Consider the following 195,099-nt stretch of genomic DNA (forward strand, 5'->3'; position numbering starts at 1 on the left):
CCGACGTCGCCAGGCCCGTCTGGGGCGCTTGACGCCCATCGAGTTCGAGACCATCATGAACACGACCGTCGCACTGGCGGCGTGACTAGGAACTGTCACCTATCCGTGCAGCAGTCCCAATCGGGAAGTGTCGGGGCTGTAAGCGGGAAGTGTTGGCTGTGACCCGTGTTCGCGTTTTAGCGTGCCGGACATGAACACGACACGAGACCCCAAAAGCGCGCTGCTGGAACATGCAGCCCCGCCGCGAACACTGTTTGACGATGTCCACGACTTGTCGCCGACTTTCATACTGGCGCCCTGGGAAGTGCCGAGCTGGTCGTGGCGTGCCGAACACCTGACCCGGTCTAAGCAACCCGTCACTGGTGGCATCGCGGAAGTTCGCATGCTGGTGCGTGCAATCGATGGAGCGGGTTGGCCGTGGACGGTCGTGATGAATGGTGACAACTCTGCATGGTTTCAGGTACTTGGCACCGCAGAAGCCTGCCTTCTCGAGGTTGCCACGCAGACATCGATTGGGATGCTCGCCCGCACCCATGACCAGAACGTCACCACACATGTGATGTCGCCCGAGTGTCGGTTCTGGGTGCCGACGTGCCTGACGGACGAGCTCTTCACTGCGGAAGAGGCGGCCGAGATTGGGATCGGGTTCCTCACCGGTGCACCCTTGCCGGATGCTCACACAGTCCGCCGAGTCCATCTCGGCGACCCCGAATCCCGGAACTAGGAAAGGAAGAACCACCATGTCAATTGAGATTGCTTGCACCATGACGACCCGACTCGAAGTGCTCGACGAGGGATCCCTGTACGCGACTGTGTTGGAGCAGATGATGTGCCGGGTTCCGCACCGCGCACCATCAGAAGTGCTCGTGAGCCGAGTTCTCGCGTCACCGGAGGCGGCGGTCCGGTACCTCTTGCTGCAGACCGTGAGGCCCAAGTTCTCGACCGGGCTGGACCCGGTCGTGGACCTAGTCGTCGAGACCAAAGCGGTGACCAGCACACCAACAGGGTCGACCTCATGAGCTACCCGACCCTCATTCGCATGGCACTCGGACTCGAGAACTCGCGTGAGGCGCTCAGGATTCCAGGACCACTCCGCACACCTGCGCTCGTCTCTCGCGCCGGCTCGTCCGTGCTGCATATAAGTAAGGAGACTCGTCATGTCGCATGAAATTGTGTGCACGATCCATCTGCGGTTCGAAGTCGTCGATGAAGACATGCTGCAAGACGCGACAATCAACCAGCTCCTCGCACCAACCCTGAAACGACAACCCTCGGGTGAGTTGGTGCACGAGGTGTTGTCGTCTCCTGAAGCGGCCGTGCGGTTCCTCCTGCACCAGAACGTGAGGGTCCCGTTCACGAGCGGACTCCGGCAGGTTGACGGGATGGTCGTGCGAACGAGTAACGCGACCGGGACACCGGCGCAAATGCGGGACGAAGAGCTATGAAACCGTTGGTCTGCTCCTGTCCCGATCATCGGTCACACCGTCCAGCTGTCCTTTTGGAACTCTGGCAGCCGGTCGCCCGGGGTGACTGTTCGATCGGGTCCGAAGTACCATTCAACCCCAGCTCTGACCTCGGGTACGAGGCGGGCGAATGCGAGCATATCGGTGACGGGGAGGAGCGTCTCGCCGCGTTTCAATCGGTACAGTTTGTCTCCACTCATCCCAACCGAACGCGCAAGCGCTGCCGTCGATACGGACTCTTCAACAGAGTACTCATCCAGGAGTACCATCACCAGATGCTGCAACTGGGCTCCATCGACATGACGCGGATCCGCCCCCTCTGCCGGAGACAACCACTTCGCAAGATTCCCAAACCGAAGCCGGTCCGCGAAGACGTTTCTGGGCACGAAAGACGCACCCGTCCCACTGGGTCGGCGCACCACAACTAACCTCCAAAAAGTTCTCTGTCCGCTTACTACCCTGTCACAGAATGCACCGCATTCACGGTGTCGACACACGTCTCGGTGATTTGCGCGGCAGATGCTATTCGCGCCGCACTCATATGGGTATGAGCGAAAAATCGAATGCAGCCCGCACACCCTTTAATCACCGGAACCGTTCGGGAGATACCCCCGAGTGCGAGCACCTGATCTTCACTCCGCACCCGAAGACCACGGAATACGCCGCGCACCTTCTTGACAACCTCGGCTCGTTCCGCCGGGCAACCTCGAAGACCGCAAAAGCGTTGCGCGAGATCGGCTACTACGACTTCCCCGAGGAGGTGATGACGTACATGCGCACCCGGAAACCAGACGTGAGCCCCGAAATGTGGGGCCGGATCCAGCAATTCGTAGAAGACGCCGTCGTCCTTACCGCACCCCAACTTCCCTACGCCGCCGGCCTCGTCCAGTCCACAACAGCGAAGTATGTGGAGTGGGTCATCACCGTAAAGCACCTCCCACTCGACGGCCGCATCATCTGGTCCCGTCAAATGATCGACCTGTACGTCACCGACGCGAACTCCCACCTCGCTGAAGGCATCCGCCGGAACTACCGCGCCCACCTCAACCGTGTCAGCAAACTCCTCTGCCCGGACGAGCACCCCTACGAGTACACCCCGCAAAACCGCAAAAGCACCGTCGCGCCGTACACCGCGACCGAGATGACACAGTTCCGGTCGTGGGCTGCGAACCAGAGCATTCCCAAGAAACGCCGCCGAGGCATCGCGATGCTCGCATTCTGTGCTGGTGCCGGTCTCACCTCCCGCGAGGTTGCCCTGATCACTCCCACACACATCGAAGTCACCCCGGCCGGGATCATCGTGAACGTTCCCGGAACAAACCCGCGACGAGTGCCCGTCACCCCGGAATGGGATTCCTGGATCCTCTCCCTCCTCGAAAACTGCCCTAAAGATCAGGTCCTCTGGGGCGAGATCATGCGGAAAGACCACTCGAACCTCCTCTCCACGTTCGTCGAGAACGCTGAAGGGAAAGGTCCTCGAAGTGACCGCCTCCGGAACACCTGGCTCGTGTGGCACCTCAACAACCGCACCCCCATGAAAGACCTCTTCTACGCCGCCGGGTTCCGGAAGATGGAACACCTCGCACGCCTCCTCGCACACTGCGAACTCCTGTCGGACTCCGACTACGTGTCCGTACTTCGCGGAGAGGCAAACTAATGCGCGACACCACTGCAGCTGACGCCGCTCTCGAGGAAGTCTTTGGCGTTGGAGTCAACGATCTCCGTCGGGCCCGCTCGCGCAAGAGTGACATGCCCAACGTTCTCTTCTCGAAGTTCCTGCATGTCATTGACGCGTCGGGCATCATCCCGCGTCTCGAGGCTTGGCACACCGAGGACTCCATCAACAATGCCGGACGAAAGTCGACCCTCCCCATGCGCGCCGGCCTCATGGCTCTGCTTCTCAATTCTTACTGGGGTAACGGGTACAGCTATAAGGAGGTCGCTGCCTCCCTGTTTGATCGCATTACCAAGGAGCAAGCCTCACGTCTCGGGTACAACCCCGACGAATGCAGCTACGACGAGTGGTACCACCGCGCTTGGCGCACCATGCAGCGCATCCTCGAAACCATCGACCCCTGGCACCACACCAAGGGACTCGGAAAACGTCTCACTGGAGACCAGTACGCCATCGCACGAGACCTGTACGACCCCACACGAGAGGACCGGGCCCACGAAATGGCACGACTATTCGTTCGAGCAAGCATCGAACTCCTACCCAAGAAATACTTGGCCGGCTACAAAGGAGACGTCGCACTCGACTCCACCTTTATGCGCGTCCAAGGATTCATCAACCCGAACGACTACTCCAAACGATCCCTACGTATCCGCAAGGGCATGAAGAAGCGCGACATGCTCAACGGCGACTACCAGTGCGAGTGGTACACCCGCGAGGGAGACCATGACGGCAGCGACAAGAAGCACTCGCTCCCCGGCTACGAGCTCGACACCACCGTCATGATCGACGCCAAGAATGGTGCCTTCCCGTTCCCCCTCATCACGGGAATCTCGTTCCACCGCCCAGCTGAAATCGCTTACGGTGCCCGATCAACCATCGAACAGCACTCCGCATTCACTGCTGAACGCGGCCTTGTCGTCGTCGACCGCGCCTTCAACGGACTCGCATCCGAACAGTTCCAGGAACCAGTCCGGAAGCTCCGCTACGAAACCGTCTACGACTACAAGCGCAACGACCTTGGCGCACAAGGCTCCGTGCCCGGAAAGCCCATCATCATCATCGATGGAGTGCCCTATGTGAACCGTATGCCCGAGAGCTACATCATGATCTCCCGCTGGCATGCCGAGGGTGAGATCGATCCCGCTACCGGGGAACCCTACACAACCGAAACTCGTGACGAGATCTTCGAAGCCCGCGCCGCATACCGGATGAAGGCAAAAGGCAAGGTCGATTCCGACGGGCACCAGCGATTCGAATACCCAAACCCCCGCAGTTACCTCGCATTCGACCCCGCCACCGGGAAGTCAACCACCGACAACCCCACCGGGAGTGTGACGATCGGACTCGAAGCGAAGGTCATCAAGCACCTCCAAAAGTTCCCCTGGATGTCGACCGAATGGTTGCGCGCCTACGGGCAACGCAACCAGGTCGAAATGAGTAACCGACTCATCAAAGACCACCGCTCCGAGAACATCGGAAACGCCGCCTCCCGACCCGCACGAGGATTCGCCTACAACTACCTCGTCGCCATGATCGCAACCGTCTCCACCAACATCCGCCGCATCATCGTCGGCATCACAAACCTCAACACCCTCGACGACAACGGTCAGCCCAAGCAGCGAGTGCGCAAGCGCCGCGACAGTAACGGCTACCGACTCGCCCGCAACAACCAGCCCACCATCCACGAAACCGGTGAGCAGATACTGCCACCCGACCTGGCCCGGGAGTAACAACTCCCGGCCCCTAACTCAATATCTGAACGACCAGTAGCCCGAAAGGGTTACTGGTCGTTTCTGCATTCAGCCAAGAACACAAAGACGGCTCCACTCAAACCGAATCTGCCGAAATCCTGCGCCAGCCAAACAAAAAAGAGCCCGGATCAGCAACCTGATCCGGGCTCAATTCGTATTACACAATCAATGACGGCTCTAAATCACAAAGCCGCCCTCGTGCGCGAGGGGGGACTTGAACCCCCACGCCCTTGCGGGCACTGGCACCTGAAGCCAGCGCGTCTGCCATTCCGCCACTCGCGCGAGACGTTTCCTGAGCGCTTCCACTCAGACAACTCCCCTAGCTTAGCAGCCGAAGCCCGACTCACCAAAGCGGGCTAAACTAAACCAAACCGCCGCGGGCGTCGCCCGGGCAGACGAAGGGACGAGACGGCACGTGGGCATTCTGGATAGCGTCGAGCGCGGACTCGAGCGAGCCGTCAACGGCGCGTTCGCCCGCACGTTCCGCTCCGGAGTGCAGCCCGTCGAGATCGCGTCCGCTCTGAAGCGCGAACTCGACATCGGCGCGGTGGTCGTCGACCGCGATCGCGTGCTCGCACCCAACCGCTTCGTCGTGCGCGTCTCCGAGAAAGATGCCGATCGCTTGTACCAGCTGGGCAGCACGCTCGGGCAGGAGCTGCGCGGCGTCATACTGAAGCACGCGAAGCGGCAGAGCTACCAGTTGCTGGGCGAGCCCGACGTCGAGATTCGCAGCGACGCTTCGATCACCGTCGGTGTGCTGCAGGTCGACGCCTCTCGCGTGGAAGGCGCAGTCGACTGGGTCGCCGCCGTCGACGTCGACGGCACGCGCCACGAATTGAGCCGCGGCACCACCACGGTCGGTCGCGGCAGCGATTGCGGCATCCGCATCACCGACAACGCCGCCTCGCGCAAGCACCTCGAGCTCATCTGGGACGGCTCCGCCGGCATCGCCCGCGACCTCGGCTCGACGAACGGTTCCAAGATTAACGGCGAGCGCTTCCGCGAAGCCGCGCTCTCTCCCGGCACCGTCATCACCATCGGCCAGACGGGCTTGCAATTCCAGCTCGTACCCGGCCGTGAAGCGAAGGCCGCGCAGCGCCCGGCACCCCCGGCCCCGACACGCGCGAATCCGGCGCCGCGTCAAGACTCGAGCCAGCACCCCCAGGCGCCCGCCGCCGACTTTCCGAGCGCGGCGCCGAGCGCCGGACCGGCTCCCCGAATTTCAGACTCACCCGACCGAGGCGCGCCACGCAGCGCCCCACGCACCTCGAGCCCGAAGCCCGCGCAAGAAGCGGCGGACCCGGGCATCGATGAAGACTTCTGGAGAGGCCTGTGAGCGAACTCACCCTCCTGATCCTCCGCATCGGCTTCTTGCTGGTGCTGTGGATCTTCATATTCGCGATTGTCTACGCCCTGCGCAGTGACCTCTTCGGGGCGCCGGTGCGACGCATGAAGAGCGATGGTTCGGCCCCTTCCCCGTCGGTGCAGGCGATGACGCCCGTGTCACCTCCGACGCACTCCCCCGCGCCAGCCGCCGCACAGTCGTCGCAGGCACCGGCGATCACGCCGGGCGGAGGCGCGCTGCCGTCAGCGGGTGGCGTCGGTGCGCCCAAGCACCTCGTCATCACGTCGGGCGTGGCGTCGGGCACCTCGATCGTGCTCGATGACGACCTCGTGACCATCGGTCGCAGCAGTGATTCCACCCTCGTCATCGTCGACGAATACACCTCCACGTACCACGCGCGTCTCGCCCGCACGGGCGATGAATGGATCCTCACGGATCTCGATTCCACCAATGGCACGCGCCTCGATGGCGCGCGTGTCACGAAGTCGCTCCCCGTTCCCCCGTTCACGCCCGTCACCATCGGCACGACCACGTTCGAGCTGAGGCCCTGAGCGTGACGGTCGCGTATACGAGCGCCATCGGCTCCCACGTGGGCATGGTGCGGTCGAACAACCAGGATTCCGCCTTCGCCGGCGACTACATCTACCTGGTCGCCGACGGCATGGGCGGCCACGCGGGCGGCGACGTGGCCTCCGCGATCGCAGCGAAAGCGATGGCCGAGCTCGACGTGCCCCCGACGGGCAGCCCAGAAGCGACCACCAATGTGCTGCGCACGGCGATCCTCGACACGAACACGAAGTTGCGCTCCACCGTGCGCGATCGCCCTGAGCTCGCCGGCATGGGAACGACCTTCACGGGATTCATCCCCGTCGAGGATCAGCTGGCCATCGGCCACATCGGCGACTCCCGCCTGTACCTGCTGCGCGACGACACACTGCGGCAGGTCACCAAGGATCATACCTTCGTGCAGCGCCTCGTCGACAGCGGAAAGATCACCGAGGAAGAGGCGAAGATCCACCCGCGCCGCTCGGTGCTGATGCGCGTGCTCGGCGACGTCGACTCCTCGCCGCAGGTCGACACGCAGGTGGTCGACACGCAGCCGGGCGATGTCTGGCTGCTGTGCTCCGACGGCCTGTGCGGGTACGTCGACGACGTCGACATCGAGAAGATCCTGCGCCGGCGCTCGACGCTGCAGGGCGGCGTCGACGCCCTCATCGACAAGAGCCTGTCGCACGGTGCGCCCGACAACGTCACGGTCGTGCTCGTCGAGACCGTCGCGGCTCCGGCAGTCGACCCCGGCGACACGCTCGAGCTCAAGCAGGAGGGACGGCGCTTCGCAGGCTCGGCCGCCACGACCGAGGCCGCGATGGACGGCACCACGTCGACGGCGCGCAATCGTCTGCTCAGCCGCAAGCGCGCGGTGCGCAAGGCTCCGGTCGTCGAGGAGAGCCACTTCGAGTCGCGCGTCGACGAGTACCTCGCCGAGCTCATGGCCGAGACGAAGCGTCGCAATCGCAGGCGGCGCCTGCTGTGGGCGCTCGGCGCGGTCGCCGTGCTCGTCGCGATCGGCGGCGCCCTGCTCGTCGGGTATCAATGGACACAGACGCGCTACTTCGTGGGCACCGACGACGAGACGGTCATCATCTACCAGGGCGTGCAGCAGAACATCGGCACTCTCTCGCTCTACTCCGTCGCTGAGAACACCGAGATACCTCTCGAAGATCTCGACGGTCTCGAGCAGCGCCAGGTGAAACGCACCCTGACAGCCGGGTCTCTCGAAGACGCCAGGGACATCGTGCTGCGATTGGGGGATACCGATGAGTAACCCTCAGCCGTCGGGCGGCGCGGAAGCCCGCACCTTCGAGAAGACGCGCACGAGCGAGACCGTACTGCAGCGCATCACAGCCCTGCGCGCGCCGCGTAAGCTGCAGGCGCTCGAGCTGTCGCTGCTCCTCTTCGCGATCGCCATCGGCGTCGGCGCCATCGTCATCATCGACCTCACCGTCAGCGGAGCCCCGTCCACGGAGCTGCTCCCGATGGGCATCGCGTTCGTCGTCGCCGTGATCGGGCTGCATCTCACGATCCGCCGCATCGCGCCCGATGCCGATCCGCTCATCATGCCGATCGCCGCGATGCTGAACATGGTGGGCGTCGCGATGATCTACCGCATCTCGTTCGACGAGGAGGGCGCGGACCCGGTGCGGCAGCTCTTGTGGTCCACCGTTGCGGTCGCCGCGGCGATCGTCGTGCTCTGGGTGATCCGCAACCACATGGTGCTCTTCAGGTACACCTACCTCACCGGTCTTGCGGCGGTCGTGCTGCTGCTGCTGCCTATGCTCCCGGGCATCGGGCAGACGATCAACGGCGCACGCGTGTGGATCAACATCGGCGGGTTCTCGTTCCAGCCGGGCGAAATCGCGAAGATCCTGCTCGCGATCTTCTTCGCCGGGTATCTCGTGCGCAGCCGCGACTCACTCGCGATGGCCGGAAAGAAGATCCTCGGCATCCGGTTCCCGCGGGCCCGTGACCTCGGCCCGCTGATCGTCTTCTGGCTCGCTGCGATGTCGGTGCTCGTCTTCCAGCGCGACCTCGGCACCTCGCTGCTCTACTTCGGCCTCTTCCTCTCGATGCTGTACCTGGCGACGGGCAGGATCGGCTGGATCATTCTCGGGCTCGGCCTCTTCCTCGCGGGCGGGCTCCTCGCGAGCCAGACTCTGAGCTACGTCGGCAACCGATTCGCCAACTGGCTCGACCCGTTCGCCGACCCGAACGGTGCCAGCTACCAGATGGTGCAGGGCCTCTTCGGAATGGCCAACGGCGGCATGACGGGCACTGGCCTGGGCCAGGGCTACCCGTGGGTGACTCCACTCTCATTCAGCGACTACATCATCCCGAGCCTCGGTGAAGAGCTGGGCCTGATCGGAATCTTCGTGATCCTCGCCGCGTACCTGCTGCTGGTCGGGCGCGGGCTTCGGATCGGCTTCGCCGGGCATGACGACTTCGGCAAGCTGCTGGCTGCCGGGCTCGCGTTCACCATCGCGTTCCAGGTCTTCATCGTGGTCGGCGGCGTCACGCGCGTGATCCCGTTGACGGGCCTCACGGCACCCTTCCTCGCGGCCGGCGGCTCGTCGCTCGTCTCCAACTGGATCATCATCGCTCTGCTGATCCTCCTCTCGAACTCGGTGCGCAACCGACCGAAGCTGGTGATCCGCGCATGAACAAGCCCCTCAAGATCATTACCCGTGCCGTCTTCGGCATGTTCATCGTGCTCTTCTTCTCGGTCACCATGATCCAGTTCGTGCAGGCCGACGACCTCCGCGCCAACTCCTTGAACTCGCGCGCGCTCATGAACAGCTACAAGGTCGAGCGCGGGGCGATCCTCGTCGATGGCGATCCCGTCGCCTTCTCCACTCCGACCGACGACGATTTCCGCTACGTGCGCGAATACTCCAACGGAGCGATGTACTCACCGCTCACCGGCTACTTCTCGCGCACCCAGGGCATGACGGGCCTGGAGTCCGCGATGAACCAGGACCTCTCGGGAAGCGGCAATGCGCAGTTCTTCACGCGCATCATGAACACCCTGAACGGCGTCGAGCCGCAGGGCAGCTCGATCGAGACCACGATCGACCCGGCGGCGCAAGAGGCGGCGTACGCCGCGATGACCGAGAGCGGCTTCGAGGGCGCCGTCGTCGCGCTGGAGCCGAAGACCGGCCGAATCCTCGCGCTCACCTCGACGCCCGGGTTCGATCCCAACGCCCTGTCGAGCAACAACGACGCCGACATCATCACGAACTACCGTCAGCTCAACGACGACCCGGCGCAGCCGCTCCAGAACCGCGCCATCGCCGGCGATCTGTACCACCCGGGATCGGTCTACAAGCTGATCTCGGCCGCCGCGGCGATCGAGGCGGGCGAGGCCACGCCGTCGACCGAGTTCGACAACCCGGCGCAGTGGACGCTGCCCCAGTCGAGTTCTGTGCTGCAGAACGCCTCGCGCAGCACGTGCGGCACGGGCGAGAAGGCGACACTCGAGCAGGCCATCGTACTCTCGTGCAATATTCCGATCGCCGAGATGACGACGAAGATGGACGACAACGCGGTGCCCGACATGGCGGTGAAGTTCGGATTCGAGCAGGATCTGACAATTCCGACGCCGGTCACGCCGAGCCAGTCGCCAGTGCCAGAGAGCAAGGCGCAGGTCGCCCTCTCCTCGATCGGTCAGCAGGATGTGCGTGCGACGCCGCTGCAGATCGCAATGGTCTCGGCGGGTATCGCCAACGACGGAACGGTCATGAAGCCGTCGCTCGTCGACAAGGTGATTACGCCCGATCTGAAGGTCGAGAAGGAGTACGCGCCCGAGCAGTTCAGTCAGCCGGTCTCGAAGAAGACGGCGGACGCGGTCGCGGGCATGATGGAGCGCGGCGTGGACTCGCCAGAGGGCCTCGCGCAGAATGCGGGCATCGATGGTGTGCGCGTCGCGGGCAAGACCGGTACCGCCGAGAACGGCACGGACGCAGATGGGAATGATCTTCCCTTTACGCTGTGGTTCACTGGTTTCGCACCGGTAGAAGACCCGGAGGTCGCGGTAGCCGTTGTGATCGCCGACGGCGGCGGCGCGAACTTCGGAAATGAGGGGGGCTCATTCGATCTCCCCACGGCTGTTGGAAAACGAGTAATGGAAGCGGTGTTGAGCGAATGAGGCCAGCGGCAGGGATCACATTCGGCGGACGCTACGAGCTCAGCTCGAGGATCGCCGTCGGTGGCATGGGTGAAGTGTGGAAGGCGACCGACAGCATTATCGGCCGCACCGTCGCCATCAAGATCCTCAAAGACGAGTACATGGGGGATCCGGGCTTCCTCGAGCGCTTCCGCGCCGAGGCCCGTCACGCCGCTCTCGTGAACCACGAAGGCATCGCCAACGTGTTCGATTACGGCGAGGAGCAGGGCTCCGCGTACATCGTGATGGAGCTCGTCCCGGGCGAACCGCTCTCTGCGATCATCGATCGCGAGGGGCGCCTCCCCGCCAATCGCGTGCTCGGCATCGTCGCGCAGACCGCGACGTCGCTGCAGGCCGCGCACGACGCCGGTCTGGTGCACCGCGACATCAAGCCCGGCAACCTGCTCATCACGCCAGAGGGGCGCGTGAAGATCACCGATTTCGGGATCGCGCGCATCGCTGACCAGGTGCCGCTCACCGCGACCGGTCAAGTCATGGGCACCGTGCAGTACCTCGCACCCGAGCAGGCCAGTGGGCACACGGCGACCGCGGCGACCGACATCTACTCGCTCGGCGTCGTCGCCTACGAGTGCCTCGCGGGGAAGCGCCCCTTCACGGGCGAGTCGCAGGTCGCGATCGCCATGGCGCAGATCAACGACACGCCGCCCGACCTGCCCAACGACATTCCCGAGCCCGTGCGCAACCTCGTGTACGCCTGCCTCGCGAAGGATGCGGCAGGTCGGCCGATGACGGCCGCGAAGCTCGCGCAGGCCGCCACCGCCCTGCACCGCGGAGACGTGCAGCTCGCAGCGAGCTACGTGCCCCAGGTGCTCGGCGACAGCCAGCCGGCGACGATGGCGCTGCCGCAGACCGCCTCGAACGATGCTGCGACGACGGCGCTGCCGCGCACATCGGCAATGCCGAGCACCACGAACGTGCCGGAGGTCGGCGACGACGAGAACCCGGCAGAAGCAGACCCGAAGAAGAAAAAGAAGAGCGCTTGGACCTGGCCGCTCATCACGCTGCTGGTGCTGCTTCTGCTGATCGGCGGCGGCACGGCGATTGCGTTGCTAAATGGCAATGGCGACGACGACAGCCCGCCGACCACAACCACGACGCGCACCACGACGCCGTCGGAGACGACGACCCCACCCGAGCCGACCACCGGCGCGGTGAACGGCGATGACGTCGTCGGGCTGAATGTCGAAGAGGCTGTCGGGTACCTGCAGGGACTCGGTTTCACCAACGTCACCACGGCCGCGGGAAACCAGGCACCCGATGACCAGGTGAATCTGGTGACGTCGGTCAACCCGACGGGCAGCAGCGTACCCCTCGACGAACCCATCACGCTGACCTACAACGTCGCCTACGGCGACGCCCCTGCGCCCGGTGCGCCGACGGGCACCAGTTCGGTCAAGTCGGGAGCATCGTTCACCGTGTCGCTGCCGACCTACATCTGCCCCACCGGCATGCAGGTCTCCAACTACAACATGAATGTCGCTCCCGAGGGCAGCCTTGCGGGCCTCTCGGGCACCACCGTGAACCTCGTCGCCGAGGAGCTCGAGCCGGGCGCGGAGAACGGCACCATCACCGTGAACTACACGGTTTCGTGCCAGGGGAACGGCACCGAGCGCGTCTCGCCGGCCTCTCCCGACCTGGCCATCACCGTCGAAGCGCCGGAGAAGGCGCCGAGCACTGGATCCAATGGCGGGTCGAACGGCGGCTCCAACGGGTCGAACGGCGGCTCGAACTCCGATTCAGATGGCGGCACCGACGGGTAACCGCTCGACCACAGCGAAATACAGGTTCGCATCGCGATAAACTGAGGACGGCAATCCATGACCACGGAAGAGGTGAACATGCCCGAAACGACCGACGTCGGCGAACAGCGAATTCTCGCCGGCCGGTACGCGATCGGGGAGTTCGTCGGCCAGGGTGGCATGGCGACGGTGTACCGCGGTACGGACACGAAGCTCGGCCGCCAGGTCGCCATCAAGGTGATGAAGGCGGATCTGGCTGGCGACGCGCAGTTCCGCTCGCGATTCCGCCAGGAGGCGCAGTCCGCATCGCGCATGGCCCATCCGACCGTCGTGCGCGTCTTCGACGCGGGCGACGACCTCATCCAGACCGCTGATGGGCCGAAGCGACTGCCGTTCATCGTCATGGAATACGTCGAGGGCACGAATCTGCGTCAGCTCGAGGCCAAGGGCCGTCTGTCTCAGTCGGAAGCCTGCCGCGTCGTGGATTCCGTGCTCACCGCACTCGAGTACTCACATCGAGCGGGCATCGTGCACCGCGACATCAAGCCGGCCAACATCATGATCACGAAGAGTGGTCAGGTAAAGGTCATGGACTTCGGCATCGCCCGAGCCGTGTCCGACACGTCTTCGACGCTGCAAGAGACGACCGCTATTCTCGGCACCGCAGCATATTTCTCGCCCGAACAGGCCAAAGGCGAGTCCATCGATGCCCGCACCGACCTGTATTCGACCGCGGTCATGCTGTACGAGCTCCTTACCGGCGATGTCCCGTTCCGGGGCGATACAGCAGTCGCGGTCGCATATCAGCATGTGAGCGAACGGCCGAAGCCCCCGAGCGAACGTGAGCCCGAAGTCACGCCCGAGCTCGACCGCGTCGTGCTCTACGGTCTCGCGAAGGATCGCGCCAAGCGATTCCAGTCGGCCTCCGAGTTTCGCGAGGCGCTCCGTGAAGCGGCGAATGGACGTATGCCCAAGCTCGCCGTCCAGCAACAGGACACGGTGCTGTTCTCCGGTGGTGAGGAAGTCTCGGAGTCGGATCTCGCACTCCGTCAGCTCTCCGATGGGGGCGGCGCGACGCGGACGCAGAGCCGGCCGCCGGTGATGTGGACGTGGGCCGCGATCCTCACGATCGGAGCGGTGATCATCGCCGTGGTCTTCTGGCTGGTCACGCTCGCTCCGCAAGAGTTTCTCCCGGACTCGTCGCGCGAGGTTCCCGAACTTGTCGATATGCAGCGGGGTGAGGCGCTCGACCGATTACGAGAGCTCGAGCTCACCACGATCAGCGTGGAACAGACCAGCGAGACGGTCGCCAACGACCACATCATCTCCACTGTTCCCGAAGCTGGTTCGGTGCTCACCGCAGGCGACAGCATCACCGTTTACGTCTCCACCGGTCCTGAGACAGCGAAGGTGCCCTCGATCGGTCGCATGACGGAAGAGGATTACCGCCAAGAGCTCGAGGACCTCGGTCTGACCGTGGGCATCGTCTCGAAGCAGGACGATCCCACTGAGGCCGCCGGTCGCGTGATCAGCGTCACGCCGGAGCCCGGTACCGAGGTGCAGTCGGGCACCGGCATCGAGATGATCGTGTCGAGCGGCAATGTGCAGGTTCCCGAAGTCATCGCGCAGCCGATGCAGGTGGCGAAATCAATGGTCGAGAGCCTGGGACTCAACGTGACGTACACCCCGGATCCCGCTTGCCCCACCGTGGAGGGGTATCCGATCATCGCGCAGTCGATCGTAGGATCCCAGGCTCAGCGCTCCGCGCTCGAGCTCAAGTACTGCGCCGGCTGACTTGCCGGTCGAACCCTCGGGGCTCTGCGTGATGCGGTCTCAGGTTCGGGCTCCGCAGGCCTCATAGGCACCTCGGCGTATGCGGCCCGGGGGCGGTGATCAGTCGACGAGTAGTGGTGACAGCGTCCGCGCAACCTCTGCCGCGTTCGGTACTCCGACAACGGTGAGCCAGTTGCCGAGCTGCTGATATCCGCCCTCGGTGAGCACCGACTCGGGGTGGTACTGAACGCCGTAGATCGGCAGTTCGCGGTGTCGTACGGCCATGACAATGCCGCTCGCCGTCTCGGCGGTGATCACGAGGCTTTCAGGTACGGTCTTTCGCACGACCGCGAGTGAGTGGTATCGAGTCGCGTCGAACTCCTGCGCCACGCCGGCGAAGAACGGGTCATCGGTGTGGAGCACACGCGACACCTTTCCGTGCATCAGCTCTTCCGCATGGGTCACCGTCGCACCGAGCGCTTCCGCAATGGCCTGATGACCGAGGCAGACACCGAGCAGCGGCACTCCGGTGCGCAACGCGAGATCCACCATCGCGATCGAGACGCCCGCGTCTGCGGGAGTGCCCGGACCCGGAGAGATGAGTACGCCGTCGTACTCGGCGACGAGGGCCTCCAAGCCGCCGGTCGTCACCTCGTCGTTGCGAATCACATGCGTTTCGGCGCCCAGCTGCTGCAGGTACCCGTTCAGCGTGTAGACAAAGCTGTCGTAGTTGTCGATGACCAAGATCTTGCTCACGTGTTGACCGTTACTTCCTCGCCAGGCATCTGCGTGGCAACCCAGGGGTAGACGTACGCGATCAGCGCGTACACGACGGCAGCTGCGACGAGCAGCAGCACGATGACCCGGAGCCAAGCCGGGCCCGGAAAGAAGCGCCAGAGCATTGAGAACACTATTCTTGGTCCCCTCTGAGCGCCTGTGTTGCGCCCATCGTCGGATTGAGATCGAGCAGCTCCTGCGGGGGCCCGTCGGCGCGGGGCTGGAAGCCCTCGTAGACAGAGTAAGCGATCGCGCGTTCGTCGCTGCCGGCCATCTTCGGATGACAGGTCGTCAGCGTGAGGATCTGATCGTCACCGGGGGTGCCCTCAAGCCGCGGGAACGGATTCAGTACGTCGGTCTCATCGGGCAGCACGTACTCGATCGACCGGAACCGGTAGGTGTACCAACCGTCGGCGGTCTCCACGAACAGCGGGTCACCCACCCTCAGGTTCATGACCTCGCGGAAGGAGTTGATGAGTGGCCCCGACCGATGCCCGGCGAGGGCGACGTTGCCGGGCTCTCCCGGCATCTGCGTCATCTTGTAGTGACCGATGCCCTTGTCGTCGAGGTTCAGCACCGTTTCCCAAGCCGTCGTCTCGGCGACGCGATTGGCGTACGTCGTGCCGAAGGAGGGCACCCGGAGCACCGCGAAGACTTCGGCTTCTGCAGGACGCGCCGTGACCGGAACCACGCCGTCGAACGGCTCCGACGAGGCCTCGCTGTCCCATCGAGCCGAATCCTCAGCCGACAGGTCGCTCTGCTTTGCCGTGACGCCGACCCCGGTGTGCCAGGGCTGCCACACGATGTAGCCCATGACGGCAAGGCCCCCGACCAGCAGCAGTTCACCGATCACGGTCAACGGGCTCAGCCGGGCGCGACGGCGCCGGCGGCTCCTCTCGACTGTCTCGTTCACCCCCACATTCTAAAGCCCGCTCACTGGGCGTGGGCCAGGTTCCAGGTAGACTGGGCTCATGGCAGCAGCTGGAAAGAATGTAAGTAAGCGGAATTCGGCCGAGGTTGCGCAAAACCGTGCGGATCTTGCGGCTGCACGAAAGGACGCTCCGAACCCCGTGTGGTTCAAGCCGGTGATGTTCGGCTTCATGCTGCTCGGTCTCGTCTGGATCGTGCTCTATTACATCACCAGCGCGGGTCTGCAGCTCCCCGTGCCGGCGTTCGGTCAGGCCAACATCTTCATCGGCTTCGGACTCGTGCTCGTCGGCTTCTTGATGACTCCTTGGTGGAAGTAGCGCGGTTTCCCCCCGAATGACACAGCTGTAATTCCTCCCCAGGTGGGGATGAAACTGTGGATAACTGACTGAGGCCCGGCAATCGCCGGGCCTCAGTCAGTTCTGTGGCGTTGTCAGCCGATGAAGTTGGCCGCCGGAGCGACGACGAAGTACGCTCCCGAAGCGAGCACCAGTAGGGCTCCCAGACCGACCAGGCCGGCAACGCGCTGCTTGCGCCGCCTCGGCCCCCGCGTCGCGAGAAGCACCCACATGGTCACGGCACCCACGACCATGCCTCCAAGGTGCGCCTGCCACGAGATGGCGGCGCCCGGGATGAAACCGATCGCGAAGTTGATCGCGATGAGCACCGCGAGGGAGGTGATGTTGACGCGCGCGGCGCGCATCGTCACCAGTGTGGCGGCGAGCACACCGAAGATGGCGCCCGATGCGCCGACGGTCGGGGCGACCAGCGACTGCGGGTCGGCGTACGCCCACATCATCACGCCGAGCGATCCTCCGATGCCCGCGAATACGTACAACACCGCGAATGCACCGCGACCGATGGTCTGTTCGAGATTTCGTCCGAACAACCACAATGCGTAGAGGTTGAAGAGGATGTGGAAGATGAAACTCGGCGAATGCGTGAACATCACGGTCAGCATGCGCCAGGGCTCGAACACGCCGGGCATTGAGTACAACGGCGCGTACCAGAGCGCTGCAGTGACCTCGTTTCCGCCGAACGTCGCACTCAGCCACTGCGCGGTGAAAATCACGCCGCACAGAATCATGACCCCGTAGGTCACCGGGGCGTCCATGGCGGCGATTCTCCGACCGGCCACCCGCGTCGACCGAGCTGCGCGCTGGGTCGCCGGCGCGCGCATTTCCTTCGTGCATTCGGGGCACAGCACTCCGACGGGCGAAACGACCTGGCAGTCGCCGCATATCGTGCGCCCGCACCGCTGGCACAGCGCGAAGCTGCGCACCCCGGGATGCCGGTAGCAGACGTCGTCGGGGCCGGGCTCGACGCGTTCGCCGTACGCCGGCCCCGACTCGTTGCTCACCTGCGAACGTCCTTACGCTGCGACGACGTCGACGCCGGAGATCACGACGTCTTCGACGGGACGGTCTTGCGCACCGGTCTGAACGCCGGAGATGGTATCGACGACGGCCTTCGAGGCATCATCGGCGACAACGCCGAAGATGGTGTGCTTGCCATTGAGCCAGTCAGGCGCGGTCGTGGTGATGAAGAACTGCGAGCCGTTCGTCCCCGCGAGACGTCCCGTCATATCGGGGCGCTTCCCGGCGTTCGCCATAGCCAGCTGGTAGGGCTCGGTGAAACCCAGCTCGGGGTGGATCTCGTCATCGAACGTGTAGCCGGGGCCGCCGGTGCCGGTACCCGTGGGGTCGCCGCCCTGGATCATGAAGTTCGGGATGATGCGGTGGAAGATCACGCCGTCGTAGAACCCCTTCTCTGCGAGATCGACGAAGTTCTTCACCGTCTTCGGGGCGTGATCGCCGAAGAGGTTGACGACGATGTCGCCGTGGTTCGTGTGGATGGTAGCTACTGAGGAGTGAATCGTCATGCGACCAGTGTAGGCCGGGAGGGGTGTGAAGAAAGTGTTGTCAAGGCCCTTCGGACCCTGGGAAACCCTGACAACGCGCCGTTTGCGGGCCTCCCTCGGCCGCCGAGCGGTCGGTTCGGTGTAGCGTGGAGGCTACGGGTGATATGGCTCAAAGGATTGCCTCGTCGAGCAAGGAGGATACGAATGAATCTCTCACGTAAGCGCCGCCGCGAACTCCGTAAGCTGCGGAAAAACGCCCAGGAGCTGCTCGATCAGCAGCGCGTCGTACTGGGACATGCCGGGGAGGTGCTCGGTCAGGCCGGTGGACAGGCGCGGCGTCTCAGCGATGAGCACCTCGCACCGCGCATTGATGGAGCTCTCGAGGCCGTGCGGCCGACGATCGACCGCGGTACAGCATCGGCTCGCCGGGCTGCGGACGCCGTGCGCCGTGCAACGACGCCGTTCGTAGCGAGCGCGCTGGCTCGAACGGTTCAGGCGCTCGATGAGATCGACAACCCGAAGGCGGCGAAGAAGGTTCGCGGCTTCGGTGAGCGCTCGGGCTACCTCAAGCCGAAGCGAAGCGCGGGCGGCGTGGTCGCTCTGGGCCTCGGCATCGCGGCCGCAGTGGGCGTGGGCTATGCACTGTGGCAGGCATTCCGCACGGATGACGAGCTCTGGGTCGCCCCCGAGAACTGATCTCGCTGCGACGAATGGCGTTCTGGCTTTCGAGCCGGAGCGCCATTCGTCGTTTCAGGCCGGCGCATCGCGACCCTGACGCGAGCTGCTTCGCGATCGGCCGCGGCTACTTGCGCGGTTTCGCAGTGCGGCTCTGACGGTTGGCGCCCTTTCCGGGCTTCGCCGCGGGGCGTCGGTTCAAGCCCGCCATACGCAGGCCGGTCTGCACGAGCGAGAGCGTGCGGAGTGACTTGAGGTCGCGCAGCGCCACCCAGCGGGCCTCATCGGAGGAGCCGTCGATCTCGTTGCGCAGCGGTCCATCGATCACGGTGGCGCGGTAGACGATGCGAATGGTGTGCAGTTCGGGGTTGTCGCCGGCCGGCACTTCCTCCCGCACCATGACGCGTGAATCGACCCCGAGCAATTTCCCGACGCGCGCCTCGAGCCCGGTCTCCTCGGCGACCTCACGCACGACGGTGTCGCGAGGATCCTCACCGTTCTCAATGCCGCCTCCGGGCAGCGTCCAGCCATGCAGATGACCGCGTCGCCAGTGCGTCAATAGGATCTTGCCGCGCCGCTCCACCACGGCATAGGCGGCTACTCGAAGATCCATGATCCGAGCCTAGTCGGTCGGGCCGTGCAGCGGCTCCACGCGCGCCGGGGTGGACCCTCACCTCAACCGCGGGCGCCCGGTGCAGTCGTGCTCGGAGCCGCGCTCCGCGGGGTGTTCCGTGCGGCCGCCCAGCCGACGACCCAGCGGTCGAGTCGAGCGTACGCCTCTGCTCGAACCGAATCGCGCGATAAGAAGACGTCGTGCAACGCACCGTCGAGTCGCTCGATGGTGAGCGATGCGCCCAGTCGCAGCGATGCCTTCGCGATTTCATCCACGTCGAGCACCGTATCGGCGCTCGTAAGACCCGGATCCCACCGCAGTGGAAGGGCCGATCGGGCAGACAGCAGCATGACCATCGGAATCTCAATCCCGAGACCCCGGCTGACGCGTGCGTGACCTGCGAGGATCGCACGGAGCCAGACCGTGAGTACCGCATGACTGCGCGTGGGCCGCCATCGCTCATCGATCAGGTCGAGCTCGTCGGCGGGGCCCACCTCGCGCTGCGCCCGGGAGTAGAGCCCGGCATCGAACTGCGGCGCCGAATCGCGCAGATTGAAGCGTGTTCCCAGGTCGAGCAGCGGCGCGAGCATCTGCCGGCCGGCTCCCGTGAGCTGAAACTCGAGCCACGGGCTGTTGAGCACGAGCCCGTCGGCGCGCCCAGGATGGGCTGCCGCCCACAGGCTCAGTATGAGTCCGCCGGTGGAGTGCCCGAAGAGCAGCAGCTTGCGCTCGCTGGCCGCCTCGTGTCCCATCGCGGAGAGCGCGAGGCCGATCTCGAGGTCGTAGTCTTCGAGGTTCTCGATGTATCCCGGCGTCTGGCCATCGCGCAAGCTCCGGCCGTACTTCCGCAAGTCGAGCGCGTAGAACCGAGCACCTCGGTCCGTCCAGAAGCGGGCCATGGTGCGCTGAAAGAAGTAGTCCGACCACCCGTGCACGTACAGCACGTCCACGTCGTCCAGCACGCGCGTGCGATGCAGCACGCGATCCAGTAGGGCCGCTCGCGCCGGGAGGCAGCGCACGAGCGTTGCGACGAGCGGTCCTTCGTCATCTGCACCGAGGTCGAGCTCCGCCGCCTCGAAGCCCGCGCCGAGCACGTCGGGCGCCCACGTCACCGACACGGGCGCAGTCGGCGGTGCCGTGGCGGACTGCTCCGCGGCCGCGGAGGTCGCAGAGCGCGTGTGGTGCGGCCCCGAAGGCTCCGGATCGCCTCTCGCCGAGAGAAACGGCCCCGGGCGGCCGTGTCGCGCCGAAACCCCGCCGTGGTCCATGCGCCCAGTGTACGGGTCGCAGGCCACGGCGAGGCGGAAGGCCGTCTGCGCGCACCCGGCGATGGGAGAGCACGCGAACTCAGGTCACTGCAGCGTCACCTTCGCGGCTTCCGCGCGAACCGTGACGACGTGCTGTGCGTCAGCGGCCTTCGAATCGTCACTCTTCGACAGGCGATCGTCGAGTTCACCGAGTTCGGTCTTCGCATCGACGAGGTAGTCCGCCTCCGGCAGATCGAGCGCCGCGCTGCCGGTGCTCGCGTCGACAGACACGCGATCCGGGGCCTCGCCCGTGAGCGACACGCGCGCCAAGCCGGCTTCAACGGCGACCTCTGCCGTGGCGACATCCGCGAGATCCAACTCGGCCTTGCCCGCCTCGACGTCGACCGCCAAGTGCTCGGCGCCCCCCTCGAGGCGGATCTCGCCCGCCTCGAGTCCGAGGTCGAGCGAACGGAAGGATCCGGAGCCGCGCACCGCACCGGCTTCGACGCTGATATCGGCGTCGAGCGTGCCGGTCTCGCTCATCGATTTGGGAAGGGTCAGCGTGGCCGTCGCATTTCCGAACCCGCTCGCCCCGCAGTTGAAGACGCAGCCCGCCGTCAAGGCTCGTGCGGGCGTCTCGACACTCAGTTCGCCCTCCTCGACGATCATCGTCCACTCGGCCGCGCGGTCTCCGCTCGCGACGAGTTCGGCTTCGGTGACGTCGCCGAACTCCAGCTCGAACCCCGCGGCCGCGATATCCAGGTCGAGCGACCGCACGTCATCGACGCTTGCGAAGTACGTCTGCGTTCCGGAGCCGTCGTCCACGACGGGACTCGCCCCATCGCCCGTGTCATGGTACCCCTCCTCCCCGGTCGCATTGCCGACGATCGCATCGATGCCGTCATAACGCTGAGGCGCGATCGAGGAGTAGGCCGCGGAGACGCCGACGGCGAGCAGCGCCACTCCGCCGACGGCCGCGGTGACCGTGACGATGGCGCGCGTCGTCGGGAGCCGCTTGCCCGGTGCACCGGACTGGCGCTGCGCGTCGGGCTGCTCGCGCTGCTGCGCGTACGGTGGCTCGGGCTGCTTGGGAGCCTGGTGGGAGTCTGAGGGGGGATTCATGCGGGTGCTCCGGTCTGTGTGTTGGGGAACGGTCGATCGGCGTCGGGGGCAGTTGCCGGCGACGATCCGATGCTCTCGAAGTGGGCGATGGCCGCTAGGACCCTGCGATTGCCTCCGCCGTCGGGCTCGAGCTGGAGCTTCTGGAAGATCGCCGTGATGTGCTTCTCGACACTCGCTTCGGACAGGAACAGAAGCGCGGCGATCGCCTGATTCGACCGGCCCTCCGCAAGTGCGGCGAGCACGGTGCGCTCACGCTCGGTGAGTGCGCGCATCCGGTCGTCTCGGGAGCGACGCGTCAGAAGCTGTGCCACGACTTCGGGGTCGAGAACGGTGGCCCCGCCCGCGATGCGGCGCACCGACTCGATGAACTCCCCCACGTCTGCGACACGATCTTTCAGGAGGTACCCGAAGGCGCCGCCCTGGGCTGCGATCAGCTCGCTCGCATAGCGCTCCTCCACGTACTGGGAGAGCACTAAGACTGGCAGACCCGGGCGCACCCGTCGCAGCTCGAGCGCCGCCAGGATGCCCTCATCGGTGAAGGTCGGCGGGAGGCGCACGTCCAGGATGCACAGCTCTGGCTCGTTGGCTTCCACCGCGCCGAGGAGACCACTCGCATCGGGCAACGCCGCGACGACGGTGTGCCCGCCGTGTTCGAGCAGACGGACCAGCCCTTCCCGCAGCAGTACGGAGTCTTCGCAGATCAGGATGCGCACGGGACGCTCACCTCCAGGGTCGTCGGGCCGCCGTTCGGGCTGTCGAGCCGGGTCGTACCGCCCGCGGCGAGCACCCGGTTCATGATCCCGTCGAGGCCGCCTCCGGGCGTGACCCGGGCTCCCCCGATGCCGTTGTCCTCCACTCGAGCCCACAGCTGGGGCGCCTGCGTCGGGCCGTCCTCGCGCATGCGCACCACCACGCGGGCTTCGCTGGCGCGGGAGTGCTTCGCCGCGTTCGTCAGCGACTCAGCGATGGCGAAGTATACGGCGGCTTCCGCGTCGCGGCTGCAGCGGTCGGTCAACCGCACGTCGAGGTGCACGGGGATGTGGGAGCGTGCAGCGAGCGCCGAGAGCGCCGCGTCCAGCCCGCGGTCGTCGAGCACCGAGGCGTAGATGCCCCGGGCGAGCTGCCGCAATTCCGTGATCGCTGCCTTCGTCGAGGTGTGCGCCTCGGCGACGAGCAGCTTCGCCGCCTGCGGATCGGTATCGATCTTCTCCTGAGCGAGTCCGAGGGTCATGCCCACCGAGACGAGCCGGGGCTGCACCCCGTCGTGCAGGTCGCGTTCGATACGGGTGCGCTCGACGTCCGCTGCGCGCACCGCGCCCTCGCGCTGACGCGCCGACAGGCGTGCGGTCTCCGTGAGCTCGGCTTCGGCCGCACTCGAACCGATGATCGCGACTGCGATGAGCCGGTGCAGCAGGGCGAGACCGACGATACCGGCCGCGCAGAGGAGCATACCGATGATGCCCGGTTGCCACCACACGTTGAACGTGCGGAAGACCGAGACGAACGCTTGCACGAAGCCCTGCACGAGACCCAGCACGGCGGCGCCGAGAGCGCTCGCGATCGCGAAGTTCGCGACCGCGCGCCACATCCGTCCGTCGACCGCCTGCCGCGCCATAGATGCGAACCAGCCGCTGAACCCCGGCGCGCGCCGTTGCTGCCACTGCGGTGTTGAGACGTGGAGTCCGTACAGGCCGCCGACGCGGTAGGTCTCGAACCACGCGATGCCGAAGAGCGCGTACACCAGCGCGAGGAGGAACACGAGACCCACACCGATGACGAGCATCCCGATACCGGTTCCCATGAGCGTCAGAAGCATGACGGTGATGGTGAACCCGACGACGCCGAGTGCTGCGAGATGCAGCAGGGTCAGCAGGAGGTTGAGGGGCGCTTTCGGCATCTGGGCCGTGGCCGACGGGGTCGGTGTCGACCGCTTCGACTTCTGCGGCCGGGAACCGCCGGGCGGCGGCGCAGGCGCGGCCGGGGCGGCTTGGGCGGTAGGCGGGGCGGTGTGCGCGCTGGACGCGGCGGCCGGCGCTCCTGCCGGCGCTGCGGATCCCGCGGGGTCAGCGTCCCCGGTTTTGGGGCTGGAGAGCGGCGGCAACGGTGTTGTAGCTGCCGCCGAATCTGAAGGAGTGGTCATGCCTCTACGGTAGGTGCTCCCGCGGGCGCACCGTGAGCGAGTGACCCCGAGTGCACCGTTCGGGGTTTCCCTACTTCACGAGGACAATGACGGTCTCGCGCTGCGGGGCCGGGTCGCGAGCCCCCGCGTCGACGTCGGAGTCGTGGTGCACATCACCGCGGACGCAGCCCCCGCGGGCGAGCGGACAGATTGCACAGGCGACGTTCCACGTGAAACGAAACAGCCCCCGTCGAACTCGACGGGGGCTTGCTGGTGGATCCTGGGAGAATCGAACTCCCGACATCCTGCTTGCAAAGCAGGCACTCTACCAACTGAGTTAAGGACCCGAGGGAAGTTCACGACCTCCGCTCGCTGCTCCTGTACATGACCGGAACAACTTGATCTACTTTACAGACATCTCTGCCGAAGTGCAAAATCGATGAAGGATCAGGGATTCGGGCATCGACGCGTGAGTTCGGCTCAGGGAGGTGCATTGCAGCACATGTAACCTTGCGAATCCGCACTTCCGCCGAAACGCGTTGGACTCACGCGCATTCATCTCAGTATGCACGGGCGCACCGCAACCGAAGCAAACGAGAGTGGGGACTGGGTCGATCGTTCCTCGCATTGGGTCGTCACACCGGTACCGCGAAGCACAGCGCCAGGGAGCCCATGACCATCGCGGCCGCCCAGTTCTTCTTGTTGGCGGGCCGCCGTCGTTTCCGCTTGCCCATCGTTCCCACTGTGGTTCGCGCGCACGTACGTGTGTGACGAGAGGTCGACGTGGAGGTACTCGTGTGCATCAGTCCACTATCCGGGGTCGACGGAACTCCCCTGAAAACCACGAAAGTCCCGCCGGAATCAGCGGGACTTTCGTGTGGTTGTGGTGGGGCTACCAGGACTTGAACCTGGGACCTCTTCATTATCAGTGAAGCGCTCTAACCACCTGAGCTATAGCCCCTCGACCAAGCAATGACTCTACCCGAACTCCAGACAAATCCGAAATCGTCCTCGAATACCGGGCGTGGCCCGGTCCGTTCTCGGACCGGGCCATTGCTCAGTTGCTGGTGAATCCGAGTTGGAATCCACCCAGAACCCGCACGAGCAGGTTGTACACGAGCGATCCGACGGCCCCGAGCGCGGTGCCGACGATCACGTTCAGAATGCCGACGACGACCGAGAATCCGAGCACCTGCGGGAAGCCGATGATCTTCATCAGACTGTTGTCTTCGCCCACGATATCCATGAAGAGCTGATCGACCTGCGCGAAGACGCCGGTTTGCAGCAGCACGGTGTAGATCAGAATCGTCGCGACCACACTCACGATCGCGAAGCAGATCGCCACGAGGAAGGAGAACTTCACCGCCGACCAGAAGTCGACATACACGAGCTTGAGACGAACCTGCTTCGCCGGCGCCTTCTTACGGGTCTTCTTGGCCAGCTTGTCGGCGACAGTGTTACTCATTCAGGTCTTCCTCGTTTTCCGCGTTCTCGGGCCCGGGGGCCTCGGACTCATCGTCGTCGAGCCCACGCTCCGGATTGCGCGCGATGCCAATAATACGGTCCTGCTCTGGGAATCGTGCGAAGACCACACCCATGGTGTTTCGACCCTTCGCCGGTACCTCGGCGACACCCGAGCGCACAACTTTGCCGCTTGCGAGTACTGCGAGCACCTCGTCGGTGGAGTCGACAATCAGCGAACCGACCAGTACGCCACGGTTCTCATCGAGTTTCGCGACCTTGATGCCGTACCCGCCACGTTGCTGCACGCGGTACTCATCGACCGCTGTACGCTTCGCATAGCCGCCTTCGGTGACGACGAAGACGAATCCGCCGCTCCCATCGATCCGCGATGCACCGAGCAGGGCGTCGCCCTCTCTGAAGTTCATTCCACGAACACCGCTCGTCGACCGGCCCATCGGCCGAAGGGCCTGATCAGATGCCGTGAAGCGCACTGACATGCCGTGCCGCGACACGAGGAGCACGTCATCGCTCGCCTCCGCGATGAGCGCAGATACGAGCTCGTCACCGTCGCGCAATTTGATGGCGATGATGCCGCCCGTCCGGTTCGTGTCGTACTCGGTGAGCGCAGTCTTCTTGACCAGTCCGTCGCGCGTCGCGAGCACCAGATATCCGGCCACAGCGAAGTCGCGTACGTCGAGAATCTGGGTGACCTGCTCCTCGGGGGCGAGCGCGAGCAGATTCGCGAGGTGCTGGCCCTTCGAGTCTCGCCCGGCCTCCGGGACCTCATACGTCTTCGCACGGTACACGCGCCCCGTGTTCGTGAAGAACAAGAGCCAATGGTGCGTCGTAGTCACGAAGAAGTGCTCGACGATGTCGTCTGCGCGCAGCTGAGCGCCCTTGACGCCCTTCCCGCCGCGATGCTGCGATCGGTAGTTGTCGATTCGCGTGCGCTTGACGTAGCCGCCACGGGTGACCGTGACCACCATCTCCTCTTCCGGAATCAGGTCCTCCATCGACATGTCGCCGTCGAACCCGTGCAAGATGTTCGTGCGGCGGTCGTCCCCGAATTTGGTGACGATCTCGCCGAGCTCGCGCACCACAATGCTGCGCTGCTCCAATGGTGACGCAAGGATAGCCTCATACTCAGCAATCTGAGCCTCGAGTTTGGCCGCGAGATCCAGAATCTTCTGGCGTTCGAGTGCCGCGAGTCGACGCAGCTGCAGACCGAGGATCGCGTCGGCTTGAATCTGGTCCACGTCGAGCAGCGCCATGAGCCCCTCGCGCGCCTCGTCCACCGTGGGTGAGCGACGGATCAGGGCGATGACCTCGTCCAACGCGTCGAGCGCCTTCAGGTAGCCGCGCTGAATGTGGGCTTCGGCCTCCGCCTTCTTGAGGCGATACGCCGTTCGGCGCACGATGACCTCGATCTGGTGCTTCGCCCAGGCCGAAATGAAACCGTCGAGTGCGAGCGTGCGAGGAATGCCGTCGACGATCGCGAGCATGTTCGCGCCAAAGTTCTCCTGCAGCTGCGTGTGCTTGTAGAGGTTGTTCAGCACCACCTTGGCGATCGCGTCGCGCTTCAGCACGACAACCAAGCGCTGACCGGTTCGGCCGCTCGATTCGTCGCGGATATCGGCGATCCCCTGGACCTTGTGCTCCTTCACAAGGTCAGCGATCTTCACCGCGAGATTATCGGGATTCACCTGGTAGGGCAGTTCGGTGACGACCAAACAGGTGCGCCCCTGGATCTCCTCGATATTGACGACGGCACGCATCGTGATCGATCCGCGGCCCGTTCGATACGCCTCGCGAATGCCCTTGGTTCCCAGAATCTGAGCTCCGGTTGGGAAGTCGGGGCCGTGCACGCGTTCCATGAGCGCTTCGAGGAGCTCCTCGCGAGTGGCCTCGGGATGCTCGAGATGCCAGATCGCAGCTTCTGAGACTTCGCGAAGGTTATGGGGGGGAATGTTCGTCGCCATGCCGACCGCGATGCCGACAGAACCATTGACGAGCAGGTTCGGGAACCGCGATGTCAGAACCGTGGGTTCTTGCGTGCGGCCGTCATAGTTGTCCTGGAAATCGACGGTGTCTTCGTCGATGTCACGCACCATCTCCATGGCGAGCGGCGACATCTTCGTCTCGGTGTAACGGTGGGCGGCCGCGCCATCGTTTCCGGGTGAGCCGAAGTTGCCCTGACCGAGCGCCAGCGGGTACCGCAGCGTCCACGGCTGCACGAGGCGAACCAGTGAGTCGTACACCGCGCTGTCACCGTGAGGATGGAACTGGCCCATCACATCGCCGATCACGCGCGTGCACTTCGAGAAGGCCTTGTCGGGTCGGTATCCCCCGTCGTACATCGTGTAGATCACACGACGGTGCACCGGCTTGAGGCCGTCACGTACGTCGGGAAGTGCGCGCCCGACGATCACGCTCATTGCGTAGTCGAGATACGACCGTTGCATCTCGAGCTGCAAGTCGACCTGATCGATGCGGCCGTGCATGGCGTGGTCCTCGGCCACCGTTGCGTCCGTTTCCGTCTCCGGGGTTTCGTTTTCAGATGTCAAGGAAGCGCACGTCCTTCGCGTTCTGCTGAATGAAGGTGCGGCGGGCCTCAACATCTTCGCCCATAAGGGTCGCGAAGATCTCGTCGGCGATAGCCGCGTCATCCATGGTGACCTGCAGCAGTGTGCGGGTCTCGGGGTTCATCGTGGTTTCCCACAGTTCTTCGTGGTTCATCTCGCCCAGGCCCTTGTAACGCTGGACACCGCTCTCCTTCATCAGGCGTCTCCCCCGTTCTGCACCGGCAGCGAGTCGTGAGTCGCGCTCTGCATCGCTGTAGACGTACTCATCTTCTGCGTTCGACCACTTGATGCGATACAGCGGCGGCTGAGCGAGGTACACGTACCCGAGATCGATGAGGGGTCGCATGTAACGGAAGAGCAGGGTGAGCAGCAGTGTGGTGATGTGCTGCCCGTCGACATCGGCATCCGCCATCAGCACGATCTTGTGATAGCGCGCTTTCTCGGGTGTGAAATCTTCTCCGATGCCAGCACCGAACGCCGTGATCATTGCCTGAACCTCGGCGTTATTGAGCGCGCGATCGAGTCGAGCTTTCTCGACGTTCAAGATCTTTCCGCGCAGCGGAAGGATCGCCTGGGTGTGCGGGTTGCGACCGGTTTTCGCGGATCCGCCTGCCGAGTCGCCCTCCACGATGAAGATCTCGGAGATCGTGGGATCCTTGCTCGAACAATCCGAGAGCTTGCCCGGCATTCCGCCGGATTCGAGGAGCCCCTTGCGACGCGCGGTCTCCCGGGCTTTGCGAGCCGCCAGTCGCGCCGTCGCCGCCTGAATCGACTTGCGAATGATGTCTTTTGCGGGGCCTGGGTTCCGTTCGAACCAATCGCCGAGCTGATCTCCGACCACCTTCTGAACGAAAGCCTTCGCTTCCGTGTTTCCGAGTTTCGTCTTCGTCTGGCCCTCGAACTGCGGCTCACCGAGTTTTACGGAGATGACAGCGGTGAGCCCTTCGCGCACATCGTCGCCAGAGAGGTTGTCGTCCTTCTCGCGAAGAATGTTCTTCTCACGCGCGTAACGATTCACAAGTGTCGTCAACGCGGCTCTGAAGCCCTCTTCGTGCGTGCCACCCTCATGTGTGTTGATCGTATTTGCGTAGGTGTGCACGCTCTCCGTGTAGGAGGTGGTCCACTGCATCGCGACTTCGGCTGCAATCTTTCGTTCCGTGTCCTCGGCTTCGAACGAGATGATCTCTTCGTTGACGAGGTCCGAACGCTTTGCGGCGTTGAGGTGCTGTACGTAGTCCTGAATGCCGTTCTCGTACATGAACTCATCGTGCAGTGCGGGTGGAGCGACCAGTTCGCCTTCCGCGTTCTCCACCGGATCCTGCTCACGGAGGTCCGTCAGCGCGATGCGCAAACCCTTGTTCAAAAAGGCCATCTGCTGGAAGCGGGTGCGGAGGGTTTGGTAGTCGAAATCGACCGTCTCGAAGATATCCGCGCTTGGCCAGAACGTGATGGTGGTACCCGTGACATCGCTCGGCTCCCCCTGCGCGAGAGGAGCGTCAGGAACGCTATTCGTGAACGACATGTTCCACGTGAAACCCTGGCGCTGCACGGTGACTTCGAAGCGGCTCGAGAGCGCGTTCACCACTGACGACCCGACGCCGTGCAGACCACCGGAGACCGCATAGCCTCCACCGCCGAATTTACCGCCCGCGTGCAGAACGGTCAGCACGACCTCGACCGTTGAGCGCCCTTCCGTGGGGTGCTCGTCAACGGGAATGCCGCGGCCATTATCGACCACGCGCACTCCGCCGTCAGCAAGGATCGTGACATCGATGAAATCGCAGTACCCGGCCAGTGCCTCGTCCACTGAATTGTCCACGATCTCATACACCAGGTGATGCAATCCCCGAGGACCGGTCGAGCCGATGTACATGCCAGGCCGTTTGCGTACCGCCTCAAGCCCCTCAAGCACCTGGATCGCTCCGGCACCGTAATCTTCACTGGCGGTGGCCTGCTCTGCACTCATACGTAGATTGATCCTTATCTGGGCGTCTCAGGGCGCGATTGAACCCCGCATACTTCCGCCTACCAGCTTATCAAGTTTCAGGCCTTCAGCGGGGCATTGCGGGCCTCACAAAGCGCTGATTCGAGCGGGATCGTCCCCTTGGCCGCGGGTCGTGCGCTCCGAGCTTCATTTCGGGCTGATTCACGTCCGATTCGGCAGCGCTGATGGCAAGAAACGAAACCACGGAAATGCGGTCCGCTCCCTCACCCGTACGTATCCCGAGGACCCCTTCCGGGAACCGACCGGATACCATGGCGCCAGCTCGGCGCACCAGGTGCCAGAAACCTCAGGTCTCGGATCTCAGAATCCGGATAGTCCCTGAGCAGTCGCGTAAGCAATTCGCCACGGAGCCGGCGCAGTTCAGTGGCCCACGTCGTTGAGTCACACTGGACTTGCAGCACTCCGTGGCTGATTCCGACTACTGTCGTATGCTCCGCCGTAGCTTCACCCGCGAACTCCGGCCACTCCCCGATCAGGCGCGCCTGCTCGAGTTCGACACTCCAACCCATTTCACTCGCCACGTTGACCAGCACATCTGCGAGCGCTCGAGGATCGCGACCGAAGCCGAATGGGCTTCCCCCCGGCGCATCCGCGTTGCTTCGCTGCGACCTCCGCCGTTGTGGTACCCCACGCCATACGGATTTAGCGCGAAGATACGCATCAGAGGTGAACGCGGCCTCCGAGTCGCGGTTCACTCGTCCTCCTCGAATGGCGACGAGCCCGGCCCTTGGGAAGGAGTGGCGCTTCCCCGAACCGTCGCTCCTTCTGTATTGTCGCGATCCTCGCTCACGCCGACATCAATCCCAGCGTCCGCATCGTGCTGCACCTTCCCGGCACTGATGCGCATGCGTCGCCAGGGCACGTCATTCGGCACGTCGGATTCCACCGCAGCGGTCACGATGACCTGCTCATAGTTCTCGACAGCGGACATCAGGCGGGCGCGTCGCATCGAGTCGAGCTCGGCAAAGACATCATCGAGAATGATGACCGGGTCCCCCGCGGTCGACTCTGCACGCAACAGTTCCGCGAGCGCGAGTTTGAGCGAAAGCGCGAACGACCATGACTCGCCGTGGCTCGCATACCCCTTTACTGGGAGCCCGTTCAGCGATAACGCAAGGTCATCTCGATGCGGACCGACTAAGGTTACGCCGCGATCAATCTCACGGGAGCGTAGGAGTGCGAGCGCCTCTCGAAACTGCGCTGCGAGGGTTTCACGTGAAACGTTCGCTGATGACTCAATCGATAGCGTTTCACGTGAAACGTCCGACTGGGGTATCGCCTCCACGACCGACTCCACAACCCGGAGCGTCGGCGCGTGATCAGAGCCCACCAGCTCCTGATAGTGATCATGCAACGGGCCGCCGAGATCGCGAACCAGTTCACGGCGCGCGAGCATAATCTGCACACCGAACTCGACGAGCTGGTCGTCCCACACCGGTAGGGTCGCCAGAGCAGATTGTCCCCGCGATCGAGCACTTTTCAGCAACGATGTGCGTTGCCTCACGACGCGGTCGTAGTCCGCGAGAGCGCCCGCGGCGACGGGATGCCGCGCGAGGAGTGCATCGTCGAGGAACCGCCGGCGTCCTGATGGCTCTCCTCGAACGATAATGAGGTCTTCTGGCGCGAAAGCGACCGCAGAGAACCACCGGGTTACTTCACGCGGACGCACCGAGTTCCCATTTACCTGAGCCCGATTTGCTCTGCCCTGATTCAGTTGCAGCTCGAGACGCACTTCCCGGTCGCCCGATCGTACACGCATACGGACGATGGCTGATTGCTGACCGGCACGAATCAGCGCCGTGTCCCCCGTCACGCGGTGGGATCGCAGCGTGGCGAAGTACGCTATCGCCTCAACGAGATTCGTCTTTCCCTGACCATTCCGACCGACAATCAGATTGGGCCCTGCAGAAAGCGGCAACTCCGCTGCGCCATAGTTGCGGAAGTCGCCGAGCGTCAGATGCGCCACCCGCATCTCGGACCTAACGCAGAAGCAGGTTCGGCTGCAGCAGGTAGCGGAAGCTCTTCTCGTCCGCGTCGTCCTTGCTGCGCTGACTCGTGATCAGCACCGGCCCGGGCTTGCCCGGATTGTCCGTACGCGTGAATCCGATCCGAGCGAACTCGGAATGAGTGGAGCGGAGACCATCGAGCAGGAACTGCGGCTTCAGCGACACAACCATCTCGTCGCCGACGAGGTGCGCGTCGACCGTTTCGACGGCCTGCGCAGATTCCGTGCCCGCCGCCTCCAGAGTCACCGTGCCTTCCGCGAACGAGAACCGCAAAGCGGCCTCACGCTCAAGCACAAGGCCCACGCGGCCGACGGCTTCGACCAGCTCCGAAGTGCTGATCACAGCATAGTTTTCGATGTTCTCCGGAAACAGACGACCCACTGGTGGATAGTTTCCCTTGATGAGCAAGGAGGTCACGGTCTTCGTGCCGCCGGTGAATGCGATCAGCTCACGATCCGCATCCTTCACGATGCTGACTTGCACCTCACCTACACCGGCGAAGGTCTTGCCCACTTCCGTCACGATCTTCGAGGGAACCAACGCCGTCAGCGCTTCACCCGAATCGCGGTGCTCCCAATCGATGCTGCGGGTAGCCACACGATAGCGGTCTGTCGCAGTCAACGTCACTGAGTTGCTATCGATCTCGAACTGCACTCCGGTGATCACCGGGGTCACGTCGTCCTTCGAAGCCGCCAATGAGACCTGCGAGACCGCTTCCGAAAACACATCAGCGGGCATCGATCCTGACACAGTGTCGATCCGGGGTACCTGCGGGTACTCCTCCACCGGCATTGCGGGAAGGCTGAAGGAAGCGGAACCGCAGCGAACTTCGACTCTGCTCTCAAGCAACGAGACTTCAACGTCAGAGTGCGGCAAACGCTGTGCAATTTCGCCCAAGAGCCGACCAGAAACCAATGCGCGACCGCCTTCGGCGACCACCGCGGTGATCGACGTCCGAGCTGAAACCTCGTAATCGAACGAGGAAACTGTGAGCTGATCACCATCAGCTTCGATGAGTGCACCACTCAAGAGCGGCTGAGTCGGCCGCGGCGGGAGCAACTTGACCGCAAAAGACACGGCGTCGCTGAATACGTCACGATTGACGGTAAATCGCATCGGGCTTCCCTTCGCACGCGTTCTGGGTCGCGTCGTTCTCCTCGGCCTCACAATCTTTGCATACTCGGGAGCGCGCAACATGCGGTCTGTTGCTTCGCATGTTCGCAGAGTGCTGGGTGGAGCGGTGACGGAGTGTGTGATCGAGTGCCCGTTGAAAGAATGAGAAGTGTTAACAGTGTTAACGGCTGTGGATTCTGTGGATAACTCCGCTGAGCCCAATTCTTGTAACGGAACTACACCTCTGTGAGTTGTGCAATCGCCGTGGATAGACCCGGATCCCCGGAATCACGCGGGCTCTTGAGCACGGATGCTCCCTCACAGGCGAAGGGGATTCATGCACAATAGGGGCCGAGTTCTCCCCAACTATCCACATGTGCATGGAGAACTGTGGATAACTGCGCTACCGCGAACCCTGCTTGATGCGGGTGGTGAGCTCCGTGACCTGGTTGTAGATGGATCGACGTTCCGCGATGAGCTGGGAAATCTTCTTATGGGCGTACATGACCGTCGTGTGATCCCGGCCGCCGAACAGCTGTCCGATTTTGGGAAGTGACAGGGGGGTAAGTTCGCGGCAGAGATACATGGCAATCTGTCGTGAGGTTGCGATCTGCTGTGCGCGTGTCGGGCCGTACAGGTCGTCGACGGAAAGATCGAAGTACTCGGCGGTCTTGCTGATGATGTCGGAGGGCTGCACCTCGTTGTCGGCGTCAAGAGTGATCAGATCTTTCAGCACCGTGTGAACGAGCTGCATATCGATGCGCTGCTGGTTCAGGCTGGCATACGCGGTGACTCGGATCAGAGTGCCTTCGAGCTCTCGAATATTCGATGAGAACTTGCTCGCGATGAACTCGAGGATGCTGTAGTCGACTTCGAGGTTTTCACGCTCGGCTTTCTTGCGCAGGATCGCAATCCTGGTTTCAAGATCGGGGACCTGAATATCGGTCAGCAGCCCCCATTCGAAGCGAGAGAGCATCCGTTCCTCGAACCCGCGGAGCTGCTTCGGTTGCACATCACTCGTGATGACCACCTGCTTGTTGTGGTCGTGCAGCGTGTTGAAGGTGTGGAAGAACGCTTCTTGGGTTTCGACCTTGTCCTCGAGGAACTGGATGTCGTCGACCAGCAGAATGTCGACGCTTCGATAGCGCGCGTGGAAGGCAGCGCCCTGGTTGTTCGCAATCGAATTGATGAAGTCGTTCGTGAAGTCTTCTGAGCTGACGTACCGAACGCGCACATCGGGAAAGAGTTCTCGAGCGTAGTGCCCGATCGCGTGGAGCAGGTGGGTCTTGCCGAGCCCAGAGTCGCCATAGATGAACAGCGGGTTGTACGCACGCGCCGGGGCTTCCGCGACGGCGACAGCCGCAGCGTGAGCGAACCGGTTCGACTGACCAATGACGAAGCTGTCGAAGCGGTACTTCTCATTGAGTCGGCTGTCGAGCGTCTCATCCGCACCGTGTCGACGACGCGGCTCCGCGACGGGGCGCTGAGCATCTTGACGCGGCGAATCGAATCGGGATCCAACAAATCCGCCGGTGTCGAAGTCTCGAGGGTGTTCAGACTGGTTCGCGGGCTCTGGCGCGGGCTCAGGGTCGATGTCAGGGTGTGCGTCTTCGTCGACGATGACGATGAAGTTATCGATCTCGTTCGCCTCTGGGATCCTGGCGATTGCCGCCATAATCGCGGGCCGAAGTCGGTTCTCGAGAAGTTTGAGCGTGAAGTCGAGCTGTACTGCGAGGTAGAGCGTGCCGGCAGCGATGCCACGGGGCAGTGCAAGTGCGAGCTGGGCGCCTACCGCAGGCCCCACCGCCGGATCGCTCATGACCGCCTGGGTGACGCGATCCCAGACTTCCTGCAGTTCGTCCTCAGTCACGTCGCTCCCGGCTCAATATTCATGAAGAATGCCTGTTATACCCAGGCTTATCCACAGAGGGACGGGCACAATCTCGCGGAAAGTCAGCGGAGTGCGGCCGTGTGGAAACGCTTGCGCCAACGTTAGTCACAGATTTGTCCACAGGCAAGTCGACATTCGAAAGTCGCTCAGGGGTGGGCGATACAGCTGCCTGGCTCGTGAACGTATGCGTCTGCTCGTGCAACAACTTTGACGGGATCGCCCGAAAGGCGTAGAGTGAAGACCTTGTATGGGTGGCTCGTGTGAGACGAGTGCGTCATCGTGCTCGAAATACTTCGACGCCCGAGCAGACGCACGCACACGGGTAAGCCAGCATCCGACTTCCTCGCCGTCCGAGAGGCGCGGGGATCTATTCCATAAGTCACGGAGTCTTCATTATGAGCAAGCGTACCTTCCAGCCCAATAACCGCCGCCGCGCCAAGGTGCACGGCTTCCGCGCACGCATGCGCACCCGTGCGGGTCGCGCCATCGTCGCAGCTCGACGCGGCAAGGGCCGCTCGAAGCTCACCGCGTAATCGTTGTAACTCCCCGGCGTCGATCATGCCTGCACGGCGCAATCGAGTCACCCGGGGCGAGGACTACCGGCAGACCGTTCGTGCCGGACGCCGCGTGGGTGGTGCATTGTGCATCACCCACGCGGTTTTGCGTTCTCCCGAGGCGGAAGCACGCTTCGGGTTCATCATCTCGAAGGCCGTTGGCAACGCGGTGACTCGCAATCTGGTGCGGCGTCGCATGAAGTCGATCGTTGATGAACGCATCCACGCAGGCATGACGGGAATCGATGTGGTCTTCCGCGCCCTTCCCGCGTGCGCCGAAGCGAGCTTCACGGAGCTCCGACGCGAGATCAATCGCGCGCTCGACCGCGTGCAGAACGAACAGACTCGGTCGGGTTCGCACGTATGATCCGGATCATGACAGAGTTGTGGCTCATTCCGCGCAATGCGGCGATCGCGTGTATGCATGCGTATCGCCGACTGGTCTCCCCCTTGTACGGCGAAGTGTGCAGGTATTATCCATCGTGTTCCAGATACGCTGTTGAGGCGTATCAAATCCGCGGCTTCATCGTCGGAACCGCGCTCACTGCGTGGCGGTTGCTGCGTTGCAATCCTTTCACCGCCGGCGGCGTCGATGACGTGCCGCCGCGTGCGCACTCCCACTTCGTGACCAACACCCGCGGCTTCGTCCGCCCCATCGAGCGAAAGGCTTAACCCGGTGGACTTCTTCGAAACAATCCTGTGGCCGCTGCGCTGGCTCGTCGAGCTGGTGCTCGCGGTCTGGCATCAAGCCTTCACCTGGATCGGCATGGATCCAGAATCGGGTCTGACGTGGGTACTCTCCATCATCGGCCTCGTGGTCGTGGTTCGATCGGCACTCATCCCTGTGACCGTGCGGCAGATCAAGTCGCAGCGCCGCATGATGGATCTCGCGCCCGAGATGAAGAAGATCCAGGACAAGTACAAGGGCAAGAAGGATCAGTACTCTCGCGAGGCCATGAGCCGCGAGACGATGGCGCTGTACAAGAAGCACGGGACGAACCCGTTCTCTTCGTGCCTGCCCATCCTCATCCAGATGCCCGTCTTCTTCTCGCTCTTCTACGTGCTGCGCCATGCTTCGGACAACACGACCGGCATCGGCTTCATGACGGCCGAACTCACGAAGAACTTCAACGCCGCCGAGCTCTTCGGCGCTCCGCTGAAGATGACCTTCACGCAGGGTTGGGAGTCAGGCAACTGGACGGTCGTGGTGCTCCTGGGCATCAATGTGATCCTGATGATCGGTTCGCAGTTCTTCACGCAGCTGCAGATCATGTCGAAGAACGTCTCGGACGAGACGAAGAACTCCCCGATGTACCGCCAGCAGCGCATTCTGCTCTACATCATCCCGTTCGCGTTCCTCTTCTCCGGCGTAGCGTTCCCGCTCGCGTTGAACGTCTACTGGTTCACCTCGAACCTGTGGACAATGGCGCAGCAGTTCATCGTGATCCGCAATATGCCGACGCCGGGCAGCGACGCTTGGCGAGCGCGCCAGGAGCGCCTCAAGGCGAAGGGCAAGCTGACCGACGACGAGAAGCGCGCGCAGGCTCGTGGCGAGGAGATCGCTCCCCCGAAAGCCGGCCAGCGCCAGCAGCCGGTCAGTGCGAAGCGTTCGAAGAAGAAGGGCAAGTGACTGTGACCGACGATCGCACCGCAACAGATTCTGCTTCGGAGGAGCTCAGTCTCGAGGAGCTCGAGGCTGACGGGGATCTCGCAGCCGACTACATCGAAGGTCTGCTCGATATCGCTGACCTCGACGGCGATATCGATATCGACGTCGCCAATGGGCGCGCCTACGTTTCAGTCACGGGCGGAGACGCGAATCTCGATCGCTTGACCGGCGCGGATACCGTGCAAGCGCTTCAGGATCTCACCCGGCTCGCCGTTCAGGCCAAGACCGGACGCTTCTCGCGTCTCATCGTGGATGTGGGCGGATCCCGCGATGCTCGCGCGATCGAGCTCAAGCGCATGGTCGACGCCGCCGTCGCGCAGATCGCGGCGGGACGCGACGAGGTCGAACTCGAGCCGATGTCGTCGTACGAGCGCAAACTCGTTCACGATGACGTGGCGGATCGCGGGTACTTCTCGGAGTCGCGCGGCGAAGGCCGCGACCGCCGACTCGTCATCAGTCGCGCGTAAGTACGCAGCTCTGTTTCACGTGAAACTCCGGAAGGACCGCCATGCCCGTTGAGCAGGTGATCGAGCAGGAACCTGCTGCTGCAGCGGTTCTCGCCGGTGAACGCGTCGAAGTGCTGCGAGCGTTCACCGCGGACCTCGGCGCCCGTGGTGAAGAGCTCGGCCTGATCGGCCCGCTCGAGGCACCGCGGCTCTGGACGCGGCACGTGCTCAACAGTGCTCTGCTTGCTCCCCTCATCGTGAGCGGGGCCCGTGTGGCCGATATCGGAACGGGTGGCGGCATGCCCGGTCTCGTTCTGGCGATCGTTCGTCCTGATGCCCATTTCCTGTTCATCGAACCCATGGAGCGCCGTTGCGTCTGGCTCCAAGAACAGATCCGGCTCCTCGGACTGACGAACGCAGAGGTGCGGCGCGGTCGTGCAGAAGAATTCCACGACGCCTTCGAAGTGGATCAGATCACCGCACGCGCCGTCACCGCACTGCGCAAGCTCGTACCGATCGCCGCGCCGCTATTGCGCGACGGCGGTGAAATGCTCTTCTTGAAGGGCGCCTCGGTCGCCGAAGAGGTCGAGACCGCGCACAAGGTGCTGCGCAAGCATCGAGTGCGAGATACCACCGTCGAGGAGCTGGGCACCGAGTTGTTCTCCCAAGGGCTCCTCGCTGAAACGACGCGTGTCTTTCGAGCTAAAATCGTGAGACATGGCTGAAGCGGAGAAGTCGCTCGTCGGCGACCACCTCGTCGACAAGATTCGGCGACGACGCAAACTCGCGGAGACGGTGTCGCCGCTCCCCAGTGAAACACGCATCATCACGGTCTCCAATCAGAAGGGGGGCGTGGGAAAGACAACGACCACGGTCAATCTCGCCGCGGCTTTGGCTCGCCGAGGGGCGACGGTGCTCGTTATCGACATGGACCCGCAGGGCAACGCTTCGACAGCGCTCGGCGTTCCCCACCGACCAGAGATCACCAGTATTTACGACGTGCTGCTCGGCGATGAAACGATTCCCGATGCACTGCAACCGACTTCAGACCACGAAAACCTGTGGTGCGTTCCCTCCACGATCAACCTCGCCGGTGCTGAGATTGAGCTCGTATCGTTGGTGGCGCGTGAACAGCGGTTGCGCACGGCGCTCCAGACCTTCCTCGCCGAATCCGAGCGCACGTATCACTACGTCTTCATCGATTGCCCACCGTCGCTCGGGTTGCTCACGGTGAATGCCTTCGTCGCCGCTGACGAGGTGCTCATACCGATTCAAACCGAGTATTACGCTCTCGAGGGGCTGAGCCAGCTGCTGGGGAACATCCAGCTCATCCAGAAGCATCTCAACCCGGGCCTTCGTATCTCGACCATTCTGCTGACGATGTACGACGCACGAACGAACCTCGCGCAGGAAGTCGCAGGTGAAGTGCGAGCCCACTTCCCCGAGCAGGTGCTCAGTGCGATCGTGCCCCGCTCCGTGCGGATCTCGGAAGCGCCGAGTTATGGACAGACCGTGCACGCGTACGACGGGGCCTCGATCGGCGCCCTCGCGTACCTCGAGGCAGCAGCCGAGATCGCGGAACGCGGGGATCGTGAGTCGGCGGAGTCCGACATTCAGCAAGATGGAAAGGCGTAACGCATGGCGACCAAGAAACGAGGCGGTCTCGGTCGCGGAATCGGCGCGCTGATTCCGCAGTCGTCATCAGGCGAAGAGCGGCCTGTGGACGTGTTCTTCCCCTCGAGCGTCGCGCCGAGCGTCGCTGATTCGACGCCAGGCGACCTGCCCGCGGAGAACGCCGCGGAGGCGCCTGAAGCGGCAGCGCTGCAGGAGGTTCCCGGAGCTCGCCTGACGCGCCTCGACGTCGACGACGTGGTGCCGAACCGCGCGCAGCCGCGTACGGAGTTCGATGAAGAGGCCCTCGACGAGCTGACGCATAGCGTGCGGGAGTTCGGCGTCTTCCAGCCGATTGTGGTGCGCGCGATTGAGCCCGTACCGGTCGAGGGCGCACGGTACGAGTTGATCATGGGCGAACGTCGTCTGCGCGCGTCGAAGCGGGCGGGGCTCGAAACCATTCCGGCGATCGTTCGCACGACGGCAGACGAGCACATGCTGCGCGATGCGTTGCTCGAGAACCTGCATCGCGCCCAGCTGAACCCGTTGGAGGAAGCGTCCGCGTACCAGCAGCTGCTCGCCGATTTCGGGATCACGCAGGAGCAGCTCGCCGAGCGCATCGGTCGTTCACGCCCCCAGGTCTCCAACACGATCCGCCTGCTGCGCCTCCCCGAACCGGTACAGGCTCGTGTCGCTGCGGGCGTGCTGACCGCGGGGCACGCCCGAGCGATCCTCTCGCTCGACGGCGACGTCGACGCGATGCAGCGCCTCGCCGACAAGGTGGTGAATGAAGGCCTCTCGGTGCGTGCAGCTGAGGCTGCCGCCTCGGAAGAGCCGAAGCGCAACAAGCCGAAGCCGCGGGCCGGTGGTGTGCAAGCTCAGCTCGGTGAGATCGCGGAGCGTCTGGGCGATCGCTTCGATACGCGGGTGGCCGTCAAGCTCGGTGCGAAGAAGGGCCAGATCGTCATCGACTTCGCGACCATCGCTGATCTCAAACGCATTCTTACCGATCTCGGGGATCCCGGCTTCGGCGCCTGAGTTGTTCGCGGCCCGGCTCTTCGCTGTGATTGACTGCTTTCATGAGCAATGACGAACGGGTGGTGTCGGTCGAGCGCGAGATCGCGGCGGATGCGGCGACCCTCTTCGAGTTGATCGCGGATCCCGCCCGTCAACCCGAGTGGGACGGGAACGACAACCTCAGCGAGGCAGCACCCGGGCAGCGCGTCTCGGCGGTCGGAGACGTCTTCGTGATGCAGAACGTCGGGGGGAAGTCGCGCGAGAACCACGTGGTCGAATTCGTTGAGGGGCGACGTATCGCCTGGAAGCCGAGCCCGGTCGGCGCGGCCCAGCCCGGTCACCTCTGGCGATGGGAGCTCGAACCTGGTCGTAGCGGTGCGACGCTCGTGCGTCACACGTACGACTGGAGCGGGCTCACCGATCCATCCCGCTACGACCGCGCGCGCTCGTTCACCGACGAGGCGCTGCTCGCGTCGGTCGACCGGCTCGCAGCAGTGGCGACGGACGCCGAGCGCGGGTAAGCACTCGTATAGCTCGGCAGACGCACGAACGGCCGGCGATCGTGTCAGGATCGCCGGCCGTTCGGATTGCGCCGGAGGCTCATCTCCGGTCGCTGGGCTCAGATAATGCCGTCGAGGTGCTTCTCGATCATCGGCTTCGGCATCGCGCCGATGATCTCGCGAACCTCGGCACCGCCCTTGAAGACCTTCATCGCGGGGATCGACGTGATGCGGTACTGGGCTGCGAGGTTCGGGTTCTCATCGACGTTCAACTTCGCGATGATGATCTTTCCCTCGTTCTCAGCTGCGATCTGGTCGAGCACCGGTGCAACGGCACGGCACGGGCCGCACCATTCGGCCCAGAAATCGACGAGTACGGGAACGTCGCTCTGGAGCACGGCCTGCTCGAAGCTCTGCTCGTCTACGGTGATTGCTTGTGACACGGTGACTCCTTCTGACGTTACTTGCGGTTAGACAGTCGCGAGAGCGATCTGCTCGGCTTGCTCGCGCGCCGCGAGATAGTGCTCGGCGTCGAGGGCTGCGACCGTTCCGGAGGCCGCTGCCGTGATGGCCTGGCGATATGACGGATCGACGACGTCGCCGGCGGCGAACACCCCGGGCGACGAGGTCCGCGAGCTGCGGCCTTCGACCGCAATGGTTCCGTCGACAGTGAGGTCGAGTTTGCCGTGCACGAGATGCGTGCGCGGGTCGTTGCCGATCGCGATGAACAGGCCATCGAGGGCGAGATCGCGTTCCGAGCCGTCGACGGTGTCGCGCAGCGTGATGCCGGTGAGTTCGGACTCGCCGTGAATCGCTGCGACCGCAGAGTTCCAGACGAATTCGATCTTCGGGTTGTCGAAGGCGCGCTGCTGCATGATCTTGGACGCCTTGAGCTCTTCGCGGCGGTGGATCACGTAGACCTTGTCGGCGAAGCGGGTGAGAAACGTCGCCTCCTCCATCGCCGAGTCGCCGCCGCCGACGACCGCGATCGTCTTCTCCCGGAAGAAGAATCCGTCGCAGGTCGCGCACCACGAGACGCCGTGACCCGAGAGGCGATCCTCGTCTGCGATGCCCAGCTTGCGGTACGCAGAACCCGTCGCGTAGATCACCGTGTGGGCTTCGTGCACCGAACCGTCTCCGGCCGTGACCCGCTTCATCTCACCCGAGAAATCGACCTCGGTGATGTCGTCGTAGACGACCTCCGTGCCAAACTTCTCGGCCTGCTCCTGCATCTTCTGCATGAGATCAGGGCCCTGCACTCCCTCCGGGAAGCCGGGGAAGTTCTCGACTTCGGTGGTATTCATCAGTTCGCCGCCGATACCCACGGAGCTCGCGAACAGCACCGGCTTGAGACCGGCACGCGCAGCGTAGATGGCCGCGGTGAAACCGGCGGGGCCGGATCCGATGATGATGATCTCGTGCATGACGCTCCTTGCACACCTGGGGATGGGGTCGCGGTAATGACCGCTCGGGTGATACAACCCATCCTAGGCGCGCAGTATTCCTGGGCGGCTGAGGGTGCGCTACATCGCAGCAGCGGGATCCTGCCGCTCGCCGCTCGATCCACCGTGCGGCGCTGCCCGCGCACGCCGGCGCCGCACACTGCGTACGGTGCCGAACACGAGCAGCAGCACTGCCAGCCCACCCAGAGCCCAGAAGATGATGGTCTCAATGCTGCTGCGAATGGTGATCGGCAAGGTGCCGGTGAACACGGTCGGGGTTCCGCTCGCCGCCGAGACGCTGACGACCAGTCCCGATTCGCCCGAAGATACGCGGCTGCGCACCGGCACGAGCACCCGCTCGGTGGTCTCTGCGGGAACGATGACGCCGCGGAACCGGCGCTCCTCCACGGAGAGGGCGGCCGAGGCCGGGTCGACGTCGACGGTGACCTCAGCATCGAACGGCAGCGCATTGCGCAGCTGCACCGGCACCCTGGACGAGCTGCCGACGAGTTGAATGTGCTCAGTACTGACTGCCTGCACCCCTCCGAGCAGCTCGGCATCGCGCTTGCGGAAGTCGGCCGCAACCTCGGAGAAGCCGTCGACGTCGCCCGCGTACTGCGTCGAGAAGAGTTCGAGCAGGCGGGTTCGCTGGTACCCGCTGAGATACTCGGGGTGAGTGAGCACCGCGCCGACCTCGTTCACCGAACCCTCTCGGTTCGACGCTGAGCGGAGCAGTTCGAGCCGATCCTGCGACGTGCCGGAATGCTGGAGTTCGAACGAGCCGGTGCGCTGATCGGCGACCGACGTCGGAGTGATCCACGCGAACGTCTCGAGCTGCTCGAGCAGCGCAGCGGGATCGGCGGCTCGACTGGTGGCGCCTCGATCGAGCGCGAGCACCACACCGTCAGAGCCGCCCTGCGCATCCACGACCAGTTCGGCCGCGAGTCGTGCCACTCCCCCCGAGCGTTCGGTCTCGGTCTCCGCCTCCAGTGCGATGCGTGCGGCGCCGTCGAGCCCCGACTCGCTGACCGTCACGCTGTCGTCACCGAGACTCCCCCGTGGCCCTCCCGTTCGTTGCACGCCGTCTGAACTCAGCACGAGTGCGTCGATGCCTTCGCTGTCGAGCAGCGAAAGCAGATCTGGATCGGCGCGGCCGCCGGCCGGCCAGGCATACGCCGTCTCCTCCTGCGGCCAGGCGAGGAGTTCCTTCAGTGTGGGAAGGGACGAGGCACCGAGCTCGCTGCCGGTATCGGGGTTCGTATCGGCCCCGTCTGCAGTGCCGGCGTCGTCGTTCGCTGCGGGTTCGTCGTTCTCCACAGGCGCGTCGGTCTGGTCAGAACCGGTGCCCGCTGGGCCGGATGCAGCCGAGTCGGCGCCCGACTCCGGAGGTACTGTCGGCTCCGTCGTTTCCGCGAAGCTGCCGAACCGACTCACGAAGTCCAGATTCGTGGGTTCGAGCAGTGTCGTGAACCCGAGCGCTGCCTGCGCCGATGGATCGGCGTCCGCGAACTGCAGAAGGAACGACGGCAGTGGCGTCGTCTCGAGCCGACTGAGGAGCAGCTGTGCGCTGCGCGGAGCTTCGTCGCCGTAGGCGCGAATTCCGGCGATGAGGCGCGGATCGATCGCGAGTGTCGCCTCGTGGACGCGCGCCGCAGTGAGCAGCCGGTCCCAGCCCGGCACGAGATCCTCGAGCTGGCCTCGGGTGGGCAGCGTGCGAATGTCTGGCGGAAGCACGAAGGGAACGATGATGCTCAACGGCACGGTCTGCGCAGCAGCGCCCTTCCAGACGATGGAGGTCATCGTCGACAGGGTGGTCGGAATGTTCGCGGGCTCCTCGGTGGGTTCGGCGCCGAGCACCGCGAAACCCGGCTCCGAGGCCTCGGCGAACTGCACTGTCGCGCCCACGCGATACGCGCCCGCCGCGGCGTCGGCGTCGATGGGCAGGTCTGCGCGAGGCACGGTGATGGTCGCCGTCTGATCTGCCCCGGGGGCCGTCGAATCCAATGTCGCCTCGGCGAAGCGGGTCGCCGTGCCCGGCAGCGCCGCGTCGAGATCGGCGGGGTCGCTGAGCTGACGCGTATCGAGTACGAGCGTCACCGTGCCCCCGGGCAACTCGGTGGTCGTCGAATTCCGGATCAGCAATCCGAACTGCACCTCATCGTCTGCAGCTGCGATGACCGGCTCGCGCGGCGCGACGACGAGCTCGATGTCCGCGATGGTGTCGTCTGCGCTGGTGGCGTCGTCGGCGGCGATGGACGAGCGGTCCGTGCCGCTCAGCGAGGAGTGGACAGCGGCGGGACGCGATCCCGAATCACCGGAGAGCGCGGCCGCTGACCCATCGCCCGACGCACCCACCACCGCACCGACCAGTACGGCGACCGCGAGCGACCACGAGCCGAAGGCGCGCGCGTGGAGGCGGAGAACGGGAGGCATGGCGTCAAGTCTATGGACCGCAACCACCACGCTGACCCGGGTACCCTAGATGGATGCCATCCCTCGCTGCATCTATGGACGCTCTGCGCGCCATCGCCGACTCAGCGCCGGTCGCGACCCTCGCCACGGCCTTCGCCGAACGCGGCCACGAATTCGCTCTCGTGGGAGGGCCGGTGCGCGACGCGCTCCTCGGCCGAGCGGTGACCGATCTCGATTTCACCACGTCGGCCCACCCCGACGAGACCCGCGCCGTGCTCGACACGGTCTCGACAAATGTGTGGGATGTCGGCCGTGATTTCGGCACGATCGCCGCGAAGGTGCAGGGCGAGACCGTTGAGATCACCACGTACCGCGCAGAGACCTATCGTGACGACTCGCGCAAGCCCGAGGTGCGTTTCGGCACGACCATCGAGGGCGATCTCGTGCGCCGCGATTTCACCATCAACGCACTCGCCCTGATGCTGCCCGATCTGCGCCTCGTCGATGTTTCTGACGGGCTCGAAGATCTGCTCGCCGCGAAGATTCGCACGCCGGGGGCTCCCGAGGATTCGTTCACGGATGATCCGCTGCGCATGATGCGGGCGGCGCGCTTCTCGGCGCAGCTCGGGTTCGAGGTCAGTGCGGAGACCCGGGCCTCGATGCTGGAGCTCGCGGAGCGGCTCGACATCATCTCGGCCGAGCGGATCCGCGACGAATTCGTGAAGCTGCTCTCGGCGAGCGATCCGATTCCCGGCATCCGGCTGCTCGTCGAAACGGGCCTCGCCGAACGGTTTCTGCCCGAGCTCACGGGGCTGATCGCGACACAGGATGATCACGGCCGCCACAAGGACGTCTACGAGCACAGCTTGACGGTGCTGCAGCAGGCGATCGGGCTCGAGCAGGCCCGGCGCAGCTTGGGGGCCGATGCCGCTCCCGCAGGCCCCGATATCGTGCTGCGCATCGCTGCGCTGCTGCATGACATCGGCAAGCCGGCCACGCGACGATTCGAGCGCGGCGGAGTGACCTTCCACCACCACGACGTGGTGGGCGCGAAACTCGCGAAGAAACGGTTGCGCGAACTGCGGTTCGACAACGACACCGTCAAGCGCGTCGCGCGACTCGTCGAGCTGCATCTGCGGTTCTTCGGCTACAGCGACCAGCCGTGGACCGACTCCGCGGTGCGACGATACGTGCGCGACGCCGGTGACGAGCTCGAACGGCTCCATATTCTGACCCGCGCCGACGTGACGACCCGCAACCGTCGCAAGGCTGAGCGACTCGATCACGCCTACGACGACATCGAGCGCCGCATCGCCGAACTCGCGGAAGCGGAGGAGCTGGCGGCAGTACGGCCCGAACTCGATGGGGAGCAGATCATGGCGATCCTCGGCATCCCGCCGGGGCCCATCGTCGGCCGTGCGTATCGCCACCTCCTCGAAGTACGGCTCGATGAAGGGCCGATCGGTGCAGAGATGGCAGAGGCCCGGTTGCGCGCCTGGCACGCGGAACAGGATGACGAGTAAATGGGAGAACGTGACGTGACCGAAGCCGCACCGACCACCTGGTTCGACGGGCGCGCACGCGTGCTGTTCGTGCACGCGCACCCCGACGACGAGACGATCACGACCGGAGGAACCCTGGCGGCGCTCGCCGAGGCGGGTCGTGAGCCGCTGCTCGTGACGCTCACCCGCGGCGAGCAGGGCGAGGTGGTTGCCGGTCCGCTCGAGGCGCTCGTGGCGGCACACGGCATCGCCGTCGCTCGGCAGAACGAGCTGAAGACCGCACTCGGCATGCTGGGGGTGGATCGCCATGCCTTCCTCGGGGTCGAGCCCGCCCGCGCCGCAGGGTATCCCCCGGTCATTTATGAGGATTCCGGTATGGAGTGGGGCTCCGACGGCCGCGCGATCGCCGCACGCGATGCGAGCTCCGACGCACTGACCTCGGCCCCCGCGGTCGAGGCGCTGAACGATCTGCTCGCCGCCGCTGCGCAGTCGAACGCGCAGGCGATCGTGAGCTATGACGACAACGGCGGTTACGGGCATCCCGATCACGTGCTGGCGCACCGGCTCGCCCGAGCTGTGGCGCACGCGCTCGATGTGCCCTTCTGGGGGATCGTGTTCGACGTCACCGCGAGCGATACCGGCCCCGTCGCCGCCAACGAGTTAGTCGAGGTGCACGACGTCACCCCCTGGCTCCCCCGCAAAGTCGCCGCGCTGCGCGCGTACCCGACGCAGCTCACGGTCGACGGCGATGAGATCGTGCATGTCGGCGGCCAGCGCGAGCCCATCGGTACGGTCGAAGCGTTCCGCAGACTGACGCCGGCGCCGAGCGACCGAGCGACCGCTTCATCGGGAGATTGAGTCTGGAGGCACGATGAGCCGATACCTCGACCCGGTGCAGCAGCTGCTGACGCTTCCCGGCATCAGGCAGAGCCGTGCGGGATTCCACCTCTCCTGGTCGATCGGCTTCGTCGTGCTCGGCACGCTCTTCGTCGCTGTCGCGCTCGGTTCGGCATCGGCGACGGGAGTGACGTGCGCTCCGGGACTGGACTGCTCAGCGGCGAATGCGGCGGGCCGTGCGCTGGCACTGGCGGTGATCCCCTTCGGTCTGCTCTTTCTGCTCGCGCTCTGCATCGGTGGTGCCTTCATCCTCCGACACCGCATCTGGTTCAACCGGGGTGCCGATGCACTTCGCCGCGTCGGCACGGGCACGCCGGTCAGTCGCGTCTTCGAGCGCACGTGGAACTCGAACGACGCCTGGAACGCATGGATCTACGAGCAGTTCCGCGCGGGAAACCTCGCTGCCCTCCAGCAACTGGGGGTGCCTCAGTGGCACAACCTCGGCGACCTGTATGTGCATGTGTACCAGGCGAGCGACGAACGCATCGCGTACGTCTGCATCGGGTCGTATGCCGCCCGCCGTCGTGGGATCGACACTGGGTGGCGACCCGTCGTCATGGTCGGCCCGTGGTACGACTACACGATGCAGTACTTCGGGGTAGGCTTCGCGACGCCGTCTCGGGGCCACTCCGTCGCAGGGTGACGCTGCGCGCCGAAGGTGCTAAGCTTTTGAAGTTGTCTGCGTTCAGTGCACTCTGCGCTGGGCGAAGGCACGATGTATCAACACCCTCCTGTCACAGAAATCCTGTGGCCGTGAAGTCCGAAGGAGGTGGGTCAATAATGCATCCGTACGAACTGATGGTGATCCTCGATCCGGGTATCGACGAGCGCACCGTGGCCCCCAGCATCGAGAAGTTCCTCGGCGTCATCCGCAATGCGGGCGGCGAGATCGAGAACACCGATATCTGGGGCAAGCGTCGTCTGGCCTACGAGATCAAGAAGCAGTCAGAAGGCATCTACGTTGTGGTGAACTTCACCGCTACGCACGAGGCCACCGCTGAGCTCGATCGTCAGCTGGGCCTTTCCGAGGCCGTGCTCCGCACCAAGGTGCTGCGCTCAGACGAGCTCATCGCCCAGCGCGCAGCTCAGACGAAGCGCGACCAGGCCAAGGCCGCTCGCGCAGCCGCGAAGGTCGGCGCGTAGCTCATGGCCGGTGAGCCGCTGATCACAGTCGTCGGTAACCTCGTTGCCGACCCGGAGCCGCGCGTCAGCCAGGCGGGAAAATCGTGGGTGACCTTCCGGATCGCCTCGACCCCTCGCGTGCGCGACCGCCAGTCGGGCGATTGGTCGGATGGCGAACCGTTGTGGCTCGGTTGCCGCGCATACGGCGAATACGCCGATAACATCGCGGCTTCGCTCACCAAGGGCATGCGCGTCATCGTGCAGGGCCGTCTCACTCAGCGCAGCTACACCGATAACCAGGGGCAGCAGCGCACCTCTCTCGACCTCGAGGTCGAAGAGGTCGGGCCCTCGCTTCGCTTCGCCACTGCTCAGGTCGCTCGCGGCCAGGCACGTGGCCAGGTCGGCGGCTTCGGTGGCGGCAATGCAGGTGGAAATCAGCCGGCAGGGCAGAGCAGCTGGGGTCAGTCCGCAGCTCCTCAGCAGCAGCAGGACAACCCCTGGACCAACTCGGGCCAGGGCGAGTCGGGCGGCGGCTTCGGCGGCGGTTTCGACGACGAGCAACCCTTCTAAACTTCTTGATCCGGCACAGCCGGAACGCATCACGAAAAGAGACCAATTATGGCAGGCAAGTCCAGCGGCACAGCCCGCAAGCCGGGTCGCGGTAAGAACGCCAAGACCCTCGCACCCGCGAAGAAGCAGACCGTCGGCGTCATCGATTACAAGGATGTCGCAACGCTTCGCAAGTTCATCTCCGAGCGTGGAAAGATCCGCGCCCGTCGTATCACCGGTGTGTCCGTTCAGGAGCAGCGACTCATCGCGAAGGCCGTGAAGAACGCCCGCGAGATGGCTCTCCTCCCCTACGCCGGTTCCGGCCGGTAAGGAGTAGAGCAAATGTCAAAGGTAATCCTCACGAACGAGGTCCAGGGCCTCGGTTCAGCCGGTGACGTCGTCGACGTCAAGACCGGGTTCGCTCGCAACTACCTCGTGCCCCAGGGCTACGCGGTGCACTGGACTCGCGGCGGCGAGGCTCAGGTTGCGCAGCTCCGTGCCGCACGCGAGGCTCGCGCACTCGCATCGGTGGAAGACGCTCAGGCACTCAAGGCCAAGCTGCAGGAGGGCAAGATCCGCCTCTTGACGAAGACCGGCAACGGTGGTCGTCTGTTCGGCTCGGTGAAGCCCGCTGCTGTGGCGGCTGCGGTTTCCGAGGCTGGCATCGGCGAGATCGACAAGCGCAAGATCACGCTCCCCGCGATCAAGACCACTGGCGAGTACCAGGCGATCGTGCACCTCCACGAGGGTGTCGACGCCAAGGTGACCCTGCAGGTCATCGCGCAGCGCTAAGCACTCCGCGTTCGCGACGGCGGGACGCTGATCCGGTTCTCCGGGTCGGCGTCCCGCCGTTCGTGTTTTTGCGCGGATTCTGCCATCGGTGGGTGTCTTCGCAGTTGATGAGCTCGGCTGAGTAGTCGAGAAACAGCTCGCTGAACGCGGTGTGAACGGTCGCGCCGCAGCAGGCGGACGCACGACTATCAATCGGCCTCCTCTTCGCGCAAGTTCTCCACATGTCGGGCGTTTTGCGAAGCCTCAAGGTGTACCTGAAACTTGAATAACTTTTCTGATGTGGAAACTGAAAACTCCCGGTCAGAGCACCTAAAAAAGCAGGGTTTCACAACTCGTCCACATGTTCTCCCCAGGCCTGTGGACAATATGTGGCTCGACGCGGTGACTTATTCACCGAGTTATCCACAGGCGGGGCGCAGTCTCGCTGTCCATCGTTTTGACCGGCGCCGCACCGGCCCTACCGTGAATGTCCGGGGTCTGGTGTCTGATCGATCAGTAACCGAGTCCATCGCTGTGAGAGGAAGTCTGTACGTGTCAATTGCACACCTGGGCATTTCGGACCCGTTCATCAATGACGACTCGCGTGGGCATGAGCGGACGCCACCGTACGACCTGCTCGCCGAGCAGAGCGCGCTCGGCGGCATGCTGCTCTCGAAGGACGCCGTCGCGGACGTCACGGGTCTGCTCAAAGGCCCCGATCTCTACGTTCCCAAGCACGAGGTCATCTACGAGGCGGTGCTCTCGCTCTACTCGCGCGGCGAGCCGACGGACGTGATCACGGTCACGGACGAGCTGACGAAGAGCGGCGAGTTGCAGCGCGCCGGCGGCACGGAGTACCTCCACACGCTCACGAGCATCGTCCCCACGGCCGCGAATGCCAGCTTCTACGCCGAGATCGTTGCGGAGAAGGCGCTACTGCGACGGCTCGTCGAGGCCGGCACGCGCATCGTGCAGATGGGATACGCCGGCGAGGGAGAGGCCATCGACCTCGTCAACGTCGCGCAGTCGGAGATCTACGGCGTCACCGGCGAGAGCCAGGGTGAAGACTACGTACCGCTCCACCTCGCGGTCGACGCGGCGCTCGAAGAGATCAACAAGGCGAACAGCGCGACGGGCGGCATGCTCGGTGTTCCCACCGGCTTCAGCGAGCTCGATGCTATGACGAACGGCTTCGCCGGCGGGCAGATGATCATCATCGCCGCACGACCCGCCATGGGTAAGTCGACGCTCGCAATGGATGTCGCCCGCAATGCGTCGGTGCACGCGAACGCGCCGACCGTGTTCTTCTCCTTGGAGATGGGTCGGGCTGAGATCGCGATGCGACTGCTCGCAGCGGAGGCGAGCATTCCCATGCAGACCCTCCGCAAGGGCGCGCTCGACAACCGCGACTTCCAGAAGCTCGCGGCCACACAGGCCCGTGTCGCCGAGGCGCCGCTGTACATCGACGACAGCCCGAACCTCACGCTGGTCGAGATCCGTGCGAAGTGCCGCCGGTTGAAGCAGCAGCACGGGCTGCGAATGGTCGTGATCGACTACCTGCAACTGCTCTCGAGTGGGAAGAAGTCGGAGAGCCGGCAGCAAGAGGTCTCCGAGTTCTCACGTGCACTCAAGCTCCTCTCGAAGGAGCTCGACGTTCCCGTGATCGCGCTGTCGCAGCTGAACCGTGCCTCCGAGCAGCGCGCCGACAAGATGCCGGCGATCAGCGACCTCCGCGAATCGGGTTCGCTGGAGCAGGACGCCGACATGGTGATCCTCCTCCACCGTGAGGCCGTCGGAGACCGCGACAGCCCACGCGCGGGCGAAGCCGACTTCATCTTGGCCAAGCAGCGCAACGGACCGACGGGCACCGTCACCGTCGCGTTCCAGGGCCACTACTCCCGCTTCCAGGACATGCCGCAGGTGTGACGCCCAAGAGCAACCCGAGGACGCGCGATGGACGCGTGACGCAACTCCGCGAGCGGGATACTCCTCAGGCAGCCCGGGGTAGACTGGGTCGAGACGGAGAAAGGGGTGTCATGCCTGCTGCAGTTTCGACAACTGCGGGATCGACGACTCCCGAAATTCCAGTCCCACGCTCCGTCAGGCTCGTTCGTGTCGCGGTGCTTCTGCTCTCCGGCTTCGCCATCGCCTTCTCGCCGACCTTCCATGAGCAGCTCCCGTTCGACCTTGGGCTGGCAGCGATCACCATTGGTGCCATCGGCATCGCGCACCTGATCGAGTGGTGGTCGCGACGCGCTACCGGAGGCAATCCGCTGCCGCTGCTCCTCGGCGTGGTGTCGCTCGGTGCGGCGATCGGCCTCGCCTTCACGAGCACGGTCCTCGCCTTCGCCTTCGTCGTCGCCGGCTGGTCGCTCGTGAGCGCCCTCTTCGAGTTCGTCGGAATGACGGTGCGACCGGGAAGCCGTCAAGACGCGATCTTCCTCGGCGCAATCGGAATGATCCTGGCGCTGCTCGTGATGCTCGTACGCGACGACCAAGTCGCAGTGCTCGGCTTCCTCGGTGCATACGCCGTGCTCGCCGGAGTATTTCTCGGTATCTCCGCCTTCGACACGCGTCGCACGCGGGCTCCGCACGATACCGCCGCCGGCGACCGATAATCACCCACGAACCCTTCCGGAAAGCATACGATGACCCAGTCTCCCGAGCCCGCCAAGCAGGAACCCGTGACGCCGTCGCGCCGTGATCGCCTGAAGCCGCTCGAGCTCATCGGTTTCTCCGTAGTGCTCGGAGTCTTCGCCGGTCTCGTGGTGCTGCTGACGACGCGTGATCTGATCCTCGCCGCCGTGTTCTTGGGTATCGGCTTCATCGTGTCGATCATGATGGTGGCACTCGTCGGGCTCGGTGGGAAGCCGAGCCAAGAAGATCTCGATGCGAGAAAAGACCTGCAGCAGCCGGACGACAAGCCCAACTGGCACTGAAGCGCCCGTCACCCCGACGCGCGCTCAGCCCTCCGCGACCGACGCAGCTCGCGACGAGCGTCGCGACGGCCCAGGGTCCAGGCGCGAGCGTCGCGGCTCGACAGCGCGAGCATGAGCAAGATGTCGAGTGACACTGTCAGCAGGGTCGTGCGCACGGTGATCTCGGCGCCGGCTGCGAAGTAGCTGATCGCAGACGAGGTAACGCTCACTGCTGCCCAGCTCATGATGAGCATGCGTGCCCGGTTGCTGCCGCGCCAGAGGAACCATGCGAAGAGTGCGAGCGAACCGATCCACACGGCTTGGAAAGCAGCGAGTAGCCCGAGTGCGACGGCGGGAGTGACGCCGTCGAGTTCGAGGTCTTGCTGGATCGACGGCCACTGGGCGAAGACGCTGACCACCCAGATGATGCCGCCGACGCAGCGCAGCAGCACCAGCAGCGCCCCGCCCGTGAGCGATGCGGGGCGTGGAGCGGTCACCGGCGCCGCGACGGGTGGGCTCACGAGAGCCCTCACGGCCTCAGAGGCGGCGCGCTTGCTCGGCTCCCGCGTCATGATGGGGCCGATGCCGGCTCGGGAGACCCGACTTCGAGAATCGGCAGGTCGCCGTCGGTGCGGATGCTGTCGCCGCCACCGTTTCTCGAGTGGTAGCCGGTGGCGAAATCGCGCAGAATCTCGAGCCCCACCGATGGGTTCGAGGCCCGTACGGAAGCGATGATGTGATCGCGCTCCACATCCGTATCGGCGTCGATCTTGTGTGTGACCTGCAGCGTGAACAGCGAGAGCCCGACGGCGCGATCGAAGGTTCCGGCGGCAAGCCAGTCCACGCGCGCGCCGCCCGGGAGCAACCACCCTTCCGGGGTGCGCCAGAAGCGCACGTGATGCCGCTTCGCGGGGTTGCCGGCGACCTCCTGCTGATAGGCGAAGTCCTGCACCCGGGAGAACAGCATGAGCGGGCTCACCGGCGCGCGGTCGTAGCTGCGCCGCGTCACGGTCGAGGTGATGATGCGCCACGAGGAGGAGAGCGTCACGGCATCGGCGGCGATCCAGCCGGCCTCTTCGAGTGCACGGCGCAGTTCTTTCTCGCCGCCGCGCACCGCAAGGTTGACGGGGTCGCCCAGCAGACCATCACTCGTTCTCGTGCGTCCGATGAAGTAGTCGGGCACGTAGATCGTCGTGAGGATGCGGTGGAGGCGGGGGAGAGCGAGATACGCCAGAGTCGCCCAGAAGATCGCCCCGAATAGGATGCCGAACCAGCCGATGTGGAAGCTCTCGGTGAAGATGAGCCAGGCGAGCCATACGGCAGCGACTCCCGCATAGACGAAGAAGAAGTGATCGAGCGCCGTCGTCATCGAGAATCGCCGACGAACCGGTGACGCACTGTCCGTCACCGTTGCGACGTTCTGCTCTGAACTCATAGTCACATCGTAATCAGCGAGCGCCGGGCTGGGCAGAGGGATCGCGGTGGGCGGCCGCATGCCGCGACGGCTGCCAGCAGATCCTTCGCCTCAGCGGGCCCGGCTCAGCGCTGCAAGAAGTCGACGAGCCGCACCGCGTCGCCGATGTAGGTCGCCGGAGTGAGCGCGAGCAGTCGCTGCTTGGCGGCATCGCCGATCTCGAGCCCTTCCACGAATTCGATGAGGTCGGCCTGCCCGATGCGGCGGCCGCGCGTAAGCTCCTTGAGCGCCGCGTAGGGGTCGCTGATCGTCGACCGACCGGCGGTCACCTCTGCGCGGATGACGGTCTGAATCGCTTCTCCGAGCACCTCCCAGTTGGCGTCGAGATCGGCGGCGAGCACCTCGGGCGCCGCGTCGATCTGACCGAGCCCCTTGACGATGTTGTCGAGGGCGAGCACCGAGTGGCCGAGTCCGACGCCGATGTTGCGCTGCGCCGAAGAGTCGGTGAGGTCACGCTGCCAGCGGCTCGTCACGAGCGTCGCGGCGAGCGAATCGAGGATCGCATTGGAGAGCTCGAGGTTCGCCTCGGCGTTCTCGAAGCGGATCGGGTTCACCTTGTGCGGCATGGTCGACGAGCCCGTCGCCCCGGCGACCGGAATCTGGCGGAAGTACCCGATGGAGATGTAGCTCCAGATATCCGTCGCGAGATTGTGGAGAATGCGATTGGCGTGGGCGATGCGCGTGTACAGCTCGGCCTGCCAGTCGTGCGACTCGATCTGCGTCGTGAGCGGGTTCCAATCGAGCCCGAGCCCTTCGACGAACTCCTGCGATACCTGCGCCCAGTCGGTTTCGGGATCCGCGGCGAGATGAGCGGCGAAGGTGCCGGTCGCGCCCGAGAACTTGCCGAGGTACTCGACGTCGTCGATCTGGTTGAGCTGACGCTCCAGACGGTGCACGAAGACCGCGAGCTCCTTGCCGAGCGTGGTCGGGGTCGCCGGCTGACCGTGGGTGCGGCTCATCATGGGGAGCTCGCGGTACTGCTCGGCCTGGCGCGCGATCTCCGCGATGACCGTCTCGAACCGCGGACGCCAGACATCGGCGATCGACTGCTTCACGGTCAACGCGTACGAGAGGTTGTTGATGTCCTCGCTCGTGCAGCACACGTGCGTCAGCTCGGCGAGGTGGCCCAGCCCCTGCGACTCGAGCCGGGCCCGTACGAGGTACTCGACGGCCTTCACATCGTGCTGCGTGACGCGCTCGGTCTCGGCGAGCTCGTCGATCTCGGCCTGGCCGAACTCGGCGGCCCAGGTGCGCAGGGCGGCGACCTGCTCGGGATCGATCGGGGTGCCGCCAAGCAGCGAATGCTCCGTGAGGTACACGAGCCACTCGACCTCCACGTGCACGCGTGCCTTGTTGAGGCCCGCCTCCGAGAGCGTGTTGCCGAGATCGGCGACCGCAGCGCGGTAGCGTCCGTCGAGGGGGCTGATGGGCTGCGTGGGGAGCGGGGTCATGTGAGCCTCTCGGAGTTCGGGATCGCGGTCCGTCGTCCATTCTCCCACGCCGGGCGCCGCGCCGGTCCGTTGCCGCTCGCGGGGCCGGGGCTCAGCGATCCTTCTTGCGGGAGGTCCCGAGCAGTCCGTTCAAGATTCCCGAGAGGATCGACAGCACCAGTGCAGCGAGCACGCCCCACCAGAACCCGTCGAGTCGCAGGCCGAACCCCGCGAGGTCGGAGAGCCAGGCGACGACCGCGAGGAGTATGCCGTTGACGATCAGGCCGAAGAGGCCGAGAGTCACGATGTAGAGCGGGATCGAGACGAAGCGCACCACCTTGCCGAGCGTGCCGTTGACGAGGCCGAACACGAGGGCGACCAGTACGAGCGTGAGGATGTACCCCGCGCTCTCGGTGTTGATCGGCACGATCCACACCCCGTGGTCACCGCTGCCGCCCACGATGAGTGTGGTGAGCCAGAGGGCGAAGGCATTCACGAGGACTCGGAGGAGCGTGCGCATGTCTCCATTCTCTCACCGTGCGCGTCGTTTCGGCTCGAGCACGTGGGTTCGTATCGAGCGTGAGGGCCTTCTCGACGCGACGCCCTCCCCCTCTCACGGCACCGCGCACCACCCGATCACTATACTCACTTGTCATGAGTGACAACGTCGTGCCCCCCGTCAAGTTCCGCGCGGACGTGCTCGCTGTTCCCGCCTACCGTCAGGGCGCTGCCCCGACGAAGCCGGGCTACAAGCTCTCGAGCAACGAGAATCCGTTCGAGCCGCTCCCCGGCGTGCTCGATGCGATCGCGCAGCGCTCCGACATCAACCGGTACGCCGCCGTGGCGATGCCCGAACTCCGGGAGACGATCGGCGCGGAGTTCGGCGTCGACGAAACGCACGTGCACCTGGCTGCGGGTTCTGTGGCGATCCTCTTTCAGCTCGTGCAGGCCGCCGCCGCCGCGGGTGACGAGTACCTGCACGCGTGGCCGAGCTTCGAGGCGTACCCGTCGCTCGGCCTCGCTTCGGGCGCCGTGGCGCGTCGCGTGCCGTTGACCCCGACCGCCGAGCACGATCTCGACGCGATGGCCGACGCGATCACGGAGCGCACCCGCGTCGTGCTGCTGTGCTCGCCCAACAATCCGACCGGCCCCGCGATCCGCTGCAGCGATTTCGACCGTTTCATGGCACGCGTGCCGAGCGACACCCTGGTCGTGCTCGATGAGGCCTACCGCGAGTTCGTCACCGACCCCGAGGCGGTGCGCGGCGAGGAGGTGCTGCGGCAGCACCCCAACCTCGTCGTCCTGCGCACCTTCTCGAAGGCCTACGGCCTCGCGGGGCTCCGCATCGGATACGGTGTCGGCGATCCTGCGATCTTCGCCGCCGCGGCCAGCGTCGCGATCCCTCTCTCCGTCACCGGGATCGCCGAGAGCGCCGCGCGCGCCTCGCTCACCCCCGAAGCCCGCGCCGTGCACACCGAACGCGTGGCCGAGATCGCTGCCCGCCGTGACGCGCTCGCCGCAGAGCTTCGCGAGCTGGGCCTCGCGATTCCAGAGGCGCAGGGCAATTTCGTTTGGATCCCGGAGACAGGTCAGGCGCCCGGGGGAGTCGCCGACGCGCTTGCACTCGCTGCGGACTTCTCGGAGGCGGGCACGCTCGTGCGTCCGTTCGGGGGAGTCGGCGTGCGCGTCTCGGTGGGAGAACCCGAGAGTGTTTCGGTGGTCATCGAGATCGTTCGCCAGCATCTCGTGCAGCGGTAGGTCCCGCGAACTGAGGTGCATCCTCCCGCGTGCACTGCCGACGGTATATCCCCCCGCATGCAGCACCACTCATTACACTGAATCGAGATGAGCGAACAGATCACAGAGCGCCTGCTGTGCGGCGACGATCCCGAGCCGATCCGCTTCCTGGATGCGGAGGGCGGGTACGCGCCGTCTGACTCCGCCGCCGATTACGCGGCCGAGCTCGAGGGCGTGGGCGTCGAAGACTTCAAGCAGTGGTACCGCGACATGGTGTCGACGCGTGCCTTCGACACGGAGTGCACCCACCTGCAACGCCAGGGGCAGCTCGCGCTGTGGGTCCCCAGCGTCGGGCAGGAGGGATGCCAGGTCGGGCTCGTGCGCGCCACCGAGCCGCAGGATCACGTGTTCCCCGCATATCGCGAGCACCTTGTGGCACATGTGCGGGGCGTCGACCTGCTCGACATCGCGGCGCAGTTCCGCGGCGTGACGCACGGCGGGTGGGATATCACCGACCCCGCCAACGGCAACGTGCACCTCTACACCCTGGTACTCGGTTCGCAGACCCAGCACGCCACCGGGCACGCGCTCGCTCAGGTGCTCGATGCGAAGCGCCGCACGGGCGACACCTCGCTCGATGCCGGAGAGGCGGGCACAGCAACCGGCGAGGCCACCATGGTCTTCTACGGCGATGGCACCTCCAGCCAGGGCGACCCCAATGAGGCGATGATCTTCGCGGCGAGCTACCAGACGCCAGAGGTCTTCGTGGTGCAGAACAACGGCTGGGCGATCTCGGTGCCGGTGGCCCGGCAATCGCGCACGCCGCTCTACCGTCGCGCGCTCGGTTTCGGCATCCGCGCGGTGCAGATCGATGGCAACGATCCACTCGCTGCCTTCGCCGTGGGGCGCCGCTTCCTGCGGCTCGCCCGCGAGGGACAGGGGCCCGGTTACATCGAGGCGCTCACGTACCGCATCGGCGCGCACACGACCGCCGATGACCCCACGCGCTACCGCCCCGAGGGCGAGCTTGAATCGTGGCAGCTGCGCGATCCGATCGCTCGCCTCGAGGCGTACCTGCGCGAGCTCGGCGTCGACGACGCGTACTTCGCCGAGGTCGCGCAGTTTGCCGATCGGCAGGCGAAGGTCGTGCGCGATCAGATCTTGACACTGCCCACGCCGCACCCCGAGTCGATGTTCGCCCACGTGTACGCCGAGCCGCACCCGCGCATCGACGAGCAGCGCGCGTGGTTCGCCGAGTATGAATCGTCGTTCGAGGGAGGCGCCGAGTGACCGAGGTACAGACGCTCGCAGAGCGCACCACGCTGCCCATCGCGAAGGCGATCAACGAGGGTCTGCGCACCGCGATGGTCGAGAACGACCGCGTGCTGCTGATGGGCGAAGACATCGGCCCGCTCGGCGGCGTGTTCCGGGTGACCGACAAGCTGCAGGCCGACTTCGGGTCAGCTCGCGTGCTCGACACTCCGCTCGCCGAAGCCGGCATCGTCGGCAGCGCGATCGGACTCGCGCTGCGCGGATACCGCCCCGTCATTGAGATCCAGTTCGACGGCTTCATCTTCCCCGCCTTCAACCAGATCACCACGCAGCTCGCGAAGATCCGCGCGCGGCACGACGGAACGGTCGACATGCCGATCGTGATCCGTGTTCCGTACGGCGGCCACATCAACTCGATCGAGCACCACGAGGAGAGCCCTGAGGCGTACTTCGCGCACACTGCTGGCCTGCGCGTCGTGGCCCCGTCGACCGCGAACGACGCGTACTGGATGATCCAGCAGGCGATCGCATCGAACGATCCCGTGCTCTTCTTCGAACCCAAGGCGAAGTACTGGCAGAAGGGCGAGGTCGATCCCGCCGCCGCCGCCTCAGCGCTGCATCAGAGCCGCATCGCCCGCACCGGCACCGACTGCACCGTCGTCGGTTTCGGGGCGATGGTGACGACGCTGCTGCAGGCTGCGGAGATCGCGCAATCAGAGGGGACGAGCCTCGAAGTGATCGATCTGCGCACGGTGTCTCCCATCGACTACGAGCCCGTGCTCGCCTCCGTGCGCAAGACGGGGCGCCTCGTCGTCGCGCAGGAGGCGTCGGGCAACGCGAGCGTGGGCAGTGAGATCGCAGCGACAGTCGCCGAGCGGGCGTTCTATTCGCTGCAGGCGCCGGTGCTGCGCGTCTCGGGGTACGACGTGCCGTTCCCCGCAGCAGCCATCGAGCCGCTCTTCCTGCCCGACGCCGACCGTGTGCTCGAGGCCGTCGACCGCACGATGCACTACTGACCCCGAACTGACAGCAGGAGAATCCATGAGCGAGATGACGTTCCCACTCCCCGACGTCGGCGAGGGGCTCACCGAAGCCGAAATCGTCACCTGGCATGTCGCGGCCGGCGATACGGTTGCGCTGAACCAGGTGATCTGCGAGATCGAGACCGCGAAGTCGCTGGTCGAGTTGCCATCGCCGTTTACGGGCATTGTCTCCGAGGTGCTCGTCGAGGTCGGCACGACCGTTCCCGTGGGGCAGGCGATCCTGCGCGTGTCCGTCGAGTCTGCGGGCGATGACGACGCTGCGGGCAATGGTGGCAACGCAGCTGTCGCGTCGGATCCCCGAGCGTCGACCGGCCCGCTCGATACCGAGGAGACGCGCGACGTGGTCGCCGACACCGCGGCCAGTGTGGCGCACGAGGACGGCGAGGCCGGAGCGGTGCTCGTCGGCTACGGCACCGGTGGCGCGGTGAAGTCACGCCGTCGGCGCGGAGGAGAGCCGCTGTTGCGGCCTGAAGCCGAGGGTGCTGGTGCTGGCAGCGCGCCCAGTGGTGCGGGAGCCGCGGCCCAGCATGGGTCGCATGCCGTGATTCCGGTCGCCGATTCTTCGCCGGTGATCGCGAAGCCGCCGATTCGGAAGCTCGCAAAGGACCTGGGTGTCGATCTGAGCCAGCTCGCCGGTTCCGGCATCGCCGGAGAGGTGCTTCGCGACGATGTGGTGCGCCAGGCATCGCAGGCCAGCCTCTTCCGCAACCTCTCGACGCCAGAGGTCGCGGAGGCCCGGGAGGAGCGGATCCCGCTCAAGGGCATCCGCAAGATGACGGCACAGGCCATGGTGACAAGCGCGTTCGAAGCCCCTCACGTGAGCGTCTTCACCGACGTCGATGCGACTCGCACGATGGAGTTCGTGAAGCGGCTGAAGGCCTCCACGGACTTCGCCGGCGTCAAGGTCTCTCCGCTGCTGATCTTCGCGAAGGCGATGCTCTGGGCGGTGCGGCGCAGCCCCGAGGTGAACGCGACCTTCACCGATACCGAGATCATTCGTCACAACTTCGTGAACCTCGGCATCGCGGCCGCAACGCCGCGCGGGCTCGTCGTGCCGAACATCAAGGACGCGCAGGATCTCAGCCTGCTCGACCTCGCTCGGGCGATCGAGCGACTGACCATCACCGCTCGAGACGGCCGGACGCAGCCGAGCGACATGGCGCGCGGCACGATCACCATCACCAACATCGGGGTCTTCGGCATGGACTTCGGTACGCCGATCTTGAACCCCGGTGAGTGCGGCATCATGGCGATGGGCACGATTCGCCAGAAGCCGTGGGTCGTCGACGGCGAGGTGCGGCCGCGCATGGTGACGACCGTCGGCGGATCGTTCGACCACCGCATCGTCGATGGCGATGTGATCTCCCGATTCGTGGCCGACGTCGCCTCGGTGCTCGAGGAGCCCGCGCTGCTGCTCGACTGAGTCGCCGGGCGGCGGGAGAGCGCCGCGCTGAGGCGTCGACCTTCGCGAGGTCGTGCTGATTGAACGCGCGGAACGCGAACGCGGCAAGCGCCCCGCCTACGAGCGGTGCCACGAAGTAGAGCCAGATGTGCGACCACGCGAAATCGCCGTGCGCGGCGAGACCAAGCGCAACCGCCGGGTTGAATCCGCCGCCCGAAATCGGGCCGACGACGAAGGCGCCGACGACGACGACCGAGCCGATGGCGAGGCCGTAGAACGAGTTGCCCTCGGTGTCCTTCGAGGTCGCGACGTTGAGCACTACGTAGACGAGGATGAAGGTGAAGAGCGCCTCGACGAGGAAGGCCGGCCCGGTTTCGATCTCTACGGCAGCGCCGGCGGTCGGGAAGATGGCCCCGGCGAGGAGCGCACCGAGCACCCCGCCGACGAGCTGCGCGACGACGTACGCGACGAAGTCTCCTGCGCTGAGCGCGCCGCGGATGAGCGCGCCGAGCGACACCGCGGGGTTCAGATGGGCGCCGGAGAGGTGGCCGGTTGCGTAGATGAGCACCATCAGGGTGAACCCGATGGCAAGGGGCGCGAAGTCGCCCGCGTTGTTGATCGCGGCGACGATGGAGAAGACAAACAGCAGAGTCGCCAGGGCCTCGGCGCCGGCGTTGCGGATAATGCCGGTCATGAACGGCTTCCCTTTCTCATGGGCTCTGCGTCTTTACACAGCTAACGCTCATTATGACAAAAGGAAGCGTTCGCGTCACGGGTTTCTAGCGTGCGACCGCTGCGGGGTCGCACGCCTCGCATCGGGGCGCCGGCTACGCGTGCACCCGTTCGCCGGAGGCCCCATGGCTGCGAGGCTCCAACTGGAGCGTGACGTGCTCAGTGTCGAAGTGCTCATGCAGGCATACGCGCACCTCATCGAGAATCGCGTGATACCCGCGCTCGCTCCACGCCGCGTCGGTAACGGTGACGTGAGCTGAGAAGGCCGGTACGCCCGACGTGATGGTCCACGCGTGCACGTCGTGCACCTCTTCGACACCGGGCACCGCCTGCATGTGAGCGCGCGCGGCATCGATGTCGACGTTCTTGGGGGAGGCCTCGAGCAGCACGTCGACGACGTCGCGCAGCAGGCTGACAGCCCTGGGGAAGATGAGCACGGCGATGAGGATCGAGGCGATCTGATCGACCGCATTCCAGCCCGTGAAGAGGATGATGAGGCCGGCGGTGATGACGGCGATCGATCCGAGCAGGTCGCCGAGCACTTCGAGATAGGCGCCCCGAACGTTCAGGCTCTCCCGCTGCCCGGATCGCAGAATGAGGAGGGAGATCAGGTTGGCGATGGCTCCGATGACAGCGGCGACCAGCATCGGAACGGAGTGCACCTCGACCTCGGTGCCGAAGCGAGCGATGGCCTGGACGAGGATGACGATCGCGATGACTCCGAGCACGATGCCGTTGATGAGCGCGGCGAGGATCTCGATCCGCAGATACCCGAAGGTGCGCTTCGATGTCGCGGCGACCCCCGCGATCACGCTGGCGATGAGTGCGATCGCGACTCCGGTGGCGTCGGTGAGCATGTGACCGGCATCGGCGAGCAGTGAGAGCGAGTTCGAAACGAACGCGCCGATGAGCTGCACGACGAAGACCGTCAGGGTGATCACGAGTACGGCGATCAGCTTGCGCCGATGCTTCGCCGTGCCGGAGGCGGCGCCCTGGAGACCGTGATCGTGCGTGTGCTGCCCACGAACGCCGGCGCGCCCACCGGGGCGAGCGGGGTGGCCGATGCTGAACTCGGGTTCGCAGGCGTCGCTGCTCTCGTGCGGGTCGGTCATCGGGTCTCCTTCGCGAGCGGTCGTATAGAGCATACCCACCAGGGGTATCATGCGTCGAGGGCCCTTCGGCGCGGTCGGCGCCCGATGCCTGCAGTGCTCGATCCTGGCACTACGCTCGACGTATGACTACCGCAGCACGTTCGATCGGCTTCGTCATGCTGCACACTTCACCGCTCGACGTGCCCGGCACAAAGGACGCCGGCGGCATGAACGTCGTTGTGCGCGCGCAAGCCGAGGCGCTCGCCCGATCCGGTCACCGAGTGCGCATCTTCACGAGGCGCAGCGACGCCGACACGCCCTCGCGCGTCGAGCTTCTGCACAATCTCACCGTGGTGCTGCTCGATGCCGGTGCACCTCGTCTGCTGGCGAAAGGCGAGCATGAACAGGTGATGGAGGACTTCGGCCGGTTGCTGGGCGCCGAGCTCGCCGCCGACCCCGTCGAGGTGCTGCACGCCGAGCACTGGTTCTCGGGAATCGCGGCGCTTCCGGTCGCGCGTGAGCACGGCATTCCACTGGTGCAGAGCTACCACTCGATCGCCGCGCCCGTGGAGTCGCCGATCGGCGAGGGGGAGCGCCCGGAGTCGCCGGGGCGTCTCGCAGGAGAAGCGCGCCTCGCGGCAGAAGCCGACCTGATCATTGCGGTGAGCGAGGCGGAACGGGCGACGGTGCTGGCGCGGCTCAAGGGGGATCCGGATCGCGTGCGCGTGGTGCCCCTCGGCGTCGACACCGAGCTGTTTCACCCCTGCGACACCGCTGAGTGCGACGAGCAGCGCGACTGGCTGCGTGGAGGCGGGCGGCCCGAGGTGATCCTCGTCGGCCGATTGCACCCGCTCAAGGGTTTCGATCTCGCGATCGACGCGATTGCCCGGCTGCCGCGCGACGAACGCCCGACGCTGCGCATCGTCGGTGCGCCACCGCCAGACGGTGATGCGTACGCCCGGGCACTGCACGAGTCGGTCGTCGCGCACGGCATGCTCAGCACGACCGCGTTCGAGGGGGCGCTGCGTCGGCGCGAACTGGCGGAGCGCATTCGCTCGGCCAGCCTGATGCTCGTGCCGTCACACACCGAGACATTCGGTCTCGTCGCGCTCGAGGCTGCGGCGTCGGGGGTGCCCGTGGTCGCGCGAGATGCGGGCGGGCTCCGCGAGGCCGTGGTCGCGGGAACGACGGGCGTGCTCGTCACGGGAGACGACCCCGAGGTCTGGGCCGCGACGATTCGCGACATGCTCGCCGACGCGGTTCGCCTGAAGCGCATGGGAGACGCGGCGCGGGCGCACGCGGTGCAGCGGAGTTGGCAGGCCTCGGCCGACCGGCTCGTCGAGGTGTACCGCGACGTCATCGCGCGCGGCCGGGGCCTCGGAGCGGGCTAGCGAGAGACCAGCGTGGTCTCGAACGAGTAGAGGTCTGGACGGTAGCAGTGGTGCCCGGCCTCGATCACGCTGCCGCCCTGGTCGAACGCGACGCGATCCATCGTGAGCACGGGGCTGCCCTTCGCGACGTCGAGCAGCTCGTGCTCGTCACTGTGAGTGCGGCGCGCGCCGATCGTCTGGTTCGCGATCTTGATGGCGATGCCGCGGGCGCGCAGCATCTCGTAGAGCCCGTGCGTCTCGAGGTCGGCGAAGGTGATATCGGCGTATTCGGGTGGGAGCAGGTTCTCGAGGATCGCCATCGGGGTGCCGTCGGCACTGCGCAGGCGGCGAATACGCGTGATCTCGGTGCCGACGTCGACGCGCAGTCGCACTGCTGCCTCCTCGTCTGCGGGAATCTTGTCGAGCGACAACACTCTCGTGCTGGGGTGGTGGCCGGCGCGGGCGAGGTCCTCCTGCAGGCTCGTGAGCTCGACGGGGCGGCTCACTCGCGCCTGCACCACTTGCGTGCCGATGCCACGGCGACGCACGAGCAGGCCCTTGTCGACGAGCTCCTGAATCGCGCGTCGCACGGTGGGGCGCGAGAGCCCGAGATGCTGCCCGATCGCGATTTCGTTCTCGAGACGTGATCCGGCCGGGATGATGCCGTCGCGAATGGCTCGTTCCAGGCGGGTCGAGATCTGGAAGTACAGCGGGATGGGGCCATTGCGGTCGAGATCGGCGAAGAGCTCGCTCGGCCAGACGGGTTCAATGCTCATGTGCGGTGCTCCTCGGCGCTGGGGTGGCACGCGGGTCGAAGGCGGCGGAGCCGTGAACGACCCCTTTGTGATGACAACATTACCCCCGCACGACTGAGATACGTGCTCCGGCACGCGTTCGTGCTATTGTTAGGACAAATGCAGCGGTGCACGGGGCCCGCCTGCGCCACCACGAGAAGGCGAGTTGCGAATGGCGGAACTGCGGCGTCGAGATGACGTACTGGCGATGGGTCGGCTCGGAGTCGACATCTACCCGTTGCAAGACGGAGTCGGCCTCGAAGATGTCACGAGCTTCGGCAAGTACCTCGGCGGAAGCGCGGCGAATGTCGCGGTGGCCGCAGCGAAGTACGGGAGGGCGAGCGCCCTCGTCTCGCGCGTCGGTGACGACCCGTTCGGCCGTTACCTGCTGCGGGAGCTCGAACGGCTCGGCGTCGACAATCGCGAGGTCAAGGTCGATACGCAGTACCCGACCCCGGTCACCTTCTGCGAGATCTTCCCACCAGACGATTTTCCGCTCTACTTCTACCGCAAGCCGAAGGCGCCCGACCTGCAGATCGCGACCGATGATCTCGACCTCGAGGCCGTGCGCGAAGCACGCATCCTGTGGTTCACACTCACGGGGCTGAGCGAGGAGCCGAGCCGGGCGACGCACCTGTCGGCGCTCGACGCGCGCGCCGGCGCCGCGCACACGATCTTCGACCTCGACTACCGCCCGATGTTCTGGGCGGACCCCGCGGAGGCGACGGAGCAGGTCGCCGCGGCGATCGGCAGCTCGACCGTCGCCGTCGGCAACCGCGAGGAATGCGAGGTCGCGGTGGGGGAGACCGAGCCCGACCGCGCGGCTGACGCGCTGCTCGAGCGAGGCATCGAGCTTGCGATCGTGAAGCAGGGCCCCAAGGGCGTACTCGCGAAGACGCGGGACGAGCGCGTCGAGGTGCCCCCGCACTTCGTCGAGGTGGTGAACGGCCTCGGCTCAGGGGACGCCTTCGGCGGTGCGCTCTGCCACGGGCTGCTCGAGGGCTGGGATCTCGAGCGCATCTTCCGCTTCGCCAACGTCGCCGGTGCGATTGTGGCCACGCGTCGCGAATGCTCCACCGCCATGCCAGATGCCGCAGAGGTCGAAGCACTTCTCGTGAAGGGAGCCTGAGAATGGCACTCGACTTCGACCGACTGCGCGAGCTGCGCGCCGCCGACCCTGCGGGCATCGGCCGCGCACTCGCCGAGCGCCGTCGACGCGATGTCATCGCCGGTGACGGCAGACTCTTCATCGTGGCGGCGGATCACCCGGCACGGGGCGCCATCGCCGTTGGCGGGCATGCCACCGCCATGGCCAACCGGTACGACCTGCTCGAGCGCATGGCTCTCGCGCTCGCGCGCCCCGGCGTCGACGGCGTGCTGGGCACCCCAGACATCATCGACGATCTCGCAGCGCTCGGTCTGCTCGACGACAAGATCGTCGTCGGATCGATGAACCGCGGGGGGCTGCGCGGCGCCTCGTTCGAACTCGACGATCGCTACACCGCCTACGACATCGATGCGATGGTGCGGCACGGCCTCGATTTCGCGAAGACGCTTATCCGCGTCGACCTGAGCGATTCGGGCACAGCCTCCACGCTGCAGGCGACAGCGCGCGCCGTCGACGCGGCTGCGGCTGCCGGGTTGCCGATCATGCTCGAACCCTTCATGAGCAGCCGCGCGGGCGACAAGGTCGTCAACGATCTCTCGGCCGACGCCGTGATCCTCTCGACCGCCATCGCCTCGGGGCTCGGCAATTCGAGCGCTTACACCTGGATGAAGCTCCCCGTAGTGGCCGAAATGGAGCGTGTCATGGAGGCCACGACCATGCCGACACTGCTGCTCGGCGGCGATAACGGCGGCGATCCAGACGAGACGTTCGCATCTTGGGAGAACGCACTCGCGCTCCCCGGCGTGCGAGGTCTCACGGTTGGCCGCAGACTGCTGTACCCGCACGACGGCGACGTGGAGGCGGCCGTCGATACCGCTGCACGGCTCGTGCACCGGGGCCTCGCCTAGACTCCTGGCGATCCCGTATCGATTTCGCATCTGATCCGCCTGCGATCTCCCATCCGAACGCTCTGACGAACGACACGAAGGACACCCGCAATGAGCACTGATTCCCTCCCCGTGATCCCGCACTGGATCGACGGCGCACGCCGCGCCTCGACCAGCGGCCGCACAGCCCCCGTCTTCAACCCGGCGACGGGTGAGGTGCAGGCGCACGTCGCGCTCGCCGACGAGGCGGAGATCGCAGACGCCATCGCCTCGGCGAACCGCGGGTTCGAGGCCTGGAGCGCCTTCTCCATGGCGAAGCGTCAGACGATCATCTTTCGGTTCCGCGAGCTCCTGAACGCCCGCAAGGGCGAGCTCGCTGAGATCATCACCCGCGAGCACGGCAAAGTCGTCTCGGACGCGATGGGCGAGATCTTGCGGGGCCAGGAGGTCGTCGAGCTCGCCACCGGGTTCCCGCACCTCATCAAGGGCGCGTTCTCCGAGAACGCGTCGACCGGCATCGATGTCTATTCGATCAAGCAGCCGATCGGTGTCGCGGGCATCATCGCTCCGTTCAACTTCCCAGCCATGGTGCCGATGTGGTTCTTCCCCGTCGCCATCGCTGCGGGCAACGCCGTCATCGTGAAGCCCTCCGAGAAGGATCCCTCGGCCGCACTCTGGCTCGCCGAGCTCTGGCAGGAAGCCGGTCTGCCCGACGGTGTATTCACGGTGCTCAACGGCGACAAGCTCGCCGTCGACGGCCTGCTCACGGACCCGGGCGTGAACTCGATTTCCTTCGTGGGGTCGACGCCGATCGCGCAGTACATCTACGAGACCGCCTCGAAGCACGGCAAGCGCGTGCAGGCCCTGGGCGGGGCGAAGAACCACATGCTCGTGCTGCCCGATGCCGACCTCGACCTCGTCGCCGACCAGGCGATCAACGCCGGGTACGGTGCTGCAGGCGAGCGCTGCATGGCCATCTCGGTCGTGCTCGCGGTCGAGCCCGTCGCCGACGCGCTCATCGAGAAGATCACGGAGCGCATCGCGAAGCTCAGCATCGGCAACGGCGCGTCCACCCCCGAGCCGGACATGGGGCCGCTGATCACCGACGCCCACCGCGACAAGGTCACCGGCTACATCGACATCGCAGAGCAAGACGGAGCGACCATCGTGGTCGACGGTCGCAACTTCGCGGTCGAGGGGCACGAGAACGGGTTCTTCGTCGGGCCGACGCTCATCGACCACCTGCCCACCACCTCCCGCGCCTACACCGAAGAGATCTTCGGGCCGGTGCTCGAGATCGTGCGCGTCGACACCTTCGAGCAGGGCGTCGAGCTCATCAACTCGGGCGCATTCGGCAACGGCACCGCCATCTTCACGAACGACGGCGGGGCGGCCCGTCGCTTCCAGCACGAGATCCAGGTCGGCATGATCGGCATCAACGTGCCGATTCCCGTGCCGGTCGCCTATCACTCGTTCGGTGGATGGAAGGCATCGCTCTTCGGTGACTCGAAGGCGTACGGTGTGCAGGGCTTCGAGTTCTTCACCCGTGAGAAGGCCATCACCAGCCGTTGGCTCGATCCCGCCACGCACGGCGGCATCAACCTCGGGTTCCCCCAGAACGACTGATCGAACGCACCGGAGGAGGGGCGACATGACGCACGACGCGCAGCAGACGGCACCGGCCGGCCGATGGTTCCATCGGCGCGGCGAGCTCGCCGAAGGAGGGTGGGAGTCCGTCGTCGACGAGCGCATCCCCGGCTGGGAGCACACGGGTGTGCGGGTGGCCCGGCTCGCCGAGGGTGCGTCCATCGCCCTCGACGGGAGCGGCGTCGAACGACTGATCGTTCCCCTCTCCGGCGCGTTCTCCGTGCGATACCGCGAAGACGGCCGCGCGCCGGCCGCGACTGCTGCCGGGGCCGATGCCGACACCGAGACGACGGTCGATCTCGCCGGACGCGCCTCCGTCTTCGACGGGCCGACCGACGTGCTCTACCTGTCGGCGGTCGCCGAGGCCGAGGTCACCGCGACCTCGGCACCATCGGGCGAAGCGCGCTTCCTCGTCGCCACCTCTCCGGTGCCGGCGGACGACCCGGCCCTCGTGCGCCCCTCCCGCTACATGGCGGTCGAGGACGTGCCGGTCGAGCTGCGCGGCGCCGGTGCTTCGAGCCGCCAGGTGCACAACTTCGGCCGCAAGGAGTCGCTCGACGCGGCACGGTTCATCGTCGTCGAAGTCATCACTCCGGCCGAGAACTGGTCGTCGTACCCGCCGCACAAGCACGACGAGCACATCCCGGGGCACGAGTCGGAGCTCGAGGAGATCTACTACTTCGAGGTCGCGCCGACGAAGGACGCCCCCGCCGGCGTCGATCCCGAGCGCGCGTTCGGCCTGTTCAGCACGTACGCCTCACCGGCCGGGCCCATCGAGATCGACTCGCAGGTGCGCACCGGCGACATCGCGCTCGTGCCGCACGGCTACCACGGGCCCGCCGTCGCCGCCCCCGGGTACGACATGTACTACCTCAACGTGATGGCCGGCCCCGATCCAGAGCGCACCTGGCTCATCAGCGACGACCCGGCGCACGGCTGGGTGCGCGACACCTGGGAGGGGCAGGAACTCGACGCGCGCCTTCCCTTCACCCCGCAGACCCCAGTGACCGAAACGGAGCAGGCACGATGACGACCCGACGGATGACCGTGAGTCAAGCACTGATCGAGTTCCTCGCGAACCAGTGGACCGTCGATCGCGCGGCCGACGGAACCGAGATCCGCGAGCGCACCATTCCCGGAACGTTCGGCATCTTCGGGCACGGCAATGTCGCCGGGATCGGCCAGGCCCTCAAGCAGGTCAACGTCGAGCAGCCCGACCTCATGCCCTATTACCAGGCTCGCAACGAGCAAGCGATGGTGCACCAGTCGGTCGGCTACGCCCGCATGCACCGTCGGCGCGGCACCTACGCCGCTGCTGCATCGGTCGGCCCCGGCGCCACGAACCTGCTCACGGGCGCGGCGCTCGCCACGACGAACCGCCTGCCAGCGCTGCTGCTGCCGAGCGACACGTTCGCGACGCGCGTCGCCGACCCCGTGCTGCAGCAGCTGGAGCAGCCGCACGACATCGGGCTGACGGTGAATGACGCGTTCCGCCCGGTCTCCAAGTTCTTCGACCGGGTGCAGCGCCCCGAGCAGCTGTTCTCGATCGCGCTCGCCGCCATGCGCGTGCTCACCGATCCTGCCGAGACCGGAGCCGTGACGATCGCGCTCCCCGAAGACGTGCAGGCGGAGGCCGTCGATGTTCCGGAGGAGTTCCTGCAACCGCGCGAGTGGCGCATTCGCCGTCCGCGCCCCGAGCGCGATGCGTTCGCCGTCGCGCTCGAAGCGATCCGCGAGGCGAAACGCCCGTTCATCGTCGCGGGCGGAGGCGTGCTGTACTCGGACGCCGAGCAGCAGCTGCGCGCGTTCGTCGAGGCGACCGGCATTCCCGTCGGCTCCTCGCAGGCCGGCGGCGGCGTGCTCGACTGGGATCATCCGCAGTACCTGGGCGGTGTCGGGGCGACCGGCACCCTCGCGGCCAATCGCCTCGCTGCGGATGCCGATGTCATCATCGGGATCGGCACGCGCTACAGCGATTTCACGACGTCGTCGCGCACCGCGTTCCAGCACCCCGGCGTGCGCTTCGTCAACATCAACGTGGCGTCATTCGACGCGTACAAGCACGGCACGCAGATCCCGGTGATCGCCGACGCCAGAGAGGCGCTCGTCGAGCTGCTCGCAGCGCTCGAGGGGGGCTCTGCCGCGGAGCTCGGCGTCGACGCCGCCTACGCCGAGCGCATCGCCGCGGAGAAAGCGGCGTGGGACGGCCTCGTGGACGAGGCGTTCGCGCCCTCGGGTCGGGAGCTGCCCGGCCAGCCGGAGATCATCGGAGCGGTGCAGCGCTCGAGTGCTCCGGAGGACGTGATCGTGCAAGCGGCAGGATCGCTGCCGGGCGACCTCCACAAGCTCTGGCGCGTGCGCGACGCGCTCGGGTACCACGTCGAGTACGCGTACTCGTGCATGGGCTACGAGATCGCGGGCGGAATCGGCGCGAAGCGCGGCCTGGTCGCCGCGGGCGACGACCGCGACGTGATCATCATGGTCGGCGACGGTTCGTACCTGATGCTGAACAGCGAGCTCGTGACAGCGGTGGCCGAGGGCATCAAGGTCATCGTGATCCTCATTCAGAATCACGGCTACGCCTCGATCGGCCATCTCTCCGAGACCGTCGGGTCGGAGCGCTTCGGCACCTGGTACCGCGAGTACGACGGCGCCGCCAAGAACTTCCAGGGCGAGCAGGTGCTGCCGGTCGACCTCGCAATGAATGCCCGGAGCTACGGCATGGACGTCATCGAGGTCGAGCCGACTTCCGATGCGATCTCGGAGCTCGAGGAGGCCATCGCGCAGGCGAAGGCGTCGGATCGCGCCACCTTCATCCACATCAACAGCGACCCGCTGCTCTACGCACCCGACGGCGCCGGGTGGTGGGACGTGCCGGTGCCGCAGGTGTCGACGCTCGAGGCGACGCAGCGCGCGCGTGCCGAATACGAAACGCAGGTCGCCGCGCAGAAGCCGCTGCTCGGTTAGCGGCGATCGCGCTTCCGCAAAATCCTTCGCTGTAGCGTTGAGCTATGGATAGATCGCCGTGGAGTGGGAAACAGTTGCGGCGTCTCGGTGAGCGGTTGCGTGATGGCGGGCCTCCGCCTTCTATCGGCCCAGACTATGACCAGGTACGACTCCATTATTCAGGGGTCGCTGCAGAGGTGCAGGAGCAGATCAATGCGTTGGACTGGCGCCATCTACTCGGCCACCGCGAGTTTGAGGTAACGTCACGCGCAAAAACCATTGACACCGTTCGCGAAAAACTGCAAAGGGACCGTGCCACCCCGCTTTCGCATATTCAAGATATTGCCGGGGTCCGGTTCGAGGCAGAAATGTCGTTGACTCAGCAGCAGGCCGTCGCCGAAACGATTGCTCGACGTTTCAGCGCTGAACCTGGAGAGGTGCTGCACGATTTGCGTTCGACTCCGCACTCGGGATACCGCGCTGTGCATGTCTGGTTGCGGTTACCGCAACGGGTGGAGGTGCAGGTGCGCACGCACCTTCAGGGAGCATGGGCGAATTTGTACGAGGAAGCCGCCGATCATTTCGGAAGGCACATCCGATACGGTCGAATGCCGGACGACCCCGATGCTGCCCGCCTCGTTCGCGAATTTCAACGACTCGCACTACAGAATATTCTTGAACTTGAAGTCCATCGCGATGAGCTCTTCCTTACGGAACTACAGAATGATGACGCGAGTAGACACAGGCCTATCTCTACTTTCACGGCCAACGCATCTCCTTCATCGCGCGGTCGTGAAGACGCACAGATCGAAGCGCGATTCCAGACGTTGCGATCGTCAGAGCAGTTGGTGATAGACCGGCTGGAGCGTTTTAGAGATGATTTGCGTAGAATAGCAAGACTGGAGGGAGGCTTATCATGACGGGATTTTTGGTGGAATACCATAGGCCCACTGGCGATTGGAGTCTTCAGGAATTTCCTGGCACAAGCGGACGAACCGACGCCCTTTCGGAGAGCTTCCGGATGGAGCGTGATCGGGTAAGTGCAGACTTCGAGATCGCCGTTTTGACGACCAATTCGTTCGACACCCTTCGGCGCACCCACTCTCGTTATTTTTCTGGTGATCGTCGAGACCCGGGTTTCTCCGCGTTCAGTGTGTAATTTGGCGACTTGAATCACCTATAGGTCCTCGTAAGGTTTGAAGATGGTTTGACGGGATGATCCCGCCGAGCCAAATACGCGGTCGGCGCCGATTGCAGGCATGCGGACAGGTGTCGTACGTGCGGGACCTGAATGCGTCGCGGTCATAAGTGCGGGCATGAGCGCCTACTTGGGTGGCCGTGCGATTGAAGCGTTCGACCTTGTCGAGGGTTTGCGACCGTTACGCGGGCAAGCGTCGGTACTCCACTTCTCAATCTGGTGCCGAGGCGAACGTGTAGGAGCGGTAGCAGGATCTGTTGTCGGTCATCGCCACACTCATGCTTTCCCCAATTGCGACGGAAACCTGTGTGCCTGCAGTCAGAATCCGGCCGCGGTCTCTTCATTCATCCCTGAGGTCAGCGGGCTAGGGCCCATTCCATGCCCTGCTGTGAAACAGGAACGCCGTGGGACGATGCGTTCGCAGGTGGATTTATGGCGCGATGGATTCTCGAATACGATATGGTCTATTGTCATATCAAAGCTGGGTGCGCGTAGCCGTGGCGCCCGTCCCGAACAATGGAGTTAGCGCGTGAACGCATCATCCGCCGGCAACCCCGGGCTGCGCATCGGCACCGCCCCCGACTCCTGGGGCGTGTGGTTTCCCGACGATCCCGGTCAGGTTCCCTGGGAGCGGTTCCTCGACGAGGTCGTCGCCTCTGGCTACGAGTGGATCGAACTCGGACCGTACGGCTACCTCCCCACCGACCCGCACCAGCTCGAGGACGAGCTCGGCACGCGCGGCCTGAAGCTCTCGGCCGGCACGGTGTTCACGGGGTTCCACAAGGGCGAAGACGAATGGAAGCGCGCCTGGGATCAGGCGCTGGACGTCGCGGGCCTCGCGTCGAAGCTCGGCGCGGAGCACCTCGTCGTGATCCCGGACCTCTGGCGCAGTGATGCCACCAGCGAAGTGCTCGAACCGCGCACTCTCTCCGACGAGCAGTGGGCGAAGCTCGGCGCCGGTCACGATCGACTCGGCAAGGCCCTGCTCGAAGAGTTCGGCGTCAAGCAGCAGTTCCACTCGCACGCCGACAGCCACATCGGCACGACTCGCGAGGTGCTCCGCTTTCTCGACGAGACCGACGAGCGGTACACCAACCTATGCCTCGACACCGGCCATTTCGCATACTACGGCGGTGACAACGTGAAGCTCATCGAGGAGCGGCCGGAGCGCATCGGCTACCTGCACCTCAAGCAGGTCGACCCCTCGCTGCTCTTCGATGTGCTGAAGAACGACGTGCCCTTCGCCGAAGCGGTGACCCAGGGCATCATGATCGAACCCCCGAACGGCATTCCCGACCTCGCACCGGTGATCGAAGCCGTGGCGACGATCGACTCCGACATCTTCGCGATCGTGGAGCAAGACATGTACGGCTGCGACGTCGACCGCCCGTTGCCCATCGCCACCCGCACGCGCGAGCACATCTTCTCCTGCACGCACCTCGCCAGGAGGTAGCCCTCGAGCGTCGCATCGCGGCGCGCGCTGCTGGTCCCGGGACCGCCCTCGGGCCCGGAGTCGAATTGAAAGGAACCCGAACCATGACTGAAGATCTCCGCGTCGCCGTCGTCGGCGCCGGCAAGATGGGCGCCGACCACATCGCCCGCATCACCGACCGCATCAGCGGCGCCCGCGTCTCAGCGGTCGTCGAACCCGACGCCGGCCGCGCCGCAGCGGCCGCCGAGCACGCGCCAGGCGCGCAGGTGTTCGCGAGCGTCGAGGAGGCGATCGCGGCCGACGCGCTCGACGCCGTGCTTGTCGCGGTCCCGGGCCAGTTCCACGCGCCCGTGCTCGCGCCGGCGCTGGCAGCGAAGCTGCCGATCCTCTGCGAGAAGCCGCTCACCCAGGATTCCGCGAGTTCCTGGGACGTGCTGCAGCTCGAACAGCAGCTCGATCGGCCGCACATCCAGGTCGGCTTCATGCGCCGCTTCGATGCGGAGTACCAGGCGCTGCGCGACCTGGTCGCGTCGGGCGAGAGCGGTGAACTGCTGATGGTGCGCGGCGTGCACCGCAACCCCTCGGTGCCCGACACCTACACGAACGACATGCTCATCACCGACTCGGTCGTGCACGAGTTCGACGTCGTGCCGTGGCTCGCGGGATCGCGCGTCGTGAGCGTCGAGGTGAAGCACCCGCGCCGCAACTCGCTCGCGCCGGAGCGCCTGCACGAGCCGATCCTCGTCATCATGGAGCTCGAGAACGGCGTGCTCGTCGACGTGGAGATGAGCGTCAGCGTGCAGTTCGGCTACCAGGTCGCCACCGAGGCCGTCTTCGAGCAGGGCGTCGCCCGCATCGGTCAGCCCGCAGGATTGCAGCGCTGGAGCGCCGGGCGCTTCGGCATGCAGGAGCACGAGTCGTTCACCACGCGCTTCGCCGCGGCATACGACGAGCAGATCCAGCGCTGGGTCGATGCGGTGCACCGCGGCGACCTCATCGACGGACCGAACGCGTGGGACGGCTACCTCGTCGCGCTCTCGTGCGAGGCGGGCGTCACCGCGATGCACGACGGCGGTGTGGTGCCGGTCGATGCGCCGGAGCGCCCCGCGTTCTACGCCTGAACCTCATCTCCCACCGACCACCGGCCGAAGCGCCGCTCATTCGATAGGACGTCCCATGGTGCGCATCGCACTCGACCCCACGCCGTACAACGATTCGGTGCACCTGCTCGATTTTCCCGACCTCGTCGCGCGGCTGGGATACGAGTACCTGCAGCTGACGCCCAGCCCCGATTTTGGGCGGCACTTCCATCACCCGAAGATGGACAGCGCCCTCGTCGCGCAGCTGAAGAAGCGGGCGCGTGATGCGGGGGTGACCATCACCTCCGTGCTGCCGGTCCAGCGCTTCGGCGGCCCGGAGCCTCACCAGGTCGAGGCGGCCGTATACAACACGACGCGCTACATCGAGCTCGCGGCCGAGCTCGAGGCGCCGATCGTCAACACCGAGTTCTCGGGTCGGCCGGAGCGCGAGGAGGAGTCGGAGTACGCGTTCTACCGTGCGATGGAGCGGCTCATACCGGTGCTCGAGCGCGAAGGCGTCACCATGAACTTCGATCCGCACCCCGACGACTTCGTGGAGGACGGGCTCGAAGCGTGGCGCATCATCCGCGGTCTGAACACCGACCGCGTCGGCTTCGTCTACGTCGCCGCGCACACATTCCATTACGGCGACCGGGCGGCGAGCCTGATCCCGCAGCTCGGCAACCGCCTCGGCGCCATGTACGCGGCAGACACCTTCGACCACACCCGGTCGAACGCCCTGCGCTACATCACCAACCCTCCGGGCAACGCGGTCCGCGTGCATCAGCACCTGGCGATCGGCGACGGCGACGTCGACTGGATCGAGCTCTTCACCGTGCTCCGCGAGTCGGGGTACCTCGAACGCGACGACGCGCTCATCGTGTCGAACGTGTTCGCCGAAGACGAGCGGGCAGACGAGATCTCGCGATTCCAACTCGCCAAACTGCGCGATTTGGCCGGTCTGGCGTAAGCCGGCTCGGCGCGCGCACGATCGACCCAGCGGCGGCGCCGCGCTTCGCTCAGAAGATCACGAGATACAGCGCGCCGAGAACTGTCATCACGAGTACGGCGCCCTCGAAGAATTGCTGCTTGATGCGCACCGCGATCCAGCGCCCGAGAATAGCGCCGACGATCACGCCGGGAACGAGCAGCAGGTCGAGCGCGAGGCTCGAGGTGTCGATCAGGCCGAGGCCGATGGAGAACGGCAGCTTCGCGACATTGATGATCGCAAAGAACCACGCGGCGGTGCCGAGAAATGCCTTGACCGGAAACTTCGCCGCGAGAAAGTACATCGACATGACCGGACCGCCGGCGTTCGCCACCATGGTCGTGAAGCCCGACAGCGACCCGTAGCCGATCGTCCCGACGAGTCTGCCGCGCGCAGTGGAGGGCCCGCCGAGGGAGGAGAATCGTCGCCAGACGGTGACGGCGACCACGAGCAGCAGGATCGCGCCGATCACGCGGCGCACCCAGCCGTCGTCGGCGACGGCGAGGAACGCGGCTCCCAGCACGAGTCCCGCGACGACTGCGGGTGCGAGGCGCACGATGGTCGCCCAGCTGGCGTGCTTGCGATAGACCCACACCGCACAGGCGTCGCCCACGATCAGCAGCACGAGCAGGGCGCCCGTTGATTCCCTCGCGGGCAGGATCGCGGCGAAGATCGCGATCGACACCGTGCTTGCGCCGGGCAGCGCCGTCTTCGAGAAGCCGACGATGCAGGCTGCAACGCCGAGCAGCGCCCAGGCGTGGACGGCGAGCTCGGGCAGCACTGACATCACCGGACCACTGTACCGCTCGGGCGAGTTTGTCCAAATGTAACGACATTGTTAGGCTCAGATGAACGGCCCATTACCCGGCCGGTCACGGCACGACGAAGGAGTCATCCGCATGTCACTCGGAACCGCGGGCGCGAGTCGCACGTCACTGCCGCCGCTCGGAACCGGGCCGCATCGCCGCCGCCTCGGCCTCGTGGCCCTCATCGCCACCTTCGGCGGCCTGCTCTTCGGCTACGACACCGGCGTCGTCAACGGCGCGCTCAGCCCGATGTCGGAGGAACTGGGTCTGACGCCGTTCCTCGAAGGCTGGTTCACCAGCTCCCTCGTGTTCGCGGCGGCGCTCGGCGCGATGGCGTGCGGCCGGCTCTCCGACGGCTGGGGCCGACGCAAGACGATCATCCTGCTCGCCGTGCTCTTCTTCGTCGGCACAGCGTTCGTGGTCTTCGCCCCGGGCGGCGAGACCTACGGAACGCACACGCCGCTGGGATTCGGCACCCTCATCCTCGGCCGGGTGCTGCTCGGTCTCGCGGTCGGCGGAGCATCGACCGTCGTGCCCGTCTTCCTCGCCGAGCTCGCTCCCTACGAGATCCGCGGCTCCATCGCGGGCCGCAACGAGCTGATGATCGTCGTGGGCCAGCTCGCCGCGTTCGTGGTCAACGCGATCATCGGCAACGTCTGGGGGCACATCGACAACATCTGGCGTGTCATGTTCGCCGTGTGCGCGCTGCCTGCGATCGCGCTCTTCTTCGGCATGCTGCGAATGCCCGAGTCGCCCCGCTGGCTCGTCAACCGCGGTGACTACGAGCACGCCGAGCGGGTACTCGCGTCCGTGCGCACCCCCGAGCGCGCGGCAGCCGAGATCGGCGAACTCCGCACGCTCATCGAGGAGGAGCGCGGGGAATCGCAGATCGGATGGCGCGCCATCTTCGCGAACCGCAACCTGACGAAGATCATCTTCGTCGGCATCGGGCTCGGTATCGCCCAGCAGCTCACCGGTATCAATTCCATCATGTACTTCGGCAGCCAGGTGCTCGAGCAGTCGGGCTTCTCGCAGAACGCGGCTCTCATCGCGAACGTCGCGCCCGGCATCATCGCCGTGATCGGCGCGATCATCGCCCTGCAGATGATGGACCGGCTGGATCGCCGCAAGACGTTCATCACCGGATTCTCGCTCACCACGGTGAGCCACCTGCTCATCGGCGTCGCATCGCTGACGCTGCCGGCCGAGAGCCCCGCCCGCCCCTGGGTGATTCTCGCGCTCGTCGTGATCTTCGTCGGCTCGATGCAGACGTTCTTGAACGTCGCCGTGTGGGTGTACCTCTCGGAGATCTTCCCGCTGCACATGCGCGGCATCGGCATGGGGATCTCGGTGTTCGCCCTGTGGATCATGAACGGCATCGTGGCGCTGTTCTTCCTGCCGCTCGTCGACGGCGTCGGGATCTCGAACACGTTCTTCGTGTTCGCCGCCGTGGGGGCGCTCGCGCTGCTCTTCGTCTGGAAGTGCATTCCCGAGACCCGCGGGCGTACGCTCGAAGCGCTCGAAGAAGAAGTCACCACCGGCGCGATCTACGTGCCGCGAAGCAAGTAGGGAGCGCGCGTGCGCATCGGGATCGTCGGATTCGGCGTCGGAGGCCGTCGCTTCCATCTGCCATACATTCAGGCAGCGACCGAATGGGAACTCGTGGGAGTCGTCGCGCGGGCGGAGACGACCCGGGCTTCGCTCGCCGAAGCGGCACCGGGCGTACCCGCGTTCGCGTCGCTCGATGCGCTCATCGATGCGGGTGTCGACGCGGTCGTCATCACGACGCCGCCCGCGACGCGACGCGAGCTCGTGCTGCAGGCGCTCGAGCGTGGGGTACACGTCGTCGCAGACAAGCCCTTCGCCCCCGATGCAGCAACCGCGCGCCAGCTCATCTCAGCTGCGACCGCGGCCCAGCGCACCCTCACCGTGTTCCACAACCGGCGATGGGACACGGATCTGGTGACCCTGCGATCCGTGCTCGAATCGGGAGCGCTCGGGTCTGTCTGGCGCGCCGACTTCGCGCTCGAGCAGGACGATCGCGCGGTGCTCGACCAGGGCCCAGACGAGGGCCTGCTCCGAGACCTCGGGGCGCACGTCGTCGACCAGCTGACGCTGCTCTTCGGGCCCGTCGCACGCGTCGATGCGCATCTCGACTGGGTGGGCGAGGGTGAGGCGCGCGTCGACGTCGGCTTCTTCCTCGGGCTCCACCACATCTCTGGCGTGTTCAGCTCGGTCTCATCGACCAAGGGCGCCCGCCGCGAGGATCGCCGCATGATCGTGATCGGGCACGAAGGCAACTACGAGTCGCACATGGCCGATGTGCAGGTCGACCAGCTGCTCGCCGGGCTCAGCCCCGCCGCGAATGCGGACGTGTGGGGCGTCGAAGCCGAGGAGCGCTGGGGCGTGCTGACGACCGGCGCTGGCGCGATCCGCGTCCCGTCGCTGCGCGGCGACTACACGGAGTTCTACCGCGACCTGCATCGTGCGCTCGCCGCCGGTTCCTCGCCGAGCGTGACCCTCGACGAGGCGCTGCACACGGTCGCGGTGCTCGACGCGGCCCGTGAGAGTGCCCGAACTGGGGAACGCGTCCGCGTCTGAGTGCGCATGCGAGCGCGAGGAGCCTCGGGGGCCGGCGGGCCCCGGCCAGGAGCTAGATCGAGGCCTGCAGCGCGGCGTTGGCGTCGAGGAGCACCTGCGACGCGACCTCGAGCCCCTCGATGCGGCCGAGCGACACATCCTCATGCTCGATGTTGACCCACATCTCGGGGTCGACTTCGTGAATCGCCCGCAAGAACTCCGTCCAGAATGCGGTATCGTGCCCGCGGCCGAGCGCGACGAAGTCCCATGACGACTGCTGCGGCCACTCGTTCGCCCACTCGTCGCCGCCGAGATTGGTGCGGGGCTCGTCGGGGCCGAGGCGGCGGAACGAGTTGTCGAGCACCCCGTTGAGCCGCGCCCACTCGGGGTTCACGCGCACATCCTTCGCCGCGGCATGCACGACGAGTTCGCCGAGATGCCGTACGACGGCCACGGGATCCATCTGCTGCCAAAAGAGGTGTGAGGCGTCGAGCTCGACGCCGATGTGCGTCGCATTCGTGAGCTCGATGAGCTTGTGCACGTCGGCCGAGTTGAACACGAGATTCTGCGGGTGCAGTTCGAGTGCTATCTTCACGCCGTGGTCTGCCGCGAACCGGTCGATCTCGCGCCAGAACCTCGCCGCGACATCCCACTGATAGTCGAGCACGTCGAGGGCGGCTGAGTTCCAGGCGTTGACCACCCAGTTGACCACGGACGCACCGGGCTCGCCTCCGGGGAGGCCCGACATTGTGACGACGCGATCCTGACCGAGTCGCTCGGCGAGCCGGATCGACCGCCGCACGTCGTTCGCGTGCGCGTCGCCGATGACCGCGTTCGGATGTAGCGGGTTCCCGTTGCAATTGAGGCCGGCGATGGATACGCCGGTGCCGGTGAACTGACCGAGGAATTCGTCGCGAGCGACGTCAGACTCCAGGATCTGGTCAAGGGTCGGAATATGCGTGGCGGGGAGAAATCCGCCGGAGTTCAGCTCGATGCCCGTGAGGCCGAGTGTGCGCACCACCTCGATGGCCTCGGGAAGGCTGCGGTCGTGGAGAATCGCGTTGTACACGCCCAGTTTCATATGAGTGCTCGTTTCAGAGAAGTGGATTCGGGGCAGGATCAGCGGACCGCGACCGTGGTGCCGCCGTGCGCTGCAGACTCGGCGACCGCTGCGAGAACGTCCATGTTGTGCACGCCGTCGTCGAAGCTCTTGCAGCGGGGGAGCGACGCTTCCGCGGGAACGCCCGCGACCTCTTCGAGGAAGGCGCGCGCCTGGTGCACGAACAGATCGTTCTGGCCGATGCCGACGCCTGGAGCGTCCATGGCCCATCCTCCCGCGTAACGGGGATGGGTCGGCCCGAGCGGAATGGTGCGGTACCCGGCGAGGTCGGCCTGCTCGTCGTGCAGCATGACTTCGACCTGGGCCGGGTTCGTCTGCGACCAGCGCGCTGCACCGCGCGAGCCGAAGACCTCGAGACTGAGATCGTTCGGGTGGCCGGCCGCGACGCGGGAGACCTCGACGGTGCCCACGCAGGTGGCAAAGTTTGCGTTGAAGGTGGCGTAGTCGTCGTTGGTGACCGGTGCCGTCTCGTCGCTGACGTTGCCCCGGCTGTGGCCGACCACTTGGCCGAGTGGCTTCGGGCGCTCGGTGATCGACGTGTGGAAGCGACCTCCTGAGACCTCGCGCACCGGCCCGCACAGATACTCGGCGACGTAGCTCAGATGGCTGCCGACGTCGCCGAGGGCGCCGGATCCGGCTGGCCCCTGGTAGCGCCAGCTGATGGGTGCGTCGGGGCGGCACCCGTAGTCGGTCCAGTAGCGGCCGGAGAAATGCAGCACGTCACCGAGGCGCCCATCGTCGATGAGCTGTCGCATGAACGCGATACCGGGAGCGCGCAGATAGCTGAACCCGATGCGCGCAACCGTGCCGTGCGACGCCGCAGACCTCGCGGCGTCAGCCATGGCTCTCGCGTCTTCGATCGTGTCGCTGAGGGGCTTCTCGCAGAGCACGTGCTTGCCGGCGGCGAGGAGGCCCTCGACGATCTCGCGGTGCAGCGAGTTCGCGACGACGACGCTGACGACATCGATGTCATCAGCTGCGGCGATGTCGCGCCAGTCTGCGACATGCCGCTCGAAACCGAAGCGCTTGGCGGTCTCGACGCCGAGGGACTCGAATGAGTCGCCGATTGCGACGAGTCGAATCTCGGGGAGGACGGGCGCGTACAGCGTTGAGGCCGCGCGGTACGCGGCGGCGTGCGCCTTGCCAGCCATACCGGCTCCGATGACGGCGACGCCGATGGGTGCGGACATGAGGTTCCTTTCGAGGGCTTCATTGCTGCAGGAGCGGTCGAGCTTCAGTGTTGGAGCGCTCCAATTCGCACTACGCTAGTCGCAGGGCCATGTCCTGTCAATCTCGCCCGACGCATTTCAGCGGACGCGGTAGAAGGTGTGTTCTGGCACCCGCGGCGGCGCTCTCGCGTAGCCTGATTGCCGCGGGAGAATCAGCCGGAGGCGCGAAAGGAAACGATGCGACGACCCACCATCTACGACGTTGCGGAACGCGCGGGAGTCTCGAAATCGCTCGTATCGCTTGTCTTGCGCGACTCGCCGAAGGTCAGCGCGGCGAAGCGCGCGGCGGTGCTCTCTGCCGTCGCGGAGCTCGACTACACGCCGAGCCGTCTGGCCGCCGGCCTTGCCGGAACGCGCACCCGGAGCATCGGCGTGGTCATCGACGACTTCTCCAACCTCTGGTTCGTCGAGGCGCTCTCGGGTCTGCGCGCATCGCTCGGAGCAGAAGGCTACGCGCTCAGCGTCGCCGATGCCCGGCTGAACGAGCATCTCGGCATCGACCCACTCGACGCCTTTCGTGCGCTGCGCGTAGACGGGGTGGTGCTCGCGGGTGAGGCGAGTGCGTCGGCTGTCGCGCGGTCGGGGGCGCCGGCCGTCGTGCTCGGCACGCGAGGAGTCACGGCGCCAGGAGTGCCGATCGTCGCGAGCGACGAGGTAGAGGGCGGCCGCATCGCGACCCGGCACCTCATCGAACTCGGGCACTGCGCGATCGCGTGCGTTTCGGCGCCGGGCGCGAGTGCGACCGAGCGTGAGCGCGGATACGTCGAGACGATGGCCGAGGCAGGGCTCAAGCCGGCGGTCGTGCGGGCGAAGGCGACCGATGAGCGTGCCGCTCGGGCAGCGATCGCGCCCACGTTCGAAGGCGCAGGCGCGGGTGCGGGTACTGACTCGCATGCCGATGCGAAATCGAACGAGTGGATGCCGGTGCCCACGGCGATCTTCGCGGTGAACGACCCGATGGCCGTCGGGGTGATCGGAGCGGCACAGTACGCCGGCTTCTCGGTGCCGGCGGATATTTCTGTCGTGGGCTATGACGACTCGCCACTCGCCGAATATGACATGATTTCGCTCACCTCGATCAGCGGTGACCCGCGAGAGCTCGGCGAGGCGGCGGGCGAGACGCTGATCGCGCTGATTGCGGGAACGAGTGCTGAGTCGCGCATCTTTCCGCCGCGCATCGCGCTGCGCGGGTCGACGGCGGTGATCCTGCGCCCCTGACTGCGGTCGCGCCAGTGCCTCTGCCAGTACCGAAAGCGCAGTTGAGGTCGTGAGCTCCCTCGCGATCGACCTCAAGTGCGCTCTGGTGGGAGCTTTCTCCCGGCACGCGGGGCACGCGCGGCATGCGGCGCGCTCAGGGGCGGTGCGGGCGCTTTCGCCCCTCGTCAGCCGCTCCGCACAAGCGTAGGGTGGCGGTATGGCTACGGTGCGGGAGGTTCAGGTCACATTCGACTGCCACGATCCGATGCGGGTGGCGACGTTCTGGTGCTCGGTGCTGGGTTACGAGTTTCCGCCGGTGCCCGAGGGGTTCGCCAGTTGGAGCGAGTTCGATGCGGCGAGCGACACGCCGGGGCACGCCGCGGCCTGCGTCGACCCTACTGGTCGGGGCCCGCGCTTGTACTTCCAAGCCGTGCCCGAGGGGAAGACCGTGAAGAATCGACTGCACCTCGACGTGCGCGTCGGCACCGGGCTCACGGGGAGCGAGCGACTCGCCGCGCTCCGGGCAGAATCGGCGCGCTTGGAGCTGCTCGGCGCGGTGCAAGAGCGTGTCATGCCCGCCAACGGTGCTGAGGAGTCGTGCATCGTCATGCGCGACATCGAAGGCAACGAGTTCTGCCTCGACTGACGCGCCTCGGGAGCAGCCTGTCGGTAAGCGACCCTGGCCGGCATGCAGAATGCTCGTGCGCACCGAGCGGCACGCGGCGGACGGCGAGTGCGAGTGGCGTGAAGTCACGGAGCCGCCTACACTCGTTTGTACTGACAATTTAGCTCGTGCTAGATCCGCGATGCCAAGCGGCCCGGCACCCACAGCAAGGGAATCGCAATGACGCAGCAGCCCATCCGCTTCGGACTCATCGGCACCGGTCGCATCGGCCAGGTGCACGCAGCCAGCATCGCGGCCTCTCCGGATGCGACACTGGCGTGGGTAGCCGACCCGTTCATCGACGGTGCCCGGGCCGTCGCAGATCGCTTCGGCGGCACGGCAACCGAATCCGCCGAGAAGCTGATCGCGTCGGGCGAGGTCGATGCGATCCTCATCGCTTCGCCAACCCCCACGCATGTCGACCTCATCGAAGCCTCAGTGCGCGCGGGCCTGCCCGTGCTGTGCGAGAAGCCGATTGACCTCGACATCGCGCGCGTCGACGCCCTCCGGCCGTTGGTTGCATCGAGCGGCGTTCCGGTCGCGCTCGGGTTCAACCGCCGCTTCGACCCGAACCATGCTGCGGCGCAGGCGCGGGTGCGGGCCGGAGAGATCGGGGAGCTCGAGCAGCTGATCATCATCAGCCGCGACCCTGCCGCGCCGCCCGCAGACTACATCGGTGTATCGGGCGGCATCTTCCGCGACATGACGATCCACGACTTCGACATGGCACGGTTCTTCATCGACGACATCGTCTCGGTGAGCGCCACCGGCACGCGCACCTTCGACGCCGGCGCTCGCCAGCACGGGGACTTCGACACCGCAGTGGTGACGTTGCGAGCGGCCTCGGGCGCGATCGTGACCATCGTGAACTCGCGGCACAGCGCCGTGGGCTACGACCAGCGCATGGAGGCGTTCGGCGCGAAGGGCATTCTGCAGGTCGGCAACCCGCAGCAGAACACGGTGGTGCTCTCGAATGGACAGGCCGTCGAAGCCCGCCCGCCCTACCCCGAGTTCTTCCTCGAGCGCTACGCGGCTGCGTACGCGGCCGAGCTCACGGAGTTCGTGAAGCTCGTGCGCGGCGAGGCATCGACCAGCCCCACGTTCGAAGACGGGCGTGCAGCCCTGATCCTGGCCGACGCGGCGCAGCGATCGGCCGAGACCGGTGCCGCCATCGAGGTCGAGCTGTGAAGCGGGGCGCAGAGGGCACGGAGGCTCGAGCATGACCTACCGCCTCGCCGCATGCGCGGAGATGCTGTTCTTGGAGTGGCCGATCGAGGAGCGCGTGCGCCGCATTCACGAGCGCGGCCTGCTCGTCGAGATCTGGGACTGGAGTGCGAAGGACCTCGCCGCGCTCGCCGCGACCGGGGCCGAGTTCTCGTCGATGACGGGGTACCTGCGGGGCGATCTCACGACCGCCGAGGGCCGCGCTGCGCTGCTCGCGACGGCTCGCGAGTCGCTGCGGGCCGCCGAGATCATCGACGTCCCTCGGCTCAACCTGCACGGCACGGGGCTCGGCGAGGGCGGGTTGCCCGTGGTTCCCCGAGCTCAGATATCGGGAGAAGACTGGGTGCACGCCGCCGATACGCTGCGCCGGATCGCCGACCTCGGAGCAGAAGCCGGCCGTACGTTCGTGCTCGAGAACCTGAATACCGCCGTCGATCACCCGGGCACACCGTTCGCGAAGGCCGCCGACACGCTGGCGCTCGTGCGCGGCATCGATCACCCGAACCTGCGACTGAATCTCGACCTCTACCACGCGCAGATCGGCGAGGGGAATCTCGTGGAGCTCGTGCGAGAGGCCCTGCCGTGGGTCGGCGAGATCCAGGTCGCCGACGTGCCCGGACGGTGCGAGCCGGGCACGGGCGAGATTCGATACGAGGCGGTGGCCGCGGCGCTGCGGCAGCTCGGCTACGGCGGCGTGATCGGCATGGAGGCGTGGGCGAGCGGCGACCCCGATGCCGCGCTCGATGCGTTCACCGCGGCGTTCTCCGCCTGAGGCAGCCGACCGCGAGCAGAGAGCCTGGCGGTCGGGCAGAATCGTCGCCGACCGGCCCTAAGATGAACGGGACGCGAGGAGGGCCGATGGCGCACGAGACGGGCACGACACCCGCCGCGCCGGTGCGCCCGCCGACGATTCGAGACGTGGCCCGCGTCGCGGGGGTCTCGAAGTCGCTGGTCTCCCTCGTCTTCAGCAACGGCGAGAATGTGAGCGAGGAGCGGCGGCTCCGGGTGCTGCACGCCGCCGCTCAGCTCGGCTACCGCCCGAACCTCGTCGCCCAATCGCTCTCGGCGGGGCGCCGCGACATCGTGGCGATCCTCGTGTCCAATCTGCACAACCCGCTGTTCGCCGAGATCGTGGGGGCGGCGAAGGCGCGCCTGGCCGAGGCCGGGCGTCGCACGATGATCGTGAGCGCGCAGGTCGATGACGGCTCGGGCGGCACGGTGCTGGATCGCGACAACATCGACGTGCTGCGCGATCTGCGCCCGTCAGGGCTGATCACGGTCGGCACGATCCCCGAGTTCGCTGAGCTCGCTGAGCTGACAGCGGCGATCCCGACCGTTGTGGCCAGCGCCATCGACGCAACGGTCGACGTAGTGGCGACCGTGCGCACCGACGACGTGGCGGGTCTGGATCTGGTGATCGCGCACCTCGCTGCGCAGGGCGTCGAGCGTATCGCCTTCGTGGGCGGCGACGGCGGCACGGTCTCGGCATCCCGCGAGGCTGCGTTCCGCACCGCGGTCGAGCGCCGAGCGTTCGGCGCGAATGCCTGGGTCGAACGCGCAGATTTCACCGAGGCTGGCGCTCGCAGGGCCGTCGAACGCCTGCTCGCCGAGGATCGCCTCCCGCAGGCGGTGGTCGCCGTCAACGACCTGACCGCCGTCGGGGTCATCAGCGCGCTCGAAGCCGCGGGCATCCCGGTGCCGGGTGGATGCCGCGTGTCCGGCTACGACGACACGACGCTCTCCGCGATACCCCGCATCTCGCTCACGAGCGTCGATCCCGACAACCGGCGCATCGGTCGCGAGGCGGCGGAAGCGCTTCTGGGAGCGCAAGCCGGCTCGACGGATCAGCCCGCCGGCGAGGTGCTGATTCCGCCAACCCTGGTCGTGCGCTCGTCGGCGTGAGCGCATCGCCTGGGGCGACGGCCGCGCGGTGCCGTTCCGGTCGTACAGCGCCGTTGCGCTCAGTGCCTAAACGGGCGCAGGGGCTGCGGTACTGCCGCGCACGGTGAGTGTCGGCGTGATGTGGCGGATCGCCGCAGCCATTCCCGGTTCGGCCAATCGGGCGCGCACGGTCTCGACCGCCAGTTGCGCCATGCTGTCGGGGTCTGGCCTCACCGAGGTGAGCGACACGTACGGCAGAGCTGCGGCGGAGCTGTCGTCGAAGCCGACGACCGAGATGTCCTCTGGCACCCGAACACCGGCGCGCACCAGGGTCTGCAGCGCGCCGATCGCGCAGTGATCGTTCATGCACACGAGCGCCGTCGGCGATTCCGCGGGCCTCGCGCGACCCCGCGTTCGGTCGCCTGGGGTCACGCCCCCATCAGCGAGCAGCGCCAGCGCCGCGCGGTGGCCTCCGAGCTCGGTGTCGTCACTCGCAACCACGTGCTCTGCGAGCCCGTGCGAGGCCATTGCACTCCGGTAGCCGGTGAGGCGCGCACTCGCGTTCGCCCCGGTCGCCGACCCGAGGTAGGCAATGCTGGTGTGCCCCAGAGCGGTGAGGTGGTCGACGGCGAGGGCGATCCCACGTTCGTTCTCGACGTCGACACGGTCGTGGGCTTCGGGTGAGGTGGGGCCGCCCAGCAACAGCGTGGGAATGCCCGCCGGAAGGCCCGTGAGCGTCTGACCGCCCGGTCCCGCATCGAGCGCGATCAGCGCCTCGATGCGCTGCCGCATGAGGCTCGCGAGTGCCGCATCGAGGTCGCGGTGCTCGCCCATCGTGCCCAACGCGAGCGTGAAACCCAGCTCGTCGGCGCGACGGTAGAGCGCGTCGACGAGGTCGACCTCGAAGGGTTGCCGCATGGTGAAGAGCACGCCGAGCTGACCGCTCCGCCGCCGCCGCAGCATGCGCGCGGAGTCGTCGGGGTGATATCCGATCTCACGGGCCGCTGCGAGAATGCGTTCGCGCGATGCCGCGCTCGCCCCCGGGGCGCCCCGCAGCACGATCGATACGAGCTGGCGCGACATGCCCACGCGCTCGGCGACATCGCGCATGGTCGGGCGGGGTGCCGGATCCGGGGTGCTCACGCACCCATCGTGCCACGGGCGTGGGGCAGCGGCGGTGTCACAGGTGTTCCGCGTGCAGCGAGCCTCTCCTCGTGCGTGCCGAGATCCTCGGCGTGAACCGAGGATCTCGGCGCAACTCACGGCTTCGGGGCGGCAGCGTCGTACCTCGCGCGCACAGATGTCGCGCCCGAAACGTGCGCTTGACCTCAATGAAACCTTGTGCGTACAATTTGGACCGGTCCAAATCAATGATGAAGGGACGACGCATGAGTGCACCGAGTTCGGGCGATCAGGTACGAGCGACGCAGAACGATCGCAGCCACGGGCTGCTGATGGATGGCGAATGGCGCGAGGCGCAGGGCGGTGCGCGAGCGGAGATCCGAAGTCCATTCGACGGCCGCGCCGTCGGCGAGGTTGCGGTCGCCACCGCAGCAGACGTTGACGCAGCTCTGGGCGGCGCCGAGCGCGGTGCGGCCGTCTGGCGCCGCACACCGGCGCACGAGCGGTTCGCGATCCTGAACCGCGCCGCTGAGCTCGCCGACGCCAGAGCCGAGCACCTCGCCGAGACCATCTCGCTCGAGAACGGCAAGCCGCTCGCAGAAGCGCTCGGAGAGGCACGGCGTTCGGGCGCGCTGATTCGGCTTGCGGCCCACGAGGGCACGCAGCTCTACGGCGATAGCCTGCCGCTCGATGCGAATCCGGGCACCGGGCAAGACAAAGTCGGCTTCACGCTGCGCCAACCCGTCGGCGTCGTCGTCGCGATCACACCGTTCAACTACCCTGCACTGCTGGTGCTGCACAAGGTGGGCCCCGCGCTCGCCGCCGGCAACGCGGTTGTGCTGAAGCCGGCGAGCGCGACCCCGCTCACAGCGCTCGCGCTCGCAAGCGTCTTCGTCGAGGCGGGGGTGCCCGCCGGCGCGATCACGGTACTGACGGGCCCGGGTGGCACGCTCGGCGATGCCCTCGTGGCCGACCATCGCGTGCGCAAGGTGTCGTTCACCGGCTCGACGAGCGTGGGGCGGCGCATCGCGTCGCTCGCAGGCGTGAAGAAGCTCTCGCTCGAGCTCGGGGCCTCATCGCCGACACTGGTGCTCCCGGGCGCCGACATCGAGCGGGCGGCGGCGGCAATCGCTGCAGGAGGCTATGTGAACGCGGGCCAGGTCTGCATCTCGGTGCAGCGGGTGATCGCGCACCGCGATGTCGAAGCCGACCTCCTCGATGCGCTTCGGCCGAAGGTCGAAGCGATCCGCATGGGAGACCCGTTCGCAGACGGAACCACGCTCGGCCCCCTCATCGCGGTACGGGAAGCAGAGCGTGTCGTCGGCAGCATCGCGCGCGCGGTCGATGACGGAGCGACGCTCGTGACCGGTGGCGCCCGCGATGGGGCGTTCGTCTCCCCCGCGATCGTCACCGGCGTCGACACGAGGCAGCCCTTCGCGCAAGAGGAGCTGTTCGGCCCGGCCATCGCGGTTACCACGGTCGATAGTTTCGACGCCGCGATCGAGGCCGCAAACGGCACCCCCTACGGGCTCGCAGCGGGGGTCTTCGGGGGATCTCTCTCCGAAGGCGTGCGAGCCATGCGCGAGATCGACGCCGGGAGCGTGCATCTCGGATGGACCCCGCTGTGGCGGGCCGACCTCATGCCGTACGGCGGCTTCAAGGCCAGCGGCTACGGCAAGGAGGGCGTGCGCTCGACGGTCGAGGAGATGACGGAGATCAAGACCGTCATCATGCACGGCTGAACCGCCGCACCCACTCATTCACCACCAGCGAAGGAGCTGACACCCATGGTTCACGGAGCCTCGGGCCGCACGGTCCGTCTCACGGCCGCTCAGGCCGTCATCCGCTACATCTCCGCCCAGTACTCGGTCGCCGACGGAGTGCGCGAGCGCTTCGTGCCCGCCGCCCTCGGCATCTTCGGTCACGGCAATGTGGCCGGCCTCGGGCAGGCGCTCGCCGAGCACGCGGATCGCCTGCCGTTCGTGCAGGGTCGCAACGAACAGGCGCTCGGCCACATGGCCACCGGCTTCGCGAAGGCGTCGAAGCGTCGTCGCACGCTCGCCGTGACCGCGTCCATCGGCCCCGGCGCGACGAACCTCGTCACCGCAGCCGCGCTCGCGACCGTCAACCGCATCCCGCTGCTGCTGCTGCCCGGCGACACCTACGCCACGCGGCGTCAGGGCCCCGTGCTGCAGCAGCTCGATCTGCCCGGCACTCCCGACGTCACGGTGAATGACGCGTTCCGCCCGGTCTCCCGCTTCTTCGACCGCATCACGCGCCCCGAGCAACTGCTCACCGCGCTCCCGCAGGCCTTCCGCGTGCTCGCGAGCCCCGAAGAGACGGGGGCGGCCGTTCTCGCTCTGCCGCAAGACGTGCAGTCGCACGCTTTCGACTTCCCGGTCGAGTTCTTCGAGGATCGCGAATGGGTGATCCGGCGCCGCGTGCCCGACGCGGGTGAGATCGATCGGGTGGCTGACCTGATCCGGGGGGCCGAGCGGCCACTCGTCATCGCCGGCGGCGGAGTGCACTACGCCGATGCGACCGTGGCGCTCACCGAACTCGCGCGCGCGACGCACCTTCCGATCAGCGAAACCTTCGCGGGCAAGGGCGCCATCGCCGAGGATGGGCCGTGGAGCGTGTTCGGCATCGGGCTCGAGGGATCCCCGACTACGAATCGTCTGGCCGAGCGCGCCGATCTCATTGTGCACGTGGGCACCCGTCTCACCGATTTCGCGACCGCGTCGCAGTCGCTGTTCGCCAATTCCGAGGTGCGTTTCGCATCGATCAACGTCGTGGAGCACGACGCCGTGAAGCAGGGGGCGGCCGCGGTGGTGGCAGACGCGAAACTCGCAATCGCAGCCCTGGCAGAAGCGCTCGGCGACTATCGCGTTCCCGCAGCGTGGGCGGCCGAGGTCGTCACCGCACGCGAGGCATGGCTGCCGCTGCGCGACGCGGCCACCGATGCCGACACGCGGTTTCCGCTCGAGCAGCACCCTGAGCTTCCCGATACCGGCGCAACCCTCACGCAGGGGCAGCTCATCGGCCTGCTGCAAGAGCACGCGCTGCCGGGCGACACCGTCGTCGCGGCGGCGGGAGGCCCGCCCGGCGATCTGCAGAAGGTGTGGGACGCGACGAATGGCCAGCACGCCCACCTCGAGTTCGGCTTCTCGTGCATGGGATACGAGCTGCCGGCCGCGATGGGCGTGCGGCTCGCCGACCCGGACCCGGCGCACCGCGTCACCGCGTTCATCGGCGACGGCACGTTCGTCATGATGCCGACCGAGATCGTCACGGCCGCGCAAGAAGGAATTCCGTTCACCGTGGTGATCTCCGAGAATCACGGGTACCAGGTGATCCGCCGCCTGCAGATGTGGCGTACAGGCGAGCACTTCGGCAATGAGTTCCGCTACCGCGAGGGGGGCGGCGCGCTGGCCGACGCCGATGCCGGGCGGCTCGAGGGCGACTACTTGCGCATCGACCTGGCGCAGATCGCGGCCGGGCTGGGGGCGCACGTGCGCACCGCCACGACGGCCGATGAGGTGCGCGCGGCGCTCGGAGAGACCCGTGCCGTGCGCGGGCCCGTCGTGATCGTGGTGCCGACCATCCCGCACGCTGATCTGCCCGCTTCGGAGGTGTGGTGGGACGTGTCGCCGGCTGAGACCTGGGAGCACGTGGATACCACTGAGAAACTCGCCGAGTACGGCGCGGGCCTGGCGCAGCAGCGGTGGCACGGATGAGCGCGGCAGGGCGCGGGCCCCTCGCTCCGGGATGGGCGTTGCGCGAGCGCCTGCTCGCGGGAGAGCCGACCGTCGGCACCTTCATCGGCCTGGGCTCGGTGACCGCTGCCGAGGTGTGCGCGTCGGTCGGGCTCGACTGGCTGCTGGTCGATCTCGAGCACGGTGGCGGCGATGAGGACCAGGTGGGGGCGATCGCCGCTGCCGCCGGTGCGTACGGCGCCGCGACGCTGGTGCGGGTGGAGACGCCGGATCGCCTGCGCATCGGGCGCGTGCTCGATGCCGGCAGTGCCGGTGTGATGCTGCCGAGAATCTCGAGTGCGGCGGAGGCCGAGGCGACGCTGCGGCACCGACTGTACCCGCCGCAGGGCGACCGCGGAGTCGCCAGCTACAACCGGGCGGCGCGCTGGGGGTCCGACCTTGCGGCGCTCGACGCGGCGAACGATCGCGCGATCGGGATCGTGCAGATCGAGACGGCTCGCGGGCTCGCAGACGTCGACGCCATCGCCGCGCTGCCGGGCGCCGATGTGCTCTTCGTCGGTCCGCAAGACCTCAGCTACGCTCTCGACGTGCCGCGCCAGTACGAGAGCCCGCGGTTTCAGCAGGCGCTCGATGAGGTGCTCGCCGCCTGTAGCGCGCACGGCAAGGTCGCCGGAATTCTGACGAACGACCGCGCTGGGGCCGATGCCTATCTCGCCCGCGGTTTCGGCTTCATCGCGATCGGATCCGATGCGACGCTCCTCGCCGCCGCGATGCGCGGCGCGATTCCCGAGCGCATCGAGGCTGCCCGGTGAGCGCGGCGACGTTCTCGGGCTCGGAGACCGGCGATGCCTCTGAGCGCCGTGTCGTGGTCGCCCTCGGCGCCGTCGATGCTGCGGAGGTGACGCCGTACCTGCCAGAGTGCGCGCACTTCGTGTCTCACCCGACGGATTCGGACTTTGCGGTCGCGGAGGCTGCCATCGTGCGTGCCGCGTTCGATCTCGACCGGGCAACGCTCGACCGCATGCCTCGGCTACGGGTCATCGCGCGCACGGGCGTCGGCGTCGAACGGGTCGACGTCGCCGCCGCCCAGGAGCGGGGGATCCCCGTCGCCATCACCCCGGGAAGCAACAGTCGTGCGGTCGCCGAGGGCGCCTTCGCCATGATCGCCGCGCTGGTGAAGAACGTCGGTGAATCTCATCGCTACGTCTCGGCCGGGGAATGGGGTCGCCGACCGGTGCCGCAGGCCGGGGATCTCTACGGTCGCACCCTCGCGGTGCTCGGGTACGGCCGGATCGGGAGGATCGTCGCCGGGTACGGCCGCGCCTTCGGGATGGAGGTCGTCGTACATGACCCGTACGTCACCGCCGACGACGCCGAGAATGTCACGCTGGAGGAGGCGGTGCGACGCGCGGATGCGCTCACGCTGCATCTGCCCGGAGGGGGAGGGGAGATGCTGCCTCTCGCGATCCTGCGCACCGCGAAGCCCGGTCTCGTGCTCGTCAATTGCGCGAGAGCCGACCTCGTCTCAACGGCTGCGCTGCAGGAGGCGCTCGATACCGGAATACTGGGCGGGGTGGGTCTCGACGTCTTCGAGAACGAGCCCGTGCAGCACCACCCGCTGGCCGGCCGCACCGATGTGCTGCTGAGCCCGCACACCAGTGGGTTCTCCCTCGCGGCTCGACGGGAGACCGTGCGCATGGCCGCAGAAGCGGTGAGCGAGACGCTGAGCGGTCGTTACCCAACCTTTACCGTAGGAGATGCTTGATTGCGGAAGTTACGGTACTGTAAACGCAGAGCGCAAGCTTTGTAACGACATTAGTTCAATTACACGATGGAGTGCAGCTATGTTGAAATCACGTTTCGGCCGTTGGTCGAAGATCGGCCTCGCAGGTCTCGCTGGTCTCGGAGCCCTGACCCTTGCTGCGTGCGGCTCACCCGCAGGCGCCGGTGGCGGCGCAGCGGGCGGTGGCGGCGGAGGCGTCGATGAGGAGGAGATCAAGGTCGCCCTCGTCACGCATGCTGCTCCGGGCGACACGTTCTGGGACACCATCCGGGCAGGTGCCGAGAACGCCGCCGAGCGCAATAACGTCGAGCTGCTGTACAGCTCCGACCCCGATGGGGCGCGCCAGGCGCAGCTCGTGCAGCAGGCCGTCGACCAGGGTGTCGACGGCATCGTCGTGACGCTCGCGAAGTCTGACGCGATGGCGGGTGAGGTGCAGAAGGCGGTCGACGCCGGCATTCCCGTATTCAGCATCAACGCTGGTGAAGAGGCGTACAAAGACATGGGAGTGCTCGCGCACTTCGGCCAGAACGAATTCATCGCCGGCCAGGCCGCCGGCGAGCAGTTCAACGAGGCCGGTCTGCAGAAGGCCGTCTGCGTCATTCAGGAACAGGGCCACGTCGGGCTCGAAGCCCGGTGCGAAGGGCTTGCGGACACTTTCGAGGGAACCTCCGAGGTGCTGTACGTGCAGGGCACCGACATGACGAACGTCGCGTCGACCATCACGTCGAAGCTGCAGACCAACTCCGACATCGACGCGGTGCTCACCCTCGGTGCGCCCTTCGCGATGACCGCGATGGATTCCATCACTGACGCCGGCAGCAGCGCGACGCTCGCCACGACCGACCTCAACTCCGACGTCTACACCGCGATCAAGGACGGCACGATCCTCTTCGGCATCGACCAGCAGCCGTTCGTGCAGGGATACTCCGCCGTTGAAGCGGTGCGCCTCTACACCGAGGGCGGCTACGTGCTCGGCGGCGGCCAGGCCGTGCTGACCGGTCCCGCGGTGGTCAACGCTGACAACGCCGAAAGCGTCGCTGCCCAGTTCGAGGGCGGCAGCGACGAAGAAGCAGCAGAGTAAGAGAGGGGTCGCACCGGAAGGTCGTATCCATGAGTACAGCAACAGCTCCCAAGCTCGATGAGCGCGTCGCCTCTGGCAATCTGTTCACCAGATTCTTCACCAAGCCCGAGGCGGGCGCCACCGCAGCCGCACTGGTTCTCGCGATCATGTTCGCCGTGGTCGCCCCCCAGTTCACCCAGCCGAGTTCCATCGCGACGATCCTCTACGGCGCGTCGACCGTGGGCATCATGGCGGTGGGCGTCTCGCTCCTGATGATCGGCGGCGAGGTCGACCTGTCGGCGGGCGTCGGCGTCATCTCGGCGGCGCTCTCATCGTCCCTGTTCATGTACTGGTTCGGAGGCAACGTCTGGGTCGGCGCCATCGTCGGTCTGGTGTTCTCGCTGCTGGTCGGGCTGCTCAACGGGTGGCTGCTGACGAAGACGAAGCTCTCGAGCTTCATCATCACGCTCGCGACCTTCTTCATGCTGACCGGTCTCAACCTCGGTGTGACGCGCGCCCTCACGGGCGGCGTCGCAGCGCCCTCGATCGCCGAGTGGCCCGGGTTCGCCTCTGCAGAAGCGGTGTTCGCCGCAGATATCCCCGTCTTCGGCGTCAACGTCAAGATCACGGTGTTCTACTGGATCATCCTCGTACTCATCGCGACGTGGATCCTGCAGCGCACCAAGGTCGGCAACTGGATCTTCTCGTCGGGCGGCGCTCCGGATGCGGCTCGCGCCGTGGGCGTGCCCGTCGTGAAGACGAAGATCGGCCTCTACATGGGCGTGAGCTTCTGCGCGTGGCTGCTCGGCATGCACCAGCTCTTCGCGTTCAAGACCGTGCAGTCGGGCGAGGGCATCGGCAACGAGTTCCTCTACATCATCGCCGCGGTCGTAGGCGGTTGCCTCATGACCGGAGGATACGGATCGGCGATCGGCGGCGCCATCGGCGCGCTGATCTACGGCATGGCGCTCAAGGGTGTCGTGTACGCCGAGTGGAACCCGGACTGGTTGAAGTTCTTCCTCGGTGCCATGCTCCTCGGAGCGACCGTGCTGAACTTCACGCTGCAGCGCCGGGCGGCGCGAGGAGGGAAAAAGTGAACGCCACATCCGCATCCACAGCCACGGCGGCAGCCGCCGGCACCTCGAAGGCGCCGCTCGTCGAGCTGCGCGATGCCGAGAAGCGATACGGCAACATCATCGCGCTTCGCGACGTCAGCCTGAAGGTGGCCAGCGGCGAGGTGATGTGCGTGCTCGGCGACAACGGCGCCGGCAAGTCGACGCTCATCAAGATCATCGCGGGTCTGCACCAGCACACCGCCGGCGAGTACCTCGTCGAGGGCGACTCGGTGAAGTTCAACTCGCCGCGCGAGGCGCTGAACCGGGGCATCGCCACCGTGTACCAGGATCTGGCCGTCGCACCGCTCATGCCGGTCTGGCGCAACTTCTTCCTCGGCTCCGAGAAGACGAAGGGCTGGGGGCCGTTCAGGCATCTCGACGTCGACTTCATGCGCAAGACGGCGAAGCAGGAACTGCTCGACATGGGCATCGATCTGCGCGACGTCGACCAGCCGATCGGTACGCTCTCTGGCGGCGAACGTCAGTGCGTCGCGATCGCGCGAGCGGTCTACTTCGGGGCGAAGGTGTTGATTCTCGACGAGCCGACGGCCGCGCTCGGCGTGAAGCAGTCAGGCGTCGTGCTGCGCTACATCATTCAGGCGCGGGATCGGGGCCTCGGCGTGATCTTCATCACGCACAACCCGCACCACGCCTACCCGGTGGGCGACCGCTTCTTGCTACTCAAGCGCGGTCAGAGCATCGGCTATCACGAGAAGTCCGATATCTCGCTCGAGGAGCTCACCGGCCTCATGGCGGGCGGTGCGGAGCTCGAGCAGCTGGTGCACGAGCTGCGCGATGTCGGTACGAGCACCGACGCCGTGCGCACCATCCGAGACGAGATCGAAGGCGATGCGGCGGCGGGCGTCGGCCGCGTGCAGGTGACCGAGGCAGTCAGCGTTATTCCCGGCGAGTACGGCGACGACGATGACGATGACGACGAGGACGATGCAGCGGTCCGCTCGCGTCGCTGAGCGCCAGTCGCCTCGGTGAGAACGGGCGTCGGATCCTGAAGAGGATCGGGCGCCCGTTCTGCGTACCCGCCCCGCTCGCCCACCCCTGCCGCTCGCCCACCCCTGCCGTCCCCGCGCCCCGCGGCAGCACGACGGATTGACACGGCCGCGAGCATGTCCGTACAATTTGGACCGGTCCATAAAGCACGCGCCGCACGGCCGCAGCCTCCGCGACTCCTGCGCACGGACCCGACGACGAACCACGGTGCTCTGCACCACGAGCAGCAAAGCGAGCGAAGATGCGAACTCTTGCAGACGGCACCACCGAAATCGGAGTGGGCCTCATCAGCGTGGGCTGGATGGGGCAGTTGCACAGCCGTGCGTACGCGAACCTCAAGTACGCCTACCCGGATCTCAAGCTCAAGCCCCGTCTCGTGCACGCTGCAGATCCGGCGCCGTCGCGTGCCGAGGAGGCCGTGCAGGTGCTCGGCTACGAGCGCGCGTCGGCCGACTACCGCGAGGTGCTGAACGACCCCGAGGTCGACGTCGTGTCGATCTGCGCCCCCAACTTCCTGCACGCCGAGATCGGCATCGCGGCGGCGCGCGCCGGCAAGCACTTCTGGATCGAGAAGCCGGTGGGGCGCGGCGAGCACGAAACCCGCGAGGTCGCGGAGGCCGCCACGGCAGCGCAGGTCGTCAGCTCGATCGGCTTCAACTATCGCCACGCTCCGGCGGTCGAGTACCTGCGCGAGCTCGTGATGGAGGGCAAGCTCGGGCGCATCACGAACGTGCGGGGCCAGATGTTCGCAGACTACTCGGCAGACCCGCGCGGCGCGCTCTCCTGGCGCTTCGTGCGGGGACTGGCGGGCAATGGGGTGCTGGGCGACCTCATGGGGCACCTCGTCGATCTCGTGCAGTACACGCTCGGGCCGATCACCGAGGTCAGCGCGGTCACCTCGACGGTGTACTCGGAGCGCCCCGAGATGCCGATGGGCACGGGCACCCATTTCGCGGTGATCGAGAACGGCGAGATGAAGCCGGTCGAGAACGAGGACTACGCCGGCATGCTCGTGCGCATCGCCGACGGGGCCCCGGCGGCGAACGCGGTCGGCACGCTCGAGGCCTCGCGCGTCTCGGTGGGGCCGCGGGCGAGCTACGGCATCGAGGTCTACGGCACGGAGGGCTCGGCGCACTGGGACTTCGAGCGCATGAACGAGCTCCACCTCTCAGGCGGCCTCGGCGCCGAGAACCAGGGCTACACGCGCGTCATGGCGCGCCCGGGCATGGGCGACTTCGGCCGCTTCCAGCCCGGTGCGGGCACTTCGATGGGCTACGACGACCTCAAGGTGATCGAGGCGAAGAAGTTCTTGCAGGCGGTACTCGGCCGCGAGGCGATCAACTCGAACATTCACGACGCGCTCTCCGCCGCCCAGGTGGTCTCAGCTGCCGAACGATCGGCCGAGACGCGCTCCTGGGAGTCGAGCGCCCCGGTCGACGGAACGACGGCGGCCGGCGCCTAGTTCTCGAAGCACCTCCCCAGGCACGACAACAACACCGACGAAGGAGTCGCACATGGCGCACCCTGCACGTATCGCATCCGCCCCCATCAGCTGGGGCGTCATCGAAGTTCCGAATTGGGGGCTGCAGCTCGAGCGCGAGCGCGTGCTCTCAGAGATGGTCTCGCTCGGGATCACGGCGACCGAGTTCGGTCCCGAGGGGTTTCTGCCCGACGCACCGACCGAGCGAGCCGCTGCGCTCGACGCTGCGGGGCTCAGCGCGGTCGGCGGGTTCTTCCCCGTGGTGCTGCACCGCGAGGCGGAGGATCCGCTGCCTGCGATCGAGCGTGAGCTCGAGGCGTACGTCGCGTCTGGCGCGACGACCCTCGTGCTGTCGGCCGTGACGGGCGCGGAGGGATACGACGGGGCCGCCGAGCTCACGGAAACCGAGTGGGCGACGCTGCTGGCCAACCTCGATCGCGCACTCGACGCCGCGGCAGCGGTCGGCGTGGTCGCCACGCTGCACCCCCACCTGGGCACCGTCGTCGAAAGGCCCGAAGCCGTCGAGCGAGTGGTCGCCGGCTCCCGCCTCGGGCTGTGCCTCGATACGGGGCACTACACGCTCGGCGGCGGCGATCCGGTCGCGTTCGTGCAGCAGCACGCGAGCCGTATGGTGCACGCGCACTTGAAAGACGTGAGCCTCGCCGTCGCCGCACGGGTGCGTGCGGGAGAGATCGATTACCGCGAGGGGGTGCGTCAGGGCATGTATCAGGCGCTCGGCTCGGGCGACGCGCGCATCGGCGAGATCATCGGGGCGCTGCGCGACGCGGGGTACGCGGGGTGGTACGTGCTGGAGCAGGACACCGTTGTCGAAAGTGAGGCAGACGCGACGCGTGCGTTCGACAATGCGCACCGCAGCGTCGCTTTCCTGCGCGAGGCGCTCGGCGAGACTGGCACGGTGGCCGCGTGAACGCCCCGCTGCGCATCGGCATGCTCGGGGCCTCCCGCATCGCCGACGTGTCGATCATCGCGGCGACTGAGGAGACGGATGATGTGCGTGCTGCGGTGGCGGCGCGGGATCCCGAGCGCGCGAAGCGCTACGCCGCCGAGCGGGGCTTCGAGTCGGCGGCCGAGAGCTACGAGTCGCTCATCGCAGACGATTCGCTCGACCTCGTCTACATCGGCTTGCCCAACGCGCTGCACGCCGAGTGGACGGCGCGAGCCCTCGCAGCCGGCCGCAATGTGCTCGTCGAGAAGCCGATGGCTGCGAATCTCGCCGAATTCGATCGGGTCGCCGCCCGACTCGAGCATTCGCGCGGATGGGCCTGGGAGGCATTCCACTACGCCGACCACCCCGGCATGCACCGACTCATCAGCCAGGTGCGAGACGGTGCGATCGGTGAGATCCGCAGCATCGACGTGCAAATGGACATGCCGGATCCGGGTGCCGAAGACCCGAGATGGAGTTTCGATCTGGCCGGTGGCGTCATGATGGATCTCGGCTGCTACGCGGTCAACGCGCTGCTCCTGCTCCGGGAGGCGCTCGCCGGGGCGGGACTCCCCGGCAACGCGGAACTCGAACTCGATTCCGCACGAGCCGAGCCGTACGAGGCAGACGCGCGGGTCGATGCGACCGTCGTTGCCGAGATGCACCTCGGAGGCGTCGCCGCATCGATCCACACCAGCATGGAGAGCCCCGAGTGGAACTTCGGGCTCCGGGTGAGCGGCAGCCTGGGGGAGGTCGTGCTGCCGAACTTCGTCAAGCCGCAAGAAGACGGGCGGCTCATCGTGCGCAGCACCAGCGGTGCCGGCGTCGAAGAGCGCATCGAACAGCTCGATACGACGTCTTCGTACGCGTATCAGCTGGGCCGGGTGCGAGCAGCGCTGCGCAACGGCGAGCGCTCGCGCATCGAGTTGGATCGATCCCGCCGCACCATGCAGATGATCGACGCGATCTACACCGGAGCGGGTCTGCCGCTCCGCCCGGCAAGGCTGGCCGACTGAAGCAGCGCCCGTTGCAGTAGCAGCAGCAGATCCCGAAGGAGCGCATCACATGCAGCAATTACTCACCGGCAAGATTCTCATCGTCACCGGGGGCACGCAGGGCCTGGGGCGCGCCGTCGCCGAAGCCGCGGCTCGCGAGGACGCCGCAGGCGTTGTCATCGTCGGCCGGAGCGGTGAGAAGGCTGAGGTCGCCCTCGCCGCGATCCGTGAGCACGGCTCGGCAAGGGACGGTTTCGAAGCACGCGCGATCATCGCCGATCTGGCCGTCGCGGGGGAGGCCGAGCGCGTCGTCGCCGAGACCATCGCGCACTTCGGTCGAGTCGACAGTCTGGTGAACGCAGCGGGAGCGACGACGCGGGGCACGCTGCTCGACACGTCGCGCGAACTGCTCCAGGAGCATCTGAACCTCAACATCACGGTGCCGTTCATGATGATGCAGGGGGTCGTTGCCGATATGCGTCGACGCGGCGTGCCAGGCACGATCGTCAATGTGATCAGCATGTCCATGCACGGCGGGCAGCCGTACCTCGCACCCTACGTGGCGTCGAAGGCGGGACTCGCGGGCTTGACCAAGAACGCGGCGTTCGCGCACCGATTCGACCGCATTCGCATCAACGGGCTCAACATCGGGTGGACCGCGACACCGGGTGAGGCCATCACTCAGCAGACGTTCCACGGTGCGGAAGACGATTGGCTCGAGCGGGCCGAAGCCAAGCAGCCCATGGGAAAACTCGGTCGGCCCGATGAGATCGCCGACGCGATCGTCTTCCTGTTGAGCGCTCGCAGCGGTGTCGTCACCGGCTCGATCATCGACTGGGATCAGAACGTGCCCGGCGCATACGATCAGTAACTACAGGGGATCAACATGAAAATCGGAATCATCGGCACCGGCGTCATGGGCGCCTTTCACGCGCAGCTGCTGCACAAGCAGGTTTCGGGCGCGACGGTCGTCGCCGTCGCCGATCCCGACGCAGAGCGAGCGGGCGCCGTCGTCGCGGCGATTCCGGGCGCGGTCGCCCACGCCGACCCCCTCGAACTCATCAACGCTCCCGATGTCGAGGCGGTGCTCATCGCGTCCCCAGACACGCTGCACGCAGCGCAGACGCTCGCGTGCATCGCTGCGGGCAAGCCCACGCTCTGCGAGAAGCCCCTCTCGTACTCGGTCGAGGAGGCGGATCGCGTGATCGCCGCGCATCGCACGGCCGTCGGCGCCGGTGTGCCCCTCGTGCATCAAGGGTTCATGCGCCGATTCGATCCCGGCTATGTTGCTCAGAAGCGCGAGGTCGACTCGGGGGCGCACGGACGCCCGGTCATGGTGCACTCGGTCGGGCGCGGCGTGACGACCGGACCCGGGGCGACCGATGAGACGGTGATCTTCAATTCGGCGATTCACGACATCGATGTGGTGCCGTGGTTGCTCGGGTCCGAGGTCACCGAGGTGAGCTGGCATGCGCCGGCGGTGCCGAGCGCCATGAGTGACGGCCTGAGCGAACCCTTCCTGCTGCTGCTGCGCACGGCCGACGGCGCCCTCTCGACGGTAGAGAACTCGCTCAACGCCCGATACGGCTACGACATGCGCTGCGAGGTGCTGTGCGAGACGGGTGCGGTGTCGATCGCGGAGCCGTACCCGGTGCAGACGCACGCCGAGCTCGCCTCGCGCAACGGCTTGGCGGCCGACTTCCGCCCCCGATTCGCCGAGGCGTACCGCCTCGAGTTGCAGGAGTGGGTGTCGGCGCTGAATGACGGGCGGGCGCCGACGCTGGCGACGGTCGAGGACGGGGCCAGAGCCACTCGCGTCGCAGCGGCCGCGGTGGCCTCGATGCGCTCGGGCGGCGTCTTCGTGTCGGTGGGGGCGGGGGCGTGAATGCGCGCGTGCTGCCCGCACCCGACGTGCCCGACCCGATGGCGGTGCCGGTGCAGCGCTGGGCGATTCTCGGTACCGGGTGGATTGCCGGCAAGTTCGTAGAGGCTCTGCACCGTTCGACCGCTCAGCAGGTTGTAGCCGTGGGCTCGCGCAGCCTCGCCCGCGCGCAGCAGTTCGCCGAGCAGCACGGCATTGCCAGCGCATACGGTTCGTACGAGGAGCTCGTGGCGAGCGACATCGACGTCGTGTACGTCGCCACCGGGCACCTCGACCACTTCGCCCACGCCAGCCTGGCGATCGAGGCGGGCAAGCCGGTGCTCGTGGAGAAGCCGATGACGCCTCGTGTATCGGACGCCCGGCGCCTGGCCGACCTCGCACGCGCCCGCGGAGTCTTCGCGATGGAAGCCGTGTGGTCGCTCGCGCTTCCGCGCTTCTCGGTGGTGCGGCAGGTGCTGCGGGCCGGCCTGCTCGGCGACATCGTCGAGGTGCACGCCAACCTCGGCGAGCGGCTCGTCGATCATCATCGGGCCATGGACCCCGATCAGGGCGGCGGGGTGATGAATGACATCGGCTCGTACACGCTGATGTTCGCGAACGAGGTCGTCCCGGGGCTGGGGGTGCGGTCCGCCCACGGTCGCCGCGAGACCGCGCCGGCGGGCGCCGCGCGGGGGGCGGTAGGCGAGTTCCACGCGCTGCTGAACGACGAGCACGATCGCCTCGCCACCGTCAGCGCATCGATGCTCGCCGATACGCCGACCACCGCGTACATCGCGGGCACCGAGGCGACGCTCGTGCTCGATGCGCCCTTCTACCAGCCGGGGCCGGTGACGGTGCGATTCCACGACGGCGAGGAGCTCCGCTGGCACGAGGAGCCGCTCGGGCACACGCAGCTCTTCTGGGAGGCGCTGGAGGTCGCGCGGTGCATCGACTCCGGTCTGCTCGAGTCTCCGCTGCGCCCGCTCGAGCGCACGCTCGAAACGGTGGCGCTGATCGAGCGCGCCCGTGAGTTGATGGGGGATCCTCTCGACGCGACCGAGTGACGAGGAGTGACGGACGGCGCGTGTTGCTCATCGGCCGCGTCAGGCCCTTGGTCGGGGCAGGAGCGCGAATCGCGCCGCTGCCCCGACCGATCGCGCACGCGCCCCGGCCGTGCGCTCGTCCGCTAGTGCGTGAGCGACTTCTGCGCGTCGGAAGCGCGGGCCTCCGTCTGGCCCTCCACTGCGATCTTGCGCGGTTTCGCCTGCTCGCTGACGGGGATGACGACGCTCAGCACGCCGTTGTCGTAGGACGCCGAGATGCCGGCGATGTCGACGCCCTGCCCGACGCTGAACTGGCGGAGGTACGTGCCGGAGGGGCGTTCGCGTGTGAGCCACTTCGAACCTTCCGCCGCGTCGGCGGTGCGCTGGGCGCGGATGGTCAGCAGCTGGCCGTCGACGTCGACGTCGATCGATCCGGGATCGACGCCTGGCAGATCGGCGTTCAGCACGTAGCGCTCGTGGTCGCGCTGCAGGTCGACGGGCATTTGGCGCGGACCGGAGCGCGCCTGCTGCAGCGCTCCTGCGGCCCAGCGATCCAGTTCGCTGAAGGGATCGAACGTCATTGCCATGATGATTATCTCCTTCCACTGAAACTTGAGTGCCTGTCACTCAATGTGCAGATAATTTAGCACTCGATACCTGAGAGTGCTAATGAAGTGCGCTGCAAGATTCCTGGAAGATCCGGAGCGGCCCTGCCGCCCCGCCGACAGCTTTGCCCTCGCGAGCAACACCTCCGCGAATCGCGGTTTCACCCTCCCAGAAGTTGCGCCGCGAGTTGCAGCAACCGCGCCTCCGACCCCGTCGTGCCGATGAGCTGCACTCCCATCGAATGCCCGGTCGGCAGCCGGAGTATCGGCACGGCGATCGCCGGCAGCCCCGACACATTGACCATCGAGGTGAAGGGCGCCCACTCGCACTGCAGGCGGTAGTCGTCGTCGGGGTCGAGGGACGTGAAGGCGCCGATGCGGGGCGGCAGCATCGTGAGCCCGGGCGTGAGCACCGCGTCGTAGCGGCCCCACTGCGCTCGGACATCGGCGGCGAACTCGCGCAGTCGTGCCCCCGCGCGCCCGTGCGCCTCGGCGCTCCGGGCGAGTGCGCGTTCGCGGAAGACGCGGGTGAGCGGCATCAGTCGTTCGACCGCATCGGCGGCGAGCGGCACCCGTGAGAGGCCCGCCGTCCACGCGGTGGTGAACGCTTCCGGGTACCCCGGGTCGTAGGAGATCGCCGCCTGCTCGATGCGGTGCTCACGCGCCTGGAGGCGCGCGCTCGCCACCTCCAGCGCGCTGAGCGCATCGCCGCTGAGCGCGGTCGGGTAGGCGGAGGCGAAGGGCGAAGCCTCCGTGACCCCGATGCGCAGCCCTGTGAGACCGTCGGCTGCGCGCACGGCCGCGAGGGCCGGCTCGCTCCGCGCTCCGCGCTGCGCATCGAAGAGCAGCGCCGCATCTGCCGCGTCCGCGCCCAGCGGGCCGCTCACAGTGAGCCGCGGGGCGCCGAATTCGTCGTGCAGGGCGTGCGCGGCCGAGCTGCCGACGTCGCCGGGCACCGCACCCAGGCCCGGCTTCAGGCCGATGATCCCGCACGCGAGCGCCGGAATGCGAATCGAGCCGCCGCCGTCGGTTCCGGGGCCGACGGGGATGAGGCGGGCCGCGACCGCCGCAGCGCTCCCGCCCGATGAACCGCCCGGGGTGCGCGAGAGATCGAGCGGGTTCCGGGCCGCCGGGGCGATCGCGTTCTCCGAATAGCCGGTGAGGCCGAGCTCTGGAACCTGCGTCTTCCCGAGCACGATCGCGCCGGCCTCGCGGAGCATCGCGACGCCGGGCGCATCGGACGCGGCGACCGGGTGCCGCAGTGCAGCGCTCCCGCGCGTGGTCGCGACCCCGGCGACCTCGACGAGGTCTTTGAATGCGGTGGGCAGTCCGTGAAGACGCGGCAGCAGCGCGCGCTCCGAGGGGCGGGCCGAAGCGAATCGCGCGTCGGCAGCGGCCGCACTCGCCAGCGCGTGATCGGCCGTCACTGAGAGGAATGCTCCGAGGTCTCGGCGATCCTCGATGCGCTGCAAGAAATACCCGGTCGCCTCGCGCGCCGAAATCTCACCGCTGCGGAGCGCGTCGCGCCACGCCACCGCACTCCCGGGCGCCTCCGCATCTTCCATTCCTTCAGCTTACGAGCGCGATGACCGGGAATGCGCGCAGTGCTCGCGTCGTTCTTCTCAGCGTGCCGCGCATCGATTCCTCACCACGCTCCCGCAGGCCCATCCTCGTCGCGGTCGCCATCGGGGCGCTCCTCTCCGCTGCGGGAGGGATCACCTGGTTCGCGATCTCCCAGTCCGCTTCCGCAGGAGGTGACGCGGCCCCCGCTGCTGCGCTGCCGGATGGAACGAGTATGGGCGCGGTCGAACTGCACGTGCACGAGCTCCCCGCGGTGCGCGACTACTACGCCGACGCCGTCGGTCTGCGGGTGCTCGAGGAGTCCGAAGCCGGAGCGGTGCTCGGGTTCGACGAGCCGCTGATCCGACTCACCGTCAACGAGGAGGGTGAGGACGGCTCGACGCTCGCCGAGCCCGGCCTGTACCACTCGGCCATCCTGTATCCCGACCGGCAGGCGCTCGCCGCCGCCATTCTGAATCTCGCGAACACGGCCCCCCACACGTTCCAGGGATCCGCAGACCACGCCGTCAGCGAGGCGTTCTACTTCTTGGACCCCGAGGGCAACGGGCTCGAGCTCTACGCCGACCGCCCGGCGAGCGAATGGGTGTGGGAGCGGGGCGAGGTGCAGTTGGGCTCGGCAGAACTCGATCCCAATGCCTTCATCGCCGAACACCTGGGCGACGGTGCCGCGGCAGACGGCGCGACCGTGGGTCACGTGCACCTCAAGGTCGGCGACCTCGAGCAGGCCGAGGAGTTCTACGCCGGTGCGCTCGGCTTCGCCGTCACCGCGCGAGCCGATGGCGCCCTGTTCTACGCCGCGGACGGCTACCACCACCACGTGGCCACGAACACCTGGCAGAGCGAAGGCGCCGAGTCCCGCACGAACGCGACGGGTCTCGCGGGGTTCACCGTAGCAGTGCCCGGGGCCGGCGCCATCGACGACATCGAGACGCGCTTGGCAGACGGGGGTTACACCTCGGAGCGATCCGAGTCGGGCATCACCGCCTGGGACCCGTGGGGCAACGCCGTGCGGCTGGTGGTGCCGGGGTAGCAGACCCGGCGCACCACCGTGCCGCGGTCAGCTGCGAAAGTGCGCGCGAAGCTGCGCGAGCTCGTCCATGGTGAGGCCGTGGGCGAGAAGATACGCCCACGTCGAGCCGTGCTCACGGCGTACTCTCTCGAGCACGTCCCGCAGATGCGCTGCGGGAGATGCGAACAGGAAGTCCTCCATCTCCGCGGGAATCATCACGCCCCCGAAATGCGAGCGAACCTCGTCAGCGAAGCCTTCGCCGAGCCTGGCAGCGGATTCGGTGTAGCTCTCGATGACGTCGTCATCGCAGACGCCGACCGCTGAGAGCAGCAGCGCAACAAGCACGCCGGTACGGTCTTTGCCCGCCGTGCAGTGCACGAGAACAGAACCGTCGGCCGCAGCGAGGATCTCGCGGGCGACCGCGACGATCGCTGCGCCCTTGGTGTCCGTGATCGTGCGATAGATCTCGGGGAGCGCCAGGAGCTGAGAGTCGCCCGGCGCGGGCTCGTAGAGCGGTACCGAGACGAGCTTCGGACCGAAGCGTGGATCTGGAGCCGCTGCGCGCTCGACGGCGCCCCGCAGGTCAACGACGGTGCGCACGCCGTACTCGGTGAGCGCGCGCTCGCCGTCGAGCGTGAGTGTGTGCAAACCGGCGCTGCGCAGGAGCGCGCCATCGCGCACCGTACCCGTATCCGTGAAGCGCAGTCCTCCGACTCCGCGAACGTTGCGGACGCCCGTGACATCGACGCCCAGATGGTCCCCGGCGGGAGGGCCGTCGATCCAGTTCGACGGGTCGGGTACCGCGCCCGAGCGCACGACCTCCTGGAACCAGCGGAATGAGTCCTTCGGAGTGCGCGCTAGCGTCTGCGGGTCCACGTGCACCAGCCCGAAGCGATGGGTGAAGCCCGCCATCCACTGAAGATTGTCGATGCTCGACCACACGTGATACCCACGGACTCGAGCACCGTCTTCGATCGCCGTTGCGAGCTCTTCGAGCGCCCAGGTCAGGTATTCGATGCGATCGGTGTCGTGCACCGCTCCGTCTGCTCCGGGCTCGTCTGCGCCGCCGACGCCGTTCTCCGTGATGAGTACGTCGGGATGGTCGGGATAGGTGCTGTCGAGCCAGTCGAGTGCGCGACGGAACCCGCCGGGTGTGATCTGACGGTGCGCGCCTCCCCACCGTGCGCCAGGCGTCGGAACGAGCGCGAAACCGAGCGGGGCCGTCGCCTGCGCGAGTTGCAGCACTGCGCTGCCCCGAGCGGGAACGCCGAGCGCGTGAGCCGCCGCGCGCTCGGGTGTGGTCGCTGCGTACTGGGAGTACCAGTTCAACCCGAACACGTCGAGCGGCTGCCCGATGGTCTCTTCGTCTCCCTCCTGCAGAGCGTCGCCGAGCACCTCGGCCACCTCCGGCAGGTGAGCGCCGCCGAGCATGGGATCGAGAAACAGCCGGCCCTCGAAGTACTCGGCCAGCTTCGCAGCGGCGACATCGTCGGGATGACTCGTGGCAGGCGCGACGCCGCCGATGCTGACGATGCTGCCGACGTCACCTCTGACCCCAGCGGCGCGGAGCGCCTGGATCGAGCGGCCGTGGGCGAGGAGGAGGTGGTGCGCTGCGATGAGGCCGCCGCGAATGCCCTCCGTGCGGTAAGGCGGCAGGGCTCCGGCGAAGTAGCCGCCGAGACTCGGGTTCACCGGCTCGTTGAGCGTGAACCACTGTGCGACGCGATCTCCGAGTCGATCGCCGAGATGACCGGCGTACTCGGCGAAGCGCTCGGCGAAGTCGCGGTGCATCATGCCGCCCTGATCCTCGAGCCACTGCGGCGTATCCCAGTGGAACAGGCAGAGCACCGGGTCGATCTCGCGGGCGAGGAGTGCGTCGACTACCCGATCGTAGTGATCCAGCCCGGCGGAGTTCACCGTGCCGGAACCGTCGATGACGATGCGCGGCCACGAGGTGGAGAAACGGTGGGCGTTCGCGCCCAGCTCGCGCAACAGATCGAAATCCTCCTGGTAGCGGTGATACTGATCGATTGCGGTGTCTCCGCTGGAACCGTCTGGGGTGGTGAACCCGGCACGCGTCGCGGTGTCCCAGATCGACGGTGCCTTCCCATCGGCATCCCACGCCCCCTCGACCTGATACGCGGAGGTCGCCGATCCCCAGGTGAAGCCCTTCGGGAATGTGCGGGTCATATTGGTGTCCTTTCGCAGACGGGTGTTCAGGCTCGGGGCAGACGCGGTGCTGCCGCGAGGAGCTCTCGGGTGTAGGGGTGGGACGGATGAGTGACGACTTGTTCAGTCGGCCCTCGTTCGACGATGCGGCCCTCGTTGAGCACGCATACGTCGTCGGAGATCATGCGTACGACCGCGAGGTCGTGCGTGACGAACAGCATGCTCAGGCCGGTCTCCTCGCGCAGCTCGGCGAAGAGGTTGAGCACGCGGGCCTGCACGGAGACGTCGAGCGACGAGACGGGCTCGTCGCACAGCAGCAGGCTGGGCTTCGCCATGAGCGCCCGAGCGATCGCGACGCGCTGCGCCTGGCCGCCGGAGAGCTTGCCGGGCTTCGCGTCGCCGTAACGGTGAGGATCGAGCCCGACGCGCGCGAGGAGCTCGCTGGCCGCTTCCCGGCGATCGCTGCGCGTGCCGACGCCGCGGATCGTGTCGGGCTCGGCGACGATGTCGAGCACCCGTCGGTGCGGATTGAGCGACGAGATCGGATCCTGGAACACCATCTGCACGGGGTTCGGGGGGCCGTCGTCGGCCACGGTCACGGTCCCCGAACGCTGGCGCTGCAACCCGATGACCGTGCGTACGAGAGTGGATTTACCCGAGCCCGACTCGCCGACCAAGCCGACGCATCCGCCGCGGGGCACGGCGAGGCTCACTCCGTGGAGCACGGTGCGCTCCCCGTAGCCGACGGTCAGGTCACGTACGTCGAGGGCGGGCGCAGTGGTCATGACAGGTTCCCTTCGGTCGGGGTGCACAACCGTCGCGTTCGAGGCCCGTCGAGGCGTGGAATCGCGTCGATGAGCGCGCGGGTGTACGGGTGTTCAGGCGCGGTGAGCAGCTGCAGGGTCGGCCCGGCTTCGACCACGCTGCCGGCGCGCATGACGATCAGGTCGTCGCACCGCTCCGCTGCGACGGCCAAGTCGTGCGTCACGAGCAGGAGGGCTGCGCCGGTGCGCTCCCGCATCTCATCGATCAGATCGAGCACGCGCTTCTGCACCGTCACGTCGAGGGCCGTGGTCGGCTCGTCGCCGATGAGCAGTGCAGGTTCATTGAGCGTCGCGGCGGCGATCCCGATGCGCTGTCGTTGGCCGCCGGAGAGCTCATGCGGAAGGAGGCGCGCTTCGCGAACGGGGTCTCGAAACCCGACCGCCGCCATCGCTTCAATCGCGCGGCGGTGAAGCGACCGGCGCGAGGGGCGCTGGTTCCCGAACGCGCGCGATTCGGTGAGCTGAGTTCCGACGCGGTAGGTGGGGTTCAGCGAGCGAAGCGGATCCTGATGGATCATGCCGATGCTCTCCCGCAGCACTCGGCGACGCTCGAATGCGTCGGCCGTCGCCATGTCGACGCCCATCACCCTGGCGGATCCCCTCACGCGCGCGTCGACGCCCGGGGCGTGGACCCCGAGCAGCGAGCGGATCAGCATCGATTTACCCGCTCCGGATTCGCCGACCACGGCCAGCGAGCGACCGCGTACGAGGTCGAAGGAGACATTCTCGACCACTGCTCGCGCGTCGCCGCGCGTATGGATGGTCGTCGTCAGCTCGCGCACGCTGAGAATGGGTGCCGAGAGGTCTGGCGCGGTGCTCTCGGTCGCTGGGAACGCGGTCATCGGCTCGCCTCTCGGAAGTGCTCGCCGAGTACGTTCACGGAGAGGATCGTGATGCAGATCATGAGCGCCGGAAATAGGGTGAGCCACGACGCAGTCGAGAGCTCGGCGCGGCCCTGGGCGATGAGCGCCCCCCACGAGGGCTCGGGCGGGCGGAGCCCGAAACCGAGGAAGCTCAGGGCGCCCTCCGCGACGATCGCCCCGGCGACGGTGGTCATGAGCACCGGCATCATCAGGGGAAGCACCGCGGGCAGCACCTCGCGGGTGAGGATCCGCCAACCGCTCGCGCCGAGGGTGCGCGCGACCAGGACGTGGTTCTCGGTCGCGATCGAAAGTGTCACGGCCCGGGCGAGACGGGCGAACAGGGGGATCGTGAATGCTGAGATGATCAGCCCGATCGTGAGAATGGACGGACCGGCGAGGGTGACCACGGCCGAGACGATGATGAGCGACGGCAGCGCGATCGTGACGTCGGTGACGAACCCCACGAAGGCTTCGACAGCTCCGCGCACCAGCCCGGCGAGCACTCCGATGAGGATGCCGACGCCCCCGCCGAGCACCACGGTCAACAGCGCGACGAGGCCGCTCGCCGCGGCACCGTGCATGGAGCGCGAGAAGATGTCGCGGCCGAGGCTGTCGGTGCCGAACAGGTGAGCGAGACTCGGCGGCTCGTTGATGGCCTCGTAGTCGTTCGCGAGCGGATCGGCGCCGGCGCCGGCGATTGCCGCGAGCGCGGAGATCGTCAGGAGTGCCAGCCATCCGGCTGCGAGCACGATGCCGGTGTGGGCGAAGCGCGCTCGAGGGCCGCGCGCCCCGCTCGGGCCAGGCGCGGCGAGAGTGAGTTCAGGAGCGACCACGGATGCTTCTCCGATCGATGAGGGCGAGTGCGATGTCGGTGATGATGCCGGCGACGACCACGACGATTGCGGCGAAGAACACGACCCCCTGGATGACGGGCAGATCTCGGGCGCCAAGCGCTCCGACCGTGAGCCGCCCGAGCCCTGGGAGCGCGAACAGCTGCTCGACCAGGAGCGACCCGCCGAGAGCGGTAGCGACCGTGATGCCGAGCATCGCCACGAGCGAGGGGGACGACGGGCGCAGGATCCGCCGCCAGAGGAGTGCGCGGTCGCTCGCCCCGCGCACCATCGTCGCGTAGGCGAATTGAGAGCGCACTGCTTCGATGGCCGCGCCGCGGAGGGCGCGAGTGTAGACGGCCGCCTCCGCGATGCCGAGGGTCAGCGCGGGAAGCACCATCCTCCGGAGATTCTCGAGCGGGTGCTCGGAGAAGGGCACATAGCCGGTCGCGGGGAGCCAGCCGAGGTGCACCGCGAAGACGAAGATGAGCAGCACGCCGACGACGAAGGAGGGGATCGCAAGCGCCACGAATGTGGCGGTCGAGACGACGCGGTCGAAGACGCCGTTGACGCGTCGAGCGCTTCCCAGCGCGAGCGGAATGATGAGGGCGAGAGCGAGCAGCTGACTGAGGAGCACGAGCTCGACCGTCACCGGTAGCCGCTCCAGGATCTCGCCGAGTACCGGGCGCCCGGAGGCGAAGGAGGTGCCCCAATCGCCGATGAGCACGCCTCCCATCCAGTCGAGGAATCTCGGGAAGAAGCCCCGATCGAGGCCGAGCGTGTGGCGCAGCTCGGCGCGTTGAGCGTCTGTCGACTCCGGACCGAGCAGGATCAGGGCCGGGTCGCCGGGCATGAGGAATGCGAGCTGGCAGGTAAGCGCTGCGATGACGAGCAGCACCCCGATGGCCCGGAGCAGCCGCGGCAACCCGGCGCGGATCACTGCTGCGCCTCGCGCCAGCCGATCTCGGCGGGCTGCACGGAGATCAGCGAGAAGCCGTCGAGGTTCGGCATGCCGGCGACCTCGGCCTGCGCGATGAAGCCGGCGTTGTTCGCCGTGAGCCAGAGCGTCGGCAGGTTGTCGGCGAGATTCTGCGCGACGCCCTGCAGCAGTACGGCGCGCTCCGCCGCATCGGTCTCACCGGCGGCTGCGTCGAGCATCTCGTCGGCGCTGGTGTCGGAGTAGCCGCCGAAGTTGTAGGGCGAGCCGGTGCGGCTCGTGAGGAGCCCGCCCGAGGCGTCGGAGTAGATGGAGGTCACGAAGTCGACGGCCTCGAAGTCGTTCGCACCGAGCACCGCACCGAATTCGGCGGGGTCGACGGGCTTCAGCGTGACGGTCACGCCGACTTCCGAGAGGATGTCTTTGAGCACGGTCCCGCGTTGAATGGTCTCGGTGCGGTTGTTCACCGTGAGGTCGAACGCGAGATTCTTTCCCTCGAGCACCTGCTTCGCCGCTGCCACGTCATGCTGCGGGTAGTCGACGTCGGGCGCGAGGTCGCCGAGCAGTGCGTAGGGGTTGTCGACGGGCGTGCCTTCGCCGAGGTTGACGACTGCGTTCACCGCATCCCGGTCGATCGCCTGCGCGAGCGCTTCGCGCACGTCGTGGTCAGCGAACTTCGGGCTCTGCAGGTTGAGCATGATCGAGCTCACGGCCGCCGGAGCCGCGTGGACGGTGAGCGAGGCATCGTCGCGGGCCTGCTGGAACTGGCTCGTCACCTCGGTCCACATCAGATCGAGGTCGCCGGCCTGGAGGCTCTGCAGACGCGACTCGGCGTCTGGCATCATCCGGTAGGCGATCTCGTCGAGATGACCGGTCTTGTCGCCGCCGTAGTTCTCGTTGCGCACGACTATGATGGAGTCCCCGCCGACGAACTTCTCGACCTGATACGGTCCTGCGCCGAGCGGGAATCCGTATTCATCGTTCGCGGTGGTCGAGGTGACCATTCCGAGTGCGCGAGCGAACTGAGCGTCGAAGTCGGCGTTGGGGGCTGTAAGCGTGAGCACGAGCGTCGTGTCGCTCTCGACCTGCATCTCGGTGATCTGCGCGGTCTGCGCGGCGGCGGCGGACTGCGTCGCAGGATCGTTGAGACGCTCGAGGTGCAGTTTCACCGAGTCGGCGGTCAGTGGGCTGCCATCGGAGAACGCGAGCCCCTCGGGGAGCTCGATCGTCCAAGTGAGACCGGTCGCGTCGGCCGTGACGGATTCCGCGAGGCCTGGCACCATCGTGCCTCCGGGCCCGGGCGCGAGGAGCGGCTCATAGATCGCGTTCGCGACGACGAACACTGGCTGCTGAACGATGGCCCCGTCGGCGGGGTCCAGGCTGGGAACCTCCCGGTCGAGGCCGATCGACATCGCACCGCCCTCCACGGGTGCGGCTGAGCTTGCGCCGGAAGGCGCCGATCCGGCGGCATCAGCGCTGCACGCGGTGAGCGTGAGGGCGCCGATGACGGAGACTGCGGCGAGACCGCGTGCGGCCCACTTTCGAGACATGGATCCTCCTGGTTCGTGGTGACCGAGTTCCGGCCACATCGAGAAAGCTACGGATCCGAGGTGAATCGTGGCACCAGTGCCACTTTCGGGAGGACGAATGCGACGTGAACAGTTCGTGACACCAGTGCCAGAAGTGGTGCCCGGGCATGAAAGGATGTCGCAAAGACCCGGGAGCGAGAAGACGATGACGACACCACAAGCCGATGCCGCCGCCGATGCCGCCGCCCCGGGGGCCCCGCTCACCCGGGAGCAGCGCAAGGCGCAGACGAGCGCAGCGATCCGCACCGCGGCGCTCGACCTCATCGAGGAGCTCGACTTCGAGCGGGCTTCGATCGATGGGATCGCCGCTCGAGCCGGTGTCGCGCGCCGCACCTTCTTCCGGTACTTCCCCTGCAAAGAGGCGGTGCTGTTCGGCGGCAGCTTCTTCCCCGGCGTCGCGGCCGAGCTGCATGCCCGACTCGGACGGGGCGAGTCGCCGATGCACGCCGCCTTCTCTGCGCTGCGCGACAACATCGATTATCCGGCGACGCCGAGTGATGAGGACGTTCGGCGGAGGCGCTTGCGCCAAGCGCTCCTCGCAGTGCCGTCGGTGAACGCGTACTACCGCACGTCCATCGCGAGTTTCGCGAGCGAAATCTCTGAGACCGTGCGGCGCCATCCACAGCACGCCGCCGTCCCGATGCTCCCCGAACTGGTGGGCGGCCTGATGCAGATCGTGCTGCTCGAGCACGTGAGAAGCGGGGGTACTGCGCACTTGCGGGTCGACGAGAAGACGTGGCGTGCAGCGCTGGTGGCCGCGCTCGGATAGATCGTCGCGTGTATAGTGATACTCGTTCTCATTAGAAAGTGTGTCATGAATCGCATCTCAAGTTCGTCGAAGCCCGCCATTCTCACCAGTGCGGCACTTGCCTCGCTCCTCGCGCTCACCGGGTGCAGCGGCGGTGCAGCAGCCGAAGAGGGCGGCAGCGGAGGCGGCCTCACAGTCGTCGCAACGACGACGCAGCTCACCGACTTCGCGCACGAAGTGGGCGGCGACGACATCGAACTCACGGGGCTGCTCGCGCCCAACGCCTCGGCGCACCACTTCGACCCGAGCCCGGCAGACCTGCTGGCGCTCGGCGAGGCCGACGTGCTGATCGTCAACGGGGCCGATCTCGAGACCTTCGTGGACGACGCGGTCGACGCTTCCGGCTTCGATGGCACCATCATCACGGCGGCAGACGGCATCGACCTCGACGAGGCCAAGCACATCACCTCCGAGGGTGGCGGAGCCGATGAGCACGATCACGATCACGATCACGATCACGCCGATGAGGCGGAGCACGATCACGATCACGGCGATGTGAACCCGCACATCTGGACGTCTCCTGCGAACGCGATCGGCATGGTTGCCGAAGTCGCTGACGGACTGGCGGCCGCGGATGCGGATCACGCGAGCGACTACGAGCAGCGCGCTGCCGACTACACCGAGCGTCTGCAGGAGCTCGACGACTGGGTGGCAACGCAGTTCGATCGCGTGCCGGCAGATGAGCGGGTGCTCGTGAGCGGCCACGATTCGCTGCGCTACTACCTGCACGACTACGGCATCGAGTTCGCCGGGTCGATCCTGCCCAGCTTCGAAGACAACGCGGAGCCGAGCGCCGCCGATATCGATGCGCTCGTGGCATCCATCGAGGAGCACGGCGTGCGGGCGGTGTTCGTCGAGTCCTCGATGAGCCCGAAACTCGCGAAGACCATCGCCGACGAAGCCGGAGTCGAGGTCGTCGACGCCGAGAGCCTGTACGCGGACTCCCTGGGGGCCCCGGAGAGCGATGGCGCGACCTACATCGGAGCGACCGTGCACAACACGACGGTCATTCTCGAGGCGTGGGGCGCGCAGGTCGATGCGGTGCCCGATAGTCTGCAGGGATGACCGCCGCACGCGACGCAGCACCCGACGCCGGCGACGCGCAGCACTGCGTCACTCCGCAGTCGATCCGCTCCGAGAGCATCAATGCGGGAGCGCCGGCAGGCGCGGAGATCGCGCTCTTCCTCGACGGCGCCGCCTTCGGCTACACCGGCACGGCACGAGTTGAACGACTGACGCTCGAGGTGCCCGCAGGAGCTGCGGTGGCGCTGATCGGCCCCAACGGTTCAGGCAAGTCGACGCTGCTGCGCGGCATCCTGGGCCTCGCCGATCTCACCGCCGGATCCGTCCGGGTGCTCGGCGAGACTCCGGATCGCGCCCGCAAGCGCATCGGGTCGCTCCCGCAGGCGGATACGCGTGATGCCACGCTTCCCATCACGCTCCGCCAGGTCGTCACCATGGGCCTCTATCGCTCACGCGGAGCCCTGCGACCGATCGGCCGCGCCGGCCGTGGCGCCGTGGCGGACGCACTCGAACGCGTGGGTCTCTCGGCCTGGGCCTCGCACCGATTCGGCGAGCTCTCGGGCGGGCAGCAGCAGCGCGGCATCCTCGCGCGCGCGCTCGTCTCCGACCCGCAGCTCCTGCTCCTCGACGAACCGTTCAACGGTCTCGACCGCGAGAACCGCGACGTGCTCCTGCGGCTCGTGCGCGAACTGCGAGCCGAGGGGCGCACGATCATCGTCTCGACGCACGATCTCGAGATCGCGCAGGAGGCCTGTTCCCATGCGCTGCTGCTGGCGAGCGGGCATCACCCGAACCAGCCGGGTCACCCGGCCGCATTCGGCTCGGTCGATGAGGCATTGACGCTCGATGCGGTGCAGCACGCCTTCCAAGACACGACCGTCGAACTCGATCACCACACCGTGACCACGACGCGGGAGACGGAGTGACGCCCTCGGTACTGGCGCCCGTGCTGCACTTCGTTCAGGCCGGTCCGCTTGAGATCTTCGCGCTGCCGTTCATGTGGCGGGCGCTGCTCACCGTTGCGATCCTTGCCATCGCCGCCGGAGTCGTCGGACTCTTCATCAGCTTCAGAGAACTCGAATTCGTGAGCGACGGGCTGGTGCACTCCGTCTTTCCCGGGCTCGTCGTGGGTTCGGTGATTGGCGGATCCGCCGGACTGCTTCCGGGGGCACTCGTCGCCGCGATCCTCGCCGCCGTGCTCTTCACCCTGATCGAGCATCGGGGCGGTGTGGGCGCCGATGCCGCAATCGCCGTGGTGCTCACCGGGCTTTTCAGCCTCGGCGTCGTGCTCGTGTCGAAGCAGGAGGGGTACGTCTCGGAGCTCTCGGAGCTGCTGTTCGGGCGCCTCCTGACCGTGACCGAGACGCAGCTCTGGCAGATTTTCGTCGTTGCGATCGTCGCCGTCGCGATCATCGGGTTCACCTGGCGAGCGCAGCTGTTCCGATCGTTCGACGCCGCGGGCGCACAAGCGGCCGGCTTCCGCGTGCTGCGTTCCGACCTCGCCCTCGCCATCGCGGTGGCTCTGCTCGTCGTCGCCGGGGTGCAGGCGCTCGGAGTGCTGATGGTGATCGCGCTGCTGACCGTTCCCATGGCCGCATCGAGATTGCTGACTCGCGGCTTCGCACTGCTCATCCCCGTCGCGATCCTGCTCCCGCTGGGGGCGGGGATCGCCGGGCTCTGGCTCTCGTTCGAGTGGTCGACGTCGCTGGGCGCGACGGTGTCACCCGGCGCGGTCGTCGTGCTGCTGCTCGTCACGGTCTACGTGCTCGCGGCGTTGATCCGAACAGCTCGTGCCGCCCTGCGAAAGCGACGTGCGGCATGAGCTATTTCGCACTCGCTTCACTCGAACTCGTGCTGCTCGGGCTGCTCTCCGGCGTCGCCGGCACGTTGATCGTGCTGCGCCGACGCTCGTTCTTCGCCGTCGCGCTGAGCCACGCCACGTTCCCCGGGGGAGTGGTGTTCGCCGTGGTCGGTTGGAATCTGCTGATCGGTCAAGCGCTCTTCGCCGCAGTGCTCGTGCTGGCCATGACCCTGCTGGCGCGTATCCCCGGACAGGGACGGCAGGTGACCAGCGGCGTCGTGCTCTCATTCGGCTTCGCCCTCGGCACGCTGCTGGCCGCGCTGAACCCCGGACTCGGCGTGCCCGTCGAGGCGCTGCTCGTCGGATCACCCCTCGGAGTGAGCGTCGCCGACGTCGCCGCCACCGCGGGGGTACTCTTCGGAGCCGTGATCATCGTCGCGGTCTTCGGGCGCCGGATCCTCTTCCACACGTTCGATCCGGTCGGGTTCGCGGCCGCCGGTTTTCGCAGCTGGCCGATCGAGCTCGCGGTGACGGGCGTCATTGCCGCGTCTGTGGTCGTCGCCATGCCTGCGGTCGGTGCGATTCTTGGCGTCGCCGTGCTCATCGCGCCCGCTGCGGCCGCTCGCGTGCTCACGCAGCGTCTCGAGTGGATCCCCGTGATCTCGGCAGGTCTCGGCGTGGCAGGCGGCCTCATCGGTCTGTGGATCTCGCGGGAGTTCTCGATCGCGGCGGGAGGATCCGTCGGTCTCGTGCTCACCGCGATCTTCCTCGTTTGCGTTGTGTTTCGCACTCGCAAGGTGTCAGCTCGGTAACGATTGCGTTCGCCGGCCGGGCATACTTTGCACACGCTCGGCACTTCAGTGCGCTGGTTCGAGCGTTCTCGCCGACGATCAGGAGTTTTCCCTCACCCTAGCCAGGTTTGTGGAAACGGCACAAGAGCTACCCCTCGAAGCCGCTCTCTTTGTACGATCGCAGCATGGGAGACACGACAGCGGTCAGAGTGGTCCGTGACGATCGGGAGCCACTCGTCATCATCGATTCGGTGAACAAGCACTACGGCGAGCTGCATGTGCTCAACGACATCAATACACAGGTGGGCCGCGGCGAGGTGGTCGTCGTGCTCGGGCCGTCGGGTTCGGGAAAATCGACGCTCTGCCGCGCGATCAACCGCCTTGAGACGATCGACTCTGGCACGATCTCGATCGATGGGCAGCCGCTCCCCGAAGAGGGCAAGGGGCTGGCAACGCTGCGCGCCGACGTCGGCATGGTGTTTCAGCAGTTCAACCTGTTCGCGCACAAGTCGATCCTGCAGAACGTCACGCTCGGCCCGATGAAGGTGCGCGGGCTCTCCCGCAAGGCCGCCGAGGAGAAGGCGATGACGCTGCTCGACCGCGTCGGCATTGCGAACCAGGCGCACAAGCTGCCGTCGCAGCTCTCGGGCGGTCAGCAGCAGCGCGTCGCCATCGCGCGCTCCCTCGCCATGGACCCCAAGTTGATCCTGCTCGATGAGCCGACCTCCGCACTCGACCCCGAGATGATCAACGAGGTGCTCGATGTGATGATCGGGCTCGCCAACGACGGCATGACGATGGTGGTCGTCACGCATGAGATGGGCTTCGCCAGGCGCGCCGCAGATCGCATCGTATTCATGGCCGACGGCCAGATCGTCGAAGAAGCCACTCCCGAGCAGTTCTTCACCGATCCGAAGACCTCCCGATCCCAGGACTTCCTGTCGAAGATCCTGGGCCACTGACCGAACCCCCGAATTCGGCGTCGGAGCCCCCCCGGCCAACGGCGTCACCACGCCCCAACTCACCGAAGAGAAAGCAGAAATGATGCGAATTGCTCAGTACGGAGCCGTCCTCGCCGCAGCAGGACTCCTGGCCCTCACGGCCTGCGCCTCAGGCTCGCCCAATGATGCAGGCGACGACTCGTCGGCACCAGCGCCCGTCGAGGACGTGACCTTCGACGAAGGTACGACGATGGCGAAGCTGAACGAGGCCGGCAAGATCACGATCGGCACGAAGTACGACCAGCCGCTCTTCGGCTTGATGAATCCGACCACGAACTCCCCTGAGGGCTTCGATGTCGAGATGGGCAAGCTCATCGCCGCGAAGCTCGGCATCGCAGAAGACCAGATCGAGTGGAAGGAAGCGGTTTCCGCAAACCGCGAGCCCTTCATCGAGAACGGCGAGGTCGATCTGGTGATCGCCACCTACACCATCAACGACGACCGCAAGCAGGTCATCGACTTCGGCGGCCCGTACTACATCGCGGGCCAGGATCTGCTCGTGCTCTCGGGCAACCCCGACGGCATTACGGGAATCGACGATGTGGCGGGCGAGAAGGTCTGCTCGGTCACCGGCTCGACCTCGGAGGAGAACCTCAAGGAGGCGGGCGTCGAAGTGCTCGCCACCGATACGTACTCGAACTGCCTGGAGCCGCTCCGATCGGGTGAGGTCGTGGCGGTGTCGACCGACAACGTGATCCTCGCGGGTCTCGCCGACCAGAACGAGGGCGAGTTCGAAGTGATCGAGAATCCGTTCACCGAGGAGCCCTACGGCATCGGCCTCATGAAGGGCGACGACGACTTCCGCGGCTTCGTGAACGACACGCTCGAGGAGTCGTTCGACAACGGCGACTGGGCTGCGGCTTGGGAGAAGACCGCGGGCAAGGTGCTCGAGACGCCGGAGCCCCCGGCGATCGACCGCTACTGATGCGGCGCGGCATCACGCCGTTCCATCCGCTTGTTCGGAATTGAGCTGACCCGGGGGCGGCGCACGCAGCCCCCGGGTCAGCCCTGATGAAGGGATCCCGATCGTGGATGTCTTGCTCGAGAACGCCGACGATATTCTCGCCGGCTTCCTGATGACGCTGCGGCTGCTGCTGTTCGGCGGCCTCGGCGCTCTGGTGATCGGCCTCGTCGTCGCCGTGCTGCGCATCTGTCCGGTCGCATCGCTGCGCGGGTTCGCGACGGTGTACACCGAACTGATCCGCAACATTCCGCTGACGCTGCTCTTGCTGTTCATGGTGTTCGTACTGCCGCTGATCGTGCCAGACAAGCCGCCCTACGTCGTGCTCGCCTCGATCGGTCTCGCGGTGTACACGTCGCCGTTCGTGGCCGAGGCGCTCCGCAGCGGTATCAATGGTGTACCGGTCGGGCAGGCGGAGGCCGCTCGCTCCATCGGTCTCGGCTTCGGGCAGACCCTTTCGCTGATCGTGCTGCCGCAGGCGCTGCGCATGGTGGTGCCGCCGCTCATCAACGTCTTCATCGCGCTGACCAAGAACACCTCGGTCGCGGGCGGCTTCTTCGTGGTCGAGCTCTTCGCCACGGCGCGCCAGCTCACCAACAGCAACGGCCAGGCGGTGATCCCGATCCTGGTCGGCGTCGCCTGCTTCTACCTCCTCATTACCATTCCGCTCGGTCTGATCGCCGGGCAGATCGAGAAGAAGGTGCGGGTGCTGCGATGAGTACCGCGACAGTCCTCTACGACGCCCCCGGGCCCAAGGCGCGCAGGCGATCCCGCATCATCTCGGTCGTCGGCGTGCTGGTGGTCGCCGCGCTCCTCGGATGGGTGGTGTGGCGCCTCGCGCAGCCCCAGATCTCGGTGAACGGCAACGAGAACCCGGGCATGTTCGACGCTTCGCGCTGGGATGTTCTGGCCTACGGCGAGGTGTGGCAGTTCATCGGCCGGGGCGTGCTGAACACGCTGCGCGCTGCGGCGGTGGCGATGGTCGGTGCGGTGCTGCTCGGCATGATCTTCGCATTCGGGCGGTTGGCGACGAGCCCCTTCATCCGCATTCCGACGACCGTGCTGCTCGAGTTCTTCCGAGGCATGCCCGTGCTGCTGATGATGCTCTTCATCCTGCTCGTGGCATCGACGGGCGCCTTCGGCGCGGTGGTCATCGCGCTGATCATCTACAACGGAGCGATCATCGGCGAGGCCCTGCGCGCGGGAATCGTCGCGCTGAACAAGGGGCAGCGCGAAGCGGGCCTGTCGATCGGCCTGACGCCGGTGCGCACCCGCTTGCTCATCGAGTTTCCCCAGGCCTTCACGCAGATGCTGCCCATCATCATCGCGCAGCTCGTGGTGCTGCTGAAGGACACGTCGCTGGGCTACATCGTCGCCTACTCCGAGCTCGCGTCGACGGTGAAGCAGGCCTCCACCTTCTACGGCAACCGCTATCTCTTCACGTTCTGGGTGGTCGCCGTGGTGATCTACCTGGCGATCAACCTCACCGTGTCGTGGCTGGGGAGACGCGCAGGTCGGCTGGCCGCGATGCGCAGCGGCAAGCCAGCGCCCGCGGCCAAGACTGCCGCGGTGACGGCGGAGATCGGCGGCGAGGCTGGCACAGGCGTCGTCGCGAACGACGTGCGAGAGGCGGATGCGTCTGATCGTGACGCCGGCGAACCTCGCCGTGATGATGCTGCTGGCGACGGTCGAGATGGCGACGAGGGCCACGGACCCGGGCGCTGACCCGGCGGCGTCGCACGACATGAGGGGTGGGGCCGCTTACCTCGACCCGGCGACGGGCGCTCGATACGCGCTCGAGCCGGGTCGTTGGCGCTCGGACACGGGAGGTCCACTGCTGCTGGCGCCAGGGCGCGGGATCACGCGACGCGATATCGACGTCAACGCTCCGGGCCTGTGGCGCTATCGCGCGGCCTTCGCGGTTGACATCGCCGAGCCGATCATGCTGGGCGAGGGGCGCACGCCGCTGGTGCGCGGGGAGTGGGACGGCGCACAGCCGCTCTGGAAACTCGAGTGGTGCTCGCCGACCGGCAGTTTCAAAGACCGGGGCGCGAGCGTGATGTTGTCGGTGCTGCGTCAGCAGGGCGCGAAGTCGGTGATCGAAGACAGCTCGGGCAACGGCGGCGCGTCGATCGCCGCCTATGGCGCTGCGGGCGGCCTGGGCGTTTCCGTATTCGCCCCGGCAACCACGTCACCGGGCAAACTGGTGCAGGCGCGCGCGTACGGGGCTCGCATCGAGCTGGTCGAGGGGCCGCGCGTCGCATCGCAGGAGGCTGCGATCGCCGCCTCCGAGCGCGACGGCGGGTGGTACGCCAGTCACAACTGGCAGGCGTTCTTCTTGGAGGGCACGAAGACACTCGCGTACGAGATCTGGGAAGATCTCGGATTTCGCGCTCCCGACGCGATCGTCATGCCGGTGGGAGCGGGCAGCAGCCTGCTCGGGTGCGCGTTCGGCTTCCGCGAACTTCTGCGCGTCGGCGCCATCGATCGCTTGCCACGGCTCTACGCGGCGCAGCCGCTGAACTGCTCGCCGGTCGACGCGGCGTTCCACGTGAAACCCGGCGCGCAGCCGCTCGGCCGAACGGTGCGGCCGACGGTCGCGGAGGGCGCGGCGATCGCGCACCCGTTGCGTCTCGGCGTCATGATCGACGCGCTGCACGAGAGCGGAGGCGGCACGGTGGCGATCCCGGAGGAGGGCATTCGCGTTGCGCACGCTGAGCTCGCTGCACGGGGACTCTTCGCAGAACCGACGAGTGCAACCGCCGCTGCGGGCCTGAGCGAGCTCATCGCGCGCCGCGCGATCCTGCCCTCCGAGACGACCGTGGTGCTGCTCACCGGCTCCGGCCTGAAGGCGCCCGCACCAGTCGCACCTGCGTGAATTCCGGCCCGGCCGTGGCCACGAGCGCGCCTACTGCACGTAGCGGTCGCGCCCGGCGAGCACGCCGAGGCCCATGAGCAGCACCCCGATGCCCCCGAGCGTCCAGAGGGCGGGCGCCCACGAACCGGTCGCATCGTGCAATAAGCCGATGGCGGGCGGGCCGGCGGCGGCGCAGAGGTACCCGACCGCCTGCGCCATGCCCGATACTGCAGCGGCGTGACGATGATGGTGCGTGCGGAGCCCGAAGAACGACAGGGCGAGCACGATGGAGATACCGCCCGAGAGCCCGCCGCATCCCGCCCACAGCGCGCCCCATTCCGGAGCGAAGGCCAGTCCGACCGCGGCGATGAGGAAGAAGAGGCCCGAAACCGCTCCCAGGCCGCGCTGATCGCGGAACCGGGGGATCAGCGCGGAGCACGCGGTACTGCCGACAATGGCGACGGCGTTCATGATGAGCAGATGGAATCCGGCTGCGGCAGGAGAGATTCCCGAGGCGATCTCGATCGAGGGCAGCCAGAGAATGAGAATGTAGTAGGCGACCGACTGCACGCCCATGAACGCAGTGAGCTGCCACGCGAGCGCCGATTTCCACGGCGAGAACCGGTCGCGCGAAGTGCCGCCGCCCGGGAGCGCGATCACCTCGCTGGGCGCGTTGTCGCGCGGCGAGCCCGCGCGCAGAATGCGGGGAATGAGCGCGGCGAGCGCCAGCAGCGCGAACCCCGCCCAGAGGCCGAGCGAAGCACGCCACCCCAGTGCAGAAGCATCAGCGAGCGGCACCGAGACGCCCGCTGCGATTGCGGCGAAGACCGATTGCACGACCGAGTACGCGCCTGTCACCTGCCCGATGCGGTTCGGGTAGTCCCGCTTCACCAGGGAAGGCAGCGAGACGTTGAGCGCTGCGATCGCGATCCCGAGCACGATCGTTCCCACCCAGAGCCATGCACCGCCCACGGATCGAAGCACGATGCCGGCAGCGAGCAGCACGAGACTCGCGCCGAGCAGTCGTTCGAGCCCGAATCGCAGGGCGATGCCTGGCACGAGCGGCGATACTCCGGCGAACGCGAGCAGCGGGAGACTGATGAGCATCGATGCGGCGAGTGAACTCAGCCCGAGTTCCGACTGCAGGCGATCGAGGATCGGGCCGACCGAGGTGAGGCTCGCGCGCAGGTTGCCGGCTACGAGCAGCAAGCCGGCGAGCGCGAGGGCGCCGGCGAACGCCCGGGAGCCGCGAGGGCTCGCCGCATCGGGCGGCGTCATGCGTCGGAAGCGGTATCGAGCCGGCGCGGCTCGATACGCGTCCACTGCGCGTACTTCGCGGTGCGCCCGTCGCCGCTCGAGCGCCCGGTGAGGCGCCGCTGCACCCAGGGCACGACGTGCTCGCGGGTGTAGCGCAGCTGATCCCGACGCGTCGGGCGGGGGATCGGCTCGGCGTTCAGATCCCAGTCGGACGGAGCGGAGTACCCCATCGCCTGCAGCACGTTCGCTGCGACGCGGCGATGCCCGACGGGCGCGAGGTGCAGTCGATCGGGCGACCAGTACTGCCCGCCCGCGAGTTCGGGATCACTCCAGTTGTCGGCGAAGCGCACGTTCAGCCGTTCGGCGATGGCGCGCGCGGCGCGCACGAGCTCGTCGCCTTTCACGCGCACGCGTGCGCCACCGGGAAGCCCGGCGGTCGGGTTGGCGCCGGCGAGCAGAACCGGCTCGGCGCCCGAATCGCGGATGCGCATCAGCGCGTGCTCCGTCTGAGCGGCCACCCACGCGATGTTGGTGCGCGGCCGCAGCATGTCGTTGCCGCCGCCGTTGAACGTCACGACCGTCGGGTGCAGCGCGAGCGCCGGTTCGAGCTGCTCAGCGATGATGGGCGCGAGCAGTCGGCCCCGGATGGCGAGGTTGGCGTAGTCGACGGCGGAGCCCGTCGCGTCAGCGAGCCCCTGCGCCACGAAGTCGGCCCAGCCGCGCACCGATCCGTCGGGTCGCTCATCGCCGACCCCCTCCGTGAAACTGTCGCCGATGGCGACGTACCGGATCAGGGCGCGTTCGGTGGCTTGGTGCGGCTCGCTCACGGCCACAGCCTACGCCCATCGTCGGAATGGCGGCCCGCGCCCTATTCTGGCTTGGTGGTGACGCAGCTGCCGAGGATCCCGCCGGATCGCGACCTCTCGATCGATGCCGTGCGCGCGCTGTGCCTGCCGATCGTCGTGGTGCTGCACGCGCTGCAGATGGGCATCTCAGGGGACCCGCTGCGCGCGCAGAACGCCCTTGCCGAGTGGCAGCCGCTCGTCTGGATCACCTGGGTCGGCATGATCATGCCGACGTTCTTCATCGCGGGCGGCTTCGCCGGAATCACGACGTGGCGACGTCTGCGCGGCCGGGGCGGTACCCCGGGCGACTATCTGCGGGACCGCGCGCTGCGGCTGGCGCGCCCCGTACTGACGGCAATGCTCGGCGTGCTCGCGATCCTCGGAATCATGGCGCTGTGCGGCGCCGATCTCGGTCTCTTGCGCAGCTTCGCCTTCCGGCTCGCCGAGCCGCTCTGGTTCATCGCGGTCTACGCGATCTGCACCGCGTTCGTTCCGCTCATGGCGCGCCTGCACCGCATTGCCGCGTGGCGCACCTTCCTCGGCTTGGCCGGAGCCGCGGTGGCGGTCGACCTGCTCAGCCGTTTCGGCGGCATCCCGATCGCGCCGCTGAACTGGCTGTTCGTCTGGCTCTTCGTGCAGCAGCTGGGTTTCGGTGTGCGCGACGGTTGGTACGCGAAACGGCCCCGCTGGTTGCTTGTGGCGCTCGCCGCGGTGGCGTACGTACTGATGGCCGTAGCCGTGTGGGGGCTCGGGTACTCGCCCGACATGCTTGACAATCTCAACCCGCCCACCGTGCTGCTCCTGCTGCTCGGCCTCGCGCAGGTGTACGTGTTCACGCTGCTCCAGCCTGCGATCCGTCGCGCGGTGCGCCGGCCGCGCGTGCTGCTCACCGTGGGCGCGCTCGGCACCTTCGGCATGACGATCTACCTCTGGCACACCGTTGCGATGGGTGCGGTGGTCGGCGTGCAGCTGGCGCTCGGCCTCCCGTTCCCCGATCCGCTCACCCCCGCGTGGTGGCTGACTCGGGTGCCCTGGGTGCTCGCGATCGCCGCGGTGCTCGCGGTGCTGTGCCCGGTGGTGGCGCGTATCGAGCTCCTGTGGCCGCGGGAGCGCGATCGACAGACGCCATCGTTGGCGGCGATGTGTGCGACCGCCGTGCTGGTCATCGCGGTCGCGTGGGTGCTGACGCAGGGCTATCTCAATGGGGGAACCGCCGGCGCAATCGCGGCACTGATGGCGGCGATCGCGTGGTTGACCGTGGGAGGGCCGAGCGGATCGCGAAACGTGTCGCGCGCCGGAAGCGACACGCCCGGCTTGCGCGCTTCGCGATCCTGACGTACTGTTGATCTTTGGCTGTGCGCCGTCCCAGTGCGCAGACCGCGCGAGCTGATCGCAGCGAATCGATTCTCGACTTCGCCGTGGGTTCGTGCAGACAAGAAATCTTGGGTGAGGCCGTCCGGTCTCACGGTATGAGAGGAAACATCATGGCAGCAGTGTGCCAGGTGACCGGCGCCGTTCCCGGCTTCGGACACAACATTTCGCACTCGCACCGTCGCACCAAGCGTCGGTTCGATCCGAACATCCAGAAGAAGACCTACTTCGTGCCTTCGCTCGGCCGCAAGGTGACCCTGACCCTCTCGGTCAAGGGCATCAAGATGATCGACGCTCGCGGTATCGAATCGGTAATCGCTGATCTGCAGAAGCGCGGGGTGAAGCTCTAATGGCTAAGGATAAGGACGTACGTCCGATCATCAAGCTCCGTTCGACGGCAGGCACCGGGTTCACCTACGTGACCAAGAAGAACCGTCGCAACACCCCCGACCGTCTCGTGCTCAAGAAGTACGACCCGGTTATCCGCAAGCACGTCGACTTCCGAGAGGAGCGTTAATCATGGCGAAGAAGAGCATGATTGCGAAGAACAAGCAGCGCCAGGTCATCGTTGCGCGTTACGCGGCGAAGCGCCTCGAGCTGAAGAAGGCCCTCGTGGACCCGAACGGCACCGACGAGAGCCGTGAAGCCGCACGCGTGGGCCTGCAGAAGCTGCCCCGCAACGCTTCGCCGGTTCGCGTGCGCAGCCGCGACGTCATCGACGGCCGCCCCCGTGGCGTGCTGACGAAGTACGGCGTCTCGCGTGTGCGTTTCCGCGACATGGCGCACCGCGGCGAGCTGCCCGGCATCACCAAGTCGAGCTGGTAGCAGCTCGACCGAGCAAGCACTGCTGGGCTCGATCGGCCGCGTGAGCGGCGGAGCGAGCTGGTAACAGCTCGACCGAGCAGAAATGGCGTGGATCCTTCGGGATCCGCGCCATTTTGCATGGGTGCGCCGTGAATACCGGAAATCGTCTCCGATCAGCGGCAATATCAGCTGGTGGGGCCTGACTCTGGGGAATCCCCGACCGAAGTTCCGCATCATTCCGCCGAATTGGGGTAGATTCGTACCGATCAATCGATCGGACTCTCCATCCGGAGGGAACCCTGAACCAAGATCTAGGGGCATGCCCGGCTGCGGCGCATCGCCTTGGAAGGACACAACATGGCACTCAACAAGACCGAGCTTGTCGCGAAGATCGCTGCCGAGACCGGCCAGAGCCAGGCCGCCGTCTCCAGCGTGATCGACGGACTGTTCTCCGCTGTTTCCGAGACCGTTGCTTCGGGCGACAAGGTTTCGATCCCGGGCTGGATCTCCTTCGAGACCGCGACCACCGCTGCTCGCACCGGGCGCAACCCCCGCACCGGCGAGTCCATCGACATTCCTGCAGGCAAGCGCGTCAAGGTGTCGGTCGGCAGCAAGCTCAAGGCTGCTGTCAAGTAACAACGCTTTCTTCGAACACCCCCGGGTCGCTCTGCGGCTCGGGGGTTTCGTCGTTTCCGAGAGGTGCGGATCGGGCTCCCATCGCGCTACGCGTAGGCTAGTCGGGTGCCCCGTCTCGTCCGCGTCCTCGCCCCCGCCGCGCTGCTCGCTGCGACACTGCTGGCACTCGGTCTCGGCCTCGGCATCGGCGGTGCGGCGGCCGAACGCTCGCTCGCCGATCCGGGCGCTATCGTGCGCTTCGGTCTGCCGTTGACCCGCACGTTGGTGAACGTCGCGATGGCGGGCCTCATCGGGTCCATCGTGATGTCGGTGTGGGTGTTCGCGAGCGACCGACCCGAGACGCGGCTCGCCATGGATTTCGCGGCGGGATCCGCCGCAGTGCTGACGGTCGCCAGTGCCGGGGCGACGCTGTTCACCTATCTCGACGTGTCGAGCCAGCCCTTCTCCGGCGACGCATCGTTCGGCGCCGGTCTCGCCCAGTTTCTGACAGAGATCGAACTCGGACAACTGTGGTTGCTCGAGTTGCTGCTCGCCGCGGTCACCACGGTGCTCGCATTCGCGATTCGCGGGCGCAAGCTCACCTTGATCGTGCTGGTCGCGGCCCTCGCGACCGCGCTGCCGCTCGCGCAGCAGGGCCACGCAGCCGGCGCGTCGGGCCACGGTGCGGCGGTGAACGCGCTCCTCGTGCATATCGTGGGCGCCGCGGTCTGGCTCGGCGGGCTGCTGGCGCTGATCTTCGTCGCGCGCACGGTCGATCACAAGCGGCTCGCGGCGGTCACCGCCCGCTACTCCTCGATCGCACTGCTCGCATTCATCGGCGTCGCGGCGTCGGGTGTCGTGAGCGCGTGGCTGCGGGTCGGCACGTGGGACGCGCTCTTCGGTACCGGCTACGGGCAGCTGGTGCTGCTGAAGACGGGTTCGCTCGTGGTGCTCGGGGCGTTCGGTGCGATGCAGCGCGTGCGTCTGATCCCGCGCATCGCGGACTCGGCGCGGGGCATGCGCCCATTCGCCTGGTTCGTGGTCTGCGAGCTCGCCGTCATGGGCATCGCGAGCGGGATCGCCGGGGCGCTCGGCCGTACCGCGACTCCTGTGGCGCTCGAGCCCGTGCGCGATCAGCCGGGCGGGATCAGCCCGGCCGAGTGGCTCACCGGCGACCCGCTGCCGCCCGAGCTCACCCCGCTGCGGTACCTCACCGAGTGGAAGTTCGATCTGCTCTGGGTGCTCGTCTGCGTCTTCGCGGTCGGCATGTATCTCGCCGCGGTGGTGCGCCTCGCCCGCCGGGGCGACCGGTGGTCGGCTGGGCGCACGACCGCCTGGATTCTCGGCATTCTGCTGCTCGCCTACACCACCAACGGCGCGCTCAACGCCTACGAGCAGTACCTCTTCAGCGTGCACATGCTCGGGCACATGATGTTCGCGATGCTGATCCCGCTCTGCCTCGTGCTCGGCGCGCCCGTGACGCTCGCCTTGCGCGCAACCCACAAGCGCTCTGACGGCTCGTGGGGTGGCCGGGAATGGATCTTGTGGGCGGTGCAGACCCCCTTCTCGAAGGTCGTCACGCATCCGGCCTTCGCCGCGGTGATGTTCTCCGGTTCGCTCTGGGTGTTCTACTTCACCCCGATCGCACGCTGGGCAGCCGAGGAACACCTGGGGCACCAGTGGATGATCATCCACTTCTTGATCTCGGGGTACCTCTTCAACCTGTCGATGATCGGCGTCGACCCGGTGCCGTACCGCTTCCCGTACCCGCTGCGCATCGTCACGCTGTTCGCCACCATGGCCTCTCACGCCTTCTTCGGCGTGACCATCATGACGGGCGACGGGTTGCTGCTCTCCGACTGGTATGGGGCGATGGGGCGCACCTGGGGTGCGCCACCGCTTGAAGATCAATCTACGGGTGGCGGCATCGCCTGGGGCATCGGAGAGCTGCCGACCCTTGCTCTCGCGTTGATCGTCGCGATCCAATGGTCGCGGAGCGATGAGAAGGAGCAGAAGCGCAAGGATCGAGCGGATGACCGCTCGGGCGGCGCCGAGCTCGAGGCCTACAACGAGATGCTGGCGCAGCAGGCGCGCCGGGACGGGAAGCGCGCGAGCGCTCAGCAGCGGCGGTAGCAGCGGCGGTATCGGAGCGGCGCCGCGTGGCGGCACGCGCGCCTTGCTAGCCTCGGCTCATGACTCAAGATGCTTCGCACGGTGTGCCCCCTCTCGACGCCACCGGGCAGCAGGAATTCGATGCGCTGGCGCGGGCGCGCATGCGGTTCTTCTTGCGGTTCGCGCTGACGGAGGGGGCGGTTCTCGCGATCCTCATCGTGCTCATGTACGCCGTCGGCATCATCGACCCGGATATCGGGCTGTACCTGCTCATCGGCGTCGCCCTCGTCGGCGGGCTCGTGCTGTCGGTGGTGCTGACGCGTCAGATGAAGCGGCAGCAGGAAATCGCCGCGGAGTCGGAGGCGCGCCGGAAGGCTGGCGCGGGAGGAGACGCGTGAGGGCCTGGTACTTCTTGGGTGCGGCAATTCTGCTGGAGGTCGTCGGATCGCTGTGCCTGAAGGGCGCGCTCGAGACCCCCGCACTGTACGCCGCAGTCGCCGTGGGATACATCGGCTCGTTCGCCTGCCTCGGCAAGGTGCTGTCGCTCGGCATGCCGCTCGGGGTCGCTTACGGCATCTGGGGAGCCACCGGCGTTGCATTGACCGCGGGACTCTCGACTGCGGTGTTCCATGAACCGTTCACCGCGCTCATGGGGGCTGGCATCGTGTTGATCATCGGCGGCGTGCTGCTCGTCGAGCTCGGTTCGCAGGCCGCGCACCGCAAGGCCGCACGCGTGACGTCTCACACTGCGGGGGTGGGTGACGCATGATGTTCGTCACCCTCGTCGTCGCCATCGTCAGCGAAGTGTCCGCTTCACTCTCGCTGCGAGCTGCCACCACAGCGCCCGCCGGGAAGCGCCCGAATCGGCTGTGGTACATCGTCGTGGTCGCGGGGTACCTGACGGCGTTCGTGATGCTGTCGCTGACGCTGTCGCTCGGCATGGCGCTCGGTGTCGCCTACGGCATCTGGGCCGCGGTGGGCGTCGCGCTCACTGCCGTGATGAGCCGAGTGCTCTTCAGGGAGCCGCTCACCTGGGTGATGGGCGCCGGCATCGCACTGATCGGCGCCGGTGTGCTGCTCGTAGAACTCGGCGCGCAGCACTGACGCTGAGCGCTGCGGTGCGGGCCTCAGGCTCCGGGTGCACCGGCTACGCTCGACCGCACATCGGCGCGGTGGAAGTTGAGGTGCGAGCGCGAGGCGGTCGGGCCCCGCTGACCGAGGTAGCGAGAGAACGTCGCGCCTGATCCGTACGGGCGCTCAGCAGGCGAGGTCAGCTTGAAGAAGCAGAGCTGGCCGATCTTCATGCCGGGCCAGAGGCGGATCGGCAGGGTGGCCACGTTCGAGAGCTCGAGCGTCACGTGGCCCTCGAAGCCGGGGTCGATGAAGCCGGCGGTCGAGTGCGTGAGCAGGCCGAGCCGCCCCAGCGAGCTCTTGCCCTCGAGACGCGCCGCGATGTCGTCGGGCAGCGAGACCTGCTCGTAGGTGGAACCGAGCACGAACTCGCCTGGGTGCAGAATGAAGCCCTCTTCGGGGTCGACTTCGATGAGGCGCGTCAGCTCGGGCTGCTCCTGGGACGGGTCGATCACCGCGTACTTGTGGTTGTCGAACAGGCGGAAGTAGCGATCGAGTCGCACGTCGATGCTCGAGGGCTGCACCATCGACGGTTCGCTCGGGGAGAGGCCGACGCGGCCCGATTCGAGTTCGGCCTTGATGTCGCGATCTGAGAGCAGCACGGGACGATTCTACGGGGTGGCGGTTATCCTCGTCACGTAACCGAGGGAAGGGGAAGCCATGCCGACACTGCTGCAGGTCGACGGAGCGATCGCAGACAGCGCCTCACGGACGCGGGGGCTCACGAACGCAGTCGCCGAAGCCTGGATTGCACGCGGCGAGGAGTTTGTCGTGGTGCAACGGGATCTGCACCACGACCAACCGCCGCACTTGAGCGAGCGCGCGCAGCACTGGCCCGCCGAGTTGCGCGACGGCGAGCCTCTTGCGGCTACGACGCAGCGGGTGCAGAGCGGGCTCATCTCCGAGCTGCTCGATGCCGACGCGCTCGTGGTCGGTGCGCCGATGTACAACTACGCGATGCCCTCGACGCTGAAAGCCTGGGTCGACCTGGTCCACGTTCCCGGAATCACGTCGTCGTGGGCCGGATCGCCACGGCCTCTCGAGGGCAAGCCGGTCGTCATCGTCACCGCCCAGGGCGGCCCGCTCGAACCCGAGGTGCAGGATTTCGTGACGGCGCCGCTCGCCCACCTGTTCGGAGCGGGCTTCGGCATGGAGGTGTTCGTGGTGGGCACGAGCCGCACCCTCGCCGAGAAGCTGCCCGAGCTCGGCATGGAGTGGGCGGCTGACGATCTCGAGCGTGCGCGCGCAGAAGCGGCCGAGCTCGGCCGCACGATCAGCGCGGACTGATCGGTTCGGTCACCGCGAAGAGCAGCTCGCCGATCTGGTGGGGCAGCGCCGCGATGCCGCGCGGGTGCTCCTCGCCCTCGAGTGCGGAGACGCGCGCCGCGCGCTCGCACATGCCGTTGATGATCTCGGTGGTGCTGTAGGCGGGGAGGACGAAGCGGCGACCGGCCGCGACGATGGCCGTCTCAACGAGTTCGGCGAGGCTTCTGGTCGCGCGGTCGAGTAGGGCGAGGTATCCCGGCGCGATGTCGGGATCGCGCATCGCGAGCAGCGCGAATTCGTTCTCGAGAATGAACCAGTGCGCGCCGTCGCTCTCGGGCGCGACGAATCGGGTGATGTACTCAGCCGCCCGTGCGCCGTCGATAGTGCCTTGCAGCTCTTGCAACGCCGGAGTGAGCTCGGCGATCGTCGACTCGACTTCTTCAATGCGACGATCGAACTCGCGTTCAAGGAGTGCGAGGAACAGCTGCTCCTTCGTGGAGAAGTTCGAGTAGAAGGCGCCGCGCGAGAATCCAGCGCGGGCGCAGATCTGCTCGACTGACGCGCCCTGCACTCCGGCTTCGGCGAAGACCTCGATAGCAGCGTCGAGCAGGCGGCCGCGCGTCTCTCGCCGCCGTGCGGTCGGCGGATCCTGGTGCGGCTCGTTCGTCATCGCAGCCCCTTCTCGTCTCGGCAGACAGCATGCAGAGCCTAGCCTGAAAGATTCCCGATACATCAGTGTACCCAATCAGATACACTCGTGTATCGAAACGGATGCACTCGTGTATCGATCGCCGAATTGGCGGTCAGGCGCACCCCGACCCGTTCCCCTCCCGCCCGAGATCGAAAGGCCTCACCCCGCATGTCGACACTGCTGCACGCCATCGGACTCTGGGCGACCCGCGCGAGATGGCTGGTGCTCGCGACCTGGATCGCGATCCTCGCGGTGCTCGGCATCGCCGCCGGCCTGTTCTCGCAGGGGGCGAACGCGCCCATCACGATTCCCGGCACGGAGTCGCAGGAGGCGATCGACACGCTCGGGCGCACATTCCCCGAGGTGAGCGGCACGAGTGCGACGATCATCGTCGTCGCCGCAGACGGCGAGCGGGCGGACCAGCAGCCCTACGAGCAGACCATCGTCGACGCCGTCGACGAACTCGAGCAACTCGACGACGTGAGTGCGGTGACCCACCCGTTCGACGAGCAGGCCGCGGCGGGCCTGAGCGACGACGGGCAGGCGGCGCTCGTCACCGTGCAGATCACCGGCGCGCAGAGCGATGTGTCCGACGCGACGGCCGACGGCATCATCGCCGTAGCCGAACAGCTGCAGGATCGCCTGCCCGCCGACGCGGAAGTCTCGTACGGCGGAGACGTGTTCTCGGTCTCGATCCCCGGCTTCACCGCGACCGAGGCGATCGGCGTCGTCATCGCATTCGTCGTGCTGCTCTTCACGCTCGGGTCGCTCGTCGCGGCGGGCATGCCGCTCATCATCGCCATCATCGGCGTTGGCGTGACGATCGCGGGTCTGTTCGTCACGACGGCCTTCGCCGAGATGACCTCGACGACCCCGATGCTCGCGCTCATGCTCGGGCTCGCGGTCGGCATCGACTACACCCTCTTCATCGTGAGCAGGCATCAGGAGCAACTGAGGTCGGGGCTCGGAGTCACCGAGTCGATCGCCCGGGCGACGGCGACGAGCGGCTCGGCCGTCGTGTTCGCGGGGCTCACCGTGATCATCGCCCTACTCGGCCTCGCGGTCGCGGGCATTCCGTTCCTCACCGCGCTCGGGGTCGCCGCCGCCGCCGGTGTCGCGGTGGCCGTGCTCATCGGGGTGACGCTCACGCCTGCCGTCCTCGCCATGGCAGGGCTGAAGATCCTCCCGAAACGGCAGCGCGCCGCGCTCGCCGCCGGCGCACCGATCGAGTCAGCACCGGCCAGCGCCTCCCACGGCCCCAGCCGCGCCGACCGCTTCTTCGGCGGATGGGTGCGCGGAGTGACGGCGAAGCCGGTCGCGACGATCCTCGCCGTTCTGGTCGTGCTCGGCGTCGCAGCGATTCCGATGACGCAGCTGCGGCTCGCGCTCCCCGGGGCCGAGACACTCGAGGAGACCGACCCGGCTCGCGTCACCTACGAGCTGACCGGGGAGCACTTCGGCGAGGGGGCGAACGGGCCGCTCATCCTCACCGGATCGATCATCACCAGCGATGATCCCGTCGGTCTGATGCAAGATCTGGCCGACGAGGTGCGCGACATTCCCGGCGTGCACGACGTGCCGCTCGCGACCCCGAACCAGAACGCGGATACCGGCATCATCCAGGTCGTGCCCGAGGAGGGGCCGCAAGCGGAGAGCACCTCCGAGCTCGTCGCCGAGCTCAGAGCGCACCACGACGAGTGGCTCGACGACTACGGGGTCAGTCTCGCCGTGACGGGATTCACCGCGGTGGGCATCGACGTGTCGAACCTGCTTGGCGAAGCGCTGCTGCCGTTCGGGGTGCTGGTGGTCGGACTCTCGCTGATCCTGCTCGCCATGGTCTTCCGCTCGGTCTGGGTGCCGATCAAGGCGACCCTCGGCTACCTGCTCTCCGTGGGCGCCGCCTTCGGAGCCGTGGTCGCCGTCTTCCAGTGGGGATGGCTCGGCGATGCGCTCAACGTGCACGCCACCGGACCGGTGCTCAGCTTCATGCCGATCATCTTGATGGGGGTGCTCTTCGGGCTCGCAATGGACTACGAAGTGTTCCTCGTCTCGCGCATCCGCGAGGAGTACGTGCACGGCGCAGATGCTCAGACCGCGATCCGGCGCGGCTTCGTCGGCAGCGCGAAAGTGGTGACCGCCGCGGCGCTCATCATGTTCGCGGTGTTCGCGGCCTTCGTGCCCGAGGGCGACCCGAGCATCAAGGTGATCGCGCTCGGGCTCGCGGTCGGCGTCTTCGTCGACGCCTTCATCGTGCGCATGACGCTCGTGCCGGCGGTCTTGGCGCTCCTCGGCGACCGCGCCTGGAGCATGCCGGGCTGGCTGAGCCGCGTGCTGCCGTCGTTCGATGTGGAAGGCGAAGGTCTCGCCCGCGAGATCGCGCACGCTGCATGGCCGGCGGACATGCCACAGGCGCGGATCGCGGCGGACGCGCTCGTCCTGCCCGGCGACGCCGCGAGCACGTCTGGCGGCGCGGGTGGCGCGGATGCGGCGGGTGTCGGAGCGCCGACGATTCGCGTCGGAGCCGGCGAAGCGCTGGTGCTGGACCCGCAGCAGACGGGCCGAGCCGTGCCGATCGCCGAAGCGCTGTCGGGCCGCGGGCCGATCATCGCCGGTACGGCGAAGGTGGCCGGCCTCCTGCTGCCGGAGCGCGCGGCATCCCTGCGCTCGCGCGCGGCCTGGGCGACGCCGGCGACGCTGCGCGAGGCATTGCAGGATCGCCCGGCCGTACTCGTGCTCGACCTGCGCGAGGCGGGGCAGGCCGATGCCTCGTCGGCGGCCGTCGACGGCATGCGTTCGGCGTTCGCAGCGCATGCGGTGTCGGTCGCACGGGGAGCGGCGCCAGAAGTCACGCCGGTCGTGCTCGGCGGCGCCGAGCTCGCGCGGCGGATCCTGCCAGAGGGCACGGAGCTGGTGACGCTCGACCGCGCCTCCGCCGCGGCCTCGGCCCGCGTTCCGTCCCCCGTTTCGACTCCGCCCGCTGAAAGCGCGACAGAACGTCCGCTCATCAGTCCCGAGAAACCAGAAGTTCTGTCGCATTTCAGCGACAGTGAAGGGAGCGCACGATGAGTGCCGCGTTGACCCGGCTCACGAACGACCGTCCGGTTCGCTGGACGACGATCGTCGGCATCATGCTCGTCCCCCTCACGGTCGCAGGGATCCTGCTGTGGGGGCTCTGGAATCCGACGGAGCGCCTCGAGAACGTGACGGCCGCCGTCGTGAACCTCGACGAGGGCGCGGAAGTCGATGGGCAGACCGTGCCGCTCGGCCGCGTGCTCGCTGGCGAACTCATCGGCGATCCGGCCCCTGACACGGCGGCGTCGTCCGACGACAGCGGCACGACTAACTTCACGTGGGTGCTCACCGATGCCGACGACGCTGCAGCGGGCGTGACCGACGGCCGGTACGCGACTGTCGTCACCATCCCGAAGAGCTTCTCGGCAGATGCGACGTCGCTCTCGGGCGACCCCGGCGAGGCGAAGCAGGCGAGGATCGGCGTGACGGAGAGTGATCGCGGCCGCCTCATCGACACCGCGCTCTCGGGCATCGTGACGCAGACGGCGACGCAGGTGCTGAACGAGCAGCTCGGCGCGCAGTTCGTCGACGGCGTGTACGTCGGCTTCAACGAGCTCGGCGCCGGCGTGGGCGACGCCGCTGACGGGGCGGATCAGCTGGTGACGGGCGCCTCCGAGCTGTCAGCCGGCGCGGCGCAGCTCGACGGCGGCGCTGCTCAGCTCGCGGACGGCACGACGCAACTCGCCGACGGCACCCAGCAGTTGGCGACGGGCGCCGGAACCCTGGCGACGGGCTCGGGTGAACTCGCCTCCGGCGTGGGGCAGTACGTCTCGGGCGCGCAGCAGTTGGCCGACGCGTATCCGCAGCTCTCGGCAGGCGCCACCGCCGCGGTGCAGCAGCTGCAGACGCTCATCGGGGCGCTGACGCAGCTGCAGGCGGCTTCGGCCGAGCCGTCGGCGCAGCTCGAGCAGGGGCTGACGAGCGCCGGCGCGGGTGCGGCAGCGTTCGGCGCCGATATCGAACCGCTGGTCACGGATTGCGCGGTTTCTACCGGCGACCTCGAGTACTGCCAGCGGTTGGGCGAATCGCTGCAGGCTCACGCCGGAGCCATCGGCGGAGGGCTTGCGACCGCGAGCGATGGGGCGGCGGGGGTCGCTGAGGCTTCTCAGGCACTGCAGCAGCAGCTCGGCGGCGCGGCTGCGCCAGGCGCGGACCCGAATGCGCAGTTGGACCAGCTGGCCACTGGTCTGTCGCAGTTCGGCGCCGGTCTGAACGAGCTCGCCGAGCAGGGCGGGCAACTCTCCGCCGGCGCGGCACAGCTCGCCGACGGTGCGGCGCAGCTGAGCACCGGAACCGGGGAGCTCGCGGCGAACGCCCCGCAACTGGCCGACGGCGCGAGGCAGCTCGCCGATGGCACCTCGGAGCTGGTCGGCGGCACCGAACAGCTGGCCGACGGGGCCGGGGAGCTCGCGACCGGGCTGGAGACTGCGGCGACGGGCGTGCCGACCACCACGAATGCGGAGCGCGAGCGGCTCGCGAAGGCCGCGGTGACGCCGGTGCTGGCCGAGGGCGGCAGCGATGAGCTCTTCACGGCTTCAGGTGTGCCGCTCTTCGCGGGCATCGCGCTGTGGGCGGGTGCGCTCGCCGTATTCCTCGTGCTGTCGCCGCTCTGGCGGCGTACCCGTGCGGCTGCCCGCGGGATCGGGTTCATCACGCTCCGCAGCGCATTGCCCGCAATCGGCCTCGGCGCGATCCAGGGCGTCGCCGCCGGGGTGGCCCTGCCGATCGCGCTCGGGTACGACTTCGGCCAGGGCGTTCAGTTCTTCGGCTTCGCGCTGCTCGCGGGTATCGCCTTCGCGCTGCTCGTGCAGGGGCTCTCGGCGCTGCTCGGAGGCTTCGGCCGCTTTGTCGCATTCGTGCTGCTGGTCGTCGCCTTCGCGGTCGGGATCGTTTCCACCGTTCCGGCAGCGCTCGCGGCGGTCGGCGACTTCAGCCCGCTCGGCGCGGCGCTCGACGGCTTCCAATCGATCGCCACGGGTGCCGGATCGGCCGGGGGCGCTGCCGTGCTGCTCCTGCTGTGGGCGGCGGCGGGTCTAGTGCTCACCGGGTTCGCCGTCGTGCGAGCTCGCCGCTCGGCGGCGCGCTAGCGGGTGCGCGGCCGCGCCCGCGGCTCGCGACCGCGCGCTCGCGAGCGCCGCGACGACGCAGACGCCCGCCACAAGCGCCACGGGCATCCACGCTGCCCCGAAGAGCAGCACACCGGCGGTGGCCGTTCCCGCAGAACCGGCGGCGATCTTCAACGCGCCGACCCAGATGAAGACCTGACCGCGGGCCTCGGCCGGTGCGTACTCGCTGCGGGCCGCGAGCGTCGCCGCGAAGAACAGTGCGTTCGCGATTCCCGCCGCACCGCAGGCGACGAGTGCTGCGACGAAGCTCGGCATCGCGGCCACGACGGCCAATGCTGCGGCGACGACGAAGCACAGCACCACGATGAGTCGATCGGCGTCTCCCGGCAGCGGCTTCACCATGAGGATCGCCGACCCGATCAGGTTGCCCACCCCGTACCCGGCGATGAGCGTTCCCGCGAGCGCCGCGCCGCCGAACTGCGGAGCGATCGCCACCGCGTAGATCGGGAGCACGGCGACTGAGAACGCGACCGTGACCGTGAGCGCGAGCGTGCGCCGCAGTGGGCCGGAGCGCCAGATCTGCCGGAGCGTCTGCAGCGGCGAGGGCACTGCAGACGCATCGGTGGCGGGAGGCTGACGGGGGAGCGCCAGCACCGCAGCTGCACCGATGATCGCGGCCGCGGCGAGCACGAGAGCGGCTGCGAGCGGGCCCGGCCCGGCGGCGAGCCAGGCCACCGACGCGGGGCCGAGCGTGCCGCTGACGCCGTAACTCGCCACGTCCCAGCTCTGCGCTCGCCGCTGGTGCTGCCGAGACGGCCCGGCGATCGCGGGGAGCCTGCTGCTGATGCCGCCGGTGAGCATTGGGCCGAACAAGCCGGAGATGAACAGGAGGACGGCGGGAACGGCCGCCCAAGTGTGGGGCAGGAGGAGCGCGGCGATGCCGAGAAGCGCACCGTGCACGACGGCAGAGACGGCGATGACGACTCGCCCGTCACGGGCAGTGTCGAGCCGCCGGGAGATGAACGGACCGAGCAGATGGGGCGCGGTGATCGATGCTCCGAGGAGGCCGGATACCCACGCCGGCAGGCCGGTGTGCTGCGCGAGCAGCACGATCGCGACGACCGCGCCGCCGTCGGCACTCCGCACGAGTGTCGCCGCGAAGACGTACCGCGCGAGCCCGCCGCTGCGCTGAAGCGCGCCGCCGCCCGCTGCGGGCGCGTCAGCCGTCGAGGCCGAGTTCATCGATGACCCGCGCGACCTCGGCGCGCTGAGCTGCGGATAGACCCAGGATCGGCAACGGGAGCGATCGCGGTGCGACGAGTCCGAGCAGTTCGGCGATTGCGGCGGTGACGCGCAGGCTTCCGCCCATCGTGCTGAAGAGATTCCAGAGCGGTTGCAGTTCTGCTGATGCCTGGAGCGCCGCGTCGCGATCTCCCGCCTGCGCCGCGCGGGCGATGCGCAGGGCGACCTCTGGGAGGGTGCCTGCGATCACCGAGTACCAGGCGTCGCACCCCGCGGTGAGACCCGCGGCGGCGGATGCGTCGCCCGAGATGCCGACCGTCACATGGTCGGGGAGCACCGCACGAATCTGGGCCATGCGATCCGACGCTGCGGCATCGCCCTCCGGGAGGGCGGGAATCTTGACCGACGCGATGCCGGGCAGTTGCGCGATGCGGCCGTAGAGCTCGGTGGTGAAGGTGAAATGCGTCGTGCCGGGGTTGTCGTAGACGATCACCGGGAGATCAGTGCTGCGACTGACCGCGGCGAAGAGCTCGAAGACGTCGTCGTGCGTCAGCGGCTGATAGGTCATCGGGGCGAGCAACACGCCGGAGGCGCCAGCTGCTTCGGCGCTCCGCACATTCTCGAGCACGTGGGAGGTGCGGAGCGCGCCGACTCCGACATGCACGGGCATCGCACCCGCGTGGCGCACGGCGATTCGAGCCACGCTCGCGCGCTCCGCCGGGGTCAGGTAGGCGTAGGAGCCCGTCGACCCGAGCGCGGTGATCGAGTCGACTCCCGAGGCTGCGAGTCGTTCGATCAGTCGCGCGTACGCGGCTTCGTCCACTGCATCATCGGTGAACGGGGTGAGGGGAAACGCACTGAGACCGGTGAACACGGGTGGACTCCATTCCTGGGGAAGCGCGCCATCGACGACGCACACGGTATAGGCTCCATCGTGGCGGGGAAACTGGTGGTGCGGTTACACCGGAAAACATCGATTTCAGTAGACCAGAAAGAGTGCGATGAGACATCGGATCCCCGTCGACCTCGTGCTCGAGACGTCGGTTCCGCCGGCCAAAACTGCTCGAGAGCACTTGGTCGAGCAGTTGCGCGGAGCGGTGCTCGGCGGCACGATCGCTGCGGGGGCGCAGCTTCCCTCGTCCCGCTCGCTCGCGGCCGCGACGGGATTCTCTCGGGGCACCGTCATCGCCGCCTTCGAAGAACTGATCGGTGAGGGGTACTTCGTTTCGGTGCCGGGATCGGGCACGTTCGTCGCCGCGGGTCTCGGGGGCGGCGCGGCTCGGCGGGTGGCACCGGAATCGGAGCCCGCGGCGCATCGACCCCTCGCGACACCTGCGCCGATCCCCAGCGCGCACAATCTGTCGCCCGGAAGCCCGTCGACGCGGTTCGGCAGCACTCGAGAGTGGCAGACCGCCTGGCGCCGGGCACTCCGGCGCGAGCTCCCCTCGGTGCCGCCACCGCCCGCCGGCGACGAACGCCTGCGAGAACTCATCGCCGAGCATCTGCTGCAGGCCCGCGGGGTGCAGTGCGGTCGAGACGACGTGCTGCTCACCGCGGGCACGAACGACGGGATCGGGCTGCTCATGCACGGGCTCAGCGCTGAGGGCCCCGTCGGCGCGCGGATCGCGACCGAGGAACCCGGGTATCCGGCATCGCGCCGGGTGATCCGGAGACTCGGCGGGCAGTCGATCCCCATTCCGGTGCGCGACGGCGGGATGGACGTCGAGGAGCTGCGCTCGCGGGGCGGGCGGTTCGCGGGGGCGCTGCTCACTCCGAGCCATCAGTATCCGCTCGGCGGGCGCATGCCGGTCGCCGCCCGGCTCGCCGTTCTCGACTGGGCGCGCGACCATGACGCCCTGGTGATCGAGGACGACTACGACAGCGAGTTCCGGCACGGCGCCCCGGCGCTGCCGGCGATCGCATCGCTCGACGACGAGCGCCGCGTCGCGCTGGTCGGCAGCTACTCGAAGACGCTTTCGCCCTGGCTTCGGTGCGGCTACGTCGTCGTGACGAATCCGGAGATCCGCGAGCGAGCGATCGCGGCGCGCGCCGACCTCGGGCTTCCGCTCTCGGGAACGGTGCAGCATGCACTCGCGGAGTTCTTGGAGAGCGGCGGCCTCCGCAGGCATCTCGCCCGGGTCGGACGCGAATACGCGCATCGGCGCACGCTCGTGATCGACGCGTTCGACGGGGTGCCGGGGGTCCGCGTGCACGCGGTCGAAGCGGGGCTGCACGCGACGCTGACGTGGGAGCCTGGCCCGTCAGCCGCTGCGGCGGCGCGCGGCCTCGCGGCACGAGGGGTGACCGTGGCGCCGCTCCACACCTACTACGACAACCCCGAGACCGCGCCCCATGGCCTCGTACTCGGCTACGGAGCGTCGACCGATGTGCAGCTGCACGACGCGCTGCGGCACATCACCGAAGTGCTCGCGGGGCCAGGGGGCGAGTGCAGAACCGACGATCAGGGCTGAGGATCAGTACGCGCGTGATCCGGCATCGCCTTGATGAGATTGCTCATCCGCATTGTGCAGCAGCGGCGGCCGGCCTCGTCGGTGACGACGATCTCGTGCACGGCGAGGCTGCCGCCCAGGTGCACCGGCGTGCAGACGGCGGTCACGAAGCCTTCGGTGGCCGACCGGGTATGGGTCGCATTGATGTCGACGCCCACCGCGAGGCGGCCGGGGCCGGCGTGCAGATTGGCGGCGAGCGATCCGAGCGTCTCGCCGAGCACCACGTAGGCGCCGCCGTGCAAGAACCCGACGGTCTGGCGGTTGCCGCGAACGGGCATGCGGCCCACCGTGCGCTCGACGGTGAACTCGAGAAACTCGATGCCCATCGCTTCGGCGAGCTCGCCCGCGCCGTTCTCGGCGACCCAGTTGCCAGCGTCGTTTCTCGTGGCTCCGCTGCCCGCGCTCACGCGAGGGTTCCCCGCCGAGCGCCGCCCGTGAACTCCGGCCGTCGCTTCTGCTGGAACGCCGCGAAGCCCTCGCGGTAGTCGTCGGTGTCGCAGAGCGCGGTCTGCACGCGGTTCTCGTGCGCCATCGACTGCCACAGCCCGAGCCGCTCATCGCGCAGCTCGGCGACGAGCGCCTTCGACGCGAGAAACGCCTCGGTGGCGCCGCGCGCCGCGCTCGCCGCCGCGGCCCGGGTCGCTTCGAGCACATCGGCGTCGGGGAAGGACTGCGAGAACAGGCCCGCTGTCACCGCCTCGGCGCCCGACATGAGGCGGCCCGTGTAGATGAGATCGAGGGTGCGGTGCGCCCCGAGGCGTTCGAAGAAGAGCGCGTGCCCGCCCGAGTCGAGCGTTGCGCCGAGGTTCGCGAAGGGGCTGCCGATCTTGGCGGTCTCGGCCACGTAGACCACGTCGCTCGCGATGAGCAGGCCGAGCCCGACGCCGAGACACGCCCCGTGCGCGACGGCGAATGTGGGGGCGGGGAAACGGCTCATGCGTTCGAGCAGCGGCTGCACGAGACCGTCGAGGTAGCCGAGCACGTCGTCGGAGCGGGGGTCGACGCCGGAGATGTCTCGCCCTGCGCAGAAGGCGCGCCCCTCACCGCGCAGCACGAGCGCGCGCACCCGCTGCTGTTCGGCCTCTGCGTAGGCATCGGAGAGCTGGCGGATGTCGTCGGGCGCGAGCGCGTTGAGTCGCTCGGGTGCGTCGAGCGTGATCTCGGCGATGTCATCGGCGACGGTCAGGGTGATCATGCTGGCTCCGATCGGGTCACGCGTCGTAGTCGACGACCACGCGGTCTGATTGCGGGTGAGATTGGCAGGTGAGCACGTATCCGCGCTCGAGCTCTTCGGCCTCAAGCGCGTAATTCTCGGTCATCGACACCGATCCGGTGACGACCCGCGCGCGGCAGGTGCCGCAGACGCCCCCGGCGCAGGCGAACGGTACGTCGCTGCGCACGCGCAGTGCCGCGTTCAAGATGGTCTCCCGTGCCGCGACCGGGCTCTCGACCGAGGCGGAGGTGCCGTCGAGGGTGAAGTCGATGGTGATCGTCTCTTCCCCGGTGCGCACCTCGACGGGTCTCGCCCGCGTCGGAGCGGGCTCGCCCGTCGAGAACAGCTCGAAGCGCACGTGCGAGGTCTCGACGCCGTGCTCGGCGAGGAGGTCGCGGCACAGCTGCACGAGCTCGAAGGGGCCGCAGAGCACCCATTCGTCGGCCATGCCGACCGGGATCACGGTGTTCAGGATGGTGCGCAGTCGCTCCTCGTCGAGGCGGCCTGACATCACGGGGGCTGACCGCTGCTCGCGCGAGAGCACGTGGTGGATGGCGAAGCGCTGCGGATAGCGGTCCTTCAGGTCGGCGAGCTCTTCGACGAACATGACGTCGAGCGAGGAGCGGTTCGTGAAGAGCAGGTCGAACCGGCTGGTCTCGCTGTGGGTGAGCACGCGATGGGCCATCGTGATGACGGGCGTGATGCCGGAGCCCGCGGCGATACCGACGACGTGCCGGCCGTCGAGCTCGTCGAGATTCGAGGTGAAGGCTCCCTGCGGGGTCATCACCTGCAGCGTGTCGCCGGCCCGCAGGGACTCGTTGGCCCAGCTGGAGAAGCGGCCTCCGAGGTCTCGTTTGATCGCGACCGAGATGCGCCCGGGCGTCGGAGGCCTGCAGATCGAGTACGAGCGGCGAAGGTCCTCGCCGTCGATGGTGGTGCGGAGGGCGAGGTACTGCCCGGCGAGGTACGTGAACTCTGGCGCGAGCTCGTCTGGCACCTCGAAGGTCACCTCGACGCTCGATTCGGTGAGCGGGCGCACCTCAGCGACTCGCAGCTCATGGAAGGTCGCGCGCTGCTTCGCGCCGAGATTGATGGCGGCCATGGTGCTCCTAGTGAACCTTGAAGTAGTCGAACGGCTCGAGGCACTCCTGGCACTCGTAGAGGGCCTTGCACGAGGTGGAGCCGAAGCGGGCGATCTCGCGGGTGCGGGTCGAGTGGCAGCGCGGGCACTTCACGGCGAGTGCGACGGTAATCGGACCCTGACGCCCAGCCGCGCGGAAGTCGGGGGGAGCGATGCCGTAGGCCTCGAGCTTGCGCTTGCCGGCGTCGCTCATCCAGTCGGTGGTCCAGGCCGGGCTGAGCGTCGTATCGACGCGCACCTGCGGGTAGCCGGCCTCGTGCAGTCGCGCGGCGACGTCGTCGCGCATCTGATCGATGGCCGGGCAGCCCGAATACGTCGGTGTCAGCACCACGCGCACTTCGGCGTCGGTGGCCACCACCGAGCGGAGCACTCCCAGGTCTTCGATGGTGAGCACGGGCACCTCGGGATCCGGCACCTGCGCAGCGATATCCCATACCCGTGCCGCCGCTGGTTCTGCCGGGCGCAACGGGGTCACCATGACGCTCCCGGGTGCCGACGCGGCAGCCACTGCATCTCGGCGAGAATGTAGCCGAGTCGCGTGCTGTGCATGCCGTGGCGGCCGCGCGCGAGGGCGGGCTGCACCTGGGGAACCTCGAGCTCGGCCTCGGAGAGCACGGTGCGCACGGTGTCGTCGAAGCCTGCTCGGAGGTCGCTCGGTCGCACGGCGATGCCTGAGAGGCGGTCGATGAGCGGATCGTCGGCGAAGAGCTCGTCGACGTACGGCCACAGGTCTCGCAGCGACACCGTGATGCGCTCGCGCGACTCCTCGGTGCCCAGGGCGAGGCGGAGAATCCACTGAGCGGAATGGTCGAGGTGGTAGCGCACCTCCCGCTCGGCCTTTCCGGCGATCGCGCGGAGTGTCGCATCGGTGCTCGAGAGCAGCTGGCGATACAGCTCGGCTTGATAAGCGGAGAAGATGAACTGACGGGCGATCGTGTCGCCGTAGTGCCCGTTCGGCTGCTCGACGAGCCAGCAATTGCGGAACTCGGGCTCGTCGCGCCAGAACGCGAGGTCGTCTTCGCTGCGACCCGTCGCGCTGCCTGCGTAGCGCAGCAGCGATCGCGCGTGGCCCAGCACGTCGAGCGCGATGTTGCTCAGGGCGAGGTCCTCCTCGAGCTCGGGCCCGCGCGACACCCACCACCCGAGTTGCTGGGAGAGGATCAGCGAGTCGTCTCCGAGACGCAGGGCGTACTCGGCGACGTCGGGTGTCGCTACCTCGCCGGAGCCGGTCAGCTCGTCGGCGAGTTCGAGGTCGTCGACGCTGACGTCACCGTGGAGATCGTCGACGCTGACGTCACCGAGGAGGTCGGCGGCGGCCGCGGCGGGCTCGGTGCTCACAGGTGCTTCACCCCTTCCGCGCGCGAGTAGTAGACGGCGTGCCTGAAGTTCTTGCCCGCAGGCGACTCGAAGAACACGCCCTTCGAGTCGGGGTCGCTCGTGGTGATCGCCGCCGCGGGAACGACCCAGATCGAGACGCCCTCGTGGCGCCGCGTGTACAGGTCTCGCGCGTTGCGCAGCGCCATCGCCTCATCGGGTGCGTGCAGCGATCCGGCGTGCACGTGGCTCAAGCCGCGGTTGGCGCGAATGAACACCTCCCACAGGGGCCAGGCCTCGGTGCCGGTCTCTCCGGGTGTCGACATCTTCGTCTCCTCGTAACGTGTGCGTACTGCGTGCTGCGTACTGCGTGGTCGCGGTCAGGCCGCGAAACGGCGGCGATCCTGCATCTTCTGCGCGTAGGCGGCCGCGGCCTCGCGCACCCAGGCGCCCTCATCGTGCGCGTCGCGGCGGTGGCGCAGTCGCTCCGCGTTGGCCGGCCCGCGACCCGCGAGCACCTCTTCGAACTCGGTCCAGTCGATCTCGCCCATGATCCACTGGCCCGACTCCTCGTCGTAGCGCAGGTCCGCGTCAGGGCACTCGAGCCCGAGCGCCTCGAACTGCGGTACGCACATACCCACGAAGCGCTGGCGCAGCTCGTCGTTCGAGAAGCGCTTGATCTTCCACGCCATCGACTGCGCGGAGTTCGGCGACGCGTCGTCGCTCGGCCCGAACATCATGAGCGACGGCCAGTACCAGCGGTCGACCGCGTCTTGCGCCATCTGCTTCTGCTCCGGGGTTCCGTGCGAGAGCTCGTACAGAATCTCGAATCCCTGGCGCTGGTGGAACGACTCCTCTTTGCAGATGCGCACCATCGCGCGGCCGTAGGGGCCGTACGAGGCGCGGCAGAGCGGCACCTGGTTGCAGATCGCGGCGCCGTCGACGAGCCAGCCGATCGCCCCCATGTCGGCCCACGTCGGCGTGTGGTAGTTGAAGATCGACGAGTACCGGGCGCGGCCCTCGATGAGCGCGTCGGTCATCTCTTCGCGCGTGATTCCGAGCGTCTGCGCGGCCGAGTAGAGGTAAAGCCCGTGGCCCGCCTCGTCTTGCACCTTCGCGATGAGAATCGACTTGCGCTTGAGGCTCGGCGCTCGGGTGATCCAGTTCGCCTCCGGCTGCATGCCGATGATCTCGGAGTGCGCGTGCTGGGAGATCTGTCGGATCAGGGTGCGCCGATACTTCTCGGGCATCCAGTCGCGGGGCTCGATGCGCTGCTCGTCGGCGATCAGGGCGTCGAAGCGCTCCTGCTCCGCGGTCTCCGTGAGTTCTTCAGTCGTCGTTGCCATCTGGTGCCTCCTTGCATCGGTGCAATGCGCCGCGACTCTCGCTATGAGTGGAACAGTGGTGGTAGAGTTTCCAGTGGAATTACTGACCGACCATTCAGTCAGTATACGCTCCCCGGCCCGCGACCGCAAAGGGGAGTGAGCCTTCCCGAATCGACGCAACGGAGCGCCACATGAGTTCACTGACGAACGTTTCGCCGCACGGCGGCATCGAGGATCGCATCGCCTTCGACCCGAGCTGGTCGGCAACCGCCATGCTCCGCTCGGACACTGCCAAGACGGCATTCGGCATTCGGCTCCATGCGCTCGAGCGCGGCAGGGCCGAGCTGTCGATGGCGGTGCGAGACGACATGGTCAACGGCTTCGGCATCACCCACGGCGGCATGGTCTTCACCCTCGCCGATACGGCCTTCGCCTACGCCTGCAATGAGGGCGAGAACGCCGTCGTCGCATCGGGCGTCGACATCACGTTCACCCGGGCCAGCCGCGCAGGCGACACGCTCACCGCAGTCGCCGAGCGGCGGTGGGTGTCGGGCCGCAACGGGCTCTACGACATCACCGTCCGCGACCAGCACGGCGACACGATCGCCGAATTCCGAGGCCGCTCGTTCGCCACTGACCGGCCGCTGCCCGCCTCCTGAGACTCCGAATACGAAAGAGCGCACCCATGATCAGTGAGACTCACGACCCCGCGGCTCCTGCCGCACCCGCCGCACCCGTCGTCTCCGACGATGCCGGCAACGCCGGCGTCGAAGCCGGCCTGCACCCGGCCGAGCGCCTCACCCGCGCCGAACTCGAGGCGCTGCAACTCGAACGTTTGCAGTGGACGGTGCGCCACGCCTACGAGAACGTGCCCTTTTACCGCGAGAAATTCGCCGCGGCCGGCGTGCATCCCGACGACATCCGCTCCCTCGCAGACATCGAGCGGCTGCCGTTCACGACGAAGAGCGACCTGCGTGACCACTACCCGTTCGGGCTCTTCGCCGTTCCGATGGAGCAGGTGCGCCGCGTGCATGCATCGTCGGGCACGACCGGGCGGCTCACGGTCGTCGGCTACACCGACCGTGACCTCGACAACTGGGCCGACCTCATCGCGCGATCGCTGTACGCCGCAGGCGTGCGGCCCGGCTGGCGCGTACACAACGCGTACGGCTACGGCCTCTTCACGGGCGGGCTCGGCGCCCACGCCGGCATCGAACGCCTCGGCTGCATGGTGATCCCCATGTCTGGCGGCCAGACCGAGAAGCAGGTGCAGCTGATTCGTGACTTCGAGCCCGACGCCATCATGTGCACGCCCAGCTACCTGCTGACGATCGCCGATGCGTTCGAGCGGGCCGGGCTCGACCCGCGCGGCACGAGCCTGAAAGTGGCGATCTGCGGAGCAGAGCCCTGGACCGAGGCGATGCGACGCGAACTCGAGGAACGCATGGACATCCGCGCCGTCGACATCTACGGACTCTCCGAGATGATGGGTCCGGGCGTCGGCAGTGAGTGCGTGGAGACGCAGGACGGTCCCCACATCTGGGAAGATCACTTCCTGCCCGAGATCATCGACGATCAGCTGCAGCAGGTGAGCGACGGCGAGACCGGCGAGCTCGTCTTCACGACGCTGACCAAAGAAGCCTTCCCCATGATCCGCTACCGCACACGCGACCTCACCTCGCTGCACGCCGGCACCGGCCGCCCGGCCCACCGCCGCATCGCCAAGATCACGGGACGCAACGACGACATGATCATCCTGCGCGGCGTCAATCTCTTCCCCACCCAGATCGAGGAGATCGCGTGCGAGGTCGACGGGCTGACGAGCCACTTCGTGCTCGAACTGACGAAGCGGGGGGCGCTGGATCACCTCACGATCAAGATCGAGGCCGATCCAGATGCGCACCCCGACGGTGCAGACGCCGCGCTGCGACGGCTGCAGAAGTGCGTGAAGGATCGGATCGGAGCGACGATCGGCGTGGAACTGGCGCCGATCGGGTCATTGCCGCGCTCGGAGGGAAAGCTCAAGCGCCTCTACGACCTGCGGTAGATTTGCGTGCAGCGCGGAAGACCGCGCTCACGCTTCTGGAGGTGCGGGTCACCGAGCCTGAGGGGAACAGATCCATGGAGAGCTCGGACGCAGCACCCCGCAGGGGCCGACCGGGATACGACCAGAGCAGCATGCTCGAAGTCATCGTGCAGGTCTTCACCGACCACGGGTACGACGCTTCGTCGCTCGGCATGATCTCGAACCGGCTGGGGCTCTCGAAGTCGGCGGTCTACCACCACTTCGCCTCGAAGGCCGAGATGCTCGAGATCGCGCTCGAACGCGCCCTCGGCGCGCTGGAGCGCGTGTTCGACGAGGCCGAGGGGCGCGACACCGCCGAGGGCGGGGAACGCGAGGCGTCCGGTCGAGCCGATGCGGTGGGGCAGATCCGGGAGATCGTGTGCGCCGCCGTGCTCGTCGCCTGCGAGCAGCAGCCCTATCTGATTCTGCTGCTCCGCCTGCATGGCAACTCCGACGTCGAGCTTCGTGCGCTCGAGCGGCGCCGTGCGCTCACCGCGCGGTTGCGCGCCATCTTTGAGCGGGCGCGCAGCGAGGGCGCACTCCGCGACGACCTCGATCCAGGGCTCGCCGCCCGCTTCACGTTCGGCCTCGTGAACTCGCTCGTCGAGTGGTACCGGCCGGATGGCCCCGAGACCCCCGACGCGCTCGCCGACGCGGTGCTCGCCTACGTGCGCTCCGGGCTGCGGGTCAACGAGGTCGCCGACTTCAGATGACCCCGCCCGGGGCTGTCAGGCGGCCACCGCCTCGTGCGTCTTCGACACCAGCGTCAGCACGTCGTAGGTGGCGACGATCTCGCCCTCCTGGTTCGTGAGCACCGCGTCCCAGTGCACCTCGCCGTACTCTTCCGTCTCGCGCGGAATGATCTGCTTCGCCGTGAGCGCGACTCTGATGCGGTCGCCCGGCGATACGGGCGTGATGAAGCGGAGGCTCTCGAGGCCGTAGTTCGCGAGCACCGGCCCCGGCTCGGGTGAGACGAAGAGGCCTGCAGCGAATGACAGCAGGAGGTAGCCGTGCGCGACGCGGCCCGGGAAGAAGGGGTTCGCAGCCGCGGCCGCCTCGTCGGTGTGGGCGTAGAACGTGTCGCCGGTGAAGTCGGCGAAGTGCGCGATGTCGTCGAGGGTGATCTCGCGCTCCTCCGATACCACCCGATCGCCGACGCGCAGCTCCTGCAGCGATTTGCGGAAGGGGTGCGCCTCATCGCGCGTCGCGGCTCCTGCGTGCCACACTCCGGTGATCGCGGTGAGCATCTCCGGGCTGCCCTGGATCGCCGTGCGCTGCATGTAGTGGAACACGCTGCGCACGCCGCCGAGCTCTTCACCGCCGCCCGCACGGCCGGGGCCGCCGTGCACCAGGTTCGGCAGCGGCGAACCGTGGCCGGTCGAGCTGCGCGCGTCGGTGCGGTCGAGCACGAGCATGCGTCCGTTCGCAGCAGCGCTCATGCGCGTGAGGCCGGCGACGAACTCGGGGTCGGCCGAGGCGACGCTCGTGACGAGCGAACCGCCGCCGCGCACGACGAGCGCGGCCGCCTCCTCCGGCGTCGCGTACCCGATCACCGAGGCCACAGGCCCGAACGCTTCGGTGTCGTGCACCCGGGGCGCCCAGGCGTCGTCGAAGCGGAGCAGGATGGGCTCCAGGAAGGCCGTCTCCTCGCCCGGATTCTGACCGTCTCCGAGCGCGATGCGACCACCGCCGTCGACGAGCGCCTGCACCTGCCGCAGCACCTCGTCGCGCTGCTCGATCGAGGCGAGCGCGCCCATGGTGGTTCCGTCCGCGCGCGGATCGCCGACGACGACCTTCGACGCGATCCGATCCCGCACGGCGGCGATGAGCGGGTCGACCAGCGTGAGCGGCACGATGGCGCGGCGAATGGCGGTGCACTTCTGCCCGGCCTTCGAGGTCATCTCCGCGACCAGCTGACGCACGTACGCGTCGAACTCCGGCGTCCCGGCCACCGCGTCCGGGCCCAGTACCGAAGCGTTGATCGAATCGGTCTCCGCGCTGAAGATCACGCCTCCGGCCTGCACCGCGTCGTGGCGGCGCAGGCCGTCGGCCGTCGACGCCGAGCCGGTGAATGCGACGACGTCGCCGAGACGCGAATGGTCGAACACCTCGCGGATCGATCCCGTGACCAGCTGCAGGGATCCGGCGGGCAGCAGCCCGGATTCGACCATGATGCGCACGAGATGCTCGGTGACGTACGCGCCAGGCGTCGCCGGCTTCACGATGGTGGGCATGCCGGCGAGAAAGGCGGGGGCGAGCTTCTCGAGTGCGCCCCACACCGGAAAGTTGAAGGCGTTGATCTGCACCGCGACGCCCGGGAGCGTGGTGCGAATGTGCCGGCCGAGAAACGTGCCATCCTTCGACAGGGGCTCGACGGGACCGTCCAGCTGCACGCGCGCGTTCGGCAGCTCGCGCCGCCCCTTGCCCGAGTAGGTGAAGAGCACGCCGATGCCGCCGTCGATATCGACCCAAGAGTCGGCCTTCGTGGCGCCCGTTCGCGTCGAGAGCTCGTACAGTTCGGCCTTGCGCTCGGTCAGGGCCAGCGCGAGCTGCTTCAGGATCACCGCGCGCTGATGGAAGGTGAGTTCGCCCAGATGGCGCTGGCCGACCGTCCGTGCGTATTCCATCGCACCCGCGAGGTCGAGACCCTCGCTCGACACGACCGCCACCGGTTCTCCCGTGGTTGCGTCCCGCACCTCGGCGCCTCCGGCGGTATCGGCCGGGCTCCACCAGGCGTCGTGAACGTAGCTCTGCAGCGTGCGGGTCATCGGGGAGTCTCCTGTCGTGCTGGTGCTGGTGCTGGTCATGCCGGCCAGTCGTAGAAGCCGCGGCCGCTCTTGCGTCCGAGGCGCCCGTCGGCCACCAGGTCGCGCAGCAGTTGCGGCGGGGCGAACGTCGGGCCGAGATCGCGTTCGAGCTGCTCGGCGATGCCGAGTCGCACATCGAGCCCCACGATGTCGGTGGTGCGCAGCGGACCGACGGGGTGCCGGTAGCCGAGCTCCATCGCCAGGTCGATATCGGCGGCCGATGCGACGCCCTGTTCGACCATGCGGATCGCCTCGAGCGCGAGCGCCACGCCGAGGCGGCTGGAGGCGAATCCGGGCGCGTCGTGCACGGTGATCGGCGTTTTGCCCAAGGCGCGCGCCCAGCCGGCCGCGACCGCGGGCAACTCGGGCGCCGTGCCGGCGCTCACCACGACCTCGATGAGCGATGAGGCCGGCACCGGGTTGAAGAAGTGCAGTCCGACGAACCTGTCCGGGCGGTCGAGGGTCTCGGCCAGTCGGGCGAGCGGGATCGACGAGGTGTTCGACGCGATCACGGCATCGTGCGGGAGCTGCCGCTCGATCTCCGCGAGCGCCTCGGTCTTGAGCTCGAGCGATTCCGGTACCGCTTCGATCACGAGCGAGCAGGCGCCGAACGCCGTGATGTCGGTCGCGACCGTGAGTGCCTGCTTGAGCAGCGCAGCGTCGCCCTCGTGCCCGCGCGCGATCGATGCGTCGATGCTCCGCTCGATGCGCTCGCGCGCCGAGTCGGCTGCCGCGACGTGCTGCTCGACCACCACCACGTAGGCTCCCGCGAGCAGGAAGGCGTGCGCGATGCCGCCGCCCATGCGGCCGCCCCCGAGCACGCCGACGCGTGCGGGAACGGTGTCGATGCGCGGATTCTCGTTCGCTGCGTTCACTGCTTCGTTCATCGCTGCTGCTTTCGCTCGAGGAAGGCGGTCATGCGCCGATGCTTCTCCGGGCTGTCGAAGAGGATCGCCTGTTCGGTGAGATCGATCTGCGGATGGGCGGAGCGGGGCGCGTCGAGCACTCGCTTCGACGCCTGCACCGCAGCCGGGTCGAGTGCTGCCACGCGCTTCGCAATGGCGACCGCCGTCGCGAACGCCGCGTCGCCGTCGGCGTGCAGGTGGGTGACGAGGCCGGCGGCGAACGCTTCCTCGCCCGAGAGGATGCGGCCGGTGAGCACCATCTCGGCGGCGATGCCCTCGCCGGCGATCTCCCGCAGCCGCCAGCTCGCTCCGGCCGCCGCGATGATGCCGAGGCCGGGCTCCGGGTTGCCGATCGTGAGCGACTGCGTGCCGATGCGGATGTCGGCGCTGTACGCGAGCTCCGCGCCCCCGCCCAGCGTATGTCCCTCGAGCACGGCGATCACCGGCATGGGGAGCGCGTGCACGCGCATGAACGCGCGGGTGTTGATGCCGGCGCGGGCCTCGGCGGCCCTCCGCTCCCGCAGCTGCGCGATGTCTGCGCCGGCTGCGAAGCTGCCTCCGGCCCCCCGCAGCACCAGCGTGCGGGGGTGCGCTTCGAGCGAGGCGCACAGCTCGTGCAGTGCGTCGATCAGGGCGAGATCGATCGCGTTGCGCTTCTCGGGCCGATCGAGGGTGGCCAGCACGAAGCCGTCGCGATCCTCGACGCGCAGTGCCGCGCCGGTCACGAGCTCACCCGCTCGATGATCGTCGCCGTTCCCTGGCCGACGCCGACGCACATCGTCGCGAGGCAGTAGCGCGAGCCCTCGCGCTCCATGCGGCCGAGCAGCGTCACGAGGAGGCGCGATCCCGAGGACCCCAGGGGGTGACCCAGTGCGATGGCGCCTCCGTCGGCGTTGACTCGGGCCGGGTCGAGACCGAGACGGCGCATGCACGCGAGCGACTGCGATGCGAAGGCTTCATTGAGTTCGATCGATCCGATGTCGTCGATGGTGAGTCCCGCGCGGGCGAGGGCCTTCTCAGTCGCGGGAACCGGGCCGAGGCCCATGATCTCCGGGGCGAGGGCTACGGAGACGCTGGTCACGATGCGGGCGCGCGGCACGAGGCCATGATGCTCCACCGCCGCTCCGCTGGCGACGAGCAGCGCCGAGGCGCCGTCGTTCAACGAGGAGGCGTTGCCGGCCGTCACGACGGTGCCGCCGTCGACGACGGGGCGGAGCCGCGCGAGCACCTCGGCGGTCGTTTCCGACCGGGGCCCCTCGTCGGTGTCGACGATCCGGGTCTCGCCGTGCCGTGCCGCGACCGTTACCGGCACAATCTCGTCGACGAATCGACCGGCTGCAATCGCGTCCAGTGCGCGGCGGTGGCTCTCGACCGCGAACGCATCGGCGTCGTCGCGAGTGACGCCGTCGATTCGTGCAACCTCCTCAGCGGTCTCGGGCATCGAGTACGTCGCCTTGTCTCGGCGCTGCAACTCGGGGTTCGTGAAGCGCCAGCCGATGGACGTGTCGAACTGGGCGCCCGGTTTCGCCCACGCCCGATCGGGCTTCTGCTGCACCCAGGGCGCGCGGGTCATCGATTCGACGCCCCCGGCGATGATGAGGTCGGCGTCGCCCGCGCGGATCGCCTGCGATGCGTTCGCCACCGCCGTCATGCCCGACGCGCAGAGTCGATTGACCGTGTAGCCCGGCACGCTGTCGGGGAGACCCGCGAGCAGGGCTGCCATGCGGGCGACATTGCGGTTGTCTTCGCCGGCCTGATTAGCGGCCCCGAGGATCACCTCATCGATCTCTGACACCGGCAGCCCGGTGCGGTCGACGAGAGCTCGCACGGCGATGGCCGCGAGATCGTCGGGCCGCACCGACGCCAGCGCGCCCCCGTACCTGCCGACCGGCGTGCGCACGCCGCCAACGAGAAATGCCTCTGGCATGGGCGATGACCTCCGTGTCTGCCCGCATCAGCCGAATTAGTGACTGATCGTTCGGTAATGAATACCAGGATAGGGTGCGGCGTCAGCGGGTGCAAACGACGGGCCGGCCCGGAAGTGCACGTCGGTGAGCCGTTCTCCGTCGAACAGGAGCAGCTACTCGGTGGCGACGGCCGTGAGTTCCAGATCGAGCTGCGCCTCGCGCACGACCGAGAATTCCGGGCGGGCTCCCGCGGCCATCGAGACGCCGTAGACCCCGGGCACCGGCAACGAGTTGTACGCGAACGGGTTGCTGGCGTAGTACGCACCGGTGTCGAGGAGTGTCACGATGTCGCCCGGAACCAGTCGCGGCAACTCGCGGCCGCGCGCGACGAGGTCTCCCGCGAAGCAGCACGGGCCTGCGACGTCTTGAACGACGGCGGTGCCGGTGGGCTTCGCCTCTCCGCTCTCCGTGAATCCTTCGATGCGCAGCGGCCACGCTTCGGGCATGAAGACAGTGCGCGTCGCGATCTGCGCACCAGCATGAGTGATGGCGATGTCCCGACCACCCACCTGCTTCGTGTACTCCACGTACGCGGCGATGAAGCCGTGCTTCGCCAGAATGCTCCGACCGAACTCGGTCACGATGGCGTAGTCGCCGGAGAACAGGCGGGAGGCGCCCTCGTGGAGCTCGGCGACGTATTCGTCGAACGCAGCGATGGGGGCGTCGGTCTCGAAATCGACGGGCAGTCCTCCGCCGATATCGAGGGTGCGCACCTGCGCGAAGCCTGCGCGCAGGTTCACTTCGTCGGCGAATCGCACGAGCTCGTTGACGCCTCGTGCGATGAGCGGCAGAGGGCAGCCCTGCGAACCCACGTGCGTGTGCGCTCTTCGCAACCAGGGATTCTCGAGATACGCCGCGATAAGTTGCTCACGCATGCCCGGGTCGTCGAGGGGTACACCGAACTTCGAGTGCACTCCTGCAGTGCTCATTGCGGCGATGCCGCCCGTACCCACCTGTGGATTCAGTCGGATCCCGATTTCGGAGGTCGAGGGCGTCTCGCTCAGAATCTGCCGCACTCGCTCCAGCTCCTGGAAATTATCGATGTTCAGCGAGACTCCGAGCTCGAGCGCACGGCGAAGCTCCTGCCACGACTTGGCAGGCGAATCGAACACGATACGTTCGGGCGCGAACCCGGCACGAAGGGCCGCAGTCAGCTCGCCGTTGCTGGCGACTTCGGCGCCCATCCCGAGCTCACGCAGTCGGGTGAGCACCGGCACCAGCGAATTCGCCTTGACCGCGAAGGCATGCAGCGTAGTCAGGTGCGACGGGAAGGCGTGCATGAGGTGCTGCACGTTCGACGTCACCCGCTCCCAGTCCATGAAAGCGGCGAGCGGCGCGCGCTGAGGGTGCAGCAACCCGTCGGCAATAGCCGCTTGCAGTATGCGGGACCGTCGCCCGGTATCGCTCATGATCGTCACTCGTGCACTCCATCTTCGTATGCGGGGCTCGGCGTCACCGTTGCCCGACTCTGCTGCAAGGCTAGGATTCTCAGGGGCCCGGCGGATCCGTCCTCCGGGATGACTTCTCCCTCGAATTCATACCGAGAGGATGAGCTTCCGCCACGCACGAGACCATATGGTGAAACGTGTCCTCGTGAAGCTGCATCGGACAAGCGCTCGCACGCGTGGCGACATCACGACGGCAATAGCGGGCGGCCCCCGGCGCGCATTCGATCAATGATGAAGAAAGACATGACATGACTACCGCTTCCGTTCCGGGCACTGCAGCCCAGACAGCGAATACCAAGCAGCACGGCACCACGATCACCTTCTTGCAGGGTGTGGCGATCATCTTCGGCGCGAACATCGGCGCAGGCATTCTCGCGCTTCCCTACGGCGCGAGAACCGGCGGCATCCCCGCTCTGCTGATCGCACTCGCGATTGCAGGCGTGCTGACGACGGCATCCATGCTGTACATCGCCGAGGTCGCGCTGCGCACGAAGGAGCCGCTTCAGCTCGCAGGGCTGGCGAAGAAATACCTCGGGAACACCGGATCGTGGTTCGTCTTCGCCGGTGTCGTCGTCAACGGGCTCGGAGCGCTGATCGCGTACGCCTCGGGCAGCGGGGGCATTCTCTCCGCGATGCTCGGGATTCCCGAGGCGCTCGGGAGTCTCTTGTTCTTCATCCCCGGCGTGATCGTGGTCTGGTTCGGTCTCCGAGCGACCGGTCGCTCGGAGCAGGCGATCACGACCGCGATGCTCGTGCTCATCCTCGTGCTCTGCACGTGGACGTTCGTCGGGCCAGGCATCGAGTTCAGCAACATCTCCTACGTGCAGCCGTACTTCATCATCCCGATCGTGAATCTCGCGGTGTTCGCGTTCATCGCGCAGTACACGGTCCCCGAACTGGCGCGCGGTCTCGCCCAGCACAACCCGCGAGCACTTCCCAAGGCCATCGTGGTCGGCATGTGCGCGACCGGCTTCCTGCTCGCGCTCGTCCCGCTCGCGGCGCTCGGAATGATGGGGCCGGACGGCATCACCGAAGTGGTCACGGTCGCATGGGGCCGCGAACTCGACGAGGTCGCGTATTACCTGGCGAACATTTTCGCGGTGCTCGCGATGATGACCTCGTTCTGGGCGATCGCGCTCACCCTAATGACCAACGTGTTCGACCGCTTCAACTGGCCCTCAGAGCGTGCGCCCGGCTACCGGGTTGCCGCGATCCTGCTCGTCACGGTCCCACCGCTGCTGATCGGTGTATTCAAGCTCGCGGGGTTCGTCTCCGCGCTCGGGTACGCGGGAGGCTTCGCCGGTGCGATCATGTCGGTGATTCCGGTGCTCATGCTGCACAAAGCTCGCAAATTCGGCGATCAAGAGCCTGCTTGGAAAGCTGGATGGATCTCGCACCCGATCATTCAGGCGGCGCTCATCATCGTCTTCGGCCTCGCATTCGTCTACTCGCTCGTCTCCGCATTCGGGCTCGTGCCTGACGGCTGGGCGTGATGATCCGCGTTCCGGCAACCTCCGCGATCACTGCATTCTCGGCGGAGCACGCTCCGGTCGCGGAGGTCGGGCTCGGCGAGATCTTCGAATGCGAGACCGCCGACTGCTACGGCGGTCAGATGAGGTCCGAGGCGGTGCTCCGCCCCCAGATCGACATGGCGCGGTTCAATCGCGCGACGGGCCCGGTGCGCATTGCCGGAGTGCAGGCCGGGGATGCGATCCGCATCGACGTGCATGCGATCGAGATCGCGGACCACGGTGTCATGGCGCTTTCGCCGGGGCTTGGCGTGCTCGGCGAACGCGTGTTCCGAGCGGACACGCGCATCGTGCCCGTCTCTGGCGGCCACGCCTGGATTACGCCAGGCACACCGGTCCCCGTCGCTCCGATGATCGGCGTTCTGGGCGTGGCGCCGGAGGGTGCGGCGGTCGGATCGTCATGGCCGGGCGCGCACGGGGGAAACCTCGACACGCGCGTGCTGCAGGCCGGCTCCTCACTGGTGCTTCGCGCCGCGCACGTCGGCGCGCTGATCGCGGTCGGCGACCTGCATGCGGTGCAGGGCGATGGCGAGCTCGGCGGTACCGGGGTCGAGATCGCCGGGAGGGTTCGGCTGAGCGTCGAGCGGGTGACGTACGCGGGACGGCTGCCCGCCGTGCGGCATGACGTGGGGCTGAGCGTGCTGGCGAGCGCGGAAACGCTCGACGAGGCAGTTCGCCTGGGGTTCTCTGAGGCTGTGTCACTCATCGAGGCCTGGCGAGGGCTGAGCTGGGAGGACGCGTACCGCACGACGAGTGTGATCGTGCATACCGAAGTGAGCCAGATGGTGAACCCGCTCGTCACTGCTCGAGTGACCATTCCACGCGAGTGGTGCCCTGCAGACCTCTACGCAGACGTGCCGCAGTGAGCGACCGGCGCACCGTACTGCTCGTCGAGGATCATCCCATCGTGCGCCTCGGACTCGCGACACTGCTCGGCGCTCAAGACGACTTCGAGATCGTTGCGGAGGCGGCGTCTGCCGCGGAAGCGTTGGCAGCGGTCGCCCGGTGTCGCCCCGATCTCGTCATTCTGCCGCTTCGGCTCGGGGGCGTCCGTGACGGTCTCGAGTTGTGCCGCGAGATCAAATCGATGGATCACGGGTCGAAGGTGATGATGTACACCTCGTACACGGGCAAGTCGGACGCGTCGCTCGCCTTTCTCTCGGGTGCCGACAGCTTTTTGACCAAGGAACACGCGGAAGGCCGCCTCCTCGAGACCGCCCGTGCGACGGCGCAGGGGAACCGTGTGTGGGATCTCAACTCCGACACGGACGAGAGCGCGCGCAAACTCGAAGTGCGTGTGCAGGCGTCGTCCTTGACGCGCCGTGAGCAGGAGATGCTCGGCTTCATGCTGCAGCGGTACTCGAACTCCGAGATCGCTCGAGAACTGTTCGTGAGCATCCCGACGGTGAAGACCCACGTTTCGAATGTGCTGCAGAAACTGGGAATCGAGAGCCGGAAGGATCTCTTCGAATGAGCGGGAGCGCGTGCCCGCTCGTCGCCGTCATCCCTCGGCAGCGCGTCGCGCGGTGAAGGCGCCCGCGCCCGCGCCGAACAGTTCCGATGACTGAACGGGGCGGCCGGAAACGGCGAGCAGAAGCGCGAGGGCTGTGCCGCGCACTTCGGGCCCGGTACCCGAGGAGAAGTCCGCGTCGACGGCGACCAGGCGGAACCCTGCCGCACGTTCGCGCCCGCCCCCCATAGACGTCGAGGTTCTGAGCTGATACCGCAAGGCGGGCAGCACGTGCTCGAGCGGATACGCGCGTTGTACGCCGAGGGGGCGACGCAGATCTTCGCCGTGCACGACGACCTCGACGAGTCGCGTTGCCGCAGCCGCCGGGGGCGTCTTGGTCGCGGTCACGATCCGATCGAACTCGGCCAGCGTCGTCGCTGGGTTCGCGCGGCGCTCGCGCTCGATGCCGATTGCGTTGTCGCGATCGAAATCGAATCGCGCCGCGACGAGTCGACGGATGAACCCCCATCGGGTCGTCTTGGCCGAATCGATCAAGTGCGCCACGACGTCGTGCACGTCCCAACCCGGGCACAGGGAGGCCTCGGCCCATTGCTCAGCAGCGATTCCTCCGAGGTCGGCGCTCAGCGAACGGCGTTCTCGGTGCACGGCGTTCCACACGGTCGACCATTTCTGCGAGGGCATCCCGAAAGTCGATTCGGCACGGGTCAGTAGCCGCGCACCGACACCGAGAACTTCCAGTCAATGACACCGCGGTCGGTCATTATGAAGCACTGGCTCGCGCGCGTCCACGAGGAGTTCATCGTGACGCGCTTCGTATCGCATGCAGCCTTCGAGGTGAAGTTGGTCGGATACAGGTACGAATAGCCTCCGGCGGCCTGGGCGGGTGCCGCGATCGCCACCATGCCTCCGGCAGCGAGTGCGATTGCGGCGGCACAGCCGGCAAGAGTCTTCCGAGGTTTCAGTGACATGATTCAGCTCCTTCGCGTGAAAACAGTAGGCCGCCAGCGTAGCGAGCCGCCCAGAGCGTCGAAGGGGCGTTGAGAAATGCGCCCTTGCTGGTGTATCACCGCGACGGCGGTCCGTTTCGATCCTTCTCGCACGGGGTCCATTCGTGTACGCTCTATTACTGGCCGAACGGTCGGTAACTTGGCCGTCCCAAACGAACAACGGAGTTCACATGACCATGACTGCTGCTGCCAAGCAGACGGAACGGCGGAAAGTGCTCGCGGGCACCGTCGTCGGTACCACCATCGAGTGGTACGACTTCTTCATCTACGCGCAGGCGGCGGGCGCCGTCTTCGCCACCCTCTACTTCGCCCCCGCGGGCGAGACCGTCGGGCAGATCGTCGCCTGGGCGTCGCTCGGCATCTCCTTCCTCTTCCGGCCCCTCGGCGCGATCGTCGCCGGACACCTCGGCGACCGGCTCGGGCGAAAGCGCATGCTGGTGCTCACGCTCGTCCTGATGGGGCTTGCCACCGCGCTGATCGGCGTCCTGCCGACCTACGCTCAGATCGGTGTCGCGGCGCCGGTGCTGCTCGTGCTGCTGCGCGTGCTGCAGGGGTTCTCCGCCGGCGGCGAGTGGGGCGGTGCCGCGCTCATGTCGGTCGAGCACGCCCCCGAGAACAAGCGCGGGTTCTTCGGCGCGTACCCGCAGATCGGCGTGCCGCTCGGCATGATCCTCGCCACTGCGACCATGTGGGTCATCACAACGTCGCTGACCGAGGAGCAGTTCCTGAGCTGGGGATGGCGCCTGCCGTTCCTCTTCTCCATCGTGCTGATCCTGGTCGGCTACTTCATTCGACGCGCCGTCGAAGAGTCGCCGGTGTTCAAGGAGCTGCAAGAGCGCAAGGGCGAATCGGCCGCTCCGCTCAAGACGCTCTTCTCGAAGCATGCCAAAGAGGTGGTGCTCGCAGCGCTCATCTTCATCGCAAACAACGCGGCCGGCTATCTGCTCATCGCGTTCTTCTCGGCGTACGCCACCCGCCCCGAAGCCGAGGGCGGCCTCGGGCTCGAGCGGCCTCCGGTACTGCTCGCCACGACGCTGGCTTCGTTCGGCTGGCTCGCGTTCACACTCTTCGGCGGCATCATCTCGGATCGCATCGGGCGCGTGCGCACCTTCCAGATCGGCTACGTGCTGCTGGGCATCTGGGCCGTGCCGATGTGGTTCCTCATCGACACGGGCGACATCTTCATGTACTTCCTCGCCCTGTTCGTGATGACCATCGGTCTCGGGCTCTCGTACGGCCCGCAGGCCGCGCTCTACGCGGAGATGTTCCCCGCTGACGTGCGCTACTCGGGCGTCTCGATCGGGTACGCGATCGGCGCGATCTTCGGCGGTGCATTCGCTCCGCTCATCGCGGATCTCGTGTTCGGCGCCACGGGAGCGTCGTGGACGATCGGGCTCTACATACTCGGTGTCACGATCGTCTCGCTCGTCGCCGTGTCGCTCGTGAAGGAGCCGAAGGGCGTCGCGCTGAACACGCGCTCGAACGAGGTCGTGTCGGTCTAACCGCTCACTCCTCGACGCAGTGCGGCAGAAGGTCCGTTCCCCAGCTCTCGGGGAATGGACCTTCTGTCGCATTCCTGTTTGCTCGCGGGCTCCGGCCCCTCCTCACACCCGCGAGTACGCGCGCATCGGGTGCTCGAGCAGGTCGCACACCGTGCGCAAGAACCCGGCCGCGTACCCGCCATCGCAGACGCGGTGGTCGAATACGAGCGAGAGCTGGGCGATGCGCCGCGGCACGATGCGGCCGTCAACCACCCACGCGCGTTCGAGCACGCGCCCGATTCCCAGCATGGCGACCTCAGGATGATTGATGATCGCGGCTGAGCCGTCGACGCCCAGCCCGCCGTAGTTGTTGAGCGTGAAGGTGGAGCCCTGGAGATGCTCAGGGGGCGTGCGCCCGTCGCGCGCCGAGGCGCTGAGCGCTCGCAGCTCGCCATCGAGGTCGGCGATCGACAGCGTATGCGCATTGCGCATCACCGGCACCATCAGCCCTCGGCTCGTGTCGACGGCGATGCCGAGGTTCACGCCCTCGTAGACTTCGATCGCATCACCGGACGGCGCGAGACGCCCCGCGAGAATCGGATACTGCTGCAGCGCGAGCAACGTGTATCGGGCGAGGATCGCCGTGACCGATGGCGGCCGCTCGCCGTCGGCAGCCATGCGCGGGCGGAGCTCCCAGAGCTCGGTGAGGTCGACGTCGACCCACACCGTCGCCTCGGGAATCTCGGACCGACTGCGCGAGAGCTTCTCGGCGACGACGCGCCGCAGTGGGCTGAAGCGTTCGATGCGGGCCACCGGCAGCGGTGCCACCTGCGCGCTGCTGGGGGGTGATGCGCGAGCGGGCTCAGGAGTTGGAGCATCTGCGGCGCGCAGCACATCCGCGCGGGTGATGGCGCCGTCGGAGCCGGTCGCGCGAACGGCATACGGGTCGACCCCGAGTTCGCGGGCGAGACGTCGCACGATCGGCGACCGCACGGCAACGGTGCGGTGCGGTGCGGTCAACGTCGACACCGATGCCGACGCCGATCCCGGCGCAGTCGCCGGGGACGCCCCGCTGGCGCCACTCCGGGCCCGGCGTCGACGCCCCTTCGCCGGCCCGCGACCGGTGCCGTAACCGATGAGTACGTTTCCCGATCCCGCCCGCTCCTTCTCGCGATAGGTGTCATGCTCCCCGCGGTGTTGTACCGCATCGGGCGCTCCGGGATCCTCGGCCGCAGTCTGCGCCGCACCCTCTTCGTGAACTTCGAGCACCGGAGCACCCGTGAGCAGCGCATCGCCCTCGGCCCCGTGCAGTTGCACGACCACGCCCGCGTACGGCGAGGGCAGTTCGACGATGCTCTTGGCCGTCTCGACCTCCGCGATGGGCTGGTCGATGCTGACGGTGTCGCCGACGGAGACCATCCAGCGCACGAGAGCGGCTTCGGTGAGCCCTTCTCCGAGGTCGGGAAGATTGAAGACGCGGGTGCTCATCAGCGGTCCTCCCAATGCAACGTGTCGATCGCGTCGAGCACGCGGTCGACGTCGGGCAGGTACCAGTGCTCGAACTTCGGGGAGGCGAACGGGGTGTCGAATCCGGTCACTCGCCGCACGGGCGCCTCCAGGTACTCGAAGCACTGCTCGAAGACGCGCGCCTGAATCTCCGAGGCGACGCTCGCGAAACCGGGCGCCTCGGCGATGACCACCGCGCGGCCGGTGCGTCGTACCGATTCCACCACGGTGCGGTCGTCGAACGGCGTGAGGGTGCGCACGTCGACGACCTCGACGCTGCGCCCATCGGCCGCCGCGGCTTCTGCCGCTTCGAGGGCGATCGACACCGAGGGGCCGTAGCTGATGAGGGTGAGGTCGGTGCCGGGCCGCACAACCTTCGCGCGGCGCAGCTCGGCCGTGACCGACGTGTCAACCGGGCCGGTCGACCAGTACAGCTTCTTCGGTTCCATGAAGATCACGGGGTCGGGGGAGGTGATCGCTGCACGCAGCAGCGAATAGGCATCCTGCGGTGTTGCTGGCGATACGACGGTAAGGCCGGGCGTGTGCGCGTAGTACGCCTCCGAGGAGTCGCAGTGGTGCTCGACCCCGCCGATTCCGCCGCCGGTGGGAATGCGGATGACAAGCGGAAGCCGCAGGTCGCCTCGGGTTCGGTTGCCGAGTTTCGCGACATGGCTCACCACCTGCTCGAAGGCGGGCAGCGCGAACGCGTCGAACTGCATCTCGACGACGGGAACCACGCCGTTCATCGCCATGCCGACCGCGGTGCCCACGATCCCCGACTCGGCGAGCGGGGTATCGAAGCAGCGGTCTTCGCCGAATCGAGCGGTCAGGCCGTCGGTGATGCGGAAGACGCCGCCGAGCGCTCCCACGTCCTCGCCGAAGACGACGACGCGATCGTCGCTCGCAAGTGCGTCGGCGAGTGCCCGGTTGAGGGCGCTCGCCATCGTCATGGTCTCGACGGTCGTCTCCGCTGCTTGGGCGTCGCGAGTGGATGGCACAGCGTTGGCGGGCGATTCGGCCGGAGCGGCGCCGTGCGCCATTGTCGTACTCATGACTCGACCTCCGTGCGCTCGATCTCGTCGCGCAATATGTCCCACTGCGCATCGAGCATCTCGGGGCGCTGCGCGAAGACGTGCGCGAAGAGATCCTCCGGGTCGAGTTCGGGATCCGAGTTCATCGCGTACCGCAACTCGCTCGCGATCTCCTCAGCGGCAGCGGTGAGCTCCGCCTCGTCGGCCTCGGTCAAATCTCCCGCATCGCGCAGGTGAGTGCGCAGGCGGGCGAGCGGATCGCGACCGACCCAGGCCTGCACCGCGTCGCGTTCGCGGTATCGCGTGTCGTCGTCGGCATTGGTGTGAGCGAGCATGCGGTACGTGTGCGCCTCGATGAGGCTCGGCCCGTTTCCAGCGCGGGCCCGGTCGACGGCCGCGCCGAGCACCGAGAGCAGCGCGGCGACGTCGTTGCCGTCGACGCGCTGCCCTGGCATGCCATACCCGATCGCCTTGTGCGCGAGCGATGGCGCCGCGGTCTGCCGCGAGAGCGGAACCGAGATGGCGAATTCGTTGTTCTGCACGAAGAAGACGACCGGGAGGTGGAAGACGGCGGCGAAGTTCATCGCCTCGTGGAAGTCGCCCTCGCTCGTCGCGCCGTCGCCGCACATCGCGAGTACGACGGTGTCTTCGCCCCGGAGTCGAGCGGCGTGCGCGAAGCCGACCGCGTGGAGCAGCTGCGTCGCGAGCGGCGTCGCCTGCGGCGCGATCCCGTACTCGGCGGGGTCGTAGCCCGTGTGCCAGTCGCCGCGCAGCAGCACCATCGCGTTCGCCGGCGCGACGCCTCGAGCGATGACCGCGACCGAATCGCGGTAGGTGGGGAACAGCCAGTCGCCGCGCTCGAGGCAGAGCGCCGCCGCAACTTGGCAGGCCTCCTGACCGGTCGACGCCGGGTAGACGGCCAGTCGGCCCTGGCGCACGAGCGCATTGCACTGATCGTTGATGCGGCGACCGTTCACCAGCCCCGCGTAGGCGCGTTGCAGCGTCTCGCGATCGGGCAGCGGAAACTCCGGATCGCTCGAGACCGCGCCGTCGGCGTCGATCAACTGCACCGGGGTATCCCGGGGGAGCAGAGAGTGGGGGAGCGGGCTGGGCGCTGATCGGGACACGGTTCCTCCTTGAATCCGTCCGTCAATGTGTCGCCTATTGTGCTCCTCATTCGATCGACTGTGCGTCGTGTGCGACAACTTATGTATATTTGATCCCAATAAGGCCCGAATGCTGGACGAGTGTCTCGGGAGCTGTTTCAGTCTCCGATGGGGGAAGACATGCAGGTGGACGATACCGACCGCGCCATTCTGGCCGTGCTGAAGGACGACGCGCGCATATCGATGACCGCGCTCGCAGAGGCCGTTCACATCTCGAGAGCCGGAGCCCACGCGCGCGTGCGCAAGCTCGTCGACAGCGGCGTCATCATGAACTTCACCGTCCGCACCGATCCCGTGCGCGCCGGATCGCATGCTTCTGCCTACGTCACGTTGTTGATCGATCAGACCGGCTGGCAAGAGGTACGCGCGCGGCTCGGGGAGATCGCCGAGGTTGAGCACATCGCCCTGGTCGGGGGCGATTTCGACGTGCTATTGCTGGTGCGTGCCATGGACAACAGCCATCTGCGCCGGGTGGTGCTCCAAGACATCCAGTCGATTCCCTGGGTGCGCAACACGCGCACCATTCTGATCTTCGAGGATTTCACCGGTGGGCCGCCGCCCGCCCTCACCACGAAACGGTGACGTCAACCGATCCGTCGTGACATCCACCGTCGCGGGCGGCGCCCGTGTGCGCTCGCGCGACGGCTGCGGTTAGCCCTGCTCCGAAAGGGGCACCGGCGGGTTGGGGTCCGCCGTCTCCGCCCCGCGTGACGACGCGGGGTCCGGATCCGTAATCGCCCCGGTCGGCTCCGATTCTTCGATCCGATGCTCACGGTGATGCTCGGCGGCGAATTCACGGCCGGCCTGTACAGCTTCTTCTTTGTCGCGGAAACTCCTCGAGAGGTGAGGGGCGCCTTCCACTTCGTTCACCCACTGGCCGTTCTTCGACTTGGTCGTCACCGTCAACTTGCTCATCGTGCTGTTCACCTGCTGCTCTCCACGTTTCTTGCTGCTCTCTACGTTTCTGCGTGATCTGCGTCGATTCGGCGACGCGCTGGCGCGTCTCAGTCGCGATACGTCTCCGCTGATGGCGCATCGTCGTCATCGAGCTCCACGGTGATCGACTGCTCGAGCGCATCTGCGGTGTCCGCTTCGGACGACGTGGAAAAAACCACGCCCTCAGAATCCGGTTCGTATTCGAAACCCGCGTTCCTGTTCTGCTCCAGGGCATCGGTTTCAGGCACTTCTGCAGAGGAGGGGTTGCTCATACGTTGTTCCTTCGCTCCTGATCGCATTTCACTATTGCTGGGGACCAACCGTCTCAGCAGATGTGTTCGTGCACGAGGGGGTTGCAGAACCGGCCGACCCGTGTGGCGCTCCGAACTGGCTCGCGATGCTGCCGAGGCCTCCGAAGCGGGATCGTGCGAAGCATTTGCTCTTCGTGCTTCCATCGTGGCGCGGAGCGTAGGAGAGATGCCCTGCCGTTTCAAGGCCATCGCAGCATCGAGCTGAGCCGCCCAGAATTTGCCGAAGCGGTGACTTCGCGAAATGCAACGCATTCGCTGTGATCGCCGTCAACTCAACGGGAGGAAGAGAAATGAACGGCACAGAGCGCGGCAATTCGAAGCATGGACCCGAACTCGACGAGGAGATGAAGCACGAAACGAGCGGCACTGTACAAGGGCATGGATACCCGCACGCGGAGCCTTTTCGGGACACGGAGCCAATGCCCGACGATACGGACGGCCCGGAGGTTGCGGAGGCGTTCGAGCGGGGCGCCGAGGAAGGGGATCGCGCTCGAGAGTGAGCATGCACGAAGACGCTCATTCTGGTGAGAGAGCTTACTCAGGACATGCTCTCTCACCAGAAGTTTCAACTGATCGAACCGGCCACCTCAGGCACCGAGATCTGGTCCATGTCTGCGAACATCTGGTTCTCGCCGGCCATGACCCACAGGAACGAGTAGTTGGTGGTGCCTGCGCCGAAGTGCATCGACCACGCCGGCGAAATGACCGCGTCACCGTTGCGCAGCACCACGTGCCGCGTCTGCCCGGGGACCCCCATGAAGTGGAACAGCCGCTCGTTCTCGTCGAGATCGAAGTACACGTACACCTCGGTGCGGCGGTCGTGCGTGTGCGGGGGCATGCTGTTCCAGATGTTTCCGGGCTCAGGCGCAGTGATGCCGAGCACGAGTTGGCTGCTGCGCACGCCGTCCTCGTGGATGTGCTTGCGCACGATGCGGCGATTGGCGTGCTCCTGCTCGCCGGTCTCTGTCGTGAGCGCCTCGGCTGCGGGCACGAGCGTCGTGGGGTAATCGGAGTGGGATACGGCAGACGACAGGAAGAAGCGCGTGTCGGTCACATCGGCTTCGAAGGAGATGTCGCGAGCGCCGCGGCCGATGTAGAGCACGTCCATATGCCCGATCGGGTAGCGGGTTCCATCGACGACCACTGATCCCGACCCGCTGAGCCCCGAGACCGCGAGCTCGCGGCGCTGGCAGAAGTACTCCGCTCGGAGGTCGGCGAAGTTCTCGAGCTCAACGGCAGTACCGGGAATCGGGCTGACCCCGCCGAGCACCATCCGATCTTCGTGACTGTAGACGGCCTTGAGCAGGCCCGGAGTGAACAGGTCGCTGATGACGAAGCGGGCACGCAGTTCTTCATCGCTCATGCCGACGAGTTCGTCGGGGTGGGTGGCGTGACGGATTTCCATGGATCGGTTCTCTTTCTGGCTCAGAGTGCGGTGCTGGTGACGACGTTGACGGGCTCGCCGGCAGCGAAGGCGACGATATTGCGACCGGCGATGGCGAACACATCGTCGGCTTCATCAGTGTGGAATCCGATGTGCGGGGTCAGCACGAGGTTCGGGATGTCGAGTGGAATCGTGTCGAGGGCCGGCGGCTCGGACTCGAATACGTCAATGCCGGCGCCGAAGAGACGCCCTTCGCGCAGGAGAACGAAGAGTGCATCACGATCGAGGATCTCGTCTCGTGCGGTATTAATGACGATCGCGTTCTCCGGGAGAAGTGCGAGAAGGTCGGCCGAGATGAGGCGTTCGGTCTCGGGCGTGTGCGTGAGGTGCAGCGATACGGCGTCGCTGGTGCGGAAGAGCTCGTCGAGCTCGACCCGCCGGCCGGGAAGCTCGGCTTCGACCTCAGGGCGCTCCGTGCGATTCCAGTACACCACGCGCATGCCGAGTGCGTCGGCGATGCGGATCACCTCGGACCCGATGGCGCCGATTCCCACCACGCCGAGCGTGCGCCCGGCGAGCTTGATTCCCTGGTGCTTCGCCCATTCACCTGCGCGCACGATTCTGTCGCCCTCGGGCACGCGGCGAGCCACGGCGAAGAGCAGCGAGATCGCGTGCTCGGCGACGCTGCGGCTCGCGAAGTCGGGAACGTTGGTGACGGTAATGCCGAGCGATTCCGCCTCGGTGACGTCGACGAAGCGGTGCGCTCCCGTGCCGACGAAGCTGATGAGCGATAGGCCGGGAACGGAGGAGAGGAAGCCCTGCGGGAGAGGTCCCTGGTCGCCGATGATGTAGACGGCGTCGTAGCCCTGGGCCCGGGCGATCGTAGCCTCGGCGTCGGCGAATTGCTCTTCGAACCAGTCGAGCTGATGGCCTGCCGCCTTGAGCGGTTCGATCACGTCGCGGTGGACGATGTCCGAGTACTGCGCTTCGCCGTCGATGCATACGATTTTCATTGGGGGTCCTTCTCTGATCGGGTGAAGATGAGCGGGGTTCGCACTACCAGTGGGTGATGCGAACCCCGAGGTCGGCTACTGCGCGACCCAGCGGTTGAACTGATCAGTCAGCTCGGTGTTGTTCTCCTTGTAGTAGTCGGCATCGAGCGTGATGGCGGTCTCGGTGTTCTCGCCGACGGGGAGGAAGGGCTGGATGTCTTCGGGGAAGTCGCCGACGCCGACGCCGGTGCTCGCCGCAGGGATGGGAGTCGGCACCTGGGAGGCGAAGGCGACCTGGCCCTCGGTGTTCTCGATGACGCTCTTCAGCAGCTGCTGCGCGGCCTCGGGATTGGGGGCATCGGCAGGGATCGCCCAGACGCTGTTCGCGTACCCGGCCTGGTCCCAGCTCACTGAGATCGGGAAGCCGTTCTGACTCGCGGTGAAGGCGCGGTTCGCCCATACGATCCCGAGGTCGCACGAGCCGTTCTCGAAGCTCTCGATGGACTGCGCACCGCTCGACCACCAAGTGACGTTGTCCTTGATGGTGCCGAGCTTCTCGAATGCGCGATCGGTGTCGAGCGGGTAGAGGTCGTCGGCGGCAACTCCGTCGGCCAACAGGGCCGATTCGAGTGTCCAACCGTACTGGGGGTTGTTGAAGAGGCAGCGCTGCCCCGGGAACGCTTCCGTGTCGTACAGATCTTCCCAGGTCTCGGGATGCTCCTCGTCGACGGGCCAGGTGTCGGTATTCCAGGCGAGCACCATGCCGAAGGTGCCGACTTCGATGCCGGTCTTCGAGTAGGTGCCCTCGACGAGCTGGTCAACGGGAACGATGCTCGTATCGATCTCCGCGAGGTAACCGTCGTCGGCTGCCTGCTGGGCATCGCTGAGCGAAGGCAGGAACACGAGGCTCCAGTCGACGGCGCCGTTCTGCGCGCCGGCGAAGAACTTCGTCGAGGCCTCGTTGTAGTCGTCGACTACCTTCACCCCCGTCTCCTCGGTGAAGTCGGCGAAGAGGGTGTCGTTCAGTCCCTCCCAGACGTCACCGCCGCTGGTGTCGTAGAAGAGAATCTCGCCGGAGATGTCGCCACCGCTCTCGGAGTCCGCGGCGTCGGCGCCACCGCTGCACGACGTGAGGGCGAGCGCGCCGGCGAGGGCGAGTGCACCGAGCGAGGCGGTGCGGGTCAGTGTGGAATGCATGTGCAGGTCCTTCCTTGGATGCATGCGTTGAGGAGGTGGTGCGAACTGGGAACTATGGAGTGGGGAGCAGTACGGCGCTGCGTGCGCGCACGCTCATGACTGCGGGCGTGCCGACTTCCGGGATTGCCTCGGCGCTGTCGAGATCGACGAGATAGGTGCCGCGCTCGTCGGCGAGGCGGACGCGAATGGTCTGCCCGAAGAACCGGGCATCGGTGATCGTGACGCGCGCCACCGCTTCAAAACCAGCGGGCGCGGCTTCGACGCTGGGACTGAGCCGGATCTGCTCGGGCCGTGCGCTGAGCGTGCAGGCGGAGCCGACCGCGAGAGCCTGCCCCTCGGAGGCGGTGACGACGAACTCACCCGTGCGCACCTGGGTGCCCGAGCGATCCTGCCCGACGACCTCGGCGCCGAAGCTGTTGGTCTCGCCGAGGAAGTTCGCGACGAACTTGCTGTTCGGAGCACTGTAGACGTCGCGCGGTGCTCCGACCTGGCGGATGTATCCGGCCTCCATCACGCCCATGCGATCGGAGAGGATGTAGGCCTCTTCCTGGTCGTGGGTCACGTAGATCGCCGTCGTCTCCGATTCCTGCTGGATCCGTCGGATCTCGGACCCGAGATCCTGCCGCAGGCGCCGGTCGAGCGCACCGAGCGGCTCGTCGAGCAGCAGGACGCGGGGGCGCTGGGCGAGCGCCCGGCCGAGCGCGACGCGCTGCTGCTGGCCCCCCGAGAGCTGCGACGGGTGCCGATCGCGCAGCGCACCGAGCTCGGTGAGCTCGAGCATCTCGTCGACGCGCTTCGCCAGTGCCGCGCCGCGCACCTTGCGAATCTTCAATCCGAACGCGATGTTCTGCGCGACGGTGAGGTGCGGAAAGAGCGCGTAATTTTGAAATACGAAGCCGATGTCGCGCTGCTGCGTGGGCAGATGGGTGACATCGCTGCCGTCAATCGCCACGCTGCCCGACGTGAAGTCGATCAACCCGGCGATGATCCGCAGAAGCGTGGTCTTGCCCGATCCCGATGGGCCGAGCAGGGTAAAGAATTCGCCCGCTTGCACCGCGAGGTCGGTTTCGTGCAGCACGCGCGTGCCGCTGAAGTCGCAGGTGATCCCGTCGACGACGACTTCGCCGCGCTTTCCGCCGGTTGCCGCTGCTGCGTGTGTGGGAGACATGCCGGTCCTCATTTCTGGTCTGCCAAGATCGCCGACCGTGAACGCCGCGACTGGATGATGCGCTGAGTGATGATGACGGCGATGACGAGCAGCGTGAGCAGCGCGGCGATCGCCGGGACAGTCGGCACGATGCCGCTCTCCAGGTACTGATAGATGGTGACGGGGAGCGTCTTCACCGGCCCGGTCTGGAGGAACAGGGCGAGCACGACTTCATCCCATGACGTGACGAAGGCGAGCCCGAACGCCGAGAGCATGACGGGGATCATGCCGCGCACGGTCACCGTCCAGAATGCGGAGATGCGCGAGGCCCCCATCGTCCACGCCGCCGTTTCGAGGTCGAGCCCGCGAGACGCCAGTGCGGTGTTCACAATCGCGAACGCGAGTGGGAACGACACGAGGGTGTGCGCAAAGACGAGTCCCGGAATTGTGCCGGCGAGGTTGAGTCGGAGTTCAACTGCGTAGATTCCGATCGCGAGCAGAATCGCTGGAGTGATGATGGGTGCGAAGGCGAGTCCCGAAATGATGACCTTCGTGCGTTCGGATTTCGCGGTCTGCACAACGCGGGCGAGATAGAGCGCCAGTGCGGTTGAGGCGAGGCCTGTGAGCGTGGCGACCAGCAGGCTGCGCGCGATCGGATCGAGCCATGTGTCGGTGGTGAGGGCCTCGCCGTACCACTCGAGAGTGAAACCGCGAGGCGGAAACACCACGGTCTGCGTCTCGCCGACCGAGAGCGGGAAGACGATCAGCACGGGCAAGAGCAGCACGAGCAGTGAAATCAGTGTCAGCACGCCCGTGGTCACCGTTCCCGCCGACCATGTGAACCGCTGTTCTGCACTGACGCCCTTCGCCTGCCCGCCCACACCAGGTGCTTGAAACCCGCCGCCGATGCGAATCACGGCGACGTAGAGGATCAGCGTCGCTGCCAGCAGCACGACTCCGAGCGCGGAGGCAACGCCCCATTCGAAGAGGTCGATCTGCTGCTGGATGTAGACCGCGACGGTCTGCTCTTGCGGGCCGCCGAGGATTGCGGGAACGATGAAGAAGCTGAGCGCCAGGATGAAGCAGAGCAAGGCGCCGCTGAGAATCGATGTGCGCACGAGCGGCAGGAAGACCTTGATGAAGATCTGAAACCCTGACGCGCCCATTGTCTTTGCCGCGAGGATGACGTTGTGGTCGATGCCGGTCATGCCCGAGTAGAGGATGAGGATCATGTACGGCAGCAGATACATCACCGTGCCGACGAGAGTGCCGCCCTGGGTGTAGAGCAGCGAGAAGCGCTCGCCGCCGAGAGCCTGGCTCGCCTGGCTCAGGAGACCGTTGGGGCTCAGGATCGAGGTGACGGCGAAGAGTCGGACGACAATGGAGACCTGAAACGGGATCAGGATGAGCAGGAGCACGATGCCCGCGGCGCGACCGGGAAGACGAGAGATGAAGTAGGCGGTCGGGAAGCCGAGGAGCAGCGCGAGCAACGTGGAGTTCACGGCGAGCACGACCGTGCGCCACTCGACGAGGTGCAGGTAGTCGTCTTGCAGAATGGTGAGGTAGTGATCGAGCGTGAGCTGAGGCTGACTCCAGTCCCAGACGCCGTCGATGCTGATGCTGCGGAGAACGACGTCGAGCAGCGGCCAGAAGAAGAAGATCACGAAGAAGCCCGCAGCGGCGATTGCCATTGCGATCTTCGGAAGGCGTACGGGATCGAGGATCGAACGCCGAGGCGGGCGAACGGTCGGGATCCCGGTAGTACTGAGGCTCATCATTGATCCTTATAGATACTTCGGATCAGACGGCGGTCTGAGTGATGACGTACAGCTTGCGCGAGGTCTCGGTGACGTTCCAGACCACGTGAGACCCATCGGGGAGCGACACGTAAGCGTCGGGGCGAATCTCGATGACCTCGCCGGATTCGCGCGTGATCGTTCCCGCGCCGCTCACGAAGTACATGAACTCCGAGACGCCGATCTTGCTGGAGTGGAAGCTTCCGGGGCTGATCTCCCAGATGCCGATCTCGGTGCGATCGTCTTCGTGGAGGATGGTTTCGGTCGCCTTCGGAGCGCCCGAGATGACGCGACTGGGCGCGGGGCTCGTTCCGAGAGCCGTCATCGCGACTCCATGCAGTGTGACCGGATTGAAGGGAAACTCGGTCATGAGATATCAGCCCTTTCGGCGGAGCGCTGCGGTGCGACCCTGCGAATTGAAATTTGAAACACTGTCTCATAACTTCTGAAATAATGTCAAGATAGAAACGACCGGCGCGACCGGTTCGTAAAATTGGCACGGTGAGGAGATTCCGCGACGGAGCGGGGTCCCGAATCGAAGGACGGAGACCGAAATGGCCGAGCGCGTAATATCCACTGGCGGACTGACCTCGTCGGAGCGCGTTACTGGCACGCAGAGCCTGGAGAAGGCGGTCGACATCCTTGAATACATCGCGTCGGCGCCTCGGCCGGGTGTCACCCTTGCGGAGTGCACGGGCATCCTCGGGTACAGCAAGGCCACGACGCAGCGCATGCTCCTCACTCTCGCTCGGCGCAACCTGCTGCACTTCGATGAGGATCTCGGGGTGTACTCGCTCGGCATGCTCACGGCGAAGCTCGGTGCGGAGTACCTGAGCCGGCTCGACACGCGCAAAGCGGCTTTGCCCGTCATGCGAGACATCGTGCAGGAGACCGGCGAGACGGCGCACCTCGGAGTGCTCTCCGGGAAAGATGTCGTGTACATCGAGCTCGTCGATAGCCCCCAACCCATCCGCATCTTCAGCAAGGTCGGAGATTCGATTCCGGCGTACGCTACGGCGATCGGCAAGTCGATCCTCGCCCAGTTGCCCAGCGATGTGCGCCAGCGCCACTTGCCGGAGTCGCTCTCCGGGCGCACCCCTAACACGCTGACGACGTTCGAATCGCTGCACCGCGACCTCGCGCACACCCGTGAACGGGGCTACGCGATTGATAACGGCGAGAACCGCGAGGGCATACGCGGCTTTGCGGCTCCGATCTTCGATTTCTCGGGCGCCGTGTGCGCTGGTCTGAGTCTCGGCGGCCCTACTGCACGCGTTGAGGCGGAGGAGGATGAGCGTCGATTTGGCGACCTCGTCACACGTGCCGCGCGACGCGTATCGCAGGTGCTCGGCGCCCCTGGAGCGTAGTCGATCGAGCACGTTTCATCGTCTCAGGCGACGATTTCAGCAGCGTTTCGTGCGCATCTCCGGTTGGCGAACCCTGCCTTTTATGAAATGATGTTTCAAATTTCGTTCTCCGATGGGGGCTTCAATGCAGCAGCAACGTCGTCGCGTGGTCATCACCGACTGTGATCACGGCAGTGTCGATATCGAGCGGGAGGTCGCCGCCCGGTACGGGTACGACCTCGAGTTCGCCGAGTGCACGAGCGAGGAGGACGTGATCGCGATTGCTGCGGATGCGGCCGCGATCCTCACCCAGTACGCCCCGGTCACCGAGACGGTGCTCTCGCGACTGCCCGGGCTCGTCGCCGTCGGCAGATACGGCGTGGGCGTCGATACCGTCGACCTCGACGCCGCAAGCGCGCGGGGAGTCGCCGTCTGCAATGTGCCCGACTACGGCACTGAGGACGTGAGCGACCACGCGATCGCGCACGCGCTCGGGCTGCTGCGCGGGCTCCCGGCACTCGATAAGGGCGTGCGCCGCGGCAGCGCCGATCTCGCGCCGGTACGACCGCTCCATCGCTTCTCGGCGTCGACCTTCGCGGTCTACGGTCTCGGGTTGATCGGTGAAGCGACGGCGCGGAAAGCGCGCGCGCTGGGGTTCCGTGTCATCGGAACCGATCCCAGGTACGCGGCAGGCGACGTCACCCCGGACGGTACCGACGTCGTCGCGCCTGACGAGCTGCTCGCGCAGGCCGATCTCATCTCGCTGCACCTGCCGCTGATCGCGCAGACCAGACACCTCATCGGCGATGCGGCATTCGCGCGCATGCGCCCGGGCGTCAAGATCGTGAATACATGCCGGGGCGGCGTGATGCAGACGGAAGCGCTCGTGCGCGCGCTCGACTCAGGCGTTGTCGCCGCTGCGGCTCTCGACGTCTTCGAAGAGGAACCCCTGCCGCTCACGCATCCGCTGCAGCGGTTTGAGCAGGTCATGCTCAGCCCGCACGCGGCGTGGTACAGCGAGGAATCGTTCGTCGAGCTCAAGCGCCGCGCGATGGAGCACATCCTCGACGTCTGCGAGGGGCGGCCGGTCGCGTACGTCGTCAACCAGGCCGATCTCCGGGCCCGCGACCTCGAGAGGATCTGAGATGTTCGACGCGACACTCACCGGGCGCACGGCCGTGGTCACCGGCGCCTCCCGCGGCATCGGCGAGGCCGTCGCGGCCGCGTTGCTGCAGAGCGGTGCCGATGTGACCACGTTCCAACGCGGCCCGAATTCGGACGCACTGCGCGCGATCGCTGACGCGAGCGGGCGCACGCTCGCGCACGTGGCGGTCGATTTCGCGGACCCGAACTCCGTCGATGCAGCGATCGACCGGGTCGGCGCCGTCGATATCCTCGTCAACAACGCCGGCACGCAGATCAGGCACGACGCCGTCGACTTCCCCCTCGGCGACTTCGAGCGGGTGCTCGCGGTCAATGTGAACGCGGTGTTCCAGCTCAGCCAGGGCTTCGGAGCGGGGATGGTCGAGCGCGGGACGGGGAAGATCGTGACGCTCGCCTCGCTGCTGACCTTCCAAGGCGGGCTTCGCGTGCCGGCCTACGCCGCATCGAAAGGCGCCGTCGCGCAACTGGTGAAGGCGCTCAGCAATGAGTGGGCCGGCCGAGGCGTGAACGTCAATGCGGTCGCTCCCGGATACGTGGAAACGGAGATGAACGAGGCGCTGCTCGCAGACCCCGTGCGCTTCGCGCAGCTCAGCGATCGCATTCCCGCAGGCCGGTGGGGGAGCCCGCAGGACATCGCCAGCGCGGTCGTCTTCCTGTGCACGCCGTATGCCGAGTACATCCACGGCGCGGTGCTCCCGGTCGACGGCGGATGGCTCGCGCGATGAGTCCCCGCGAGCGTACAGGGGTTCCCGCGGAACTGCGCGCCAACCCCGTGATCGCCGTACTGCGAGCGCCCACCGCAGCTGGATACGCGCCCGTGATCGATGCGCTGCTCACGGGCGGCGTGCGGTTCGTCGAGGTGACGCTCAGCACTCCGGGCACGATCGACCAGCTGCCGATGCTCGTTCGCCGCTTCGGCGACGACGCGCGGATCGGCGTCGGCACGGTCACCGAGACGAGCCAGGCGCGGGAGGCGATCGCCGCCGGTGCGCGGTACCTGGTGACCCCGACGACCGATACGCGGGTCATCGACGTCGCGGTCGATGCTGAGGTGCCCGTCTATCCCGGCGGCTTCACGCCGACCGAGCTGCACACCGGGTGGCGCGGCGGTGCGACGGCGGTGAAGGTGTTCCCAGCTTCGAAGCTCGGGCCGAAGTACGTCGCCGACCTCCGCGGACCGTTCCCCGATATCGAGGTGATCCCCTCGGGAGGCGTGGACGCGGAATCCGCGCTCGATTGGCTGCGCGCCGGTGCCTGTGCGGTGAGCGCCGGAGGCCCGCTGCTGCGCGATGCGTTCGACGGGGGAGACCTCGGCGAGCTGACCCGGCGCGCGCATGCGCTGCAGCAGTCCATCGTCGATGCCGGGCTCGTCGCGCGAGCTGATCTCGGACGGACGGGGGCGTGACGATGCCGACTGCACCCGGGCCGAGTGCAGCGCCCTACGTGCTGACCCTCGGCGAATCGATGGGCCTCGTGCGCCAAACGCAGGCCGGCAGACTCATCACGCAACGCGCAATCGAACTCGGCTTCGGCGGCGCCGAATCGAATGTGGCGATCGGCCTGAGCCGTCTCGGCACGGATGCCGTGTGGTGCGGCAGGCTCGGCGCTGACAGCGTCGGAGACGTGATCGCGCGCGAGCTGCGGGCTGAGGGGGTGCGCACCGTGGCGATCCGGGATGCCGGCGCTCCCACCGGTCTCATGCTCAAGGAGCGCCCGACCGCAGGCACCTCGCGTGTCGTCTACTACCGCACGGGCAGCGCCGGCTCTCGACTCGAGCCGAGCGACCTGTCAGATGCACTGATCGCCGGGGCCGCACTCGTGCACGTCACCGGCATCACTCCCGCGCTGTCTGAAAGCGCCGATGCGGCCGTCGAATCCGTCATGCGTCGAGCGCGCGGCACCGGCGTGCCGGTGTCCATCGATCTGAACTACCGATCCGCGCTCTGGAGCCGGGAGGCCGCGGCAGCCCGGCTCGCCGAGTTGGTGCCGCTCGCCGACATCGTTTTCGCAGGCGATGACGAGGCCGCACTGCTGCTCGGCGACCGCCCGCTCGAAGCGCTGGGGGGCGGATTGCAGGCACTCGGGCCGACCGAGGTCGTCATCAAGTTGGGGGCGCGCGGGTGCGCCGTATTTCACGGCGGCACCCGCATCGACCATGCGGCGATCCCCGTCGAGGTCGTCGATACCGTGGGTGCAGGGGACGCGTTCGTTGCGGGATACCTCTCCGAATTGGTCGGCGGCGCGGAGCTGGAGCAGCGCGTGACGACCGCCGTGACGGCGGGAGCGTTCGCCTGCACGATGAGCGGGGACTGGGAGGGCCTGCCGCGACGGAGCGATTTCGCGTCGCTGCAGCCGAACCACGACCCGGTGCAGCGCTGAGCCGGCGATCACCGTAGGCTGAAATCATGACGAAGATGCACGCGATCACCGTTGCCGAGGCCGGGGGCCCAGAGCTGCTGCAGTTCACCGAGGTCGAGAGCCCCGCGCCCGGCGCGGGAGAGCTGCTCGTGCAGACCCGCGCTGTCGGCGTGAACTTCATCGAGACCTATCAGCGATCCGGAATCTACTCCGTGGAGTACCCCTTCACTCCGGGAGGAGAAGCCGCCGGCGTGGTGCTCGAGGTCGGGGACGGCGTCGAGGGGTACACAGCCGGTGACGTGATCACCACAGCAGAGGCCTCGCGCACCTACGCCGAGCGCTTCGTCGTTTCGGCCGATCGAGCGGTGCGCGTGCCCGAGGGCATCGCGGCCGACGTCGCCGCCGCCATTCCGCTGCAGGGGATCACCGCGCACTATCTCGCCACCTCGGCCGCGCAGCCCAGGGCAGGGGAGACGGTGGTCGTGCACGCAGGAGCCGGTGGAGTCGGGCTGCTGCTCACCCAGCTGCTGGTCGCGCGCGGGGTGCGGGTGTTCACAACAGTGTCGACTGCCGAGAAGCGCGAGCTGAGTCTCGGTGCGGGTGCCGCAGAGGTCTTTGACTACGACAACTTCTCGGCACGGGCGAGAGAGCTCACCGATGGCGAGGGCGTCGCGGTGGTCTACGACGGAGTCGGGGCGCGTACGTTCGACGATTCGCTGGCGGCGCTGCGCGTGCGCGGCGAACTCGTGCTCTTCGGCGCGGCGAGCGGGCCTGTGCCGCCCTTCGACCTGCAGCGCCTCAACACGGGGGGATCCCTGTCGGTCACCCGACCCTCGATGGGGCACTTCGTGCGCACTGCCGAAGAGCGTGCGTGGCGCTATCGCGAGCTCTTCGCAGCGATGGAGGCCGGCCAGCTCGACTTCCGCATCGGCGCCCGCTTTCCGCTGGTCGAGGCGGCCGAAGCGCATCGGGCGCTCGAGGGTCGGGCCACGACGGGCAAGGTGATCCTCGAGCCCTAGCGGCGCGGGGCACCGGCGCAGTGTGGCGAAGTGAAGGCCGAGTGCGAGCAGCGCGAGAGCGGCTGCGTAGGGCAGGGGTGAGGCGATCCCGGCGAGCAGTGCGCTGGCGGTTCCGCCGATGCCGCACAGCACGCTGAGCGACGCCGACCAGCCCCGCATCCCGCGCATCCTCCGCAAGCCGCGCATGCCGGCACGGCTGCCGAAGCCAGTCGCCGTAGCCGTCGCCTGGAGCCGAGCGAGTATCCGTCGTTCGAGCGGCGCGATGAGAGCGGCCAGCGGGATCACGCAGCACCCGATCACCAGCAGCCACAGCGGGCGCGTCGCCCACCATGCTCCAGAGTGCGGATCGGGCATGGGGAGGCCGGCGCTCCACATGAGGGCGACGAGCGCGAGTATGACGGGCATGTGCCAGAGATATGCCCCCATCGCCGCCGCGTTCGCCCGTGAGATGAGGTGCGTCGAGCGCGGCCCGCGAGTGAGCGAGACGAGCAACGGGCGCAGCAGCTGCAGCAGGAAGAACTGCGCCGTGCCGAGCAGCATGATCGCCGTCGTCGGCGGGTTGAGATTCACGAGCATGTCGGGTGACCATCCGCGCCCGATCAACGCGAGCAGCAGCGCCAGCGACGCGAGAAGGCCGATGACCAGGCCCCGCCGACGCCACACGGCGAACGACAGCCCGTCGCGCATCAGGAATCCGAGTTGCTGCATGAGCGGCCAGACGAGCACGAGGTTGAGATACCCGACCGGCGCGCCGAGGCGCGCATGCGCCACGTCGACGATGAAGACGCCGCAGGCGAGCGCGAACACGGTGATCAGCGGGATCCGGTCGTGCAGCCACGCCATCGCCGGCACCAGCGCGGTGACTCCGAAGTAGGTCGCGAGAAACCACAGCGGCTGGCCGATCCGCAGGCTCGCCTCGTCGATGAGGGCGGCGTCCGCCCTGAGTGCTCGGGCGAGCAGCAGCGCTCCGCCGACCGATCCGATCATGAGGATCGCGGGCACGGCCAGGCGGCGCGTGCGTGCGGTGACGTACTCGGCGGCGCTTGCACCGCGATCGCGCATGCGCCGCCACTGCGACAGTGAGGCGAATCCGCCGGCGATGAAGAAGAGGGGCATGATCTGCAGCACCCACGTCAACGGCACGAACCAGGTTTCTCCCGAGAGTGCGACGCTCGTGCGCAGCGCCCCGGTCGGTGCGATCTGCGCGCCGACCATGAGGGCGTGCAGCACGACGACGATCAGCAGAGCGCCGGCGCGCACCGCATCGACGGTGGGGTCGCGGTGAGAGGCGGATCGCGCAAACGCCGTCAGTGGGGCGGCCCGCAGCGGTGAGGTCGGGGCGTCGAGCGCGAGCAGGTCGGGCTGCGAGTGGGCGAGTGTCACGGTGGCTCCTTGCATCGGGTACAAGGAGAGACGGTAGAAGCGGGGTGGCCCGCTCCGCGTCACTCGCCCGGGTGAACCGGCCGAACTGCGGAGTGAGGCGGATCAGCGCCCGACGCCGACGAGCCCCGATTCGCACGCGGCGATGACGACCTGCGTGCGATCCCGCAATCCGAGCTTTCCGAGCACCCGAGACACGTGCGTCTTCACGGTCTGCTCGGAGAGGAACAGGTGCTCCGCGATCTCGCTGTTCGACTTGCCCACCGCGACGAGCTTCATGACTCCGAGCTCGCGCTCCGTCAACGGCGAGAGCAGCGCTGATGTGTCGCGGGGCGCCGGGCGCGCGACGTAGTCGGCGATCAGCTTGCTCGTGATGGAGGGCGCGAGCAGCGCGTTGCCCGCGGCGACGACGCGGACGGCCGCGATGAGGTCTTCCGCGGTCGCGTCTTTCAGTAGAAACCCGCTCGCGCCGGCCTGCAGCGCCGAGAAGACGTATTCATCGGCGTCGAAGGTGGTCAGCATGATGACGCGCGGGTGATCGAGCCCGGGCATCGAGAGCACCGCCCGGGTCGCGTCGAGACCGTTCATCTGGGGCATGCGAATATCCATGAGGATCACGTCGGGCCGCGATCGCCGCACCAGTTCCACGGCCTCGCTGCCGTCCGACCCGCTGCCGACGACGGTGAGGTCGGGCTGCGCGTCGAGCAGCGCGCCGAACCCCTGGCGCACCATCGCCTGATCGTCGATGATCGCCACCCGCACGGGGGCATTGTCTCGGTCTGACGGCACCATGAACTCGATGGTATCGAGAAGATCGAGTGGAAGGATCACCCGGAGGTACCACTTGAGTCGACCCCTGAGGGTGACGCGCAGATGCGCGAGCGGCTCGTACGGTGAACCGCATGGTCCTCCTCCCTGTGCTTCTCGCCGCGGTCGGCGCCGTCGGCCTGGCCGTCGGCACGCACCTGCAGCATCGCGCGGTGCGGCTCGGCGCGATGCATCGCGACCCGGCGTCGCCGCCCAGCCCGAACGCGCGGATCCCCGACGGGCTCCTCCAGATGTGGCGATCCCCGCTCTGGCTGCTCGGCGGCGCCGTCATCGTGGGCGCGACCGCACTCAACGTCGTCGCGCTGGGTCTCGCCCCGATCTCCGTCGTGCAACCCGTCGGCGCACTCGCCCTCGTCGTCGCGGCCGTCATCAGCGCAAGTTCGTCGGGGCTGCGGATCACTCGCGGACTGGCATCCGGCATCGCACTCACCGTGCTCGCGGTCATGGCCTTCGTGCTCGTCAGCGCCGGGTTCACCCGGGAAGCGCACCCCGCTGATGCTCAGGTGCTGCAGCTCTCGGTGGCGCTGGGCGCCGGCATCGTGGCCGGGGGGCTCGTCGCGGTGAGCCGAGCGGGTCACCTCTCCCGCGTGGTGACCGCCGGCATGATGTACGGCGCCGTCGCAGCCGCAATGCACGTGGTGGCGGTCGAAGGCGTCGTGATCCTGCAGGGGAACGGAGCGGGGGCGCTCGGCGATCACGGCGCACGCGCCATCGCCCCGGGTGCGATGTGGGTGCTCATCGCACTTCTCGGAGCCGCCGCGCTCGTCGGTCTCTGGCTGGTGCAGACCGCCTACGCGAGCGGTCCGCCCGAGACGGTGCTCGCGGGGCTGACGGTGCTCGATCCGCTCGTCGCCGTGGGGGTCGGCGTCCTGCTGCTCGGCGAATACGCACCGCTGCCACCGATCGCTCTGCTCGGGCTGATGACGAGCGGCGGGGCCGCGGCGGCGGGCATTCTGCTCATCGCGCACCATCACCCGGGCTTCGCGTCCGCCTCAGCAGCACCCGTACACCGCGATGCTGTTGGCGTCGCACCTCAGAATAGGAGAAGCTGACATGGTGAACGACTCATTGGGCAGCAGTCGACGCTTTGCCCGCATGCTGTCAGGCATGGGTCGCGATTACGCCCTCATCGTGCCGGGCTTCGTGCTCTCCCTCGTGACGTTCGTCGTGCTCGTGCCGCTCGCGCTGCTCTCGATCGGCACGCTCATCGTGTGGATCGGGGCTGTGCTGCTGCCACTCACACTCCGCATCGCTTCGGGCGCGGCGCAGCTTTCGCGGGCGCGGGTGCGCAGCTGGGGCGGCGATCTACCAGCGGCGCAGTACGCGGCGCCGTCGCCCGGCCTGCGCGGCCAATTGCGCGTGCTCGCCGAACCGCGCCGCTGGGCGGATCTCACGTTCGAGACGCTCATCGCGTTTCCGCTGCGCACCGCGAGCGCCGTGCTGGCGATCGCATGGACGGCGGCAGCGCTCGGCGGGCTCACGTACGTGGTCTGGGGCGTCTTCCTGCCGCCTCACGAACAGACCTTCCCCGGGATCGCCATCGAATCCGCGACCGGGGCCGAGCCCGGCACCTACTCCCACTCGCACGTGGTGAACGCCGGATTCAACATCGTCGTCGGCGTCGTCTTCCTCCTGCTGCTGCCTGCGGTGCTGCGCGGCCTCGCCCGTCTGGACGTGCTCGTGGCCACTGCGGCGCTGGGGCAAGCGGTGCCGGTGGGGCCGCGGCCACCAGTCGAGCTCGCGGCGGCGAGTGCCCCGAACCGAGCACCTGCGTCTGCTCCGGCGAGCGCCGCATCGTCGTGGTCTCCCGAGAGTTGGTCGTGGATCGCGGCTGCGTTCGTCGCGATCGTCGCCGTCGCGGTGGGCTGGCCGGTGCTCGCGTCGCTCTACGGCATCCACGTCGCCATCGCGATGCTCATCGCGGTGGGGCAGGCGCTCGCCGTCGTGCTCGTCGTTCGCTGGCCGGCGGCGGGCATCGCGCTGCAGGCGATCGCGGCGGTATCCACCGTGCTGGCGAGCTCGGCCACCGGTCTCTCGTGGCCGTGGCCGTGGCCGGTCATGGCGCTCCTCGTGCAAGCCGCGCTCGTGTTGCTCGTCGCGCTGCGCCGGCACTGGGTGTGGGCGGCGACCGCGTGGGTCGCACCGCAACTGGCGTGTGCGCTCGCCGCACTGCCGGGCGGCATCGATGGCGCCGGGTGGGCCAACCTCATCGTCTCGGCCTCGGTCTCGGGCGTGATGCTCGTCGCAGGCGTGCTCGGGCGGCAGTGGCTCGCGAACCGCGGCGCCCTCCGCGAGGAGCGCCGCATGAGCGCCGGGCTGAGCGCTCAGCGTCGGGAGCTCGAAGAGCGCAACCGCATCGCGCGTGAGCTGCACGACGTAGTCGCCCACAGCATGTCGGTCATCAGCGTCCAGGCGACGACCGCGAAGTACCGGTTCCCGGAGCTCGGTGACGACGCGGAACGGGAATTCGCGTCGATCGCCGGGTCGTCGCGGCAGGCGCTCGCCGAGATGCGCGGGTTGCTCACGCTGTTGCGATCCAACGATGAGGATCGCGAGGCGCCGCTCGCCCCGCAGCCGTCGATCGCGGATATCCCGTCGCTCATCGAGTCGACCCGCCGCTCCGGAGTGCCGATCGCACTCGTTGTCGAGGGGGTCGAGGGGCTCGAGGGGTCGGGCAGCGCTTCGTCGTCGCTCGCGCCGGCGCTCGGGCTGACCGCGTTTCGGATGGTGCAGGAGACGCTGAGCAATGCGATGCGTCATGCGCCCGGGTCGGAGATCGCCGTCTCGGTGCGATCCGATGCCGATGTGCTCGAGGTCGAGGTGGTCAACGGCCCGGCGGACACGACGAGTGCGCAGCACCTCGCGCCCGGCTCCGGTCTCGGCCTTGCCGGGGTGCGCGAACGCATCGAAGCCCTCGGCGGAACCGTCACATCAGGTGCCACCGCTGCGGGCGGGTTCGCCGTGCGCGCTCGCCTCCCACTGGGGTGACGGTGGCGCACTGCCCGGCGCAGGCTGCGCCCTACGGCACCCGGCGGATCCACTCCTCCGTCAAGAACTTCTTCTCGACCAGACGCTCGGCGGCGTCCCACTCGCCCTCGGTGACCTCACCGTCAGTGCCGCCATGCCGACGCTTGAAGACCTCGATCATGCGCTCGATGATCTCTTCGCGCGGCAGGCCAGTCTGGCTTCGCAACGGGTCGACGCGTTTCTCAGCGCTCGCGGTGCCCTTGTCGGAGAGCTTCTCGCGCCCGATGCGCAGCACCTGCGTCATGGCTCCCGCATCCATGTCGTAGGCCATGGTCACGTGGTGCAGCACCGCCCCCGAACCGAGGCGCTTCTGAGCCGCGCCCCCGATCTTGCCGTGCGGGCTCGTGATGTCGTTGAGCGGCTTGTACACCGCGTCGATGCCGAGCGACTTCAGCGCCTCGAGTACCCATTCGTCGAGGTACGCGTACGAGTCGGCAAAGCTCATGCCCCGCACGAGCTCGCCCGGTACGTAGAGCGCGTAGGTGATGCAGGCCTCCGGCTCCATGTACATGGCGCCGCCGCCTGAGATGCGGCGCACGATCTGGGCGTGCCTCGCTGCGGCCTGCTCCTCGTCGACCTCGTTCTTCACCGACTGGAAGCTGCCGATGAACACGGCTGGCGCGTTCCACTCCCAGATGCGCATCGTCGGCCCCCGGAGCCCCTCGCCGACGGCTGCGGTGAGCACCTCGTCGAGGGCGGCGTTCAGCACGGGGGCGATGGGCGGTTCGTGCACGATCTGCCAGTCGTAATCGCGCCAGTGCGCGGCGCCGGTGACGGCGCGGCGGATCGCGACGCCGACCGAGTCGGGCGTGAACCCGAGCAGGTGCACCTCGCTCGGGAGGGCCTGGTGAATCGCGGTCGAGAACTCTTCGATCGTTCCGTTCGGGTGGTGCCCCTCGATCGCCTCGTTGATGCAGCCGAGTGCATCATCGGGCTCCAGAAAGAAGTCGCCGGAGAGGCGGAAGTCGGTGATGCGATCGTCGACGACCTCGAAATCGACGACGACTAGCTTGCCGCCAGGAACCTTGTACTCGCCGTGCATGCTCATGACTTCAGAGTACGCCCGTGGGCGACGTTGCGACACTGCCTGCTGCGACGCGTGAGGTCAGTCGCTCGCGACGCGCTCCTGAATCCACGTCGCGACGTCGGCGAACACCTCGTCGCGGTTCGTCTCGTTCAAGATTTCGTGCCGGGCGTCGGCGTAGATCTTGACGGTCACGTCGCGCACGCCCTTCGCGCGATACGCCTCGGCGAGCAGACGCAGACCGTCGCCGCGCGTCAGGGGATCGTGCGATCCGGAGACGATGAGGATCGGCACGTCAGGCGCGAGGCCCGATGCGGGCTTGCCGAATAACCGCAACCCATCGGCGACGCCGAAGAGCCGTAGGATGTCGGCCTCGAAGCACAGGGGATCGTTCGCGAACGCCTCGGAGACCGCGGTGTCGCGGCTGAGCCACTCGAACCCGTTTGCTTCGGGTGAGGCCCACTTCGCGTTGAGATTGCCGCTCTCCATGTGGCGGAAGGTGCGGAAGGCGGATCCCGAGAGCACCACGGCGTCCCAGGTGCGCGGGTGCTCGTTCATGATGCGCTGGGCCATGAGCGAGCCCCACGAGTGCGCGAAGGCGACGAGCGGCAAGCCGGGGTGCCGCTCGCGCGCGATCTCAGCCAGCTGCCGCACCGCCGCTTCGGCGGCGAGCAGCCCGCCGGGCCCGAGCCGGCCGAGGCGGGAGAGGTCGCCCTCGTGCTGGCGGCGCCCCGTCTCGCCGTGACCGCGGTGGTCGTCGGCGACGACGGTGAACCCGATGTCGGCGAGGTGGCGCGCGAACGCGTCGTAGCGCAGCGCATGCTCGCCGATGCCGTGGGAGATCTGCACGATGCCGACCGCATCGGACGCACGCCACTCGTAGCAGCGGATCTCGACACCGTGTGCGTCGACGAAGTCGAACTCGACGCGCTCTCCCGTGATGCTCATCTGCCCATTCTGCTGTCTCGGCGGTGCCCGCGCCAGGGAGCGCGCTGAACGCGCGTCGGGGTCACGCGCCGTCGCCGACACCCCAGCCGTACGCGAGCTTGTGCGCCTTCAACACGAAGAAGGACTCGGTCGAGACGACGCCGGGCACCTGCTGCAGGGTGCTGAACATGAGGTTGGTGTAGTGCTCGATGTCGCGGCACACCACCTCGACCATCACGTCGAACCCACCGCTGGTGAGCACGACGTAGCTGGTCTCGGGCAGTGCTGCGAGCGCCTCGCACACCCCGGGCGCGGTGCCAGCCTCGCACTTGATGCCGATGAGTGCGAGGCGGTCGAACCCGATGTTCAGCGGATTGGCGATCCCGACGATCTGGAAGAGCCCGCTGTCCTGCAGGCGCTGCACCCGATACCGTACCGACGACGCCGAAACGCCGAGATCCTGGGCGAGGCTGCTGAAGGGCGTGCGGCCGTCAACCTGGAGCGCGGCGATGAGTTTGCGATCCAGCTCGTCGAGATCGAGATGGGCTGCGGCGTGTTCGCGCTCCGTCATTGGGGCCTCCTCGGCTGATCGACGACGAGTCCAGTCTATTGACGCGAGGATCAGAGGTGCGGGATCAGCCGGCCGTCGCCACCTCGCCGTCGACGACCGTGAGCACCGCCGATGCTCCGAGGAGCAGCTCGGGGGCTTCGACGAGCGGGTTCGCCGCCCACACCACGAAGTTGGCGCGGTACCCCGGGGCGATGGTGCCCAGCTCATCGTCGCGACCGGTGGCGTACGCGGCGCCGACGGTGAACGCCTCGAGTGCCTGCGGCGGGGTGAAGACGCGCTCCGGCTGGTAGGGCGCGCGGTCGCGCTCGAGCACTGACTGCGCCGTGAGCGCGATGAAGAGGTTGTCGGCTGCCTCGTGCGGCGCCGTCGGGGCGTCGGTGCCGAGGGCGAGGCGCACGCCGGCCTCGCGGAACTTATGCCACGGGAAGCCGGTCACTGCCCGCTCGTCGCCGAGCACGGCCTGCCAGTTGTCGAGCACCGCCGGGTCGCAGTGCACCGGCTGCATCGATGCGGTAACGCCGAGCTCGGCCATGCGCGCGATGGTGTCGTCGGCGACGTACTCGAGGTGCTCGACGCGGGCCCGGCGATCGGCGCGGGGGCCGTTCACCCGTTCCGCTTCGGCGACCATGTCGAGCGCGATGGTGCTCGCCTCGTCGCCGATGGCGTGCAGGGCGAACTGCAGCCCGGCCGCGTCTGCCGCGACGGCGACGGGCAGGGCGAACTCGCGCTCCCAAATCGGGCCGGGGAGCGCGCCGTTCGCGTACGGTGCCCGCATCGCGGCGGTGCAGGCGTCGATGACGCCGTCGAGAATGAACTTGACGCCGACGATGCGCAGCCACTGGTCGCCGTACTTCTCGGCGACCTCATCGCGAATGCGCGCGACCTCTGCGATCTCGGCGAGGTCGGTGTCGAGGTCGCCCGATGCGGTGAGCAGCCAGTGCGCGTTCACGGGGAAGGGCAGCCATCCATCGCGGTCGAGCATGCGGCTGTAGGTCGCGAGTTCGGCCTGCCCGAACGACATCTCCGTCGACCCGGTGACGCCGGTCTCGAGATATGCGGAGAACGCGTTGCCGAGAAAGCGGTCGCGATCCTCATCAGTCGCCATCGACTCCAGGTAGCTCCAGGCGTACTTCACCGCCGCTGTCTCGAGCAGGAAGCCTGTGGCGTTGCCCTCGGAGTCGCGCACGATCTCGCCGCCGACCGGGTCGGGGGTCTCGCGGGTGATGCCCATGGCGTCAAGGGCTGCGGTGTTCACCCAGACGGAGTGCAGATCGTTGGCGTCGAGTACGACCGGAACATCGGCGACGACCGCATCGAGCATCGCGGCGGTGGGGCGCTCGCCCTCGCCGAAGATGTCGAAGCGCCAGCTGACGCCCGTGAGCTTCACGGCATCGGGGTTCGCCTCGCGGGCGGCGGCGAGGCGGCGCTGCACCTCGGCGACCGAGTCGGCGTCGCGCAGCTGCACCTTGCCCAGTGCTTCGCCGAGCATGAGCATGTGCGCGTGGCCCTCGGTGATCCCGGGCGTGACGAACGCGCCGGCGAGGTCGATCTCCCGGGCATCAGGCCCCGCGGCTGCGCGCACCGACTCCAGGTCGCCGACGGCGATGAAGTGTTCTCCCGCGACGGCGAAGTTCTCCAGCGGAGCGGTGTCTGCTGGTCCGGTGAAGACGACGGCGTTGCGGTAGACGGTGGTGGGGACCGACATGAGGGCTCGCTTTCGGTGCGGGTGCGGGTGCGGGGTGCGGGCTTCGGGCCGTTAGGCGCTCACGGGTTCGGCGTCGCGCGCAGCAGACCGGGCGAGCGCGCGCTCGGCGCCGGTCGACACGCGGGCGACGAACACCATGGGAACGATCACCACGAAGCTGACGATACCGGTAATGAGCGTGAACGGTGCGATCCCGATGCCTTCGATCAGCACGCCGCCGATGAGCGGCGCGAAGCTGGATCCGACGAGATAGGCGCCGAGCAGCGGGCCCGACCAGCGGCCGCGCGCGTCGAGACCGGCCGCCGTGGCGATGAACAGCGCGAACGCGAAGGCGTAGATCGAGCTCACGGCGATGATGAGCACGGCGAACGTGACGGGATCAGCGGTCACGCCGGTCCAGATCTTGAGCGCGCCGCCGATCACGAGCGCGATGGCCAGCGGCCAGGCCCGCCCGAAGCGGTTGCCGATCACCGCGGCGATGAGCATGCCGAGTATGCCGCCGGCGGCCGAGAGGCTGAGCGTGAAACCGAGCGACTGCTCGTCGATGCCGAGCGCATCGCCGAGCACGGGAGCCATGGTCCAGATCGCGTCTTCGCTCGTGCCCCAGATCGGGAAGAGGAACAGGATCGCAATGCCGGCGATAGTGATGCGCCGGGGTTCGGCGATCTGCAGGCTCTGGGTCACGTCGACCGGGGCCGCGTGCTCGGGCGCGTTCGGCAACCAGACGGCGAGCGCGAGCCCGACGAGCGAGATCAGCGCGAGCGTGCCGAACACGCTGCCCTGGGTGATCCCGATCAAGGGAATCACCGCGAGAATCACCGTGATCAGCGCGCGGTTGACGAGTCCGCTCGTCGCGGAGATGCGGTTGGGGTTGCGCAGAGCGGCGATCGCGGCGCCTGAGGTGGAGATGGCCGCGCCAACGCCTGCACCGCCGACGATGAGCCCGGTCACGATGACGGGCGTGGCGGGCACGAGCGCGGCGGCGCCGAAGGCGACGACGGCGATGATCAGCCCGGCGATCGCGAGGGGGCGGCGGAGCCGACCGGAGGCGATGCGGCCGGTGCCGAGACCGACGACGGCGGAGGCGAGCAGTGCCCAGGTGAGAATGTTTCCCGATGCGACGGCGTCGAAGCCGAGCGAGTCGAGCGCGGTGATGATGAACGGCGCGAGGTTCGCCATCATGAGGCTCGCGAGCGCGATGAGGAAGGTCGCGCTGCCGTTGCGCAGGGTCAGTGGGAGTCTAGGATCGGCGTCGATCTGCGTGCGAGACACGTGAACTCGTTTCTCCGGCTGCATCGCCGGTTCCGTACATAACCGAATCAGTTTCGGTTTAACCGCCTACATGGTCTCCCGATGTGGGAGGATCTGTCAATACGGCCCGCTGGGCGGGGCATTCAGGAGGGGCAGGAGGGGCACTGTGGCGCGACCGAAGACCGCACGGCTCAGCCGCGAGATCATCGGGCGTGCGGCCATCGAACTCGCCGAGTCGGGGCGCGAACTCCAGCTGGTGCCGCTCGCGAAGAAGCTCGGCGTCAGCGTGTCGTCGCTCTACCACCACGTCGACGGACGCGATGGCGTGATCCGAGCGATGCGCGAGGTGCTCGTGCCCCGATACCTCGCAGACGTGCCGCATGGGTCGGGGTGGGAGCAGCGCATCCGCCTCGAGGTCGAGCGCACGTGGCGCATGTACGCCGACCACCCCCGGGTGCTCCAGTACATGGTCACCTCCGTCATCGACGAGCCGGACGTGATGCGCTTCTACAACGCGCTCGCCGACGCGCTCGCAGAAGCGGGGCTTCCGGCGAGCGAACTGCTCACCACGATCGAGGTGATCGACGCATTCACCTTCGGCGCAGCACTCGACACTCTCTCGCCTGACACCATCCTCGATGCGTCGAGCGCCGGTGATGTGCTCAGCGGGCTGCTCGCGGATCACCCATCCGGTGCCGAGCGCAACCGACGACTGTTCGACCGGGGCCTCGATCTCTTGCTCGCTGGTATATCGGCGCGCGTGGCGTCGCCGACACGGTAGGCCCCCGCGCCCGTCCCGCTCGCCCAAGGGAGGGCGTTGCGAGGAGAATGAGGGCATGGCTCTCGATCACCCGGGCACGCTCAGCGGCTCCCTCGTCACGCTCGACCCCCTCTCGCTCGACCACCTGGAGGGGCTCGCCGCGGCGAGCTCCGACGGGGAGTTGTGGAAGCTCTGGTACACGGCGATTCCGGCTCCCGACGAGATGGAGACCGAGATCCGCCGTCGCTTGAGGCTGCAGGAGGAGGGTTCGATGCTCCCGTTCACCGCACGCCGCACTGACACGGGCGCGATCATCGGCATGACGACCTTCATGAACATCGATGCGCTCACGCCGCGCGTCGAGATCGGGTCGACGTGGAACGCCGCCAGTGCGCAGGGAACCGGCACCAATCCCGAATCGAAGCTGCTGATGCTGCGGCACGCATTCGAGGTGTGGGGGTGCAGCGCCGTCGAGTTCCGCACCGACCATAACAATCACCAGTCGCGCGCAGCGATCGCCCGGCTTGGGGCGAAGCAGGACGGCATTCTGCGCGCGCACCTCCGGCTGGCCGCGGGGTACCAGCGCGACACGGTCGTGTTCTCGATCACCGAGCCCGAGTGGGCCGGCGTGCGGCTCGGGCTCGAGCATCGTCTCGCGAAGCGCCTGGCGGCGTAGCGGTTCAGGGGCGCGGCGGGCCCACGGCGACGGTGACGAGAGCCGCGATCGCGTCGTCGTCGAGCGGGGTGCGGCTCAGCGCGCGGAGCAGGAGGGCCCCGACGAGTGCCTCGGAGATGTCGTCGACCGGAGCGCCCGGCGGCAGATGCGGTTCGCTTCCGAGCGCGGCTGTGAGGCGCGTCGAGAGCGCGCCGGATCCCGATCCCGCGATCACGTCGCGGAGACGCTGACCGACATCGGCGTTGTCGGTCGCCGCTGCGATCAACGAGCGCGCCAGGCTCTCGCCCTGCGGGCTGAGCAGCACTTCGCCGACAGCGCGCAGCCACGCGGTCAGATCCCGGCGCACATCGCCCGTGTCGGGCACCTCGAGCCGTTCTGCGAGGATCATGCCCTCGAGCAGGGCCTCGGCGATGATCGCGCTCTTCGACTTCCACCACCGGTAGATCGTCTGCTTGCCGACGCCCGCACGCGAAGCAATGCCTTCGATCGCGAGGTGGTCGTAGCCGCGTTCCGCGAGCATCTCGACGGCTGCCTGCAGGATCGCCTGGCGTGCGGCCTCGCTGCGCACCGGGCCGCTGCGGGATGACGCTGCCACGAGCACTCCATTCAGTAAAGACGAGACGGTCCGTGTTATCTTAGCCCCTGCTGGTCGACGACGATGGCGGCCCTTCAGCTGCGGTCGCCGCACGATGTGGGGAGATTGCATGGCCGAGTTGCTGCACCGTCTGGGAACGTTCGCCGCAAGGCGCGCCTGGACGGTGATTCTTGCGTGGGTCGTCATTCTCGGCATCGCGGTCGGCGGGTTCCTCGTCGGGTTCAAAGGCCTGAGCTCCAGCTTCGATGTGCCGGGCACCGCCTCGGGCGAAGTGCTCGAGGAGCTCGAGCAGTCGCTCCCCGACTTCAGCGGAGCCTCGGGAACGGTGGTCTTCCACTCGGAGGACGGGGCGCCGTTGACCGACGCCCAGCGATCCGACATCACCGATCTGGCCGAACGCGCGAAAGACCTGCCCGACGTGGCCGACGTGATCGACCCGTTCGAGGCGCAGCAGCAGCTCGCGGACCAGCAACAGCAGATCGTCGACGGCCGCCAGCAGATCGACGACGGGCGTGCGCAGGCCGAGGCCGGCCAGCAGCAGCTCGAAGCCGCCAGGGCGCAGATCGCCGAGGGGCAGGCGCAGCTCGATGCGGCCGGCGCGCAGCTCGCCGCGATCGAGATGCCCGAGGAGATGCGGGCGCCCCAGCTCGCCGCCCTCGAAGCCCAGCAGCAGCAGCTCGACGCGGGCAACGCCGAGCTCGACGCGCAGCAGGAGCAGCTCGATGCCGGCATCGCCGAGCTCGACGAGAACCAGGAGCAGCTCGAGAAGGGCGCCGAACTCGCCTCGTACGCCGAGAACATCGGCGTGGTCTCAGACGATGGTGCGACCGCGCTCGTGAACGTCTCCTTCTCCGAGCCGCGGCTCGATCTCTCGCAGGAGACGAAGGACGCCGTCGTCGAGCACTTCGAGGGGACCGCGATCGACGGCGTGGAGGTGGCGATCTCCACCGACATCTCACAGGGCGTGCCCGAGATCCTCGGCGTGGGCGAGGCGGTCGGCGTCGTCATCGCGGCCATCGTGCTGATCGTGGTGCTCGGTTCGATCCTTGCCGCCGCGTTCCCCATCGTCACGGCGCTCGTCGGCGTCGGCATCGGAGCGATGGCCACGCTGGCGTTCTCCGGGGTGACGCAGATGGCCTCCGTCACCCCGATTCTCGGGGTGATGCTCGGCCTCGCGGTCGGCATCGACTACTCGCTCTTCATCCTCTACCGGCACCGCAAGCAGATGCTGCAGGGCGCAGGCGTCGTCGAGTCCATCGGTCTCGCCAACGGCACCGCGGGCAACGCGGTTGTGTTCGCGGGCACGACGGTCGTCGTCGCACTGCTCGCACTCAACATCACCGGCATTCCCTTCCTCGGTCTCATGGGCACCGCCGGAGCCGTCAGCGTCGCCGTCGCGGTGCTCATCGCGATCTCCCTCACCCCGGCGCTGCTCGGTCTCGCCGGCACGCGACTGCTGAGCAAGAAGGCACGCGCGCGAGCATCGCTCGCAGCCACCGGCGAAGCCGGCGCTGAGCTCGGCGCCGCAGCGGGCACCGCCCCCGACGCGAATCGCGGCTTGAAGCCCATGACCAACGTGCGAGCCATCCTCACAGCGATCATCGCGACGGTGGTGCTCCTGGTCATCGCGATTCCCTCGATGTCAATGCGTCTGGGGCTGCCAGACGGCGGTTCGGAGGCCGAGGGGTCCACGGCATACCAGGCGTACGTGCTGACGAACGAGGCGTTCGGCGAAGGCGCGAACGGCCCGCTGCTCATCACCGCCGACCTGCCGGAAGGGCTCGACGACGACGGGGTCCTGGACGCGCAGCTCGCAGTTGCGAGCGAGCTCGCCTCCATGGACGACATCGACGCCGTGGCTCCGGTCGCCGTCTCGGACGACAATCGGCTCACCGCGTTCCAGGTGGTGCCCGTCGAGGGCCCCAACAGCCTGTCGACCGAAACGCTCGTGCGCGACCTGCGCGAGCTGCCGCCGATCGACGGCGACATCGCGCTCGGCGTTGCCGGTCAGGCCGCGATCAACATCGACATCTCCGAGGGGCTCCAAGACGTGCTTCCGCTCTACCTCGTCGTGGTCGTGGGGCTCTCGTTCCTCATCATGGTGATGGTGTTCCGGTCGCTCGTGGTGCCGCTCATCGCGACCGGAGGCTTCGTGCTGTCGCTGTTCGCCACCTACGGCGCCGTCACCGCGGTGTTCCAGTGGGGTTGGCTCGGCGAGTGGCTCGGCGTGCACAACCCCGGCCCGATCCTGAGCTTCCTGCCCGTGCTGCTCGTCGGTATCCTCTTCGGGCTCGCGATGGACTATCAGCTCTTCCTGGCCACCGGCATGCGCGAGGCCTACGCCCACGGTGCGCCGGCGAAGCTTGCCGTGGCGCAGGGGTTCCGGGCCGGGCGCACGGTCGTCATCGCGGCGGCGATCATCATGGTGGCCGTGTTCGGCGGCTTCATCGCGTCGGATTCGGTGATGATCAAGTCGATGGGCTTCGGCCTGGCGCTCGGCGTGCTGCTCGACGCGATCGTCGTGCGGATGCTGCTCGTGCCCGCGCTGATGCACCTCGTGGGGCGCGGGGCGTGGTGGCTGCCGAAGTGGCTCGACCGCATCATCCCGAACGTCGACGTCGAGGGCTCGGCGCTGGAGCGCCGCCACCCCGTCCACCACTAGCGGCGCAGCGCTGCCGCTGCCGCTGCCGCTGCCTCTGCCGCTGCCGCTGCAATCTGCGAGCGGGGTCACTCTTCGTGCGTGTTGGACCAGCGACACGCACGAAGAGTGACCCCGCTCCGCTTATGGGGGAGTGGCGCAGTCAGTTCAGTTGGGCGCGAGCACGCCCGACCGCCTCTGCGAGCGCCGCGATGAGCGTCGATGCGTCAGTGACATCGTCGTCCATCGCGACGATGACCGTCCAACCGGCGTTCACCATTTGTTTGCGTCGTATCGCATCGCGACGCAGCTGGAGATCGCTCGAGAAGTGATAGCCGCCTTCGTATTCGATAGCGATGCGGAGGTCTGGGTACCCGAGGTCGGCGTGTAATACCCGATGCAGCGTGGCGACTGGACAGTTCACGACGGGCTCATCGAAGCCCGCGTCCGCGAGGATCAATCTGATGAAACTCTCCGGAGGGGAATCGACGGGGGTGCGCAGCAGTCCGATTGCACGGTGACGTGCTGGCGCTCCGAGTGTGTTGCGATGACGGGAACGAGCGATCGTGAGCTCGCTCGGGGTGCAGAGCGACGGTGTCCGCGCACCGCCGCTGTCGGGAAGCCGCTCACCAGACAGCAGGTAGTCTCCGGCAGCTACGAGTTCAGGGAGCGATACGACGGCCGCGATTTGGCACCATACGTCGGCAGGCGAGGGAAGGGTGAGCTCATCTTGCACAGCCCAGAGCAGACCGCCTGATTTCACACGATGGCCGTGAATGAGCCGGTGGCGAGGGGCGCGGTGCGGCGAAAAGGACCCGACGTCGACTCGTCCTTTCGGCGGCTGAGGGCACGGAATGCCGTAGACCGCGGCCGCAGACCTCCGAGACAGAAAATGCTCAGGCCTGAGCGTTTGTCCGACCGCTATGCAGCGGTCTCGGTAGCTGAACTGGTCGAGTTCGTAGTCGGGGTGCACCACGAGGCCGTACCCGATACGGCGCACATCGTTCGCTCGAAGTCGGTTCGATGACGTACCTGTGGCAATGATCTCGGATGCGCGGTACACGCCTGGGGCAATGGGGATGTTCTTGCGTTGTGACACCTCTCCAGACTTGTCGTCTGCGTGGCGGTGCCACGCGCCTGACCGAAGTTGTGGACAGGTTGCGCCTCATGCGGCTCGTTGTTTCGGTGTGAGCGACGATTGTTGCGATGCGATGGACCGCCCACCCACACATCTGCGAGCGGGGTCACTCTTCGTGGGGGTGGGGGGGGGGGCACGCCCCAAGGGTGTGCCCCCCCGCACG

General features: G+C 67.1%; 188 protein-coding genes, 3 tRNA genes and 2 pseudogenes. 111 read left to right on the plus strand and 82 right to left on the minus strand.

Features of this window, described 5'->3' with window-relative positions:
• Positions 1–190 precede the first annotated feature (190 nt).
• The 5 genes from AB0O71_RS06770 to AB0O71_RS06790 all read left to right on the plus strand — a co-directional run bounded on the left by AB0O71_RS06770 (position 191) and on the right by AB0O71_RS06790 (position 4,868).
• Positions 191–724 (plus strand): hypothetical protein, encoded by a 534-nt coding sequence (locus AB0O71_RS06770; RefSeq protein ID WP_363743546.1) that lies wholly within the window; start codon positions 191–193, stop codon positions 722–724.
• A 16-nt stretch (positions 725–740) separates the two neighbouring features.
• The gene (locus AB0O71_RS06775) at positions 741–1,019 is read left to right on the plus strand and encodes a hypothetical protein (RefSeq protein WP_363743548.1); all 279 of its coding nucleotides are present in this window, start codon (positions 741–743) and stop codon (positions 1,017–1,019) included.
• Between the two features lie 138 nt (positions 1,020–1,157).
• On the plus strand, positions 1,158–1,445 hold the full coding sequence (locus tag AB0O71_RS06780) for a hypothetical protein (RefSeq protein ID WP_363743550.1): 288 nt from the start codon (positions 1,158–1,160) through the stop codon (positions 1,443–1,445).
• A gap of 565 nt (positions 1,446–2,010) precedes the next feature.
• Positions 2,011–3,120, plus strand: a complete 1,110-nt coding sequence (locus AB0O71_RS06785) for a hypothetical protein (protein ID WP_363743552.1) — start codon at positions 2,011–2,013, stop codon at positions 3,118–3,120.
• Between the two features lie 92 nt (positions 3,121–3,212).
• Positions 3,213–4,868: a hypothetical protein gene (locus AB0O71_RS06790; protein ID WP_363743554.1), complete on the plus strand. Its 1,656-nt coding sequence runs from the start codon at positions 3,213–3,215 to the stop codon at positions 4,866–4,868.
• A gap of 220 nt (positions 4,869–5,088) precedes the next feature.
• On the opposite strand, the gene AB0O71_RS06795 is transcribed toward AB0O71_RS06790, so the two are convergent.
• Positions 5,089–5,171: transfer RNA gene (locus tag AB0O71_RS06795), tRNA-Leu, on the minus strand.
• A 133-nt stretch (positions 5,172–5,304) separates the two neighbouring features.
• Here AB0O71_RS06795 and AB0O71_RS06800 point away from each other — a divergent pair.
• From AB0O71_RS06800 to pknB, 7 genes are read left to right on the plus strand one after another with little or no spacing between them, the layout of a single operon-like run.
• Positions 5,305–6,225 (plus strand): FhaA domain-containing protein, encoded by a 921-nt coding sequence (locus AB0O71_RS06800; RefSeq protein ID WP_363743556.1) that lies wholly within the window; start codon positions 5,305–5,307, stop codon positions 6,223–6,225.
• Positions 6,222–6,785, plus strand: a complete 564-nt coding sequence (locus tag AB0O71_RS06805; protein ID WP_363743558.1) for an FHA domain-containing protein — start codon at positions 6,222–6,224, stop codon at positions 6,783–6,785. The genes AB0O71_RS06800 and AB0O71_RS06805 overlap by 4 nt, the downstream gene beginning before the upstream one ends.
• A 2-nt stretch (positions 6,786–6,787) precedes the next feature.
• Positions 6,788–8,059 carry a protein phosphatase 2C domain-containing protein gene (locus tag AB0O71_RS06810; RefSeq protein ID WP_363743560.1) on the plus strand — a complete coding sequence of 424 codons (1,272 nt, stop codon included), beginning with the start codon at positions 6,788–6,790 and terminating at the stop codon, positions 8,057–8,059.
• Positions 8,052–9,452, plus strand: a complete 1,401-nt coding sequence (locus AB0O71_RS06815; RefSeq protein ID WP_363743562.1) for an FtsW/RodA/SpoVE family cell cycle protein — start codon at positions 8,052–8,054, stop codon at positions 9,450–9,452. The genes AB0O71_RS06810 and AB0O71_RS06815 overlap by 8 nt, the downstream gene beginning before the upstream one ends.
• Positions 9,449–10,936 (plus strand): penicillin-binding transpeptidase domain-containing protein, encoded by a 1,488-nt coding sequence (locus AB0O71_RS06820; RefSeq protein WP_363743564.1) that lies wholly within the window; start codon positions 9,449–9,451, stop codon positions 10,934–10,936. The genes AB0O71_RS06815 and AB0O71_RS06820 overlap by 4 nt, the downstream gene beginning before the upstream one ends.
• On the plus strand, positions 10,933–12,735 hold the full coding sequence (locus AB0O71_RS06825) for a protein kinase (protein ID WP_363743566.1): 1,803 nt from the start codon (positions 10,933–10,935) through the stop codon (positions 12,733–12,735). The genes AB0O71_RS06820 and AB0O71_RS06825 overlap by 4 nt, the downstream gene beginning before the upstream one ends.
• A gap of 57 nt (positions 12,736–12,792) precedes the next feature.
• Entirely contained in the window at positions 12,793–14,508 is a 1,716-nt protein-coding gene (gene pknB, locus AB0O71_RS06830; protein WP_363743569.1) for a Stk1 family PASTA domain-containing Ser/Thr kinase, read from the plus strand.
• A 99-nt stretch (positions 14,509–14,607) separates the two neighbouring features.
• Here pknB and AB0O71_RS06835 read toward each other — a convergent pair whose 3' ends face one another.
• From AB0O71_RS06835 to AB0O71_RS06845, 3 genes are read right to left on the minus strand one after another with little or no spacing between them, the layout of a single operon-like run.
• Complete coding sequence (locus tag AB0O71_RS06835; RefSeq protein ID WP_363743572.1) at positions 14,608–15,243, minus strand: gamma-glutamyl-gamma-aminobutyrate hydrolase family protein; 636 nt, start codon at positions 15,241–15,243, stop codon at positions 14,608–14,610.
• Complete coding sequence (locus AB0O71_RS06840) at positions 15,240–15,389, minus strand: hypothetical protein (protein WP_363743920.1); 150 nt, start codon at positions 15,387–15,389, stop codon at positions 15,240–15,242. The genes AB0O71_RS06835 and AB0O71_RS06840 overlap by 4 nt, the downstream gene beginning before the upstream one ends.
• Before the next feature lie 8 nt (positions 15,390–15,397).
• A complete protein-coding gene (locus AB0O71_RS06845) occupies positions 15,398–16,177 on the minus strand; it encodes a class E sortase (protein ID WP_363743575.1) in 780 nt (259 codons plus the stop codon).
• A gap of 58 nt (positions 16,178–16,235) precedes the next feature.
• Here AB0O71_RS06845 and AB0O71_RS06850 point away from each other — a divergent pair, with 58 nt between their 5' ends.
• Entirely contained in the window at positions 16,236–16,511 is a 276-nt protein-coding gene (locus AB0O71_RS06850; RefSeq protein WP_363743578.1) for a cell division protein CrgA, read from the plus strand.
• A gap of 113 nt (positions 16,512–16,624) precedes the next feature.
• On the opposite strand, the gene AB0O71_RS06855 is transcribed toward AB0O71_RS06850, so the two are convergent.
• Both AB0O71_RS06855 and AB0O71_RS06860 read right to left on the minus strand, forming a co-directional pair.
• Positions 16,625–17,551, minus strand: coding sequence for a rhomboid family intramembrane serine protease (locus tag AB0O71_RS06855; RefSeq protein ID WP_363743581.1), 927 nt, complete (start codon positions 17,549–17,551; stop codon positions 16,625–16,627).
• A gap of 12 nt (positions 17,552–17,563) precedes the next feature.
• Positions 17,564–18,073, minus strand: a complete 510-nt coding sequence (locus AB0O71_RS06860; protein ID WP_363743584.1) for a peptidylprolyl isomerase — start codon at positions 18,071–18,073, stop codon at positions 17,564–17,566.
• A gap of 183 nt (positions 18,074–18,256) precedes the next feature.
• Here AB0O71_RS06860 and AB0O71_RS06865 point away from each other — a divergent pair, with 183 nt between their 5' ends.
• Positions 18,257–18,748 (plus strand): DNA/RNA helicase, encoded by a 492-nt coding sequence (locus tag AB0O71_RS06865; protein WP_363743587.1) that lies wholly within the window; start codon positions 18,257–18,259, stop codon positions 18,746–18,748.
• Between the two features lie 106 nt (positions 18,749–18,854).
• Here AB0O71_RS06865 and AB0O71_RS06870 read toward each other — a convergent pair whose 3' ends face one another.
• From AB0O71_RS06870 to dnaA, 14 genes are all read right to left on the minus strand, one after another.
• A complete protein-coding gene (locus AB0O71_RS06870; RefSeq protein WP_363743589.1) occupies positions 18,855–19,340 on the minus strand; it encodes an NUDIX domain-containing protein in 486 nt (161 codons plus the stop codon).
• 62 nt (positions 19,341–19,402) lie between these two features.
• Positions 19,403–20,608: an alpha/beta hydrolase gene (locus tag AB0O71_RS06875; RefSeq protein WP_363743592.1), complete on the minus strand. Its 1,206-nt coding sequence runs from the start codon at positions 20,606–20,608 to the stop codon at positions 19,403–19,405.
• An 84-nt stretch (positions 20,609–20,692) separates the two neighbouring features.
• Positions 20,693–21,709, minus strand: coding sequence for a hypothetical protein (locus AB0O71_RS06880; RefSeq protein ID WP_363743595.1), 1,017 nt, complete (start codon positions 21,707–21,709; stop codon positions 20,693–20,695).
• Positions 21,706–22,422 (minus strand): response regulator transcription factor, encoded by a 717-nt coding sequence (locus tag AB0O71_RS06885; RefSeq protein ID WP_363743598.1) that lies wholly within the window; start codon positions 22,420–22,422, stop codon positions 21,706–21,708. The genes AB0O71_RS06880 and AB0O71_RS06885 overlap by 4 nt, the downstream gene beginning before the upstream one ends.
• Positions 22,410–23,606: a histidine kinase gene (locus AB0O71_RS06890; protein WP_363743900.1), complete on the minus strand. Its 1,197-nt coding sequence runs from the start codon at positions 23,604–23,606 to the stop codon at positions 22,410–22,412. Before AB0O71_RS06890 ends, AB0O71_RS06885 begins: the two co-directional genes overlap by 13 nt.
• Before the next feature lie 493 nt (positions 23,607–24,099).
• A tRNA-Ala gene (locus AB0O71_RS06895) sits at positions 24,100–24,175 on the minus strand.
• A gap of 537 nt (positions 24,176–24,712) precedes the next feature.
• A tRNA-Ile gene (locus AB0O71_RS06900) sits at positions 24,713–24,789 on the minus strand.
• A 96-nt stretch (positions 24,790–24,885) separates the two neighbouring features.
• Positions 24,886–25,293 (minus strand): DUF3566 domain-containing protein, encoded by a 408-nt coding sequence (locus tag AB0O71_RS06905; protein WP_363743601.1) that lies wholly within the window; start codon positions 25,291–25,293, stop codon positions 24,886–24,888.
• Positions 25,286–27,793, minus strand: a complete 2,508-nt coding sequence (gene gyrA, locus AB0O71_RS06910; protein ID WP_363743902.1) for a DNA gyrase subunit A — start codon at positions 27,791–27,793, stop codon at positions 25,286–25,288. Before gyrA ends, AB0O71_RS06905 begins: the two co-directional genes overlap by 8 nt.
• Before the next feature lie 52 nt (positions 27,794–27,845).
• Positions 27,846–29,840, minus strand: a complete 1,995-nt coding sequence (gene gyrB / locus AB0O71_RS06915) for a DNA topoisomerase (ATP-hydrolyzing) subunit B (protein WP_363743604.1) — start codon at positions 29,838–29,840, stop codon at positions 27,846–27,848.
• A gap of 242 nt (positions 29,841–30,082) precedes the next feature.
• Complete coding sequence (locus AB0O71_RS06920; RefSeq protein WP_363743606.1) at positions 30,083–30,574, minus strand: DciA family protein; 492 nt, start codon at positions 30,572–30,574, stop codon at positions 30,083–30,085.
• Complete coding sequence (recF, locus tag AB0O71_RS06925; RefSeq protein ID WP_363743608.1) at positions 30,571–31,851, minus strand: DNA replication/repair protein RecF; 1,281 nt, start codon at positions 31,849–31,851, stop codon at positions 30,571–30,573. Before recF ends, AB0O71_RS06920 begins: the two co-directional genes overlap by 4 nt.
• 7 nt (positions 31,852–31,858) lie before the next feature.
• Positions 31,859–33,001, minus strand: coding sequence for a DNA polymerase III subunit beta (gene dnaN, locus AB0O71_RS06930; protein WP_363743610.1), 1,143 nt, complete (start codon positions 32,999–33,001; stop codon positions 31,859–31,861).
• A gap of 400 nt (positions 33,002–33,401) precedes the next feature.
• The gene (dnaA, locus tag AB0O71_RS06935; RefSeq protein WP_363743904.1) at positions 33,402–34,817 is read right to left on the minus strand and encodes a chromosomal replication initiator protein DnaA; all 1,416 of its coding nucleotides are present in this window, start codon (positions 34,815–34,817) and stop codon (positions 33,402–33,404) included.
• 467 nt (positions 34,818–35,284) lie between these two features.
• Between dnaA and rpmH the strand changes: the two genes are divergently transcribed.
• Genes rpmH through AB0O71_RS06980 form a run of 9 tightly spaced genes read left to right on the plus strand, consistent with a single transcriptional unit; the run spans position 35,285 to position 40,707 of the window.
• Positions 35,285–35,422 carry a 50S ribosomal protein L34 gene (gene rpmH / locus AB0O71_RS06940; RefSeq protein ID WP_010155609.1) on the plus strand — a complete coding sequence of 46 codons (138 nt, stop codon included), beginning with the start codon at positions 35,285–35,287 and terminating at the stop codon, positions 35,420–35,422.
• Between the two features lie 25 nt (positions 35,423–35,447).
• Positions 35,448–35,810, plus strand: a complete 363-nt coding sequence (gene rnpA, locus AB0O71_RS06945) for a ribonuclease P protein component (RefSeq protein ID WP_363743613.1) — start codon at positions 35,448–35,450, stop codon at positions 35,808–35,810.
• 8 nt (positions 35,811–35,818) lie between these two features.
• Entirely contained in the window at positions 35,819–36,115 is a 297-nt protein-coding gene (yidD, locus tag AB0O71_RS06950) for a membrane protein insertion efficiency factor YidD (RefSeq protein WP_363743615.1), read from the plus strand.
• 4 nt (positions 36,116–36,119) lie between these two features.
• Entirely contained in the window at positions 36,120–37,073 is a 954-nt protein-coding gene (yidC, locus tag AB0O71_RS06955) for a membrane protein insertase YidC (protein WP_090145791.1), read from the plus strand.
• Positions 37,070–37,579, plus strand: coding sequence for a R3H domain-containing nucleic acid-binding protein (locus AB0O71_RS06960; protein WP_363743618.1), 510 nt, complete (start codon positions 37,070–37,072; stop codon positions 37,577–37,579). Before yidC ends, AB0O71_RS06960 begins: the two co-directional genes overlap by 4 nt.
• 41 nt (positions 37,580–37,620) lie before the next feature.
• Entirely contained in the window at positions 37,621–38,283 is a 663-nt protein-coding gene (rsmG, locus tag AB0O71_RS06965) for a 16S rRNA (guanine(527)-N(7))-methyltransferase RsmG (RefSeq protein ID WP_363743619.1), read from the plus strand.
• On the plus strand, positions 38,276–39,193 hold the full coding sequence (locus AB0O71_RS06970; RefSeq protein ID WP_363743620.1) for an AAA family ATPase: 918 nt from the start codon (positions 38,276–38,278) through the stop codon (positions 39,191–39,193). Before rsmG ends, AB0O71_RS06970 begins: the two co-directional genes overlap by 8 nt.
• A gap of 3 nt (positions 39,194–39,196) precedes the next feature.
• Positions 39,197–40,207, plus strand: coding sequence for a ParB/RepB/Spo0J family partition protein (locus tag AB0O71_RS06975; RefSeq protein ID WP_363743622.1), 1,011 nt, complete (start codon positions 39,197–39,199; stop codon positions 40,205–40,207).
• Positions 40,208–40,248: 41 nt separating this feature from the next.
• On the plus strand, positions 40,249–40,707 hold the full coding sequence (locus AB0O71_RS06980) for an SRPBCC family protein (RefSeq protein ID WP_363743624.1): 459 nt from the start codon (positions 40,249–40,251) through the stop codon (positions 40,705–40,707).
• 98 nt (positions 40,708–40,805) lie between these two features.
• Here AB0O71_RS06980 and trxA read toward each other — a convergent pair whose 3' ends face one another.
• The 3 genes from trxA to AB0O71_RS06995 form a co-directional block, all read right to left on the minus strand.
• Complete coding sequence (gene trxA / locus AB0O71_RS06985) at positions 40,806–41,129, minus strand: thioredoxin (protein WP_090145796.1); 324 nt, start codon at positions 41,127–41,129, stop codon at positions 40,806–40,808.
• A 27-nt stretch (positions 41,130–41,156) separates the two neighbouring features.
• On the minus strand, positions 41,157–42,110 hold the full coding sequence (gene trxB / locus AB0O71_RS06990; protein WP_363743627.1) for a thioredoxin-disulfide reductase: 954 nt from the start codon (positions 42,108–42,110) through the stop codon (positions 41,157–41,159).
• A gap of 99 nt (positions 42,111–42,209) precedes the next feature.
• Positions 42,210–44,561 (minus strand): DUF6049 family protein, encoded by a 2,352-nt coding sequence (locus AB0O71_RS06995; protein WP_363743629.1) that lies wholly within the window; start codon positions 44,559–44,561, stop codon positions 42,210–42,212.
• A 53-nt stretch (positions 44,562–44,614) separates the two neighbouring features.
• Here AB0O71_RS06995 and AB0O71_RS07000 point away from each other — a divergent pair, with 53 nt between their 5' ends.
• The 10 genes from AB0O71_RS07000 to AB0O71_RS07045 all read left to right on the plus strand — a co-directional run bounded on the left by AB0O71_RS07000 (position 44,615) and on the right by AB0O71_RS07045 (position 52,320).
• Positions 44,615–46,063, plus strand: a complete 1,449-nt coding sequence (locus tag AB0O71_RS07000) for a CCA tRNA nucleotidyltransferase (protein WP_363743631.1) — start codon at positions 44,615–44,617, stop codon at positions 46,061–46,063.
• Positions 46,064–46,900: a PIG-L family deacetylase gene (locus AB0O71_RS07005; RefSeq protein WP_363743633.1), complete on the plus strand. Its 837-nt coding sequence runs from the start codon at positions 46,064–46,066 to the stop codon at positions 46,898–46,900.
• 13 nt (positions 46,901–46,913) lie between these two features.
• Positions 46,914–47,582, plus strand: a complete 669-nt coding sequence (locus tag AB0O71_RS07010; RefSeq protein WP_363743635.1) for a hypothetical protein — start codon at positions 46,914–46,916, stop codon at positions 47,580–47,582.
• Positions 47,583–47,719: 137 nt separating this feature from the next.
• A complete protein-coding gene (gene rpsF, locus AB0O71_RS07015) occupies positions 47,720–48,082 on the plus strand; it encodes a 30S ribosomal protein S6 (RefSeq protein WP_090145806.1) in 363 nt (120 codons plus the stop codon).
• A 3-nt stretch (positions 48,083–48,085) separates the two neighbouring features.
• Complete coding sequence (gene ssb / locus AB0O71_RS07020) at positions 48,086–48,631, plus strand: single-stranded DNA-binding protein (protein WP_363743637.1); 546 nt, start codon at positions 48,086–48,088, stop codon at positions 48,629–48,631.
• Positions 48,632–48,679: 48 nt separating this feature from the next.
• Positions 48,680–48,940, plus strand: coding sequence for a 30S ribosomal protein S18 (rpsR, locus tag AB0O71_RS07025; protein ID WP_010155628.1), 261 nt, complete (start codon positions 48,680–48,682; stop codon positions 48,938–48,940).
• A gap of 12 nt (positions 48,941–48,952) precedes the next feature.
• Positions 48,953–49,402, plus strand: a complete 450-nt coding sequence (rplI, locus tag AB0O71_RS07030; RefSeq protein WP_090145809.1) for a 50S ribosomal protein L9 — start codon at positions 48,953–48,955, stop codon at positions 49,400–49,402.
• A 531-nt stretch (positions 49,403–49,933) separates the two neighbouring features.
• A complete protein-coding gene (gene dnaB, locus AB0O71_RS07035) occupies positions 49,934–51,307 on the plus strand; it encodes a replicative DNA helicase (RefSeq protein WP_363743640.1) in 1,374 nt (457 codons plus the stop codon).
• 110 nt (positions 51,308–51,417) lie between these two features.
• Complete coding sequence (locus AB0O71_RS07040) at positions 51,418–51,999, plus strand: hypothetical protein (RefSeq protein ID WP_363743642.1); 582 nt, start codon at positions 51,418–51,420, stop codon at positions 51,997–51,999.
• A 30-nt stretch (positions 52,000–52,029) separates the two neighbouring features.
• The gene (locus tag AB0O71_RS07045; protein ID WP_363743644.1) at positions 52,030–52,320 is read left to right on the plus strand and encodes an ABC transporter ATP-binding protein; all 291 of its coding nucleotides are present in this window, start codon (positions 52,030–52,032) and stop codon (positions 52,318–52,320) included.
• Between the two features lie 8 nt (positions 52,321–52,328).
• Here AB0O71_RS07045 and AB0O71_RS07050 read toward each other — a convergent pair whose 3' ends face one another.
• The 4 genes from AB0O71_RS07050 to AB0O71_RS07065 all read right to left on the minus strand — a co-directional run bounded on the left by AB0O71_RS07050 (position 52,329) and on the right by AB0O71_RS07065 (position 55,723).
• A complete protein-coding gene (locus AB0O71_RS07050) occupies positions 52,329–52,820 on the minus strand; it encodes a hypothetical protein (protein WP_363743646.1) in 492 nt (163 codons plus the stop codon).
• 47 nt (positions 52,821–52,867) lie between these two features.
• Positions 52,868–53,734, minus strand: coding sequence for an LssY C-terminal domain-containing protein (locus AB0O71_RS07055; RefSeq protein WP_363743648.1), 867 nt, complete (start codon positions 53,732–53,734; stop codon positions 52,868–52,870).
• Positions 53,735–53,838: 104 nt separating this feature from the next.
• Positions 53,839–55,224 (minus strand): adenylosuccinate lyase, encoded by a 1,386-nt coding sequence (gene purB, locus AB0O71_RS07060; protein ID WP_363743650.1) that lies wholly within the window; start codon positions 55,222–55,224, stop codon positions 53,839–53,841.
• 91 nt (positions 55,225–55,315) lie between these two features.
• Positions 55,316–55,723, minus strand: coding sequence for a phage holin family protein (locus AB0O71_RS07065; protein ID WP_363743653.1), 408 nt, complete (start codon positions 55,721–55,723; stop codon positions 55,316–55,318).
• Between the two features lie 134 nt (positions 55,724–55,857).
• Between AB0O71_RS07065 and AB0O71_RS07070 the strand changes: the two genes are divergently transcribed.
• The 4 genes from AB0O71_RS07070 (at position 55,858) to AB0O71_RS07085 (ending at position 60,678) form a co-directional block, all read left to right on the plus strand.
• Complete coding sequence (locus tag AB0O71_RS07070; protein WP_363743655.1) at positions 55,858–56,961, plus strand: histidinol-phosphate transaminase; 1,104 nt, start codon at positions 55,858–55,860, stop codon at positions 56,959–56,961.
• Positions 56,962–57,048: 87 nt separating this feature from the next.
• Positions 57,049–58,230 (plus strand): thiamine pyrophosphate-dependent enzyme, encoded by a 1,182-nt coding sequence (locus tag AB0O71_RS07075; protein WP_363743657.1) that lies wholly within the window; start codon positions 57,049–57,051, stop codon positions 58,228–58,230.
• Positions 58,227–59,228, plus strand: a complete 1,002-nt coding sequence (locus AB0O71_RS07080) for an alpha-ketoacid dehydrogenase subunit beta (protein WP_363743659.1) — start codon at positions 58,227–58,229, stop codon at positions 59,226–59,228. The genes AB0O71_RS07075 and AB0O71_RS07080 overlap by 4 nt, the downstream gene beginning before the upstream one ends.
• A 25-nt stretch (positions 59,229–59,253) precedes the next feature.
• On the plus strand, positions 59,254–60,678 hold the full coding sequence (locus tag AB0O71_RS07085; RefSeq protein ID WP_363743661.1) for a dihydrolipoamide acetyltransferase family protein: 1,425 nt from the start codon (positions 59,254–59,256) through the stop codon (positions 60,676–60,678).
• Positions 60,679–60,760: 82 nt separating this feature from the next.
• On the opposite strand, the pseudogene AB0O71_RS07090 reads toward AB0O71_RS07085, so the two are convergent.
• Together AB0O71_RS07090 and AB0O71_RS07095 are read right to left on the minus strand one after the other, a co-directional pair.
• A pseudogene (locus tag AB0O71_RS07090) lies at positions 60,761–61,351 on the minus strand (aquaporin); the annotation flags it as partial.
• Between the two features lie 133 nt (positions 61,352–61,484).
• Positions 61,485–62,501 (minus strand): cation diffusion facilitator family transporter, encoded by a 1,017-nt coding sequence (locus AB0O71_RS07095; protein ID WP_363743663.1) that lies wholly within the window; start codon positions 62,499–62,501, stop codon positions 61,485–61,487.
• A gap of 122 nt (positions 62,502–62,623) precedes the next feature.
• On the opposite strand from AB0O71_RS07095, the gene AB0O71_RS07100 reads away from it, so the two are divergent.
• On the plus strand, positions 62,624–63,871 hold the full coding sequence (locus AB0O71_RS07100) for a glycosyltransferase (protein WP_363743665.1): 1,248 nt from the start codon (positions 62,624–62,626) through the stop codon (positions 63,869–63,871).
• On the opposite strand, the gene AB0O71_RS07105 is transcribed toward AB0O71_RS07100, so the two are convergent.
• Positions 63,868–64,626 (minus strand): GntR family transcriptional regulator, encoded by a 759-nt coding sequence (locus tag AB0O71_RS07105; RefSeq protein ID WP_363743667.1) that lies wholly within the window; start codon positions 64,624–64,626, stop codon positions 63,868–63,870. The genes AB0O71_RS07100 and AB0O71_RS07105 overlap by 4 nt on opposite strands.
• 190 nt (positions 64,627–64,816) lie before the next feature.
• Between AB0O71_RS07105 and iolC the strand changes: the two genes are divergently transcribed.
• The 9 genes from iolC (at position 64,817) to AB0O71_RS07150 (ending at position 75,911) form a co-directional block, all read left to right on the plus strand.
• Positions 64,817–65,773, plus strand: a complete 957-nt coding sequence (gene iolC / locus AB0O71_RS07110) for a 5-dehydro-2-deoxygluconokinase (RefSeq protein ID WP_363743669.1) — start codon at positions 64,817–64,819, stop codon at positions 65,771–65,773.
• Positions 65,774–65,775: 2 nt separating this feature from the next.
• Entirely contained in the window at positions 65,776–66,660 is an 885-nt protein-coding gene (locus AB0O71_RS07115) for a deoxyribose-phosphate aldolase (protein ID WP_363743671.1), read from the plus strand.
• Positions 66,661–66,750: 90 nt separating this feature from the next.
• On the plus strand, positions 66,751–68,265 hold the full coding sequence (locus AB0O71_RS07120; protein ID WP_363743673.1) for a CoA-acylating methylmalonate-semialdehyde dehydrogenase: 1,515 nt from the start codon (positions 66,751–66,753) through the stop codon (positions 68,263–68,265).
• A 25-nt stretch (positions 68,266–68,290) separates the two neighbouring features.
• Positions 68,291–69,316, plus strand: coding sequence for a 5-deoxy-glucuronate isomerase (gene iolB / locus AB0O71_RS07125; RefSeq protein ID WP_200330737.1), 1,026 nt, complete (start codon positions 68,291–68,293; stop codon positions 69,314–69,316).
• The gene (iolD, locus tag AB0O71_RS07130; protein ID WP_363743676.1) at positions 69,313–71,253 is read left to right on the plus strand and encodes a 3D-(3,5/4)-trihydroxycyclohexane-1,2-dione acylhydrolase (decyclizing); all 1,941 of its coding nucleotides are present in this window, start codon (positions 69,313–69,315) and stop codon (positions 71,251–71,253) included. Before iolB ends, iolD (AB0O71_RS07130) begins: the two co-directional genes overlap by 4 nt.
• A gap of 176 nt (positions 71,254–71,429) precedes the next feature.
• Positions 71,430–72,152, plus strand: coding sequence for a hypothetical protein (locus AB0O71_RS07135; protein WP_363743678.1), 723 nt, complete (start codon positions 71,430–71,432; stop codon positions 72,150–72,152).
• An 807-nt stretch (positions 72,153–72,959) separates the two neighbouring features.
• Entirely contained in the window at positions 72,960–73,883 is a 924-nt protein-coding gene (locus AB0O71_RS07140) for a sugar phosphate isomerase/epimerase (protein WP_363743680.1), read from the plus strand.
• Positions 73,884–73,966: 83 nt separating this feature from the next.
• Positions 73,967–74,983, plus strand: a complete 1,017-nt coding sequence (locus AB0O71_RS07145; protein WP_363743682.1) for a Gfo/Idh/MocA family oxidoreductase — start codon at positions 73,967–73,969, stop codon at positions 74,981–74,983.
• A gap of 55 nt (positions 74,984–75,038) precedes the next feature.
• Positions 75,039–75,911, plus strand: a complete 873-nt coding sequence (locus tag AB0O71_RS07150; RefSeq protein WP_363743684.1) for a sugar phosphate isomerase/epimerase family protein — start codon at positions 75,039–75,041, stop codon at positions 75,909–75,911.
• A gap of 49 nt (positions 75,912–75,960) precedes the next feature.
• Here the strand turns inward: AB0O71_RS07150 and AB0O71_RS07155 are convergent, their stop codons facing one another.
• Complete coding sequence (locus tag AB0O71_RS07155; RefSeq protein ID WP_363743686.1) at positions 75,961–76,716, minus strand: sulfite exporter TauE/SafE family protein; 756 nt, start codon at positions 76,714–76,716, stop codon at positions 75,961–75,963.
• Positions 76,717–76,828: 112 nt separating this feature from the next.
• Here AB0O71_RS07155 and AB0O71_RS07160 point away from each other — a divergent pair, with 112 nt between their 5' ends.
• Together AB0O71_RS07160 and AB0O71_RS07165 are read left to right on the plus strand one after the other, a co-directional pair.
• Entirely contained in the window at positions 76,829–78,304 is a 1,476-nt protein-coding gene (locus AB0O71_RS07160; RefSeq protein ID WP_363743688.1) for a sugar porter family MFS transporter, read from the plus strand.
• A 9-nt stretch (positions 78,305–78,313) separates the two neighbouring features.
• Complete coding sequence (locus tag AB0O71_RS07165; protein WP_363743690.1) at positions 78,314–79,336, plus strand: Gfo/Idh/MocA family oxidoreductase; 1,023 nt, start codon at positions 78,314–78,316, stop codon at positions 79,334–79,336.
• Positions 79,337–79,388: 52 nt separating this feature from the next.
• On the opposite strand, the gene AB0O71_RS07170 is transcribed toward AB0O71_RS07165, so the two are convergent.
• Entirely contained in the window at positions 79,389–80,396 is a 1,008-nt protein-coding gene (locus AB0O71_RS07170) for a sugar phosphate isomerase/epimerase (protein WP_363743692.1), read from the minus strand.
• Positions 80,397–80,434: 38 nt separating this feature from the next.
• Complete coding sequence (locus AB0O71_RS07175) at positions 80,435–81,625, minus strand: Gfo/Idh/MocA family oxidoreductase (protein WP_363743694.1); 1,191 nt, start codon at positions 81,623–81,625, stop codon at positions 80,435–80,437.
• A 216-nt stretch (positions 81,626–81,841) separates the two neighbouring features.
• Here AB0O71_RS07175 and AB0O71_RS07180 point away from each other — a divergent pair, with 216 nt between their 5' ends.
• From AB0O71_RS07180 to AB0O71_RS07200, 5 genes are all read left to right on the plus strand, one after another.
• Positions 81,842–82,882, plus strand: a complete 1,041-nt coding sequence (locus AB0O71_RS07180) for a LacI family DNA-binding transcriptional regulator (protein WP_363743696.1) — start codon at positions 81,842–81,844, stop codon at positions 82,880–82,882.
• 196 nt (positions 82,883–83,078) lie between these two features.
• Complete coding sequence (locus tag AB0O71_RS07185; protein ID WP_363743698.1) at positions 83,079–83,507, plus strand: VOC family protein; 429 nt, start codon at positions 83,079–83,081, stop codon at positions 83,505–83,507.
• 198 nt (positions 83,508–83,705) lie between these two features.
• Positions 83,706–84,713: an inositol 2-dehydrogenase gene (gene iolG / locus AB0O71_RS07190; protein WP_363743700.1), complete on the plus strand. Its 1,008-nt coding sequence runs from the start codon at positions 83,706–83,708 to the stop codon at positions 84,711–84,713.
• Positions 84,714–84,744: 31 nt separating this feature from the next.
• Positions 84,745–85,521: a TIM barrel protein gene (locus AB0O71_RS07195; protein ID WP_363743702.1), complete on the plus strand. Its 777-nt coding sequence runs from the start codon at positions 84,745–84,747 to the stop codon at positions 85,519–85,521.
• Between the two features lie 86 nt (positions 85,522–85,607).
• The gene (locus AB0O71_RS07200; protein ID WP_363743704.1) at positions 85,608–86,651 is read left to right on the plus strand and encodes a LacI family DNA-binding transcriptional regulator; all 1,044 of its coding nucleotides are present in this window, start codon (positions 85,608–85,610) and stop codon (positions 86,649–86,651) included.
• A gap of 66 nt (positions 86,652–86,717) precedes the next feature.
• On the opposite strand, the gene AB0O71_RS07205 is transcribed toward AB0O71_RS07200, so the two are convergent.
• Positions 86,718–87,773 (minus strand): LacI family DNA-binding transcriptional regulator, encoded by a 1,056-nt coding sequence (locus AB0O71_RS07205; protein WP_363743706.1) that lies wholly within the window; start codon positions 87,771–87,773, stop codon positions 86,718–86,720.
• Between the two features lie 245 nt (positions 87,774–88,018).
• On the opposite strand from AB0O71_RS07205, the gene AB0O71_RS07210 reads away from it, so the two are divergent.
• The 13 genes from AB0O71_RS07210 to AB0O71_RS07270 all read left to right on the plus strand — a co-directional run bounded on the left by AB0O71_RS07210 (position 88,019) and on the right by AB0O71_RS07270 (position 102,780).
• A complete protein-coding gene (locus AB0O71_RS07210) occupies positions 88,019–89,494 on the plus strand; it encodes an aldehyde dehydrogenase family protein (protein ID WP_363743708.1) in 1,476 nt (491 codons plus the stop codon).
• A 45-nt stretch (positions 89,495–89,539) separates the two neighbouring features.
• A complete protein-coding gene (gene iolD, locus AB0O71_RS07215) occupies positions 89,540–91,489 on the plus strand; it encodes a 3D-(3,5/4)-trihydroxycyclohexane-1,2-dione acylhydrolase (decyclizing) (RefSeq protein WP_363743710.1) in 1,950 nt (649 codons plus the stop codon).
• A complete protein-coding gene (locus AB0O71_RS07220; RefSeq protein ID WP_363743712.1) occupies positions 91,486–92,280 on the plus strand; it encodes an aldolase/citrate lyase family protein in 795 nt (264 codons plus the stop codon). Before iolD (AB0O71_RS07215) ends, AB0O71_RS07220 begins: the two co-directional genes overlap by 4 nt.
• Positions 92,277–93,233 carry an NAD(P)-dependent oxidoreductase gene (locus AB0O71_RS07225; RefSeq protein ID WP_363743715.1) on the plus strand — a complete coding sequence of 319 codons (957 nt, stop codon included), beginning with the start codon at positions 92,277–92,279 and terminating at the stop codon, positions 93,231–93,233. Before AB0O71_RS07220 ends, AB0O71_RS07225 begins: the two co-directional genes overlap by 4 nt.
• A 79-nt stretch (positions 93,234–93,312) precedes the next feature.
• Positions 93,313–94,332 (plus strand): substrate-binding domain-containing protein, encoded by a 1,020-nt coding sequence (locus AB0O71_RS07230; RefSeq protein ID WP_363743717.1) that lies wholly within the window; start codon positions 93,313–93,315, stop codon positions 94,330–94,332.
• Between the two features lie 29 nt (positions 94,333–94,361).
• Positions 94,362–95,408: an ABC transporter permease gene (locus tag AB0O71_RS07235; protein ID WP_363743719.1), complete on the plus strand. Its 1,047-nt coding sequence runs from the start codon at positions 94,362–94,364 to the stop codon at positions 95,406–95,408.
• Positions 95,405–96,397, plus strand: a complete 993-nt coding sequence (locus AB0O71_RS07240; RefSeq protein ID WP_363743721.1) for an ATP-binding cassette domain-containing protein — start codon at positions 95,405–95,407, stop codon at positions 96,395–96,397. The genes AB0O71_RS07235 and AB0O71_RS07240 overlap by 4 nt, the downstream gene beginning before the upstream one ends.
• A gap of 278 nt (positions 96,398–96,675) precedes the next feature.
• Positions 96,676–97,896 (plus strand): Gfo/Idh/MocA family oxidoreductase, encoded by a 1,221-nt coding sequence (locus tag AB0O71_RS07245; protein WP_363743724.1) that lies wholly within the window; start codon positions 96,676–96,678, stop codon positions 97,894–97,896.
• A 52-nt stretch (positions 97,897–97,948) separates the two neighbouring features.
• A complete protein-coding gene (locus AB0O71_RS07250) occupies positions 97,949–98,842 on the plus strand; it encodes a sugar phosphate isomerase/epimerase (RefSeq protein ID WP_363743726.1) in 894 nt (297 codons plus the stop codon).
• Entirely contained in the window at positions 98,839–99,876 is a 1,038-nt protein-coding gene (locus AB0O71_RS07255) for a Gfo/Idh/MocA family oxidoreductase (RefSeq protein ID WP_363743729.1), read from the plus strand. Before AB0O71_RS07250 ends, AB0O71_RS07255 begins: the two co-directional genes overlap by 4 nt.
• A gap of 49 nt (positions 99,877–99,925) precedes the next feature.
• A complete protein-coding gene (locus AB0O71_RS07260; RefSeq protein ID WP_363743731.1) occupies positions 99,926–100,726 on the plus strand; it encodes an SDR family oxidoreductase in 801 nt (266 codons plus the stop codon).
• Between the two features lie 15 nt (positions 100,727–100,741).
• Positions 100,742–101,740, plus strand: a complete 999-nt coding sequence (locus tag AB0O71_RS07265; protein WP_363743733.1) for a Gfo/Idh/MocA family oxidoreductase — start codon at positions 100,742–100,744, stop codon at positions 101,738–101,740.
• An 8-nt stretch (positions 101,741–101,748) separates the two neighbouring features.
• On the plus strand, positions 101,749–102,780 hold the full coding sequence (locus AB0O71_RS07270; protein WP_363743735.1) for a Gfo/Idh/MocA family oxidoreductase: 1,032 nt from the start codon (positions 101,749–101,751) through the stop codon (positions 102,778–102,780).
• 122 nt (positions 102,781–102,902) lie between these two features.
• On the opposite strand, the gene AB0O71_RS07275 is transcribed toward AB0O71_RS07270, so the two are convergent.
• Both AB0O71_RS07275 and AB0O71_RS07280 read right to left on the minus strand, forming a co-directional pair.
• The gene (locus AB0O71_RS07275) at positions 102,903–103,346 is read right to left on the minus strand and encodes an Hsp20/alpha crystallin family protein (protein WP_363743737.1); all 444 of its coding nucleotides are present in this window, start codon (positions 103,344–103,346) and stop codon (positions 102,903–102,905) included.
• 179 nt (positions 103,347–103,525) lie between these two features.
• A complete protein-coding gene (locus AB0O71_RS07280; RefSeq protein WP_363743739.1) occupies positions 103,526–104,929 on the minus strand; it encodes an amidase in 1,404 nt (467 codons plus the stop codon).
• Positions 104,930–104,949: 20 nt separating this feature from the next.
• Here AB0O71_RS07280 and AB0O71_RS07285 point away from each other — a divergent pair, with 20 nt between their 5' ends.
• A complete protein-coding gene (locus AB0O71_RS07285; RefSeq protein ID WP_363743741.1) occupies positions 104,950–105,975 on the plus strand; it encodes a VOC family protein in 1,026 nt (341 codons plus the stop codon).
• A 27-nt stretch (positions 105,976–106,002) separates the two neighbouring features.
• On the opposite strand, the gene AB0O71_RS07290 is transcribed toward AB0O71_RS07285, so the two are convergent.
• From AB0O71_RS07290 to AB0O71_RS07315, 6 genes are read right to left on the minus strand one after another with little or no spacing between them, the layout of a single operon-like run.
• The gene (locus AB0O71_RS07290) at positions 106,003–108,144 is read right to left on the minus strand and encodes a family 1 glycosylhydrolase (protein ID WP_363743743.1); all 2,142 of its coding nucleotides are present in this window, start codon (positions 108,142–108,144) and stop codon (positions 106,003–106,005) included.
• 26 nt (positions 108,145–108,170) lie between these two features.
• On the minus strand, positions 108,171–108,908 hold the full coding sequence (locus tag AB0O71_RS07295) for an ABC transporter ATP-binding protein (protein WP_363743746.1): 738 nt from the start codon (positions 108,906–108,908) through the stop codon (positions 108,171–108,173).
• The gene (locus AB0O71_RS07300; RefSeq protein ID WP_363743748.1) at positions 108,905–109,789 is read right to left on the minus strand and encodes an ABC transporter ATP-binding protein; all 885 of its coding nucleotides are present in this window, start codon (positions 109,787–109,789) and stop codon (positions 108,905–108,907) included. Before AB0O71_RS07300 ends, AB0O71_RS07295 begins: the two co-directional genes overlap by 4 nt.
• Positions 109,786–110,643: an ABC transporter permease gene (locus tag AB0O71_RS07305; RefSeq protein WP_363743750.1), complete on the minus strand. Its 858-nt coding sequence runs from the start codon at positions 110,641–110,643 to the stop codon at positions 109,786–109,788. The genes AB0O71_RS07300 and AB0O71_RS07305 overlap by 4 nt, the downstream gene beginning before the upstream one ends.
• Positions 110,630–111,580 carry an ABC transporter permease gene (locus AB0O71_RS07310; protein WP_363743752.1) on the minus strand — a complete coding sequence of 317 codons (951 nt, stop codon included), beginning with the start codon at positions 111,578–111,580 and terminating at the stop codon, positions 110,630–110,632. Before AB0O71_RS07310 ends, AB0O71_RS07305 begins: the two co-directional genes overlap by 14 nt.
• Positions 111,577–113,127 carry an ABC transporter substrate-binding protein gene (locus tag AB0O71_RS07315; protein WP_363743754.1) on the minus strand — a complete coding sequence of 517 codons (1,551 nt, stop codon included), beginning with the start codon at positions 113,125–113,127 and terminating at the stop codon, positions 111,577–111,579. Before AB0O71_RS07315 ends, AB0O71_RS07310 begins: the two co-directional genes overlap by 4 nt.
• A gap of 184 nt (positions 113,128–113,311) precedes the next feature.
• On the opposite strand from AB0O71_RS07315, the gene AB0O71_RS07320 reads away from it, so the two are divergent.
• The 10 genes from AB0O71_RS07320 to AB0O71_RS07365 all read left to right on the plus strand — a co-directional run bounded on the left by AB0O71_RS07320 (position 113,312) and on the right by AB0O71_RS07365 (position 122,429).
• The gene (locus AB0O71_RS07320) at positions 113,312–113,935 is read left to right on the plus strand and encodes a TetR family transcriptional regulator (protein ID WP_363743756.1); all 624 of its coding nucleotides are present in this window, start codon (positions 113,312–113,314) and stop codon (positions 113,933–113,935) included.
• A 45-nt stretch (positions 113,936–113,980) separates the two neighbouring features.
• Positions 113,981–115,039, plus strand: coding sequence for a metal ABC transporter substrate-binding protein (locus AB0O71_RS07325; RefSeq protein ID WP_363743759.1), 1,059 nt, complete (start codon positions 113,981–113,983; stop codon positions 115,037–115,039).
• On the plus strand, positions 115,036–115,923 hold the full coding sequence (locus AB0O71_RS07330) for an ATP-binding cassette domain-containing protein (protein ID WP_363743761.1): 888 nt from the start codon (positions 115,036–115,038) through the stop codon (positions 115,921–115,923). The genes AB0O71_RS07325 and AB0O71_RS07330 overlap by 4 nt, the downstream gene beginning before the upstream one ends.
• A complete protein-coding gene (locus tag AB0O71_RS07335; RefSeq protein ID WP_363743764.1) occupies positions 115,920–116,819 on the plus strand; it encodes a metal ABC transporter permease in 900 nt (299 codons plus the stop codon). The genes AB0O71_RS07330 and AB0O71_RS07335 overlap by 4 nt, the downstream gene beginning before the upstream one ends.
• The gene (locus tag AB0O71_RS07340) at positions 116,816–117,610 is read left to right on the plus strand and encodes a metal ABC transporter permease (protein ID WP_363743766.1); all 795 of its coding nucleotides are present in this window, start codon (positions 116,816–116,818) and stop codon (positions 117,608–117,610) included. Before AB0O71_RS07335 ends, AB0O71_RS07340 begins: the two co-directional genes overlap by 4 nt.
• 164 nt (positions 117,611–117,774) lie before the next feature.
• Entirely contained in the window at positions 117,775–118,551 is a 777-nt protein-coding gene (locus tag AB0O71_RS07345) for an amino acid ABC transporter ATP-binding protein (RefSeq protein ID WP_363743768.1), read from the plus strand.
• Positions 118,552–118,633: 82 nt separating this feature from the next.
• Complete coding sequence (locus AB0O71_RS07350; RefSeq protein ID WP_363743906.1) at positions 118,634–119,515, plus strand: glutamate ABC transporter substrate-binding protein; 882 nt, start codon at positions 118,634–118,636, stop codon at positions 119,513–119,515.
• Positions 119,516–119,618: 103 nt separating this feature from the next.
• Positions 119,619–120,269 (plus strand): amino acid ABC transporter permease, encoded by a 651-nt coding sequence (locus tag AB0O71_RS07355; protein ID WP_363743770.1) that lies wholly within the window; start codon positions 119,619–119,621, stop codon positions 120,267–120,269.
• On the plus strand, positions 120,266–121,276 hold the full coding sequence (locus AB0O71_RS07360) for an amino acid ABC transporter permease (protein WP_363743772.1): 1,011 nt from the start codon (positions 120,266–120,268) through the stop codon (positions 121,274–121,276). The genes AB0O71_RS07355 and AB0O71_RS07360 overlap by 4 nt, the downstream gene beginning before the upstream one ends.
• Positions 121,185–122,429 carry a pyridoxal-phosphate dependent enzyme gene (locus tag AB0O71_RS07365; RefSeq protein ID WP_363743774.1) on the plus strand — a complete coding sequence of 415 codons (1,245 nt, stop codon included), beginning with the start codon at positions 121,185–121,187 and terminating at the stop codon, positions 122,427–122,429. The genes AB0O71_RS07360 and AB0O71_RS07365 overlap by 92 nt, the downstream gene beginning before the upstream one ends.
• A gap of 30 nt (positions 122,430–122,459) precedes the next feature.
• On the opposite strand, the gene AB0O71_RS07370 is transcribed toward AB0O71_RS07365, so the two are convergent.
• Both AB0O71_RS07370 and AB0O71_RS07375 read right to left on the minus strand, forming a co-directional pair.
• Complete coding sequence (locus AB0O71_RS07370; protein ID WP_363743776.1) at positions 122,460–123,686, minus strand: MFS transporter; 1,227 nt, start codon at positions 123,684–123,686, stop codon at positions 122,460–122,462.
• The gene (locus tag AB0O71_RS07375) at positions 123,683–124,492 is read right to left on the minus strand and encodes an SGNH/GDSL hydrolase family protein (RefSeq protein WP_363743778.1); all 810 of its coding nucleotides are present in this window, start codon (positions 124,490–124,492) and stop codon (positions 123,683–123,685) included. The genes AB0O71_RS07370 and AB0O71_RS07375 overlap by 4 nt, the downstream gene beginning before the upstream one ends.
• Positions 124,493–124,546: 54 nt before the next feature.
• Here AB0O71_RS07375 and AB0O71_RS07380 point away from each other — a divergent pair, with 54 nt between their 5' ends.
• From AB0O71_RS07380 to AB0O71_RS07420, 9 genes are all read left to right on the plus strand, one after another.
• Positions 124,547–125,845, plus strand: coding sequence for an acyltransferase (locus tag AB0O71_RS07380; RefSeq protein WP_363743780.1), 1,299 nt, complete (start codon positions 124,547–124,549; stop codon positions 125,843–125,845).
• Positions 125,846–125,994: 149 nt separating this feature from the next.
• A complete protein-coding gene (gene rpmB / locus AB0O71_RS07385) occupies positions 125,995–126,231 on the plus strand; it encodes a 50S ribosomal protein L28 (protein WP_090145908.1) in 237 nt (78 codons plus the stop codon).
• Positions 126,231–126,398 (plus strand): 50S ribosomal protein L33, encoded by a 168-nt coding sequence (gene rpmG, locus AB0O71_RS07390; RefSeq protein WP_010155688.1) that lies wholly within the window; start codon positions 126,231–126,233, stop codon positions 126,396–126,398. Before rpmB ends, rpmG begins: the two co-directional genes overlap by 1 nt.
• Positions 126,399–126,400: 2 nt before the next feature.
• Complete coding sequence (rpsN, locus tag AB0O71_RS07395; RefSeq protein ID WP_090145910.1) at positions 126,401–126,706, plus strand: 30S ribosomal protein S14; 306 nt, start codon at positions 126,401–126,403, stop codon at positions 126,704–126,706.
• Between the two features lie 336 nt (positions 126,707–127,042).
• Positions 127,043–127,321, plus strand: a complete 279-nt coding sequence (locus AB0O71_RS07400; protein WP_090145911.1) for an HU family DNA-binding protein — start codon at positions 127,043–127,045, stop codon at positions 127,319–127,321.
• Between the two features lie 105 nt (positions 127,322–127,426).
• A complete protein-coding gene (locus tag AB0O71_RS07405) occupies positions 127,427–129,433 on the plus strand; it encodes a bifunctional copper resistance protein CopD/cytochrome c oxidase assembly protein (protein WP_363743784.1) in 2,007 nt (668 codons plus the stop codon).
• Between the two features lie 59 nt (positions 129,434–129,492).
• Positions 129,493–129,810, plus strand: coding sequence for a hypothetical protein (locus AB0O71_RS07410; protein ID WP_363743786.1), 318 nt, complete (start codon positions 129,493–129,495; stop codon positions 129,808–129,810).
• On the plus strand, positions 129,807–130,181 hold the full coding sequence (locus tag AB0O71_RS07415) for an SMR family transporter (protein ID WP_363743788.1): 375 nt from the start codon (positions 129,807–129,809) through the stop codon (positions 130,179–130,181). Before AB0O71_RS07410 ends, AB0O71_RS07415 begins: the two co-directional genes overlap by 4 nt.
• Positions 130,178–130,516, plus strand: coding sequence for an SMR family transporter (locus tag AB0O71_RS07420; protein ID WP_363743790.1), 339 nt, complete (start codon positions 130,178–130,180; stop codon positions 130,514–130,516). The genes AB0O71_RS07415 and AB0O71_RS07420 overlap by 4 nt, the downstream gene beginning before the upstream one ends.
• A gap of 23 nt (positions 130,517–130,539) precedes the next feature.
• Here AB0O71_RS07420 and dcd read toward each other — a convergent pair whose 3' ends face one another.
• Positions 130,540–131,145: a dCTP deaminase gene (gene dcd, locus AB0O71_RS07425; protein WP_363743792.1), complete on the minus strand. Its 606-nt coding sequence runs from the start codon at positions 131,143–131,145 to the stop codon at positions 130,540–130,542.
• A gap of 58 nt (positions 131,146–131,203) precedes the next feature.
• Here dcd and AB0O71_RS07430 point away from each other — a divergent pair, with 58 nt between their 5' ends.
• Positions 131,204–131,830, plus strand: a complete 627-nt coding sequence (locus tag AB0O71_RS07430; RefSeq protein ID WP_363743794.1) for an NAD(P)H-dependent oxidoreductase — start codon at positions 131,204–131,206, stop codon at positions 131,828–131,830.
• Here the strand turns inward: AB0O71_RS07430 and AB0O71_RS07435 are convergent.
• Positions 131,817–132,479: a TetR/AcrR family transcriptional regulator gene (locus AB0O71_RS07435; protein ID WP_363743796.1), complete on the minus strand. Its 663-nt coding sequence runs from the start codon at positions 132,477–132,479 to the stop codon at positions 131,817–131,819. The two genes, AB0O71_RS07430 and AB0O71_RS07435, sit on opposite strands and share 14 nt — an antisense overlap.
• A gap of 189 nt (positions 132,480–132,668) precedes the next feature.
• Here AB0O71_RS07435 and AB0O71_RS07440 point away from each other — a divergent pair, with 189 nt between their 5' ends.
• Complete coding sequence (locus AB0O71_RS07440) at positions 132,669–135,566, plus strand: MMPL family transporter (protein WP_363743798.1); 2,898 nt, start codon at positions 132,669–132,671, stop codon at positions 135,564–135,566.
• On the plus strand, positions 135,563–137,659 hold the full coding sequence (locus AB0O71_RS07445; protein ID WP_363743800.1) for a YhgE/Pip domain-containing protein: 2,097 nt from the start codon (positions 135,563–135,565) through the stop codon (positions 137,657–137,659). Before AB0O71_RS07440 ends, AB0O71_RS07445 begins: the two co-directional genes overlap by 4 nt.
• On the opposite strand, the gene AB0O71_RS07450 is transcribed toward AB0O71_RS07445, so the two are convergent.
• Together AB0O71_RS07450 and AB0O71_RS07455 are read right to left on the minus strand one after the other, a co-directional pair.
• On the minus strand, positions 137,606–138,880 hold the full coding sequence (locus AB0O71_RS07450) for an MFS transporter (protein ID WP_363743802.1): 1,275 nt from the start codon (positions 138,878–138,880) through the stop codon (positions 137,606–137,608). The two genes, AB0O71_RS07445 and AB0O71_RS07450, sit on opposite strands and share 54 nt — an antisense overlap.
• Positions 138,858–139,754 carry a dihydrodipicolinate synthase family protein gene (locus AB0O71_RS07455; protein WP_363743804.1) on the minus strand — a complete coding sequence of 299 codons (897 nt, stop codon included), beginning with the start codon at positions 139,752–139,754 and terminating at the stop codon, positions 138,858–138,860. The genes AB0O71_RS07450 and AB0O71_RS07455 overlap by 23 nt, the downstream gene beginning before the upstream one ends.
• Before the next feature lie 127 nt (positions 139,755–139,881).
• Here AB0O71_RS07455 and AB0O71_RS07460 point away from each other — a divergent pair, with 127 nt between their 5' ends.
• Entirely contained in the window at positions 139,882–141,351 is a 1,470-nt protein-coding gene (locus AB0O71_RS07460; RefSeq protein ID WP_363743806.1) for a PLP-dependent aminotransferase family protein, read from the plus strand.
• On the opposite strand, the gene AB0O71_RS07465 is transcribed toward AB0O71_RS07460, so the two are convergent.
• The 7 genes from AB0O71_RS07465 to paaA form a co-directional block, all read right to left on the minus strand.
• A complete protein-coding gene (locus AB0O71_RS07465) occupies positions 141,342–141,716 on the minus strand; it encodes a hotdog fold thioesterase (RefSeq protein ID WP_363743908.1) in 375 nt (124 codons plus the stop codon). The genes AB0O71_RS07460 and AB0O71_RS07465 overlap by 10 nt on opposite strands.
• A gap of 77 nt (positions 141,717–141,793) precedes the next feature.
• A complete protein-coding gene (locus tag AB0O71_RS07470; RefSeq protein WP_363743808.1) occupies positions 141,794–142,585 on the minus strand; it encodes an enoyl-CoA hydratase-related protein in 792 nt (263 codons plus the stop codon).
• A gap of 16 nt (positions 142,586–142,601) precedes the next feature.
• On the minus strand, positions 142,602–143,705 hold the full coding sequence (gene paaE, locus AB0O71_RS07475) for a 1,2-phenylacetyl-CoA epoxidase subunit PaaE (protein ID WP_363743810.1): 1,104 nt from the start codon (positions 143,703–143,705) through the stop codon (positions 142,602–142,604).
• Between the two features lie 7 nt (positions 143,706–143,712).
• Entirely contained in the window at positions 143,713–144,222 is a 510-nt protein-coding gene (paaD, locus tag AB0O71_RS07480; RefSeq protein ID WP_363743812.1) for a 1,2-phenylacetyl-CoA epoxidase subunit PaaD, read from the minus strand.
• Positions 144,216–145,082 carry a 1,2-phenylacetyl-CoA epoxidase subunit PaaC gene (paaC, locus tag AB0O71_RS07485; RefSeq protein WP_363743815.1) on the minus strand — a complete coding sequence of 289 codons (867 nt, stop codon included), beginning with the start codon at positions 145,080–145,082 and terminating at the stop codon, positions 144,216–144,218. Before paaC ends, paaD begins: the two co-directional genes overlap by 7 nt.
• The gene (gene paaB, locus AB0O71_RS07490) at positions 145,079–145,384 is read right to left on the minus strand and encodes a 1,2-phenylacetyl-CoA epoxidase subunit PaaB (protein WP_339971584.1); all 306 of its coding nucleotides are present in this window, start codon (positions 145,382–145,384) and stop codon (positions 145,079–145,081) included. Before paaB ends, paaC begins: the two co-directional genes overlap by 4 nt.
• Before the next feature lie 54 nt (positions 145,385–145,438).
• Positions 145,439–146,404 carry a 1,2-phenylacetyl-CoA epoxidase subunit PaaA gene (gene paaA / locus AB0O71_RS07495; protein WP_363743818.1) on the minus strand — a complete coding sequence of 322 codons (966 nt, stop codon included), beginning with the start codon at positions 146,402–146,404 and terminating at the stop codon, positions 145,439–145,441.
• 170 nt (positions 146,405–146,574) lie between these two features.
• Here paaA and paaI point away from each other — a divergent pair, with 170 nt between their 5' ends.
• The 3 genes from paaI to AB0O71_RS07510 all read left to right on the plus strand — a co-directional run bounded on the left by paaI (position 146,575) and on the right by AB0O71_RS07510 (position 149,161).
• Positions 146,575–147,042, plus strand: coding sequence for a hydroxyphenylacetyl-CoA thioesterase PaaI (gene paaI, locus AB0O71_RS07500; protein ID WP_363743820.1), 468 nt, complete (start codon positions 146,575–146,577; stop codon positions 147,040–147,042).
• 26 nt (positions 147,043–147,068) lie between these two features.
• Complete coding sequence (paaK, locus tag AB0O71_RS07505) at positions 147,069–148,430, plus strand: phenylacetate--CoA ligase PaaK (protein WP_363743822.1); 1,362 nt, start codon at positions 147,069–147,071, stop codon at positions 148,428–148,430.
• A 74-nt stretch (positions 148,431–148,504) separates the two neighbouring features.
• Positions 148,505–149,161: a TetR/AcrR family transcriptional regulator gene (locus AB0O71_RS07510; RefSeq protein ID WP_363743825.1), complete on the plus strand. Its 657-nt coding sequence runs from the start codon at positions 148,505–148,507 to the stop codon at positions 149,159–149,161.
• A 15-nt stretch (positions 149,162–149,176) separates the two neighbouring features.
• On the opposite strand, the gene paaZ is transcribed toward AB0O71_RS07510, so the two are convergent.
• The 5 genes from paaZ to AB0O71_RS07535 all read right to left on the minus strand — a co-directional run bounded on the left by paaZ (position 149,177) and on the right by AB0O71_RS07535 (position 155,536).
• On the minus strand, positions 149,177–151,216 hold the full coding sequence (paaZ, locus tag AB0O71_RS07515; protein WP_363743910.1) for a phenylacetic acid degradation bifunctional protein PaaZ: 2,040 nt from the start codon (positions 151,214–151,216) through the stop codon (positions 149,177–149,179).
• A 35-nt stretch (positions 151,217–151,251) separates the two neighbouring features.
• Positions 151,252–152,142 carry a 3-hydroxyacyl-CoA dehydrogenase family protein gene (locus AB0O71_RS07520; protein WP_363743827.1) on the minus strand — a complete coding sequence of 297 codons (891 nt, stop codon included), beginning with the start codon at positions 152,140–152,142 and terminating at the stop codon, positions 151,252–151,254.
• Positions 152,139–152,885, minus strand: a complete 747-nt coding sequence (locus tag AB0O71_RS07525) for an enoyl-CoA hydratase/isomerase family protein (RefSeq protein ID WP_363743829.1) — start codon at positions 152,883–152,885, stop codon at positions 152,139–152,141. Before AB0O71_RS07525 ends, AB0O71_RS07520 begins: the two co-directional genes overlap by 4 nt.
• Complete coding sequence (locus AB0O71_RS07530) at positions 152,882–154,087, minus strand: acetyl-CoA C-acyltransferase (RefSeq protein WP_363743831.1); 1,206 nt, start codon at positions 154,085–154,087, stop codon at positions 152,882–152,884. Before AB0O71_RS07530 ends, AB0O71_RS07525 begins: the two co-directional genes overlap by 4 nt.
• Before the next feature lie 153 nt (positions 154,088–154,240).
• Positions 154,241–155,536, minus strand: a complete 1,296-nt coding sequence (locus AB0O71_RS07535) for a diaminopimelate decarboxylase (RefSeq protein ID WP_363743912.1) — start codon at positions 155,534–155,536, stop codon at positions 154,241–154,243.
• A 287-nt stretch (positions 155,537–155,823) separates the two neighbouring features.
• Here AB0O71_RS07535 and AB0O71_RS07540 point away from each other — a divergent pair, with 287 nt between their 5' ends.
• The 3 genes from AB0O71_RS07540 to AB0O71_RS07550 are packed head-to-tail and all read left to right on the plus strand — an operon-like array spanning position 155,824 to position 158,578.
• Positions 155,824–157,068 carry an amino acid permease gene (locus tag AB0O71_RS07540; protein WP_363743833.1) on the plus strand — a complete coding sequence of 415 codons (1,245 nt, stop codon included), beginning with the start codon at positions 155,824–155,826 and terminating at the stop codon, positions 157,066–157,068.
• Positions 157,068–157,970 (plus strand): acetamidase/formamidase family protein, encoded by a 903-nt coding sequence (locus AB0O71_RS07545; RefSeq protein WP_363743835.1) that lies wholly within the window; start codon positions 157,068–157,070, stop codon positions 157,968–157,970. The genes AB0O71_RS07540 and AB0O71_RS07545 overlap by 1 nt, the downstream gene beginning before the upstream one ends.
• Complete coding sequence (locus AB0O71_RS07550; RefSeq protein WP_363743837.1) at positions 157,967–158,578, plus strand: response regulator transcription factor; 612 nt, start codon at positions 157,967–157,969, stop codon at positions 158,576–158,578. Before AB0O71_RS07545 ends, AB0O71_RS07550 begins: the two co-directional genes overlap by 4 nt.
• A 27-nt stretch (positions 158,579–158,605) precedes the next feature.
• Here AB0O71_RS07550 and AB0O71_RS07555 read toward each other — a convergent pair whose 3' ends face one another.
• Positions 158,606–159,256, minus strand: a complete 651-nt coding sequence (locus AB0O71_RS07555) for a maleylpyruvate isomerase family mycothiol-dependent enzyme (RefSeq protein ID WP_363743839.1) — start codon at positions 159,254–159,256, stop codon at positions 158,606–158,608.
• A 23-nt stretch (positions 159,257–159,279) separates the two neighbouring features.
• Positions 159,280–159,543, minus strand: coding sequence for a hypothetical protein (locus AB0O71_RS07560; protein ID WP_363743841.1), 264 nt, complete (start codon positions 159,541–159,543; stop codon positions 159,280–159,282).
• A gap of 209 nt (positions 159,544–159,752) precedes the next feature.
• On the opposite strand from AB0O71_RS07560, the gene AB0O71_RS07565 reads away from it, so the two are divergent.
• The gene (locus AB0O71_RS07565) at positions 159,753–161,084 is read left to right on the plus strand and encodes an MFS transporter (protein ID WP_363743843.1); all 1,332 of its coding nucleotides are present in this window, start codon (positions 159,753–159,755) and stop codon (positions 161,082–161,084) included.
• Between the two features lie 102 nt (positions 161,085–161,186).
• On the opposite strand, the gene AB0O71_RS07570 is transcribed toward AB0O71_RS07565, so the two are convergent.
• From AB0O71_RS07570 to pdhA, 3 genes are all read right to left on the minus strand, one after another.
• A complete protein-coding gene (locus AB0O71_RS07570) occupies positions 161,187–162,551 on the minus strand; it encodes a dihydrolipoamide acetyltransferase family protein (protein WP_363743845.1) in 1,365 nt (454 codons plus the stop codon).
• Positions 162,551–163,519 carry an alpha-ketoacid dehydrogenase subunit beta gene (locus tag AB0O71_RS07575; RefSeq protein ID WP_363743914.1) on the minus strand — a complete coding sequence of 323 codons (969 nt, stop codon included), beginning with the start codon at positions 163,517–163,519 and terminating at the stop codon, positions 162,551–162,553. The genes AB0O71_RS07570 and AB0O71_RS07575 overlap by 1 nt, the downstream gene beginning before the upstream one ends.
• A 98-nt stretch (positions 163,520–163,617) precedes the next feature.
• A complete protein-coding gene (gene pdhA, locus AB0O71_RS07580) occupies positions 163,618–164,727 on the minus strand; it encodes a pyruvate dehydrogenase (acetyl-transferring) E1 component subunit alpha (RefSeq protein ID WP_363743847.1) in 1,110 nt (369 codons plus the stop codon).
• Between the two features lie 159 nt (positions 164,728–164,886).
• On the opposite strand from pdhA, the gene AB0O71_RS07585 reads away from it, so the two are divergent.
• A complete protein-coding gene (locus AB0O71_RS07585; RefSeq protein ID WP_363743848.1) occupies positions 164,887–165,348 on the plus strand; it encodes an Lrp/AsnC family transcriptional regulator in 462 nt (153 codons plus the stop codon).
• A gap of 69 nt (positions 165,349–165,417) precedes the next feature.
• Here AB0O71_RS07585 and AB0O71_RS07590 read toward each other — a convergent pair whose 3' ends face one another.
• Together AB0O71_RS07590 and AB0O71_RS07595 are read right to left on the minus strand one after the other, a co-directional pair.
• Positions 165,418–165,681 (minus strand): DUF2188 domain-containing protein, encoded by a 264-nt coding sequence (locus AB0O71_RS07590; protein WP_363743849.1) that lies wholly within the window; start codon positions 165,679–165,681, stop codon positions 165,418–165,420.
• Between the two features lie 89 nt (positions 165,682–165,770).
• Complete coding sequence (locus tag AB0O71_RS07595; protein WP_363743851.1) at positions 165,771–165,974, minus strand: hypothetical protein; 204 nt, start codon at positions 165,972–165,974, stop codon at positions 165,771–165,773.
• 329 nt (positions 165,975–166,303) lie between these two features.
• Between AB0O71_RS07595 and AB0O71_RS07600 the strand changes: the two genes are divergently transcribed.
• On the plus strand, positions 166,304–166,513 hold the full coding sequence (locus AB0O71_RS07600; protein WP_363743853.1) for a hypothetical protein: 210 nt from the start codon (positions 166,304–166,306) through the stop codon (positions 166,511–166,513).
• A 65-nt stretch (positions 166,514–166,578) separates the two neighbouring features.
• Here the strand turns inward: AB0O71_RS07600 and kduI are convergent, their stop codons facing one another.
• From kduI to AB0O71_RS07630, 6 genes are all read right to left on the minus strand, one after another.
• On the minus strand, positions 166,579–167,418 hold the full coding sequence (gene kduI / locus AB0O71_RS07605; protein ID WP_363743855.1) for a 5-dehydro-4-deoxy-D-glucuronate isomerase: 840 nt from the start codon (positions 167,416–167,418) through the stop codon (positions 166,579–166,581).
• Between the two features lie 20 nt (positions 167,419–167,438).
• The gene (locus AB0O71_RS07610) at positions 167,439–168,410 is read right to left on the minus strand and encodes a 2-hydroxyacid dehydrogenase (RefSeq protein ID WP_363743857.1); all 972 of its coding nucleotides are present in this window, start codon (positions 168,408–168,410) and stop codon (positions 167,439–167,441) included.
• Between the two features lie 75 nt (positions 168,411–168,485).
• Positions 168,486–169,586, minus strand: coding sequence for an extracellular solute-binding protein (locus tag AB0O71_RS07615; RefSeq protein WP_363743859.1), 1,101 nt, complete (start codon positions 169,584–169,586; stop codon positions 168,486–168,488).
• A 52-nt stretch (positions 169,587–169,638) separates the two neighbouring features.
• On the minus strand, positions 169,639–170,754 hold the full coding sequence (locus AB0O71_RS07620) for an ABC transporter ATP-binding protein (protein ID WP_363743861.1): 1,116 nt from the start codon (positions 170,752–170,754) through the stop codon (positions 169,639–169,641).
• 8 nt (positions 170,755–170,762) lie between these two features.
• The gene (locus AB0O71_RS07625; protein WP_363743863.1) at positions 170,763–172,508 is read right to left on the minus strand and encodes an ABC transporter permease subunit; all 1,746 of its coding nucleotides are present in this window, start codon (positions 172,506–172,508) and stop codon (positions 170,763–170,765) included.
• Between the two features lie 25 nt (positions 172,509–172,533).
• Positions 172,534–172,899: a cupin domain-containing protein gene (locus tag AB0O71_RS07630; protein WP_363743865.1), complete on the minus strand. Its 366-nt coding sequence runs from the start codon at positions 172,897–172,899 to the stop codon at positions 172,534–172,536.
• A gap of 184 nt (positions 172,900–173,083) precedes the next feature.
• On the opposite strand from AB0O71_RS07630, the gene AB0O71_RS07635 reads away from it, so the two are divergent.
• From AB0O71_RS07635 to AB0O71_RS07660, 6 genes are all read left to right on the plus strand, one after another.
• Positions 173,084–173,896, plus strand: a complete 813-nt coding sequence (locus AB0O71_RS07635) for an IclR family transcriptional regulator (protein WP_363743867.1) — start codon at positions 173,084–173,086, stop codon at positions 173,894–173,896.
• A 124-nt stretch (positions 173,897–174,020) separates the two neighbouring features.
• Positions 174,021–175,019, plus strand: coding sequence for a C-terminal binding protein (locus AB0O71_RS07640; protein ID WP_363743869.1), 999 nt, complete (start codon positions 174,021–174,023; stop codon positions 175,017–175,019).
• A 1-nt stretch (position 175,020) separates the two neighbouring features.
• A complete protein-coding gene (locus AB0O71_RS07645) occupies positions 175,021–175,764 on the plus strand; it encodes an SDR family oxidoreductase (RefSeq protein ID WP_090145989.1) in 744 nt (247 codons plus the stop codon).
• The gene (locus AB0O71_RS07650) at positions 175,761–176,444 is read left to right on the plus strand and encodes a bifunctional 4-hydroxy-2-oxoglutarate aldolase/2-dehydro-3-deoxy-phosphogluconate aldolase (protein WP_363743872.1); all 684 of its coding nucleotides are present in this window, start codon (positions 175,761–175,763) and stop codon (positions 176,442–176,444) included. Before AB0O71_RS07645 ends, AB0O71_RS07650 begins: the two co-directional genes overlap by 4 nt.
• A 2-nt stretch (positions 176,445–176,446) precedes the next feature.
• On the plus strand, positions 176,447–177,418 hold the full coding sequence (locus AB0O71_RS07655; protein WP_363743874.1) for a sugar kinase: 972 nt from the start codon (positions 176,447–176,449) through the stop codon (positions 177,416–177,418).
• 26 nt (positions 177,419–177,444) lie between these two features.
• Entirely contained in the window at positions 177,445–178,416 is a 972-nt protein-coding gene (locus AB0O71_RS07660; protein WP_363743916.1) for a quinone oxidoreductase, read from the plus strand.
• Between the two features lie 273 nt (positions 178,417–178,689).
• On the opposite strand, the pseudogene AB0O71_RS07665 reads toward AB0O71_RS07660, so the two are convergent.
• Together AB0O71_RS07665 and AB0O71_RS07670 are read right to left on the minus strand one after the other, a co-directional pair.
• Positions 178,690–179,814 (minus strand): annotated as a pseudogene (locus AB0O71_RS07665) (acyltransferase); the annotation flags it as partial.
• An 87-nt stretch (positions 179,815–179,901) separates the two neighbouring features.
• Positions 179,902–180,588 (minus strand): response regulator transcription factor, encoded by a 687-nt coding sequence (locus tag AB0O71_RS07670; protein ID WP_363743876.1) that lies wholly within the window; start codon positions 180,586–180,588, stop codon positions 179,902–179,904.
• A gap of 110 nt (positions 180,589–180,698) precedes the next feature.
• On the opposite strand from AB0O71_RS07670, the gene AB0O71_RS07675 reads away from it, so the two are divergent.
• Positions 180,699–181,676: a hypothetical protein gene (locus AB0O71_RS07675; protein ID WP_363743878.1), complete on the plus strand. Its 978-nt coding sequence runs from the start codon at positions 180,699–180,701 to the stop codon at positions 181,674–181,676.
• A 1-nt stretch (position 181,677) separates the two neighbouring features.
• Positions 181,678–183,612, plus strand: a complete 1,935-nt coding sequence (locus AB0O71_RS07680; protein ID WP_363743880.1) for a sensor domain-containing protein — start codon at positions 181,678–181,680, stop codon at positions 183,610–183,612.
• A gap of 31 nt (positions 183,613–183,643) precedes the next feature.
• Here AB0O71_RS07680 and AB0O71_RS07685 read toward each other — a convergent pair whose 3' ends face one another.
• The 5 genes from AB0O71_RS07685 to AB0O71_RS07705 form a co-directional block, all read right to left on the minus strand.
• The gene (locus AB0O71_RS07685) at positions 183,644–184,693 is read right to left on the minus strand and encodes a biotin/lipoate A/B protein ligase family protein (RefSeq protein WP_363743918.1); all 1,050 of its coding nucleotides are present in this window, start codon (positions 184,691–184,693) and stop codon (positions 183,644–183,646) included.
• Between the two features lie 63 nt (positions 184,694–184,756).
• Positions 184,757–185,623, minus strand: coding sequence for an alpha/beta hydrolase (locus tag AB0O71_RS07690; protein ID WP_363743882.1), 867 nt, complete (start codon positions 185,621–185,623; stop codon positions 184,757–184,759).
• A gap of 61 nt (positions 185,624–185,684) precedes the next feature.
• Positions 185,685–186,173 carry an Lrp/AsnC family transcriptional regulator gene (locus AB0O71_RS07695; protein ID WP_363743884.1) on the minus strand — a complete coding sequence of 163 codons (489 nt, stop codon included), beginning with the start codon at positions 186,171–186,173 and terminating at the stop codon, positions 185,685–185,687.
• A 64-nt stretch (positions 186,174–186,237) separates the two neighbouring features.
• Positions 186,238–187,878: an amidohydrolase gene (locus AB0O71_RS07700; RefSeq protein WP_363743886.1), complete on the minus strand. Its 1,641-nt coding sequence runs from the start codon at positions 187,876–187,878 to the stop codon at positions 186,238–186,240.
• 51 nt (positions 187,879–187,929) lie between these two features.
• Positions 187,930–189,150, minus strand: coding sequence for an MFS transporter (locus AB0O71_RS07705; RefSeq protein WP_363743888.1), 1,221 nt, complete (start codon positions 189,148–189,150; stop codon positions 187,930–187,932).
• 145 nt (positions 189,151–189,295) lie between these two features.
• On the opposite strand from AB0O71_RS07705, the gene AB0O71_RS07710 reads away from it, so the two are divergent.
• Complete coding sequence (locus tag AB0O71_RS07710; RefSeq protein ID WP_363743890.1) at positions 189,296–189,910, plus strand: TetR/AcrR family transcriptional regulator C-terminal domain-containing protein; 615 nt, start codon at positions 189,296–189,298, stop codon at positions 189,908–189,910.
• Between the two features lie 55 nt (positions 189,911–189,965).
• Complete coding sequence (locus AB0O71_RS07715) at positions 189,966–190,565, plus strand: GNAT family protein (RefSeq protein WP_363743892.1); 600 nt, start codon at positions 189,966–189,968, stop codon at positions 190,563–190,565.
• Between the two features lie 4 nt (positions 190,566–190,569).
• Here AB0O71_RS07715 and AB0O71_RS07720 read toward each other — a convergent pair whose 3' ends face one another.
• Positions 190,570–191,160, minus strand: coding sequence for a TetR/AcrR family transcriptional regulator (locus AB0O71_RS07720; protein WP_363743894.1), 591 nt, complete (start codon positions 191,158–191,160; stop codon positions 190,570–190,572).
• A 109-nt stretch (positions 191,161–191,269) separates the two neighbouring features.
• Between AB0O71_RS07720 and AB0O71_RS07725 the strand changes: the two genes are divergently transcribed.
• A complete protein-coding gene (locus tag AB0O71_RS07725) occupies positions 191,270–193,822 on the plus strand; it encodes an MMPL family transporter (RefSeq protein ID WP_363743896.1) in 2,553 nt (850 codons plus the stop codon).
• Between the two features lie 139 nt (positions 193,823–193,961).
• Here the strand turns inward: AB0O71_RS07725 and AB0O71_RS07730 are convergent, their stop codons facing one another.
• Entirely contained in the window at positions 193,962–194,897 is a 936-nt protein-coding gene (locus AB0O71_RS07730) for a hypothetical protein (protein ID WP_363743898.1), read from the minus strand.
• Positions 194,898–195,099: the final 202 nt, after the last annotated feature.

This window comes from Leucobacter sp. NPDC077196, from assembly GCF_040687075.1.
Classification (GTDB): Bacteria; Actinomycetota; Actinomycetes; order Actinomycetales; family Microbacteriaceae; genus Leucobacter.

Bases quoted from the DNA above. Each gene is read 5' to 3' on its own strand.
- AB0O71_RS06770 (WP_363743546.1), top strand. From the start codon at position 191: ATGAACACGACACGAGACCCCAAAAGCGCGCTGCTGGAACATGCAGCC.
- AB0O71_RS06775 (WP_363743548.1), top strand. From the start codon at position 741: ATGTCAATTGAGATTGCTTGCACCATGACGACCCGACTCGAAGTGCTC.
- AB0O71_RS06780 (WP_363743550.1), top strand. From the start codon at position 1,158: ATGTCGCATGAAATTGTGTGCACGATCCATCTGCGGTTCGAAGTCGTC.
- AB0O71_RS06785 (WP_363743552.1), top strand. From the start codon at position 2,011: ATGAGCGAAAAATCGAATGCAGCCCGCACACCCTTTAATCACCGGAAC.
- AB0O71_RS06790 (WP_363743554.1), top strand. From the start codon at position 3,213: ATGCCCAACGTTCTCTTCTCGAAGTTCCTGCATGTCATTGACGCGTCG.
- AB0O71_RS06815 (WP_363743562.1), top strand. From the start codon at position 8,052: ATGAGTAACCCTCAGCCGTCGGGCGGCGCGGAAGCCCGCACCTTCGAG.
- AB0O71_RS06820 (WP_363743564.1), top strand. From the start codon at position 9,449: ATGAACAAGCCCCTCAAGATCATTACCCGTGCCGTCTTCGGCATGTTC.
- AB0O71_RS06825 (WP_363743566.1), top strand. From the start codon at position 10,933: ATGAGGCCAGCGGCAGGGATCACATTCGGCGGACGCTACGAGCTCAGC.
- pknB (WP_363743569.1), top strand. From the start codon at position 12,793: ATGACCACGGAAGAGGTGAACATGCCCGAAACGACCGACGTCGGCGAA.
- AB0O71_RS06840 (WP_363743920.1), bottom strand. From the start codon at position 15,389: ATGCTCTGGCGCTTCTTTCCGGGCCCGGCTTGGCTCCGGGTCATCGTG.
- AB0O71_RS06850 (WP_363743578.1), top strand. From the start codon at position 16,236: ATGGCAGCAGCTGGAAAGAATGTAAGTAAGCGGAATTCGGCCGAGGTT.
- AB0O71_RS06860 (WP_363743584.1), bottom strand. From the start codon at position 18,073: ATGACGATTCACTCCTCAGTAGCTACCATCCACACGAACCACGGCGAC.
- AB0O71_RS06865 (WP_363743587.1), top strand. From the start codon at position 18,257: ATGAATCTCTCACGTAAGCGCCGCCGCGAACTCCGTAAGCTGCGGAAA.
- AB0O71_RS06870 (WP_363743589.1), bottom strand. From the start codon at position 19,340: ATGGATCTTCGAGTAGCCGCCTATGCCGTGGTGGAGCGGCGCGGCAAG.
- AB0O71_RS06875 (WP_363743592.1), bottom strand. From the start codon at position 20,608: ATGGACCACGGCGGGGTTTCGGCGCGACACGGCCGCCCGGGGCCGTTT.
- AB0O71_RS06880 (WP_363743595.1), bottom strand. From the start codon at position 21,709: ATGAATCCCCCCTCAGACTCCCACCAGGCTCCCAAGCAGCCCGAGCCA.
- AB0O71_RS06890 (WP_363743900.1), bottom strand. From the start codon at position 23,606: ATGCCGAAAGCGCCCCTCAACCTCCTGCTGACCCTGCTGCATCTCGCA.
- AB0O71_RS06905 (WP_363743601.1), bottom strand. From the start codon at position 25,293: ATGAGTAACACTGTCGCCGACAAGCTGGCCAAGAAGACCCGTAAGAAG.
- gyrA (WP_363743902.1), bottom strand. From the start codon at position 27,793: ATGCACGGCCGCATCGATCAGGTCGACTTGCAGCTCGAGATGCAACGG.
- gyrB (WP_363743604.1), bottom strand. From the start codon at position 29,840: ATGAGTGCAGAGCAGGCCACCGCCAGTGAAGATTACGGTGCCGGAGCG.
- recF (WP_363743608.1), bottom strand. From the start codon at position 31,851: ATGCGGGTGGCGCATCTGACGCTCGGCGACTTCCGCAACTATGGCGCA.
- dnaN (WP_363743610.1), bottom strand. From the start codon at position 33,001: ATGCGATTTACCGTCAATCGTGACGTATTCAGCGACGCCGTGTCTTTT.
- dnaA (WP_363743904.1), bottom strand. From the start codon at position 34,817: ATGAGCGATCCGGCGGTGGGGCCTGCGGTAGGCGCCCAGCTCGCACTT.
- rpmH (WP_010155609.1), top strand. From the start codon at position 35,285: ATGAGCAAGCGTACCTTCCAGCCCAATAACCGCCGCCGCGCCAAGGTG.
- rnpA (WP_363743613.1), top strand. From the start codon at position 35,448: ATGCCTGCACGGCGCAATCGAGTCACCCGGGGCGAGGACTACCGGCAG.
- yidD (WP_363743615.1), top strand. From the start codon at position 35,819: ATGACAGAGTTGTGGCTCATTCCGCGCAATGCGGCGATCGCGTGTATG.
- rsmG (WP_363743619.1), top strand. From the start codon at position 37,621: ATGCCCGTTGAGCAGGTGATCGAGCAGGAACCTGCTGCTGCAGCGGTT.
- AB0O71_RS06970 (WP_363743620.1), top strand. From the start codon at position 38,276: ATGGCTGAAGCGGAGAAGTCGCTCGTCGGCGACCACCTCGTCGACAAG.
- AB0O71_RS06975 (WP_363743622.1), top strand. From the start codon at position 39,197: ATGGCGACCAAGAAACGAGGCGGTCTCGGTCGCGGAATCGGCGCGCTG.
- AB0O71_RS06980 (WP_363743624.1), top strand. From the start codon at position 40,249: ATGAGCAATGACGAACGGGTGGTGTCGGTCGAGCGCGAGATCGCGGCG.
- trxB (WP_363743627.1), bottom strand. From the start codon at position 42,110: ATGCACGAGATCATCATCATCGGATCCGGCCCCGCCGGTTTCACCGCG.
- AB0O71_RS06995 (WP_363743629.1), bottom strand. From the start codon at position 44,561: ATGCCTCCCGTTCTCCGCCTCCACGCGCGCGCCTTCGGCTCGTGGTCG.
- AB0O71_RS07000 (WP_363743631.1), top strand. From the start codon at position 44,615: ATGCCATCCCTCGCTGCATCTATGGACGCTCTGCGCGCCATCGCCGAC.
- AB0O71_RS07005 (WP_363743633.1), top strand. From the start codon at position 46,064: ATGGGAGAACGTGACGTGACCGAAGCCGCACCGACCACCTGGTTCGAC.
- AB0O71_RS07010 (WP_363743635.1), top strand. From the start codon at position 46,914: ATGAGCCGATACCTCGACCCGGTGCAGCAGCTGCTGACGCTTCCCGGC.
- rpsF (WP_090145806.1), top strand. From the start codon at position 47,720: ATGCATCCGTACGAACTGATGGTGATCCTCGATCCGGGTATCGACGAG.
- ssb (WP_363743637.1), top strand. From the start codon at position 48,086: ATGGCCGGTGAGCCGCTGATCACAGTCGTCGGTAACCTCGTTGCCGAC.
- rpsR (WP_010155628.1), top strand. From the start codon at position 48,680: ATGGCAGGCAAGTCCAGCGGCACAGCCCGCAAGCCGGGTCGCGGTAAG.
- rplI (WP_090145809.1), top strand. From the start codon at position 48,953: ATGTCAAAGGTAATCCTCACGAACGAGGTCCAGGGCCTCGGTTCAGCC.
- AB0O71_RS07040 (WP_363743642.1), top strand. From the start codon at position 51,418: ATGCCTGCTGCAGTTTCGACAACTGCGGGATCGACGACTCCCGAAATT.
- AB0O71_RS07045 (WP_363743644.1), top strand. From the start codon at position 52,030: ATGACCCAGTCTCCCGAGCCCGCCAAGCAGGAACCCGTGACGCCGTCG.
- AB0O71_RS07055 (WP_363743648.1), bottom strand. From the start codon at position 53,734: ATGAGTTCAGAGCAGAACGTCGCAACGGTGACGGACAGTGCGTCACCG.
- purB (WP_363743650.1), bottom strand. From the start codon at position 55,224: ATGACCCCGCTCCCCACGCAGCCCATCAGCCCCCTCGACGGACGCTAC.
- AB0O71_RS07065 (WP_363743653.1), bottom strand. From the start codon at position 55,723: ATGCGCACGCTCCTCCGAGTCCTCGTGAATGCCTTCGCCCTCTGGCTC.
- AB0O71_RS07070 (WP_363743655.1), top strand. From the start codon at position 55,858: ATGAGTGACAACGTCGTGCCCCCCGTCAAGTTCCGCGCGGACGTGCTC.
- AB0O71_RS07075 (WP_363743657.1), top strand. From the start codon at position 57,049: ATGAGCGAACAGATCACAGAGCGCCTGCTGTGCGGCGACGATCCCGAG.
- AB0O71_RS07085 (WP_363743661.1), top strand. From the start codon at position 59,254: ATGAGCGAGATGACGTTCCCACTCCCCGACGTCGGCGAGGGGCTCACC.
- AB0O71_RS07095 (WP_363743663.1), bottom strand. From the start codon at position 62,501: ATGACCGACCCGCACGAGAGCAGCGACGCCTGCGAACCCGAGTTCAGC.
- AB0O71_RS07100 (WP_363743665.1), top strand. From the start codon at position 62,624: ATGACTACCGCAGCACGTTCGATCGGCTTCGTCATGCTGCACACTTCA.
- AB0O71_RS07105 (WP_363743667.1), bottom strand. From the start codon at position 64,626: ATGAGCATTGAACCCGTCTGGCCGAGCGAGCTCTTCGCCGATCTCGAC.
- iolC (WP_363743669.1), top strand. From the start codon at position 64,817: ATGGCGGAACTGCGGCGTCGAGATGACGTACTGGCGATGGGTCGGCTC.
- AB0O71_RS07115 (WP_363743671.1), top strand. From the start codon at position 65,776: ATGGCACTCGACTTCGACCGACTGCGCGAGCTGCGCGCCGCCGACCCT.
- AB0O71_RS07120 (WP_363743673.1), top strand. From the start codon at position 66,751: ATGAGCACTGATTCCCTCCCCGTGATCCCGCACTGGATCGACGGCGCA.
- iolB (WP_200330737.1), top strand. From the start codon at position 68,291: ATGACGCACGACGCGCAGCAGACGGCACCGGCCGGCCGATGGTTCCAT.
- iolD (WP_363743676.1), top strand. From the start codon at position 69,313: ATGACGACCCGACGGATGACCGTGAGTCAAGCACTGATCGAGTTCCTC.
- AB0O71_RS07145 (WP_363743682.1), top strand. From the start codon at position 73,967: ATGACTGAAGATCTCCGCGTCGCCGTCGTCGGCGCCGGCAAGATGGGC.
- AB0O71_RS07150 (WP_363743684.1), top strand. From the start codon at position 75,039: ATGGTGCGCATCGCACTCGACCCCACGCCGTACAACGATTCGGTGCAC.
- AB0O71_RS07155 (WP_363743686.1), bottom strand. From the start codon at position 76,716: ATGTCAGTGCTGCCCGAGCTCGCCGTCCACGCCTGGGCGCTGCTCGGC.
- AB0O71_RS07160 (WP_363743688.1), top strand. From the start codon at position 76,829: ATGTCACTCGGAACCGCGGGCGCGAGTCGCACGTCACTGCCGCCGCTC.
- AB0O71_RS07170 (WP_363743692.1), bottom strand. From the start codon at position 80,396: ATGAAACTGGGCGTGTACAACGCGATTCTCCACGACCGCAGCCTTCCC.
- AB0O71_RS07175 (WP_363743694.1), bottom strand. From the start codon at position 81,625: ATGTCCGCACCCATCGGCGTCGCCGTCATCGGAGCCGGTATGGCTGGC.
- AB0O71_RS07180 (WP_363743696.1), top strand. From the start codon at position 81,842: ATGCGACGACCCACCATCTACGACGTTGCGGAACGCGCGGGAGTCTCG.
- AB0O71_RS07185 (WP_363743698.1), top strand. From the start codon at position 83,079: ATGGCTACGGTGCGGGAGGTTCAGGTCACATTCGACTGCCACGATCCG.
- iolG (WP_363743700.1), top strand. From the start codon at position 83,706: ATGACGCAGCAGCCCATCCGCTTCGGACTCATCGGCACCGGTCGCATC.
- AB0O71_RS07195 (WP_363743702.1), top strand. From the start codon at position 84,745: ATGACCTACCGCCTCGCCGCATGCGCGGAGATGCTGTTCTTGGAGTGG.
- AB0O71_RS07200 (WP_363743704.1), top strand. From the start codon at position 85,608: ATGGCGCACGAGACGGGCACGACACCCGCCGCGCCGGTGCGCCCGCCG.
- AB0O71_RS07210 (WP_363743708.1), top strand. From the start codon at position 88,019: ATGAGTGCACCGAGTTCGGGCGATCAGGTACGAGCGACGCAGAACGAT.
- iolD (WP_363743710.1), top strand. From the start codon at position 89,540: ATGGTTCACGGAGCCTCGGGCCGCACGGTCCGTCTCACGGCCGCTCAG.
- AB0O71_RS07220 (WP_363743712.1), top strand. From the start codon at position 91,486: ATGAGCGCGGCAGGGCGCGGGCCCCTCGCTCCGGGATGGGCGTTGCGC.
- AB0O71_RS07230 (WP_363743717.1), top strand. From the start codon at position 93,313: ATGTTGAAATCACGTTTCGGCCGTTGGTCGAAGATCGGCCTCGCAGGT.
- AB0O71_RS07235 (WP_363743719.1), top strand. From the start codon at position 94,362: ATGAGTACAGCAACAGCTCCCAAGCTCGATGAGCGCGTCGCCTCTGGC.
- AB0O71_RS07245 (WP_363743724.1), top strand. From the start codon at position 96,676: ATGCGAACTCTTGCAGACGGCACCACCGAAATCGGAGTGGGCCTCATC.
- AB0O71_RS07250 (WP_363743726.1), top strand. From the start codon at position 97,949: ATGGCGCACCCTGCACGTATCGCATCCGCCCCCATCAGCTGGGGCGTC.
- AB0O71_RS07260 (WP_363743731.1), top strand. From the start codon at position 99,926: ATGCAGCAATTACTCACCGGCAAGATTCTCATCGTCACCGGGGGCACG.
- AB0O71_RS07265 (WP_363743733.1), top strand. From the start codon at position 100,742: ATGAAAATCGGAATCATCGGCACCGGCGTCATGGGCGCCTTTCACGCG.
- AB0O71_RS07275 (WP_363743737.1), bottom strand. From the start codon at position 103,346: ATGGCAATGACGTTCGATCCCTTCAGCGAACTGGATCGCTGGGCCGCA.
- AB0O71_RS07280 (WP_363743739.1), bottom strand. From the start codon at position 104,929: ATGGAAGATGCGGAGGCGCCCGGGAGTGCGGTGGCGTGGCGCGACGCG.
- AB0O71_RS07285 (WP_363743741.1), top strand. From the start codon at position 104,950: ATGACCGGGAATGCGCGCAGTGCTCGCGTCGTTCTTCTCAGCGTGCCG.
- AB0O71_RS07290 (WP_363743743.1), bottom strand. From the start codon at position 108,144: ATGACCCGCACATTCCCGAAGGGCTTCACCTGGGGATCGGCGACCTCC.
- AB0O71_RS07295 (WP_363743746.1), bottom strand. From the start codon at position 108,908: ATGACCACTGCGCCCGCCCTCGACGTACGTGACCTGACCGTCGGCTAC.
- AB0O71_RS07300 (WP_363743748.1), bottom strand. From the start codon at position 109,789: ATGACCGCGTTCCCAGCGACCGAGAGCACCGCGCCAGACCTCTCGGCA.
- AB0O71_RS07315 (WP_363743754.1), bottom strand. From the start codon at position 113,127: ATGTCTCGAAAGTGGGCCGCACGCGGTCTCGCCGCAGTCTCCGTCATC.
- AB0O71_RS07320 (WP_363743756.1), top strand. From the start codon at position 113,312: ATGACGACACCACAAGCCGATGCCGCCGCCGATGCCGCCGCCCCGGGG.
- AB0O71_RS07325 (WP_363743759.1), top strand. From the start codon at position 113,981: ATGAATCGCATCTCAAGTTCGTCGAAGCCCGCCATTCTCACCAGTGCG.
- AB0O71_RS07330 (WP_363743761.1), top strand. From the start codon at position 115,036: ATGACCGCCGCACGCGACGCAGCACCCGACGCCGGCGACGCGCAGCAC.
- AB0O71_RS07340 (WP_363743766.1), top strand. From the start codon at position 116,816: ATGAGCTATTTCGCACTCGCTTCACTCGAACTCGTGCTGCTCGGGCTG.
- AB0O71_RS07345 (WP_363743768.1), top strand. From the start codon at position 117,775: ATGGGAGACACGACAGCGGTCAGAGTGGTCCGTGACGATCGGGAGCCA.
- AB0O71_RS07350 (WP_363743906.1), top strand. From the start codon at position 118,634: ATGCGAATTGCTCAGTACGGAGCCGTCCTCGCCGCAGCAGGACTCCTG.
- AB0O71_RS07360 (WP_363743772.1), top strand. From the start codon at position 120,266: ATGAGTACCGCGACAGTCCTCTACGACGCCCCCGGGCCCAAGGCGCGC.
- AB0O71_RS07365 (WP_363743774.1), top strand. From the start codon at position 121,185: ATGCGTCTGATCGTGACGCCGGCGAACCTCGCCGTGATGATGCTGCTG.
- AB0O71_RS07370 (WP_363743776.1), bottom strand. From the start codon at position 123,686: ATGACGCCGCCCGATGCGGCGAGCCCTCGCGGCTCCCGGGCGTTCGCC.
- rpmB (WP_090145908.1), top strand. From the start codon at position 125,995: ATGGCAGCAGTGTGCCAGGTGACCGGCGCCGTTCCCGGCTTCGGACAC.
- rpmG (WP_010155688.1), top strand. From the start codon at position 126,231: ATGGCTAAGGATAAGGACGTACGTCCGATCATCAAGCTCCGTTCGACG.
- rpsN (WP_090145910.1), top strand. From the start codon at position 126,401: ATGGCGAAGAAGAGCATGATTGCGAAGAACAAGCAGCGCCAGGTCATC.
- AB0O71_RS07400 (WP_090145911.1), top strand. From the start codon at position 127,043: ATGGCACTCAACAAGACCGAGCTTGTCGCGAAGATCGCTGCCGAGACC.
- AB0O71_RS07410 (WP_363743786.1), top strand. From the start codon at position 129,493: ATGACTCAAGATGCTTCGCACGGTGTGCCCCCTCTCGACGCCACCGGG.
- AB0O71_RS07420 (WP_363743790.1), top strand. From the start codon at position 130,178: ATGATGTTCGTCACCCTCGTCGTCGCCATCGTCAGCGAAGTGTCCGCT.
- AB0O71_RS07430 (WP_363743794.1), top strand. From the start codon at position 131,204: ATGCCGACACTGCTGCAGGTCGACGGAGCGATCGCAGACAGCGCCTCA.
- AB0O71_RS07435 (WP_363743796.1), bottom strand. From the start codon at position 132,479: ATGACGAACGAGCCGCACCAGGATCCGCCGACCGCACGGCGGCGAGAG.
- AB0O71_RS07440 (WP_363743798.1), top strand. From the start codon at position 132,669: ATGTCGACACTGCTGCACGCCATCGGACTCTGGGCGACCCGCGCGAGA.
- AB0O71_RS07445 (WP_363743800.1), top strand. From the start codon at position 135,563: ATGAGTGCCGCGTTGACCCGGCTCACGAACGACCGTCCGGTTCGCTGG.
- AB0O71_RS07450 (WP_363743802.1), bottom strand. From the start codon at position 138,880: ATGAACTCGGCCTCGACGGCTGACGCGCCCGCAGCGGGCGGCGGCGCG.
- AB0O71_RS07460 (WP_363743806.1), top strand. From the start codon at position 139,882: ATGAGACATCGGATCCCCGTCGACCTCGTGCTCGAGACGTCGGTTCCG.
- AB0O71_RS07465 (WP_363743908.1), bottom strand. From the start codon at position 141,716: ATGGGCATCGAGTTTCTCGAGTTCACCGTCGAGCGCACGGTGGGCCGC.
- AB0O71_RS07470 (WP_363743808.1), bottom strand. From the start codon at position 142,585: ATGATCACCCTGACCGTCGCCGATGACATCGCCGAGATCACGCTCGAC.
- paaE (WP_363743810.1), bottom strand. From the start codon at position 143,705: ATGGCCGCCATCAATCTCGGCGCGAAGCAGCGCGCGACCTTCCATGAG.
- paaD (WP_363743812.1), bottom strand. From the start codon at position 144,222: ATGGTGACCCCGTTGCGCCCGGCAGAACCAGCGGCGGCACGGGTATGG.
- paaB (WP_339971584.1), bottom strand. From the start codon at position 145,384: ATGTCGACACCCGGAGAGACCGGCACCGAGGCCTGGCCCCTGTGGGAG.
- paaA (WP_363743818.1), bottom strand. From the start codon at position 146,404: ATGGCAACGACGACTGAAGAACTCACGGAGACCGCGGAGCAGGAGCGC.
- paaI (WP_363743820.1), top strand. From the start codon at position 146,575: ATGAGTTCACTGACGAACGTTTCGCCGCACGGCGGCATCGAGGATCGC.
- paaK (WP_363743822.1), top strand. From the start codon at position 147,069: ATGATCAGTGAGACTCACGACCCCGCGGCTCCTGCCGCACCCGCCGCA.
- AB0O71_RS07510 (WP_363743825.1), top strand. From the start codon at position 148,505: ATGGAGAGCTCGGACGCAGCACCCCGCAGGGGCCGACCGGGATACGAC.
- paaZ (WP_363743910.1), bottom strand. From the start codon at position 151,216: ATGACCCGCACGCTGCAGAGCTACGTTCACGACGCCTGGTGGAGCCCG.
- AB0O71_RS07520 (WP_363743827.1), bottom strand. From the start codon at position 152,142: ATGAACGAAGCAGTGAACGCAGCGAACGAGAATCCGCGCATCGACACC.
- AB0O71_RS07530 (WP_363743831.1), bottom strand. From the start codon at position 154,087: ATGCCAGAGGCATTTCTCGTTGGCGGCGTGCGCACGCCGGTCGGCAGG.
- AB0O71_RS07535 (WP_363743912.1), bottom strand. From the start codon at position 155,536: ATGAGCGATACCGGGCGACGGTCCCGCATACTGCAAGCGGCTATTGCC.
- AB0O71_RS07540 (WP_363743833.1), top strand. From the start codon at position 155,824: ATGACTACCGCTTCCGTTCCGGGCACTGCAGCCCAGACAGCGAATACC.
- AB0O71_RS07545 (WP_363743835.1), top strand. From the start codon at position 157,068: ATGATCCGCGTTCCGGCAACCTCCGCGATCACTGCATTCTCGGCGGAG.
- AB0O71_RS07555 (WP_363743839.1), bottom strand. From the start codon at position 159,256: ATGCCCTCGCAGAAATGGTCGACCGTGTGGAACGCCGTGCACCGAGAA.
- AB0O71_RS07560 (WP_363743841.1), bottom strand. From the start codon at position 159,543: ATGTCACTGAAACCTCGGAAGACTCTTGCCGGCTGTGCCGCCGCAATC.
- AB0O71_RS07565 (WP_363743843.1), top strand. From the start codon at position 159,753: ATGACCATGACTGCTGCTGCCAAGCAGACGGAACGGCGGAAAGTGCTC.
- AB0O71_RS07570 (WP_363743845.1), bottom strand. From the start codon at position 162,551: ATGAGCACCCGCGTCTTCAATCTTCCCGACCTCGGAGAAGGGCTCACC.
- AB0O71_RS07575 (WP_363743914.1), bottom strand. From the start codon at position 163,519: ATGACGATGGCGAGCGCCCTCAACCGGGCACTCGCCGACGCACTTGCG.
- AB0O71_RS07585 (WP_363743848.1), top strand. From the start codon at position 164,887: ATGCAGGTGGACGATACCGACCGCGCCATTCTGGCCGTGCTGAAGGAC.
- AB0O71_RS07590 (WP_363743849.1), bottom strand. From the start codon at position 165,681: ATGAGCAAGTTGACGGTGACGACCAAGTCGAAGAACGGCCAGTGGGTG.
- AB0O71_RS07595 (WP_363743851.1), bottom strand. From the start codon at position 165,974: ATGAGCAACCCCTCCTCTGCAGAAGTGCCTGAAACCGATGCCCTGGAG.
- AB0O71_RS07600 (WP_363743853.1), top strand. From the start codon at position 166,304: ATGAACGGCACAGAGCGCGGCAATTCGAAGCATGGACCCGAACTCGAC.
- kduI (WP_363743855.1), bottom strand. From the start codon at position 167,418: ATGGAAATCCGTCACGCCACCCACCCCGACGAACTCGTCGGCATGAGC.
- AB0O71_RS07610 (WP_363743857.1), bottom strand. From the start codon at position 168,410: ATGAAAATCGTATGCATCGACGGCGAAGCGCAGTACTCGGACATCGTC.
- AB0O71_RS07615 (WP_363743859.1), bottom strand. From the start codon at position 169,586: ATGCATTCCACACTGACCCGCACCGCCTCGCTCGGTGCACTCGCCCTC.
- AB0O71_RS07620 (WP_363743861.1), bottom strand. From the start codon at position 170,754: ATGTCTCCCACACACGCAGCAGCGGCAACCGGCGGAAAGCGCGGCGAA.
- AB0O71_RS07625 (WP_363743863.1), bottom strand. From the start codon at position 172,508: ATGAGCCTCAGTACTACCGGGATCCCGACCGTTCGCCCGCCTCGGCGT.
- AB0O71_RS07630 (WP_363743865.1), bottom strand. From the start codon at position 172,899: ATGACCGAGTTTCCCTTCAATCCGGTCACACTGCATGGAGTCGCGATG.
- AB0O71_RS07635 (WP_363743867.1), top strand. From the start codon at position 173,084: ATGGCCGAGCGCGTAATATCCACTGGCGGACTGACCTCGTCGGAGCGC.
- AB0O71_RS07640 (WP_363743869.1), top strand. From the start codon at position 174,021: ATGCAGCAGCAACGTCGTCGCGTGGTCATCACCGACTGTGATCACGGC.
- AB0O71_RS07645 (WP_090145989.1), top strand. From the start codon at position 175,021: ATGTTCGACGCGACACTCACCGGGCGCACGGCCGTGGTCACCGGCGCC.
- AB0O71_RS07650 (WP_363743872.1), top strand. From the start codon at position 175,761: ATGAGTCCCCGCGAGCGTACAGGGGTTCCCGCGGAACTGCGCGCCAAC.
- AB0O71_RS07655 (WP_363743874.1), top strand. From the start codon at position 176,447: ATGCCGACTGCACCCGGGCCGAGTGCAGCGCCCTACGTGCTGACCCTC.
- AB0O71_RS07660 (WP_363743916.1), top strand. From the start codon at position 177,445: ATGACGAAGATGCACGCGATCACCGTTGCCGAGGCCGGGGGCCCAGAG.
- AB0O71_RS07670 (WP_363743876.1), bottom strand. From the start codon at position 180,588: ATGGTGCCGTCAGACCGAGACAATGCCCCCGTGCGGGTGGCGATCATC.
- AB0O71_RS07675 (WP_363743878.1), top strand. From the start codon at position 180,699: ATGGTCCTCCTCCCTGTGCTTCTCGCCGCGGTCGGCGCCGTCGGCCTG.
- AB0O71_RS07680 (WP_363743880.1), top strand. From the start codon at position 181,678: ATGGTGAACGACTCATTGGGCAGCAGTCGACGCTTTGCCCGCATGCTG.
- AB0O71_RS07685 (WP_363743918.1), bottom strand. From the start codon at position 184,693: ATGCACGGCGAGTACAAGGTTCCTGGCGGCAAGCTAGTCGTCGTCGAT.
- AB0O71_RS07690 (WP_363743882.1), bottom strand. From the start codon at position 185,623: ATGAGCATCACGGGAGAGCGCGTCGAGTTCGACTTCGTCGACGCACAC.
- AB0O71_RS07695 (WP_363743884.1), bottom strand. From the start codon at position 186,173: ATGACGGAGCGCGAACACGCCGCAGCCCATCTCGATCTCGACGAGCTG.
- AB0O71_RS07700 (WP_363743886.1), bottom strand. From the start codon at position 187,878: ATGTCGGTCCCCACCACCGTCTACCGCAACGCCGTCGTCTTCACCGGA.
- AB0O71_RS07715 (WP_363743892.1), top strand. From the start codon at position 189,966: ATGGCTCTCGATCACCCGGGCACGCTCAGCGGCTCCCTCGTCACGCTC.
- AB0O71_RS07725 (WP_363743896.1), top strand. From the start codon at position 191,270: ATGGCCGAGTTGCTGCACCGTCTGGGAACGTTCGCCGCAAGGCGCGCC.